Origin of the sequence: Altererythrobacter sp. KTW20L (assembly GCF_023501975.1) — a bacterium.
Lineage (GTDB): Bacteria > Pseudomonadota > Alphaproteobacteria > Sphingomonadales > Sphingomonadaceae > Alteraurantiacibacter.
Window position 1 is genome coordinate 1 of sequence record NZ_JAMFLH010000006.1, and the last position, 227,949, is coordinate 227,949.

Here is a 227,949-nt window from a genome sequence, read left to right on the forward strand (position 1 = left end):
GTTGTACGGACAGGATTTATCGTCATTCCGAACTGGTACGCGGGGAACTTGTGCACTGCAGCACGCGTTATTCGCGTGACTGCCACGTTTACTCCAAGACACCAGATCCTGGCGCCAGTCGGGACCATCGGGCGCGGAGCAATTCTGCTGGCGAACTGGAGGCGCGAGCATGAAGCACGATGCTGATGACAGGCATCTGCGGGATTTCCCGCAGGACGAAGAAGTGTTTCACACGGCGCTCGGGCATCCCTTGCCGGGCATATTCGAGCCCCGTCTTGACCGCCATCTGGCCATGGTCGGTTGCTTCCGCCCCCGCCAGTGCGGGATCGCCACTTTTACCGCCGATAGCTATGATCACCTGCTGGCCGCAGTGCCGGGCATGAAGGTCGATATTTATGCCATGCGCTCGGCTCCCGACCAGCCGGGTGACGCGGCTATGGCCATGGCCATCGACGAGCAGGATCGTGCCACTTACCGAACTGCGGCCGATGCGATCAATCGCAGCGGTGCAGCGGCGGTCTGGCTGCAGCACGAATTCGGCATTTTCGGCGGCGAGGCCGGCGACCTGGTGCTCGACCTGGTGGATCGTGTGGCCGCGCCCTTGATCGTCACCTTCCATACGATCCTCGCCCAGCCAAGCGCGCCGCAGCGCCGGGTGGTGAAGCGCCTGGTCGCCCGCGCCTCGCGGCTGGTGGTGATGAGCGGTTTCGGGCGCGATACCCTGGTCAGCGTTTATGGGGCCGATCCTGCCCGCATCGCCCTGATCGAGCATGGGACGCCCGACCGGCCATATGTGGAACGCTCGCCGTTGCGGGACGGGCTCGGAATCGGCAACCGGCCGGTGCTATCCACCTTCGGGCTGATCGGACAGGGCAAGGGGCTGGAGGCAGCCATCCGCGCCCTGCCGGCAGTCGCTGAACGCCACCCGGATGTGCTCTACCGCATTGTCGGAGCGACCCATCCCAATCTGATCGCGCATGAAGGCGAAGCCTATCGCCGGAGCCTGGAAGACCTGGCGGAAAGCCTGGGCGTGGCTGGCAACATTGCCTGGGAGAACCGCTTCCTCGACCTGCCCGAACTGCTCGACCAGATCGAACTTTGCGACATCTACCTCGCGCCGTATCCCAATCTGGCCCAGATCACCTCTGGCACCCTCGCCTATGCCGTTGCCTTGGGCCGGGCGGTGGTGTCCACGCCGTTCGTCCACGCGCGCGAATTGCTGGCCGATGGGGTGGGCGTGCTCCTGCCCGATACCGACAGCCAGGCGATTGCAGACGCAGTGCTGAAACTGCTGGCCGATCCTGGCGAGTTGTCGGCTCTACGCCGACGGGCCTACCAGCGGGGCCGCCAGACCGCCTGGCCCACGGTGGCAGGCGAGTTTGCGCGGGTGCTGCGCGCAGCGGTCGGCGATGGCCGGCCTGTCCCCGCCACCCGCGCTGCGCCGCCGCTTCACGCGGTGCGGGCAATGAGCGACGCAGTGGGCATGCTGCAGCACGCCTGTGGCATCGTGCCCGACAGGGCGCACGGCTACTGCATCGATGACAACGCGCGGGCCCTGATGCTGGAGGTGGCCCTCGGTTCCAGCCGTCACAGCCCGAATCATGGCCTGTCCTACGCCAGCTTTGTCCAGCACGCATGGAACCCGGACAAGCGCCGCTTCCGCAATTTCATGGGCTATGACCGCCGATGGCTTGAAGACGAAGGGTCCGAAGACAGCAACGGCCGCGCGCTTTGGGCACTGGGCTGGTGCGCTGGCCGGGCTTCATCTCCCGATCTGGCGGTGTGGGCGCTAGGCTGGTTTGACAGGACCCGCTTCATGGCGGCGGAATTCACCAGTCCGCGATCGATCGCTTTCGCGATGCTCGGCGCGGCCGAGGTGCTTACCCGTCACTCGGGCAATGATGGCGCTCGCGCGATGTTGGCCGACGGATCTGACGCTTTGCTGGGCTGTTGGCACGCATCGTCCACAGAGGGCTGGCAATGGTTCGAAGCAGGCCTGGCCTATGACAACGCCCGCTTGCCGCAAGCCCTGATCCGGGTCGGCGAAGTGCTCGGCAAACCCGACTACACCCGAACAGGCCTAGCTGGGCTCGATTGGCTATGCCGCCAGCAGACCGGCTCGCGCGGCCAGTTCAGGCCAGTGGGTTCCGAAGGCTTTGCCCTGGCAGGCGAGACCTTGCCGTTCGACCAGCAACCGCTGGAAGCATGGGCCACCATCGATGCCTGCGGTGCCGCATTCCGGGCGACCGAAGATGCCGTATGGAGCAGCCGGGCCGAAAGCGCCTGGCGCTGGTTCCATGGCGACAACGACCGCAGTCTAGCGCTGGTCGATGGAGCCACAGGGCTGTGCCGCGATGGCCTTACCCCGCACGGCGTCAACGCCAATACGGGCGCGGAATCGCTGCTGGCATTTCACCTTGCCTATGTCGAAATGAACGCCCTATTCTGGCCCCGAGGGATAGTTGGGGGCAGTGTCGGGGGCATTTCAGGAAAGGCCAGTTTCACCGATGCAGCTTTGCAGACCCGACCATTCACCCCTGCGATTGCTGGACGAGAAGCTGCGGGCCGATCCATCAAGGGTGGTGCTGCGGCCATTCCACCTGGCTTGGCAGGAGAGCGTGGCCGAGATGTCCCGCGCACAGCAGCTGGTCGCCGATATTTCGGCTCTGAGCGAGGATGATGCTGAGGCAGAGCTTGGACTGATCTGCAAGGATTTTGCCGATCGCCATTGGCAGATCGAGCGGATATTCGAAGCGCGCTTTGCGGAAATCGTCGAAGATACGGGCATTGATCCGTCCGGTTTTTCGCCTGCCAAGCAGCAGCTTGTGGGCGCATATTTTTGCCATGAGTATTCCTATGCCGCTGCCGCGCTGATGAACCCCAGCGTGGTGCCACATCCGGACCAGAGCGGCATCGGCCCGCAGATGCGCTTCCTCATGTCGATGCGCGCGGTGGGTGAGGGGCACATCAGTTCGGTCGCTTTTCGCGAGGGTTTCATTGGGCCGGACGGCGATCTCAAGTTGTGGCCCCAGTCCGGTCCGGCCATGGCTGCCGTGGCGGACGACCGCCACCACCTCGGCCCTGACGATGCGGTCATGGTCCATCGCAATCCCGACAGTGCGATCTCCAGCACGGTACTGTTCCCGGTGACCGAAGCCCAGCGCAACGGGCTGGAAGACCTGCGGTTGGTCCAGTTTACCGATGATGACGGCTCGACCGAATTTATCGGCACCTATACCGCCTATTCAGGCCATGCGATCCGGTCGGAATTGCTGCGTACGCGAGACTTCAACAGCTTTTCGCTGGAGCCGTTGAAAGGTCGCGCCGCACGGAACAAGGGCATGGCGCTGTTCCCGCGCAAGGTGGGGGGGAAATACATGATGGTGGCCCGGCAAGACGGCAAGAACGTCACCCTGCTGTCGTCCGATGATCTCACCCATTGGGACGACGAGGGCGAGCCGCTGCTGCGTCCGCGCTTCCCGTGGGAGCTCGTGCAGATGGGCAATTGCGGCAGTCCGATAGAATGCGACGAGGGATGGATTTTGCTCACCCACGGAGTGGGAGCCATGCGCAAGTACAGCCTTGGTGCCGCCCTGCTTGACCGCGATGATCCCTCGAAAGTGCTGGGGCGCACTGTTTGCCCGATCCTGGCCGCTGCTGACAGCGACCGGGAGGGCTATGTCCCGAATGTGGTCTATACCTGCGGGGCAATGCTAGTCAGGGACGAACTGTTCATCCCTTACGGCATTTCCGACAGCGCCATCGGCTTTGCCACGACCCGGGTGGAGGACCTGCTGCGCCAGATGGTGTGAGCGGCCTCAGGGGGCCGAAACAATGTCCGGCGTGTTTGCCAGGACCGCCAGCACGATTACCGTGGCGCACAAGTTGCCATATTCGTCCACCGCCTCGATCCGGAAGCCGTCGCGATTACAGACGAGATCGGGCTGGTCGCTTAGCAGATCGGCTCCAAACCGCACCGCTTCCCGACGCGCGGCTTCAGCATCGGGCAGTTCGAGGCCCTGGTCGTCAAGTTCGTCGCCACCGTCCCTGGTGTTGAAAAAGTACCGGGGCATGGACCAATCTCCTTCGTGCAACAGGCTCTTACCCGCCAGCACCGCTGTGCAGGTAACGAGGGGAAAAGCCTGCAATCCGATGGAGGCAGGCAATATCGGCGATCCGCACGCGGCGGCCGTGGCGTGACAGGGCACCGCGTTCGACCAGAGTCTTGACCGTGCGGTTGATATGCACCGGGGTAAGGCCAAGGAGATCGGCCAGCTGCTCCTGGGTCATCGGGATCTCGATCGCTTCGTCCAGGCCGCGCACGGTAAGGCGCATGCGATAGTCGAATTCGCAAAGGAAATGGGCCAGGCGCTCAAGCGCGTTGCGCCGACCGATGTTGAGTTGCCACTCCCGCCCGATTGAGGCTTCCACCAGGATATCGACCAGAACTGACCGTGCGATGTTCGACCGCGCCGCAACGAGTTGTTCCAGCGCGGCGAGTGGGAGGACAGCCAGATCGACCGCGGTCAGGGCCTGCAGGCTGTGATCGGCGGTCGCAAGATAGAGCGACTGGAAATCGAGCGGGTCGCCGGGCAGCTTGACCGAAACGATCTGCCGCCCGCCGTCCGCCACATGCTTTTGTCGAAAGGCGATGCCCGACAGCAGGATGGGGCACTGGGTAGCCTGGTCCCCCTCGCGCAGGATGTAGTCATTGGGGGAAAGGCGCCTCATCTGGTGCGGCAACGAAGCCAACAGACGCTGGTCCTCGGTCGTCAGCATGGAATGACTGCGCAACTTGCGCAGGAAGATGTCGAACACGGATGGATTGTCCGCCCGTGCATATTCCACTTTCCGCACACTTGTAAGGTTCGATCCGTTCATAACTACCCACTTTTCGCCCCGCGAATTGGCCGAGCGATTGGGCTGCAAGCCGCGCTGGCGAACTATCAACGGTGTCAGTCGACGCCGGTTCCTGTTCGAACAGTGCGAGAGAATGCAACCCAGGCTTCGTGCGGCGGCGCAAGACATGCGGCAAAGGTGACCGGCTGTTCGTTCCGTCGCGGCTGCAGCACATACTGCCGTGTGTAGCGGACCAATATCGATGGGCCGCCCGTTTCAATCTCGAGACACCGATACTGATCTAGCCAGGGGAGCGAGAACTTAATCCATGTGAGTGCCGGTCGGAGGGCAGATGCCGATGTGTGCCAACTTATCGAAAGGTCCTCATGCCGCTCCAAGACATCCTTACCCACTTGCTGGACCCCTCCGAGCGCACACGATGGGACGCTGCACTTGCCCGTAATGCCCGAGATGTGCCCAAGGGAATGGACATGGCGCGCGAAGGGGAAGAGCCGCAGGCGCTGCGCGTCATGCTGTCGGGCTGGGCAATGAGATACACACAATTGCCCGACGGGCGTCGCCAGATCGTGGGACTTTGCCTGCCGGGCGACCTGTGCGATCTTGATCTCTTTACCGTCATGCGGTCGGACCATTCGTTGGCGACGGTGCGTCGCTCGACAATTGCCGAACTGGGGCTTGGCGAACTGCGGGAAGTCATGGCCGCCTGCCCGGGTCTGTCACAGGCCCTTTGCCGGAGCGAGATCGTCTCAAGTGCCATCCAGCGTGAATGGCTGACCAGCCTTGGACAGCGTAGCGCGATCGAACGGGTTGCCCACCTTTTCTGCGAACTGTTCGTGCGCCAGCGGGGTCATTGGCCCATCGAGGCGGGGCGCAGCAGATCCTGCGACTTTTTCCTCACCCAGTCGCAAATCGCCGAGGTGACCGGATTGACGCAGGTCCATGTCAACCGGACGGTCCAGCAGTTGCGGCAATCGCACGGCGTGGAACTGCGCCAGCTGCGGCTCGATATTCCCGATTTCGCAGCACTCGCGCGAAGGGCAGCTTTCTCTCCCCAGTATCTTCACCTGGCCGAGGCTGGGCCGATGACGGCAATGGCAGAGGTGCTGTTTCGATCTGCCCACCCGCCGTTCCGGGAGGCGTGGCTTTCCGCCATGTTCGAAGGGCGACAACCGAGCCCCGCAACCTGAATAGGCAACGCCGTGAGAGGGTTAGTGTTGTCGCATCCCGGGACTGACAGTTCGCAGTCAGGCATGGGCCACCTCCTTCGAACGCTTGTGCGCACCTTTAGCCAGCGCGGGCTTTAGGACGATCTTGGTGTAATCGTTCTGCTGGTCGTGCCAGTGGCGATACATCTCGGCAGCATCTTCCAGCGAGGCGTGGTGCGAAATCATCGAAGTCGTGTCGAACTTGCCTTCCTGGATCATCGTGAGCAGGTCGGCGGTAAAGGCTTGGACGTGGGTCTGGCCGCTTTTGACCGTTAGGCCCTTTTCCATCAGCGCGCCGAGGGGAAACTTGTCGGCAAAACCGCCGTAAACTCCGGGAATCGACAGGCGACCGCCCTTGCGGCAGGCGAGGATGGCTTGCCGCAGGGCATGGGGCCGCTCGGTGGTCAGGAACAGCTTGGCCTTGGCATGGTCGAGCAGATTGTCAGACGACAGGCCGTGGCTTTCCATTCCCACGCAATCGATGCAGGCATCGGGACCGATCCCGCCTGTCATCTCGTCCAGCGCTTCCCGTACATCGACCTGGGTGTAGTCGAGCACTTCGGCGCCCATGTTGCGAGCAAGGTCCAGCCGGGCGGGATAGTGATCGATCGCGATTACCCGTTCCGCGCCCAGCAGCAGCGCCGATTGCACGGTGAACAGGCCAACCGGACCGCAGCCCCAGATGGCCACGGTATCGCCCGGCTCGATGTCCGCATTGACTGCCGCCTGCCAGCCTGTGGGCAGGATATCGGACAGGAACAATACGTCGTCGTCGGGCATGTCGTCCGGGATCACCACCGGGCCGACATCGGAATAGGGCACGCGGACATATTCCGCCTGTCCCCCGGCATAGCCGCCTGTCAGGTGGGCATAGCCGAATGCCGAACCCATGGCCTGGCCCATCATGGTCTTGGTCGCCTCGCGGGTTTCGACAGGGTTGGCATTGTCGCAGGCGCTGAAGAGATCGCGCTCGCAGAAAAAGCATTGACCGCAGCTGATGGTGAACGGCACTACCACGCGCTGGCCCTTCTTCAGGCTGGACTTGGGGCCGGTCTCGACCACTTCGCCCATGAATTCATGGCCCACGATGTCGCCTGCACGCATACCGGGAATGTAGCCGTCATAGAGGTGGAGGTCCGAGCCACAGATTGCGGTTGAAGTGATGCGCAGGATGGCGTCGCGCGGGTTGACGATTTCGGGGTCGGGAACGGTCTCGGTGCTGATATTGTGACGTCCCTGCCAGGTTACGGCGCGCATTGGAGGTTCTCCTCGGATTGGGGTCTGATCAGATATGGGGCTTGGTGGGATCTTCGGACTTGCGGGCCGAGGGTGAGGCATTGGTCGTGACTTCGCCTGTTTCCAGCAACTGCTTGAACCGGTGCAAGTCACGGCGGGCCTGCACCTCGGGTTCGCGCTGGAGCAGTTTGGCAGTGGCGCGGCCGACAGCGCCAGCCGGCGGGTTATAGGCCAGCACCAGGCTGACATATGTCCCGCGATTGCCCGGGGCATCCTCGAAGCGGATCATGCCGCTGTTGTCGATATCCGAGCCATCCTCGCTCTGCCAGTAAATCGCCCGGCCGGGATCGGTCTTGGTGATGCGGCTCACAAGGGTGACTTCGCGGCCGAGCGGTGCCTTGATGATCCATTTCGAGCGGTCATTGCCGAGCGTTTCGACGGCCACGACGTTCTCCATGAATTCGGGGAATCGCTCGACTTTCCAGGCATCGAACACGTCCTGACGCGGGCGATTAACCAGCACGGCCTTGCCGAATACTGCGCGATCAGACCGGCGCTTCAGGGTCCAGTGTGGAGCGTCGGTCTCAGTGTCGTCGCGGCGCCGTTGGGCGAGGACCCTGGCTAGCCCAGCGCCAGCGATCACAAGCCCGGCTCCTGCAGCGATGAGGGTGAGCAACGAGGTGCCGCGATTATGGCCTGGGCGGCCGAATGACGAGTGCATGGTCGAATCTCCTCTCTGGCCAATCGACGCCCCTGCCCACCCTTCGTTCCAGCGTTGGTGCTTGCACGATCCCGGCTTGGCCGAAGCGTTGCTGGCTTGCGCCAGCCGGTCGCAAGTCCGGTCAGATTGAGAAAGTGGACTTGGGGATATGGGTGATCCGGCAGGCAAGGTCCGCCTCGCCCGATGCCACCACAAAGTAGTCGCCCGCATCGACCATGCCCGTGGTGAACACCACGTCGCGGACATACATCTGATCTTCCAGCGGGCGGGTCAGGTCCGGGGCAGCTTCGAGGAGAGGCTGATGCTCGGTATGGATCACCTTCGATGGATCGGTACGGTCGAGCAGTGACCAGTAGGTGCGATAGATGCCGACAACTTCCTTCGGTTCCACTCCGTGCCACAGGGTCAGCCAGCCATCATCGGTCAGGATGGGCGGTGTACCGCCACCCATCCGCGCCGTGGCAACCGTGTTGACATGGGCGCGGATGCCGGGCCTCGCGCAAGGCTTCCAGTGCAGCGCGTCGGGCGACGAGGCGAGATTGATCGAAGGCCCGGCGCGCCAGTCGGACCCGGGCGGGTAGGCAAAGTAGAGATCGCCCAGGGGCCGGGTCTGGGCCCAGTAATGCCCGTCGATCAGGCCTTCGAAGATCAGCATGTCCTTGTTCTGGTGGTCCAGCACCATATCCACCAGGTGCCAGTCGAGACCATTGTAGGAGGCATAGAGGACAGTCGAATGGCGTTCGGGGCTGACTGAACAGGTGGTCATCAGCCAGCGGTCTTCCACCTTGCTGATCCGCGCATCCTCCACCCCGTACATCTGGAAATCGGCCTGGGGGGAAATAGCGCAATCGTAGTGCACCTCTACAACTTCGAGTCCGTCAGGCGACAGTTCCACCGGCAGCAGCCATGACAATGACGTGAGCGCCACGGCGCTCCATGCACCGCTGCGGACCAGGAACTTGCGCGGATCGGACATATCGCACTGCTCGATCGGCCAAGCATCGACGACGTAGCCGCCATCGCTCCAGCGGATCGCGTGGACGTGGCCATCTGTAACCGGATACCGCAGCGCCTCGGCGATCCGCACCATCATCAACAGGTTGCCGTTGGGAAGGCGTGTGAGGCCGGGATTGAAGGCCCCCAGCACATAGGTTTCGGCAGCAAAGTGCCCGTCCAGCGGTGAGCGTGTCCGATCGACGTCGGCGGGGCCGAAAACCAGGTGGTCAACCGGACAAGGCATGGTGTGGCATGTTCCCGCACGAGTAAATGCCGCCAAGGCGGCGCATTTCAAATGAACGGCGAGTGTCGCAATCGGGTTCCTAACGCGCCGCCCATGAAGACCGCAGTGCCGGCGCAAGTGCTTCTGCGCGCTCGGAAAGTTGATCTGGGATATATTCCCGGCACAAATCTTGTCCTTTTGCATTCCATGTTATTGACTGGCGTCATCCCCGCCCGCAGGCGGAAGGTTGCTGTGGTTGCCGCATCGGACGGAAGAGGTGTGTAGTGGCTGATTCCCAAGCCAGTTTCGGGCCCGCGCCTTCATTCCTGCGCACTGCTGGAGAGATGGGCTGGCGCATTGCGGAGCATGACTGGACCCGCACTTCGCTGGGCCCCATATCCCAGTGGCCGGAAAGCCTGTGCGCGATCACCGCATTTCTGGTGAATTCTCCCGTCCCGCTGGTGATGCTGTGGGGCGAGGAAGGCACGATGATCTACAACGATGCCTACTCGGCATTCGCCGGACACCGCCATCCACGCATTTTCGGCCTGCCTGTGCTGGAGGCATGGCCCGAAGTAGCCGATTTCAACGCCAATGTGATGAAGGTCGGCCTGGCCGGCGGCACCCTGGCCTACAAGGACCACCTGCTGCAGTTGAACCGCACCGGACAGCTTGAAGATGCCTGGCTCAATCTCGACTACTCCCCGGTGTTTGATGACCATGGCAATCCGGCCGGGGTCATGGCCATCGTGGTGGAGACGACCGACACGGTGCGCGCCAACATGGCCTTGCGCGAAAGCGAGGCGCGGCTGCGCTTCCTTGACCGGCTGGGCCGGGCAACTGCTGCCAGCCGCGATGCCGATGCGATCATGGCGGCAACCACGCGGCTGACCGCGCAGCAACTGGGCGTAGCGATCTGCGCCTATGCCGACATGGACGAGGATGGTGACGGCTTCACCATTCGCGGCGACTGGACCGACGAGCAATCGGCCTCGATCATCGGCCACTACAGCCTGGCCGAATTTGGCGAAACGGCGGTGCGCAAGCTCAACGCGGGCCTGCCGCTGGTGGTCAACGACAATCGCGCCGAACTGTCTCCCGCCGCAGCCGAAGCATTCCGCCGCATCGGGATCGGCTCCACCGTCTGCATGCCGCTGGTCAAGCAGGGGCGGCTTCTGGCCCTGATGGCGATCCATCACCGCAAGGCGCACCACTGGACCGAAACCGAGATTGCCACCATCCGCGAAGTGACCGAGCGCAGCTGGGCCCATATCGAGCGCGTCCGGACCGAGGCAGAATTGCGCGCTACCGCGATCAGGCTGCGTGACCTCAACGAGACGCTGGAAATGCGGGTCGAGGAACGCTCGGCCGCGCTGGAACGCACGCAAACGCTGTTCCGCCTGCTGGTGCAGGGTGTGACCGACTATGCGATCTATGTGATCGACGAACAGGGGCACATCACCAGCTGGAACGCCGGCGCCGAACGGATCAAGGGCTATACGCCGGCCGAGGCGCTGGGTCGGCACTTCTCGCAATTCTATCTTGAGGAAGACCGCGCAGCGGGCGAACCGCAGCGCGCGCTCGATGCCGCCCGGCGCGAGGGGCGGCACGCCACCGAGGGATGGAGGTTGCGCAAGGACGGCTCGCGTTTCCATGCCAGCGTTGTGATCGACGCCATCAAGGACGAGGATGGCAACCTGCTCGGCTTTGCCAAGATCACCCGCGATATCACCGAGCGGGAGGAAGCTGCGCGCGAACTGGAACTGGCACGCGAGGCGCTGTTCCAGGCGCAGAAGATGGAAGCCATTGGCCAGTTGACTGGCGGTATAGCACACGATTTCAACAACCTGCTCACCGCCATCCGCAGCGGACTGGAACTGCTCTCCAAGCGCGAAATGGCGAACAGCCAGTCGGCCGGTCTGATCGCCAACTGCCAGCGCGCGGTCAGCCGCGGTGCGGCGCTGATCCAGCGGATGCTGGCCTTTGCCCGGCGGCAGGAACTGGCCACCGAAGTCATCCCTGTCGCCTCGCTGGTTACCGACATGATGGAATTGCTCAGGAGCTCACTGGGGCCGGGCGTCAGGATAGAGATGCGGCTGCCCGATAACCTGCCGCCCGCTCTGGGAGACAAGAACCAGCTCGAAATGGCGTTGCTCAACCTGGCCGTGAACGCCCGCGATGCCATGCCAGATGGCGGACTTATCGTGATCGAGGCAACGGATGAGACTGTCCCGGCAAATGACGACTGCGGCCTGGCACCCGGCCATTATGTTTGCCTGTCGGTTACTGATTCTGGCAAGGGCATGGACGCAGAAACCCTGGCCCGCGCCACCGATCCGTTCTTCACCACCAAGGGCGTAGGGAAGGGCACTGGCCTGGGCCTGTCGATGGTCCACGGCCTCGCCCAGCAGGTCGGCGGGCGGCTGAGCCTCAAGAGCACACCGGGCGAGGGCACGCGGGCCGAGATATGGCTGCCGGTAGCCACGGCTGGACCAGTCGAGGCCGCCGACATTCCTGCCTCGCCCCATGCGACTGCCGTTGTCGGCGGTCGCCGCATCCTGGTGGTGGACGACGACGTGATCATCCTGATGAACACTGTCGCCATGTTGGAGGACCTTGGTCACGTGGCATTGGAGGCTGGTTCGGGCGAGGATGCACTCCGGCTGCTGGAGCAGGGGGAGCGGTTCGACCTGCTGATCACCGACGAGGCCATGCCCGGCATGAAAGGCAGCGAACTGGTGGCTGCAGCACGCGGGATCGACCCGCAGTTGCCGGTGATCGTCGCCACCGGCTATGGCGAAACACCTGGCGCACTGGGTGGCACTGTGCAGCGGCTGGGCAAGCCGTTCGGGCAGGACGAACTGCGCCGCGCAGTTGATGGGGCGGGCGTGCGCTAGAGCCGCGATTCCGTGCGTGGAACCGTCGCGCCGTTCAATCGTCATGTCCCTGATTTTCATAAACGATTGCGAGAGGATTGCATGCCGCCGGGGCTGGTTCAGGTGGATGACGACGTGCCCGGCATTACCCGCCGTCGTGTGGGCCGGGGCTGGGCCTACTATCGTGCCGATGGCGAACGGATAACCGACCGGGACGAGATCGACCGCCTCAACGCTGTTGCCCTGCCGCCCGCCTATGTCGAGGCGTGGTTTTGCCCTAGCCCCGATGGTCACATCCTCGCCCGCGGGCTCGATGCGCGGGGTCGGCGGCAGTATCGCTATCATCCCGATTTCCGTGCCGAGAGCGAGGCGCGCAAGTTCGCCCTGTGCGGCAGCTTTGGCGCTGCCTTGCCCAAGCTGCGGCGGCAGGTGGTCGAGGACTTGGCCAAACGCGGGCTTGCGCACGACACGGTGACCGCCGCCGCCGTCCGCCTCCTCGATCGCGCGGCCATTCGCGTGGGGAATGAATGCTATGCAAAGGCCAACCGCTCCTACGGCGCGACCACCCTGCGCCAGCGCCACGCCGAGGTTTCGGGCAAGGCGCTGCGCATCGCCTTCAAGGCCAAGTCGGGCAAGGACAAGGAGGTCGAAGTGACCGATGCCTCGCTTGCCCGGCTGGTCCGGCGGCTGGGCGACCTGCCGGGCCAGCACCTGTTCCAGTACATCGACGGTGACCAGCGCTGCCCCGTCACCTCCAGCGATGTGAACCGCTATATCCAGGCCGCCATGGGCGAGGAGTTTACCGCCAAGCATTTCCGCACATGGGCAGGCAGCGTCAAGGCGTTCGAACTGCTCGCCAGCGCCAAGGCGGACCTGCGGCTCAATGCCATGGCGGAGGAGGTAGCGGAGTTTCTGGGCAATACCCCGACCATCGCCAAGGCGAGCTATATCCACCCTGCCGTGCTCGGCCTGGCGCGCGGCGCGCAGGACGGCTCGCAGGCCGAATGGCGCGCCGGGCTGAAGCTGCCGCGCCGCACGAAGTATCTCGACCGCCATGAGCGCGGCCTGATCGCCTTCCTAGCAGCAGAGGAACGCAAGCCCGCTTCATGAATTTTTCTCCTGAACAGGAGGATCGATCATGGCCGCACGCGCATATTGGAAAGGGCAGATCCGGCTGGCGCTGGTTTCGATCCCGGTGGAAATCTATCCCGCCACCAAGAGCGGCAATGCCATCAGCTTCCGCCAGATTCATGAACCCAGCGGCAAGCCGATCAAGTACGAGAAGGTGGTGCCCGGCATCGGCCCCATCGACCGGGAAGATATCGTCAAGGGCTACGAGCTTTCGAAGGGCAATTTCGTCCTGCTTGACCAGGAGGAAATCGAGGCGGTCAAGCTGGAGAGCAAGCACACGCTGGAGCTAGTCCAGTTCGTTGACGCAGGCGACATCGACATCCTCTATTACGAGAAGCCCTATTACGTAGTCCCGGCCGACGACTTGGCCGAAGAAGCCTATATCGTGTTGCGGGAAGCCCTGCGCAAATCGAAGAAAGTGGGGCTGGGGCAGCTTTCGCTGCGCGGGCAGGAACAGCTTGTCGGGCTGCGCCCTTGCGGCAAGGGGCTGGTGCTGGAACAGTTGCGCTACGCCGACGAGGTGAACAAGGCAGCCGGATATTTCAGCGATATCGGCAGCGACAAGCCCGATGCCGAACTGCTCGATCTGGCTGAAACACTGATCGAGAAGAAGGCGGGCAAGTTCGATGCATCGGACTATCACAACAACTACGTCGATGCGCTGAAGCGGGTTATCGACAAGAAGGCCAAGGCCAAGGGCAAGCGCGTGCTGGAGGATGTCGAAGAGCCGGGTGAAGCGAGCGGCAAGTCCAATGTGATCGATCTGATGGCAGCGCTGAAAGCTTCGGTCGATGGGAAGAAGCCGGCGGCCAAAAAGGCCCCGGCGAAAAAGCCCGCCGCCAAGAAGGCGCCGGCCAAAAAGCGCGCCTGACATGGCGAAGAAAGCCGATCCCCTTGCCCAGTACAACGCCAAGCGCGATTTCACCGCTACGGCGGAACCGGCGGGTAAGGAGGAGCAGGGCAAGGGCGACCGGTTCATCGTCCAGAAGCACGACGCCACGCGGCTGCACTGGGATTTCCGAATTGAGGTAGACGGCGTGCTGAAAAGCTGGGCGGTCACCAAGGGACCGAGCGCGGACCCGGCGGACAAGCGGCTGGCGGTGCGGACCGAAGACCACCCGATGGCCTATGCCGAATTCGAGGGCGCAATCCCCAAGGGCGAGTATGGCGGCGGCACGGTGATGCTGTGGGATCGCGGCACATGGGCTCCGATCCCGGGCAAAAGCGCAAAAGACATCGACGAGGGCCACCTGCACTTCACCCTGCAGGGCGAGCGGATGAATGGCGAGTGGCTGCTTGTACGAATGAAGCCGCGCGGCAACGAGAAGCGCGAGAACTGGCTGCTGCGCAAGATCGATGACGAGCACGCCGGTGGGAGTGACGATCTGATTGGCCGCCACCTGCCCAGTGTCCTGACCGGCCGCTCGATGGCCGAGATTGCGGCCGACCAGGGCGGCGACCAGTCGCTCAAGGGCGTTAAAGGCGCAGCGTTCGACGGAAAGATGCAGGCTGCGGCAGAGCACAACAGCAAGGTCGCGAAGAAGCGCAAGACCGGGGGCAAGCCGCCAGAATTTCGCCCGCTGCAGTTCGCCACGCTGGTTGATGCGGTGCCCACGGGCAACGAATGGCTGCACGAGATCAAATACGATGGCTACCGCGCGCTGATATCGGTGGCTGGTGGCAAGGTGCGGGTGTTTACCCGCAGCGGCCTCGACTGGACCAGCAAGTTCGCGCCGCTTGCTGCCGAGATTGCTGCGCTCGACCTGCCAAGTGCCCTGATCGACGGCGAGATCGTTGCGACAGACAAGCACGGCAATCCCGATTTCTCCTCGCTCCAGGCGGTATTGAAACGGGGCCACGGCGAGCAGGGAAGTACGAGGCTGCAATTCTTCGCCTTCGATCTGCTGGAACAAGATGGAGAAAAGCTCGACAAGCTGGGCAACCTTGAACGCAAGGAGCGGCTGGAAGCCTTGCTCAAGGATGCGGCGGGAGCCGTGGCCGTGTCGGACCATGTGATCGGCGCGGGCGAGAAACTCTACCGGGCTATGTGCGATGCCGGGCAGGAAGGGATCATCTCCAAGCGGGCCGATGCGGCCTATCTCGGCAAGCGGACGCAGAACTGGGTGAAAGTCAAATGCACCCGGCGGCAGGAATTCGTCATTGTCGGCTGGAAGGAAAGCTCGGCCAAGGCGCGGCCGTTCGCCTCGCTGTTGCTTGCCCAGTTCGAGGATGGCGAACTCGCCTATAAAGGCAATGTCGGCACCGGCTTCGATGATGATACGCTGGCCATGCTGGCAAAGAAGTTCGCCCGACTGGAACGCAAGACCGCGCCGGTCGAAGTGCACAAGGTGGCGGCGCGCAAGGTCCACTGGCTGACGCCGGAACTGGTGGCGGAGATCGGCTTTGCGGAATTCACTGCCGGCGGTTCGGTCCGCCACGCCAGCTTCATCGGCTTGCGGGGCGACAAGCCAGCCAGCGAGGTGACGCCCGAAGTGCGCAAGGCCGCTCCGAAACCCGCGCAATCGGCGGTCAGGATCAGCAGCCGCGAGCGGGTGATTTTTCCCGAAGCCAAGGCGACCAAGGGCGACCTGGCCGACTACTACGTTGCAGTGGCCCCGATCCTGCTGCCGCATCTCGCCCGCCGCCCGCTCAGCCTGGTGCGTTGTCCGCAGGGGCGGGCGAAGAAGTGCTTTTTCCAGAAGCACGATTCCGGATCGTTCGGCGAAGAGGTCCATCATGTTCCGATCACCGAGAAGGACGGCGGCACCGAGGATTATCTTTACGTGGACAGTGCCGATGGCGTGCTGGCCTGCGTCCAGATGGGGACTATCGAATTGCACGGCTGGGGCTGCCACGTGGACGATGTGGAACGCCCGGATCGCATGGTGTTCGACCTCGACCCTGACGAAGGTCTGGACTTCGGCGATGTGAAGAAGGCGGCGGCAGACCTGAAGGAGCACCTGGCCGACATTGGCCTTGTCAGCTTTGCCATGCTGTCGGGCGGCAAGGGGGTCCACGTGGTCGTGCCGCTTGATGCCGGCCACTCGTGGGATGCGCACAAGGATTTCTCCAAGCGCTTTGCCGAAGCCCTCAGCCTGGCCGAACCGGACCGCTTCGTTGCCACCATGAGCAAGGCCAAGCGCAAGGGGAAGATTTTCATCGACTACCTGCGCAACCAGCGCGGCAGCACGGCGATCCTGCCTTATGCCGCTCGCGCGCGGGAGAATGCGCCGGTGGCCGTGCCGATCGGCTGGGACGCCTTGGCCGATGTCGAAAGCGCCCACCGCTGGACCATTCGCGACGCAACGGAACTGCTGGATCGTGCGGCAAGCGCGGAACTGAAAGGCTGGGGCTTTGCCAGCCAGACCTTGCCCGAACTGTAGGCCGTGGCAAGCTTGCCTCTATAACCTGAGGCCCCTAGGCCAAGGTCGAAGCAACAGGAGCATTGGCCTTGGACGAACCCACCCCCGGACCCCACGGACAGATTGAAGAGGGCGACCACGACCTCGTCACGCGCAAGTTCTATCCTGCGCAGGCCGAGGCCGGCTTTGCCGAGCGCGCGCCCGGCGACACGCCGCAGACCCGCCACCCGACCTATCGGCTGGCCTTTCGCGATACCGATTTCCTGCTGCGCGAGGAACTGCGCCCGGTGCGGTTCCAGCTCGAACTGCTGAAGCCCGAGATGGTACTGGAGGAAGCGCGCGTCGGCTCCACCCTTGTGATGTACGGTTCCGCCCGCATTCCCTCGCCCGAGATGGCCGAGACGATGCAGGCCGGTCTCGGCTACCTGTCCGACCGCGAGCGGACGGTGCAGGAAAACCTCATCGCCAAGGCGCAATACTACGCCGAAGCCTACAAACTGGCGCGGATGGTGAGTGAGCGAGCGATCGTCGAGGAAGGCCTGCGCCAGTTCGTGGTCTGCTCGGGTGGCGGGCCGTCGATCATGGAAGCGGCCAACAAGGGCGCGAGCGACGCGGGGGCGGAGAGCATCGGCCTCAACATCGTGCTGCCGCACGAACAGGCGCCCAACCAGTATGTGACGCCCTACCTCAGCCTGAACTTCCACTACTTCGCGCTCAGGAAAATGCACTTCCTGATCCGCGCGCGGGCCGTGGCGGTGTTTCCAGGCGGGTTCGGCACTTGCGACGAGTTGTTCGAGCTTCTCACCCTGATCCAAACCGGCAAGATGAAGCGCATCCCGATCATGCTGTTCGGGAAAAAGTTCTGGAACCGCATCGTCGATTTCCAGGGACTGGTGGAAGAAGGCACGATCAGTGCCGCCGACCTTGACCTTATCCACTGGTGCGAGACGGCCGACGAGGCCTGGGCCTGCATCTGCGAGTTTTACAAGCTGAGCAACCCGATCCGCGGTTGCGATTGATCCTCCCCGCTTCGCGGAGGGGGACCGCCCGAAGGGTGGTGGTGGGGGCTGGCAACGGGGCGCTGCGTCGGCGGTGAGCCCCCACCACCATGTTTCACATGGTCCCCCTCCCCATTCTGGGGAGGAATCAGATCAGCGCACCGCCTGGTGCCCCATCGGCCCGTTGCCTGAACCGAACCCGGGTGCGGCTTCCAGCGCGCGGCGGACGAACAGGCGGGCTTCGGCGATTGCTTCAGGCAATGCTCGCCCTTGCGCCAGCAGCGTGGCAATGGCGCTGCCGAGCGTGCACCCAGTGCCATGGGTGTGACGGGTATGGATTCGACCGGCTGACCAGCTTCTCTCCGACCAGAAGCCATCGCGAGTTCGCTCGTAGAGAAAGTCGAATACCAGATCGTCTGTGCTCTCCCGTTCGCCGCTCGAATGTCTGATTTCGCCTCCCGGCCAATGCCCGCCCTTGGCCAGTAGCGCGCGACCTTGTGTTCTCGTCAGCAATTTATCCGCAGCATGGGCCTGGTCGATCTCGGTCACGACCCGCATTCCGCTGAGCCGTTCCAGTTCAGGCAAGTTTGGCGTGGTCACTGTGGCCAACTCCATCAGCCAGTCGAACACGCCAATGGTCGCCTCGTCGGCCAGCGCAGAGCCGCTGGTCGCCACCATCACCGGATCAAACACGATGGGGCAAGGCAGGTCTTCCAGCCGGTCGGCCACCACTTCTGCAATATCGGCGCTGCCGAGCATGCCGATCTTCACCGCATCGACCCCGATGTCGGTCATGCAGGCATCCATTTGCGCTGCGACCATGTCGGGGCTGAGCAGCTCCACGCCGGTGACGCCGCGCGTGTTCTGCGCAGTGACGGCGGTGATCGCGGTCATGGCATAGCCGCCGAGCATGGTGATCGTCTTGATGTCGGCCTGGATGCCCGCGCCGCCCGAGCTGTCCGACCCGGCGATCACAAGGATGCGAGGGGGGCGCGCGCTCATCCGGCCTTGAACCGCCTTGTCACAGACGGCGGGTGCTGCGCGTGATGACGCACTGCCCGCGTCGGACGGTCCAGCAATTCGCCGCCGCAATTAGGGCACTGTTCGTCAAGCCGGTCGGCGCAGGCTGCGCAGAATGTGCATTCGAAGCTGCAGATGAAAGCACCCGGCATTGCGGCGGGTAGGTCGGTGCCACACCCTTCGCAGTCCGGGCGCATTTCCAGGGTCAAGCAGCGGCCTCCACCGCGCGGCAGATCTGGTCCACCACCCGCGTGACAAGCGCCCCGTCGTCCCCCTCGGCCATCACGCGGATCAGGGGTTCGGTGCCGCTCTTGCGGATCACCAGCCTCCCGCCGCTGCCAAGGTCCGCCGCGCCATCGGCGATGGCCTGCTTGACCGCATCGGTATCGAGCGGGTCCGCCCCGTCATAGCGCACGTTCTTGAGCAGTTGCGGCACCTTGTCGAACAGGTGGAGCAGTTCGCTGGCGGGCTTGCCGCTGCGGACCAGCGCCACCAGCACCTGCAGCGCGGCAATCGTGCCATCGCCGGTGGTGGCATGGTCGGTCAGGATCATGTGGCCCGATTGCTCGCCGCCCACATTGTAACCACCCGCGCGCATGGCTTCGAGCACGTAACGGTCGCCGACCTTGGTGCGCACCAGTTTCAGCCCTTCGGCGGCAAGACACCGCTCCAGGCCGAGGTTCGACATGACCGTGGCCACCACGCCGCCGCCCCGCAGCAGGCCTTCGCGCGCCAGCGACAGCCCGATCAGCGCCATCAGCTGGTCGCCGTCCACTTCCTCGCCCTTTTCGTCGATCACGATCAGCCGGTCCGCATCGCCATCCAGCGCAATGCCGATATCGGCGCCTTCTTCCAGCACGCGGGCCTTGATCGCCCCCAGGTCGGTCGATCCCACGCCGTCGTTGATGTTGAGGCCGTTGGGCGAAACGCCCATCGCCGCCACTTCGGCGCCCAGTTCCCAGATTGCCGTTGGGGCCACCTGGTAGGCCGCGCCGTGGGCGCAATCGACCACGATCTTGAGGCCATCGAGCCGGATATCGTCGGGCACCGATTGCTTGACCGCGTGGATATAGCGCCCGCGCGCATCGTCGATCCGGCGTGCGCGACCAATGTGCTCGGCCTGGGCCAGCTCCTGCTGGCGGGCGATTTCGGCCTCGATCGCCAGTTCGTCGGCATCGGACAGCTTGTAGCCATCAGGGCCGAACAGCTTGATGCCGTTGTCGGCAAACTTGTTGTGGCTGGCAGAGATCATCACGCCGATATCGGCCCGCATTTCGCGCGTGAGCAGGGCGACGGCGGGAGAGGGGAGCGGCCCGGTCAGAATTACGTCCATGCCAACGCTGGTGAACCCGGCTGTCAGCGCGCTTTCCATCATATAACCCGACAGGCGCGTGTCCTTGCCGATCACTACCCGGTGCTTGTGAGCCCCTCGCAGGAAATGCTTGCCGGCCGCCTGGCCCACTTTCATTGCCGTGAAGGCATCCAGCTTGCCGGCATTGGCGCGACCGCGGATACCGTCGGTCCCGAACAGCTTGCGTGGCATCGACCCCATGTTCCTTTAGTGCCTGACAGGATTCCTGCCCTTGCAATGGCGTGGCGCGCAACCAATGTCACGCTTCGATGTTCCGGCAGGCGCGCAAATCCGGCACCGATGCGGTGCCTGTGCGTTGGCGGGACATGGGATCCGTTTACCGCTCACCAGATTGAAGGAATTGTCCAATGGCTTTCGAACTTTTGCCGCTGCCCTACGATAGCGAAGCGTTGGCGCCTGCCATCAGCGCCGAAACGCTGGGCTACCACCACGGCAAGCACCACAAGGCCTATATCGACAAGACCAATGCCGCCGTGACCGGGACCGACCTTGCAGGCAAGAGCCTGGAAGAGGTGATCGCCGCCGCGCGCGGAACGAACCAGGGCCTGTTCAACAATGCCGCTCAGAGCTGGAACCACGGGTTCTACTGGCACTCGCTGGCGCCTTCGACCAGCGGCCCCTCGGGCGACCTGGCCGACAAGATCGACGAGGCTTTCGGTTCGCTCGATGACTTCGCTACCAAGCTTAAGGACCGGGGCGCGGGCCACTTTGCCAGCGGCTGGGTATGGCTGGCCGAGAAGGACGGCAAGCTGTCGATCGAGGAAACCCACGATGGGGACACGCTGGTGGACCAGGGCTTCAACCCGCTGCTCACCGTGGACGTGTGGGAGCATGCCTATTACCTCGATCACCAGAATGCCCGGCCGAACTACCTGGCCGCCGTGATCGATGGCCACCTGAACTGGGACTTCGCCGCCGACAACCTGGCGCGCGGCACGGCCTGGACCTATCCGGCCTGATCTGGCGACACGAAAAGATGCCCGCCGTGCGATAGTCCACGGCGGGCTTTTTTGTGCCTGCGATCAGTCCCCGCCCGAAAGTTCCAGCACGTTGTTGGCAAACAAGGGTTCGCCGAACAGGAAGCCGATGAAATTTGGCGTGCCGAGGTGATCCACCAGCGCGGTCAACGACAAAAGGATCGGTACCGACAGCAGTGCGCCGGTCACTCCCCAGATCCAGGTGAAATAGGCCAGCGCCAGCAGGATCATTACCGGGTTCATGGTAAACCGCGCGCCCAGGACCGCAGGCGTGATGAAATTCGCCTCGACCGTATGGAGCCCAAGGTAGGCGGCAGCCGGAATCAGGCCGACCAGCGGCGAATCGGCCGAGCCGAGGCCAAACAGGGCCAGCAGCGCCACCATCAGCAGCGGGCCGACATAGGGCAGGAAATTGAGCAGCGCAGCAAGCCCGCCCCACATTACCGGGGCATCCAGTCCCATGGCCCAGGCACCCAATGCCACGACCACACCGACGCCCGAATTGATGAAGCCAACAGTGAGGATATAGGCCGCCACCCGGTCCTGCACTGCGCGCATCACCCGCGCCGCCTTCAGGCTGGCGTCCACTGCCGTGCGTTGCAGCAGCAGCCGCCGCCGCAGCCTCACCCGCGCCTCGATCATGAAGAAGGCCAGCATGATCGTCAGCAACACTTCGAGCAGCACCGTAGGGGTGGCAAAGGCCAATTGTTCGAGCATCGACGGGCCTGCCAGCACCACTTCACGGCCATCCTGCGTGCCGACGATTTCGGCCACCTGTTCGTTCAGGCGGGTGATCCAGGCAAGGCTGCCCTGCAACTGGCTGAAGTGATCCCCGACTCGCGCGATCATCGCAGGAACCTGGTCATACAACGACACGGCAGGGCGAAGGACTGCCGTCAGTGCCAGAGCCACGACTCCGATGAACACCAGCAGCGATGCGAGCGAGGCAAGCAAGTTGGGCAAGCCCCAGCCGGCCAGCTTGTCGGCCAGCGGAGAAAGCAGGACGGTCAGGATGATGGCGGTCACCAGCGGCAGGAAAACGACCGCTCCGATCGACAGGACGAAAGGAAGGGCGAGAAACAGGCCGATGGCCAGCAACACGACCAGCGCCGACATCAGGCGCAGTTCCTGCTCGGCAAAGGCCATTCGCCGGCGATGCGGCGTGGGCGTAGCAGTTGCCGAAGGGCGCGGGGGCGCATTTGCCGGGCTCGGCGATGCAGTTGTCAGATCATCGACAGGAGCAGTCATCGTCGCGCCACCATTCCCCCACGTGCCTGCTGTTGTGCATGGCGCGGGCGGGGCGCGCAATCAAGCGGATGTCAGCGCAGGTGCGTCGTTATGCCGTCACCTGCGGCGACCATGTCGAGTTCTTCCAGGATTGCCCTGTGGGCAGAAGGGTCGCTCAGCGAACGATCCGGCACGGTCCCGTCCTCGATCATGCCGGCCAGCGTGGCCCGGGCACGGCCCACGCGGCTCTTGATCGTGCCCACGGCACAGCCGCAGATTTCTGCCGCTTCCTCGTAGGAAAATCCGCCTGCACCCACCAGCAGCAGCGCCTCGCGCCGTTCCGGGGGAAGGGTCAACAAGGCACGGTGGAGGTCGGACAGGTGGATGGGTTCTTCCTGTCCCGCCGGAGCGACCAGAATGCGTTCGGCCACGGTTTCGTCATACTCGCCGCGGAAGCGGTTGCGGCGCATGTCGGTGAGGAACACGTTGCGCAGGATCACGAAGGTCCAGGCGCGCATCGAGGTGCCGGGTTCGAAGCGTTCCTGGGCGGCCCAGGCCTTGAGCATGGTTTCCTGAACCAGGTCGTCGGCCATGTCGGGCCTGCCGCACAGGCCGCGGGCGAAAGCACGCAGGTGCGGTAGCACGTCGGTCAGCTCGCGCTTGAACGCGCGCCTGTCATCGGCGCTGCGCGGCGGGCGTTCCACCGGCGCTTGCTCCGGCTTTCGCTCGGGCGCTGCTTGCGGTCCAATGCTCATTTATCGTCGACTTCTTCGTCATCGAGGCTGGCGAGAAGCTTCAACATGTCGCTGGGCAACGGTTCGCTTACGACTGAATTGTAGATGTTGCGCAATCCGTTGGCCCAATCGGGTTGTGGCACAGGCTTTACGGCCCGGGCTCCTGCCTTGCCGGAAGCTGCCCCGCTCGTCGGTTTGTGATTTTCGGTCATGGTCTGGTGCATCAAAGTCCCGTCTTTATCCCCAAAGTGCAACTTGCCTGCGCAACGCTAATGCAGCAAGGCTTCACGTCCCGGTTACCCTTCCGCTGTTGCGGCCAGAATCTGTTCGCAGAACTGTTCGTCGAATCTATTAGTCAGGTAGGGGAACGAAAGACGCGCCATCCGGTTCCCGAAAGGTGATCAGTAGCGTCTTGGGCGTGGGCGGAGAGAGTTTTGGACGGGCGTACCGGCAAGCGCAGCAAGGCTAACCGATGGCTCGTGAGCTATCCGCGTGGCTTGCCGGTGGGAATCTTCCTGCTGGTGGCCGCGATTACCGTGCTGTCCATCTTTGCCATCGAACGCAGCGAAACTCAGCGTGCCCAGACCCAGCTGTCAAGCCGCACCACAGCCATCGCTTCGGCTCTTGAACGCCGCGCCAACGCCAGCAGCGCCTATCTGCGCGCCGGCGCGGCCCTGTTGGCCTCGCTTGACGAAGTCCAGCCCGAGGAGTTCCGTCGTTTCGTATCCGAACTGAAGCTGGATGCCGACTACCGCGGGGCCGAAGGCGTGGGTTGGGCCATGGTGGTGCGGCCCAACCAGATTGCCGAATTCGAGGCGATCATGGCCAGGGGCGCTGCGATACCGGCCCAGCTCCACCCTCCCCCCAGTGGGGAGCAGGCCTATTCGGTGCCGGTCACCTATCTCCAGCCGGACACCGAACGTAACCGGCGAGCGCTGGGCTTCGACATGTTTTCCGAACCGGTACGACGGTTTGCCATGCTGGAAGCTGAACGCAGCGCCCGCCCGGTCGTCAGCGGCAGGGTGGTGCTGGCGCAGGAGCCGACGGGGGATAATCCCGGTTTCCTGATCTATATGCCGGTGTTCGAGGCCGCGCCCGGTGGCAGGCGGCTGCGCGGCTATATCTACAGCCCGTTCAACGCCTCGGACTTTCTCGCCAGTGCGCTCGCGATCGAAGACAGCGGGGAGTACGGCGTCAGCTTCTACGACCGCTCGGTGAGCGAAGAAAACTTGATGGCCAGCACATTGGCCACACCCGAGGCGCGGGCCGACCAGCACGGCGTGACCGTGGCCATCGCCAATTCACCATTCGTGCTGGAAGTCAGCCGCGCGCCGGGTGGCGCATTGTCCGGCCTGTCGATGGCCACGCTGATCTTCGGCCTGCTGGTGGCCAGCCTGCTGATGCTGTTGGTCCGCATGCTGACCCAGCAGGCGATCGAGGACGAGGCCAGCCTTATATGGTTCGAGGAGCAGGCCTCGATCCGCAATTCGCTGACGCGCGAGTTGAACCACCGGGTCAAGAACACGCTCGCCAACGTGCTGTCGATCATCGCGCTGACCCGTCGGCGGGCCGACAGCGTGGACGAATTCGCCAATGGTCTCGACGGCCGGATTCGTGCCCTTTCGGCCACTCACGACCTGCTAACCCGGTCAGATTGGGGAACCACCCCGGTGGCCGAGGTTATCCGTGCCGAACTGCGGCCCTATGCGCATGACAGCGACCGGGCAGTGGAAATGGGCGGCCCGCAGATCGAGCTTGCGCCCAACGATGCGCTGTCACTGGGCCTGGCGGTGCATGAGTTGGCGACCAATGCCGCCAAGTATGGTGCGCTTAGCCAGCCGGGCGGCAAGGTCAGCGTGCTGTGGTCGCTCGCTGCCCCTGAACTGGTGCGAGTCGAGTGGGTCGAACGGGGCGGGCCGCCAGTGCCGGCACAGCGGGGCCGCGGGTTCGGTACCGATCTGATCGAGCGGATCGTGGCCCACGAATTGCGCAATCCGGTCCAGCTCGATTTTGATCCCGAAGGTGTGCGCTGCGTACTGATGATCCCCGTGCGCCAACCGACCGAGTTTTCCATACGCGCGGCCCGCGCTCAGGCGCAGGGACGCACGATCCTCTCCGACCCGGCCAAGTGAGCCCGGCCCCTCCCCGTGGCGGGGAAGGGCAGGATCGCTATCAGGTGAACAGGCCCGTCAAGTGAACAGGGAAGTGTCGATCGGCAGGTTGCGCACCCGCTTGCCGGTCAGGGCGAAAAGGGCATTGGTCAGCGCCGGAATGACCGGCGGCAGGGCCGGCTCGCCAAGGCCTGTCGGCGAGTTGTCCGACAGCACGAATTCGGCATGGATCACCGGGGTCATCGGCATGCGCGGCAACTGGTAGTTGTTGAAGTTCGACTGCTTGGCAGCGCCGCCTTCGATCTCCACCGCCAGTTGCAGCGCCTGGCCGATCCCGTCGATGATCGAGCCTTCGACCTGGTTCATCGCGCCATGCGGGTTGATGATGTGCGCCCCCACGTCGCCGGCGCACCACACATTGTGCACGGCCACCTGGTTGCGGTCGGTCAGGCTGGCTTCCACCACCTCGGCGAAATAGCCCTGGTGGCTGTAGTAATAGCCAAAGCCCAGCGCGCGGCCTTCGGCCACTGGCTGGCCCCAGTTCGCCATCTCCATGACCTTGCGGGTCACGGCGCGCAGGCGGCGCGGATCGAACCCGGCAGACGGCCCGGTGAAGCCCATGGTCGATGGCTCGGGTTCGGCTCCTTCGACAATGTCGAGCAACAGGGTCGGCAGATCACGGCCGCTGGCATGGGCCACTTCATCAAGGAAGCTCTGGAACACAAAGGCCACGGCATTGGAAGTAGGTGCCCGCAATGCGCCCATCGGCACGGCCGTCCGCATTTTGGTCTGGGCGTAGCGCACATTGGAAACGTAGCGGGCGGGGAATTCGTCTGCAGGCATGGCAGCCGGGTTGAACGCGCCGCCGTTGATGTCGAAGGTCACGAAGTGGTCCTCGATGCCGATGATCTTGCCATCCGCATCCAGCCCCGCGCGCAGCTTGTGCCAGCCGGCGGGCCGGTAGTAATCGGTCCGCACGTCGTCTTCCCGGCTCCAGATGAGTTGCACCGGGGTGCCGGGCATGCGCCGGGCAATGGCCGCCACCTGCATCATGTAGTCGTTGTTGAGCCGCCGACCAAAACCGCCGCCCATGCGGGTGATGTGGACCAGCACCTTGTCCTGCGGCACGCCGAGGTAGGCGGCGACAGAGGCCTGGCCGCCTTGCGGGATCTGGGTTGGCGCCCACATCTCCATCACGCCGTCTTCGCGCATCAGGGCGGTGCAGTTCATCGGCTCCATCGCCACGTGGGCGAGGAAGGGATAGGAATATTCGCCTTCGATCACCTGCGTTGCCGAGGCCAGGGCGGCATCGACATCGCCCTTGGAAGCAAATTCCTCCTGCGGCTGGCCCGCAGCCATCAGGGCGCGGGCATCGGCATCATACTTGGCAGACGAGTGGCCAGCCCATTCGCCGGTGTCCCACTGCGGGTTGAGGCGTTCGCGCGCCTTGTTGGCGAGCCACCAGTTGCTGGCAATGATGGCTACGCCATCGACCAGTTCGGCGGCGTTGCCGTTGCCTTCCACCGTAAAGGCATTGATAACGCCGGGGGCAGCCTTGGCCGCTTCGATATCGGCCGAAACGAGGCGCGCACCGAACACGCGGCTGCGTTCATAGGCGGCATAGACCATGCCCGGAAGCTGGGTATCCACACCGAAAATGCCTTCGCCGCGGACGATCTTCGGACTGTCGATCCCGCCGATGGCGCGGCCGATGATGCGGAAATCCGCGCCGTCCTTCAGCTGGATCGATGCCGGGTCGGGCACGGCCACATGGGCGGCATCGCTCGCCAGTTCGCCATAGGTGGCGCGGCGGCCCGATGAGGCGTGGACCACGACCGAAGGTTCGGTCGAGAGTTCGCCTGCCGGAACGCCCCAGCGTTGCGCGGCGGCAGCCAGCAGCATGGCGCGGGCGGCAGCGCCGGTCTGGCGCATGGGGATCCAGTTCATCGGCGTGGCAAAGCTGCCACCGGCCAACTGCGGGCCATACTTGGCGGCGTTGCTGTCACCCTGGACGATGCGCACCTGGTCCCAGTCGGCATCGAGTTCCTCGGCAATCAGCATGGGCAGCATGGTCTTGATGCCCTGGCCGATTTCCGGGTTCTTGCCGACGATGGTGATGGTGTTGTCGGGGTTGATGGTGACAAAGGCGTTCAGTTCCGCAGTTGCCGCAGCCTCTCCCGCCACGGCACGCGCGGCCATCGGGAAACTGGCGGCCAGCGTCAGCCCGCCGCCTGCCAGAGCGGTGACCTTGAGGAACGAGCGACGGCTCGTGGCGATGCCAGCCTCAAACATTGGCCGTGCCCTCCGCTGCAACCTGGGCGATGGCCCGGCTGATCCTGGTGTAGCAGGCGCAGCGGCAGATATTGCCCTGCATCGCGCTGTTGATTTCGGTCTCGCTGGGATTGGGGTTGCGGTTGAGCAGGGCCGTCGCGCTCATCAGTTGGCCCGACTGGCAATAGCCGCACTGCATCACGTCCTCGTCCAGCCATGCCTGCTGCAGGGCCTGGCCCACCGGGGATTGGCTAAGATGCTCGATCGTGGTGATCTGGCGGTCCCCCACCGAACCGATCGGCAGCGAGCAGGACCGGGTGGCCTGCCCGTCAACGTGGACGGTGCAGGCACCGCACATGCCGATGCCGCAACCGAACTTGGTGCCGACCATGCCGAGTTCCTGCCGCAGAACCCACAGCAGGGGCATGTCTTCGGGCGCATCGATCTCGCGCGTTTCGCCGTTGATGGTGACCGTATAGGCCATGAGGCATCTCCTGAACTGTTATGGGCGACCTGCCGGAAACTATCAGGGGCGAGGGCGCAGATGATCCTTGTTCGGCAGTCTAGCCTGCTCATTCCCCCGTGCCAAGTGGCCCAAGGGCCGTGGGCCTGCACCAAATTGTCGCAGGCCCCCGGCTTGAGTCCCCGAAGGGATTTACCGCATCGGGGTGATCGTCTGGATCGTCCCGTCGGCGTTGAAGGTCAGCGGCGCCATCATGACGTTGCGCAGGTGCGTCTGACCCGAAAGCTGGGTGTCGTGGTATGACAGGTACCACTGCCCCGCGATCTCGGTGACCGAGTGGTGGCTGGTCCAGCCCTGCACCGGATTGAGGATGCGCCCGCGATAGGTGAACGGACCATAGGGCGAAGTGCCCGTGGCATAGACCACGTAATGCGTGTCGCCGGTGGAATAGGTTAAATAGTAGGTTTCACCCCGCTTGAAGACCCAGGCACCTTCGAAGAAGCGGCGGTCGTTGTCACCGCCCAGCAGTGGCTGGCCCAGCTCGTCGAGCAGCATGACTTCGCGCGGTTCCTCGGCAAATTCCAGCATGTTGCCGCTCATCCGCGCAATGCGCGGCATGATCGCCGGCTGGTCGGGCTGTTCCAGGTCGCTGACCGAGCCGTTCGCGTCATACTGGCCGTTGGCCCAGCGCTGCAGCTGGCCGCCCCAGATGCCGCCGAAGTACATGTAGTGCGTCCCGTCGCTATCGCGGAACACGTTGGGATCCATCGAATAGCTGCCGGCAATCGCCTCGGGCTGCGCGGTGAACGGGCCGACCGGGGTGGTGGACGTGGCCACGCCGATGCGGAACACGTCCTGTTTGTCCTTGGCCGGGAAGTACAGGAAATAGGTGCCATCCTTATAGGCGGCATCGGGTGCCCACATCTGGCGACCGGCCCATGGCACATCGTCGATGTCCAGCGCCACCGGGTGGACGGTAACCGGTCCGCCGACCCGGTCCATCGACAGCACATGGTAGTCGCGCATGGCGAAATGGCTGCCAAGGTCATCTTCCGGTATGCCCGATTCGATATCATGCGACGCGTAGATATAGATACGTCCGTCTTCCCACACGTGAGTGGAAGGATCGGCCGTATATATCTCGCTCACCAGTGGTTCGGACAGGAATACCGGCCCTTCGCCTGCTTCGTCCTGCGCCGCTTGCGAGCAGCCGCTCGCTCCGAAAAGTATGATAGCGCTACCAATTGCAATCGCCGCTTTCCGCACCTGACTCTCCATTTCCTCGTTTTCGGGATAGGCACGATATGCGCGAAGCTGGCATAAGTGTCAAAGGGAGTTGCGCAGGCGCCCGAGCCGCAACAGGCGCGCATTGGCGTACGGGCTGGCCTTTTGCAGGTGTACGAATGCCTGCTATCCGCCACCAGGCAGCGTTCAATGAAGCGGGCGCGGCGCAGTCGGAAAGCGCGAGGAGATAACCGAACATGCCCAGTCTCGCGCTCCATCCCGACCGGCTCTTTCCGGCCGATCCTGCCGTCCGCAGCCTCGCGAGAGAGCTCCATGCGCTGGTCAAGGGCCTGCCGATCATCAGCCCGCACGGACACACCGATCCTGCCTGGTTTGCGGGGAATGCGAGCTTCGGCAATGCGACCGAACTGCTGCTGGTACCCGACCACTACGTGCTGCGCATGCTCTATTCGCAAGGTGTACCACTGGAGGCGCTGGGGGTAGCGCCCAAGGGGCAGGCAAGCACGGCTGATCCGCGCGAAGCCTGGCGTCTGCTGGCGGTCAATTATCACCTGTTCTGCGGCACACCGTCGCGGATCTGGTTCGACTGGGTGTTTGCCGAGGTTTTCAGGCTGGAGCAGCGGCTCGAAGCGCAAACATCGGACCATTAATACGACCGGATCACCGAAGCTCTGGCCACCGATGTCTGCCGCCCACGTGCTTTGTTCGACCGCTTCAATATTGAAGTTATCGCTACCACGGAGGGTCCGCTCGACAGGCTGGAGCACCACCGCACGATTGCCGACAGTGGCTGGGGCGGACGGGTCATCACCGCCTATCGCCCTGACCAGGTAATCGATCCCGAGTTCGAGGGCTTCGCCTACAACCTTGCCGCATTGTCGGACCTGACCGGTGAGGATTGCCATGACTGGGCAGGCTACCTTGCCGCCCACCGCCAGCGCCGCGCGTTCTTCGCGTCGATGGGCGCCACCTCGTCCGACCACGGCCACCCGACAGCACGCACCGCCGATCTGGGCGAGGAACAGGCGCGCGCGCTGTTCGGTCGGGTTACCTCGGGCAAGGCAAGCGCGGCGGATGCCGAACTGTTCCGCGCCCAGATGCTGACCGAAATGGCTGCGATGAGCCTGGATGACGGGCTGGTCATGCAGGTCCACCCTGGATCGTTCCGCAATCACAACCGGCTGCTGTTCGACCGCTTCGGGCGCGACAAGGGTGCGGATATCCCGATGCAGACCGAATATGTGTCGGCCCTGCGCCCCTTGCTTGCCAAACACGGCAACGATCCGCGCCTGTCGCTGATCGTCTTCACGCTGGACGAGACCACCTACTCGCGCGAACTCGCCCCGTTGGCCGGCCACTATCCGGCGCTCAAACTGGGGCCAGCCTGGTGGTTCCACGACAGCCCCAAAGGCATGCGCCGCTATCGCCGGATGACGACCGAGACGGCTGGCTTCTACAACACCGTGGGCTTCAACGACGATACCCGCGCCTTCCTGTCGATCCCTGCCCGGCATGACCTGGCACGGCGGATCGATTGCGGGTTTCTGGCCGAACTGGTGTGCGAACACCGGCTGGAAGAGGATGAGGCGGCCGAACTGGCTGTGGACCTGGCCTATAACCTCGCCAAAGCGGCCTATCGCCTGTGAAGGCTGGCTTGAGGCTGGATCAGAGGTCGATGGCGCGCCTGGCGCCCGGCGTGGCCCATCCGGGCTATGACCGGACGAGCGAGAACTTCGGCATCGTCCATTTCGGTCTGGGTGCTTTTGCCAGGGCGCATCTTGCCAGCTATACCGATGCCGCGATGACAGCGGGTGACCGGGACTGAATGATCACCGGCGTGTCGCTGCGCTCGCCCGATGTGGCCCGGCAGCTCAATCCGCAGGACGGTCTCTATCTCTTGGCGGAACGCTCGGAGGAGGGGACGGCCTATCGACTGAACGGGGCCATCAACCAGGTTATAGTCGCGCCTGACGACCCGGCGGCGGTGGTCGCGGCTATTGCCGCACCAGGTACCCGCATCGTCAGCCTTACGGTCACGGAGAAGGGCTATTGCCGCGCTGCCGATGGCTCGCTCGACGTGGCGCTGGCGGGGGAGGGCAGCTTCTATCCCTTGCTGTGCCGCGCCTTGCGCCAGCGGCGCGATGCAGGACTTGCGGGCGTTACCCTGCTCAGTTGCGACAACCTTGCTGCCAACGGCAGGGTGCTTGAAAGGCTGCTGCGGGAATACCTCGCCCAGATCGACCCGGACATGCTCGACTGGTTCGGGCAGCACTGCACCTGTCCCTCCTCGATGGTGGACCGCATCGTCCCCGCCACGCGCGATACCGATCGCGACGAGGCAGAAGAGGCAACGGGCCTGCGGGATGAAGCACTGGTGGTGACCGAGCCGTTCTCGCAATGGGTGATCGAGGACAAGTTTGCCGCCGGAAGGCCGCGCTGGGAGGTCGGCGGAGCGCAGATGGTCGAGGATGTCCGGCCTTACGAAACGGCCAAACTGCGCATGTTGAACGGCGCCCATTCCGCGCTTGCCTATATCGGCCTGCGGCATGGCCATACGTTCGTGCATAAAGCCGTGGCGGACCCGGCAATCAGGCCGACCATCGAGAAGCTTATGCGCGAGGAGGCGGCCTCAAGTCTCCGGCCAGCCGCCGGGCAGGACCTGTCAGCCTATGCCGATGCCCTGCTGGCCCGCTTCGCTAATCCTGCGCTCGATCACCGGCTGGCCCAGATCGCCATGGACGGATCGCAGAAAATCCCCGAGCGCTGGCTGGAGGTCATGGCCCACCATCAGGCCGCTGGCCGGCAATGCCCAGCGTTGCTCGCTGCCCTTGCGGCTTGGATGCAGCACGTCCGCGGGGATGGACACATTGTGGATGATCCCATGGCACGCGAACTCGCCGAACTGTGGCTTGAAGTCGGACAATCCGGCATCGCCCGCGCCCTGTTCGGCCGCGATGGCCTGTTTGCGCACAACTGGGCCGCCGATGGGGCGGCTCTGGTGGCACTTGATGCCTGTCTTGCGAGCAATTGCACCTGACCCAACGGCCCATTGTCCGAGAACCAGACCAATGCGCTTCGCCGCGATGCCGTGCCGCGCAGATTGCCCTTTGACGAGACTGGTGATCCGGATGAACCGCAGTGTCATCGGCTTGTAACGGAATTGTCGCTGCCGTGTCATATACCGCACCTAATGGCGCCCCCAACCAGTGACCGACAGGGTTTCAGCCGGACCGCCAGGATCGGCGAGAAGGCGAACTTCTGATCGTGGGCAGGAACAGGAGCAATCTACCGATGAAGATCGACTTCCGGCTCGCCGTTCTGGGCGCCATTTCCGCCGCCCTCTTTTCCACCGGCTGCACGGTCCACGCACAGACTCCCGATCCCGACCTGGCCCTGCGCTTTGCCGTTCTGGGCGATGCCGAACCCAAGCCGGAAGCCGCCTTTCCCGGCGTCGAGGCCGCGGTGCGGGATGTAAACGTCCTGGCCGGGCGCGAGCAGATCGACTTCGTGGTGGGTGTGGGAGACCTGGCGCACAAGGGCACGGTGCTGCAGTACGACAACGTCACCCCGGTGCTCCAGCAGTTGAGCCGCCCGTTCTATCCGATCATGGGCAACGAGGAGCACAACCAGAGTGTTGCCCGTTATCTAGGTTATGCCCGGCAGTGGAATCCGGAAATCACCAGCGAGAGTTTTGTCCAGGATCACGGCCGCGTCACGCTGGTCTATGCCTCGCCCAACATGGGGCGCGACTTCCATGATGACGGGATCGACTGGATACTGGAGCAGATGAGGGCGGCGCCGAACCCTGTTTTCCTCGTCGTCCACGCGGCGCAGGTGGGGGTCTATCCGGAGAACGCGGAGAAGGGGGTCGAGAACGAAAGGTTTGCAGAAGTCATCGCCCAACCCAAACTCGCCGCAGTGATATCCGGCGACCTGCATATGGACATGGACCGGACGGTCCATTCCAAGCAGATCGGGCAGGTGCACTATCTCCACATTCCCGGCCTCGAACGCACCAAGATTCCGGACGAGACACGACACACGCCGATGTTCCGCGTGTTCACGATAACGCAGGCTGACGAGGTGCACGTCCAGACTTACGAGACCGGAAACCCGCAGCCGCTCGAACGCCACGCTTACAGCTTCTCGATTGCGGCGCTCCGCAACAGGTAGAAGGCACTCCGGGTGCGCCACAAGCACGCCTGGCCACCAGCATATGCGGAGAAGACCGTGTCATCACCCCGGAAACGCGCCGTTTACCGCTTGAGGATTGCTGCGGGGACCATGGTTGTCCTGCTCGCAGCATCCGCCTGCGCCGAGGGTCCGTCTTCCCGCGTCCGCGCCGACTTCCAGGCACCGCTCAATGCCGATGCAGGCTGGGCGGGCGGGCTCGACGAGCAGGTGACCATCGCGGCCGACCGCCCCTTCCGCCTCAGGATGGAACTGGAAGCGGAGGCAACCGGCGCCGCCCCGGATCGTCCGGCCGCCTATCTGCTACAAGTGCGGCGGAATACAGGGGCCTGGGAAACGCTTGAGGCGCACGGCTTCCCCTATCCCAAACGCGAACTGGAAATGAGCTTTGAGGGCCTGGCTCCCGGTTCGAGCCCGCCGGACTGGACGCTGATTGCCGGTAGTTCGGATAATCTCGCGGTCGTCGCCGGTGATGATCAACCGGCCCTGCGCGCCAGCGGGGGGCCGGGCGGGCTGGTGGCCTTGTATAACGCACCATGGCCGCTGCAGGAATTCGCGTTTGGAACCCGCTTCCGCCTTCCCGCTGGAGCGCGCGACGGATTCAGCATGGTCTTCGCCTATGTTGATGGCGAAAATTACGGCCGTGCAGAAATCACCCTCGATGGCAGGATCCGGATCATCCGGGTTGCAGAGGGGAACGAGAGCATCCTGGCGGAGCAGCGCACGACAATCATCCCCGGCAATTGGCATGAGGTGGAGCTCCAGCTCGAAGCCGGTCACCTCGCGGTCAACCTGGATGACGACACGCTCGAATTCACCACGCCGATTGGCGCGGGACTTCCCGTTTCGGACGTAGGAATCATGGTTCCTGCAAACGGCATGGTGGAGCTTGCGGATATCGTGGTGGAAGGCCAACCGCGCTCGCCCCTCGTCAGCATCGTGGCCACGCAGGCCTATAATCATGGAGCGGGGACAGAAGACCTGCTGCCCGGTTCCAGGGCGCCCTTCACTCCGGGGGCGGGCATCTCGCTCAAGCGGCAGACCCCGCCCTGGGCGGTCGTGAGGCAGCAAGGGCGGCAACATGGCGAATTCGAATGGCCGCTGGTGATCCGCCGCCATGCGGACGGTCCGCTGATGAACGAAGACGGTGACCGGTTCGCCTTTCGCATGGTGGACGATCGCGGCGCGGCACTGCCCGGCAGTCCGGTGGCGCAGGTCCGCCTGACTGTCCCGCCGGGGCACCTGGGTGGAACATTTGTCGAGACGCCAGGGCGGATCGGCCCCTGGCAGGCGCGGAACGGTGATCTCTATTTCATCATGGAGCCGAGCGAGACTGACAATCGCTTCATGATGATGAAATCGACCGATAGCGGACGCAGCTGGCGTGAGGTGGACGGCGCCAACCGTCCGGCCACGGGCGACCTGGAGTCGGTCGACGGCAGGCTGGTCGGCGATACGATCCACATCGTCCACCAGATAACGCAGACGGTATTTCATCACGCCTTCCGCATTTCCGATCATCCCGACCAGCCTGACACCTGGGCAATCCGCGACGAGGTTGCGGCCGAAGGCGAAGCCCATTCGCAGATGGCCACGCTGGTCGTTCGCCCCGATGGCAGCATGGTGACGGTCTATCTGGCAGACCGCCTGCACTACGCCGTGCGTTCTCCTGACGGCCACTGGGCGCCGGGCGGGGAAATCGATCCCGGCTCGGCAGTCCGCAATGCCGGACCGCAGGCGGTGCTTGGCCGCGACGGCGTGGTGCATCTGGCCTATTTCACTGCCGACGGCGCGATCTGGTATCGCCGCATCCTGCCCGACGGAACGCTGACACCGCGCCAGCAGCTGGCAAGCGGCGCCGGCACCGAAGAGGCGGAATATGGCGCGGTACTCCCGCTCGTCTATGATGGGCAGAACGATGTCGTGCACATCGTCTATCGCCTGGCCGACGGCACCTTGTGGCAACGCCGTGTAGGCGGCGATAATGTCGCTCAAGCAGCCGTCATGGTAACCGAACGGCCGGTCATCACCCATGCGGTGGATTCGCAGCAGCCTGCGGCCGACCTCATCCTCGATGGCGATACTGCCCATGTCCTGTTCGTCGAGCAATCATCGCGCAGCATCTGGAGCACGCGCAACGACGGCGCGAGGTGGCAGGCGCCGGTTCTTCAGGTCGAAGGGATAGCCGGTTCGTGGGTGCGCGGCAGCATCATCCGCAAACCCGATGGAACCCGCGCGCTGGCCTATGTCTATGACGCCGGATCCGAAGGCGGCTCGGGCTTCAACCGCTACGCCGAAATCCCGCTGGATCCTGGGTCGGAGTGAGGGACCGGCCCGCAAATAAGTTCGTGGAAGCGGGTCGCGTTGGTTGACTGAACACTTTTTTCAAGGGTGTTGAGGTGGATGGCGTCCCAAAGGGGACCAAGATGGGAACCAACAGATGTGGCAAATTTCTCTGGGGCTCCCGTGACTGGGATTTCCTTGCCCGCATCCCGGCTATTGGGCCACTTGCTGAATGGCGGGTTCCGGGCGACGAAAGGCGGAAAGCTGCTGTCCGGTCCTCTCCGACTATGTCGCCCGGGCGAAGCGCGACCGGCCCACAACGGGACTTCATCGATCAATTGTCAGTTTTCAAGGGCAAGCCATCGGACGGCTGACGTTTCCTTTACAGCGCCCAATAATCAAATCGGAAGGCGCGTTGGCAACTATGCCAACGCGCCATGAGAAGAGATCTCGAAACTAGAACGCGAAGTTCAGCCCGAAGTTGAACTGACGGCCGTAATAGGTGACGAGCGTTGGATTCCCACGGTTCCCAACATACTGCACCGTTGGCTCGTCGGTCAGATTCTTCACGTTCAGAAAAAGGCTGTTATCCCCCCACACACGGAACTGGATCACTAGATCCCACACATCAGAGTGTTCGTTGTAGACGTCGAGGGCAGCCCTTGCCCCGACGGATTCGATCCGCTCAGACAAGTAATTATATGACACGCGAACGCTCAATGGGCCCTGCACATAGGAGACAACGCCGTTAAGGATGTGCTCCGGCGAATTCACCAGCGGCAGCGCATCGGTCCGGTTGGGATACACACCTTCGGAGTCGAGGTAGGTATAATTCGCCTCGACCCCGAGGCCCGACAGCAGTCCGGGAAGGCTGGGGAACTGCTGTACCCAGCCAATCTCGATACCGGTAACCGAGCCACCTTCGCCGTTCTGACGCGTGCGCTCATCCACACCGTCGGCGGTGATGCGACTGGAGCTGAACACGAAGTCGGAGATGTCCTTGTGGAATACCCCTGCCGAAATCAGGCCCAGCGGCGGCATGAAATACTCGACTGAAGCGTCGTAGTTCCACGAGCTTGCCGGACGCAAGGCAGGGTTGCCGATGATGCGCTGATTAAGCTGGGCATTCTCCTGGCGGGCCGGGACGAGATCGCCTGGGGGTGGCCGCGAGATCGCTTCGGTGATGCTTGCCCGGAAGATCAGCCGATCATTTGCGGCACTATACCGCGCCTGAATGCCGGGCAGGAAGTTCGTGTAGGAGTTCTCGATCGATGGCCGTCTCGAGAGTTCGGTCGCTACCGCAATCACGCATTGGTGGGAAACGCGGCCGGTCCGTTCGCGGCTCGCATGGCTCGGCGAGGCGCTAGAACTCCTTACAGAACAGAGCGTTGCGCAGGACTACCTCGCACTCTGGTATGACGGCGCGGCTCTCATCAAGGTTGATCATGAGGGACTATCCTTTGTTGATCGGCATCTTTGGCACCGGCTGGGCCGCCGGCATGGACTCGACTCCGCGACTACCGACGAAGCGTTGGGAGGACAGTGGCAGACGCTCGAAGCGACGGGCGATCCACTACTATCCAGCGGATTCAATAAAATTGCGATCGTGTCTTTGCACGAACGGGCGGCTCGTGAGGCCGCCGCGCAGATTGAAAAGCTTACCTTGGCGAACGTCATCGTCGTGACTGACCACGCGGCGGGGGAAGGCACGGCGTCCGCAGCGAGTGCTGATGTCATCCTGTTCGTATGGGGGGCGACAAAGCACGCCGCTTACCGCGCTTTCGACAAGGTTCGCGATCGCCTCGAATATGTCCAGGGAACGGGCAGTGCCAGTATCGTACGGGCATTAGAACGTCGGGCGGGCAAGCCTACGCATTGAGGCTGTTGTCCGTCAAGAGTCCGCGGCACAGCATCAGAACGGGGTGACGGATCGCCGAGCACGGGCAATGACGTCACCATACGTCGTGGAGTCACTTGAGGAGGGCTAACGCGGCCTCAGAGCTTGCTTGCTGACTCCCTGCGAGTTCCCTCGATTATCTCGATTGGTGCACCTTCTGCCCGGCAAGCACGGCATCGTTGCGGGCCGCAATCAGCCGTTCGTGCTTGCGGCCCATCTGACCAACATCGACTACAATATAATAGCCTGCTGTGGCTTGTTTCGACTACGCTGCCCACGCCATCCGCTCTCACACTCTCGCAGCCATGTCTGCGCCAACACCGGCGAGCATCGCTTCCGCATTGCAGCCGGGCCGCTGGCGCAAGTATCCGGCGATCAGTGCGCATATTGGTTCCGGGACCCGCAGCCCGGGTGCTCCCTCGACCCGGCGCCAAGCCAAGAATGCGATGCTGGCAAACAGGCTGTCCAGCTCGCAGTGCTGGCGCAGCCGGTTCCATTCAGCCGGTGTCTCGGCCTGTTCCAGGCATGCTTTCTCCAGCAACAAGCCCACCGGGATGTCGAGGCGAATCAGGATTCCAGACAGGTGGTGATACTTGCCGGTTCTGGCGGTCGTCATGGCCGCCCCCACGTCGACATGCTGGCGTGACCAGCGGCCCGAGTGTTCACGCTGCAATTGCGCCGGCAAAGGAAGATCGTGGCCCATGCAGGCCAGCGTGAGCCGGACAACGTCTGCGCTGGCACCACCCCACGTGATAACGACGTGCGATGGTCGGCTGATCAAGTGGTTCGAAAGCTGCCCCAGGATCTGCGCCTCACTGTGATCGTGTGCGGTCCAGCTGACCAGGGGGCCGGTCGATACACGGCCTTCCTCGTCCAGCTCGAATTCGTAGGCGCTGGCGGCGGTGATGACGCGGCAGGCTCCGCGGGCCCTTTCCTGGTCCGGTTCGATGCAGCTGTATGCCTCGCGCAAATACGGGTCGAAGCTGCTTTCGGTGTCGATGGCGACGTATTTCATTTCAGTGCTCCAGATACGCCAAGGGCCGCACGATGGCGGCCCTGGCAGGTGTTGTTCTTGGTGATGGAAGGTGCGTTGGCGGGTCAGAACGGCACCCGGGCCACCTCCAGTGCGGACCATGCCCGCCATGCTGCAACCAGCAGGCGCCGATCCTCGATGTCCTCGGCCATGGTGGTGACCCAGGTCAACCAGACGGCTTGCGCCCGGTCCGGCAGGGTAGCGATGCGCCTGGCCTCATCCACGTCTTCCCACGGCGGGACGTAGGCGAGGCCGAACTCCTTTGCCCGATCCTCGATCGCGTCGAACACCGCCGCCTGAGCACCACGATCGACCGGATCCGCGCGTTGCGTGACAGGGGCCAGGACGTGCCCGCCCTCCGGCACCCGCGCCATCATCAGAAGCATGGGGTGCATGTGCGGATGCAGCTGCAGGTGACCCCGCTGCAGGTCGAAGGCGATGGTCTCCAAATCCTCGCGGGTAGCGGTGAAGGTGGCAAAATCGAGCAGCCTGCCGTCGTCGCCATAGGCGACCGCAAGGATGGTAATGGATTCATGGATGCGCATGGCATGGTCCTTTCTGGACGCCAGATGCGCGAAGGGGCCGGCGGCCTTGCGGCTGCCGACCCCTTCGCTGGTCTGGTTGAGTGGTGGTGAGGTTCAGGCGACCAGGACGAGGCCGTTGTCAAGAGGAGTTATCCGATGACGACAAATGGGACGGTTGTGGACTGCCAGGTTCTGGATACGTGTGATCTTTGCCGCAATTGAGAAAGGGCCCCCTCGTTCACCTACCATGCGCGCGATCGCCTAAGTGGATTGCAAGACTTCACCCACCTCCGGGTGACTTCGGTCCACGGGGGCGAGGCTCTCCGGCATGGATGTCCCGCTTGCGAGCCGTCTTCCAATCGATGCGATAAAGATCGAAGCGGCGGTCGGCCAGATTGCGCACGGTCCCTTCGGCCCTGGCCCAGGTCAGGTCGGCCAGGTTGACGTCGGCAATGGTCAGGGTCTCGATGTTCTCGCTCGCCTCTGCCGCGATACCGTCACGTGCAAAGGGGAAGTCGCACGGGGTCAGGATGCACGACTGGGCGTACTGGATGTCCATGTTGTCAACGCCCGGAAGATTGCCGACATTGCCCGACATGACCACGAAACACTGGTTTTCGATCGCCCGCGCCTGTGCACAATAACGCACGCGCATATAGCCCTGACGGTTGTCGGTGCAGAACGGCACGAAGATGATCCGCGCGCCTTCGTCCACCAGCCGGCGGGCGAGTTCGGGGAACTCGCTATCGTAGCAGATCAGCACGCCGATGGGCCCGACGTCAGTCTGGATGGCGGCCACCGAACTGCCGCCCTTGATCTTCCACCAATAGGCTTCGTTCGGCGTCGGGTGGATCTTCTCCTGCGAATGGACCGACCCGTCGCGCAGGCAGACATAGGCGATGTTCTGGATGCTGCCGTCCTCGACCCGCGTGGGGTGCGAGCCGCCGATGATGTTGATGTTGTAGCGCAGCGCCATGCGGGATAGCTCGGCCACGATCGGCTCGCGGTATTCGGTCATCCGGTCGATCGCCGCCATCGGCGACAGTGTCTCCGGCTCGAACGAGAGCAGCGGCATGGTGAACAGCTCGGGGAATACCACAAAATCCGAACGGTAATCCGCAGCGACATCGACGAAGTATTCAACGTTCTTCACAAATTCACCAAAGTCCTCCACTGCGCGGGCCTGGAACTGGACGGTGGCCAGTCGAACGCTCTCGACGTCACGCGGCACGCGGAATGCGGGCGGCTCGCTGGGATCGACATAGGGATTGCGCCACACCATGTGCGCGGCGAACCCGTCGGATTGCTTGTCGAACGGCAGATATCTTTTCAGCACCCCGATCGGCGTGAAACCATTGGCAAGCTGGAAATTGATCACCTGGTCGCGGAGCTCGCCCTCGGCCACGCGCCGCAGATAGTCCTCTGGGCCATCGACCTTGTTCTTGACGCGGGCATAGCCGGGCATGCGGCCGCCGAAGACAATCCCGCGCAATTCAAGCCGTTCCGCAAGCGCACGCCGCACTTCGTATAGGCGCTTGCCGATCCTGAGGCCACGATGTCCGGCATCGACCGCCATCTCGGTGCCATAGAGCCAGTCGCCCGTTGGATCATGCCGGCTGCCGAACCCGTCGCCAGTGATCGTGGCCCAGTCGTGGGGCGCCAGCGCGATAGCCTCATCGATACGGGACGAGGCGCAATAGCCGACGACTTTGCCCTCAAACACCGCGACGAACTGCCCCTGGGGAAAATTGTTGATCTGCCCAATGATCTGGCCGGGACTGTAGTTTTCGACTCCGGGATAGGCCCGGCCGATCAGGGCCAGAATCTCGGCGGCATCGCTCGCAACGGCTTCACGCACGTCGAGTGTGGCGGGGGTCTTGCTTGGCAATGCCTGCTCCTGAAAAACTTGAATTGATCCGGCTGCCCGTCAGAAGTGTTCACGGCCCGGATGTCCAGAGCTATCGCGTCCATCTCCTGCCGGGCGCGACGGTCGCGCGGGGAATGCGCCCTACTTCATAAGACCTGCGGCCCGCAGCGCCGCTTCGATCGTTTCGCCGATTGATGATGACCCGGATGGTTCCGGTTGGCGACGGGGTGATCGCGGCGGTCGCGCTGCCGGAGTGGAAGCACTGGCAGGTGCCGAAGCCACGCGCTTGCCCAGCAACTGCCATGCCTTGGCGGAATGGATCGTGGACGAGATGCCAACTTCGAGCATGTAGGCTCCCGATATGCCGCAACCGCAATCGCCCTTGGTCGAAAGCGGCGTTCCGTGGCCCATACCGGTAACGCGATACTCCTCGATCAGAACCTCCCCCGAAGGCGCGTGCCACGCCCGGTAGGGATAGGTTTCGACCACCCTGGTTTCCGTCGGAGCGGTGGGCAGGTCATGGATTTCACACCACTGGCGCAGGATTGCATCGGCATTTGACTGGTCAACCACGGTATCGGCCGTGCCATGCCAGATCGCGACAGCCGGCCAGCGGCCGCGATTATCCGAAGCCGACCGGATGGCGTGGCCCAATGCGCGGGGTGAAGGCCTGTGACCGCGCATCTGTTCGAACGCCTCGCCGACGGAGCCGGCTACGCCATGCGGCAGTCCGGCCAGGATGGCCCCGCCGACGAACTTTTCCGGATAGACCGCAAGCATTGTCGAAGCCATCGCTCCTCCTGCTGATAGTCCGGTGATGAAGACCTTGGCGGGGTCCACTGCGCCTTGGTCAACAAGTGCGTCGATCATCTGGGCGATCGACAACGCTTCGCCGCTGCCGCGCCGGGTATCGGCATCAGCGAACCAGTTGAAACACAGGTTGGGGTTGTTCGCCCGGCGCTGTTCGGGAAGCAGTACGGCAAAGCCATAAGCTTGCGCCAGGGCCGACCAACCGCTTCCGCTGTCGTATGCGGCGGCAGTCTGGGTGCAACCGTGCAGCACCACGACTAGAGGAACAGGTGGTCCGGACTCCCCGGGCAGATTGGTCCATGCGCCAAGATTGCCGGGGTTGGAGCCAAACCCCGTGAGCGGGCGCAGGTGCGTTTCGCCACCCGCCCTGGCTAGGCCCGGCAAGCTGCCATTTGATGCCAGAGACCTGTACATATCGCTCGTCCTCAATAGTGCTAAGACACCATGAACGAAGCAATCGCCCTTTCGTTGCTGCAGTGCAGCATTAATTCGACCGATATCCGGATTGACCGGGCGGACCTGCCTATCGAGACATGATGGGTCTCAGCCGCAAGGACCGTCAGCCAGCACGATACCCGAAGCCACAAGATCGCTGCGCTGCTCTGGGGAAAGCTCGTGCGGCCCAACAGGTGCAATCAGCGTCACGTCTGCGCTGTAACTGCGAAGAAACCTTGCTTCGTTGCTACCCTTTTCGCCCGTTCCGATCACGCCGATCCGCTTGTCGGTCACCTCGTAGCCATCGCATATCGGGCAATAGCGGAGCAGGCCGCGTTCAACTGCACGGTCGTGCACGTCGGGAGCAATATCCGGCCGGTTGTTCAGCACCCCTGTTGCGAGCAACACGGCCTGAGCGACCCATGCCTGATCATCCACGCGAACGCGAAGCAACTCACTATCGGGTTCGATCCTGCGCACCGTGCCCAGTTCGAAAGTGGCGCCATAATGCCGGGCCTGCTCCTTCATGCGGTTAAGCAGTTCAGCGCCCGGAATCCCACCGGGAAATCCGGCGTGATTGTGCGTGCGCGGGATTGTCGCTGCACGACTGTTGCCGCCATCCACCACCAGGACGCGCAAATGGAAGCGGGCAAGATATATCGCCGCAGTCAGTCCCGCAGGCCCGGCACCGATGACGACGCAGTTCAGCGGTTGCTCCATGGTTTTTTCAGTTCACGGCGACGGGCCGGGTCCCCGGCGGCGAGTCATGTTTCTGCGCCCTGTTTCGCCTGCTTGGCGTCGAGGTCGACCTTGTTCTCGCGTGGCCAATGGCGGAGACTACGACAGGACTTTATGAACCCGGCGGCATCGGCCGCCTTGGTGAGCGGCATGCAAGCTTCGTCGAGATCGTCGGCCAGGCCCGCCTTGGCGAATATTGGCTCGGCCTCTGTGCTCATGCCAATGAACTTGCAATGGGCGAAGGCATCGGTGACGAAGTCCTTGGCTGCCGCATCCATCGCCAGCATGGCCGCACCTTCATCCGACACCAGCACGGCCACAGCATCGAACAGGACGGACGCGCCGCCATCGATCTTGTGTTTGGCCGCCACGGTCGTGCCATCGGCAAGCGTCACTCCGCCAATCTTGGGCGCGATCACCTCATAGACCGCACACTCGGCTTCGACCGCACCCAAAAGCGCCTTGAACACGGCCGCATCGGCCCCGTCGCTCAGCAGAATGCCGAGCTTGCGGCCGGCAAAGTCCTTCGGCCCGTTCCTAACTATGCTGAGCGGGGCAGACGGCGGCAGGTCGGTGATCGGCTGGCGCGCGGCCACCGCCGCATCGGGCAGTGGCAGGCCAAGCCCGTCGGCAACGGTCGATGCCAGATCTTCGTCAATATTCAAAAGGTGCGAGACCACGCGGCTGCGGATGTCGGGCCGTTCCACCTTGGACAGCTCGAACACCAGCGCATCGCCGATATGCTTCTGCTCGATCGGTTCCTGGCTGATGTAGAACTGCCGCGCCTGGCTGTAATGGTCGGCAAAGGTCTCGGACCGCACGCGCTGCTTGGGTCCGTCTGCCACTTCGGCATAGCTGCGATGACCGCGCGCCGGATCCTCGCGCGGGCCGCCCAGGGACGGGCCCCAGCTGTTGGGCTGGTAGTTCGCGCGGCCCACTGGGTTGGTCATCGCCATGTGCCCGTCCTGCTGGAAATGGGCCATCGGGCACTTGGGCGCATTGATCGGGATGTGGGTGAAGTTGGGGCTGCCCAGCCGCTTCAACTGGGTATCAAGATAGGAGAAATTGCGCCCCTGCAGAAGCGGGTCGTTGGAAAAGTCGATCCCCGGCGGCACGTTCTGGGTGCAGAACGCCACCTGTTCGGTCTCGGCGAAGAAATTGTCCACCACGCGGTCGAGCACCAGCCGCCCGACAATGCGGACCGGCACCAGTTCCTCCGGGATGATCTTGGTGGCATCGAGCACGTCGAAATCGAAGCTATCGGCGAAATCATCGTCGAACAGCTGCACGCCCAGTTCCCATTCCGGGAAGTCGCCGCCGTTGATCGCGTCCCACAGGTCGCGGCGATGGAAATCGGGATCGGCGCCGTTGATCTTCACGGCCTCGTTCCACACGACCGATTGCAGGCCCTGCCTGGGCTTCCAGTGGAATTTCACGAAGGTCGATTTGTCGTCTGCATCGAGCAGTCGGAAGGTATGGACGCCGAAGCCTTCCATCGTGCGGAACGAGCGCGGGATCGTCCGGTCGGACATCTGCCACATGACCATGTGCATCGATTCCGGCGTCAGGCTGATGAAGTCCCAGAAATTATCGTGGGCCGATTGCGCCTGCGGAAAGGCGCGATCTGGCGCCGGCTTTACCGAGTGGACCAGGTCGGGGAACTTGATCGCATCCTGGATGAAGAACACCGGGATATTGTTGCCGACCAGGTCCCAGTTGCCCTCCTTGGTATAGATCTTGACCGCAAAGCCGCGCACGTCCCGCGCGAGGTCCATAGAGCCCTTGCTGCCCGCCACCGTGGAAAAGCGCACGAAGGCAGGGGTCTTCTCGCCCACCCGCTGGAACAGGTCGGTGCTGGTCACGTCGGACAGGCTGTCGGTGAGTTCGAAATAGCCGTGCGCGCCATAGCCGCGGGCATGGACCACGCGCTCCGGAATGCGTTCGTGATCGAAGTGGAACATCTTCTCGCGGAAATGGAAGTCCTCCAGCAGCGTCGGTCCGCGTGCCCCCTGCTTCAGGCTGTTCTGGTCATCCGCAACCGGGATACCCTGCTGGGTGGTCAAGGTGGCGACATTGCTGTCGGCGATTTGGTGGATCTCGCCTCCGTTCGCCAGATCCCCGGCAAAGGCGAAGGCCACCTCGGCATCCTCGGGCACAGGGTCCGCCTTGCGCGGCGTCTCCCCACCAATGTCGGCGCCGGCGAGATCTGCCGGCGTGACCTTCGGGGCGCGTTTGGCGGATTGGGTTGGCGCGGAGTTCGGGGCAGGTTTCTTGGCCATGGCTGGATCCTCGGGTGCTGGGGGAAGCTCTTCAGACTGAACCGTCCGACCGCCGGGAAGTTGCAGTCCCAGAGAAAAAAAGCGCCACTGATCGCCAGGTTGGGGTTTGGTGTGCATGTGCCCGGGATGCGTTGCTGTGCCTATGGTGATGAGGGGATAAGGCGACGGAAGGCTTCTGTTACACCAACCCCGTCAACCGGCTTTGTCAGTATAGCGACCGGGGGTTTGCACTGCTCGCAGAATTCGGGGGAGCCGGTTATGAAGATGACCGGAATCTCGCCCAGTTCTGCCCGGATGGTCCTCACGGCGTAAGGGCCGGTGCCAGCACGCAGGCCAACATCGGAGAAGATTATGCGCGGCTGCTGCTCGCGCGCGGCACGGACGGCCTCGGCTTCAGTGCAAGCACTCGCAATGGACGTAGCGCCTGCCTGTTTGGCGAGGTAGCCCAGATACTCGGCGATCAGAAAGTTGTCTTCGATGATCAGAACGTGGCACATCGCTACTGCACCATGATGGGCGGCATCGGGTCATCGAAGTCGTCCCTCTGCAATGACGAGGCGATAGACGACAGAAGCGTATGGGATCGCTGTATCGAACTGTCCGCACCGTCGGCAGCCGTGAGATTCTCCGCCTGCACCTCGACCGCGCGTTCAACGATATCGATCGCCTCTCCGGTGCTCAGCAATGACTTTTCGCACAGCCCGTGGATCAGGCTTTCGACCAGCAGCAGCGCAGCATTCCCATGCGGATCTGGAGTCTCGGTCTTGGCATGATTTACAGGAACATTCTCGGGATCGGACATATTTAGACCTAATGAACCAGGCGGTCGCGGGGGACCGCCTTCAGCCGTAGACGCCTGGTGGTGGTTGCTAACGATGCGATGGGACTACAGCATCCCGTCGCGCGAAACCACAACCCACAATAAGATTGGATAATAACATTCATCAATATCCGAGAGGCGGAACGGGCAGTAGGAACAATCATGGCAAATCGCTTCGTCCAGAAATTGAGTGGGTTGGCCGACCTGGACGCCGATGATGCCGCGGCGCTCGAAAGGGTCACGGCCAAGCCGCGCCGCTATGTCGCGCGGCAGGACCTGATCCGTGAAGGTGATGAGCCGGGGCCGATGTTCGTTGTGCTGGAGGGATGGGTCTGCCGCTACAAGATCCTGCCCAGTGGATCGCGGCAGATCATGGCTTTCCTTATGCCGGGCGATGCCTGCGATCTGCACATCAAGCTGCTGGCACAGATGGACCACGGCATCCAGGCGATCACGACGGCAAGTGTCGCCACAGTAAGCCGAGAGCAGATGGAATCGATGATGCGGGACCATCCCAACATTGCCCGTACCATGTACATGGCCCAGTTGGTCGATGAAGGGATTATGCGGGCTTGGATCGTCAGCATGGGTCGGCGCAGCGCTGCCGAGCGCGTGGCGCATCTGATCTGCGAGCTTTACCTTAGAGCGCGGAGTATCGGCCTGACGGGAGAGGGCGAATTTGCCTTGCCGCTGTCACAGCTCGTCCTGGCCGATGCCCTCGGAATGACGGCCGTCCATATCAATCGGGTCTTGAAGGAGCTTCGGCTTGCCGGGGCCATGGCATTGACCAGGGGTAGCGTAACAATCCTCGATCCGGTCAAACTGGTCCAGATCGCGGGGTTCGACGAGAATTATCTCCACCGCCGTTTGCTTCTCACCGGCTTGAGCGCTCGGTAGAATATCTGGCACCTAGCTCGCCAAAACTGCCATTCTTGCCGAAATTTGCGCGGTTGGGCCTATCAGATCATGACTGGAGCGCCGAGATCCTCAGTTTCAGTTTGGCCACCAGCCCTGTGGCTTTCCAGTCATAGTCTATCGATCCGCGAAGCTGTCCTCCCAGGTTGGACTGCACCATTCTGCTGCCGAACCCTTTGAGCGCAGGAGGTTCGACGATGGCGGGACCGCCTGTTTCCGCCCACACCAAGGTCAGCGTCTCTTCGTCGGTAGATCCGGTCACCTCCAGGGCCCCTGTTTCCGATGACAGGGCGCCATGCTTGGCAGAATTGGTCGATAGTTCGTGAAATATCATCGCCAAGGCCGTTGCGGTACGCTCGCCAACACCCATCCTGGGAACCGCCACCCTGATCCTGCCACTGAACGCGCCCAGATCATCGTAAGGGGCAAGGAGCACGGTGAGCAGATCGCCGAGTATTGCTGCGTGTCCTTGCGAGCCTGGTAGAGGACGGACAAGATCGTGAGCCCGTCCCAATGCGGTCAGGCGCTGGGTAAGCTCCTGCGCCATATGCTCGATAGTTTCGGTGGATCGAGAGGTAAACGCAGTCAGGCTGGTCGCAATGGCCAGCAGGTTCTTGACTCGGTGGCTCATCTCGCCGGCCAGTAGTTCGTGGCCTTCCTCGGCTTGTTTTCGGCCGGTGACATTCAGGAAAACACCGAACATTGTCCGATCCCGGATGCCCTCGTCCGCGCCTCGGCCTCGCGCGGAAATCCATCGAATATCCTCGCCTACGAGGATTCGAAAATCGATCTCGTACGGTCCTTCGACGGAGCGGGTCGCCTCGAAGGCTTCCCGCACCCGGTCACGATCCGCCGGATGGATGTTCGCCGACAAGGTCTCGAACTCGATCGAGGGGGCATGTTCCAGTCCCCACAGGTCGAACGCCTTTGCGTCCATCCTGAAAATGTTGGTGTCAACGTTCCAAGACCACAGCGCCACGCAAGCCGCATCGACTGCCTGTTGCAGGTGTTTGTGGCTCCATTCGGAAGTCATAAGGGGCGTCGCATCGCGGGCCTTGTCGCTTTGGGGAGACGGCAATCATTTATCGCCAATACGCTCACTATGGACCGCCGTGGGCCCCTATTCAACGTCCGTCATCATGTGGACTGCCTCACCCTAGCGTTCTTGGGCTTCGGCTTGGCATCGCCGTTCGCCAATTGCAGAGACATGCATTCGCGCCTTGCCAGTGGGGTTTGGAGGGGCACAGCCCGCTCTATAATGCAGGTTGAAAGCCAGTGTCGGAGGCATGGTATCAGTTACCTGCTGACTTGCCATCCACCGGATACACATTTCACCTATATCGTAGCACGCAGTCGTCGATGATCTGTCCCATCAGATCGTATCGACGGCCATCGCCAGTAGCTTCCGCACCTCGCCTGCCACAGAAGTCAATTCAGCGTTCTTGATCGCCTGCATCGATTCCACCGGGTCGATGGCGCTGACCTCGACGCCGCCCTCGACTTCCCGGAGGATGACGTTGCATGGCAGCATTGCGCCAACCCGCGGCTCGATACCGATCGCCTGATGCGCCATCTTTGGATTGCAAGCGCCGAGGATGCGGTAGGCAGGCATCTCGACATCCAGCTTCTTTTTCATCGTCGCTTTGACGTCGATCTCTGTCAGGATGCCGAAGCCGTGGTCCGCGAGAGCCTTGCGAGTGCGGGCGTCCACATCGTCGATAGCCGCGTCGGAGATTATGCGATTGATAGTGTAGGTCACAGCGGATCCTTTTACCAAATTCCGAACACCATTGATCGAGGCTGGGGCTACCGGATCCGAACGCGCAACGGCCAAGATATCGGAGGCCGACCAAGGTCCAGCTAAGGAACAAGTTTTGGGTTAAATTCGTTCCACGACATCGTCATTTCCCCCAAGGTTTTACCGCCTGATACAAAAAACGCCCCGGTCAATCGCGGCTCCATAACCACGGGCCTCGCTGGCTGGCGTCAGAAAAGTTCATTGCATCATTGGGCATCTGGGCCGATTGTAGACCATGACCAAATCCCGCTCGACTTCTTCCAACAAGGTATCGTCGCGCTCGCCCCCGACGGAACGGCCGATTGCAGCTGACGGCATCACTGATAGCAGTTCATCAAGTAGTGCTCACCTCGTCGTCGGCATCGGCGCATCGGCCGGCGGTCTCGACGCATTCAGGGCATTCTTCTCCGAGATGCCCGTCGACAGCGGCATGGCCTATGTCCTGGTCCAGCATCTGGATCCCGATTATAACAGCGCGTTGGCCGAAATCATAAGCGAATGCACCGAGATGCCGGTGGTGAAAGCCGTTGACGGAACTGTCGCTGCGCCAAACACGGTTGCAGTGATCCCGCAAAATGCAATTCTTAGGATCGAGGGCGGCGTGTTGCGCGTGGCTATGCCGGAGACCCCAACAGCACGGCGGTCGTCGATCGATACGTTCTTGGTGTCATTGGCGGAGGATCAGGGCGCGAACGCTGTCGGGATCATCCTCTCGGGATATGGCAGCGACGGAACGATCGGGATTGAGGCGGTCAAGGAAGCCGGCGGCCTTACCCTGAGCGAAGCCGCGTTCGATCATCGCGCCAAATTCGGGATGCCGCAAAGCGCGACAGTCGGCGGTTTTGTCGATTATGTCCTCCAGCCCCATGAAATGCCTGCGCGCCTCCTCGAATACCGCGACTTCAAATCCAGAGAGCCTGACTACGAGGATCCCCTCAATGTGGAACCTGATCTCGCCAAATCTCTGGTGACCATTACCGCTGTGCTCAACAGCCGTCTGGGCCGCGATTTCGGACAATATAAATCCAGCACGCTTTCGCGCCGCGTCCGTCGACGGATGCAAGTGCTCCATATCGATGACCCCCGCGACTATATCGAGCAGCTGCGCAAGCTGCCGAGTGAGCCAGAGCTGCTGTTTCGGGAAATCCTGATCGGCGTCACGCGGTTCTTTCGCGACCCAGCAATGTTTGAAACGCTGGCCAAAACCGTCGTGCCGGAGATTGTCGCCGCTGGGGGGCCTGACGAGCCAATACGAATATGGGTGGCCGGATGCGCACGAGGCGAGGAAGCATATTCGCTCGCCATCCTGTTCAAAGAAGCTTTGACCAAAGCGGAGTCACCGCGACGCATCACGATCTTCGCTACCGATATAGACGACCTTGCCATCACGGTCGCACGGACCGGTCTCTATAGTGCCGATATCGAAGCAGACCTTACGAGCGAACGTTTGACTCAACACTTCATAAAGGAAGGTCAGCGCTACCGCATTGCCAAACACATTCGTGATATGTGCGTCTTCTCCACTCACGATCTTGTCAAGGATCCGCCGTTCTCGAAGCTCGACATGGTGACGTGCCGTAATTTGCTTATATATTTTGAAGCGCCCTTACAAAAGCGCGTTATTTCAACCTTCCACTACGGCATAAAGGCAGGCGGTTTCTTGTGGCTCGGACCCTCGGAAACCATAGCCGCAAGTGGTCGCCTGTTTCTTACCTTCGACAAGCGCAGCCGCATCTTCAGACGACTGGATGTGGTGCCTGAAATCCCTCGAACGACGTCCGGCCGCCGAGCGGGCGCCGTCACCCCCGTCCAGCGAAACGTTGGTGCAGATAGTCTGGACGCCCAGGCCAACCGGATGGTTGCGCAATACGCGCCTGCCTACATAGTCTTTGACAGCCAGCATGAAATCCAACGCTTCTCCGGGCCGGTCGCAAAATTCATGGAACCGATGAGCGGCGGTGCCAGTCTGAATGTTTTTCGGATGCTTCACGCGCAACTGCGTCCGCCAGTCCGTAACCTGATCCGCAAAGCGCTAGAAGGTCAAGGACCCGTTCAAGAGACTGTTACATTCCGGGTCTCAGACCAGAGCCACACGATAAATCTCATCGCCCAGCCCCTGACGGAGACGGCGGCTGATCAAATTTCAATATTGCTGGTCTTCCAGGAGCTCTTCACGGATGCCACAGTAAGCTTTCTCAAAAGCCCCGATGATGACACTCCTTCTGTCGACCTCGCACACGGCGAACTGATCGCGACGCGCGAGAAATTGCAGACGATAACCGAGGAACTGGAGACGGCGAACGAGGAGCTTCAAAGCTCCAATGAGGAATTCCAATCGGTAAACGAGGAACTACATTCTACTGTCGAAGAGCTTGAGACATCAAAGGAGGAATTACAGTCGATCAACGAAGAGCTCCAGACTGTTAATGCCGAGCTTAACAACCGGGCAGATAGTCTTGTCAGATCGAACAGCGATCTAGCCAACCTGTTCGATAGTACCTCGATTGCGACGTTGTTTCTCGATAACGGATCCCATATCCGCCGGTTTACCCCCGCGATCACCGAAATATTCGACATTCGTGAAGGCGACGAAGGCCGCCTCATCAGCAATTTCTCATCTCGCCTTGCAGGTTCAGCACTGACCCGTGACATCGCAACGGTGTTGCGCGATCTGGGCTCGCTTGAACGTGAAACAGATTCCGAAGACGGCGAGGCTACCTATCTGGTTCGGGTCAAGCCCTACCGCGACCTCAACAATGTCATCGACGGGGTCGTCATCACGCTCATCGATATCTCTGAACGAAAGAAGCTGGAGCGTGACCATGCCCACCTGGCGGCTATCGTCACGTCGTCGGAAGACGCGATAATCAGCCACGATCTGGAGGGCATGATTACCAGCTGGAATGCCGGGGCAGAGAAGATCTACGGATACACGGCAATCGAAATGATTGGTCAGCCGATGGCGACCTTGCTGGACGAAGCCCAATTTGACGAATGGCCTGGCAATCTGGCCCGCCTGCGTCGAGGCGAGCCGGTTACGGATATCGACATTAGCAGGGTAACGAAAGGCGACCGGGTAATTTATGTCTCCCTAACCATTTCCCCGATGAGAGACGCGAAGGGTTCCATTATTGGAGCTTCCGCAGTCGCCCGTGACATCGCGCAGCGCAAACTGTCTGAAGAGCGCACGCTAATGCTGATGGCCGAGCTTGATCACAGGGTGAAGAACATAATCGCTGTTGTTGCTTCGGTGGTCAATCAGTCGCTCAAAGGGGCTGGCACGGCCGATGCAGCGCGAGCAGAGATCGAGGGGCGCATTCAAGCGATCTCGCGAGCGCATAATCTACTTAAGGAAAATGGGGGCCTGGGAGGTTCTCTGCGTGATCTCGTAGAGACCGAGCTCAGTCCTTATGAGCAGAAGAGCAACGTGAGCAAGTCAGGCGATGACGTCGTGCTCTCATCGCGAGCGAACCTGAACATTGGCCTGGCCATCCACGAATTGGCGACCAACTCGGCCAAATACGGCGCCCTTTCAACGGACGCGGGCCATCTTGATGTGACTTGGCAGGTTAAGGGGATAAGCGGCGAGCAGACACTTGAGATCTCGTGGCTGGAAACCGCCGGGCCGCCGGTTGTTGAACCTCTCCGGCGGGGTTTCGGAACCAAGCTCATCGAGCAGAGTCTGATGCGTGGCCTGAAGGCCAAAGTGATCCGTGAATTTCCCGAGGACGGAGTTCGATGCCATATTTCGATCCCGTTTACCCAAAACATCGGTCGTATTCGCTCGGAAGCCGGGCCGGATAGGGCTTCATAATGAACGGCCGCGCGGCGACTTCCTTCGCCGAGACCAGTCAAATGGCGCAAACGAGGTACGATTATGGCCGACGATTTCCCCATTGTCTGCGTGGGTGGCTCCGCTGGCGGGCTTGACGCATATACGCGACTGCTCAAGCATTTGCCCGCTGATTTAGGCGTCGCAATTGTCATCGTGAATCACTTGCGAACGGTATCGACGAGGCTGCACGAGATACTCCCTCGCTTTACGCAAATGCCCGTGGAGTTGATCGAAGATCGGCTGGATGTTCGCCCCAATTGCGTGTTCATCATCCCGGAGAAACGCGATCTTCACGTGGTGGATGGGGAGTTTCGCCTTAGGCCGATATCAAAGCCCTGGGGGTGGCCTGACGTGATTACCGTCTTCCTGCGCTCCCTGACCGAGAACTGGTCCGGCCAACTGATCGCAGTCATTGTGTCCGGTTATGATGGAGACGGCGCGGCAGCACTGTGCGGCATCAAGGATGTCGGCGGGATTACCATAGCCCAGAAGCTCGACACGGCTGTTCAGCCCGACATGCCACAGAGTGCAATAGAGAGCGGTTGCGTCGATTTCATTCTTTCGCCAGAGGAAATTGCGCAGGAAATCCGGCGTATCGCATCACGAGAACATTCCACATCCTAGTAATATCTGTCGGCGCAGAATGCCGGCAGTCTATTCCGCACGGTCCATTATCCAGTGGCGGCACTATCAACGGCCCGATGCGTTCACTCCTGTACAGTCTCTTTGTATTGGATAGGAAGCCTCATGACCACGGAATCCTACTGAACTAGCGTTGGATTTGCCGCTGACTTGCATCTTGACGCTGGCTACAACGAGGCGGCCAATCTCCGCCAGGGTCGGGAACGAACGCAAATCGAGCCCGTTTAAGCTGTAACGCTGTTGCCCGAGCAATTTTCGCGCAACATCAGGTTTACCACGTACCAAGACCCAGCGGACATAATCGGACGGCTGGTCGCACTCCCACGATTGGCTGCCCCTGCTCGCTGCGACAGGGGCCAGCCTCACCCGCGGCGAGGTGCGTCATCATGCCCAAATACACTCTGCTCTTTGCGATCCTTGCCAGCGTCAGCCATGTCGCAACGGCGCAGGTCGATGCCGGAAGCCAAATCCGCCAGTTGCCCCCGCCGCCTGAACGTTCAGAGATTGTACCTGAATTGCCCACTGCGGCCCGCGCGTCCGAGGTGGACGCAAGTGCAGCAGGTCCTTCGGTGCAGGTCAACGTGCTGCGCATCTCGGGCCAGACGCTCTATTCCGAAGCCGAGCTGATCGAGGCGAGCGGTTTCGTGCCGGGCACTTTGCTCAACCTGATCCAGTTGCAAACGCTCGCAGCAGAAATCACCGCATTCTACAATTCCCGGGGCTATTTCCTGTCACAAGCCTACCTGCCCGCGCAGGACGTTTCCTCGGGAAGCGTAACGATTGCCGTGGTCGAGGCGCGTTATGGCGAGGTTTCGATCGACAATGCCAGCCGACTTGATACCGGCGTGGCACAGCGGATCATTTCCGGTCTTGGCGACGGCGACCTCGTTTCCGCCGCCCCGCTTGAGCGGCGCCTGCTGCTGTTGTCCGACATTCCGGGCGTCATCGTTCGCTCGACACTGTCTCCGGGCGGCGCGGCGGGCACTTCGGACCTGGCAGTGGACATCCAGCCCGGCCGCAGCGTGACCGGCAGCCTTGAAGCGGACAACGGTGGTAATCGCTACACCGGCGCCTACCGCTTTGGCGGCAGCGTCAACCTGGAAAATCCGACCGGCATGGGAGACCGGCTGAGCTTGCGGGCACTCACATCGACGGGAGATCTGGCTTATGGCCGGATCGCCTATCAGGTTCCCGCAGGTGCCGCGACAGTCGGTGCGGCCTTCGCACACCTTACCTATGGCCTCGGCCGCGAATTCAGTAATCTCGATGCCGATGGCAGGGCCAATGTCGCCAGCCTGTTCGGCTCCTATCCGCTGGTCCGTTCGCGCCACGCCAACCTCTCTGCGCTCGCCAATCTCGACGCGAGCTGGTTCACAGACCGGATCGGCGTGCTCGACAGCACATCGAAAAAGCGCACCCAGACCGGGACGCTGGGCCTTTCCGGCGAAGCGCAGGACCGGTTTGGTGGCGGCGGCTGGACCACAGGTTCGGTCGGCTTCACTTACGGGAACCTCGATCTGCTGAGCCCGGCTGACCTTGCCACGGATTTGCTGACCGCGCAGTCCGATGGCCAGTTCAGCCTCGTGCGCATGGCACTAGCGCGCGAGCAGGTCATCGCCGGACCGTTGACCCTCTATGCGGCCGTCCGCGGACAGCTGGCATTCGATAACCTTGGCAGTTCGGAAAAGATGGGCCTTGGCGGCGCTTATGGTGTCCGCGCCTATCCCGAAGGCGAAGCTTACGGCGATGAAGGCTATATCGCCACTGCAGAAGTCCGGTTGTCGCTTGGCCAATTGACCGGGTCGTTTCCCGGCACTTTCCAGCTCATCGGGTTTGTCGATCATGGCCGCATCACCTTTGCCCACGATCCGTGGCTGGCTGGTTCCAACCATGCCAGCCGCAGCGGTTACGGTGCCGGGATCAACTGGTTCGGACCAGACAATCTCTCGCTCCGCGCCAGTTACGCCACCCGCCTCGGCAACCAGCCGGTCACTTCTCAGCCCGACCACGCAGGCCGTTTCTGGCTGCAGGCTGTGAAACTGTTCTGAGCGGTAAGCCCCGCAATTCGGCGTCCATTCGGATCACAAAGGGATTATCGTCATGATGACCAACCAAATCGCCAAGTTCACGCAACTTCGCACCGCCCTCTATACGGGCACTGCACTGGCGATTATCGGCGCTTCGCTCGTATTGGCTGACCGGGTCGAGGCCCAGAGCCTGCCGACAGGTGGCAACGTATCGGCCGGGGCCGCCACAATCGATCGGGCCGGAACCAACGTCACCGTGACCCAGACCACGCAGGCGGCAGCGATCAACTGGGACAGCTTCAGCATCGCGGCAGGAAACTCGGTCAATTTCGTCCAGCCCGATACCACCTCGGTCACGCTCAACCGGGTGCTCGGGACCGACCCATCGGTCATTTTCGGCAACCTGATAGCCAACGGACAGGTCTTCGTGATCAACCCGAACGGCGTTCTGTTCGGCGCCACGTCGCAAGTGAACGTGGGCGGTCTGGTCGCCTCGACGCTGAGCCTCAGCGATGCTGATTTCATGGCGGGTAACTATGCCTTTTCCGGCACCAGCCAGGCTGCGCTCGTCAACGAAGGGACGCTGACTGCCCGCAGCGGCGGATATGTCGCCCTGCTCGGTGCCAATGTCGATAATCGGGGCCTCGTCTCCGCGCGGCTGGGATCGGTCGTGCTGGCAGCAGGCGAGCAGATCACGCTCGATATGGCCGGCGACGGATTGCTCAACGTGGCAGTGACTACCGGAGCAGCGCAGGCATTGGTCAGCAATGGCGGGATGATCCAGGCCGACGGTGGGCACGTCGTGCTTACCGCCCAGGCGGCGGGCCAGTTGCTCCACACCGTGGTCAACAACAGTGGCATCATCGAAGCGCGCACGATCGGTGAACACAATGGTACAATCCTGCTGCTTGCCGATATGCAGGGCGGGACAGTCGAACTTACAGGCACGTTGGACGCGAGCGCACCCGGCGGCGGCGATGGCGGCTTTATCGAAACGTCCGCTGCCCATGTGAACATCCGCGACAGTTCCATTGTCACCACCGAGGCGCCTTCGGGCAATACCGGCGAGTGGCTGATCGACCCGTTCGATTTCATCGTTGGCAGCGGCGGAAATATCAGCGGGGCGACCCTGTCGGCGCTGCTGGTGACCAACAGTGTCACCATAAGCACCATGCCGATGTCCGAAGCGACCGTGGCCGGCACTCCGCCGACCACGAGCATGGGCACCACGATCACCGGCGAAGGCGATATCACGATCAACGAGGCAATTGCCTGGACCGCTTCGTCAAGCCCGACAACCCTGCGGCTCGAAGCTTTTCGCGACGTCAATATCAACGCCGCCATTACCGCCACCAATGGCAATTTCGTGGCCTGTTGCGGGCGCGACATCAACGTTGACGCACCCATCACGACCACCAACGGCAGCATCCTGCTGAACGCCGGGCGCGACGTGAACGTGTACCACGTATTGACCACGACCGATGGCAACATCGGGCTTTGCGCAGGCCATGATGTCCATATCGAAGACAAGATCACACTCACCCGCGGTTCGACGATCCCGGCACAAAGCCTTGGTCTGGCGCCGGGGCTGCTGATCATCGTGGGTGCCGCCGACGGCCGCCCGGGGATCGAAAATGGAGCGCTCAGGTTCGATCCGGCCGCGCCGCCCATCACCGTCACCGCAACCAACGTGATGATCCATTATAACCCGGTCGACTATTCGACCGATATGGATTTCGCCGACAACTTCGACCCGACGGAAGGGGCCGAGATAGATCAGCGCATGTTGCTGTTCCCGGACGCCGACAAGATATTCGACGGCACCACCGATGCCGGACTCGACGGCTTCCTGACCACGTCCACCTCCGGCACGCCGACGGGCGTGACTTTGGTCGCAGGTCCATCCAGCGAGGCAACTTATGCGAGTGCCGCAGTTGGCGAAAACATCGCCGTGACCTTCACCGGCTATACGCTGGAAGGGGCGAATGCGGACCAGTATGCGCTGGCAGTGAATTGCTGCGACGATGTTGGCATGACCAGCGGTACGATCACCGCTGCCACGCCGACCCCAACGCCGACACCTACGCCGACACCTACTCCCACGCCTACGCCTACACCGACGCCTACTCCCACGCCTACGCCTACGCCTACGCCGACGCCAACTCCGACGCCAACTCCGACGCCAACTCCGACCCCGACGCCGACGCCGACGCCTACACCGACGCCTACACCGACGCCTACGCCTACGCCTACGCCGATTGTGCTTGTGCCGATTGATGGCGGGATTATCGTGGGTGAGACGATATCCGAGATCCCCTTGGTGCCGATCCAATTTGCCAATCTGACTGTCGAAGAGGGAGGTGTTACGGTGCCAGTGAACCAGTACCAGCCAGTGCCGCAGCCAGTGCCGCAGCCGGTGGTCGTGCCTGTAGCGCCGCAACCTGCACCTGTGCCAGTCGCGCCAGTGCAGGCCGCGCCAGCGCCCATCATCTATGCGCCACGACAGGATCGCAATTGATCCGCCGCGGAGCCTTTTGGCCGGGCCTGCTTGTCGCAGCGGGCAGTCTTGCAAGCATCGCGGGTCCTGCCCGGGCGCAGTCGGCCACTTCGATCGAAGTGGTATCCGCCGCTTACGCCAACGGAATGAGCCCCCACATCGTAGCTAGCTGGATAAGCGAAACTGGCGATGCCGGTGGCCGCCCGTTTATCATTGTCGACAAGCTGTCGGCCCGGGTGCTTGCCTTCGATGGCGAGGGCAAGCTCGTGGGGGAAACCAACGCCTTGCTCGGGATGGCGGTGGGCGATGTTTCGCCCCCGGGGATCGGTGAAATGCGCCTGGCCGACATCGGCCCGGCAATGCGGATCACCCCTGCTGGCCGGTTCGAGGCGCATCTTGGGCGCAATCTGGCTGGTTCACTGATCCTGTGGGTGGATTATGATGAGGCGTTGTCGCTGCATCCTGTGGTGACTTCGAATGCCAGTGAACAACGGCAGCACCGCCTGTCCACACCGACCCCGCTCGACAACCGCATATCGTTCGGCTGCATCAACGTACCGGCGGCATTTTTCACCGAGGTGGTCGTGTCGCTGTTCGAAAGCGCCAATGGCCTGGTTTACATCCTGCCCGATGATCCCTCCGGCGGCCTTCCCCTATCGCAATAGTGCCAAGGCGGCGGGCCGGGCATAAGCTGTGGTCCGCGTAGTCGACATCCGAAGGAAATTCGGACCCGGCGACATCCACCACGACGGTTCAGCCCGCCGGGTAATCTGCGTAAAAATCGTTCGGCCAGCGAAAGTTGGTGAATGTCAGCGAGACGCTGAAATCTGCCGCCACAACCTGGTGCCACCATCCCAACGGAATGAACAAGGCTTGCCCGGGTGCAAGTTCGACGCGGTGGATCGCGATGTCAGCCAGTTCTGGAAACTGATCCAGATCGGCATTCTCAAGATCCTCGAACTGGCTGAAGACGTGGGTATCGTTTCGCAGTTTTGCGGTTTCGCCTGGCGGCACGAGTAGCACGTGCTTGGTGCCGGTTATCTGCACCAGCAGCTTGTTGGTCAGATCGTGATGAAGCGGCGTGAAGGTGCCTGCTGCACCAATCCAGATCATTCCTTTTGCATCGGGCGACTGAGGATCGAGAAGGTGTTCGATCGTGCCGATGTCACTGCCAAGAGGCGCGAATGCTGCCCGGTTGGTGGCGCTGTTGTAGGCCGTGATATAGGCATCATTTCCGTCCGCCGCCCCTTCGACCAGGTCGATGAAGTCATCGAATGGCATGGCATTGCGGTGATGATCCTTGTTGCGCTCATACCGTTCTGCACCCGAGCGGTTGCTCTGGAATTCGATTGCCGACGAACCAACTTTCTCCTTCAGATAGGACGGTGTCCACAGGCTGAGCGCAGGCCAGTTTTCGACTTCTCCAGTCAGTACGACCGGAAGATTCAGCGCATAGTGCGTGGCGAGGAAGTCGTCCGCCGACATGGTATGGTGCTGCACGACCGCAGGATTGCGAGGCGCGAGCCCGCGCAGCCTAAGGAGCGAGCGCTGAAGCCACTCCCGCTTCCCCTGCGCCAGATCAGGAGGGGCAACCTGAGGTATGGTGGGAAGCAATTCCTCGCCTTGCAGTCCGGTCGAACCGGCCTGTTGCAGCACTTTGACGGCGCCTTGAAACGCGGGCGACCTCAGCTTTGCCTGATGGTCCGGCACATGGGGGCATCCCGATGCATCGAGGCCGCGGTAATAGAACTTCTGCCATTTTTCTGATGGCGAGGCAGGCGGGTCGGCTTCCATCCGCTTCTGGAATGCGTCCCGGCTCCTGCTCCATTCTGCAAATTGTTCCTCCAGCTGCGGTGCTTCGCCCAGCGGAACCACGCGCGGTTCGAATTGCTCGATGACACCGCGCTGCACGGGGAAGAAAAACGCGAACGGTTCGTTTTCCTCGAACTGGATGCGGTGCCCGGGCCGAGTGAAGCGCCAGTTCATGGTGAAGGTGAAAGGCGACCAGTCAGTCTCGATCACACCAACCAGCGGCGCGATGCCGTCCTTCATGGCGTTGGGCGAACCACCGACGAGGATGTTCCAACCGGGCGGTGTGCGCAAGATTCCGGCAATGTGGAAAGTGAGGATCCCGCTGCCGAACAGCGCTTCGGGATGGTCCGACTGCCTTGCTCCGGGGTCAACGGCTATTTCCACGTCGCCAGGTGCAGGCCCGCCGTTCCATTCCGCGCTGAAACCGCACGGCGACAGCATCTCCCACCCATGGCTGTTGGCAATTGATAGCGGCAGGCAGCGATAGGCGAAGGATTCGGGCGTCTGGTCCATCCATTCGCGCCGGGACGATGCCGGACGGATCCTCGGCTCCCAACCATCGTGGGTATAGCAAATAAGCTCCATCACAGACAATGATCCGTGTGGCCGCATTTAGTCAAGCGAGCGCGGAGGAAGCTGGGCTACGGCTATCCCATCTGCGCACATCACCGCCATTGGCGGGCGCAACCCGGAGGGCTGTTCAATTCGCCTAACCTGCGAAGATTTCGGGAATGATGTGCGATCAAAGGCAGGGAAAATTTTTGCGCAGTGCGGGGGAGGGGACGCTTCAGAACCCGGAGGGAGAAGACGCAATTTCATGCAAGTCACTCCCCACGGCGATTGTAAGGCAAATCTGGGCGTCGGTGCGGGAACCTTGCGTCGCGCGATCAACCTGGAGTTTGTATGCCGGGGGGGCTGATCTTGCAGCCGCAACGTGGTTCGGCCCATCCAGCGCCGCATTTCCGCTCCGGTCAGCCACCGGGCGTCGTCGAATGGCACCGAATTGGTCATGGCATAGAACCGTGTGGCTTCACCCATGGTCATGCCCATTTCGCGGTAATAGACTAGGTACTTGGCATGTTCGGGCGCATTGGAAGCATAGTCCCATGCGCCCCTTCCGCGATCGTCAAGCCAGGCGTGGACGGCAAACTCCGCGTCGTCGGCAATCGATCGGGTTGTGCCGGCCAGGAACAGGTCAACTGCGCCAGAGCGCACCGAACCGCCTGCGGGCACCTCGGCCGTACCGGACCGAGCCCATTCCCAAGCCGTTGATATGGCGCATGTCAGTCCTACCCATCGCGCGCCACTGGAAGCGCCACAATGTCGGCTTCCCTGCGCAGCTGATCAAGATAGTCCGCCCACCACTGCGCCATCGCAACCCGTTCCTTCCAGTGCGCGCCGCGATGGTATGAGGCGCATACCTTATCGCTGTCCTAGCGCGCGAGCGCGCGTTCGATCGCATCGGGAGACCATTTGTTGGATTCGTTCAGTAGCGTGCTTGCCATTGCCCTGAAGCCATGCGCGGTCATCTCATCGCAACCATAGCCCAATCGTCTCAACGCGCCATTGACAGTGTTTAGGGCGAAAAGACCTTTCTCGTCGGTCAGCTTGTAGGGCTTTTCTCGCGGCTTCGCGTTTCGGAGAGCTGTCACTGAAATTGCCATTTGGGGGCCACGCCGTTTCTGCTTCGCTGAATGGCCCCCGCCATGCCCCCCAATTTTCCCCGATTGCGGGCGTACATTGGCGAGCAACAGTGGATGAGATATTGCGTAAAATACCAGAAATATTGGGTTTTTGCAACCATTCGCAGGCTTTGACCAATGGGCTGATGGTGCGCTTACAGGACTCGAACCTGTGACCCCCGCATTACGAAGTCCTGGGATAGATCGAATTTTAGGTATGTATTACAGTATATTGCGTCAAATTTGGCGTGGGCAAGGCGGTTTACCCAAACGGTTTCCAAACGCGCTGAACTTCCGGATCTGGGAGTTGCCTGCTGAAAGTGCTTTCACTTGGGAACGTGGTGATGGCGTGCCCCATACCAGACCCGTTGAAAATTAGGCAAAAACCCCGATCGGCCATGGCCTTCAGGCGAAAGGGTTGCCTCACGCCACTGTTCTTAACCTCTGGCAGCCATCATTTCTGCCACTTCGATCATATCTTGCCATTCGCGGCTGCCGACTCGGAAGGTCCAATCCTGCGGCTTCTGGTACCAAGAAATGTTGCCCCGGAGCCCGTGACGGTACGACTTAGCGTTAAGCCCATAGCGAAGCGCAATCGCTTCTGCTGTGTCGATCTCTGCTCCGATTGGCCGTCTCAGCGCCAGCGACCGGTCGCTGGGTGGCATTGGTGCTTGCTGGCCAAATCCGTTGCTGCGGAGAACATCACTTGGGCTAGCAAACCCTCCAGCCGCACCTTGCAGCTTGGCGAAGATCACCCGCCGGGCATCTGCAATCATGCGATGCTGCGGCGTTTGCTCGCACTTGGTCAGATTCAGTGGCGGAGCAAATTGGTTAACCAGCTCTGTTTCCCGGGCATCGGGGTCCTCGCAAAGCTCTACGGAAAGTTCTAGATTTGCGTGCATCCAAGAGCTGAGTCGCTGCTCAGAAGGGGCGTCCAACCCCCATGTGTCCGGCGAATTTGGTTTCGGTATCAAAATGGGGATGAGTCTGAGCTGGTCCATCAACAGGGCCGAGAGACTTTTGCGCGGAGAGTGGTTTCGGGTCCTACCGGCGAAATGGCACCTTCCGAGCAATCCCTTTCGATTGGCGGCAAGGCCAATGTAAGCAAGACCGAACGGGCCCGGCACCACGCCGGGCAAATCAGCGCCCTCTCGAAGAAACAAGGCGTAAACGCCCTTATCTGTGCTCAGAGTGATGCTGGACCTAGGTCCCCTGTGCCAGGTTTCCAGTGCTGTCGGCATAGATGGTCGCTCCCAAAATCCCCTTACGCCCTGATGGCAGATATATTCGTAAGTCATGCAACCGCCGATAAGGCGCTGGCCCGCCTGCTCGTGGATTTGCTGAAGGAGGGCATCGGAGTGCCTGGCAGCGCGATATTCTGTAGCAGCCTCAAAGGACATGGAGTCCCATTTACTGCCGACTTTAACCATTACATGAAGGATCAGATCCAGCAGCCCAAGTTGGTCTTCCTGCTGATGACGCCGGCCTATTTGGAAAGTTCCTTTTGTCTGATGGAGTTGGGAGCAGCGTGGGCTAAATCGCTCAAGGCTTTGGCGATCGTCGTGCCACCAGTAGGGTTCGACGTGGTCACCAAAACGTTGGGCTTGAAAGCAGGCTGATGGAGTACCGATGGAAGCTGATGACCTTAGCTTCTGGGAGTATCATCTCGATTTGTGACGACAGGTGTCGTTCCCCAGATCAGAGGGTAAAGCTGTGGGAAGGAAAGTACACTCAGGCGAGGTGAAAAACGGGCTCGATAAGGCGTGGGCGCAGATCGTTTGGATTCGTGATAACCTTGTCGGCATTGAGATGAAAGGTGATCATCGACATCGCATCCCGTCGCAGCTCCTTGATTTAGCAATTGAACACGCCACGGGCATCCTTAATCTAATCGCGGCGAATATCTCTGCGAGTGCTTTTGCGTTGGTGCGCAGTGAGTTCGAGTGTTTCGTACGCGGGGCTTGGCTGTACCATTGCGCCAGCGACGCCGAGATCGAGACCTTCATCGCCAAGGATCGGATCGACCCATCATTTGGGGCTATGATCGAGGCGATCGAGCAAAAGCCGGGCTTCGACAGCAAGTTTCTGTCGATGGTTAAGGACAGCGCCATGAAGGCAATGCACGGCTACCAGCCGCGCCACCCAGCTGGTCTTGCCGCACCCTTGCTCGCCCTGGAGCGTGAGTACGCCTCTCGACTTGAACCCGCTTGGCTTCAAGGGATTGCCTTGGGAAGTTGCGCTGTTGCAGCGCTTGCCGGAACGCGCTCGGAAGTCTCTATCGGTCGTGATGCCGGATGGCGTTCTCTTTCGGGAGACTAAAGCGGAGTCCGATTTGCGAAGGTGTCTGGTGGAAGATCACGGCGTGACCGTCATGAGTTTGCCGCCCGGGGTTTTACGAATGGTCCGAGGTGGAGGACTTCGCCATGCGCTATTTCGGAAACGAGGATGCGCAGAAGCTGAGCGTGATCATTGATGTGGCGGCCAGCCGGTTTACCAGCGGGTTGGAGCTGGAAATCGACGCCCAGATTGACTTCAAGATCAAGGCGAAGCAGTTCGTAAAGATCTACGGCCAGATGGCATCTATCATGCCGTTTGAGGTTGTCGCCTGGGAAAAGCTGTTCTGGTTCCTGAAATTCCTGATCCCCAAGCTGAAGATCGATGACCCAACGCAAGTGACGCTCGACGCATTGCTGGAAGCCGTTGACCTGTCATCATACGGGCTAGAACGGGTGAAGCTTAATCACGCCATCGGGCTGGACGCTTCTGAAACTGAGCTCGATCCGCAAAACCCCAACCCGAGAGGGGCGCATGAGACAGATGAGCAGAAGGACCCGCTAGATGAAATCGTGCGCAGCTTCAATGAACGCTGGTTTCAGGGTTGGAGTGCGACGCCCGAAGAGCAACGGGTGAAGTTCGTCAACATCGCCAACAGCATCAAGGCTCACCCGGATTTCGCCGCCAAATACGAAAACAATCCCGATCCGCACAACCGGGAATTGGCCTTCGAAAAGATGCTCAAGGAGGTGATGCTGATGCGCCGCAAGGACGAGTTGGAGCTATATAAGCTGTTCGCCAACGATGCGGCGTTCAAGGCTTCATGGCAGCAGAGTTTGGAGCGATTGGTCAACCAGCCGACGTCAACTCGGATATGATTGAGCCTACGCCTGATCTTACCCACTCTCGCACTGAAATTCACCAAGGTGATATATGAAACTAGTACGCGACGCTCGAACGTTGAAGACAAAAGCAATAGGCTCGTTGCGAACCGCCATGACTGCTTTCAATAGCTACGACGATGAAGGCCGTGTCACCCTAGTTCTCATGAATTTGCAGCACGCCTGTGAGATGCTGCTGAAGGCCGTCCTGGTTCAGAAAAAGGCAAAAGTCTTCGATAAAGGGACTGGTCGTTCCATCGGCTTTGAGAAATGCCTCGGTCTGTGCCAGGCTAGTCACGGGCTGACCAACGACGAAGCAGGTATTATGCGCGCGATCGATGCCTTGCGCGATGCCGCTCAGCATTGGTTCGTGTTTGTATCCGAAGACCTCCTCTACCTCCAGACACGTGCTCTAATCACTAGCTTTGACGCCTACCTCCAGCGAATTCTCGATGATGCACTCGCCAACCATATCCCTCCTCGTGTGCTGCCTATCTCAACGATGCCTCCCGGCGACTTCGAATTCCTCATCGATAAAGAATTTACCCTCGTGGTGGAACTTCTGAAGCCGGGACGTAGGGCACGTGATGAGGCACGAGCTCGAATTCGATCAATGTTGGCAATGGAAGCCATCGTCACTGACGAGGTGGAGATTTCGGAACGGGATATCGACCGAATTGAGAAGGCCATGCGCGGCGGTACGGAGCTCAAGGCCGTGTTTCCTCGCCTTGCGACCGTTGGGACGACTACCAACGGCGAGGGCGTCAACCTAACTGTCCATTTCAGCAAGAAGCATGGCGCACCTGTGCAGTATGTCGGTGGAGATGACCCCTCCGCTGCTGCTGCCGTTCGAGAAATCGACCTGAGAAAGAAGTTTCACCTTCAAGCCAAACCTTTGGCAGCCAAGGTAGGCTTGACCCCGCCAAAGGCAAAAGTCCTTCGAGCGTTCCTCGGGATTGATGAGGACCCAGCCTGCATTCACGTCTTTGAATTTGGGTCCCAGAAAATTTCGTGCTTCTCGGATAACGCGGTCACGAAAATGAAGGCAGCTATGGCTGAAGTCGACATGGCAGAACTCTGGGCAAACCGAAAAAATCCCGCCACGGCAGCGCCCTTAGCCCCCTAAAATTGGTTCAATGCTGTTCTCTCTTGCGCGTGAGCGCGCCTCGCTATCGCAAGGGAAGACAGTTAAGGGGCGAACGTAGGCGACGCCTGCAGTAGCCTTCCGTTCGGCGATTTAGCAGCACCCACTGCCTAGGTTTTACCGTGGGTTCAGCGCGGATTTCAAGCCAAAGCGCCCCAAACAGTACCCATTTGGCTCCCAAGCCGAAAGCACTTTCAGCAGCAAGTCTCGGGATTTCCTACTGAAAGTGATGGTGCCGCTTACAGGACTCGAACCTGTGACCCCCGCATTACGAATGCGATGCTCTACCAACTGAGCTAAAGCGGCTCACCATCATGCCTGCCGCGCCCATATCGTCCGCCGGGGCGGGGTGCAATGGGCGGGGAATGGAGGCCCGAGCCGGAATCGAACCGGCGTGCAAGGATTTGCAGTCCTCTGCGTAACCACTCCGCCATCGGGCCTCGTATTCCCATGCGACAGAGCGCGGGCAACTAGCGAATGGGCACCCGCGTTGCAATCTGAATCGTTGGCTGTGATAGGGGGCAGCACGAACTATGGAGTGGACTGCGCCGATATGGCCGACGACAAACCCAAGCTGCAACGTGTGGAAGGCCACAGCGAGGAGCGCTTTCTTGGCTCCGACGTCTTCGAGAGCAATGCGCGTAACTTGCCGCCGCCCAACGGTTCGGGCACCGTGCGCGAGGAGGCGCGCGACATCGCGGTCTATCACAAGTGCGACGTGGCGGTGATCGGCGGCGGCCCTGCGGGCTGCGCGGCGGCCTGGGCGGCGGCGAAGTCCGGGGCGGATGTCACGTTGGTCGAGCGCTACAACTGCCTGGGCGGGCTTTCCACCGGCGGGCTCGTCATGTGGATCGACCGGATGACGGACTGGCATGGCAACCACGTGATCCAGGGCTATGCCCGCCACTTCATCGACCGCATGCCGCCCGAGGCCGTGGCCGGCCCTCCGCGCGAGGACTGGGGCAGCAATGATGTGGACAAGTTCGAATATTGGCGCAACCGCACCACGGCATTCCATGGCATCGTCCAGTGGGCGCCGACGCTCGACCCCGAGCGGATGAAGCTCAACAACCAGGAGATGCTGCTGGAGGCGGGCGTGCGGATCGTGTTCCACGCCTGGGCGGCGCGGCCGCTGGTCGAGGACGGGGCGGCGAAGGGCGTCATCTTCGAAAGCAAGATGGGCCGCCACGCGCTGCTCGCCAAGGTGGTGGTCGACACCACCGGCGATGGCGACATGTTCGCCCGCGCCGGGGCGGAATTCGATACCGATATCGAGGAAGGCGATGTCCACCATTCGATGAACACCGGCTGGGTGCTGGGCGGGGTCAACATGGACCGGTGGATTGACTGGAAGGTCCATCATCCGGACGAGTTGCGCCAGTTCATGGAGCGCGGGCGACAGGAGCTGGGCTATTTCCAGACGCCCTATGTCAGTTGGCGGCCGGACATCGCGCTATTCCTTGGGCCGCGCCAGTCGGGCCTCAGCGCGCTCGACGTGGATGACCAGACCGAGGTGGAAATCCGCAGCCACCGGCTGATGGAAGGACATTGCCAGTTCTTCCGCCGCCATGCGCCCGGGTTCGAGCATGTTTACAGCCTCCAGAGCGCCAGCCAGCTTGGCGTGCGCCATACGCGGCGGCTGGCGGGGCTGGGGCGGATCGAGCGCAAGGACTGGCCGCGCGGCACGCCTGCGCCGGACGAGGTCGGCGTCTCGCCTTCGATCAGCCCCAAGTTCCCGGTGGTCTCCGTGCCATACGGCGCGCTGGTGCCGCGGGCGCTCGATGGCCTGCTGGTCGGCGGGCGTCATGTGAGCTGCGATGCGAACAGCCACGGCTTCATGCGCGAGATCCCGCAGTGCTGGCTGACCGGCCACGCGGCGGGGGTTGGCGCGGCGCTGGCAGCTGATGCGGGTATCGAGCCGCGCGCGGTCAAGGTCGATGCGATCCGCAAGGTGCTGCGCGAACAGGGCGCACACCTGACCGACGACGCGGCGGTCCATGATGCGCGCGCAGGCGAGGCTGCACTCGCGGGTGAAGGGGCCGCCTGAACCGGATCGGCGCTACCCGAAGGTGACACAAGTGACACCCTGTCACTTTTATCCGGTCGCCTGGCAGGCGGGCAAAATGGCGCATTTGTGCCGGTTTGCCGCCTGTCTCACCCTGCGCGGACAAAGTGACACCGGGGTGGGAGAAACACGCCGAGGCAGACTGTTCAAAGAGCCTCGCCCCGCTGGCACAGGCCCTGCCCTGTAGGAAAGTGCCCCCGCGCCCAGGCACGAAAAAGGGGTGCGGGAAGCCGAAGCTACCCGCACCCCTGATTGTCTTCGCCCAATTGGATTGGACGGGCCTGTTGGCCCTCGAACGTCGGCCCTTAGGCGTTCGCGAGGTTCACGGCCGAAGTCTTGCCACGCTGGTCTTTCTCCAGGTCGTAGGAAACGCGCTGGTCCTTATCCAGCGTGCCCATGCCGGCACGTTCCACGGCCGAGATGTGCACGAAAGCATCGTCCCCGCCGCCCTCGGGCGCAATGAAGCCGAAGCCCTTGTCAGGGTTGAAGAATTTTACTGTTCCGATAGTCATAACGGGTATCCTTTGTCCGTTGTTTATGTCGGGCATGCACCAAGAGCGGTGCATCCCGGCTATGAGAGGCTAGAAAGGGACAAGGAGAAGTCTTGAGCTACCCGATATCCGTCGCATGCGACGTAAGCTTAACGTATATGGGGAGATATTGGCCGATAACAAGGGGCGGGATTGGCACAGTACGATAGGTCGGATAATGACCGCGCGCTGCTCTCCCGCCGCCCTCGGCCGGACTGCGTGGGAACAGGTGCAATGGACTGGCTGATCGAGCGTTTCCCCGTACTGAAGCGGGCGATCCTGGCGGATCATCCGTTCCACTCGGCGCTGGGGTGGAGCGCGCTGGCCGTGCTGGTCCCGCTGGCCCTGCGGCTGGCGATCGACGGGGGCACCTCGGGCGTGCCGTTCACCACCTTCTTTCCGGCCGTGCTACTGGTGGCCCTGCTGCTCGGCTGGCGCTGGGGCGCGGTAGTCACTCTCGCCAGCGGAATCGCGGCCAACCGGATCCTGATGTACGAGCCGCTGGATGTGCTGGCGCCGGTGGACCTCCTGCTGGTCGGCCTGTTCTTCCTGTCCTGTGCAGTGCTGCTGGCCACGGCGGAATTCGCCCGCCGGCTGGTGCGGCAGGTCGAAGCGGCCAAGGCGCGGGAGGAAATGCTCAAGTACGAGTTGCTTCACCGGGTAAAGAACATGCTGGCCACGGTGGGTGCGATTGCGGCCATGACTTCGCGCCATTCCCCGCCCGACCAGTACCGCACGGCGCTGACCGGGCGGCTCGAAGCCTTGCAGCGGGCAACCAGCCTGCTGGGCACCGAGGCCGGGCAGTTGAAGTCGCTGGCAAAAGTGCTCGAATCGTCGCTGGCACCATTTCGCGCGGCAGATAACTTTGTGCTGGAAGGCCCGGCCTGCCAATTGCCCAGCAGGTCCTGCGTTCCCCTGTCGCTGGCCCTGCACGAGTTGTGCACCAATGCGTCAAAATACGGCGCGTTGTCCGCGTCCGAAGGACGGGTGGAAATCAGTTGGCGGATCGATCCGGCGAAGCATCACTTGCAACTCGAATGGCGCGAGCGGGGCGGGCCACAGGTCCAGACACCGACGCGCCAGGGCATGGGGTCGCAACTGCTGCGCCGCCAGCCCGAGCTGACCGAGGTTACGCTGGATTTCGCGCCCGATGGCCTGGTTTGCCATCTGACGGTCAGGGATGTCTCGCCGCAGTCCTGAGCCTGGCCTGAGCCCGCTTGTAGGACTATTCGGGCAACAGCACACCGCCGGTATCGAGCGGCCGCACCACATCTCGGAAATTGGCGAGGTAGCCGGTGGCAGGCGTGCGGTATCCCGGCCCATCGCGCGTGGCCAGTTCGTCTGCGGGTACGTCGAGGTCAATCGAGCGGTTCTGCACGCTGATGCGCATTATGTCGCCATCGCGCACCTTGCCGATAGGGCCGCCGGTCGCCGCTTCCGGGCTGACTTCGGCCACGGTGAGACCTTTGAGACAGAGCCCCGATAGCTGCCCGTCGGTGACGAAGGCGGTGGTCTTGGCGAGGCCCGCCGCATCGAGCGCGAACAGGATCAGGCTGGCTCCGCCGCCCATGGCCGGACCGCCCTTGAGGCCCTGGTTGCGGCTGATGACCACGTCGCCCGGCTGGATCACGCGATCCTCGATGGCCTGCATACAGTCGGCCGTGCTCTCGAACACGCGGGCCGGGCCTTCGAACTCCTCGGGTCGCGAACCGTCGCGCACGCCCAGGCGGACTACGGCGCTGGTGGCGAAATTGCCTTTGAGGATGGCGATGGCCGGGCCGGGACCGACGGGGTTTTCCATCGGCACGATCACGTCCGGCCCTTCGATTTCATAGTCCGCCAGGTTTTCCGCCAGGGTCTTGCCAGTGCAGGTGAGGGCATCGCCGCTGATGCGCGGCAGCAGGCGTTTGAGCACGGCCCGCGCACCGCCGGCATCCTCGAACTGTTCGATCCGGACATCGCCGGTGGGGCGGACAGCGGACAGCACCGGCACGTCGCTCATCTCCTCCCACAGGGCGAAGATATCGAGATCCATTTCCGCTTCGATGGCGGTGGCCTGGAGGTGCTTGATGGCGTTGATCGATCCCGACACGCCGAGCACGGTGGCGACTGCGTTGCGGAAGGCTCCCTCGGTCATGATCTGCCGGGGACGCAGGTCTTCGTGGACCATTTCCACGATGCGGCGTGCGGCGGCACGGGCGTTGTCCTGCATCTTGGGGCTGTTGGCGCGGACCGGCGCGTGGCCGGGCAGGGCCATGCCGAGCGCCTCGACCACCGAATGCATCGTGTTGGCCGTGGCCATTCCCGCACAGACGCCGGGGCCCATGATGGCGTTTTCGGCCATATCGGCCACGGGGAACTTGGGCTTCTTGCCGAACCGCTCACCGATCTGGCCCGACCAGACATCCTCCACGTCCACCGGCTCGCCATCGATTGCGCCTGCCTGCTGGTAGCCGCCGATCACCAGGATGGTTGGCAGGTTGAGGCGAGCGGCCGCCATCAGGTGGCCGGGCGGGGTCTTGTCGCAACTGGTCAGGCAGATCATGCCATCCAAGAGCGCGGCTTCCACCTGCACTTCGATGTCGTTGGCAATGATGTCGCGCCCCGCAAGGATATACGAACCGGCCTTGGCCGCGCCGGTGATGAAATCGCTGGGCGCAGCGGTGCGCACTTCGAACGGCATGCCGCCTGCCTCGCGGATCGCTTCCTTCACAATCTTGGCGATGCCATCGAGGTGGGCATAGCAGATCGCCAACTCGCTGGAGGAATTGACCACCGCGATCTTGGGCTTGAGCATGTCTTCCGCCGACAGGCCCAGCGCCTTCCAGTTGGCGCGACGGCCGGGCGAGTTGGCGGCGAGCGAACGCAGGGTCATTGTGGTGGTATCCTATTCGGCAGGCTGGGGAGTGGTTTTGGCGAGCCGGTCACCATCGCGCATGCCGCGCGCGAACCAGGCGAGCGCCAGCAGGCAGACGATAATGCCGAACAGGCAGCCTGCGGTGAAAACATAACCATCCAGTGCGCCCTGTTGTCCGGCGAGGAACTGCGACCCGAAGATGGGGGCCGCCACTGCGCCGAACTTGGCCATGAAGCTGGCCCAGCCGCCGCCCGACGATCTCACCGCGCTGGGATAATAGATCGTGGTGATGGAAATCACCGCCGCATGGCCCGCGCCCACCATGGTCGCGCTGATCAGCAGCACGGGGATGAAGGCAGGCCCGCCCAGCACGTACCCGAAGCCGATCAGCAGGGTGAAGGGAATCCCGATCAGCGGGGCAATGGTGATCCAGCCAGGCCCGCGCCGCTCGGTCATGGCGAGCAGCAAGACGCCGCCCAGCGCACCGGCGATCGAGGTGATCATCCCCAGCCATGCCGCGTTCTGCCGCATGATGCCGAGGTTCTCGAGGAAGATAACCCCATAGGCGCTCTTGAGGTAGATGGCGAAGCTGGAGAAGAAATAGGCCGCCCAGATCAGCAGGGTGATGAACAGCAGGCGGCCGATGAACAGCTCGCTCATGCGCACCCAGTATTGCTTCACCATGCGCACCAGCACGGTGTTTTCGGCATAGTCCTTCACTTCCACCTTGCGCTCATCTCCCAGGACGAACGCGGCGTAACCGCTGGAATCGAAGCCGGGGGAATAGCGCGCAAGTTGCGGTGCGATCCTGCTGGCCGGTTTGCCCTTGGCCACCATCCAGCGGGTGCTTTCGGGCAGGGTAAACAGCAGGATGATGGCGAAGACACCGGTCATCGCGCCGCAGACCCAGAAAATGCCCTGCCAGCCCAGTACAGGGGCTACCCAGTTGGCAATCGGCGCGGCGCTGGCACCGCCAAAGGAAAAGCCCATCATGATGATGGTGACCGAGGTCGCGCGCATCGACTTGGGCATCGATTCCACGCTCAACGCCCAGACCGGAGCGAGCAGACCGCCGATGGCGAGGCCGGATATGAAGCGCAGGGCGATCAGTTCTTCGGCGCTGGAGGCAAAACCGACCATCGTGGTGAAAACGGCGCTGCCGATGGTGCACCACAGGATCACCGGACGGCGGCCGAAGATGTCACCCAGGTACGATCCGAACAGCGATCCGATCATCTGCCCCAGGAAGGCGGCCGAGCTGACATAGCCGGTCATGTCGTTGGTCAGCCCCATGTCATCGCGCAGATAGGGCATGGCATAGGCGAGGGCGGAGAAATCCTGCCCGTCGAAAAACGTCACCATGCTGCACAGGATCAGGATGGAGACGTGATAGCGGTTGAACTTCAGACCCTGAAGGAACTGGGCGACATCGAGTGTCGCACCGCGCGTGTCGGCCATATTCGATCCTCATCCCACCAACTCTTATGGCGGGACGATAGAGCCAGCCGCCGCGCTTATCTAGCTACCATTTTGTGCCAGAGTGTCGCCGTCTGCGGGAATGGCGGGGCTCTGTCCCGCAGGCCAGTCGATCTGCCGCAGGTAGCGGTCAAGCTGGTCGCTTTCTGCCAGGGCACGGGCAAACATGAAGGGAACCGCCCCGCTTGCCAGCCGGTATCCGCCCTGCGGCACGGTCTCCACCAGCCTGTCGCAGCCCGCCGCCGCCAGCTTGGAGCGCAGGCGCGAGACGTGGACTTCCACGCTGTTTGTCCCCGGATCGTGGCTCAACCGCCACACATCGGCGAGCAACTGGCTGCGGGTCACGGCTTCGCCCGGCCGGTCGGCCAACCGCCACAGCACGCCGAATTCACGTGGGTGGAGGTTGAGCCAGCGCGAGCCGACGCGGATGTCACGGTGGAACAGGTCGAGCGTCAGCGGCCCGACCGAACGCCAGCGCGGCAGAAGGCCGAACATTTCGTCCACGCGGCTCGCCCGCGCGCTCAATTCGCGCAAGGGCACGGCGGCGGGCAGGGCTTCGGCACAACCGATCGACAGCAGTTGCGCCCGCTCGCCAGGTTCTTCCACCCCCAGCAGGATCAGCCGCCAGGCAGGCCGGTCGGCTTCGGCCAGGCCGACCCGCTGGGATTGCGACAGGTGACGCACGTCGCACAGAAGCACATGCTTGCAATCGGCCCTGTTGCCGTGTTCGCCATGGCACAGGTGCCAGCCGACCTGCCGCATGTCCCAGCAGCACGGCGGTTCTTCCACAGCGGCCACCCAGCCGAAGGTTTTCACTTTGCCACTCCCGCCGCTTGTCGGCTTGTTGATGGCAAGGGCAAACAGGAAGCGGATTCAACTCCGTATCATTCCCCCCGATCCCCCTGAACCTCTCCCCGAAGGTGTCAGGCGGCTGTCGAATTCACACCCATGCTTTGCAGATAGCGTTTGATATTGCGCGCAGCCTGCCGCAGCCGCTGCTCGTTCTCGACCATGGCGATGCGCACGAAGCCCTCCCCGTCCTCGCCATAGCCGACGCCCGGCGCCACGGCCACTTCGGCATGGGTGAGCAATTGCTTGGAAAACTCCAGGCTGCCCATGTCCTTCAGCGCCGGCGGCAGCGGGGCCCAGGCAAACATCGAGGCTGGCGGGGCGGGGATGTCCCACCCGGCGCGTCCGAACGCCTCCACCATCACGTCGCGCCGCTTGTGGTAGAGCGCGCGGTTGTTCTCCACGATATCCTGCGGGCCATTGATCGCCGCCACGGCGGCGGCCTGCATCGGGGTGAAGGCGCCATAGTCGATATAGCTTTTCACCCGCGTCAGCGCCGAGATCAGCGTGGGATTGCCCACGGCAAAACCGATCCGCCAGCCGGCCATCGAATAGGTCTTGGACAGCGAGGTAAACTCCACCGCCACGTCCTTGGCACCCTTCACCTGCAGGATCGAAGGCGTCGGCTTGCCGTCGTAATAGAGTTCCGAATAGGCCAGGTCCGACAGGATCCACACCTTGTGAAAGCGCGCCCAGTCCACCAGCTTTTCATAAAACGCCAGGTCCACCACTTCGGCGGTGGGATTGCTGGGGTAGTTCACCACCAGCACCGTGGGGCGCGGAACGGTGAAGTTCATCGCCTTTTCCAGTTCGGCCCAATAGCGCGCATCTGGCGTGGTCGGCACGCTGCGGATCGAAGCGCCTGCAATGATGAAGCCGAAGGTGTGGATCGGATAGCTAGGGTTGGGTGCCAGGATCGTGTCGCCCGGCGCGGTGATCGCGGTGGCCAGGCTGGCGAGGCCTTCCTTGGAGCCAAGGGTGACGACCACTTCGCTTTCGGGATCGACCTCGACCCCGAAGCGCGTCTGGTAATAGTTCGCTTGGGCGCGGCGCAGGCCGGGAATGCCCTTGGACTGCGAATAGCCGTGGGCATCGGGGCTGCGCGCCACTTCGCACAGCTTGTCGATCACATGCTGCGGAGGCGGCAGGTCGGGATTGCCCATGCCCAGGTCGATGATGTCGCGTCCTTCCGCACGGGCGGCCGCGCGCATCGCATTGACTTCGGCGATGACATAGGGCGGCAGGCGCTTGATGCGGTAGAATTCGGTGTCCATCGATCTGTTTTCTTTGTCTCGTTTCTGCTTACGGTTAGGTCGGCGTGAGTGGCGCGCAATGTGGCCGAATCCGGCCGCAAGCGCAATGTGGGCGCATACAGAGGCAAGGGGTGTCTCCCAAATGCCAAATTAGCCTCTATGGTGGTTTCATGGCGAAGAGCGGAAAAACTGGACCCAAGAGTGAAGAGGTCACCGACATCTTCACCGAAATGCTGCGTATCCAGGGCGAAGCGGCGCGGCAGGTGATGCAGGCTTGGGCGCCCGAGGCCGTGCCAGCCCTGCCCGATGAAAAGGATATCGCCGAACTGGGGCAGGCCATGGTGGCCTTCCAGGAAAACTGGTTCCGCATGAATACCCGGCCCGATGGCCACGGCGGCACGTTGCCCGCTCCGCTACTGGCCGATCCGGCGCAGTGGCTGGACCTGATGCAGCAGATGTACTGCCAGATGCCCGCGCTCGATCCCGCCCGCCAGCAGGAATTGTGGAACGAAGGGGTGGAGCTGTGGGAACAGATCCTCACCCATTTCACGCCCGAGGGCGAGGAGGAGGACGAGCGGAGCGCCACCGATCCGCATTTCCCGCGCTTCGATCGCCGCTTTGCCGATCCCGCCTGGCGCGAACAGCCGGTCTTTGCCCTGCTGCACCAGACCTACCTGCTGCTGGCCGAACGCATAGCGCAGAGCGTGGACGAGGTCGAGGGGCTGGACGATGACGAGCGGGCGCAATTGCGCTTTGCCACCCGCGGCGTGCTGGATGCGATGAGTCCGTCGAACTTCCCGCTGATGAACCCGGTGGTGCTGGAACGCACGATCGAAAGCCAGGGGGAGAACCTGGTCAAGGGGATGGAACGGCTCGCCGCCGATCTCGACAAGGGGCAGCTGACCCACACCGACGCCAGCAAATTCGTGCTGGGCGAGAACGTGGCCACAACGCCGGGCAAGGTGGTGTTCGAGACCGAGCTGTTCCAGCTGATCCACTATACCCCGACCACGGATGAAGTGCTGGAGGTGCCGCTGGTGATCTTCCCGCCGTGGATCAACCGGTTCTATATCCTCGACCTCAACCCGAAGAAGAGCTTCGTGAAATGGGCGGTCGACCAGGGCGTGAGCGTGTTCGTGGTCAGCTGGCGCTCGGCCGACGAGAGCCTGGCCCACATCGGCTGGGACGATTATGTCCGCGCACAGCTTCAGGTGATCGACGAGGTGCGGCGGCGGATGAAAGTGCCTGCTGTCCACACTGTCGGCTATTGCGTGGCCGGAACCACATTGGCCGCGACGCTGGCCGTGCTGGCGAAACGGGGCGAGGGGGACAAGGTGGCGAGCGCGACCTTCTTCACCGCGCAGGTCGATTTTTCCCACGCGGGCGAATTGAAGCTGTTTGTCGATGATGCCCACCTTGAGCTCATCAAGCAGGCGAGCCAGGGGGGCTTTCTCGACGGGCGTTATATGGCGGCCACGTTCAACCTGCTGCGCGGCAGTGACCTCATCTGGAACTATGTGGTCAACCACTACCTCTTGGGCGAGGACTATCCGGCCTTCGACCTGCTATACTGGAACGGCGATGTCACCAACCTGCCCGCAAAATGGCATGAGGCGTACCTGCGCGATTGCTACCGCGACAACCTGCTGGTGGTGCCCGATGCGCTGAGCGCCGATGGCACGCCGATCGACCTGACCCGGATCAAGGTGCCGGCCTATGTGCAGGCCGGGCGCGAAGACCATATCGCGCCGCCCGACAGCGTGTTCATGCTGCCGGGCCTGCTCAACGGGCCGGTGCGGTTCGTGCTGGCGGGCAGCGGCCATATTGCCGGCGTCATCAATCCACCGGCGGCGGGCAAGTACCAGTACTGGACCGGCCCTGACCACGCCGCCTCGCTGGCAGATTTCGTCGCGGCGGCCAGCGAGCACAAGGGCAGCTGGTGGCCCGACTGGCTCGCATGGTTGGAAGGTATCGCGCCCGACCGGGTTGCGGCCAAGGGGCGGCGCGTGCCCGGCGGCAGGGGCAATTCCGCGATCGAGGATGCGCCGGGACGCTTCGTCCGCCTGCGCTGAACACAGACCGCCTCTGCCGCTTATGGTGCAGTGCAACATTTTCCCTTGACCTTCGCATATGCGATGGCTATTTGTGCACTGCAGCATGATGCTGTGAGCATGAATTCGAGGACTTATGGCAGAACCGAAGGACCAGCCCCGGGAAGAACCCAAGGCACCCGCCGCCAGCGCGCCGACCCCTGCGGTCAGTGCCGCGCCGGAGCCGAAGGTTGAGGCGGTAAAGCCTGCAGCCAAGCCGGAACCTGTTCCGGCCCCGGCAAAAGCAGCGGCTCCAAAGGCTCCTGCTCCCACGGCACCCAAGGCAGCGGCTCCCGCCCCCAAGGCAAAGCCCAAGCCGGTCCGCAAGCCCGTTTCCCGGCGCAAGCCAGCCGCCCAAAAAGCCCCGGCAGAAGCGAAGAAGGCCACCCACCGGCCCGCTCCTGCCCCCACCAAGACTCACACTGTTTCAGAATTGAAGGAAAAGATCATGGCTACCAAGAACAGCTTCACCAGTGCCTTCCCCGGCATGCCCGCCGATTTCTCGGACATGGGCAAGTCGATGACCGATGCCGTCAGCGAAATGCAAAGCAAGGCCCAGGCCGCCTATGAAAAGGGCACCGGCATGGTTTCGGAAATGACCGACCTTGCCAAGGGCAACGTCGAAGCGCTGGTCGAAAGCGGCAAGATCGTCGCCACCGGCCTGCAGGACATGGGCAAGACATATGCCGATGAAGCCAAGTCGGCTTACGAAACCATCTCGGCCGACCTGAAGGAAATGGCCAGCGTGAAGAGCCCGACCGAGCTGTTCCAGCTGCAGGGCAAGATCATGCGTCGCAACTTCGACATGCTCGTCGCCACCGGAACCAAGGGTTCGGAAGGCGCGATGAAGCTGGCGAACGAGGCGATCGCGCCGATCTCGGCCCGCGTGAACCTGGCAGTCGAAAAGCTGTCGAAGGCGGCCTAACTCTCTCTCGCCGGACTCTCCTCTCCTCTCCCTCCGGCGAAACGAGCGGGCCGGGCAGGCAACTGCCCGGCCCGTTTGCGTTTGCTCCGCTTGCCTTTGGGCGGTATTTTCGCATGCCGCATCTTGCACCACGTCCGTCCGATACGATATTCCCCCCTTCATGGTCAGCCACGTCCCACATCCCGCGCCGCTTCGCGCCCCGCATATGGCGGGTGATGACGATGATCGTCCGGGCGAGGGCGGCACCCCCGGGGATGGCGATGATGGCGGTTCCGGTCAGGTCGGCCTCGCCACCCGCACCCGCACGCGCCCCAAGAAGCCCAGCCGCTACAAGGTGCTGATGCTGAACGACGACTACACGCCGATGGAATTCGTCGTGCTGGTGCTCAAGCGCTATTTCCGCATGGACCTGGAACAGGCCACCCGCGTTATGCTCCACGTCCACCAGCGCGGCGTGGGCGTGTGCGGTGTCTTCCCGCTGGAAGTGGCCGAAACCAAGGTCAACCAGGTGATGGATTTTGCCCGCGAGAACCAGCACCCGCTGCAATGCACGCTGGAGAAAGCCTGAGCGTTCAGCTTCCAGCCAGTAGCGGCTGCCAAACAAGCACATGACCTCTGGCGCGAATGCGGCTAAGGCCACCACACAGCAACCCGCCCCAAGCCTGAGCGAGCCTTTCCCGATTGTCCCGCTTCATTACCGCCACTGACCGCTACATCTTCCGGCTCGTGATGGTGCCGATGATCGGCATCTTCGTGCTCGCGGCCAGCCTGCTGCTACTGGAAAAGATGCTGCGGCTGTTCGAATTCGTTTCCACCGAAGGCGGGCCGATCCAGGTCGTGTTCCGCATGCTGATGAACCTGATCCCCGAATATGCCGGGCTGGCGATCCCGCTGGGCCTGATGCTGGGCATTCTGTTCGCCTTCCGCCGCCTTGCCACCACCAGCGAGCTGGACGTGATGCGCGCGGTCGGCTGGTCCTACCTGCGGCTGCTGCGGGTGCCCTACCTCATCACCATTGTGCTGCTGGGCCTCAACTTCGTGATCGTCGGCTATCTCCAGCCCAAGGCGCGCTTTGCCTATGAGGAGATGGAGTTCGAGCTGCAATCGGGCGCGCTGGGTGCATCGATCCGCGTGGGCGAGTTCGTGGCGATCGAGGACCGCATGGCCCTGCGGATCGAGGAGAGCCGCGAGGACGGGCGCAACTTGCGCGGCATTTTCGCCCGCGTGGCAAACGACAGCGGACAGGTGCTGTCGATCTCGGCCCGCGAAGGCCGCTTCCTCGCCAACCGCGAGGACCGCAACACCATCGTCCTGCGCCTCACCGATGGGACGATCATCCACGACGTACCCAATGGCACCCCGCGGGTGCTCAGCTTCAGCCAGCACGACCTGCCGATCGACCTGCCCGCGCTGGAACGGTTCCGCGACAGGGGCGAGGACGCGCGCGAATTCGTCATCCCCGAACTCCTCGAAATCGGCTGGAGCCGCGATGCCACGCCGGAAGAACGGACCGGCAGCTTGGCCAATTTCAATTACCGCATGGTCGAAGTGGTGATGATGATCATGCTGCCGCTGCTGGCGGTCGCGCTGGCTGTGCCGCCCAAGCGCTCCACCTCGGCGCTCGGCATCTTCCTGTCGATCGTGATCGTGGTGTCATACCACAAGATCAACCAGTATTTCGAAAGCGTGGCCCAGCTTGGCCGGGTCGATCCGTTCCTGGCCCTGTGGGGGCCGTTTGCCATCATGTTCGCGATCATCGCCTGGATGTTCTACCAGATCGCCTTCGTGCCCGGCGGGCAGCCGATCGGCGGGCTGGAGAACATCTATGCCAAGCTGGCGCGGCAGGTGAAGCGCCTGTTCGCCCGCCGCCGCAGGATGAAGGACGAGCCGCTGGACGATGAAGAGATGGAAGTGCCTGCCAGTGCTTGATTTTTTCCCCTCGTGGCGGCTGACGATCTACCTCGCCAAGATGTTCATCGTGCGCATCGTGGCGGTCCTTGCCATGCTGGTGCTTGTGCTGCTGATGCTCGACTTGCTCAGCCGCACGGGCGATATCCTGGCCTTTCCCGGCAACGGCCAGGCCGAGCTGCTGGAATATGCCTCCATGCGCGCCCCGCAACTGGTGCGGCGCTTCCTGCCCTACTCGGTGCTGCTGTCCACTATCATCACGCTCGCCACGCTGAACCAGAATTCGGAAGTCACCGCGATGAAGGCGGCAGGGCTTTCGGCCCACCAGATCCTTGCCCCGCTGCTGCTGACGGCTACCGTGGTGGCGGGCATCAGCTTCACTTTCAACGAGCGGGTGGTGACGCGCGCCACGGCCACGCTGAAGGCCTGGGAAGCGGTCGATTACGGCGTGGTGCCGGACGATCCCGATACCCGGCTCAATGTCTATTTCAACGATGGCAACGACGTGCTGATGGCGCGCCAGCAGACAGGGCTGGGGGCCGATACCGTGCTGACCGGCGTGACCTTCTATCAACGCGACGACACCGGCATGATCTCGCGCCAGATCACCGGCAGCCGGGCTACTTATGCCGCGCCCGGGTGGCTGGTGGAGGATGCGCAGATATTCTCCGTCGCCACCACGCGAACGGTCGAGGCGCCGGAGCCCGTGATGGTGGCGCCGGGCACCACGTTGGACCAGCTGACCCTTCGCCGGGTCGATCCCGATGCCGAGACGCTGGGCCAATTGGCGCAGTCGATCGCCGCGCTCAAGGCGGCGGGCCGCCGCACGGCGGAACTTGAAGGCCGCTGGTGGGCCAAAATTTCAGGCCCCCTGTCCTCGATCCTGATGCCGTTGCTGGGTGCGGTGGCAGGCTTTGGCCTCGCGCGCAGCGGCAACCTGTTCATCCGCGCGGTGATCGGCATGGCGCTGGGCTTTGCCTATTTCGTGGTCGAGAACGCGGCACTGGCGCTGGGCAGTTTCGGCGGATACCCGCCGCTATTGGCCGCATGGTCCCCATTCGTGCTGTTCTTCCTGGTTGGCGAGACCGTGTTGATCAGGACCGAGGAATAGCGCGCTACCTCGGCACCAGCGCCACCGGGCCATCGACATCGTACTGCACCGGGCAACCCATGACATAGCGCCCGCCCCCTTCTGCCGTGGCGCAATATTGCACCGCTGCGGCGATCTGGCGGCGGGTGTTGGCCAGGGTCTCGTCAATCGACAGCGCACCGGTGCCGTGAACGGCGACGTTGCGCGCCGGATCGATACCGCGATGGGCAATGTTGGCGCGATAGGCGCTGCCCCACCAGTGGAGCTGCCAGGCCTCGTCCCCCAGGTCGCCTTCCATCATCAGGCGCTCGGCTGGCAGATAGGCGAAGACCGCATCGGGCATGTGGCCATGTTCGATCACGCGGTAAATCTCCAGCCGCCGCATGGCGTCTTCCAGCACAAGCACATCATCGACCGGGGTGAATTGCAGCACCTGCGGATTGCGCGCCAGGGCATCTGGGAAATGCATGGCCGGGCGGGTCGCCATGTCGCGGATGATCCCCTCGTTGCCCCGGTGCGAGATCACCTCCAACCCGCGCGAAACTGCTGCACGCAGGCCGCCAGTGTGGTCAAAGTGGTGGTGGCTGACGATGACCGCCTCCACCCGTTTGCCGGGGACGAGTTCATTGGCCGCATCTATCCTGAGCAGCGTCTGAGCCCCGCCGCCATAGGCTTCGAACATCACCAGCCGGTCGGCGAATTCCATCACTGGCCCGCCCGCGCCGTCCACCCTCACGTCCCACACGCCGGGGGCCAGCGCGGTGACCTGAGCCTGAGGGGGCGGGGTGCGTTCTGCCAGCATTGGCAAGGGGAACCTCGGCAGATGCTCTGGCACCACGTTCACCCGGTAGGAATCCACCTGGAACATCAGGTTGGTCGTCCTCCGCCAGTCCAGTTCCTGCCGCAGCCCCATCGGCAATTGCACGCCCGCGAACGGCAGGTATCCGGAATACCACGCGGTGGTCGTCAGGTCGCCAAGGTTGGCGTGGCCGCTGACCCAGCGCGAGAAGCGCGGCAGGTGCGTGACTGGATCGATCGCGAGCCACGCACGGGTGCCGCCATTGGACAGGGTGAAGGGCACGACCAGCAAACCGTCCTCTTGCGTGAACTGTCCCAGCGTGGTGCTCGAATGGAGCGCGGCGAGCAGGGCTGGCAGCGGATGGTCGAGCAGTTCGCGATGGAGCTGCATCGTGGTGCGCCGCTCAAAGTTCAGACCGAAGAAACCGGCGAATGGGAATTCCTGCCCCCAGCGTTCCTGGTACAGGGCACGGCCACCGGGCCAGGGTCCGCTGGCAAAATCGAATGTCCGCTGCACATCGACCAGCTGCTGCCACTTCATCGGCGCCTGCGGGTCTCCGGTGATGTTGCCGCCGCCCTGATAGTATGCGCGCTGGCCGAAGCCGGTATAGACGACATTGTCGAGGGCCTGCAGCCGCTCCAGCCCGCCCATTGCCTCGGCGGCCTGTTCCAGCACTTCGCGGGCTTCCGATTGCGCCCAAGCCGATGCGGGATTGAGCATGGCCAGCAAGGCCGCAACCATTACTATGACCCTGTGGCCCATGCCCGTTCCTCCACCAGGAATTTCTTATGGGAGGGAATTGACCAGCAACGGAGTGGCGATGCAACTGTCTTGCGATTTCAGGCCTAGCGCACAGCGCAGCGCGCTGCCGAGCTTGTCACCACCGCCAGCGCCCGGGGATCGTTCCAGTCGCCTACGTGGCCGATCAGCCTGCCCACGGTCAGCCGCTCGTCCTCTTCGCGAACGGCGTTGGCAAAACGCTGGATGCCGCGGATCTGGTCAACCGACAGGTCATCCGCCCAGATTTCGGCCATGCAGGAGGCAAGGCTGACGGGAAGGCCGGCTTCGACCAGTCCGGTCTCCACGCGGTTCTCGACTACGGTCGAACAGGCTGCGAGCAGGGTAGTAAGAGCAAGGCTTCCGGCGAGTGAGGCAGTTTTCAGGTGCATTTCGTCTCCATTGGCCCCCGCTCCGTCCTCTGCCGGATTGAACGGGCGAACACGCCGATGGTTCTCTTCTCTGGAGGAATGGGCGTCAGGCCCTAGCCCCGGCGCATCGTGCTGCGGGCGATCTTCATCACCAGCACGCCCATACCTGGATGGATCGCGCCGTGATAGGTCGCCTGCGGCTCGGCGAAGTGGGCGGAAATGCGCCGGTGCGCTTCGTGCAGCGAGTGGTAGGGCAGGCTGGGAAGCAGGTGGTGCGTGGCATGATAACGCAGGCCTACCGGCGCCCAGAAGCCCGCCACCACGCCCGGCACATTGACCGAATCGAGGTATTGCGCGGTCACGCTGAGGCGCTCACCATCGTTCTCCCACAGGTGGGCGACGAGGGTGCGCAGCTGGTTGAACACCGCCACCAGCGAGGTGATGGCGAGCGCCACCAGCAGCGGCTTCCAGCCCAGCCAGAACGGCGTAGCCAGCAGGAACAGTGCCCAGACACTCGCGCCCGCCTGTTGCCAGGCGAACCAGCGGCGCTGCTCCTCTGTCTCGGGGGCGCGGCGGCGGAATGCGGGGTTGATCGACAGCGACGAGAACCGCTCCCACGCCATCTTGCGCACGGCCGGGAACAGCGCGCCCAGTGGCGCAAGAATGGCCCAGCGCACCAGCAGGCCGATCGGGGCGAGCAGTGCGACAAGGATAAACACCGGCAGGCTCCACGGCTTCATCAGTGCCAGCGGCAGGTATTCCGGATCTTCCGCCGTGCCATAGCGCATGCGCGAATGGTGGATCGTGTGGACCTGTTCATACAGCAGGCTGGGGGTCAGCAGAGGAATGCCGACCAGCACATTCCACGCGGTGCGGAAGCCGGGCAGGGCTTTTTTGTGCAGATGGGTAATCTCGTGGATGAACAGCAAGGCACGATAGAGCGCCATCACGCTGATCGCGCCGCTCAGCACGACCAGCCAGACAGGCTCCAGCAGGATCGCACTCGCCAGGGCAGCATAGCCCACTGCGGTAGAAAGCAGCATGTCGGGCCAGTAGATCCCCGGCCTCGCCACGCTGATGTCGCGGGTCAGCTCGGCCGCGGCGCGCAGCAGGTCCTTGTCATCCGGAATTTCGGACTTGCGCAGCAAGGCCGCAGGGGCATCTTGGGCCGGGATGATCGTCTGGATGGCGGTCATGGCAAAAGGACTTGTAGCGAACTCCGTTATGGCCGCCTTGTCGCACATCAAGCGATCTTGGGCGGCATCATTGACACTTGGCCCAAAGCATAAGCAGGGCTAACCGCGAATGAACAGGCAGATCGGCATGAGGGCGGTAAAGCGGTGGTTTCGGCTAAAATAGTTATCGCACCCGTTTCGGGCAAGGGCGACCTTACTGCGTTCATAGAACTGGCTTACCGGCTGAACGCCGACGATCCCAACTGGGTGCCGCCCCTGCGCGCCGACATGGTCGAACTGCTCACCCCCGGGCGCAACCCGTTCCACGAACATGCCCGCGTGCAGTATTTCCTCGCCCGCCGCGATGGCAAGGTGGTGGGGCGCATATCGGCCCATATCGACGAACTGGCGCTGCAGCAGCCGCCCGAACAGGGCATGGGTCCGGGCACCGGCAACTGGGGCCTGCTGGAAGCGGACAACGAGGATGTGGCGCTGGCCCTGATCGCTCGGGCGGAAGACTGGCTGCGCGGCGAGGGGATGACCCGCGTGCTCGCCCCGATCAGCCTCTCGGTGTGGGAGGAGCCGGGCCTGCTGACCCACGGCCACGACCATCCGCCGATGATCATGATGGGGCATCACAAACCGCACTACCAGGGCTGGATCGAGAGTTTCGGCTATGATGTCGCCAAGAAGCTCTACACCTACGACCTTCATTCGGTCGAAAAGGGTTTTCCCGAACTGGTCAACCGCATCGTGGCGCTGGGCGAGAAGGGCAGCAAGATCCGCGTCCGCCCGGTGGACAAGTCGCGCTTTGACGAGGAGGCGGCGGTCATCCTGTCGATCCTCAACGAGGCATGGTCGAGCAACTGGGGCTTCGTGCCCTTCACCGAGACCGAGAAAGCCTATGGCGGTAAGAAGCTGAAGCCAATTATCCTGGAAGGCGCCAACATGATCGCCGAGGTGGATGGCGAGCCTGCCGCTTTCATGCTTGCCTGGCCGGACGTGAACCAGAAGCTGATCCACATGAACGGGCGGCTGTTCCCGTTCAACTGGGCCAGGCTGCTGTGGTGGCTACGCAATCCGCAGAGCCCCAATTTCCGCGTGCCCCTGATGGGCGTGGTGAAGAAATACCAGAACAGCCGCATGGCCAGCCAGCTGGCCTTCATGATGATCGAATATATCCGCCGCTATGCCGTGGAAAAGCACGGCGCGCGACGGGCAGAAGTGGGCTGGGTGCTGGAAGACAACCAGGGCATGGTCGCCATTGCCGATGCCATCGCCGCGAAGATGAACCGCGAATACCGGATCTATTCCAAGGCGCTGTAAATCGCGACGCAGCAATGGGAACCGGAGAGCGGCAGGCAGGGTTTGAACAGGCAGGTGGGGGCAGCCACTGTCCCCGGGGGTTCCGATGGTAAGCGCAATTGCGACAAAACGGTCAAAGCGAGGCGGGCAGCGGGTGCTGCTGGTCGAGGACGATCCCGTGCTGGCGCTGGACCTTGAAGCGGCCCTGCTCGATGCCGGCGCACGCGAAGTGGTCATTTGCCCCACCATGGCGGCTGCCCTCGCTTATCTCGAACAGTCGCGCCCCGATGCGATCATCCTTGATGTGCATCTGGCCGACCGGGACGATGGCTGGGCGCTGGCCGAACTGGCGGGCATGCTGGCCACGCGCCTGCCGCGCATCGCCTTCTCCACCGGATCGCCGGAGGACATCCCGCCCGCCATCCGCGAGCTGGGGCCGGTGTTCGAAAAGCCGTATGATTCGCGCCACCTCGCCGATGTCCTGCTCAACCAGAAGAAGACCGGCCTGATCGAGCGCCTGCGCGACGCGTTGCGGTAACGCGTAGCCGAGCCCGCACCCGCCATAGTTCCGCCTCGCCCATCCAAAACGAACAAAGAAAAAGGCCCCCGCTCGGTGGAGCGGGGGCCTGGGGATCGTGTCACCGTCGGCTTGGACGGGAGGGGGGTGTCTCGGCGGTGACATAGGGATAACGGCAACGTCGGTGCGGGGTTCCCGCAGGGCACCAAAAATTTCGCAAAAAATTCCTCTCCCATCACCTCTGCCCACGAATGTCCTGTTCTGTCTTGCTTTTGGAACCGTTGCGGCGCTTGTGCGTTTGAAAGGCGACCATCTGACCGGGAAGGGTATAATCATGTCTATTGGGGCCGAAGTAGCCGCTCATCTTCCGTTCCTGCGGCGCTATGCGCGCGCGCTCACGGGTTCGCAGTCCACTGGCGATGCGTTCGTCAAAGCGACGCTGGAGGCCGCCCTGGCCGATTCTGCACTGGCTGACAGCCTGCGCGGCGGGCGCGTGCCGCTCTATGCCGCATTCACCAAGCTGTGGGCCAGCGCCTATCTGGAAACTGTCGGCGATCCGCGCGATGCTTCGCTGCACGAACTGGCGGCACAGGGCCAATTGAGCAAGATCACCCCGCTCAACCGCCAGGCGCTGTTGCTGACCACGGTGGAGGATTTCGCGCCTGCCGAAGCAGCCAAGGTGATGGAAGTCAGCGAGGACGAAGTGCGCGAACTGGTGCGCGAGGCCGTGGCCGAGATCGACCGCGAGAGCACCACGTCAGTCCTCATCATCGAGGACGAGCCGCTGATCTCGATGCAGCTGGAAGATCTCGTTTCCTCGCTGGGCCACGAAATCTGCGGCACGGCGGCCACCCGCACCCAGGCGGTCGAAGTCGTGTCCAGGCAGACGCCGGGCCTGGTGCTGGCCGATATCCAGCTGGCCGATGGCTCGTCCGGCCTTGATGCAGTGGACGATATCCTGGCGATTGCCACGGTGCCGGTGATCTTCATCACGGCCTATCCCGAACGCCTGCTGACCGGCAACCGGCCCGAGCCGACCTATCTCATCACCAAGCCGTTCCAGGAAGACACGGTGAAAGCCGCGATCAGCCAGGCGCTGTTCTTCGGATCCAGCCGCCCGCTCTGACCACCTAGGTTCCCTGTCGTGCCGCCGCCGCCTTGGCGCGGTGCGACAGGAAATACCACGCCAGCCCCATCGACACGGCGCCGCCCAGCAGGTTGGCGAGCAGTTCCGCGCCATAGACCGCGTCTGCTCCCCACAGGGGCTGGAACAGCATGGCGAAGGGCACCATCACCAGCAGCACCCGCGCCAATGACAGCCCGAGTGCGGTGGAAGCATGGTCGAGCGCATTGAACGCACCGTTGCCCATGATGAACAGGCCATAGGCGGCATAGCCCCAGACCGCGATCTCAAGGTAGCGCATGGCGGCGGCAATGGTGGCCGGATCGTCGCTGAACTGGGCGGCCAGCCAGCCCCGCCCGGCATAGAGGGCAAGGGCGGCGATAAGGCCATAGACCACGCAGAACGCGCCCGCCTGGACCATGGCCAGCCGCGCCCGGTCGGGCATTCCCGCGCCCCAGTTCTGGCCCACGATGGCCCCGATGGAGCCTGACAGGCCGAGCAGTGGCACTACCGCCAGCACCTGCAACCTGCCGCCCACGCCGAAGCCGCCCACGGCCGCCTCGCCCGCGCCTGCGAGGAAGGCGGTCATCACGGCAAGGCCGATGGGGTTGATCGAATTGGTGAAGGCGGCGGGCAGGGCCACGCGTAGCACCTGACGCACGCTCGCCAGCCAGTGGCCGCCTGCCAGCATGGCCGGGCGGAACGGCACTTCGCCCTTCTGCACCATCCACAGCCCCACGCCCGCGCCTACGATCCACCCGCCGATCGTGCCATAGGCCGCGCCCGCCATGCCAAACGCCGGGATGCCGAAACCGCCGCGGATGAACAGCGGGGTCAGCGCCACATTGGCGGCGGCAAAGGTGATCGAGACCATGGTGCTGCGCGTTGCCGCGCCCTGTGCTCGCAAAACCCCGTTCATGCCGGAAATGGTCAGCAGCAGCGGAAAGCCCAGTGCATAGGGCAGCATATAGGCCGAGATATGCCGCAGCATCTCACCGTCTGCCCCCATCAGGCCGAACAGGTTGTCATGCAGCAGCGCCAGCAGCACGGCGATGGCAATACCCGTGACCAACCCCAGGACGATGCCGAGCGCAGCGCAGCGGTGCGCCCGCTGGTCCTCGCCCGCCCCGATGGCGCGGGACACGACCGAGCTGGTGCCCGCCATCACCCCCACGCCCAGGCTGGACAGCGCGGCGGTGGCGGGAAAGATGAAGCTCATCGCGGCCAGTTCGGTCGGGCCGAGCCAGCCGGTGAAATAGGCATCGACCAGTCCGATCGACATGATCGCGGTCACGCCCACGATCATCGGCACGGTCTGGCGCACCAGGTGTCCGGCGATGGAGCCGCGCGTCAACCGCGCCTTCTGGCTCATCGCAGGATCGGGCGTGTGGTCATGGGGCGATCATTACCTTGCATTGCTCGGTGCGGCGCTTGAGGCTTTCGTAGATCGTCGGCACATCTGCAAGGCTGATCGTGTCGGTCACCATTATGCGGGGCTCGACCGCGCCCTGTTCCAGTGCTTTCAATGCCGCCTCGTATTCCGGCACGGTGAAGAAGGCGCTGGTGACGAGGCGCACCTCCTTGCTCAGCATGGCGAAGGAATTGAACGTATCGGGTTTGGTGCACAGGCCCAGCAGCAGGATCGTGCCGCGCGGGCGCACCTGGTCCACCGCTTGGGCGATGAGGCCGGGAATACCGACGCATTCGAACACGATGTCGGCCTTGCCGCCCAGCGCGCGTTCGGCGCTGCCCACCGGGTCTGCCGGATCGACCACGAAGGCATCGGCCCCCATGTCCCCGGCCCGGCCCTGCTGGAAGGGAGAGATGTCCTGCACCGCCACGCGGCCTGCCCCCATGCGCCGCGCCCAGTAAGCGACCGCCAAGCCGATGGGGCCTGCACCCAGCACCAGCACCTTGTCACCCGCCTTCAGGCCCGACAGGTTCACGCCGTGGAGCGCAACAGCCAGCGGTTCGATCAGCGCGCCATCGGCCAGGGTCAGGCCCGAAGGCAGCGGCACGCACTGGTTTGGACGGGTCACGGCATATTCGGCATAGCCGCCGCCCTGTAGGCCGAAGTTTGCGCACCATTGGACCTCGCCCTTCAGGCAGTGCTCGCAGGTGCCGCAGCTCTTCAGCGGAATAACGCTGACGAGGTCGCCCACCTTGGGTCCAGCGGTGCCCTTGCCCAGCGCCACCACCTCGCCCGCGAATTCATGCCCCAGCACGTCGCCCTTGCTGCAGCCATAGGCGGCGTCCTCGGTCATGTGCAGGTCGCTGCCGCAGATGCCGCAGCGGCCGACCTTGACCACCAGCTCGCCCGCACCGGGGGTTGGGTCGGCAATCTGCTCGAACGCCAGCGGCGTGTGCAGGCCTTGGAAGGTGACGGCCTTCATGCGCCAGGAATCCTTTTGCCAGTCTTATTCGGTTTAGATCGGACTATTCGGCCCAGATCGGCTGTTCGCCTTTGGCCACTTCGGTGGAATTGACCAGGATGAAGTTGTCCAGCACGTCTATCGTGGTGGGGAACGCCGCGCGCACGCGGGCCTGCATATCTGCCGCAGAGTTCGATTGCGCGACCAGTTGCGGCCAGGCGGCAAGGTAACGCTGCGTGAAATGCAGCCCGGACACATCGTCAGGCAAGCCGGGGCGGGCGTGGCCGGCCACCACGATGGCGGGATCGAGCGCCAGCAATTGCTCCACCGTATCGCCCCATGCCGCAACGGCAGTGGCATCATGCTCGCCCAGCCACAGGTGGACCTCGTTGAACACGATATCGCCTGCCACGAGGGCGCGGATGGCCGGAATCCACAGGACGGTGGAATGGCGGTGGTCGCCCTGCATCGGCCCCAGCACGCGCAACTCGTGCCCTTCCAGCAGGATCACATCGCTTTCCAGCGCCTGCGGGGCGGACGGGTAGGCCGGACCATTGGCTCCCAGCATCGGACTCCAGCGGACAACCTTGAACGGCAGCGAACGCCAGATGTCGGCCACCACTGTGGGGTGGGCCACGACGCGGGCATTAGGGAATGCTTCTGTCAGCACTTCCATGGCGAAGAAGTGATCGGGATGGTCGTGGGTGACGAAGATGTGGGTCAACACCTTGCCGCTATCCAGCACCATTCCCGCCACCCGGTGGGCATCGGCCAGGGTGAACGGCGGATCGACCAGCACGGCCTCCCGCTCACCCATGATGAGCGCGGAATTGACGTGGAGCGAACCTTCGCTGGTCCGCAATATTTCCAATGTCAGCGGCGGCGCGGCTTGCTGCGCGGTGGCGGGTGCGGCCAGCAGCAGGGCTGCCAGCGTCAGCAGCGCCCGCCCGACCAGCCGCCCGATCATTCGGCCGAAATCCGCAACACGGGCTTCACCACATGGCCCGCCTCGCTCGCCTCGATCGCCTCGTTGATCTCGCTGAAGTCGAAATGGCCGATCAGCTTGTCGAACGGGAAACGTCCCGCCAGGTGATGGTCGAGCAGTTCGAGCAGGAACGGAGCGCCATCGCTGTTGCCGCCCAGGATGCCCATCACTGTGCGCCCGCCGCCCATGAAGGCCGCTTCGTTGAAGGTCAGGTTGTCCGCCGGATCACTCGCGCCGACGATGCCGCAGATGCCCTTTGGCGCGAGGAGGTTCCACGCATCCTCGATCACCTTGTTGATGCCGGTGGTATCGAAGGCATAGCCGAGGCCCTGCGGCACCAGCTCCTTGATCTTGCCCACGGCATCGTCCCTGGCATTGAAGGCATGGGTCGCGCCCAGTTCCTTCGCCAGCGCCAGTCGCTCGTCGTTCACGTCGACCGCGATGATCGGGTTTGCGCCGACAATCTTCGCCGCCATGATCGCCGCCATGCCCACCGTGCCGCTGCCGAACACGGCAATCGGCAGGCCTGCGCGCACCTGCATGGCGTTGAGCACGGCGCCAGCGCCCGTCATCAAGCCGCAGCCGATGGGGGCAATCATGTCGAGCGGGATGCCATCGAAGCGTGACGGCAGGACAAAGGTGTTGCGGTCATGCGCAATGGCGTGGCTGGCGAAAGTGGACTGGCCGAAGAAGTTGGCCGCCATCGGCTCGCCCTTGTAGCGCATCGTCGGCGTGCCATCGGCTCGCGTGCCGCTCCAGTTGTGCGGGAAGAAGTTGTAGCAATAGGTCGGCGCGTCGACATCGCAACTGGGGCAGGTGCCGCAGGAATTGAAGCTCATCACCACGCGGTCGCCCGGCTTGGTTCCGGTGACCCCGCTGCCCACGGCTTCCACGATGCCTGCGCCCTCATGCCCCAGCACCACCGGCAGCGGCACCGGCAGCTGCGCATCGCGCACGGCAAGGTCGGTGTGGCAGATCCCGCAGGCGACCACGCGCACGAGGATTTCGTCCGCCGCAAGGTCCGCCAGTTCAACGGGTTCGATGGTGAAGGGATGGTCGTGCCCGCGGCAGATGGCGGCATTGGCGGTGGTGGTCATTGTCTTGTCCTCAATCGTTCAGCGGCTTGACGGAGCCAAGCTGCATGCCCCCGTCGATCATTACGTGGGCGCCGGTCATGTAACTGCCTGCATCGCTCGCCAGCAGCAGGGCGAGCGGCTTGATCTGGTAGGTTTCGGCCATGCGGCCCACCGGCACCATTTCGTCCCATGCGGCCTTGGCGGCGGGGTTCTTCTTGACCCAGCCATCGCCGATATTGGTCACGAAGGGCCCGGGCGCGATGGCGTTGACGCGGATGCCATAGGCAGCCAGTTCATAGGCGGCATGGCGCATGAAGTGCTTCACGCCCGCCTTGGCCGCCATATAGGGCACGCCGACAATCGCCTCGTTCACCTCGGCCGCATTGCTGCTGGTGATGACGATGGAACCTCCCCGCCGAGCCGTATTTGCCTTCATCACCCGCGCCGCCTCGCGCACGGTGTGGAACACGCCGTTCAGGTTGATGCCGATGGACTTGTACCAGCGGTCAGGATCGTAGACATCGATCTGGCCATCGGGATTGCGCGCGCCTTCGGGCGTCCAGAAGCCGTTGCCGACATCCAGCCCGGCATTGGCAAAGGCAATGTCGCATCCGCCATAGGCCGCTACGTGATGGTCGAAAGCGCGGGCGACTTCGGCCAGCTTCGACACGTCGCAGCTATCCCACCGCGCATCATAGCCCTGGTCCACCAGCCGGGCACATTCGCGCGCCGCACCCTCGGCATCGATATCGGTCAGGGTGACCTTCGCCCCCGCCTCGGCCAGCACTTCGGCATAGGCGAGGCCGATGCCCGACGCCGCGCCAGTAACAAGGCCCGAACGGCCGGTCAGGTCGAACTGGTCGAGGGTCTTGGGTTCGCTGCTCACAGATAGAGCTGCCGGTTGATCTCCAGCCCGTTCTCTTTGCAGTAGGTCTCGTAGTGGTTCATGAACCACCACACATCGAGCGTTTCGACGAAGTTGCCCTGGTCGTCGTAGAACTCGTTGGCGCCCTGCATCCAGAAGAAGGCCTTCATGCCATCGGGCTCGTCGGTGACGAGGGTGTGCGCGTGGCCGGGGAATTCGGTGATGAATTCGCCGGGGCGGCAGACCCAGTCATATTCGAGATAGCGGAAGCTGCCTTCCAGCCCGATCGCCCAGACCATGCCGCGATGCTTGTGCGTGCCGATCACGCCGGGGCTCTTGATCCACAGCACGTTGGCATAGACGTTGTTGCGCACATCGAAGGCCAGGTGACGGATGGCGGCGTTGTCGCCGAAGGGAACCCACGGGCTCTCCTCCTCCGACAGGCCGACATAGGTGCCCGACACGCAATACTTGTCGAGCATGTTGGCGTGGGGCTCGGGCACCGAAACGATCTTGAACGCGCCCGAAGGCGGGGCCTTGATTCCGCCCAGAGATGATTTGGGCTTGGATTTTTCCTGCGTGGCCATGTTTGCTTCTCCCTTACAGGTACAGCTTGGGGTTGAGCGGGATGCCGTGTTCCTTGCAGTGGTTCTCGTAGTGTTCGATGAACCACCACACATCGACCGTGTCCAGGTAGGTGCCCTGGGCATCGTAGAATTCGATCGGGCCGTTCATCCAGCCGAACAGCTTGCAGCCTTCGGGATGTTCGGTGACCAGCGTGTGCGCCTCGCCCGGGGTCTCCAGGATCAGGCCGCCCGGCGTGCCGAGCCAATCATATTCCAGATAGCGGACCGACCCCGTCAGCGTGACCATGGTCACCGTGCCGCGATGCAGGTGGGTGCCGATGGTACCCGGGCCCTTCATCCACAGGATGTTGGAATAGGTGTTGGTGCGCACATCGAAGCTCAGGTGCTTGATCGCGGCATTGTCGCCGAAGGGAACCCACGGGGAATCCACATCGGTCTCGGCATCGACATAGCGTCCGCCGGGGCTGAGGCGGGCCACGGTCTCGCGATAGGCCCATGGCACATCGACGATTTCCTTGGTGTCGGACGGCGGGGCTTTCAATTTGGTAGCCATTGCAGGATTCTCCCTTAGCGGATCAATGTATCGACATAGTCGGCACCGATGCCGACAGCGTCGTAATGGTCGCGGGCCATCTTCATGTAGTCGAACACGTCGAAATGGCCGACCGTGTTGCCCTGTTCGTCGAGCCACATTAGCGGGCCTGACACGACGAAAAATACCTTCATCGGGTCAGGGTGCTCGTAAGCGACCAGGGTGTGGCTTTCGCCGGGTGTCTCGTAGATGAAATCGCCCGCCGTGGCGGTCCAGTCGTGCTCCAGATAGGCCCACTTGCCGCTGATGGTGTAGGCCCAGATGGGCTTGGGGTGATAATGCCGGTTCACGATGCACGGCTTGGTGGCCATCAGCACGTCGGCCCACATGTTCAGCGTGGGACTGATCCACACGGGCTTGGAATAGACATCGTCCACGATGGGCACCCAGTACTTGGGATCACCCTCGGCAATCTTGGCCATATAGGCTTCGGGCATGGCACCGGGCCGCAGGGAATGCGGAACGGGCGGGGTACCGGCCCACGGCTCGGTAGTGGGTGCTTCAGGCATGTGCGCTCTCCTATCGGTCCCTTTGGCGGGACTCGCTGTTATTCAGCCGTCACCCTAACAGCCGTTACGATGCGACGGAAGGGAGTCCTCGCTTTGCCAGCACGGCAGGTGCCGTTTCCTTCAGGCCCATGGCGACAAAGCCGCTGACCAGCGCCAGGCCCATCAGCACCCACAGGAAGGTGGGCAGGCCGAAGGTATCGTTGAGCATGCCTGCGACCGGCGGGCCGAACACGCCTCCCAGCACTTCGCAGCTACCCATGGCAAGGCCCAGCACCGTGGCATGGTGGCGGGCGCTGAAGGTCTCCGAAGGGATCGTGGCCATGAAGATCGGGAAGATGCCGTTGACCGCCCAGCCGACGAAGAAGATCGCCACCAGGATCAGCACCGGCCCGTCGAAATAGAGCGCGCCCAGCGGGCCGGCGATCGACAGGAACGGCAGCACCACCATCACCGGCTTGCGGCCGATAATGTCCGACAGGCCCGAAATGACGATGGAATAGATCGCCGCAGCAATGCCGAGGCTGCCCATCACCCAGCTCATCGTGGTGGGATCCATGCCTTTGCCCTGAACCAGATAGAGCGGCATGAAAGCCCAGGTGATGACGAAGTGTGCCACCATCAGCACGCCCACGACCACGCAGATCCACATGTTGCGGACCTTCAGCGCATCCATGATCGACAGCTTGTCGGCGGCTTCGGCTGCCGTGGGGGTGGGGGCGGGCTCGGGCTCGCGCAGCATGAACCAGATCAGTGCCGCCGACACCAGGCCGGGCAAGGCGGCAAGGTAGAACGCCTCGCGCCAGCTGAACATTGTGGCAAAGGCGACCAGCACCACCGGCGCGGCAAAGCTGCCCAGCAGGTTGGAACCAAGGTTCTGCGCCACGCCCTGCGCAAGGCCACGCCGCGCCGGGTTCACTTCGCTTGCCACCATGGCATGGCTGATCGGCATCACGCCACCTTCGGCCGCGCCCATCAGCAGGCGGGCGGCAAAGAGGAACAGGAAGCTGGTGGCCAGGCCCGACAGGAACGAACAGAGCGAGAAAGCGATGGTGGCGATGATCAGCAGGATCTTGCGCTTGCCCAGGCTGTCAGACAGCTTGCCCACGAAGAAGGCGGCGATGGCCCAGCTGAAGCTGAGGCCGCCGGCCAGCAAGCCGATCTGGGTGCCCGACAGCCCCAGCTCTTCCTCCACCCCCATCGGCATCAGCACATTGAGCGCCTGCCGGTCGAAGAACACGATGCCGAAGTTGATGCTCAGCAGGAATACCAGCAGGAACTGGTAGCCGGGCGAATTCTTCTGCCAGTTGGCCTGGCGTGGTGCGGTGTCGGTCGTGGTGGCCATGTTTCTTGGGTCCTCAGGCGAAAGGTCGGATGGGGTCGCGGCCGTCCCATTGGCGGCTCGCTTCCCAGAAGCGGGTGAAGGTTTCGTCCATGCCGGGGGTTACCGGCAAGAGTTCGATGAAGCCGAGCGATCGCCCGGTGCCGTTGTCGAGATAGACCACTTCGCCGCCCGTCGGCACGGCAGCGCGATAGGCTTCGACATAGCCACGCTGCTGGTATGCGCGGCTGGCGGCCTCCACATCGTCGCAGGCAATGCCGACGTGGTGATAGCCGTACCCACGCAGCGCGATGGTTTCGCGATAGACGCTGGGGTTGTCGTCCAGCGGCTGGATCAGCTCGATCATCATGTGGCCGGCAAAACCCATGGCCAGGGTGACATCGGCGGTGCTCGGGCTTCCGCGATAGGTCTGGCCCGGCACCAGCAGGTTGGGCAACACGAAGAACGGCCCCGCGCCCATGTCGGCCACCCAGTGGCAGATCGCGGTGGGGAGATCGGGCACGATAAAGGCCGTCTGCGCGACGCCTCCCATCGGCTGGCCGAAGCCCAGCTCTGCTGCCATCGAATCCTCCCCTGCCGCCGGTATTTTCCGGTCAAGCCTCCCCGTGGCTCGCCAATCGCGCTGACAAAGTCAATCTCGCTGTGCTAACAACGCGGCAGGAGAGTAGAGGAAAGATGCACATGGCCACCCAGTTGAAACCCGCAACCGACAAGCCGCCGATGGATTGTTCCGCCGAAGAATGGCAGGCGCGGCTGGAGCTTGCCGCCTGCTATCGCATCTTCGATCACATGGGCTGGTGCGAAGGCATCTACAACCACATCACCCTGCGCATTCCGGGAGAACGCGATGCCTTCCTGATCAACCCTTTCGGCCTGATGTGGGACGAGGTGACCGCGTCGAACCTCATCAAGATCGATGGCGAGGGCAACAAGCTGGCCCCCAGCGAGCACCATGTGAACCTGGCCGGTTTTACCCAGCACGCCACCTTCCACAAGGCGCTCGACTGGGCCCATGCCATTGTCCACACCCACACGCCCGATACCATGGCGGTATGCTGTTCGAAGGAAGGGCTGCAGCCGACCAATTTCTATTCGTGCTTCTTCGAGGGCCTCGTCGGCTACCACGATTTCGAAGGCATCACCGTGCGCGCGGAAGAGGGCGAGCGGCTGGTGCGCAACCTTGGCAACCGGCAGGTGCTGATGCTGCGCAACCACGGCCCGGTGCTGATGGGCAAGACCATCTACGAGATGTTCTTCCTTTATTACATGTTCCAGCGCGCCTGCGAGGTGCAGGTGAAGACCCTGTCGATGGGCGAGGCGATTACCGTGCCGCCCGAAGTGATCGAGGTCCACCAGCGCGACCGCGACCTGATGCTGGTGGACGATTTCGGCAAGCTTGATTTCAAGGCCTGGACCCGGCGGATCGACAAGATCGATTCCTCCTGGCGCAACTGAGGCAAGCCTGACTCGCGATGCCTGCGCTCACCGTCAACGACCGGCCGGTCATGTTCGACATGGATTCGCAGACGCCCCTGTTGTGGGCGCTGCGCGATGCGGCCAACCTCACCGGCACCAAATACGGCTGCGGGGTGGGCGACTGCGGCGCCTGCATGGTGCTGATCGATGGCGAGGCACTGCGTAGCTGCCTTGTCACCCTGGCCGAGGCGGAGGGGCGGTTTGTTACCACCATCGAAGGCCTGAGCCGCGATCGCAGCCATCCGGTGCAGCAGGCCATGGTGGCCGAACAGGCGATCCAGTGCGGGTTCTGCACGCCGGGCATAGTGATCGCGGCGGCGGGGCTACTGGCGCGCAATCCCTCGCCCAGCGAGGAGGACATCGTGGCCGCCGTGCCCAACCTGTGCCGCTGCGGAGTCTATCCCCGGCTGGTCTCTGCAATCCAGCGCGCCGGGCGGGTGGCGCGTCGGCGCGAACGGATCAGTGCCGCGCCCGCTCCCGGCATCGATCCGGCTGATGCCGCCCGCGCGGTCCCGGCGATGGGAACGGGCGATGCAGCGTCGATGGAGGAAGCAGAATGAAAGCGACCATCTGGCACAATCCGCGCTGCAGCAAGTCGCGCAATGCGCTGCAATTGCTGCGGGACAACGGATACGAGGTGGACGTGATCGAATACCTGCGCGATCCGCCTACGCGCGCCACTCTGGCCCGGCTCTATGCATCAGCGGGGATGGAACCAGCCCAAGGGCTGCGCATTACCGGCACTGATGCAGTGGCGCGTGGCTTGCCAAACGCCTCGGCTGACGAGGTGCTCGATGCCATGGCGGCAGATCCGTCGCTGATCGAGCGGCCCTTGGTAGAGACGGGCAAAGGCGTGCGGCTGGGCCGTCCGACCGAACAACTGCAGGAGATCATGTGACTGTCTTTCGGGACAGATCGCCGACAAGCCATTGCCAAGCGGCTGCACATTTGCAATCTCGCTGGCAATCCTCATAGGCGCACAGGCGTCGACACGTTGCAGGAGCAGGCAATTTTCCTATGAATGGCAATGAACTGGCCGAACAGCGGGTGTTGCCGCGCCTGCTGGGCAGGATCACGCGTGCGATGGGCCCGGCAGGGGTTTTCTTCCAGGGCTTCCTCGAGCATCCGCGCATGGTCGGCGCCATGCTCCCCTCTAGCCCGGCGGTGGTCAAGGCCATGCTGTCGCGGGTCGATTGGCCCAGCACCCGCCTGTTCATCGAATATGGCCCCGGCGTGGGCACCTTCTGCCAGCCGGTGCTCGACCGCCTGCCGCGCGACGGCGAACTGCTGGTGATCGACACCAACCCGCTATACATTGATTATCTGCGCCGCACGATTACCGACAGCCGGTTCCACGCAGTGCTCGGTTCGGCCGAGGATGTGGAGGAAATCGTCCGCTCGATCGGCCACGACAAGGCGGACTACGTGCTGTCTGGCCTGCCGTTTTCCACCCTGCCGGATGGCGTGGGACAGGCGATTGTCGCTGCCACGGCGCGGGTCATCCGCCAGGGCGGGGCCTTCCTGACATACCAGTACAGGCACTCCGCACTCGAGTTCACCATGCGCCATTTCCCGCGCGTGGAAACGGCCAAGGTCTGGGCCAATATCCCGCGCTGCCTGCTTGCCTGGGGCTGGCAGGACTAGGCTGGTTTAGCCGCCAGTCGAACAGCCTAGTCGAACACTGCGGTCGCCCCGCCAGGGACAGCGCCGGACAACTGGCGGTGGATCGCTGCCAGCACCGCGACCATTACTGCCACCAGGCCCATGGTCAGCACCCCGCCGCCGACCGCGCTGACGATCAGTCCGACTTCCTCGCCCAGTAGTGAAGCCGCCGCGAACACCATGCCGGCAACTAGCGAAATGACGAGGAACGCCACGATCAGCAGCAGGATGAAGCCGAAGATCCTCAGCGAGTTGCTCTTGGTCAGCCGCCACGATCGCTTGAGCGCGGTGAGCGGGTTCATCTCGCGTTCGATCCCGATGACCGGCGTTACCAGGATGAGCTTGATCATCGCATAGACCAGGCCGACCAGCAGGATCAGTCCCGCGATGCCAGCCGCCACCGGCGAGGCCGATGCCAGCAGCAGGAAGACCATGGCCAAGGCCAGGTAGCCGAAGACGATGATAAGCTGGGTGGCGATGTAGGTCGGCAAGGCGCGCAGGCCGAAGCCCAGCGCTTCGCCCACCGTGGGGCGGGAGCGGTCGGTCAGCAGGGCCAGCAGGCCAATGGTGCCGATGGCCTGCGCCAGGCCGATCAGAAGGAACATCCACCATACGTCCTGGAACCAGGCGCCCATCTCGGCGGAAAGCTGGGCCATGACCTGATCCGGGTTGGCCTGAACGCCCGGAGGGGGTGTTGCCGCAGCTGGTGCCTGCGGAGCGAATAGCGACATGGCGACGTTGGGCAGCAGGAAGAACACCCCTGCAACGACTGCCACGACCTGCCGGTTGGCGGAAAGCATGGCGACCGCATCATTCCATGCCCGGCCCATGTCCAGCTTGATTGCCATTGTTCATTCGTCCCTTCGATCGCCTTTGCGCTTGATAAGCCGGTCAACAGGTTGCACGCAACAGGCAGCCTGCCATGATGCACGATCTTCCCTTTCCCGAATGGCGCGTATCGCCCCAACAGGTGCCCTATCGCGAGGCGCTGGCCGAACAGGAAGCGCGGGCGGCCGCCATCCGCAGCGGCTCGGCGGGCGAACTCATCTGGCTGCTGGACCATCCGCCAGTCTATACCGCCGGGACCAGCGCCGACCCCGCCGAAGTGCTCGATGCGCGGTTCGACGTGGTGGAGACCGGGCGCGGCGGGCGGCATACCTATCACGGGCCGGGCCAGCGGGTGACCTATGTCCTGCTGGACCTGGCCAAGCGCGGGGGCGACGTGCGGCGGTTCGTCCACGGGCTGGAAAGCTGGGTGATCGCCACGCTCGGCAACTTCGGCGTGGAAAGCTGGGCCGTGCCCGACCGCGTCGGCATCTGGACCCGCGACATCGACGGGCGCGAGGCCAAGATCGGCGCCATCGGCGTGCGCGTACGGCGCTGGGTGACGATGCACGGCTTTGCGGTGAACCTGTCGCCCGATCTCACCCATTTCACCGGCATCGTGCCCTGCGGCATCGCCGAATATGGCGTCACCAGCATGGAACGGCTCGGCATTGCCCTTGCGCCGGGGGAATGGGATGAGGCATTGCGCAGCACCAGCGGCGCCTTCCTTGCTGCTTTGGGAGAATGACTGTGATGACCGCCCCGCGCCTGTCCTACCTCGCTCCTGCTGCGGCACTGCTCGTGCTGCTGGCCGCCTGCACGGACGATGCGCCGGTAGAAGAGACGGGCGGCAGCGCTTCGGGCGAGATCCTGCCCGGCTCGATCAGCGATGAAATGATCGCATCCGACACCCTGCAATCGCAGCCGCCGCTGATGGCGGACGAACCGCGCTCGACCGGCACGGCTGGCGGCGGTGCGGCGGATGAGGGTGCGGAGGGCTCGGAAGAGGGCGCGGCCGAAGCTGTGTCTGCGGTCGAAGAGGCCGAAGCCGAGTAGGCTAGTCAGACCTGCCCCAGCAGCCGTTTCGCCCGCTGCAGGTGCGGCGTTTCCACCATCCGCCCGTCCAGCGCCAGCGCGCCCGCGCCCGGATTGGCGGCGAACAAGTCCACCATGGCGCGCGCTTCTGCCAGTTGCCCTGCCGATGGAGTGAAGGCGGCGTTGATCACCGGCACCTGGTCGGGATGGATTGCCAGCATCCCGGCGAACCCGTCGGCAAAGCTGTCTGCAGCAAGGCGCTTCAGCGTGTCGAGATCCCGGTATTCGGCATGGAGCGTATCCACCGGCGCCAACCCGCGGGCATGGGCGGCCAGCAGAACCTGGGCGCGCACCATGCGGAACACGTCGGTCCAGAGACCTGCACCGTCGCGCTTGCGGCTCGCGCTCAGCGCAGCGGCAAGGTCTTCCGCGCCCCAGGTGAGACCGGCAAGACGCGGCATGTCCTCGCGGGCGAATTCGCCGATGTTCAGGGCCGATTGCGGGGTTTCGCCCAGCATCGGCAGCACGCGGGTGGAACCGGGCTGGATACCGCTGCGCTGCTCCACTTCATAGATTTCGGCCGCCAGCATCCGCATCTCGTCCATTCCCAGCGCCTTGGGCACCACCAGACCATCGGGCCGCGCGCGCATCACTTGCGCCAGGTCATCGCGCCACAGGTGCCCGCCGACCGGATTGATCCGCACCCAGCGCTGGAACTGCCCGCCCGACACCACCTGCTGGCGGTGCGCGTTGAGCCACTGCACCACCATTTCGCGCGCCAGCCCCTTGGACTGCGGGGCGACCGCGTCCTCCAGGTCCACCACCACCACATCGGCGCCGCATCCGGCCACCTTGGCCAGCTTGGCTTCGCTGTCGCCGGGGACGAACAGCCAGGAACGGGTCTTCATAGGCAATGCTCCGGGGCCAGCAAATTGGGGCCAGCGCGACACTCGCTGCGGCTGATACCAGAGCGGCCCTTAGGGGCAAAACCCTAAGAGCTTGGTGAAAGTGCGCGGTTAAAGGCGGTAAAGCTGTTTTCGAGCGTGGCGAGGTCCGGGCCGGTCAGCACGGTGCGGGCCTGTTCGATCAGGCGGCGGCCTTCCAGCCGCAGCACTTCGCGCCTGGCTGGCGAGGCGATCGGGGCGGCGGCATTTTCCAGGCAGTCGAACATCACCATGGCGGCGATGCGGCTGGTTGCCGCCGCAGAACGGAAGGCACCGAATCCGCGCGCAACGTAATGGGCGAAATCGTCGGTCAGGGGCCATACGCGGCATGGCTCGCCATCATCCTCGCCGATCCGCTTTTCGAGGCTCCGGGTGCCCAGTTCCGCCGTAGCCGCGCCCAGCCAGTGCAGCGCGGTGATGGCGGTAAAGGGATCGTTGATGCCCGGCGACAGGGCGCGCAGGCCGATCTCGACCAGTTCGTCGATCAGGAACTGCGCATCCTGTTCGGGCGTGCGTGATGCACCCAGCGAGAAATGCTCGTGGATCGCACCGCACAGATCGTCGGTCGGGCCGATGCCGCACAGTTCGGCCATCACTACACCGGGATGGACGAAATCGCCGGTCCGCACTTTCAGTACGATGTCGCGGTCCGCCTCGCGCCCCAACCGGTCGAGCGCGGCAAAATCGACCAGTTGGATATAGCCCGCCTTGTTGGCATGGACCGGCACGCCCGTGGGGCGCGCGCCATTGGCGTCGCCATCGCCCTGTTCGGGATAGGTCTTGTGCACGGCCTCGATCAGCCGCTTGCCGATACCTTTCAGCACGTTGTCGATGCGGATGCCCGATGGCACATGGTTGAGGAAATAGACCAGCACGCCGATCGCCACGGCCAGTAGGATATAGGCCACCAGCAAGCTCAGCTGCGGCACGAAGCCGGACTGGACGGTGGCATCGGCAGCTTCGGCAAAGATGCTTGCCGTCTCGTCCTCGCCGCGCACCGCGCGCAGCACGGTGATGGCATAGACGAAGGTGCCGATGAAGGTGGCTAGGGAGAACTGGTTGCCCTTGTCCTCCATGAAATTGGTCAGCAGGCGCGGGCCATAGGTGCCGCTGGCATAGCTCACCGCCACGATGGTGATGGAAAACACGGTGGAGGCGACCGCGATCATCGCGCTGGCCATCACCGTCAGCGTGCGGCTGGCGCCATCCGGCCGCGCCTGGGTGAACCACGACAGGTCATCGAGGAAGTCGGCCGCCCCGCTGCGGTCGATCCACACCAGCAGGAATGCCAGCGCCGCGCCGATCACCGCGAACAGAGCAGGATAGAACCAGTAGTTCGCGTTCAGGCGGGCCCAGAGCCAGCGGATTTGAGCTGTCATAGGTTAAGGAACGCCCGGGCGCCCGGAAAGTTGCTGCGGGTTCACGCCCGCCCCAGATCACCCTTGCCCACGGTGCCTGCGGCCATCTCCAGCATGGCATCCAGGCTCTTCTTGGCCTGCAACCGCAGCCCTTCCTCGATCTCGATCCGCGGCTGCAGGTCACGCAGGGCGATGTAGAGTTTTTCCAGCGTATTGAGCGCCATATAGGGGCAGATATTGCAGTTGCAGTTGCCGTCCGCACCCGGCGCGCCGATGAAGTTCTTTTCCGGCAGGGCCTTTTCCATCTGGTGGATGATGTGCGGCTCGGTCGCCACGATCAGGGTATCGCCGGGGAAGGTCTTGGCGAAGTTGAGGATGCCGCTGGTCGATCCGACATAGTCGGCATGGTCCACGATATGTGGCGGACATTCCGGGTGCGCGGCCACGGGTGCATCGGGATGCTGTTGCTTCAGCTTGATGAGTTCGCGCTCGCTGAACGCCTCGTGGACGATGCAGACGCCCGGCCACAACAGCATCTCGCGGTCGAACTTGCGGTTGAGATAGCCGCCGAGGTGACGGTCGGGGCCGAAGATGATCTTCTGGTCCTTGGGGATCTGGCTGAGGATCGTCTCGGCGCTGGAACTGGTGACGATCACGTCGCTCAAGGCTTTAACCTCGGTCGAACAGTTGATGTAGGTCAGTGCGATATGATCCGGGTGCCGTTCACGGAAGGCGGCGAATTTTTCGGGCGGACAGGAGTCTTCCAGCGAACAGCCGGCGTCCATGTCGGGCAGGACCACGATCTTGTCTGGCGACAGGATCTTGGCAGTCTCGGCCATGAACTTCACGCCGCAAAAGGCGATCACTTCCGCATCGGTATCGGCGGCCTTCTTGCTCAGTTCCAGGCTGTCGCCCACGAAGTCTGCCAGGTCCTGCAATTCGGGGCGCTGATAATAATGGGCCAGGATCACGGCCTTGCGCTCCACCCGCAGGCGGTTGATTTCTTCGAGCAGGTCCACGCCGGCGGGGATCTTGGTATCGACGCTCATTCGCTCGTTTCTCCATCGAAGCGGACATTTACCGTAACGTCGCCATAGCCTGCGACCTGCAGCGGTATAGCCAGATTTTGCCGGATTGCATCCCTTGCCGCCGTGCGCGCCAGGGCAAGGATCTCGGGGTTGCGGGCAAAGGCCACTGCGTTGCGTTCGGCCACTTGCGAATTGCTGCGGCTGAGCGCGGTCGAGGCAGTGCGGCTTACGAACACGCCTTCGGTGAAAATGCGTGCCCGCGCTTCATCGAGGTTGGGACGCGAGATGCGCAGGGTGGGGATGGTCACATCGAGCACCTGCTCGTCCGCCGACCAGCGGAAGCTGTCGCGCGTCATGTCCGACAGGTCGATGCGGTATTCCACCGTGGCGGGCACCAGCATGGCCTGGCGCGAGGCGAGCAGGTCCACATCGAACGGGCCGACGCTGGGGGTATTGGTGCTTTCGGCCACCACTTCGAACCGCGAGCTGAACACGGTGAGCGAATTCTGCCGCTCGAACGCGATCATCGCGCTGGTGATGACATCGCCCTCCTCCTCGTGGAAATAGGCCCGCCAGGTCAGCCAGCTTGTCGCCACCAGCAGCACCGCCACGATGATCCACGGAGCGCGGCGAAGCGGCGCGAGTTGCTGTTCCAGTGTCCGGCTGGCGGGAGGGGGGTGATCGTCCATGCAGTCCTCTACGGTTCGCGCGCTTGCGGCGTTCCGGTGGCCGCCCATGTCTGCCCCGAAATTGTGACTGTGCCGCGTCGTTCAAGCTCGATCAGGTGGGCGTGCACGCTTTGTGCGGCGGCGGGCCAGAGAAATTCGGCGACACCCTTGTACATCACCGGCACCAGTTCGCCGATGGTCTGCGGGCGTGCGGCGAGCAGCTTGACGATCTGCCGTTCGCGCTGGCGGCGGTGGCCGATCATGCCGCGCACCAGTTGCTGCGGCTTGGTCACCGCCGGGCCGTGGGCGGGGTAGTAGATGCGGTCGTCGCGTTGGTAGAGCTTGTCGAGGCTGGCCAGGTAGTCCGCCATGTCGCCATCGGGCGGCACGACCACGCTGGTGGACCAGGCCATCACGTGGTCGCCGGTGAACAGCGCCGCGCTTTCCTCAAGGGCATAGCACAGGTGGTTGCTGGTATGGCCGGGGGTGGCGACGGCGGTGAGGGTGAAGCCGGGCGCGGTGATGCTCTCGCCGTCGGCCAGGACCTTGTCGGGCCGGTAGCCTTTGTCGAACGGCGCATCGACACGAGGTGCATCGCTGTCGATGCTCAGCGCGGCGCAGCCGACGATCGGGGCGCCGGTGCTGTCGGCCAGTGGCGCGGCGGCGGGCGAGTGGTCGCGGTGGGTGTGGGTGCAGCAGATGGCCACCACCGGGCGGCCCGCGATGGAGGCCTCCAGCGCGGCAAGGTGCGCCGGATCGTCCGGCCCCGGATCGATAACCGCCAGCCCGCGCGCATCGCCGACCAGGTAAGTCTGCGTGCCGGTGAAGGTGAACGGAGAGCCGTTGGGCGCCAGCACGCGGGCGACCAGCGGTTCGATTTGCTCACAAGTGCCCGTGGGCCAGGGTTGCGGGGGGAGGGCCATCGCTTGCATATGGGGCAGGAGAGAGGGGAATGCCATGACCGACAAACTGATCCTCGTCCTCGATGAAGGCACCACCAGCACCCGCGCCATGCTGTTCGATGTGCGGGGGCAGGTCCACGGCGTCGCCCAGCGCGACCTGACGCAGCACTATCCACAAGCGGGCTGGGTGGAGCATGACGCGGGCGAAATCTGGGACCGGACGCTCGCCTGCGCGCGCGACATGGTGGACAAGGCCGGCGGGGCGGGGCGGATCGCCGCCATCGGCATTACCAACCAGCGCGAGACATTGGTGGCATGGGATCGCCAGACCGGCCAGCCGCTCGCACGCGCCGTCGTGTGGCAGGACCGGCGCACTGCTGACATGTGCGCCGCGCTGAAGGAAGCCGGGCACGAGGGCGAGGTGCGCGGCAAGACCGGGCTTTTGCTCGACCCCTATTTCTCCGCCACCAAGATGCGCTGGCTGCTCGATAACGAACCCGATGTGGCGCGGGCAGCGGATGATGGCAGGCTGACTTTCGGCACAATCGAGAGCTGGTTGCTGTTCAAGCTCACCAATGGCAAAGCGCACCTGACCGACGCCAGCAACGCCAGCCGCACCCTGCTGCTGGCATTGGACGGCGCGGACTGGGACGCGGAGCTGTGCGACCTGTTCGGCGTGCCGCGCGCTGCCTTGCCGCAGGTGTGCGACAATGTGGGGCATTTCGGCCTGACCGACCCGGCGCTGCTGGGCGCGGCAATCCCGGTTTGCGGCATGGCGGGGGACCAGCAATCGGCCACCATCGGGCAAGGATGCCTTTCGCCCGGCGAGACCAAGGCGACTTATGGCACCGGCGCTTTCGTGCTGGCCAACATGGGCGGCGGCATCCCGCAGTCGGCCAACCGTCTGCTCGGCACGGTGCTGTGGCAGGTGGACGGCAAGCGCTGCTACGCACTGGAAGGATCGGTCTTCGTGGCCGGGTCACTGATCAAGTGGCTGCGCGACGACATGGGCCTGATCGCCAGTGCTGCTGAAACCGAGGCGCTGGCGCGATCGGTTCCCGACAGCGGCGGGGTGGCGCTGGTCCCGGCGCACAGCGGCCTCGGCGCGCCGCACTGGCGGCCCGAGGTGCGCGGGATCATCAGCGGCCTCAGCCTGGGAAGCGGCAAGGCGCAGGTGGTGCGCGCCGGGCTGGAAGCCATGGCCCACCAGACCCGCGACCTGGCACATTGCTTTGCCGCCGATGGCGCGCCGTGGTTATGCCTGAAACTGGATGGCGGCATGGTGGCGAACGACTGGATGGTCCAGGACATTGCCGACCTGCTGGAGATCGCGGTGATCCGCCCGGCCTTTGCCGAAACCACGGCGCTTGGCGCGGCCATGCTGGCAGCGGTGGGGGCGGGTATCCATCCGTCGCTGGACGATGCGGCGGAAGCAATGATCGGCGAGACCAGCCGCTTTGAACCGCAGATGGACGAGGCGACGCGGGCAGCGCGGCTGGCGTGCTGGGAAACGGCGCTGGCGCGGGTGCTTTAGGCGGAGCTCTAGAGTCCGCCCATTGCCGCGCCCAGCCTGCTGCGCAGGCGGTGGACCGCTTCGGGTTGCATGGCGAACCTGTCGCGCCAGGCGCGATCGAGGCGGGCGACGCGTTCGTAGAAGCGGCGGGAGCGGTGGACCAGGTTCTGCAAGGCCGGGTCCAGCATGGCGAGCTGTTCGGGATCGCTGTCAGGCTGGGCGGCGGGCAGGCGGCCATGGCGGCGCAGCTGGAATTCGCTCAGCTCGCCGGCGAAATAGGCGCGGTGGTTGAGCAGCCAGGCCAGGGCATGCATCATCCGCGTGGTAGTGCGCAGCGCCTCGCACGACAGGGCAATGCGCGACATTTCCTCGCTCGCCCCGACAAGGTCGAGCCGGCCCGACATGTCGAACGCGGCGCGCGCCTCGTCGGCCAGCGCCAATGCATCGCTGTAAAGGGCCTCCACAATGGCCGGGCTGATATCTGCTGGGTCCCCCATGCCTTGCTGGCTAGCTTGCGAGCGGGCTCTGCGCCAGAGCCAGGATGGTTAATTTCCAGTTTCCTGTAACGCTGTCCCGCCAAGGTACGATTTGTGTCCGGCGGGGTTTTCGGCGGGGCGGCTTTCAGGCGATGATGTCGGGCGTAAGATAGTCCTCGATCAGGGCGATCTGGTCGCGCAGGGCCAGCTTGCGCTTCTTCAGGCGGGCGATCTGCAACTGGTCGGGCCCGCCCGAAAGGGTAAGCGCAGCAATGGCCGCGTCGAGATCGCGGTGCTCGATCTTCAACTGCGTCAACCGCTTGCGCATTTCCTGTTCGGTCACCCGGCCACCCCTTCTGAACTCTATCCGGCCCGGCCCAGCCCGGTTAAGCCACGTTCCGTAGCAGGCCTTCATTGCCGATAAAGGGGTTCTGTGTTTTTATGACAATTGCGCGGCTCGAAAACGAGTTTGCGAGTCGCGTTTGTGATCGTTCAGGTGCTCCATCTTGGGGCCCCATTACGACAGGAGAACGCCAATGGAATCCTCACATGTCGCCGCTCTTCAGGCCAAGCACGAAGGGCTGGAACGCAAGCTCAAGGACGAGTTGAGCCGCCCCGTACCCGATATGTCGATGATCCAGTCGCTCAAGAAACAGAAACTCCGCCTCAAGGAGGAACTGTCGATCAACTGATCGCATCTGTCATGTGATTGAGCACTGACCGGACGGCGGGGCAGGCCGTAATGCCTGTTCCGCCTTAGGTCCGGCCCCCGATTTGTTCCAAGCGTTTTGCAAAGCGCAAATAATGCGTTAGTCCTGCCCCATGCCAGGAGCCGCCGCAGCCGCCAGATCCATTCTTACCCAGCTGCACGAGGTCATGGCTGCGCGCAGCAATGCCCAGGCAAAGCTCAACCGTGTCGTCGATATCATCGGCGAATCGCTCGATAGCGAAGTGTGCTCGATCTACCTCCTGCGCGAGGGGATGCTGGAGCTTTACGCCACGCGCGGGCTGGAACAGGGGGCGGTCCATGTTACCCGGCTGGGCATCGGCGAAGGGCTGACCGGTACGATTGCCGCCAACACCGAAACGCTCAACCTCGATGAGGCCGCAACCCACCCTGAATTCCAGTACCGCCCCGAAACGGGCGAGGAGAAGTTCCATTCCTTTGCCGGCGTGCCGATCGTGCGGCGCGAACGGGCCATCGGCGTGCTCACCGTCCAGCATGTCGAGCCGCGCCGCTATGAGGATGTCGAGCTGGAGGCGCTGCAGACCGTAGCCATGGTCCTGGCCGAACTGATCCACAACGCCGGCCTGGTCGATGGCGAGGATCTGGGCCAGCGGTCCGGCGCGCAGAGCGGGCAGCAGGTCTTGCAGGGGCTAGGGCTGGTCAAGGGGCTGGGCGTGGGCAAGGCGGTGTTCCACCAGCCGCGCGTCACCATCGAACAGACCGTAGCTGAAGATACCGAAGCCGAGCGCCAGCGGGTCTATCTCGCCTTCGACAAGATGCGCGAGCAGATCGACACCATGACCGGACAGGCCGAATTCGGCATGGGGGGCGAGCACGAGGAGGTCATCGAGACCTACAAGATGTTCGCCTATGACGAAGGCTGGAGCCGCCGGATCAACGAGGCGATCGACAGCGGCCTGACCGCCGAAGCCGCGATCGAGCGCGTCCAGCAACGCACCCGACAGCGCATGCGCGAGATTTCCGATCCGCTGCTGGCCGACCGGATGCACGACCTGGAAGACCTGTCTAACCGACTGCTGCGCATCGTCTCGGGGCAACTGGGCACGGCGGCGAGCATGGGCCTGCAGGGCGATACGGTGCTAATCGCCAAGAACCTGGGCCCGGCAGAACTGCTCGAATATGACAAGCGGCGGCTGAAGGGCGTGGTGCTGGAAGAAGGCAGCCTGACCGCCCACGTTGTGATCGTGGCTCGCGCCATGGGCGTGCCGGTGATCGGCCGCCTGCGCAACCTGCGAGGGCTGGTGCGCGAGGGCGACGAGGTGATGGTCGATGGCGATAGCGCCACCGTCACCCTTCGCCCGGCACAGGGTGTGCTCGACGCCTTTGAAACGCGGGTCGGGCGCAAGAAGCAGCAGCTGGCCGAATATGCCAAGCTGCGCGATGTCGAACCGTTCACCCGCGATGGCGAGCGGATCGAAGTGATGATCAACGCCGGCCTGCGCGACGACGTTGCCATGCTGGCCATGACCGGGGCCGACGGGATCGGGCTCTACCGCACCGAATTCCAGTTCCTGGTGTCCGCCCAGTTGCCCCAGCGCGAACGGCAGACGCGGCTCTATCGCGATGTGCTGGAAGCGGCGGGCGACAAGCGGGTGATCTTCCGCACGGTCGATATCGGCGGCGACAAATCGCTCCCCTACCTGTCCAGCGAAACCAGCAAGGGGGACGAGAACCCGGCCATGGGCTGGCGCGCGCTGCGGCTGGCGCTGGAACGCGAAGGCCTGCTCAAGGTCCAGGCGCGGGCCCTGCTCGAAGGCGCGGCGGGGCGCGAATTGAACGTGATGTTCCCGATGGTCAGCGAGCCATGGGAATTCGACGCCGCCAAAGAGGTGTTCAAGGGCCAGCTCGATTTCCTGCGCAAGCAGCGCAAAAAGCTGCCCAGCGCGATCCGCTATGGCGTGATGCTGGAAGTGCCCTCGCTGGCAGAGACGCTCGACCTGCTGCTGCCGCGCGTGTCGTTCATCTCGATCGGCACGAACGACCTTACCCAGTTCCTGTTCGCCGCCGACCGGGCCAATCCGGCGCTGGCCGAACGCTATGACTGGCTGAGCCCGGCGATCCTGCGGTTTTTGAAGCGGGTGCTGGTCAATTGCGCTGGTTCGCCGGTTGATATCGGCGTCTGCGGCGAGATGGGTGGGCGGCGGCTGGAGGCCCTGGCGCTGATCGGGCTGGGCATCCGCCGCCTGTCGATCACGCCTGCCGCAGTGGGCCCGATCAAGGAACTGGTGCGCAAGATCGACACGCGCGAAATCGCCCTTGCGATGAACGGCTGGCTGGCCAGCCCGCCCCCTTCGATGCGTGCCACTTTGCAGGAATGGGCAGCGGAACGCGGAATCGACGTGGAATAGGCCTTGTTGGGCGCCACTGTCCTTGACTTGTCACCCCTGCGTTGCATTGTGTTGCCATACTTCTAACTCAGGTTAAGAGGCTGGGGCCAACCCCGGGACGACCTGGGTCAACGGAATTGCAATGACCGAACAAATTGAAATGCCGGAGGAATTCACGGCTCCGCGCGGGGCGGGGCCGCAACTGCGCCTGGCGCGCGAGAAGCTCGGCATCAGCGTGGAGCAGATGGCCCTGCGCACGCGCATTCCACTGCGCCAGATTGCCGCGGTCGAAGCGGGCGATTTCGCTGCCCTGCCGGGCCGCGCCTATGCTGTGGGTTTCGCCCGCACAATGGCGCGCGAAACCGGGCTGGACGAGGAAGTGATGGTCGAGAAAGTGCGGGCCGAGCTCGACAGCTCCGGCCCCAGCCAGCGCGAGCATCGCGAAACCTACGAGCCGGGCGATCCGGCGCGGGCACCCACGCGGCGGCTGGTGTGGTTCTCGATCGGAGCGGTGGTCCTGCTGCTGGCGGGCCTCTATGCCATGTCGCGCGTGCTGTTTGCCCCTGCCGCCGAACTTCCCTCGCTGGTCGAGGACGAGGCGGAAAGCGCGCAGGTTGCCGGTGCACCTGCCGAGGGTGATGCCGCACCTGCTGCTGATCCTGCGGGTGCGGTTACCTTTACCGCGCAAGGAACGGTCTGGGTCCGGTTTTCCGATGCCGACGGTCGCCGCCTGATGGAAGGCGAAATGGACGAAGGCGAGAGCTTTACCGTGCCCGCTGATGCCGAAGGGCCGCGCATTATCACCGGCCGTCCGGACCTGCTGGCTATAACCGTGGGGGATCGCGCCGTACCGATGCTGTCAACCGATCCGGTGACGGTGAGCAATGCGCCGGTTGATGCTGCCTCGTTGCTGGCCCGGCCTGCTCCGGCAGCCACGCCCACCACAAGCACGGCACCACCGCGATAAGTAACCGCCACGGGGGATTTCGCCTTGCGGCGGCTCCCCGCGACGTGGTTAATCGGCTATTCGGGTGACGAAATGCAAAGGTAAGCCGAACGCCCCCTCGCGGGCAGGCGAGCGATTTGGAAGGGACACGATGGCACGCGACTTGGCTAGATTGAATCGATGGGGCGGAACGCTGGTGCTGGCGGGCCTGGCGCTGGGCATGATGCCTCAGGTGGCCCAGGCCCAGGCGCAGACGGCGGATGAGCGGCTGGCCCGGATCGAAACCCAGTTGCGCGCTCTGCAGCGGCAGGTCTTCCCCGGCGGCGACCAGCGCTTCTTCGAGCCCGAGATCACCGCCCCGCAAGGTGGTGCGCCCAGTGGTGCGGCTTCTACCGTGGCAGATACCAGTGCGCTGACCGGCGTGCTCGGCCGCCTTGAATCGATCGAGCTGCAGCTTGCAAGGCTGGTGGCTGCGACCGAGGTGAACGAGAATTCGCTGATGCTGCTGGAAGCCCGCGTGGTGGCGATGGAAATGGCGGCTGCAGCCGCTGCCGCCCCTCCACCTCCGTTTGGCACGGCCACGCCCTCTGCTACTCCTGCCACGACAGGTCCTGCACCGACCGGCGTAATCTCCACTCCTGCAACGACGCCTTCGGCTCCGGCCCAGGCCACAGCCGCCCCCACGCCGGAACGGCTGGCGGCAGTCCGCGCGATCCTCAAGCCCGCCACCGATGATGCGGGCGATGATGAATATGTCTATGGCTTCCGGCTGTGGGAAGCGGGCTTCTACCCCGAGGCGCAGCAGCAACTGGCGCTGTTCCTCGAACGGCACCCGACCCATTCGCGCGTGACCTTCGGGCGCAACCTGCTGGGCCGGGCCTTCCTCGATGCGGGCGAACCGCGCCGCGCGGCGACCCATTTCTTCGAGAACTACCAGGCCAACAAGCAGGCCGCCCGCGCGCCCGACAGCCTGCTGTACCTCGCCGAAAGCATGATCCAGCTGGGCGACACCAGCCGCGCCTGCATCGCGCTCGCCGAATTCGGCGAGACCTACCCCGCGCTCGCCATTGGCCGGTTGCAGAGCCAGTATGATGCGAACAGGGGCCGTGTCGATTGCCAGTAATGCCCTGCCGCCGGAACTGGTGGCACGGTTCAAGGCGGCGCTCGACCGGCTGAACCCCGAGGGCGGCAAGATCGGCCTTGCCGTATCGGGCGGGCCGGATTCGATGGCCATGCTGCTGCTGGCACATGAAGCGATTCCCGGTGGGTTCGAGGTGGCGACGGTCAACCACGGCCTGCGGCCAGAGGCGGCGGACGAGTGTGCGCTGGTGGAGCGCGCTTGTGCCGAGCGGGGGGTGGCTTGTGCGGTGCTGGCGGCATTCTGGAACACAATGAAAAACGTTCAGGCATCTGCACGGAGGGGACGATACCAAGCCTTGGGCGAGTGGGCCGAGCAACGCGGGCTTACCCATGTCGCAACTGCTCACCATGCCGATGACCAGGCAGAGACCCTGCTGATGCGATTGAACCGCGGCAGCGGCGTAGCCGGACTTGCCGGAGTACGAGAGGACAGCTGTATCGACGCATGGCCGGAAATCGGGCTGATTCGGCCGCTTCTGACCTTTCGCCGTCAGGAACTGACACAGGTCGTCGAGTGCGCCGGAGTTCCAGTGGTCCTCGATCCTTCCAACAGCGATGACCGCTATGATCGGGTCCGCATTCGCAAGGTGCTGGCCGATGCGGTTTGGCTCGATCCCGTGGCGCTGGTCCGGTCAGCCTCAAATCTTGCCGATGCAGAAGACGCACTTGATATGTTTGGACGCGAACTGTGGGGTCGGCACATCACGCTTGATGATGGAGCATACCGCTTTTGTCAGCCATATGTTGGCACGGAGATGCAGATGCGGTTGGTGCGGAGGATTTTCGCCTCGTTGGGCAGTGAACCACGCGGTTCGGAATTGGCGCACCTCATCGAGCGTCTGCAAGCACACAAAAGCGCCAATCTCGGCGGCGTCCTCGCTACAGTCGAAGGCGATGACTGGCTCTTCCGCCCCGAACCCCCGCGCCGCTCGGGCTGAGGCTCAGCTCTTCAGCGGCGATCCGATCGTGGCCATCTTGCCATCGGTGATGATCACCACGTCGCCGATCCGTGCTTCGGCATAGATGCGGCTGGCGAAATCATCAGGCACGCCGATGCAGCCGTGGCTAGCATAGCCGCGTTCGACGGTCGATCCGCCGTGGATCGCCACGCCGTCCCACGTCAGACGCAGGGTCCAGGGCATGGGGGCATTGTTGTATTTCTCCGACACATTGTGCCGTTCCTTGGTGAGGATCGGGAAGGTGCCGAGCGGCGTGGGGTGGCTGGGCGCGCCGATCAGGGCAGCCGCCGCGCCGATCTCGTAGCCGTTGCGGAACACGCTGATCACGCGGGCCTGCAGGTCCACCGTCACCACCAGCGGCCCTTCGGGAATGCCTTCATCGTCCCAGTGCCATTCGCCATAACGGATTGGGCCTTCGATGGGCAGGATGCGCTTGATGACGAAGGGATTTTCGGGGTCATAGGCCGGGGTGTCCTGCACCACCGGCTCGGACACGAATTCAGGCACCACGTCGGTCCGCTGGTCAAGCGCCAGGTCGATACCATCGAGCGAGCCAGCCAGCGGCGCTTCCTCGCCCAGCACGTCTTCAAGCACCAGCCAGGTGGCCATTTCGTCCGTCGTGCCCTGCGCCACCAGCGCATTGCCGCCAAACACCAGGGTGCCGATCAGCACCAGCACCACCAGGGTCGATCCCCCGATCCATTTCACCAGAGCGTTCATGCCAGCATAAATGCGGCATCTTGCGCGCCAAGCCAAGTGTTGAGCGGGACCAGTCCCGAAATTGGACGCAGGTCGGGGGTGCGATTAACGGCCCAAATCGTGTTCAGCCGTGCGCGCCGAAAATGTTGGCGATGGCCGTGGTCACCCGCAGGCTGAGGCCGTGGGCCGCCTCGATCGGGTCGATGAAATCGCGGCGGATGGCGGCATAGCCGTGGTCCTCGCCTTCCGGGTAATCGGTCGGCTCGTCCAGGCTGAAATCGGTGATCTGCGGGAAGCTGGTGGGATAGGCGCGGCGGAGCTGGGCCAAGGCCTCGTCGATCCTGAGCGTGAAGACCATCTCCAGCACATCGTCGCGGCTCACATCGTTGGCGCGGCTGAAGGCTGGCACGCTGACAGCGCGGATGAACATGTGCTGCAGCAGGGCCAGCCGCAGCGCCTGCAACACGCCGATGGTGCGGCGCAGGTCCTCGCCGTGTTCGGCAGGTTCCTCGGCAGGCACCAGCGCCAGCAGGCGGTGGAGCTTCAGCGCATCGACCCGCAAGCGGCTGGCGAGGCGGCGGAACACGCCCACCCGGTCATCCTTGACGAGATATTCGGCCAGGTATTCGCAGGCCCCCGCAAGGTGGCTTTCCATGCCGCGATAGGGACGGCTGGCCCAGTAGGCGGAATTGAACAGTTCGCCATAGGCGGCCACCGTCTTGACCGAAGCCAGGGCATTGGCGGCGCGCACCAGCCGCAGCAATTGCCGCCCGCGCTCGCTGCCCTCAAGCATGGCGGCCACTTCCTCGTAATTGCCTTCCGCCGCATGGCCGACCCCGGCGATCACGTTGACCGGATAACCCAGTTGCTGGAGCACGGCATTGTGCGGGATGGCGCGGATCTGGCGCAGGCTCATCTCGCGGTCGGCGGAAACGTCGCTCTGCCGCCGGCTCACCCGGCTGCCGGTGGAATTGAGCATGCCGAGCCCGAAGGCTGTCACTGCGCGGGCATAGGTCCGGCTTTCAAGATGCTCATGCTGGTAATCGCGGATCGCGCGGTAGAAATCGAGGCTGAGGTCCGTCCGCTGGTAGAACACGTCCTTCGGAGCATCGGGATCGGCGGCGGCAGGGGCCAGTTCGGCAATGCGGGTGAGGGTGGCAAGGGCAAGGTCCGGCGTGGCGAACCACAGGTAGCCGTCGCCGCCCTGGAAACTGACTTCTGGCTCCAGCGCGATGCCCGCCCTGGCAAAGCGCCGCCGCGACCAGGGGCTCAATGGCCAGGCCAGCCGGTCGTCCAGGCTGGACGGGTGCGCGCCGCGGCCCATCGATTCGCCGTGGGTGTTGAATACCAGCGCGGCGAGGTCGGTCAGGCCGTTCTTCGCCATCGCCTCGGCCAGCCGTCCCTGCAGGCGTTCGATGGCCAAACTGGCGGGAAGCTGGCCGACAAAGCGCCCGGCATCGGAAAAGCCGGTCTGGATCGCCACGCGCCCGCGCACCTTGGCGTAATCGGTATAGATCGGCTCGGCCAGCAGCTCGTCGAGGAACCGCCCGCCGTGCTCCAGCGCGCTTTCGGTTTCGAACAAGGGCGAGATATCGACCTTGTCGGCAATGCCGAACAGGCGCGCGAAATAGAGCGCGGCGAGGATCGTGGCGGGCTCCTCGCATTCGGCGATCAGCATGCGGATCGGCGCATCGCCATCCACGTGGTGGAGGATTTGCGCCATGGCGAGGAACTGGCGGATTGCCGTGCTGCTCTCGATGGCGAGGGCGGCAAAGTTGGAGCGGTGCGGAGCCAGCTCCTCTATCGCTCGGCGCAGGTGGACGATGGCGCCCTTGCTGGACAAGTCGATCCCGCCTTCCGGGTCGAGCTTGCGGCGGATGGCGTTGCCAAGCTGCTTGGCGTTCACCCGGAAGTGGATCCACCCCATGCCGAGCCCGTCGGCGCGCATCGCGGCGGCCAGTGTTTTCAGCTCGACCGCGCGGGCAGTGTCAGTCGCGGCAGCCTCGGCTTCTAGCGCGTCGATATAGGACTTCAACGAAAGGAGCTTGCGCGGATCGCGCGCGGTCAGGCGGTTGGCGGCCACCGACAGGGCGGCAGGATCGGTCAGGTCGGCGGCGAAATCGGCGGCGCGGTCGGCAGCATAGTCGGCGGCGGGCTTCAGTTCGCGCAGCAGGCGGTGGGCCGGATCGATCGCGGCAAGCTGGCGGGCATAGAGCGCCAGCCGCTCGGCCTTTTCCGCCAGCCGGAAGCCGATGGAGGCCGACCAGGTGATATCGGTTCGCCCGTCCATGTCGTAGCCGACCCACGAGGCAAAGCGGAACGGCAGCGGTTGCAGCGCGTGCCATTCATCGGGCCATTTGGCGGCTGCATGGGACAACAGCGCGCGCACCAGCACGTCGCGCGCGCCTTGCGCATGGGCGATGGCCTTCATCGCCTCGGCATGTTCGTGGGCCAGGGTAATTTGCGGGCGTTCGCCTGCCAGCGTGTCGCGGTCGATCCCGTCGCCGGTCGAGGCAGCAGAGGCCACGGCGGCGGTCTCTGCCGGGGTCAGCAGGAAGGTGGGGTGCGCGGTAAACACGGCGTGCAGTTGCGGGCGCTGCCAGCGCGCGGCGAAGGCGGGGTAGTCGCTTTCGGTGAAACAGGCCTGCAAGGCCTCGCAATTGGCGCTGGTCCCCACAGGCTCGACCAGGTGGCGCAGCCTTTGTGCCCGCGCGCCAAGGGCCGTGGCTTCAAGGTCGCCGATCATCGCGGCGCAGTCATCCAGCGACAGCTCGCCCTTCTCGATCAGGCGCGACAGGTCGAGCGAGAGCTGGAAGACGGGGTTGAACAGCGGTGTTTCGGCGGTGCGCCGGTGGTGCTCCTGCAGGCGGGCGTGGAGGTCGGCGACCGACCTCATGCTGCGCCCGAGCCTCCCAGCGGTGCCGCTTCTGCCGCCAGCGCGCGGATGGCCTCAGGCTTCGCACCCGGCGGCACGATCCAGCTTCCACCCACGCAGAGCACCTGTTTGTGCGCCAGCCATTCGGGGGCATTGGCAGCGGTGATCCCGCCGGTGGGGCAGAACTTCGCCCCGAAGAACGGCGCGGCCAGGGCCTTCAGCGCAGGCAGGCCGCCTGCCGCCGTGGCGGGGAAGAACTTGAACTGCTCCAGCCCCATGTCCATCCCGCGCATGATGTCGCCTGCGGTCGCCACGCCCGGCAGGAACGGCACGCCCACTTTCTGCGCGGCGCGGGTGAGTGGTTCTGTCAGGCCGGGCGAGACGATGAATTCCGCGCCTGCCGCCATGGCCGCATCGAGCTGGTCCTTGTTGGTCACCGTGCCCGCGCCCACGATGGCGCCTTTCACCAGGTTCATCCGCCGGATCACGTGCAGCGCCTGTTCGGTGCGCAGGGTGACTTCGAGCACTTTCAGCCCGCCTTCGACCAGCGCCTCGGCAATCTCGCGCGCCTCGCCAGCATCCTCCACCACCAGCACGGGGATGACCGGCGCGGTGCGCATGATTTTCTCTATCGCGTTCATGAGCAATGCTCCGCCTTGAAAGCAGCCGCCGCGCCGAACAGGCCGGGCTGGGGATGGGTGATGAGTTTCACGGGGATATCGGCCATCATGGCTTCGAACCGGCCCTTGGCGCGGAACCGCTCGGCAAAGCCCGATTTGGGCAGCAGGTCGCGCAGGCGATAGCCGAGCCCGCCCGCGATCACCACGCCGCTCGCCCCCTGGGACAGGGCCGTATCGCCTGCCACAGAGCCGAGACTGAGGCAGAAGCGATCCATCGCGGCGGCGGCGAGGCTGTCGCTGCCGTCCATCGCGGCGGTCCAGATCGCCACGTCGTCTTGACTGTGGACCGCGCGGCCCTCCATCGCGGCAAGGGTGTGGTAGATTTCGACGATTGCCGGGCCGGATACGACCCGTTCTGCCGAAACGCGCAGGTGGGCCTTCCTCAGGCGCAGGAGAATGGCGTCCTCGATGGGATCGAGCGGGGCAAAATCGACGTGTCCCCCCTCGGTTGCCTGGACATGGGCGAATCCCTTGCCATCGCGCCTGAGCCAGGCAACGCCGAGCCCGGTGCCGGGGCCGAGCACGCTGATCACGCCCTTTTCGGGCAGCGGCCTGTCCGGCCCGGCGAGGTGCAGGAAGCTGTCGTCGGCAGCGGCGGCAACGGCATGGCCGATGGCCTCGAAGTCGTTGACCAGGGTATAGGCCGAAGCGCCAAGTTTCTCGCCGATCAGGGCGGGGCGGATGATCCAGGGGTTGTTGGTGAAGCGGATGACCTCGCCGCCGACCGGCCCGGCAATGGCAATGGCCACCTTATCAGGCAGCTCGCCGCCGGCGCGGGTTCGGAATTCCTCCCACGCGGTCTGGAAGCTGGCGTGATCCTCGGTGTGGAGAGTGACCGGCTCGTCCAGTTCTATCGCGCCGTCCGCGCCGATGGTGGCCAGTGCAAAGCGGGCATGGGTGCCGCCGATATCGACAGTGACGAGGTCCATCACATCCTCCCCGGTTCGGGGAGGATCACAGCCCAGCCGCCGCCAGCATCGCGCTGCCGCCTTTCTCTGCTTCGTCCGCGCCCAGCCGGAACATGGCAAAAATCTCGCGGCCCGTGCCGCTGGCGGGTGGCGGGGCCTCTGCCGGGGTGCGGGAGGAAAGATCCGCATCGGTGGAGAGCGAGCCGGTCGTGGCGCAGAGGCGCACCATGTCGCCATCGCGCAGGAGAGACAGCGGGCCGCCGCCCAGCGCCTCGGGCGAACAGTGGATTGCGGCGGGCACCTTGCCGCTCGCGCCGCTCATCCGGCCGTCTGTCAACAGTGCCACGCGATAGCCGCGGTCCTGCAGCACGCCGAGGACCGGGGTGAGCGCGTGGAGTTCGGGCATGCCGTTGGCGCGCGGGCCCTGGAAGCGCATGACCACCACCACGTCGCGCTCAAGCTCGCCTGCGGCAAAGGCCTTCGCCACATCGTGTTGCTCGCTGAAAATGCGGCATGGAGCCTCTATCGTCCAGCGGTCGGGGGTGACCGCGCTGGTCTTGAAGCAGGCGCGGCCGAGGTTGCCTTCCACCAGCCGCATCCCGCCATCGGCCTGGAACGGGTCGGCCACGCCACGCAGCATGTCGGCATCGCCGCTGGCGTCAAGGTCGCGCCATGCGAGCGTGCCCTGGTCGAGCCATGGCTCTCGCGCATAGTCGTTGAGGCCATCTGTTCCGGCCACGGTCAGCACGTCGGCATGGGCGAGGCCGGCGGCGAGCAATTCGCGCACCACGAAGCCGATCCCGCCCGCAGCATGGAAGTGGTTCACGTCGCCCGCACCATTGGGATAGACCCGGGCGAGCAGCGGCACGGCGTGGCTCAATTCCGCCATGTCGGTCCAGTCGATCACGATCCCGGCTGCCCGGGCAAAGGCGGGGATGTGGATGGCGTGGTTGGTCGATCCGCCGGTCGCGAGCAGGCCGACAGCGGCGTTGATCACTGCCTTTTCATCGACACAGCGATAGAGCGGGCGGTAGTCGTTGCCTTCGCGGGTGATGGCGGCCAGCCGGTGCATGGCGGCGCGGTCAAGTTCCTGCCGCAGGGGCGAACCGGGGGCGATGAAGGCCGCGCCCGGCATGTGCAGGCCCATCAGCTCCATCATCATCTGGTTGGAATTGGCCGTGCCATAGAAGGTGCAGGTGCCCGCGGAATGATAGCTCTTGCTCTCGCTCTCCAGCAGTTCGGCGCGTCCCACCTTGCCTTCGGCATAGAGCTGGCGGACGCGCTGCTTTTCCTTGTTGGGGATGCCGGTGGCCATCGGGCCCGATGGCACGAACATCGCTGGCAGCCAGCCGAACCGCAGCGCGCCCATCAGCAGGCCGGGCACGATCTTGTCGCAGATGCCGAGCAGGGCGACGCTGTCATACATGTGGTGCGACAGGCCAACACCGGCGGCCAGTGCGATCACGTCGCGGCTGAACAGCGACAGTTCCATGCCGTCCGCGCCTTGCGTCACCCCGTCGCACATGGCGGGGGTGGCGCCTGCCACCTGCGCCGTGGCGCCCACTTCGCGCGCATAGACCTTAAGGCGCGGCGGATACTGGCCATAGGGCTGATGGGCCGAAATCGTGTCGTTGTAGGCGCTGATGATGCCGATGTTGGGTCCAGCGCGGGTGGCGATAGAGGCCTTGTCCTCTTCCGCCGCGGCAAAACCGTGGGCGAGGTTGGAGCAGGGCAGGGCGGAATTGCGGTCCCGGTGGCGGTCGGCCTCCTCGGCCATCAGCGACAGGTAGGCGGCGCGGCTGGCGCGCGAGCGTTCGATGACGCGGTCGGTCACGCGTTGCAGGGCGGGGTGGAGGTTACTCATGCCAGCTTACTCCGTCGCGTTCGGCCAGGGCGATCGCGGCGCTCGGGCCCCAGCTTCCGGCGGCATAGGTCTTGGGGGTGATCGCATCCTTGCTGAACGTCTCGCGGATGGCATCGATCCATTGCCACTGCGCCTCGACCTCGTCGCGCCGCACGAACAGCGTCTGGTCGCCTTCGATCAGGTCGAGCAGCAGCCGCTCATAGGCGATGCGCTTGAACTTGCCGGAAAAGGCATCGGGCATGGCGATGTCCAGCGGGACCGAGCGCAGGACCATGCCCTGCTGGTCGATACCGGGCACCTTGGCCATCAGCGACAGCGAGATGTTTTCCTCGGGCTGGATGCCGATGACCAGCCGGTTGGCCTTCATCCGCGCGCCGGGGAAGATCGAGTGGGGGACGGAACGGAACTGGACGATAATCTCGGTCACGCGCTTCTGCAGGCGCTTGCCGGTGCGGAGGTAAAACGGCACCCCGCGCCAGCGCCAGTTATCGACATGGGCCTTCAGCGCGACGAAGGTCTCAGTGTCGCTGTCGCGGCCCAGTTCCTCGTCATAGCCGGGCACGATCTTCCCGGTGGAGGCGCCGCCGCGATACTGGCCGGTGACTATCTCCTCGGCAGAGACCGGCCGCAGGGCGCGCAGCACTTTCACCTTCTCGTCGCGCACGGCATTGGCGGAGAAGCTGCCCGGCGGCTCCATCGCCACCATGGCCACCAGTTGCAGCATGTGGTTCTGCACCATGTCGCGCAGCGCGCCGGCATCGTCATAGAAATCGACCCGGCTTTCCAGGCCCACGGTCTCGGCCACGGTGATCTGGACATGGTCGATATACTGGCTGCGCCACAGCGGCTCGAACATGATGTTGGCAAAGCGCAGGGCGAGCAGGTTCTGCACCGTCTCCTTGCCCAGGTAGTGATCGATGCGGAAAATGCGGTCTTCGGGAAAGGCGATGGCGACCGCATCGTTGATCGCGGCAGAACTGGCGAGGTCGCTGCCCAGGGGCTTTTCCAGGCTGATCCGCGCGCCTTCGCCCGCCAGGCCCGCCGAGGCGAGCCCTTCGATGGTGGGCTTGAACAGGCTGGGCGCGGTGGAAAGGAATATCGCCAGGTCATCGCCCGGCCCGGCTTTCTCGGCCAGCTGGGCGAAGCCCTTGGGGTCCGTCACGTCGAGCTGCTGGTAGCTCAGGCGGTTGAGGAAATCGGCCATGCCGCCGCGGCGTTCGGCCGGCAGGAACTTCTCCAGCGCATCGCGGGCGAAGTTGCGGAACTCGGCATCGGTCATTTCCGACCGCGCCGTGCCGACGATGCGCAGGTCTTCGGGTACCAGTTTCTCGGCATGGAGCGCGCAGAGGCTGGGCAGCAGCATGCGGCGCGACAGGTCTCCCGTGGCACCGAACAGCAGCAGCGTGTGGGCCTTGCCTGTCATTCCATTCCCTCGTGCTGCCTGATCTGCATAGCCTATGTTATCCCCCCGTTTATGTTGCGCTGCAATAGGGGCCTTGGCAATTGCGACCCCTTACCCCACCGAAAATCCTTGGGAACGTTAACAGCCATGCCCGCCACTGAAAAGGGCGAGCTTTCCGGCGCACCCTAGCTGCTGTGGGAAACCCGCACTTCGTGGTCGCCATAGTCGGCCTCGCCGAACACGGTCATGAAGCTGACATCGGCGGCATCGTGGCCCACGCCGATCTTGGCGGTGGTGGCAGGATCGGCCATGCCGGTGGCATCGACCATGTACCACGCCCCGCCGCCCGGCGTGGCGGGATCGGCCAGGAAGACCTCGGCCACGGCGTGGAAATCGGGCGGCTCCACGCCGGGCGAGAAGCACGAGACATAGCGCGCCGGGATGGCGCTGGCGCGGGCGAAGGCGATCATCACATGGGCGAAATCGCGGCATACCCCGCGCCGCTCCACGAAAGTGTCGAGCGCGGTGGTTTCGGCCGTGCTGCAGCCGCCCTCATAGGCGATCTCGGCGGCGATCCAGTCGCGCATCAGGGCGATCCGCGCGCCGCCTTCCTCGCCCCCGAACCGCGTGGTGACGAAGCTCTGCAGCTTGTCCGCCTGGCAATAGCGCGAATCGAACAGGTAGCCGACCACGGCGCCGGGCAGTTCATGCGGTTCCAGCGCGGCCAGTGTGGCGACATCGGCCAGTTGCCGCTTCACCTCCACCTGGGCGCGGTAATTGACCGCAAAGGCACCTTCCGCCCGCAGCAGGATCCGCTCGCCGATCATGTCGGTGGCGGGCACGCGGGCCATGTGGAGCGCGGGTGACAGGATCGTATTGGCGGACAGCACCGTCTGTTCGGGCAGCATGGCGGCTTCGAAATGCAGCAGCACATCGGTTGGCCGGTCGAGCCAGAAGGTGAAGCGGGCGGAAATGTCGAGAGGCATGTTCCGCTCCAATGGGTGAGATGATGAGGCGTTCCTACTCGCCGACCAGATGCACCACAACCTGCCTGTTATGCGGCATTGCGCGATGTTCGGCCAGGTAAATGCCCTGCCAGGTGCCCAGCACCATGCACCCGCCCGCCACCGGAACCTGCAGCGAGACTCCGGTCAGCGCGGCGCGCAGGTGGGCAGGCATGTCATCCGGCCCCTCGTCATCATGTTCGTACCCCGCATTTTCCGGTGCGAGGCGATCAAGCCAGCGCAGCAGGTCGCGCTGGACGGCGGGCGCGGCGTTCTCGTTGATCAGCAGGCTGGCCGAGGTGTGGCGGCAGAACAGGGTGACAAGGCCGGTGTCGATGCCCGTCGCGGCGATCCAATGGGCCACGTCATGGGTGAACTCGACCAGCGCCTTGCCGGGCGTGCGGATGGTGAGCTGGGTCTGGTGCTGGTGCATGGGTGCAAGTTGTAGCGGGGGAAGGGCGATGAGGCGAGGGATTGGCCTCACTTCTCCCCTCCCGCTTGCGGGAGGGGTTGGGGGTGGGAATGAGCCGGAACGGCCCACCGACGCAGTACCGCGCCCACCCCGCTGCGACTGGGCCTCACCTGCGGTTCGGCAAGTCTCGCGCCCCTCGCGCAGGCGGGAGGGGGATCGGTGCTTTCCTACAGGCGCAGCCCTGTGCTCAACCGCAAGGCGGCTCTTTCACACCGTCGATCCTCCACCACCACGCAAGCGCCCGTGCGCGGGAATTGCGCGAGTCTCCCGGGGCGGTGTCACTTTGTCCGCGAGGACATTTTTCAATGCATAACAGCAATATGCGGCGAAAAACGAAAGTGACACCCTGTCACTTGTGTCACCTTTGTCCGGTGATCACCCCGTAAAGGTCGTGCGCGTCGGAATCCTCGATCTCCACGTTCACGAAGTCGCCCGGCGCAAGGCTGGCGGGCACGTTGCGCAGGAAGACTGCGCCATCGATCTCCGGCGCGTCGGCCTGGCTGCGGCCGGTGGCGCCGATGTCGCCATCCTCGTCGGGCTCGCCTACTTCATCGATGATCACCGGCAGCGTGCGGCCCACCTTGGTGGCGAGCTTGGCCGTGCTGATCCGCTCGGTCACTTCCATGATCCGGGCGTAGCGTTCTTCCTTCACCGCGTCGGGCACATGGTCGGGCAGCGCATTGGCCCGCGCGCCTTCGACCGGTTCGAACCGGAAAGCGCCCACGCGGTCAAGTTGCGCTTCTTCCAGCCAGTCGAGCAGGTATTTGAAATCGTCCTCGGTCTCGCCCGGAAAGCCGACCACGAAGCTGGAGCGCACGGCGATATCGGGGCAGATGTCGCGCCAGTTCTTCAGGCGTTCGAGCACCTTGGCCTCGTTCGCGGGGCGCTTCATTGCCTTCAGCACCTTGGGGCTGGCGTGCTGGAACGGAATGTCGAGATAGGGCGTCAGCAGGCCCTCGGCCATCAGCGGGATCACCGCATCGACGTGCGGATAGGGATAAACGTAGTGCAGGCGGACCCACGGCGTGTCACCCTGCGGCGTCTTCAACTGGCCCAGTTCGCGGGCAAGGTCGGTCATGTGGGCGCGCACCGGATGGCCCTTCCACATGCGCTCCTCGTGCCGGGTATCGACGCCGTATGCGCTGGTATCCTGGCTGATAACCAGCAGTTCGCGCGTACCGGCGGCGACGAGCTTTTCCGCCTCGCGCAGCACGGCATCGATCCGGCGGCTGGCCAGCTTGCCGCGCAGGTCCGGGATGATGCAGAACGAGCAGGCGTGGTTGCAGCCTTCGGAAATCTTGAGGTAGCTGTAATGGCGCGGGGTCAGCTTTACGTCACCCAGCGTCAGATCCACGAACGGCCCTTGCGTCGGCGGCGCGGCGGCGTGGACGGCTTTCACTACGTCCTCGTACTGGTGCGCGCCGGTGATGGCGAGGACCTGGGGGAAGCGGGCGCGGATGAGGTCCGCCTCCTCGCCCATGCAGCCGGTCACGATCACGCGGCCGTTCTCGGCAATGGCCTCGCCGATCGCCTCAAGGCTCTCCTCCTTGGCGCTGTCGAGGAAGCCGCAGGTGTTGACCAGCACCACGTCGGCCCCCGCATAGTCGGGCGATATGGCATAGCCATCGGCCCTGAGCGCGGTGAGGATGCGTTCGGAATCGACCAGGGCCTTGGGACAGCCAAGGCTGACGAGGCCCACGCGCTTCTGGTCGGGAATAAGGGTTGCCATGATGCAGCGGCCCCTACACGCGATAGCGGCGATAGGCTAGTATCCGCAGGCTCAAGGCGAAGGGGAGGCGATTATGGGTCCGGTGAACTGGCTGGCGGTGGTGCTGGGCGCCCTAGCGTTCTTCGTGGTTGGCGCGGTGTGGTATGGCGCACTGTTCGGCAAGGCATGGCAGCGCGAGGTCGGCCTGTCGGACGCGCAGTTGCGGGCATCGAACATGCAGCTGATCTTTGCCGCCTGCTTCGTGCTGGAACTGGTGGTGGCCTGGATGCTGGCCCACCTCATCGCCCGGACCAGCCCGGCGCCGCACGTGGTAATGATGTTCGCCTTCGGCTTCGGGGCATTCCTGATGACGCCCGCGGTGGGCATCAACTACCTCTACCAGCGCAAGTCGCTCAAGCTGTTCGCGATTGATGCCGGGCACTTCATTGTTGGCATGGTGGCGATGGGCGGGGTCTTCGTGGCGCTGGGTTAGGCTTTCGGACGTTTGCCGTTGCCGCCATTGCCCTTGCCATTACCGTTGCCCTTGCCATTACCGTTGCCGTTGGGTTCGGTAGGCAGGATTTCCACCACGATGTCGCCGTCCATCAGGATCGTCGCCTCGTTCTCCCAATAGCCGAAGGCGGTGCCCTGGCGGTAGATGCGCAGGCCTTTGCCGCCGGAGACCAGCTCGCTCAGCGGGCGGCCGACTTCCTGGGGCGAAACCACCCGTTCGACCAGTTGGACCCGGCCCGTCACGCTGGCGAGGTCGGCGAGGTAATCGGAGATGTGCGCCCCCTGCGCGCTGCCGGCCAGCAGCAGGCCGGTAAAGCGAACCGGGTTGATCACATTGTCCGCCCCCGCCTGCCGCGCCAGGATCTCGTTGTCGGCCGCGCGCACCACAACGCTGATCGGCACCTTGGGGGCGAGGTGGCGCACGGTCAGCACGATCAGGATCGAGCTGTCATCGCGCCCGGCCGACACCAGCACGCTGGCCGCCTCGGCGATGCGCACGGCTTCAAGACTTTCATCGCGCGAAGCATCGGCGGCGATCACGTTGCAGCCCAGCTCCTCGGCCAGGCGCAGGCGGTCCTCGCCCGGGTCCATGACCACGATGGACGTGGGATCGGCCCCGCGCTCGATCAGCTCGCGCACGGCTTCCGAGCCCGATACGCCGAAGCCGAGCACCACGATGTGGCCGGTCAGGTTCTTTTGGATGCGAGCCATGCGGAACTTCTCCCAGCTTCTCTTGATAAGGAACGAGTATGCGGCGCCAACAAAAATGAAGAGCACCGCGATCCGCACCGGGGTGACGATCACCGCCTCCACGAACCGCGCCGAATTGCTGATCGGCGCGATGTCGCCAAACCCCGTCGTGGTGATCGAGATCATCGTGAAATAGACCACGTCGAGGAAGCTGACATGGCCATCGTGATGATCGATCAGTCCGTCGCGGTGGAACCAATGGATCATGATCACCATCAGGATCAACAACAGGGCAAAGCCGAGCCTGAGGCCCAGGTCGCCCCAGACCGGTATCCTCACCTGTCGCCGCAGGGGGGTGAACTTGCGGCTTGGCTTCATCAGGTGGCGAACCTCTCGGCCAGCAGGCCGATGGCGGAATGGTGGGTGAAGTCGAGCTGCAGAGGCGTGACGGCAACATAGCCATCGGCCACGGCTTCCAGATCGGTTCCGTGATCCAGCGTGTGCTCCATCTCCTCCAGCCCGAACCAGTAGTACTTGCGCCCGCGCGGATCGGTCCCTTCGACCAGGCTGCCGCGATCGTAATCGTGGAACCCCTGCCGGACCACGCGCACGCCTTTGACCTCGGCGGCGGGGACATCGGGGAAGTTGACGTTGACCAGCGTGCGTTTGGCCATGCGGACATCGGTCAGCGGAGCGAGCACGCGCTCGGCCCATCCTGCCGCGGCATCGAACCGCGCACCGCCGATGCGGCCCGGCACGCGCTGCGCCTGGCTCAGCGCAATGGCCGGAATGCCCGCCAGCGCGGCTTCCATCGCGGCGGAAATGGTGCCGGAATAGGTAATATCGTCGCCCAGGTTCTCGCCGGCATTGATGCCGGAGATGACGAGGTCGGGCTTCCCGTCGGGGAACAGCTTGCGCAGCGCCAGGTTAACCGCATCGGTCGGCGTGCCGGTTACGGAGAAACGCTTGTCGCCATGGTCCAGCAAGCGCACCGGCATATGCAGTGTCAGCGAATGCCCCGCGCCCGATTGCTCCTCTGCCGGGGCGCAGACCCAGACATCATCCGACAGGCGATGCGCGATTTCCTCCAGCAGCGCGAAGCCCGGCGCGTGGATGCCGTCATCGTTGGTGAGGAGGATGCGCATCAGCTTGTGGTCACGCGGCAGGCATCAGGCGATCCAGCCCGCCCATATAGGGAGCGAGCACGGCGGGCACTTCGATCGAGCCATCGGCCTGCTGATAGTTCTCCAGCACGGCCACCAGCGTGCGCCCGACCGCGAGTCCCGAGCCGTTCAGCGTATGGACGAAAGCCGTGCCTTTCCCGCCCTCTGGCCGGTAGCGCGCCGCCATGCGCCGCGCCTGGAAATCGCCGCACCAGCTGATCGAGCTGATCTCGCGGTAGGCACCCTGGCCGGGCAGCCAGACTTCGAGGTCGTAAGTCATTTTCGCGCCGAAGCCCATGTCGCCGGTGCACAGCAGCACGCGGCGATAGGGCAGGCCGAGCGCCTGGAGGATGGATTCCGCGCTGGTGACCATATGGTCATGTTCTGCCTGCCAGTCCTCCTCGCGGCAGATCGAGACCAGCTCCACCTTGTCGAACTGGTGCTGGCGGATGAACCCCCGCGTATCGCGCCCCGCCGCGCCCGCCTCGCTGCGGAAACAGGGGGTGAGCGCGGTGAGGCGCAAGGGCCGCGAGAGGTCGTCGATGATCTGTTCGCGCACCGAATTGGTGAGGGAGACTTCGGCGGTGGGGATCAGCCAGTGACCGCTCGTGGTCTGGAACAGGTCCTCGGCAAACTTCGGCAACTGGTTGGTGCCATAGACCGCCTCGTCTTTCACCAGCAGCGGCGGGGCGCACTCGACATAGCCGTTCTGCCCTGTCTGCATGTCGAGCATGAACTGCCCCAGCGCCCGGTTTAGCCGGGCCATCTGGCCGCGCAGGAAAGTGAAGCGCGCGCCGCTCATTTTCGCGCCCGTATCGAATTCCATGCCGAGCAGCGGGCCGATGTCGGCGTGCTCCATTGGCGGGAAGTCGAAGCTGCGTTGCGTGCCCCAGTGACCCACTTCGACATTGTCCGCTTCGTCCGCCCCTTCGGGCACATCGTCGGCGGGCAGGTTGGGGATGGCGGCGAGCAGATCGTCCAGCGCCTTGCCTGCCTTGCGCTCGTCTTCTTCCAGCGCGGGCATGTCGGTCTTGATGGTGGCGACTTCGGCCTTCAGCGCCTCGGCCCGGTCCTTGTCGCCCTGGGCCATGGCCTGGCCGATCAGTTTGGATGCCTCGTTGCGGCGGCCCTGCAGGTCCTGCAGCCGGGTGGACAGCGCGCGGCGCTCCTCGTCCATGGCGACAAGGCTGGCGGCCAGCGGGTCGAGCCCGCGCTTGGCCAAGGCGGCGTCGAAGGCGGCGGGGTTCTCGCGGATCAGGCGGATATCATGCATGGGGGCGGGCTATGCCCTCGGGCCCCCCATATTGTCCAGCCCGACCGAAGATAGCAGCCGCTACTTCTTCGCCTTGCAGGTGTTGACGCCCAGCAGCGAATAGGCGGGGCAGGTGCGCAGGAACCCGGTGGCGAGCGGAATGATACCCAGCCAGCCCCAAGGGGTCTGCGGCCCGACGAATACCAGCGCGATCAGGACTAGGCCGACGACGATGCGCAAGAGGCGGTCGGTGCTGCCGACATTGGTGGTGAACATGGTGCAATCTCCTTGTGCCGGTGTTTTGGGCCGGGAGGGGAGTGGTGGCATTGACATGGGACAAGGTTCTCTTGCCTTCCGAAAGCCCATCCGGGCTTTCGGTCCTCGGTGCTGTTCCCTCCACTACGTTGCGGGGCACCTGCGGGCGGGCGGTTGCCCTTTGGTTCGGCTGGTCGCCGAACGTTCAGCGGATCATTGATGGGCTGGAACGGGCCAAAGGCCCGCAAGCGCAAACGCGCGCCCGCAACCCACAGTTCTTCAGGAGAGAGAGCGCCCCTTCGCTATCGCTCGGGAGTTTCGACGGAAATCCATCCCCCGGATGGTTTTCTCCAGTCGAAACTGGTGGGCGCGGCAGGGATTGAACCTGCGACCCCACCCGTGTGAAGGGTGTGCTCTACCACTGAGCTACGCGCCCGTCGGCGGACCAGTGGTCCGGACAGGGGCGCGCCATTGCCATGGTGGCGCGCGAATGACAAGCCGTCAATGTGCCAAAAAGCGTGCGGCGAGGCTGCTCCACCACGGTGTAACGCCCCTGCGCGCGGCGGGCAGGGCCACGGCAGTCTCCGGCGCGCAGCCGAGGCACAGGGCCTGGACGCCGGGCGCGGCCATCAGGCGGTCGAGATCGGCCAGCACGCGGGCGGCCACCTGCTGTTCTTGCCGGGCGAACAGGCTGGACATGCTGACCAGCCCCTGCGGCCGGTCCCTGGCCTGTCCGCCGAGTGCTCCTGCCAGCATGGCGGCAAAGGGATCGGGCGGGCTGGTGAGGAAGCGTTCGTTCCACTTGCCCTCTTCCAGTCCGGCTTCCTGCGCCGCCCATTCGAGCGCGGCGTCGAGCCCGCCGAACTGGTCCACCAGCCCCAGTTGCCGGGCCGAACCGCCGGTCCAGACGCGGCCCTGCGCCAGCTCGTCGGCGCGGGCAGGGGTGATGTTGCGAGCTTCGGCCACCAGGCCCACGAACCTGCCATAGATCGCCTCGGTCTCGTTCTGCAGCAGGGCCTCGGTCTCGGGCGTAAAGCCGCCGAGAATATCGGGCTGGCCCGATAGCGGCGTGGTGCGGATGCTTTCGGAATTCACCCCATATTCGGCCATGATCTCCTCGAAACTGGGGACCACCAGGATCACGCCGATGGACCCGGTGAGCGTTTCGGGCTCGGCGAAAATCCGCTGGCCGGCCGTGGCGATCCAGTAGCCGCCGCTGGCCGCATAGTTGCCCATCGAGACCACCACCGGGATGTCCTTGTCGCGGAAGCGCATTACGGCGCGGCGGATCGATTCCGACCCTGTCACCGTGCCGCCGGGCGAATCGATGCGGACGACCAGTGCCGCCAGGTCATCGTCGAGCGCGTCTTCCAGCAGCTTCGTGATGCGGGCCGCACCGGCGCTGCCGGGTCCGGCGTTCCCGTCGCTGATCTCGCCGGCAATGGTGATGACGCCAATGGTCTTGTTGCCGCCGCCGCTCAGGCTGCGCAGCCCGCTGCCGCCGCGATTATCGTCCCGCGTGGCGGCGATGAAAGTGTCGAGGTCGGTCGAGGCGAAGGCGCCGGGCAGGTTGCTCCACTCGTCTTCGCCTGCCAGTTCGGCCACTGCTGCGCTCCACTCGTCATAAGTGCCGATCCTGTCGGCAAGGCCCGTGGCGAGCGCGGCCTGGGCCATGTCCCCGCCATTGGCCGCCAGCGTTTCGATGAGGCCCGTGGTGGCAGCATCAAGATCTGCATCGGGCCGCGCCTGGATTACCTGCGCGCGGTATTCGTCCCACAGCTGCCCGGTGTAGGTTTCCAGGTTCTCGCGCATTTCGGGCGACATGGCAGAATTGGAATAGGGTTCGCCCGTGCCCTTGTAGGTGCCAACCTGGTAGACGTGGGCGTTAATGCCATAACGTTCCAGCGCCTCGCCATAGAACAGGATCGAGCCGCCCGGCCCGCGCACGGCGACGCCGCCCAGCGGATCGACCCAGACTTCGCTCGCCTGGGCAGCCAGCATCACGGCATCGTCGGAATAGGCCACGCCATAGGCCAGGATCGGCTTGTCCGCGCCGCGGAACCGGCCCAGCGCCTCGGCCACTTCGCGTACCGATACGGCAGGTCCGCCGGTGAACATGGTGAGGTCCAGCGCGATGGCCTTGATGCGGTCGTCGGTCGCGGCCCGGTCGATCGCCTGGGCCATGTCACGCGCGGCATATTCGCGGGTGGGCAGGGTGCCGGAGAGGAGCGCGCCGAACGGATCGACTGCCGCCACTTCCTCCACGATGGATCCGTCAAGATCGATCAGCAGCGCGCCTTCGCGCACCTGCGCCGGGCTGGGCCGCCCGCTCAGGGCCGCGAACAGAAGGCCAAAGAACAACAGCAGGAACAGGAGGGCGAGCCCGTCCTTGATGCCCACCAGCAGCCGCCAGACCTTGCCCGCAAAACTCATGTCGCAATCCCGTTCGATGTCATGCGCCGCAAGCTAGGGACGAAGTGGCACATGTTAAAGCTGAAAGCGCTTGAGTGCGCGACATGGCTCGACTAGGGCCTTGCCTTTAATGACATCGGCACAAACACCCTCTTCGCACACCCGCTTTCCGGCGGGCGGGCGGGCCTTCCCGCATCGTGACCTGATCGCCATCGGCGCGCTGGCCACGCACGAGATCCTCTACCTGCTGGAGGAGGCCGAACCCTGGGTCGCCTTCAACCGCCAGCCGGCCAAACACGCCGATGCCCTGGCCGGGCTGACGATCATCAACGCCTTCTTCGAAAACTCCACCCGCACGCTGTTGAGCTTCGAAATCGCCGGCAAGCGGTTGGGCGCCGACGTGGTCAACATGCATGCTGCGCAATCGAGCGTGAAGAAGGGCGAGACGCTGATCGATACGGCAAAAACCCTCAACGCCATGCGCGCCGATGCGCTGGTGATCCGCCACGGATCGAGCGGCGCGGTCGGGCTGATCGCCGACAAGGTCGATTGCCCGGTGCTCAACGCGGGCGACGGCCAGCACGAACACCCCACCCAGGCCCTGCTCGATGCCCTGGCCCTGCGCCATGCCCTGCGGGAGCGCGGCGAGGCCAGCAGCGACGGGATGATGGTGGGGCGCACTGTGACGATCTGCGGCGATGTGCTGCACAGCCGCGTGGCGCGCTCCAATGTCCTGTGCCTCCAGGCGTTGGGCGCCACGGTGCGGGTCTGCGCGCCGCCTGCCCTGATGCCGCTGGGGATCGAGGCCATGGGGGTGGAGGTGTTCCACCACTTCGATGCTGCACTGGCCGGGGCCGACGTGGTGATGATGCTGCGCCTGCAGAATGAGCGGATGGACGGCCAGTTCATCCCGTCCCCGCGCGAGTATCGCCACCTTTACGGGCTGACGTCCAAGCGTCTTGCGCTGGCGGCGCCCGATGCCATCGTCATGCACCCCGGTCCGATGAACCGCGGGGTCGAGATCGACAGTGATGTGGCCGACATGCCCGGCCGCTCGATCATCACCAGCCAGGTCGAGATGGGCGTGGCGATCCGCATGGCCTGCCTCGACGTTCTGACGCGGAAAGCGCGCCGCATCCCCGGCTGGGGTGCCAAAGATAGTGCAGGTGAGTGGGTATGAAACAACAGCGCGCCATTGCGATTACCGGCGGCAGGCTGGTGACACCCGCAGGGCTGGTCGAAGGCACCCTGAGGCTGGCTGACGGCGCGATCGCTTCGGTCGGCGGCGATGTGGCCGATGGCGACGAGGTCATCGAGGCCAAAGGCCAGCTCGTCACCCCCGGCCTGGTCGATTTCGGCGTCTTCGCCATCGATAAGCCTGCGTTCCATTTCGGCGGCATCACCCGCGCCGGGCTGATGCCCGACAGCTCGCCGCCGCTCGATCATCCGGGCAGCGTGCGGTTTGCGGCGCAGAGCGGCAAGCCCGATTTCTGGGTTCACCCGCTGGCGGGCGCGACGGTGGGCCTGGCGGGGCAGCAACTGGCCGAGATCGCGATGATGCGCGATGCAGGGGCGCGGGCCATTGCCACCGGGCGCGGGTGGATCGCCGATTCGGGCGTGATGCTGCGGCTGCTGCAATATGCCGCGATGCTCGACATGGTCGTGGTGACCCATGCCGAGGATGGCTGGCTGGCTGGCAAGGCGGCAGCTACGGCGGGCGAGATGGCTACGCGGCTGGGCCTGCCGAGCGCACCTGCCGAAGCCGAAGCGCTGGCAGTGGCCCGCGATATCGCCCTGGCCGAGCTGGCGGGTGCCCGCCTGCACCTCAGGCAAGTGACCACACGCGCCGCGCTCGACTTGGTGCGAGCAGCCAAGGCACGCGGGCTGGCGGTTACCGCAGGAGTGACTCCGGCGCATTTCATGTTGTCGGACCTCGCCCTGGCCGAATTCCGTACATTCGCCCGCCTTTCGCCGCCCTTGCGATCGGAGGATGACCGGCAGGCGGTGATTGCGGCGATTGGCGATGGCACGATCGATGTCATTTCCAGCGGCCACGATCCGCGCGGGCCGGAAGACAAGAACCTGCCCTTCGCCGATGCCGCGCCGGGCATGGCCGGGGCAGAGACGCTGCTCGCCATGGTGCTGACGCTGGTCAGGGACGGCGTGACCGACCTGCCCCGTGCCTTCGACCTGGTCGCCCGCAATCCCGCCCGGCTGCTGGGCGTGGCGGCGGGCGAACTGGCGGCAGGGATGGAGGCCGATGTTGCGCTGGTCGATCCAGAGCGGCCGTGGATTATCGATTCTGCGCGGATGGAAGCCCAGGCGGGCAACACGCCGTTCGATCGCCAGCCCGCACAGGGCCGCGTCACCGCCCTGTGGAAGGGCGGCGTGCGGATTTCACGCTAGGACAAGTCGCGAGGTTCAGCGGCGGGCGAGGCGCGTGCCGTTATCGGCACGTGCGGGCAGGGCGCCCGGCAACGGGCTGGCCGCCGCCCACGAGATGCACCCATCGCTGCTGGTCGAATTGACCCGGCCACACATCGAGCGGCTGGCCGTGCGGTCGAACCCGCCGGCCGAAACGCGGAAATAGTGGCGACCGCGCACGTTTGCCTGGGTGATGACCATTTCGTGGTCTGCCAGCTCGGGATAGCGGGCGACATAGATGCCCCAGGCGCGGCGTGCAGCCTGCTCGCTGGAGAAGCTGCCGAGCTGCACAAGGTGCGAGCCATCGGTGACAGGTGCAGTGCGGCCGGCCGGAGCTGCAGCGGGAGTGGCCGCGGCGGTTGCGCGCGCCGCAGCCTGTCCCGCAACCCGCGGCTGGGCATAGCGACCCGAAGGCGCGGCGGCAGGAACTGAAACAAGGGCCGTCGATGGTGCGAGTGCCGCCGTTGCAGCAGCCACCGGGGTCGGCGCGGCAAAGCTCTGCGCGTCGTTCATGACCGGGGCGCCGGTTTCAGGCGCAAAGGCCTGGGCAAAGCTGGCGGGGCGGGCAGCCTCGCGCGGCTGGAACGTAGCCGGAGCGAGCGATGCCGCGCCGACCGAAGGCAATTCGCCAGCCTGCACCGGAACGGCCATCAACGGCGTGGCGCTGGCAAGGGCAGCAGGAACGGCGGGCAATTCACCCGACATTTCAACCACCGGAGCAGCAGCCAGGGCGGTCGCCTCGGCAGCAAGCTGGTTCACGTTCGGCGTGTTGCCGAGCGCCAGGTGGACCGGCTGGCCGCCATCGGACACTCCTGCCGGAACGCCCAGCAGGCGCGCTACGCGGTACTGGTAGGCATCGGGGCTGGCCATCGCCGCCCACTGTTCCATCCGGTTGCCGACTTCGCCGGCCGGCACGTCCATTGCGGCCATGGCGCGCGATTCGCGCCAGCGTCCGGCCACGGCATAGGCATAGGCCAGGTTCTGGCGCATCTTGACCGTGTTGTCGCCGCCGCGGATGGCGTTCGACATCAGGTGGATGCCGCGTTCCGGCTGTCCGGACAGGGCCAGTGCCAGGCCCAGGTCGGCGGTGGCGATGTGGCCTTCCCAGTCATTCAGCAGGGCAGCCGCCTCGGTGTACTTGGCCTGTGCCGTCAGCGTCAGGGCGAGGCTGAGCGCCGTGCGCGGGCTCAGGTCGCCCAGCGCCATGGCATCGTCGAACGAGGCCTGCGCCGAAGCGAAGCGCCCGGCATCGAGATAGGCCTTGCCCAGGAGGGCGCGGTGCGAGGCGTTGTGCGGATCGGCTTCGACAGCCTGTTCGGCCAGGCGAACCGCGCGGTCGGTCCGGCCTTCGGCAAGGGCGGTTTCAGCCGAGGCGGCGCTCAGGTCTGCGCGGGGGGCGGCAGCGGTCGTGCAGCCTGCCAGCAGCACGCCTGCCATGGCAGTCCCAACTGCCAGGCCAGTCATGCGAAAGCTGATTTCTACCTTGTCCATGATGCGTTAGCCTCCCTCAGGCTTTGGTCTTGCCGCGACGGCCGAGTGGCCGCACCTGCGTGGCGAGTTGTTCGATTTCGGGCATCTGCGACAGCAGGCTGTCCAGTGCCCGGGTCACCAGCGCCTGGGCGCTTTCGCCCTGCACCGTGCTGGCAAGGCGCAGCCGCAAGTGGCGCTCCTCGTCGAGCCGCAGGGTGAAGGCGGCGCGGCGACCCGTTTCCGGCGACGCGCTGCTGTTGTGATTCTCGGCAGCCTGGAATGCTGCCAGGTTGGCATCGGCGATGCGATGCAGCAGGTCCACCTGCTGGCGGCGCACGGCAGGTTCGGCCGGTGCGGCGGGCAGGGCAAGGTCGTCGACCGGAGTCTCTCCGACACCTAAGTCACTTTCACCCATGTCGTTCCAGCCAAGATCTTCCTGGCTGGAAGCGAGTTCGTCGAGTTCGTCGATCAACTGGTCTGCGTTGCCGCGCGCATTCGCTTCGAGCTGGGCGCGCATGGCGGGCTTGGCCGTGCCCTTGCGGGCCAGCAGCAGCGGGCCGAGGGACGCCATGCCCTTGGGGGCTGCGGCAGGCTTGCTATCGCTCATGGCCAGCCCGGACATCCTACTGCGCAACCCGGCGACCGAAGCCGCCCTGGGCCGGACGCGGCATGCCGTTGGCCTGGACCATCTTCGAGCCCGGAGCGGCAAACACGGTGCGACGGAAGTTCTTTTCCAGCCGGTCGGCGACATAGTGCCACAAGGCGACGATTTCCTGGGCGCTGCGGCCTTCCGGCTCCACTTCCATCACCGTGCGACCATCGATCATCGAGGCGGCAAAATCGGTGCGGTGGTGGACGGTGATGGGGGCAACAGTGCCGTGCTGCGACAGCGCGACAGCGGCTTCCGAAGTGATCCGGGCCTTGGGCGTGGCACCGTTGACCACGAAAATCAGCGGCTTGCCGGCCCTTTCGCACAGATCGACCGTGGCCCCCACGGCGCGCAGGTCATGCGGGCTGGGACGGGTGGGCACGACCATCAGTTCGGCCACGGCAATGACCGACTGGATCGCCATGGTGATGGCGGGCGGGGTGTCGATCACGGCCAGTTTGAAGCCCTGCTGGCGCAGGACGGCCAGATCGTTGGCCAGCCGGGCCACGGTGGTCTGGGCGAAAGCGGGCATGTCCGCCTCGCGTTCGTTCCACCAGTCGGCCAGCGAACCCTGAGGATCGATATCGATCAGCACAACCGGCCCGGCACCGGCGCGTTGCGCCTGCACGGCCAGGTGTCCGGCAAGAGTGGTCTTGCCCGATCCGCCTTTTTGAGATGCCAATGCCAATACGCGCACGGCGCAATCCCCCTAGAAAAACGAACCGGCAGAGAGAGCACTCCGGTCCTTCACCAAACAGCAGTTCGCAGATCACCCTTTATTTTGGGTTAAGGCAGCCAAACCAATTGCAGATTGCTGCGGCGGGTGGCTTCGGGCGATGCCGCTTTGCCACCCGCGGGGCGTCATTTGCGCCAGGGGCCATAAATCTTTTGCTAACGGCTCGTTTACTATGGGAAGTTCCAGTGATTGCCATGCGAGGCGAAAGGGCAGGCATATGAAGCGGTTTGAAAGTGCAGGGCTGGCCAGGGGGCTGTTGGGTGCGCTGGCGTTGGGCATGGCGGCCCTGTCCGTTCCGGCCGCCGCCGACGTGCGCACAGGCGTCGATGCCTGGAGCCGGGGCGATTACGCCGCCGCCGTAGCCCAATGGGAAGGCCCGGCCGCTGCCGGTGATGCCGATGCCATGTTCAACCTTGCCCAGGCCTATCGCCTTGGTCGCGGAGTGGCACAGGACGAGGTCCGCGCCGAGCAACTCTATTTCCGGGCTGCGCAAAGCGGCCATGTCCAGGCGGCCGATACCTATGGCCTGATGCTGTTCCAGGCCGGCCGCCGCGAGGAAGCGCTGCCATTCGTCGAAGACGCCGCCCGGCGCGGGGATCCGCGATCACAATACCTGCTCGGCATCGCCCATTTCAACGGCGATCTGGTGGAACGTGACTGGGTGCGCGCCTATGCCCTGCTCACGCTCGCCAATTCGGCCGGCCTGCCGCAGGCCGCACCCGCGATATCGCAGATGGACGGCTTTATCGAACTGGCCGACCGCCAGCAGGCCGCAGGCCTCGCCGAAACGATGCGGGCAGAGGCAGACTCGATCCGTTCGGCAGAATTTGCCGCCGCCGATCTGGGGGCTGAGGCGGGCGCCCCGGCCCATGTCGCTGCCGCGCCGCAATCGCGGGTTCCGCAGCCGATCGCCACTGTCGCTGTGTCCCCGTCCGTCGCGGCTGCACGCGCGGCCATCGAGGAAGCGAGCCGCGCCACGGGTACCGATGATCCGGCCCGCGCTGGCGTGGCCTACGCCGAACCGCGCGCACAAGCGCCAGCACCAACTCCAGCTCCGGCGCGCAATCCCGCCCCGGCAGCCACCGTGGCGCGCGCCAGCACCGGCGGTCCTTGGCGCGTTCAGCTCGGCGCTTTTTCGGTGCGCAGCAATGCAGAACAGTTGTGGGCCCGGCTTTCCAGCCGCTCTGAAATCGCCGGGCGCGAGCGGCTGCTGGTGCCAACAGGCCGCGTGGTCAGACTCCAGGTGGGCGGCTATGCTAGCCAGTCCGAGGCACAGAGCGCCTGTTCCAGCCTGCAGCGCAGTGGGCAGGATTGCCTTGTGACGCGCAACTGAGCCGCTAAAGCCTCCCGCTTACGGAGAGGCGCGCATGGACCCCGAACCCCACAAGCCAGTTGCACCGGTCACCGGCGGGGAGCGGCTGGGTTCGCTCGACCTGATGCGCGGGATCGCTGTGCTGGGCATCCTGCTCGCCAATATCACCGGCTTTGCCCATGTCGATGTGGCCTACTACTGGCCACCAGCCTTGCCAGATGGCGGGACAGAGGCTGACCGCATGGTGTGGCTGGCGCAGTTCGTTGTGGTGGACGGCAAGTTCCGCGGCCTTTTCACCCTGCTGTTCGGCGCTGGCCTCGTGATGTTCTTCGAACGGGCGGGCGGTGCCGAGCGGGCGGTGATCCTGCAAGTGCGGCGGCTTGGCTGGCTGGCGCTGTTCGGCATGACCCACTTCTTCCTGCTGTTCCGGGGCGATATCCTGTTCAGCTATGCCTGTGGCGGGTTGGTGGCGCTGCTGTTCCTGCGGATGGAGGCTGAGCGCCTGCTGGCGCTGGGCGTGATCTGGGCGCTGGTGGGAGGGGCGCTGCAATCCATGGCCTATCTTACTCCCGCGCTGGTCGAATTGGGGAGCCAGGCAGCCAGCGGGGATGTGCTGACCTATTACCAGGCGTTCTGGCAGGACCAGGTGTCCGAAGCGGCGGACCAGGGCAGGCTGATGGCAGGTGGCAGCTATGGCGAGATCCTGCGCTATCGTGTGGCGGAGGAAAGTCACCTGCTCGCCAATTATGCCAACTACGCGCTGTTCGAGACCATTCCGCTGATGCTGGTCGGCATGGGGCTCTATCGTTGCGGCATCTATGCACCGACGCGAGAGGGTGTGCGGCACCGGGCGCTGGCCTGGGCGGGTGTGGTGGTCGGGCTGGGGCTGAACCTGGCAGCGGGGCTGTGGGTCTGGTCGCTGGGCTTTCCTCCCTATGTCACCCAGCTGGCCTTCTTCGGCCTGTCGAACCTTGCCAACCTGCCGCTGCTGCTGGGTGGGGCCTGGCTGCTGGCGCACTGGGCAGCGCGTCCGCATGATATCTGGCTGACCGAGCGGCTGGGGCAGGCGGGGCGCATGGCGTTCTCCAACTACATCGGCACCTCGCTGGTGATGGTCCTGGTGTTTCATGGCTGGGCGGGCGGACAGTTCGGCCAGCTGGACCGGTTGGAACTGCTGCTGGTGGTGGTCATGGGGTGGCTGATGATGCTGCGGTTCTCGCACCTGTGGCTGACGCGATACCGGCAAGGACCGCTCGAATGGCTGTGGCGCTGCCTGACCTACTGGCGGCGATTTCCCCTGCGGCGCAGTGCGCAACCGGTGAGCGAATGATAATCGCTCGCATTAGACTTGCTATTGACAGCGACTCGCATTAACTGTGGCGAACAAGCCGGAGAGTCGCCCCGCCATGTTCGTCTGCATCTGCAATGCCATCCGTGAAACCGACCTGCGCGAAACCGCGCGGCGGACCGGCGGCGATGCCTGCAGCGTCTATGCCGCGCTGGGCAAGCGGCCCAACTGCGGCCAGTGCCTCGACGATGCTGATATGATGATCGAGGAAGAGCGCGAAGCGGCCCGCCCGGTCACCATCGCGGCCTGATCCTGCCGTTTCGGCGGCTGTCCTGAAACGCATTCGCAAAAGCGCAGTTTTCCGCCATTTTTTGCCTCTCCACCGGTCGGTTTCGCTTGCCATAAGGTCGCCTGTCGCCCCTAGTAGGTCCAACCGGATCAACAGGAGAATTGCGCCATGAAGGGCGACGCCAAGGTCATCGAATATCTCAACCAGGCCCTCACCAACGAGCTGACGGCGATCAACCAGTACTGGCTGCACTACCGCGTGCTCGACAACTGGGGCGTGAAGAAGCTGGCGGACTATGAACGCCACGAATCGATCGACGAGATGAAGCACGCCGACCGGCTGGCCGACCGCATCCTGTTCCTCGAAGGGCTGCCCAACTTCCAGGCGCTGCACAAGCTGAAGGTGGGCGAGACGGTGGAGGAAATCCTCCGCGCCGACCTGGCGCTGGAAATGGAAGCCCTGCCGCAGCTCAAGGAAGCCATCGCCTATTGCGAGACCGTGCGCGACTATACCAGCCGCGAGCTGTTCGAGGACATCCTCGAAAGCGAGGAAGAGCACGTCGATTTCATCGAGAAGCAGTTCGAAATGATCGCCCTGATGGGCCTGCAGAACTATGTGCAGCTCAATTCCAGCGCTGCCGGAGATGGCGGCGAGGGCTGATCAGCCAATTTGCCAGTAGCCCGACCTGCCGCCGTCCTCGCGGTGCAGGCGGGCGATCTGCTGCTGGCCGTCCCACAGTTCCACGTCGCCTGTCGGGCGGTTGATGTCGGCCACGATCAGCGCAGTGCGCAGGTCGGGTACCGGCATGGACATCCGCTCACCCGGATTGAGGCCTTGGCTTAAATACTCGATACGGTAATGCGGCATCACCCTGCTCCTTCACCCGCCCTGCTTAAAGCACGACATTGCGGCAGGCGTGTGAACGGAGGTTATCCGCCTTTTCGGTCGAACGGATTTTTCGGGCTTTTCAGCGTGAGCCGCACCGGAACCGCGCCGAATCCCAACTCGCGACGGATGCCGTTGACGAGATAGCGCTCGTAGCTGGTGGGCAGGGCATCCAGCCTGGTGCCGAAGATCACGAACCGCGGCGGGCGGGTGTTCGACTGGGTGATATAGCGCAGCTTGATCCGCCGACCGCCAGGCGCGGGCGGGGGATTGGCCGACAGCGCATCGTCGAACCAGCGATTGAGCGCGGCAGTCGGCACGCGCTTGCTCCAGGCATCGCGGATTTCGAACGCGGCGCTCAGCATCTGGTCCAGACCTTTGCCGGTAAGGCCCGACACCGCCAGCAGCGGCACGCCCTTCAACTGGGCCAGCCCTTCGTCCAGCGCAGCACGAACACCATTGAACAATCCGCTCGGGTCTTCGGCGATATCCCACTTGTTGATCGCGATCATCAGCGCGCGACCCTCTTCCAGCACGAGATTGGCGATCTTCAGGTCCTGCACTTCAAGCCCGCGTGTGGCATCGAGCAGCAGCACGACAACCTCGGCATAGTCGATGGCGCGGCGGGCATCGAAGACCGACAGCTTTTCCAGCTTGTCCTGCACCTTGGCGCGCTTGCGCATGCCGGCGGTATCGACCAGCCGGATCTCGCGCGCTTCGCCGGACTTGGGATCGTTCCACAGCCATTCGATCGAGATTGCATCGCGGGTAATCCCGGCTTCAGGGCCGGTCAGCAGGCGGTCTTCGCCCAACAATTTGTTGATCAGCGTGGACTTGCCTGCGTTCGGGCGCCCCACGATGGCGAGGCTGAGCGGAGCCTTGGGATCGTGCTCCTCCTCGTCATCCTCTTCTTCGTCGTCGTCCCACTCTTCGTCGCCTTCCAGTGCAATGGCGCGCGCGGCTGCGCGTTCGACGCGGGCTTCGTTGCGCGCCGCGCGAGCCTTCGCTTCATCGGCGGCAATGGCGGCGACGGCTTCGGCCTCGATATCCAGCCGCTCGGCCTTGTCGGACAGCAGCGGCATGAGGGCGGTATAGATCTCGGCCATGCCCTCGCCATGTTCGGCCGAAATGCCGATCGGCTCGCCAAAGCCGAGTGAATAGGCCTCGATGATACCGGTATCGCCCGCACGGCCCTCGGCCTTGTTGGCCAGCACGATCACCGGCACGCCCTGGCCGCGCAGCCAGCGGGCCACTTCCTCGTCCAGCGGGGTAATTCCCACGCGGGAATCGAAGACGTAAAGCGCGGCGTCAGCACCCTTGACCGAAACCTCGGTCTGCGCGCGCATGCGGCCCGGCAGGCTTTCGGGATCCTCGTCCTCCCAGCCGGCGGTATCGACCGCTTCGAACTCCAGCCCCAGCAGCCCCGCCAGGCCGAAACGCCGGTCGCGCGTCACGCCTGGCTGGTCATCGACCAGCGCGACCTTCTTGCCGACCAACCGGTTGAACAGCGTCGACTTGCCGACATTGGGGCGGCCGATGATGACCACCTGGGGATATTTGCGCTGTACCATAGGGGCGCAGGTGGCCTTGGGTTACCGCTTTGGCAAGCGGAACCTACCAGCTACCCGTGTTCTCCATGCTCGCCCACGGCTCGGCAGGCTCCTTCGCGCCGCCCTTTTGCAGCAGTTCGATCGAGATTCCGTCGGGCGTGCGGAGGAAAGCCATGTGGCCATCCCGCGGCGGGCGGTTGATGGTGACGCCGGCATCGGCCAGGCGCTGGCAGGTGCCGTAGATGTCATCCACCGCATAGGCGAGGTGGCCGAAATTGCGCCCCCCGGTGTAGGTCTCGCCCCCGCTGCCATCCTCCGGCGGCCAGTTGTAGGTCAGTTCCACCTCGGCCACGTCTTCCTGCCCCGGCGCGGCGAGGAAGACCAGGGTGAATCGGCCCTTTTCACTTTCCTTGCGGCGCACTTCCTCAATCCCCAGCAGCTTGAAGAACGCCAGTGCGGCATCGAGGTCCGCAGTGCGGATCATGGTATGAAGGTAGGAAATACTCACAGGGTGAAACTCCGTTCGTCGCTGGTCAGGCACGGTTCATCGCGAAGGGTGCAGCAGGCCACAGTCGGCACCAGCACCCTGTCGGGAGAACCATCCAATGTTCCTTTCTAGCGAAGATCATGATCATGTCGCCACCCCTTTCTGGCGCCGTCCTCCCGGCCCGCTGGTTCTCGCTTCCGCCGGCATCCTCGCGTTCGGCCTGGTCGCGGGCGGATACCTGTTGGGTGATGGCCTGACCCGGATGAAAATGGCGGAACGTTCCGTCACCGTGCGCGGCCTGGCCGAGCGCGAGGTGATGGCGGATCTGGCCACCTGGACCATTTCCTATTCCGCCACCGCGCAGGACATGGCCAGCGCCCAGGCGAGCGTTGACCGCGATACCGCCTCCATCCAGGCCTTCTTCGCCGGACTTGGCTTCCCTGAGGATGCCTTGCAGCCGATTGGCGTGAACGTATCGAGCTACATGCAGGATGGCGTGCCGATCTTCACCCTGCGCCAGCGGATGACCCTGCGCACCACCGATATCGAGCGCGCCCAGCGTGCCGTGCGCCAGCAGTTCGACCTGGTGCGGCGCGGGGTGATGCTGGAGGAAGGTTCGGGGATGGCCTATACCTTCACCGGCCTCAACGCGATCAAGCCCGAGATGGTCGCCGAGGCCACGCAGGATGCGCGCGCTTCTGCCGAACAGTTCGCCGAGGATTCAGGTGCGGGCGTGGGCGGTATCCGCCATGCCACGCAGGGCTACTTCGAGATCTACGCCCGCGATGGCGACGGCGGCGGGTGGGGCGTGGCCGATACGCCATACAAGAAGGTCCGCGTGGTCACCACGGTCGATTTCTATCTCGACTGAAGCGGCGCAAAAGAAAAGGCCCGCCCCGTTGCCGGAGCGGGCCCAATTCTGTGCAACCGATCGAAGGATCAGAAGCTGACGCCGAGCGTGACCACGAAGGCATCGTCGACGAAGTTGTACGGAGCCGAGTTGCCTTCGGCATCCATGTAGGCCGCGCCGACCGACAGGTTCTCGGTCAGGGCCACATCGACACCGATCGAGTAATCCCACGCCTTGGAATTGGCGGTGTAGGTCAGGAAGCCGTCGGTGTAGCCGAGGTGAGCGTTGATCGAGATCGGCGAATCCGGGATGCCAACGCCCACATCGGTGTAGATGTAGAAGTTGTCGGTGCCGCCGAGCGAATCCTGCTTCGGCGAGTAGGCAACGCCCACTTCCAGGCCAGCCGGACCGAACTCGAAGCCGAGCGAGGTGTAGAGTTCGTAGTAGTCGAAATCACCCGGGCCCGCATTCGGGAACAGGTAATACAGGCCACCGACATCGAAGGTCACGCCGGGGGCGATTTCGCTCGACCAGCCGCCGTAGATGTCCAGTTCGGTGTGACCGAAGCCTACGGTGTTCTCGTCAAGCGAGGAGCCCCAGGTGCCGACGTAGAAGCCGGAAGGAAGGCCGAAGTCGATGCCGCCCTGGATGGCGGGATCACCACCCGACAGATCCACACCGCGGAAGCGGTACTGGCTGACGATGGAAGCATTGCCGGAAATTTCGATGTCCTGCGCTGCGGCAGGGGCAGCGACGAACACGGAACCGGCGAGAAGAGTAGCAGCCATCAGGCTGCGGACGGACGTAAGCATGGGCAATTTCCTCAATTGCTGGTTGAACTGGATGCCTCGTCCCTACCTGCGTGGTGCGGTCCGGCCTCTTGTTGGTGGGCCAGTTCTCGCAATCACGAAAGGAAAGTGCCTATTTGAGCTGCATCGCACAAGGTTTATTGCGCGTCTGGCCGCATTCTGCCTCCATGTGTTGATTTTGCGCACCACATTCATAGGCCAGACAGGTATTTTCGCCACAAGGGCCTGGCAACAAACCCCCAGTTCGCTTTGGGCCATTGACATGGTTGGCGAGGACAAGGCCTAGCATTTCACACCATGCTGCGATTTATCCGCTCCCTCTTTGCGCCCGGAACGCCCGAGCAGGACCTGCCCGCGGTTCCGCCCGGCCAGCGGGTCTATGCCATAGGTGACGTGCACGGCCGGCTCGACCTGTTCGAGGTGATGGTTGCCGCGATCGAAGAGGACGATGAAGCCGGCGGGGTGGCCGATACCACGGTGATCCTGCTCGGCGACCTGGTGGACCGCGGACCCGATTCGGCCGGTGTGCTGCGTGCGGCCCGCGAGTGGCAGCAGCAGCGCAAGGTGCGGATACTGGCGGGCAATCACGAGGAGATGTTCCTCAACAGTTTCGACAATGCCGAAATGCTGCGTCATTTCCTGCGCCACGGCGGCAAGCAGACGATCCTTAGCTTCGGTGTCCCGCGCCGTATCCTGGCCTCGACAGACCTGGCCGAGATCCAGGAGGCGATGCGTAGCCATGTGCCGCAGGCCGATCGGGACTACATGGCCACTTTCGAGGACATGATCCGGATCGGCGACTATGTGTTCGTCCATGCCGGGATCGATCCTGCAGTGCCCCTGGCCGAACAGCGCCGGTCTGACCTCAGGTGGATCCGCGAACCGTTCCTCTCCCATGCAGAGGCGCATGGCCCGGTGATTGTCCATGGCCATACCATCAGCGAGGAGCCCGAGGATCGCGGCAACCGCATCGGCATCGATACCGGGGCCTATGGCAGCGGCCGGCTGACTGCCCTGGTCCTCGAAGGCACCCGCCGCCGCTATATCGAGGCGGTCGCGGTGGAGGGCAAGGTCGGCGCCGCTCCGCGTGCCATCGGCTAGGGGCCATCGGCTCAACATCAGGCCTGAAATGCCAGGGGGCCTGTAAGCCGGGTTCTGTACCGCCGACGGTATCCCTGATGGGACCGTATCGGCGGCGGCAGCCATTCATCTGGGCGGCCCGTTGCCGGGCGCGCTCTAGCAACCAACCCGGGTCTCTCGGGGCGAAGCACCCCTGCCGGTTTTTAAGGCCGGCGCGAGACCCCTATTTGGTCTTGCTCCGGGTGGGGTTTGCCATGCGGGCGCTGTTGCCAGAACCCCGGTGCGCTCTTGCCGCACCCTTTCACCCTTGCCTGTGCCCTTTAGGGGCCATCGGCGGTATACTCTCTGTGGCACTTTCCCTTGACCTTCCGATTGCTCGGTCGGCCCGGCGGGCGTTACCCGCCACCCTTGCTTCGTGGAGCCCGGACTTTCCTCGATATCTTTGCCCAAAGCAAAGAATACCGCGGCTGCCCGGCCCCCTGGCGCGGGCTATCTAGCAATTCCCCGGTCCCTGTCCAACAACAACTGGAACAGGATCGCGCCGCATTCGCCATCCGGCAGGCCATCGATCGTGCGCGGACGCCAGCGGCGCTGGAAGGCTTCGATCGCCTTGACCGGATCGGTAATGTCATAGCCGAACCGCTCCAGCGCCAGCAGGAAGGCGCCCTGGTTGTCGAACGGATCGCCCAGCGTCAGCTTGTGGGGGCAGGGCAGGCACAGGCGCACATCGGCCAGCCGTTCCCACGGAAAAAGCTCGCCCGGATCGACCTTGCGGGCAGGGGCCACGTCCGAATGACCGACCACGTTGGCGCGCGGCACGTCATACTGCCGCACGATCCGGTGGAGCAGCGGCAGCAGCGCCTCGATCTGCGCCTCGGCGAAGGGGCGATAGCCCAGCGCATGGCCGGGATGATCCAGCTCGATCCCCACGCTGGCCGAATTCACATCGTTGATCCCCCGCCAGCGCGACCGCCCGGCGTGCCAGGCGCGCTTGTCTTCAGGCACCAGACGGATCACCTCGCCTTCTTCGGTGATGCAGTAATGGGCGGAAATCTCTGCCGCCGGATCGCACATGCGGGCCAGCGCCTCATCCACCGGCTTCATCTCGGTATAGTGCAGGACTACCATCGAGACCGGCACTTGCCGCTCGTTCCAGTTGGGCGAGGCGATCTCGCGGTGGACCAGTGGATCGATCATCGCCGCGCCCCGTCCCCGCGATCAGCCGATCAGGCCATCGGGCGCGGGCATGGTCACGCCCAGCACCAGCGCTTCGGGCGCATGAGCGGCCTGCAGGGTACCGCCCTCCTGCGCCACCAGCAGGTGGACCATGTGGGCCGGAGCCGTGCGCCCCGACAGTTCGGCCGGATCGAGCGTGCCGTCGAGCGCTTGGCCGATAGTGGCATCGAAAGCCACGCGGTTGCCGCTGGCGCGGATGGCGATTTCGGTGATCCTGCCACTGGGTCCGGCGCGCATTTCCGCACCCACCGCCAGCGTTCCGCCGCGCACCAGCGAATCGAGGCCGATGGCGGCAAGGTTGAGCAGCACCTTGACCGCAGGCTTGGGCAGGCTGCGTTCGGTCACGGCCCAGTCGAGCTGCAGGCGCTCGTTGTTTGCCACCAGCGCGCCGATCAATTGCCGCGCTTCTTCGGTCGGCACCATCTCGCCAAAGCCGCCGGCTGCACCGAAGGCCAGGCGGAAGAACTTCAGCTTGTCTGCCGAAATCCGCGCGCTCTGCTCCAGCAGTTCGAGACAGCGGTCGCGCATTTCCGGATCCTTCTCGTCGCTGAGCAGCTCCAGCCCGTTGTTGATCGCACCCACCGGGCTCAAGAGGTCATGGCACAGGCGCGAACAGAGCAGGGCGGCGAGATCGAGCGAGGATGTCATTCAGGTTTCCGTATGCCAGCATGAATATCAAAGGTGACAGAAGTGACAGGGTGTCACTTTTGTCAGAAGGGATTTTACCAGCGATTCCAGTGCGGTGTCCGCAGGGTGACAAAGTGACACCACCCCCGGAGAAAGCGCTCGCCAGGCTCCATCCCGTTGGATCAAGGCCTTAGCCCTGCCCGCCATTGTAGGAAAGGCTTTCGCTTAGCGCTGCGATGAAATGCCGCTATTGCGCGATGCCATGTCACAACCAACCCTCCTCACCGGCATTATCGCCGCCGCTGCCCGGCTCGACAAGGCGCTGGCCGATGTGACCGAGCTGTCGCGCGAGCGGGTGAAGGCTTTGATTGCCGAAGGGCGGGTGACGATCGATGGCGTGCCGGCCACCAGCCCTTCGGCCAAGGCGCAGGCGGGCGCGGCCTTTGCCATCCACATTCCGCCCCCGGATGATCCACAGGCCCGTCCACAGGATATCCCCGTTGCCGTGGTGTTCGAGGACGAGCACCTGATCGTGGTGGACAAGCCAGCGGGCATGGTCGTCCACCCGGCGGCGGGCAATGCCGATGGTACCCTGGTCAACGCGCTGCTCCATCACTGTGCGGGCCAGCTTTCCGGCATCGGCGGCGTGGCGCGGCCGGGGATCGTCCACCGGATCGACAAGGACACGTCGGGCCTGCTGGTCGTGGCGAAAAGCGACAAGGCGCATGAGGGGCTGGCGCGGCAATTTGCCGATCATTCGCTGGAGCGGGCCTATCTGGCGGTGTGCAACGGCGCTCCCATGCCGCCTGCGGGCACTGTCCGTGCGCGGCTGGGCCGGTCGGACCATGACCGCAAGAAGATGGCCGTGCTGCCGGACGATTCTAGCCGCGGGAAGCACGCGGTCACCCATTACCGCACGCTGGAACGGCTGGACCACTGCACACTGATCGAATGCCGGCTGGAAACCGGGCGAACCCACCAGGTGCGGGTTCACCTTGCGTCAATCGGTCATCCGCTAGTGGGAGACCCTGTGTACGGCAAGACCATTTCGCAATTGCGCCCGATCCTGAAGGAGCTGGGCTTCGAGCGGCAAGCTCTCCATGCCGCCGTGCTGGGGTTCACCCACCCGGTGACAGGCGCGGTTCACCGCTTCGAAAGCCCCATGCCGGCAGATATGCGGGAACTGATCGACCAAACAGGTTATTCCAATCGATGAAATGCGTCCTATCTCACCCAATGTTCGTCTATATGGCTAATAATCGCCTTATGGGTTGACCAACAAAAGTGGCTGCAAACGGCACGGTGCCCAGCAGGGGCCTGCAACGTGCGGCTGACGCAAGAAAGGTTCAGGAACCAGTGACTACCAAGCGACCTACCACGATGCCGGCCTTGAGCGGAGAGCAGAGCCTCAACCGCTACCTGTCGGAGATCAAGAAATTCCCCGTTCTGACGGCCGAGCAGGAATACATGCTGGCGGTGCGTTACCGCGAGCATGAGGATTCCGATGCCGCCGCGCAATTGGTGACCAGCCACCTGCGCCTCGTGGCCAAGATTGCCATGGGCTACCGCGGCTACGGCCTGCCGGTGAGCGACCTCATTTCCGAAGGCAATGTCGGCCTGATGCAGGGCGTGAAGAAGTTCGAGCCCGAACGCGGCTTCCGCCTCGCCACCTATGCTATGTGGTGGATCAAGGCGAGCATGCAGGAATTCATCCTGCGCTCGTGGAGCCTCGTCAAGATGGGCACCACCGCTGCGCAGAAGAAGCTGTTCTTCAACCTGCGCCGGATGAAGCGCCAGATGGAAGCCTATGAGGACACCGACCTCACTCCGGCCGAAGTCACCAAGATCGCCACCGATCTGGGCGTGCCGGAACAGGAAGTGGTCAACATGAACCGCCGGATGATGATGGGCGGCGATGGCTCGCTCAACGTCACCATGCGGCAGGGCGAGGAAGGCAGCGGCGAATGGCAGGATTTCCTGACCGACGACCGCCCCTTGCAGGACATGGTCGTGGCTGATGCTGAGGAAGCAGACATGCGCCGCGAGATGCTGGTTGAAGCCATGGGCAGCCTGAATGACCGTGAAAAGCACATCCTCACCGAACGCCGCCTGACCGACAACCCGCAGACGCTGGAAGAGCTGAGCCAGGTTTACGACGTCAGCCGCGAACGCATCCGCCAGATCGAGGTGCGCGCCTTCGAAAAGCTGCAGAAGGCCATGCAGCGGATCGCGGGCGAGAGGCTGATGCCGGTCGCGGCATAAGTCTCGCGGAATGAAATCACCAGGGGGGCCGGGCGGTAACGTCCGGCCCTTTTGCTTTGGCGCGCCGTTCGCTACAGCCGCCTCATGGTCGCCCGCATTGCTCTCTGGATCGCCAAGGCTATCGCCATTTTCATCGCGCTCAGCCTAGTGCTGGTCGTGCTGTTCCGTTTTGTGCCGGTCACCTATACCATGACCATGCTGATGGACGAGAATGCGGTGACGCGCGACTGGGAGCCGTTGAGCCGGATCGACCGCAACATGGTGAGCGCGGTGATCGGGGCGGAGGACAGCAAGTTCTGTTCGCACAGCGGCTTCGATACCGAAGCAATCGAGCAGGCGATCGAGGAGCGCATGGCCGGCACGCGCGAACGCGGGGCCAGCACGATCAGCCAGCAGACCGCCAAGAACGTATTCCTGTGGCAGGGCGGGGGCTTTTTCAGGAAAGGGCTGGAGGCCTGGTTCACTTTCCTGATCGAGGCCTTGTGGACCAAGCGGCGGATCATGGAAGTCTATCTCAACGTGGCGGAAACCGGCATCGGCACCTATGGGGTGGAGGCCGGTTCGCAGCGCTATTTCAACAAGTCCGCCGCGCGGCTGAGCCGGGACGAGGCAAGCCGGATTGCTGCCGCGCTGCCCAGCCCGAAAACGCGCGAGGTGGTGAATCCCTCGGGCTTCACCCGCCGCTATGGCAATACCATCGAGGCGCGGATCGGCGTGGTGCGGCGCGACGGCCTCGACGCCTGCGTTTACGACTGACGCATGGGCGGCGCGCACTCGCATAACCACGACCACCACCACCACCATGGCCCGGCGGACCACGGCCGCGCCTTTGCCGTGGGCGTGGTGCTCAACACCGCCTTCGTGGTGGTCGAGGCGACCTTCGGGATCATGTCCGGCTCGATGGCGCTGATTGCCGATGCGGGGCACAACCTCAGCGACGTGCTGGCCCTGCTCATCGCCTGGGCGGCCAGCATCTGGGCCAGGAAGCCGCCGAGTGCGCGCTATACCTGGGGGCTGAAAAGCTCGACCATCCTGGCGGCGCTGGCCAATGCCATGCTGCTGCTGGCTATCGGCGCAATCACCTACGAGACCATCAACCGCCTGATCGACCCGGTGGAGCCCGAGGGTTGGACCATGGTCTGGGTGGCCAGCGTCGGCATCGTCATCAACACCGTGACCGCGTTGATGTTCATGCGCGGCCGCAAGCACGACATCAACATCCGCGGCGCCTTCCTGCACATGGCGGCAGACGCGCTGGTCTCGGTCGGTGTGGTGCTTGCAGGCGTGGCGATCCTGTTGACCGGCGCGGTGCTGATCGATCCCATTGTCAGCCTGGTGATCGTGGCAGTGATCGCGGTCGGCACCTGGGGGCTCTTGCGGGATAGCGTAAGGATGGCGCTGGGCGCCGTGCCCGACAGCGTGGACGAGGCGGCGGTACGCAGGTTCCTGTGCGGCCTGCCGGGGGTGTCAGGGGTGCACGATCTCCACATCTGGCCGATGAGCACCACCGAAACTGCGCTGTCGGTGCATCTGGTCATGCCGCAGGGCCATCCGGGCGACACGTTTCTCCACGACCTCGCCGAAGAGCTGGAGCACCATCACGCCATCGGCCATGCGACGGTACAGGTCGAAACTGATGGAGCGGGTTGCGGGGGATGCAGTTGAGCGAGGCGAAGGATTCCCCGCAGCGAAATTGACTTTCCTCCCCTTTCGCGCATCCTGCGATGAAAAGGGGTGGGGATATGTGAATGCTGAAACTGGGATCCTGGCAGTTCGGCCTGCTTATCGGTCTGGTGCTGCTGGGACTGATGATCATGCTGGCAGCAATGCCGCTGATCGACCGGCCGCCGCTGGAAGGACCGGCCACGTCCGCCTCGGTCATGGGCGCGATCATGACGAGCCTTCCGCCGCATGTGGTGCTGTGGATGACCTTCCAGGACTATATCATCTTTGCCAGCCTGCTGTTCGTCCTGTGGCGGAAAGAGGCGCAGATCTATGCCCTGGGGCCGATTGCCAGCCACATCTTCCTGTTCGCGCTGCTGCCGTTCGTGCCGGTGGACAAGGTATCGGTCGGTTTTGCGGCCCTGAGCCACTGGCTGTGGGCCGTCCCGCTCTATCTCCTGATCCGGGCATGGCCGCAGATCGACAAGAAGACAGGCTTCGGTGTCTGGATAACCCTTGCGATCGCGCAATTGAGCATATCGCTGGTCTTCGACCTGCGCGATGGCGCGAAGTTCCTGCTATCGTTCCTGTAAGGGCGAGTTAACAGGCAGGGCTGGCGGGGACGGCGGCTGCCTCAGGCAGCCTCGTCCTTGCGCTTGGCTTTCTTGCCTTCCATCACGCGGACCGGTTCCTTGCGGCCCGCAACCACATCGGCATCGACCACGACTTCGCTGATATCGTCCATCGACGGCAGGTCGAACATCGTGTCGAGCAGCAGGGCCTCCACGATCGAACGCAGGCCGCGCGCGCCGGTCTTGCGGGTGATGGCCTTCTTGGCGATCTCCTCCAGCGCTTCGTCGGTGAAGGTGAGGACCACGTCTTCCAGCTCGAACAGGCGGGCATACTGCTTCACCAGCGCGTTCTTCGGTTCCTTGAGGATGGTCACCAGGGCTTCCACGTCGAGGTCGTGCAGCGTGGCGATCACCGGCAGGCGGCCGACGAATTCGGGGATCAGGCCGAACTTCAGCAGATCCTCCGGCTCGCACTTCTGCAGCATCTCGCCCACGCGCGCCTTGCTGGGATCGGAGATGTTCGCGCCGAAACCGATGGAGCGCTTCTGCAGCCGGTCACCGATGATCTTTTCGAGGCCGGCAAAGGCGCCGCCGCAGATGAACAGGATGTTGGTCGTGTCCACCTGCAGGAATTCCTGCTGCGGATGCTTGCGACCGCCCTGCGGCGGGACAGAGGCGGTCGTGCCTTCCATCAGCTTGAGCAGCGCCTGCTGCACGCCTTCGCCCGATACGTCGCGGGTGATGGAGGGATTTTCCGCCTTGCGGGTGATCTTGTCGATCTCGTCGATATAGACGATCCCCTGCTGCGCCTTCTCGACGTTGTAGTCGCTGGCCTGCAGCAGCTTAAGGATGATGTTCTCCACGTCCTCGCCCACGTAACCGGCTTCGGTCAGCGTGGTGGCGTCGGCCATGGTGAAGGGCACGTCGAAAGTGCGGGCCAGCGTCTGGGCCAGCAGCGTCTTGCCGCTGCCGGTGGGGCCGACCAGCAGGATGTTGGACTTGGCCAGTTCGACATCGTTGGCCTTGCCCGAATATTTCAGCCGCTTGTAGTGGTTGTGCACGGCGACCGACAGCACACGCTTGGCGCGTTCCTGGCCAATGACATAGTCGTTCAGCGTCTCGCAGATTTCGTGCGGAGTGGCGATTTCGCCATCCTTCTTGCCCGCTATGCCGCCTTTGGTTTCCTCGCGGATGATGTCGTTGCACAGCTCCACGCATTCATCGCAGATGAACACGGTGGGGCCGGCAATCAGCTTGCGCACCTCGTGCTGCGACTTGCCGCAGAAGCTGCAGTACAGGGTGCTCTTGCTATCGGATCCGCTCAACTTTGTCATAATCTACCCAGAAGCGCCGGAATGCCGGCACAGGAATCAGCTCGTTATCAGCCTGCGCCAGTGTAGGCCCGGCGCGGGCAATATCAATCTTGCGCATCCTACATAGCCCTGCATTGATCCAGCGTGAAGGAGCAGGGTTGCCAAAATGCTACAGGTTCATGTCCGGACAATAACCTGACCGGCATGACCTTTTCGTTATTCCGGCGCGCCGCCGGTGCCTTCGCCCGAGCTACCGGTGCCATCCTCGGCATCGGTCTTGGGACGGTGCGCGAAGACCGCATCGACCAGGCCGAAAGCCTTGGCTTCGTCAGCCTCAAGGAAGGTATCGCGGTCCATCGCCTTTTCGATCTCGTCCAGCGTCTTGCCGGTGTACTTCACGTAAAGGTCGTTCATCCGGGCGCGGATGCGCAGGATTTCGCGGGCCTGGATCTCGATGTCGGAGGCCATGCCGCGCGCGCCGCCCGAAGGCTGGTGGATCATGATCCGCGCATTGGGCAGGGCCACGCGCATGCCGGGTTCACCCGCGGCGAGCAGGAAGCTGCCCATCGATGCCGCCTGGCCGATGCACACGGTCCGCACCTTGGGCTTGATGTACTGCATGGTGTCGTGGATCGCCATGCCGGCCGTCACCACGCCGCCGGGCGAATTGATATACATCGAGATGTCCTGGCTGTTCTCGCTTTCGAGGAACAGCAACTGGGCGACGATGATCGAGGCCATGTTGTCTTCCACCTGGCCGGACACGAAGATGATCCGTTCGCGCAGCAGGCGGCTGAAGATATCGAAGCTGCGTTCGCCGCGGCTGGTCGATTCGACGACGACGGGCACCAGCATGCCGGTGACAGGATCGGTGGAAAAACGGTCGCGGCTGTCGCCGAACAGGTCGAACATGGATGCCCTCTCGTGAAAATAAGCAAGGCCTATGTCGCGCCTGTATGCGTGATGTTCAAGGGGCTTAACCACGCTTGTGGATGCCGGTTGGGGACAAGCTGGATGCGCGGGCCGTCCGCAGGCGGGATTTCGGACGGTATTGCGCGGGCGCAAGGGTGGGAGCAGGATCGGAGAATGATAGCAAGGCAAGCCGCATTTTTCGCCCCGCTCCTGATGGTCGCATCACCTGCCCTGGCTGAACAGCCTGACCGGCAGAACCACACGCGCATCGAACAGAATGCGGATGGGGAAAGCTTCATCGTCCTGGTGCATCCCCGGCCTGTGGTTGATGCTGCCAATGCCTTTGTGGCGAGGATTACCGCGCTCGACGATTCCGGCCCGCAATTGAATGCCGTGCTGACCTATCGCGAGGATGCGGGGCTTGAGGCAATCAACAATACTGAACGCCTCCTGGAGGGGCGCACCGTGCTGGTGAAGGACAACATCGAAACCGCCGAGTGGCCGACCACCGCCGGATCGCTGGCGCTGGCGGGCAACATGACACTGCGCGATGCACCTCTCATTTCTCGACTGCGCGCAAATGGCGGCGTGGTGCTGGGCAAGACCAACCTGTCCGAATGGGCCAATATCCGTTCGTCCAATTCCTCTAGCGGGTGGAGCGCGACAGGCGGGCAGACGCGCAACCCGCACGCAACGGACCGCAGCCCCTGCGGATCGTCCAGTGGCAGCGGGGCGGCGGTGGCGGCAGGGTTTGCCTGGGCGGCCATCGGCACCGAGACAGATGGCTCGATCACCTGCCCCGCCAGCGTCAACGGCATTGTCGGGTTCAAGCCCACCGTGGGCATGGTCAGCCGCACCCATGTGGTGCCGATCAGCGCCAGCCAGGACACCGCAGGGCCGATGGCGACCAGCGTGCACGATGCCGCCTTGCTGCTCACTGCCATTGCCGGCAGCGATCCGCTAGATCCGGCCACAGCGGGTGCCGATAGCCATGCGGTGGATATTACCGAAAGCCTCGCCACGGCCTCGCTGGCGGGCGTGCGGATCGGGGTGATGCGCTGGCAGGTGGGGGATCTGGCCCCGCTGACCGCGCTGTTCGAACAGGCGCTGCGCGATCTGGAAGCGGCGGGCGCGGTGCTGGTCGATGTCGCTTTCGAGCCTGACGAGAGCATGTATGCCGACGAATATACCGTCCTGCTCTATGAACTGCGCGAGGGGCTGGATGCCTACCTCGCCGGATCGCCCGCCGATATCCCGGTGCGCAGCCTCGACGATGTGATCGCCTACAACCGCGCCAATGCCGATCGCGAGATGCGCTGGTTCGGGCAGGACATTTTCGAACTTGCCGCCATGACCACCGACCGGGCGGAATATGCCCGCGCCCGGGCCAATTCGCTGCGGCTGGCAGGGCCGGAAGGCATCGACCGGCTCTTGGCGGAACACGAGGTGGCGCTGCTCGTCGCGCCGACCGAAGGGCCGGCCTGGCCGATCGATCTGGTGCTGGGTGACAATTTCACCGGCGGCATCGGCGCTGGCAGCCTCGCGGCCATTGCCGGATACCCCCACCTGACCGTGCCGATGGGGGCGATGGAGCGCCTGCCGGTGGGCCTGTCATTTATTGGTCCTGCATGGGCCGACCAACTTGTGCTACAAGCCGGTGCCGCCTACGAGCGGGCGCGCTCTGCCGCTGTTCCCGTGCCCTCTTTCGAGCCCTGGAGCGCCGAGTAGCGCGAGACAGTTTGTTACACGATGTCTGGTTGTGGCCCAAATTGCTAAGGTCTAATACTTTCGGACATAATCAACAGGGTGGGATATCGGTTTGCGGGTTTGCCTGGTTCAGTCGGGACGGATTGCCTTGGCCCTCGCCATGCTGGGCGCAGCCGTGCCCGCAGCAGGGCAGCAGACCCCAGCAAATCCTGGCGACCTGCTGGCGGGTGCCGACACTGCGCAACCCGCTCCTGCATCCGAACTGGCCCTGGCCGGTGCTCCCCGCGTCTATTATCCCGCCGATTTTGCCAGCGTATCGCCGCGCTCCGCGCTCGACATGGTCAACCAGATTCCCGGCTTTTCGGTCGAGGGCGGCGGGCGCAATTTCAACCAGGCGCGCGGGCTGGGCCAGGCCAGTGGCAATGTCCTGCTGAACGGCCAGCGCATAGTCACCAAGGCCGGTTCGGTAACCGACGAACTGGCGCGGATCGCGGCGGAAAACGTCATCCGCATCGAGCTGGTAGAAGGCTCCACGCTCAATATCCCCGGCCTGTCCGGCCGTGTCGCGAATGTCATCGCCGAATCAACCGAAGATCTTTCCGTGCAGTTCGAATGGCGCCCCCAGCTTGCCGCCGAATATTCCGATCATCGCTGGCTGGAAGGCATCGTTTCGGTTTCGGGCAGCAGTGGCAACCTGGACTATACCGTGGCGGTCGAAGGCCGCCCCTTCCGCAACGGCAACGGCGGGCTCAATCTCATCACCTATGGAGACGGGAGCTTCGAGGAACGTTTCAGCCTGACCCGCTCCGCCGGTGACGACAAGCGCTTGTCGGGCTCGCTGCGGTACGAGACCAACGGCGGCACCGTGGCCAGCATCAACGCCGCCTACCTCCACCGCCGCTTCCACAGTTTCGAGGACGAGACAGTGATCGGCCCGGCCGGAGTGCCGCCGCTCAGCGAGGTGTTCAACCAGCGCAACCGTGGCCACGATTTCGAACTGGGCGGCGATATCGACTTTGCCCTCGGGCCGGGTCGCTTGAAGCTGATCGCACTGGATTCCCGGGCGACCCAGACCAACCGTTCGCAATCGGTCAACGATCCGGCCACCGGCGCGGACCCCACCGGCTTTGGTTTCGAGCTCGACACCCAGCGGGGCGAGCGCATCGGGCGGGGCGAATACTCGTGGGCCATGTGGGATGCCGACTGGCAGTTCTCGTTTGAAGCGGCGTTCAATCGGCTGGACCAGGCGGGCCAGCTTTCGCTGCTCGATGCGGCGGGCAATTTCGTGCCGCTGCCCTTTCCTTCGGGCACCGGAGGTGTTCGCGAGGAACGCTATGACGCGGCGATATCCTATGGCCGCCCGCTCGCGCCGGGGCTGACCATGCAGCTGATCCTGGCAGGCGAATATTCGGCCATCAGCCAGTCGGGCAACAATGCCCTGTCGCGCACCTTCCAGCGGCCCAAGGGTTCGTTCAACCTGGCCTGGGCGGCGGCACCCAACACCAGGGTCAGCTTCAGGATCGACCGCCGGGTCGGCCAGCTCAACTTCGGCGATTTCCTCGCCTCGGTGAATCTCAACGACAACAACCAGAACGCCGGCAACAACCGCCTCCGCCCGGACCAGAGCTGGGGCGCGGAACTTGAGGTCACACGCGACCTGGGTGCCTGGGGCAGCCTGACGGCCCGCAGCTTCATCCGCCGGTTCGAGGACTTCGTTACTTTCCTGCCCACCGCGACCGGCGGCGAGGCGCGCGGCAATATCGACTGGGCGCGGGTCATGGGCGTGGAGCTCAACGGCACGCTGCAACTCGATCCGCTGGGCATTGCCGGAGGCCGGATCGACCTGAACGCTTCGCGGCGCGATTCGCGCTATATCGATCCGGTGACCGGAGACTACCTGCCGGTCCAGTTTGCCCAGCCTTACGGCTTCGAGGTCAATTACCGGCACGATGTGGCGGGCAGCAACTGGGCCTATGGCGGCGGCTATCGCAAGTCGGGCCGCAACCCCTATTACCGCGTGTCGGAAGTGGGTCTGGACTACAACATCGGCCAGAACCTGCAGGTCTTTGTCGAGCACAAGGACGTGTTCGGGCTGACCGTTCAGGGCCGGGTGAGCAACCTGCTGGAAAAGGAATCCGTGCTCGATCGCTCGGTCTTCACCGGACCGCGCGGCAGCGGCGCACCGCTGCTGTTCAGCGAATTCCGCGTGCGCGAAGTGGGCCGGGTGGTGAACTTCACCGTCAAGGGCAGCTTCTGACGCAGCGCTGAAAGCCCAAACGAAGAGGGCGGCCCCGCGATTTGCGGAGCCGCCCTTTTTCGTTGGCGCGCCGTAGCGGCCTTACTTCTTGGCAGCAGCCTTCTTGGCCGGAGCCTTCTTGGCGGCAGCAGGCTTGGCTTCTGCTTCCTTGGGCTCGGCCTTCTTGGCAGGTGCCTTCTTGGCCGGAGCCTTCTTTTCAGCTGCCGGCTTTTCATCAGCGTCCTTCGCCGCTGCCTTCTTGGCCGGGGCCTTCTTGGCGGCGGGCTTCTTGGCCGCAGGCTTGGCTTCGGCCGTGCTTTCCTCGGCTTCGATCGCGGCTTCCAGCTCCTCGCGGGTCACTTCGCGGGTGGTCACTTCGGCCTTGTCGAACAGGAAATCGACGACCTTGTCCTCGTACAGCGGAGCGCGCAGCTGGGCCTGGGCCATCGGCTCGTTGCGGACATAGTCCACAAAGCGCTGGCGGTCTTCCGGACGGTACTGCTGGGCCGCCTGCTGGATCAGCATCGACATTTCTTGGCTGGTGATATCCACGCCATTGGCCTGGCCGATTTCCGACAGCAGCAGGCCGAGGCGCACGCGGCGCTCGGCGATGCGCTTGTAATCGTCCTTCTCGGCTTCGATCTCGGCCTTGGCGGCGGCAGGATCGTCCTCGCGGTCGGTTTCCGCCTGGAGCTGCTGCCAGATCTGCTCGAACTCGGCTTCGACCATGGTCGGCGGAACGGCGAAATCGTGGTCGGCAGCCAGGGTGTCGAGCAGCTGGCGCTTCATCTGGGTGCGGGTGAGGCCGGCAGTTTCCTGCTCCAGCTGGATCTTCACCAGTTCCTTCAGCTTGTCGAGGCTGTCGAGGCCAAGCGTCTTGGCGAAGTCCTCGTCAACCTTGGTTTCGGCTTCGACCTTGATCGACTGCACGGTGATGGCAAACTGGGCGTCCTTGCCGGCAAGCTGTGTTGCCTGGTAATCGGCCGGGAAGGTAACGGTGATGGTCTTTTCGTCACCCGCCTTCACGCCGGTCAGCTGGTCCTCGAAACCGGGGATGAACTGGCCCGAACCGATAACCAGCGGCGTGCCTTCGGCCTTGCCGCCTTCGAATTCCACGCCGTCGATGCTGCCGACGAAATCGATGATCAGCTGGTCGCCGTCAGCGGCCTTCTTCGTCTTGGGCGCGTCCTTCCAGCTCTTCTGGTTGGCAGCGAACTTGGCCAGGGCTTCGTCCAGCTCCTTGTCGGTGACCGGAACGACCAGCTTTTCCAGGGTCAGGCCATCGACCGAAGGCGCCTCGATATCGGGCAGCACTTCGACTTCGACGGTCAGCTCGGCATCCTTGCCCTGCTCGTAACCCGGGGTCATGTCGACCTTGGGCTGGAGGGCGGGGCGGAGCGACTTCTCGCGGATCAGGCCATTGACCGATTCGCGCAGGGATTCGTTCAGCGCATCGTTGTGCAGCGCGTCGCCGTGCATCTTGCGGATCAGGTTGGCAGGCACCTTGCCGGGGCGGAAGCCGGGCATCTTCACCTGCGGCGCGATCTTCTTCACCTCGGTATCGATGCGCGCTTCGATGTCCTTGGCCGGAATGGTCACGGTATAGGCGCGCTTGAGCCCTTCGTTGGTGGTTTCGACGATCTGCATGATACGAGCTTTCTATACAAAACGGTGCTGCCGGCCCCGATTGCGTCGGAACTGGTGCGGGCGAAGGGACTCGAACCCCCACATCTTGCGATACTGGTACCTAAAACCAGCGCGTCTACCAATTCCGCCACGCCCGCGAGCCGACGATGATGATCGGGCATGTGCCCGACAAACAGGCAAGCGCCCTTAAAGGGGACCGGCACAAAGGGCAAGCGGCCATGGGCGGCCGGTCTGCGGATTCTGGTCTGCAGAATTTGGCACATTGCAGCGCGCGGCGCGAAAGGCGGATTGATCTTGCTGCACTGCCGGGGCTAAGCGCTTCGGCATGAGCGAAGAAAACAACCCCAATCCCTCCGGCGCGCCGACAGGCGATACGCCGCCCGATCACCTCGCGATCAATCCGTCGAGCGATTTTTTCGATGCCGACAAGCTGCAGCGCGGCGTGGGTATCCGCTTCAAGGGGCGCGAGCGGACCGATATCGAGGAATACTGTGTATCTGAAGGCTGGGTGCGCGTGCAGGCCGGCAAGGCGATGGACCGCAAGGGCCGTCCGCTGACCATCAAGCTCAACGGCCCGGTCGAAGCCTGGTATCAGGACCTGGGCGATGATGCGCCGGTGAACAGGGTTCCGAGCGACAAGGCTTCATCCGCCAAGGCTTAATCCGGCAAGGCTTGGCCCATCCTCCAAATCGTTGGACCTTTTTGCCAGGGTCAAGCAAACCATTGCACGCCCGTTCCGTTTCGGCATAAGGATAATTGCGGGGATCGCATTACGGCAGGGGGCCGATGGTAGACTGGACCGTCCTGCAATGGTTGGCGCTTGTTGAGCGCGAGCTGTTGCTTTTTGCAGGCGTTTTTTTCTTTTGGGGGCGGTGGACGAACTGCTGGTCGATGGACTGTGGGGCTGGATGCGGCTGACCGGCCGGACACCGCAGCTCGAACTCGACCGCCGTGACATGCGCGCCCACCGTCTTTCCGGCGCGGCAGCGGTGTTCATCCCGGCATGGCACGAAGACCGTGTGATCGAGCACACGATTGCCCATGCGCTGGCATCGTGGCCGCACCAGGATTATGTCATTTACGTAGGGGTTTACCGCAACGACATGGCTACGCTCGTTGCCGCGATGCGCGGGGCCGGGGCGGACCGGCGGGTGCGCCTGGTGGTGCACGATTGCGACGGGCCGAGCACCAAGGCCGATTGCCTCAACCGCCTCTACCGTGCGCTGGAGGTGGACGAGGCGCGCAAAGGGCGCGACGTGCGCATGGTCGTGCTGCACGATGCCGAAGACATGGTCGATGCGGCCGAACTGGGCTTGATGGACAAGGCGCTGGGCCGGGCCGAATTCGTGCAAATCCCGGTCATCCCGTTGCCGCAGCCGGAAAGCCGCTGGATCGGCAGCCATTACTGCGAGGAATTTGCCGAGGCTCACGGCAAGACCATGGTCGTGCGCGACTGGCTGGGTACCTGCATGCCGTCCGCCGGGGTCGGCTGCGCGCTGGAGCGCGGCATGCTGCGCAAGCTGGCAGAGATGGCCGACGCCGAGGGTCATGCCGAAGCTGGCGGACCGTTCTCGATCCGGTCGTTGACCGAGGATTACGAATTCGGCATGCGCATCAAGGAAGCGGGCGGACGCTCGCGGTTCCTGCGGGTGCGGGGCGAGGACGGGTCGCTGGTCGCCACGCGGGCGTTGTTCCCTTCGCGGCTGGACGAAGCGGTGCGGCAGAAGGCGCGCTGGGTCCACGGGATCGCCTTGCAGGGCTGGGACCGGCTCGGCTGGAGCGGCGGACTGGCTGAACGCTGGATGCGGCTGCGCGACAGGCGCGGGCCGATGGCGGCGCTGGTGCTGGCCTGCGGCTATACCTTTTTCATGATCTCCGCGCTGTTCCTGCTGCTCGGCGGTGTCGGGGTGGAACGGCCGTGGAAGGCCGATCCGGTATTGTTCTGGCTGGTGATGATCAACCTCGGCAGTTTCGCCTGGCGCGCGGTGATGCGGTTCGGCTTTACCGCGAGTGAATATGGCTGGGCCGAAGGGCTGCGCGCCGTGCTGCGTATACCAGTGAGCAACGTGATCGCCATCATGGCCGGGCGGCGCGCTGTCATGGCCTATTTCCGCAGCCTGCGCGGGGCGATCCCGCTGTGGGACAAGACCAGCCATGAGAGCCATCCGGCAGCACCGGCGGGTGAGCCTGTTGCCGTGCCCGTCGCTGCCCGGGTTAGCTTGGCGATATGACGGCCAGCAGGTCTTCCTCCCGGCGCACAATGCGCGGGCAGCCGCTGGTGGTGCTGGTGGCCCTGGTGGCCTGCTGGACCCTGGTGCGCGCGGCGACCTGGTCCTCGCCTCTGCCGGAGGACGGGGCCGACCTTGCCGCTGTCGCCGCGACACAGCCGATGCCCGCCGCCGACGAGCAGCCGCCCGAAGCGCAGGACAGCCCTGCGCCTCCAGCCTGGCAGGCGCCGCCTGTTCCTGCCCTGCCGCTGCAGCCAGCTCCGCTGCTGCCGGTCGAGGTGCCGCCGATCGAGGAACCGTCCGCCGGGCCCTTGGCCGCCGTGAACACCACCGCGGCAAATCCCCGGGCGGCGGTTCCGCCGCGTCTGGCAGCCGGTCACGCGATGCTGCTGGCAGCCGGTTTCGCCCATATGCGGGTGCCGCCCGAGATCGCCGCCTTCTTCGACCCACCCGCTGCTTCCGCCCAGGCCAGGCTGGCGCAGGCACCCAGCGTTCCCGCCGCCGCTCCTGCCCGTTCTTCCAGCCCCGCAGCAGCGCGCCAGAGCCGCTGGAGCGCCGACGGCTGGCTGATGTGGCGTGACGATACGACCACGCCGATCACATCGGGCCGCCCGTCCTATGGCCGAAGCCAGCTTGGCGCGGTGGTCCGCTATGAACTTGCCCCCGGCGCGGCACAGCGCCCGCAAGCCTATTTGCGCGCATCGGCCGCCTTGCAAGGCGCGCGCGAGCAGGAACTGGCCGCCGGCCTTTCCGCCCGCCCGCTTGCGCGCGTGCCGCTGCGCATGGCGGCGGAACTGCGGGCGAGCGACCGGGCCAGCGGCAGCGAGGTGCGCCCTGCAGGCTATGTGGTCACCGAACTGGCGCCGCAAAGCCTGCCCGCGGGGCTGGTGGCGGAGGGCTATGCCCAGGCAGGCTATGTCGGCGGACAGGTCCCTACGGCCTTTGTTGATGGCCAGGCGCGGCTTGACCGTTCGCTGGCGTCTGCCGCCGGTTTCGACCTGCGGGCAGGCGCTGCCGCCTGGGGCGGGGCCCAGCGCGAGGGGGCACGGCTTGACGTTGGGCCGACGGCTTCGCTGGGCTTCCAGGTGGGCGCGACACGCGGCAGGCTGGCGGCCGATTACCGCTTCCGCGTGGCAGGCGATGCCGAGCCTGCGAGTGGCCCGGCGATAACACTATCCGCCGGTTTTTAAGTAAAGGCGCCCATTCACCTTCTATCCAGCGCGGCGATACGATAGGCGCTGTGCATGGATGTCTATCTGCCCATTGCCAACCTTGCGGTGAACGGTCTCCTGATCGTGCTGCTGGGCGGTGCGACGGGTATTCTTTCGGGCATTTTCGGCGTGGGCGGAGGGTTCCTCACCACGCCGCTGCTGATTTTCTATGGCATCCCGCCCACTGTGGCGGCGGCATCGGCGGCTACCCAGGTGACCGGGGCCAGCGTGTCGGGCGTGATCGCGCAGTCGCGGCGCGGCGGGGTCGATTACCAGATGGGCGGGGTGACCGTGGCCGGCGGGCTGGTCGGCGCGCTGCTGGGGGCGGTAATCTTCAACCTGCTGGAATCGCTGGGCCAGATCGACGTGGTGATCTCGATCCTCTACGTCCTGCTGCTCGGCTCGATCGGCGCGCTGATGGGGCGCGAATCCATCCAGACCATGCGCCGCAAGCCCGAGGACAAGCACCGCGCCGCCAAGCGCCGCCACCACCCGATGATCGCCGCCCTGCCGATGCGCTGGCGGTTCTACCGTTCGGGCCTCTACATCTCTCCGCTCGCCCCGCTGCTGCTGGGCATGGTGGTGGGCGTGCTGACCATGCTGATGGGCGTGGGCGGCGGGTTCATCATGGTGCCCGCCATGCTCTATATCCTGGGAATGAGCGCCAATGTCGTGGTGGGAACCAGCCTGTTCAACATCCTGTTCGTCACGATGATGAGCACGATGGTTCATGCGCTGACGACCGAGGCGGTCGATATCGTGCTGGCGGGACTGCTGCTGATCGGATCGGTTTCCGGCGCGCAGATCGGCACCCGCATGGCCGTGGCGATCAAGCCTGAATACCTGCGGCTGGGGCTGGCCGCCATCGTGCTGGCCGTGGCGGCGGTGATGCTGTTCCGCCTGGGTGTGGTGCCCGACGAGGTCTATACGGTGGTCCCGCTATGATCGCGCGCCTGTTCACCATTCTTGCGGTGTTGTTCGCACTGCCCGGGGCGGCGCATGCGCAGGGCCGTGACCCGATCCTGGTGACCGAGGTCAGCCAGCACGAGGTCCTCGTGCGGCAGGGCTTCACCGGCACCCAGTTGCTGCTGTTCGGCGCGATCCTCGAACCCGACGGGCGGCGCGCGGCCGACGATTACGAGATCGTGGTGATCCTGCGCGGACCCGGCCAGGCGATCCAGGTCCGCGAGAAGCAGCGCTTTGCCGGCATCTGGATCAATGCCGAGGCCAGCTCGTTCCGTTCCGTCCCCAGCTTCTTTGCCCTCGCCAGTTCCGCGCCGGTGGCCGATATCGTCGATGAGCGCACGGCCGCGATCTACGAATTCGGCCTCAACCAGTTGCAGCTTTCGCCGACCGGCTCGATCGACCAGGAACAGTATGATCGCTTCACCGCGGGCCTGGTGGACCTGCGCCAGCGGCAGGGGCTGTTCCAGCAGAACGAGGCGGGCGTGGGCATTACCGAGGACGTGCTGTTCCAGGCGCGCATCGCCCTGCCGTCCAACGTCACCGTGGGCCGCTATGTGGCCGAAACCTTCGCCGTGCGCGACGGGCGGGTGGTCGCATCGGCCAGCACCGAAGTTCAGGTGCGCAAGGAAGGGTTCGACCGGGTGGTGGCCGAACAGAGCCGCGAGAATTCGTTCGCCTATGGCCTGCTGGCCGTGGCACTGTCGGTCTTCATGGGCTGGGCAGCGGGCCGCCTCTACGCCCTTGTCTGATGCCGCAGCACTCCTTGCGTTTCCAGCGCAATAGCCACAATCTTGACGCGATCTTAACTTCGTAATCCTATGCCTGCCCTCGCTTTCTACCATGGAGTGAGCAGCGATTATGAACGAGATGACGCGGCCTGCATTTGCCGATCTCATGGGCAAGGGCACTTCCGGCCTGCGCGATGAAGCCGGCACGGCGGCACATCCTGCCCCTGCCGCGATGCTATCCGACAATGCGCAGAACCCCATCGGCGTGGTGCTGGAAATCGCCGGTTCGGGCTCGCAGATCGCGCTCGACATGCTGCGCCTCAGCGAATGCATGGACGATGCCGATCCGTCGATTGCGCTTGCCGGACAAGTCGGCAGCCAGATCAAGATCCGTACCAAGGATGGCTGGCTGCTGGCCAGCGTGCGCAACCAGAAGCGTGACCGGCGCGGCGGTGAAAGCAACGCCGTGGTCGCCAATATCGATTTCATGGGCGAAGGCATGGAGGAACGCCTGACCGGCAAGATCCACGGTTTCCGCCGCGGCGTGACCCGCTATCCCATCCCCGGCGCGCTGGTCTATCCGGCCAGCACCGAAGACCTGCGGCAAATCTATTCGAGCGATGGACGCTCCTCGATCCAGATCGGCACGGTCTATCCCACCACCGATATCCGGGCGGCGATCTATATCGATGCGCTGCTGGGCAAGCACTTTGCGCTGCTCGGCTCCACCGGCACCGGCAAATCGACCAGTGCGGCCCTGCTGCTGCACCGCATCTGCCAGGCAGCGCCGCAGGGCCACATCGTGATGATCGATCCGCACGGCGAATATTCTGCCGCCTTCCGCACCAGTGGCACGATCTTCGACGTATCGAACCTGCAGATGCCCTACTGGCTGCTCAACTTCGAGGAGCACTGCGAAGTGCTGCTGAAATCGAGCGGCGATGACCTGCAGGCCGACAAGGACATCCTCGCCAAGTGCCTGCTGCACGCCCGTTCGAAGAACCGGCTGGCGCAGCAGATGGGCAAGATCACTGTCGATTCGCCCATTCCCTATCTCCTCAGCGACCTGACCAACATGTTGCAGGACGAGATGGGCAAGCTCGACAAGGCCACGACCAGTGCGCCCTACATGCGCATCAAGACCAAGATCGAGGAACTGAAGGCCGATCCGCGCTACCAGTTCATGTTCTCCGGCATGCTGGTGGGCGATACGATGGCGCAGTTCATCAGCCAGGTGTTCCGCATGCCGGGCGATGGCAAGCCGATCTCGATCATCGACGTGTCGGGCGTGCCGTCCGATATCACTTCCACCGTGGTGGCCGTGCTGTCGCGCATGGTGTTCGATTTCGCCATCTGGGGCCGCAACGAAAAGACCCGGCCGATCCTTCTGGTCTGCGAAGAAGCCCACCGCTACGTGCCGAACGAGCGCAATGCCGATGGCTCCAGCGTGGGCCGCATCCTCAGCCGCATCGCCAAGGAAGGCCGCAAGTACGGCATTTCGCTGGGCCTTATCACCCAGCGGCCGAGCGACCTGGCCGAAGGCGTGCTGTCGCAGTGCGGCACGATCATCTCGATGCGCCTCAACAACGACCGCGACCAGGCCTTCGTGAAGGCCGCCATGCCCGAGGGCGCGCGCGGTTTCCTCGATTCGATCCCCGCGCTGCGCAACCGCGAATGCATCATCTGCGGCGAAGGCGTGTCGATCCCGATGCGCGTCAGCTTCGACAACCTCGAAGAGTCCAAGCGCCCGGCCTCGGAAGACCCGAGCTTCGTGGACCTGTGGAGCGAGGAAGGCGGCGAGGAAGAGCAGGTCGAGCGCGTTGTCCAGCGCTGGAGAACGCAGGGCAACTGAGCTTTCGTTTTCCGCTCACCCATCCAGGCGAGCGGTCCTCGGTGCCGATCCTTCCGCTACGCTGCAGGGCACCTGCGGGCGCGCGTTCGCGCTTGCGGGCCGATGCCCGTTCCAGCTTCTACAAGATACGGCTTTGTTCGGCGGTAAGCCGAACCATAGGCCGACCGGCCGCCCGCAGGTGCCCCCGCAGGCGTAGCCGGAGGGAATGGCACCGAGGACCGCTCGCCCGGATGGGCGTGCGGAAAACTAAGGTGCGTGCTTCCTCAGATTTCCGGTTTGAACCGACCCGCGGGCTGTCCATCGGCTTGGACCTGTTCCGCCGCCTCGCGCGCGGTTTCGGCTTTGGCCCGTTCGCGCCAGTCGGTCTTGGCATAGGCCCACCAAGCCATCAGCAGGGCGGCCAGGGCCGAGACCGGGAAGCTCCACCAGATCGCATCCGACCCCAGCCAGTCATAGGTCAGGTAATAGAACCCCAGCCGCACAGGATAGAGCGCGACTGACAGGATCACGAGGGGCACCCATACCGCGCCGCCTGCGCGCATCGTGGCGGTCAGCACCATGGTGACGCCAAAGATGATGAAGTTCCATCCGGCCAGGAACTGGATGTGCCGGGCCAGCGGCACCGCCGGACTGTCCGGCCCGAGGAACAGGACCAGCGCGGGCCGGTCGAAGGCCAGCAGTAGGACGGTAACGATCCCGGTCATGGCGAACTGCACCCACACGCCGTTGCGCGTCAGGCGTGACAAGGCATCCCACTTGCCCGCGCCGATATATTGCGCCGCCATGGCGCTGATTGCCCCGCCGATGGCCATTGCGGGCATCTGGATATAGGTGAACAACTGCATGGCCGCGCCATAAGCGGCGGTCATCATCATGCCTTCGCGGTTGACCAGCCCCACCACGATGATGCCCGATGCGCTCATGATCAGCATCTGCGCGCCCATCGGCACGCCCTTGGCGAGGATATAGCCCAGTTCCTCGCGATCGGGCTTGAGATAGGCCACTTCCTTGCCCCGCAGCCTCAGCGGCAGGTCGCGGGCATAGACATAGATCACCATCAGGATGAAACTGGTGACAGAGGCGATCACCATGGCCAGCGCCGATCCGGTGATGCCCAGTTCGGGGAACGGCCCCCAGCCGGTGATCAGGATCGGGTTGAGGATAATATCCAGCACCACCGTCACGCCCATGAAAATGAGCGGCGTGCGCGCATCGCCCGATCCGCGCAGGCCCATCTGCAGGATGATCGAGGCCATGACGATGGGCATCGAAACGAACAGCATGCGCAGGTAATCGAATGCGAGGCCCCGCGCCGCGCCGGGCGTGCCCAAAAGGTCCAGCAGCGGGCCGGTGAAGGCAAAGCCAATGACCGCAATCACCGTCATCACGACGAAGCTGAACCCCACCGCCGTGCCGAAAGTGCGGCGCGCGCCATCGAGGTTGCGCATCCCGAACCGCTGGCCGATCTTCACCGTGCCGGCCATGCCCACGCCGAATGCGGCGGCCGACATCAGGAACATGATGATATTGGCATTGGCCGTGGCCGCCAGCGCCTCCTCCCCGATCAGCCGCCCGACCCAGACCGAATTGATCGTGCCGTTCAGGCTCTGCAGCACGTTGGAGGCCAGCGTCGGCACGCTGAACAGCAGCAGGGTGCGCAGGATCGGCCCCTGCGTCAGGTCGCCCCGGAAGGGTGATTTGGGCGCGGTTTCCGGTACTGCCGGTGCGCTTTCGCTCATGTCCCGCGCGTGTCCCCGTAGAGATGGATGTGGAGGCGCGGGCTTAGCCGGAAACCATGTTCCAGGCATAGGGGGGCCAGCCACTTCTCCCGCATGGCGAGCGTGGGGCTGTCGGTCCCCTCGGCCATGAGGAATGTGCGCGCTGGCGGGATGGCATGGGCGCGCTGGAGGGCGAGCACTTCGTTCACGTCCTCAGGCGCCGCGATCACGAACTTGAACCACGCCCGCGGGTCGGTCGCCCAGCGGTCGAGCATGTGCGGGATGAGCGCCAGCTCCGCCGGATTGCCGCTGTGCGCCAGCTTGGGGCTGACATTGTACTGGTCCACCCGCACATCGAGCCGGGCGGGTGGGTCGACCGTGCCGTTGGTCTCGATCTCGATCGCCATGTCGGGCAGCAGATCCAGCAGATCCGCCAGCCGTCCCGCCTGCAACAATGGCTCGCCGCCAGTAATGACGAGGCGCTTCTGGCTGAGGGCGAGGATACGTGCGGCCACGTCGGGCAGTTCGAGGCTGAGCTGGTTGGCCTTTCGGTCGTAGGTCTGGCCGCCGCGATGCGGGCGGTTATCGCCCGCAAAGTGCCAGGTGTAGGGGGTATCGCACCAGGTGCAGGCGAGGTTGCAGCGGCTGAGGCGCAGGAAGGCCACCGGCATTCCGGCAGAGGGGCCTTCGCCTTGCAGGCTGGCGAAAATCTCCGGTTCGCCGGGGGATTGGGTGGCAAGGGTCAGCATGAAATCTTCCCCGGAACGGGGAGGGGGACCGCCCGCAGGGTGGTGGAGGGGGCTGTCAGCGATAGGCTGCGCTTGTGTCGAGGCTCCACCACCCTGCGGGTGGTCCCCCTCCCCAATTTGGGGAGGATCATCACCCCAGCCGCGCCAGCGCTGCGCTGAGCCGTTCGGCCTCGGCGGCGTGTATGGCATGATCGGCGCGGGCCTTTTCGACTGCTTCGGGCTTGGCCTTTTCGACAAACGACGGGTTGTTCAACCGCCCTTCAAGGCTGCGGGCTTCCTTGGTGGAAAGTTCCAGCGCTTTTGCCAGCCGCGCCTTTTCGGCCGCGATGTCGATCACGCCTTCCAGCGGCACCACCAGGTTGGCATCGCCTGCACCGATCTGCATGGCAGCACCGGCAGGCGCAGCTTCGAAGCGGATGCCGTTCAACCGCGCCAGCCGCTCGATCACCGCCGGGTTGCGCTCGATCACGCCGCGCGTGGCGGGCGAGGGATCGGGCAGGAAGGCATCGAGCTTGGCACCGGGCGAAATGCCCAGTTCGTTCTTGGCCGTGCGCAGGTTGCCGACCAGGGCAATCAGCCAGTCGACCTCGGCCTTGGCTTCGGCATCGACACAGGCGGCAGGTTCGGGCCATTTGGCGAGAATCAGCTCGTAGGGCCGGTCCCCCTGCGCGTGCCACAGTTCCTCGGTGATGAAGGGCATGAAGGGGTGCAGCATAACGAGGATCTGGTCGAGCACCCATCCGGCGACGGCCTTGGTCTCCTCGTCGAAGTTGCCCTTCACCAGTTCGATGTACCAGTCGCAGAACGTGGCCCAGGTGAAGTGGTATACGGCATTGGCGGCAGCATCGAAGCGCAGGTCCGCCATGGCCTGGTCGAGCGTGGCGAGGGTCTCGACCAGTTCGCCCACGATCCACTTGTTGACCGCGCTGGTGGCCTGCGGCGCGGCGAGACTTTGCGAGGCACCGATGCCGTTCGCCTGGCAGAACCGCGTGGCGTTCCACAGTTTGGTGGCGAAGTTGCGATAACCTTCCACCCGCCGCTCATCCATCTTGATGTCGCGACCCTGGCTTTCCATCGCCGCCATGAAGAAGCGCAGCGCATCGGCGCCATAGAGGTCGATCAGGCCCAGCGGATCGACCACGTTGCCCTTGGACTTGGACATCTTCTGCCCGTCGGGCGCGCGCACCAGTCCGTGCAGGTAGAGCCGCGGCCAGGGGTTCTGCCCCGTCATCGCCTGCCCCATCATCAGCATCCGCGCATCCCAGAAGAACAGGATGTCGAAGCCGGACACGAGCAGGTCGTTGGGATAGTGACGCTGGACGAGGTCAGTCTGTTCCGGCCACCCGAGCGTGGCGAAGGGCCACAGGGCGGAGGAAAACCAGGTGTCGAGGACGTCGGGATCGCGGGTGAGGCTCACGCCAGCTCCGGCCTGCGCCTGGGCTTCTTCCTCGGTCTCGGCCACGAAAATGCGGCCATCATCGGCGAACCACGCCGGGATCCGGTGCCCCCACCACAGTTGCCGCGAAACGCACCACGGTTGGATGTTGTCCATCCAGTTGAAGAAGGTCTTTTCCCAGGTCTTGGGGACGATCTCCACCGCGCCGCTCTTCACCGCCTCGATCGGGGCTTTGGCGAGTTCGCCGGCGTTCACATACCACTGGTCGGTCAGCCACGGTTCGATCACCACGCCGCCGCGATCGCCATAAGGCGTCTGGATGGTGCGCGGTTCGGCATCGTGTTCCACCCGCTCGCCATCCTTTTCGACGACGTGCGGGATCAGGCAGCCGAGTTCCTTCAGTTCGGCCACCACGGCGGCGCGGGCGGCGAAGCGCTCCATGCCGAGATACCGTTCGGGGATCAGGCCGTCCGCTGTCTGGCAGAGGTTGGCATCGGCATCGAGCATGTTGAGCATGTCACCCGCCGCAATCCCGGCGCGCCTGCCCACTTCGAAGTCATTGAAATCGTGCCCCGGGGTGATCTTCACCGCACCTGAACCCAGTTCCGGGTCGGCGTGTTCATCGGCCACGATGGGGATGCGCCGTCCGGTAATCGGCAGGGTGACGAACTTGCCGACCACGCTGGCATAGCGCTCGTCCGCCGGGTTCACCGCCACGGCCATGTCGGCCAGCATCGTTTCGGGGCGCGTGGTGGCCACCTCGATGTAATCCTGCCCGCTGCCGAGGCGCACGTCATCGGCCAGCGGATAGCGGAAGTGCCAGAAGCTGCCCTTGATCTCGCGCGTTTCCACCTCGAGGTCGGAAATGGCGGTCTTCAGCTTGGGGTCCCAGTTGACCAGCCGCTTGTCGCGATAGATCAGACCGCGGTCATAGAGGTCCACGAACACCTTCACCACTGCGCGGGTGAAATGCGGGTCCATGGTGAACTGCTCGCGGCTCCAGTCCATCGAACAGCCGAGGCGGCGGAGCTGGCGGGTGATCTGGCCGCCGCTTTCTTCCTTCCACTCCCACACCTTGGCGATGAAGTCCTCGCGGCTGTAGTTGGTGCGCTTGTCTTGGGCGAGCTCCAGCTGGCGTTCGACGACCATCTGCGTGGCGATCCCGGCATGGTCGGTGCCCACCACCCACAGGGCATCTTTGCCCTTCAGGCGCTCATACCGGATCACAATGTCCTGCAGAGTGTTATCCAGGGCATGGCCGATATGCAGGCTGCCGGTAACGTTGGGGGGCGGATTGACGATGGTGAAGGGTTGCGCATCCGGGCGTTCAGGCCGGAACAGGCCGTTTTCTTCCCAGTGGGCATACCAGCGCGCCTCGATGGCGGCGGGGTCGAAGGTCTTGTCGAGTTCGCGGGTCATAGCGGGCCGCCTTTGCCAGCGCGGGCAGACAAGGGCAATGGGGCTCATGTCCCCTCTATGCCTTGCCCGCGCCTCCTTTTGCCAGCATAGCTGGTGCAATCATGCGTGAATGGGCAGACTACACCATCGAGGAAGCGGGGGGGCGAACCACACTGGTGGTGACCGGGCCCTTGCTGGTCTCGACCATCGGCAAGCTCGATGCCGCCCTGCGGACGGTGGAAGGTCCGGTGCAATTCGTGGACATTTCGAAGGCCGCGCCGATCGATACGGTGGGGGCCTGGGTCATCCACCGCTTTGCCGAGGAACAGCAGGCCGAAGTGCTGGGCGCCAGCGAGCAGGCCGAGATCCTGATCGACACGGTGACCGGCAGTGCCAGCGCCGAGCCGATCTCGCCGGTACTCGACCGCCTGATAACCCGCGTGCCCGAACAGGTCGGCACTTTCGTGACCGGGGCGGTGCATGAAGGCAAGCACAACCTGGGCTTCCTGGGTGCGGTGATCATGGCGTTTGCCGGGGTGATCCGCCACCCGTCGCGCTTCCGCCTGCGCGCAGTGGTCCACCAGATGGAGCTGGTCGGCGTGACCAGCCTGCCGATTATCGGCCTGATGAGCTTCCTGATCGGCATCGTCATCGCCCAGCAGGGCGCAGTGCAACTTGCCCAGTTCGGGGCCGAGACGCTGACGGTCAATCTTGTCGGCCGCATCACCTTGCGCGAACTGGGCGTGCTGATGACCGCGATCATGGTGGCGGGTCGTTCGGGCAGCGCCTTTGCCGCGCAACTTGGCACGATGAAGCTGACCGAGGAAATCGACGCCATGCGCACGATTGGCGTCTCGCCTATGGAAGCGCTGGTCGTGCCGCGGATCCTGGCGGCGGTGATCATGATGCCGCTGCTGGGCTTCTATTCGGCCTGCATGGGCATTCTGGGCGGCGCGGTGCTCGCCGATGTCTCGCTCGGCATTCCCTTCCTCACCTTCCTGTCGCGCATCCAGGAAGTGGTGCCGGTCTATGATTTCTACGTCGGTATGGCCAAGGCGCCGGTGTTCGGCCTGATCGTGGCCATGGCGGGCTGCTACCAGGGCTTGCGCGTAGAAGGGAATGCGGAGGAAGTGGGCACCCGCACTACCAAGGCGGTGGTCCAGGCGATCTTCATGGTCATCGTGCTCGACGCCTTCTTCGCCATCTTCTTCACCAAGATCGGCTGGGCATGATGGCGGACATTGATGATCTGCCGGTCAATCCCGACCTGTCGGACGAGACTTTCGACGGCGAATACACGATCGTGATCGAAGGGCTGGTCAACCGCTTCGGCGATTTCGCGGTCCACGAAAATCTCGACCTCAAGGTGAAGCGCGGGGAAATCCTTGGTGTGGTCGGCGGATCGGGTACGGGCAAATCGGTGCTGATGCGCTCGATCATCGGCTTGCAGATCCCCGACGAAGGCACCATCGAGGTGCTGGGCAAGGATATCCGCGCCAAAGAGGATGATGACGAGATCGGCCTGCGCAATCGTTGGGGCGTCCTGTTCCAAGGCGGGGCACTGTTTTCCACCCTGACCGTTGGGGAGAATGTGCAGGTTCCCCTCAAGCAGTTTTACCCCGAGCTGTCGCAGCAGTTGCTTGACGAAATCGCCGGCTACAAGACCGTGCTGAGCGGCCTTCCGGCAGAAACGGCCAGCAAGTATCCGTCCGAGCTTTCGGGCGGGATGAAGAAGCGCGCTGGCCTCGCCCGCGCGCTGGCGCTCGACCCTGAACTGCTGTTTCTCGATGAACCGACCGCCGGGCTCGATCCCATCGGCGCTGCCAAGTTCGATGAACTGCTGCGCGAACTGGCCGATACGCTTGAGCTGACAGTGTTCCTCATTACCCACGACCTCGATACCCTGCACGCCATCTGCGACCGGGTCGCCGTCCTGGCCGACAAGCAGGTGATCGCGGTGGGTCCGATTGAGGAACTGATGGAAAGCGATCATCCGTGGATCCAGGAATATTTCAACGGTCCGCGCGGGCGGGTGGCCCATGCGGGCAGCCAGAGGCCGAAGGGGGCAGGGGCATCCGCCAAAACAACGGGACCGGCCAAAGCGATAGACAAGCCAGCGGCAGGCGGGGCATAGCGGGGGCACCATGGAAACACGCGCCAATCATATCTGGGTCGGGGTCGTCACCCTGCTGCTGCTGGCCCTGGCGGCGGTGTTCTTTGTCTGGCTGGCCAGACTGGGCGATACCAACCGCAAGGAATACGACATCTTCTTCCAGCAATCGGTCGGCGGGCTGGCGCGCGGATCGTCGGTCGCCTTCAGCGGTGTGCCGGTGGGCCAGGTGACCGAGATCGAGCTGTGGGAACGCGATCCGGAATATGTCCGGGTGCGCATCCGGGTGGAGGATTCCGTGCCGGTACTGGTTGGCACCACGGCGGCAATCTCGTTCAGCTTCACCGGCGTGTCCACGCTCAACCTCGAGGGCGCCCGGCGCGGTGCGGCACCGATCACCTGCGAGACGACGGCCTGCCTCGAAGGTGTGCCGGTGATCCCGCCTGCGGGCGGGGCCATCGACGAAATCCTTTCGAGCGCGCCGCTGCTGCTGGAACGGCTGGCCACGCTGACCGACCGGCTGACCCGTGTGCTGGACGATGACAACCAGGCATCGATCGGCGGCATCCTGCGCAATACCAATGCGATCAGCGCCGAACTGGCTTCCGCCTCGCCGGAAATCCGCCGGACAATGGTGGAACTGCAATCGACGCTGGCCCAGTCCACGCTGACGCTGGCGGCGTTCGAGGATACGCTGAACAGCGCCGATGCCCTGCTGGAGAACGAAGGCCAGCCGCTCGCGGCCGACCTGCGGCAGACTCTCGCCTCGGCCCGCCAGGCAGCCGCGGCGCTGGAAACCACGCTAGGCCAGGTTGAGCCAATCTCACGCCAGTTGAACGAGAACACGCTGCCCGCCGCCGAAGCCACGATGCGCGACCTCAGGCGGACCAGCGAAACCCTGCGCGGGTTGACCGATACACTCGCCAGCGAGGGCGCCGGATCCCTGCTGAACTCCAGGCCCCTGCCGGATTACAAGCCATGATCATCCCGGTCCCGCGCGCGACAGGAGCATCCTGCATGCCAATCAAGCCCGTTCTTGCCGCCCTTGGTGCAATGCTCCTGGCCGGTTGTGTCAGCATAGGGGCGGGCGGCAAGCCACCTGAACAGCTCTACACCCTGACCTCCGTGGCCACGGTGGCTGCCGGCGCCACGTCCGAGGGTGACGTGGCGGGTGCCCTGGCCGTGACCGAGCCTTCGGTGCCGCATCACCTCGACGTATTGCGCGTGCCGGTCCAGGTGAATGCCAATTCGCTCGCCTACCTGCAGGACGCGGTCTGGTCGGAAAAGCCCGCCCGCCTGTTCCAGCGCGTGCTGGCCGAGACCATCCGCTCGCGCGGCGGTCGGCTGGTGGTGGGCGCGGGAGAGCTTGAATATGCCGCGCAGACCGCACTGGGCGGTGACTTGCTTGCGATGGGTTACGATGCGACGCGTGGCCGCGTGATCGTGCGCTACGATGCCATGCTGCGCCTGCCCGATGGCACGGTCCGCACCCGCCGGTTCGAGAGCGAAGTAACCGGCGTACCCGCCGATGCCACCCTGGTTGGCCCCGCCCTCAATCGCGCGGCCAACGACGTGGCGGCGCAGGTGGCGGACTGGGTGGGGTAATCAGGTCCGCGCGGCCCTGATAAAGTCTAGCGCCAACCCGAATGCTTCCGCCCGGTTGGCGCGGCGTTGTTCGGCGTTGTGTTCCCAGCCCCACAGTTCGGCCTGCCAGTCCTCCTCAGCATTGGACGCGGTGAACAGGCTCGGCGCATCGGCGCCGGGTTCCAGCGCTGCCAGCGCGGTAATGAGCGAGGCCGACAGCGAGGCGAGGTTGACCAGCCCCGCCAGGGCGAAATCATCCAGCGGTTCCAGCTCTGCACGCATAGCGGCGAGGGCTTCGGGCTTCTGCGGACGGTGGAGCACACCGCTGACCCGCACGATCGACACGCCCAGCCGGGCCTCGCAGCCCGTCACCAGCGGCTCCCACAGCTCGCGCTGGCGCTGATAGCTCGGCTCGTCCGGGTCGGCGCGGTAACACAGGGTGTCGGTTTCGGCATAGGACATCAGCTTGGCCAGCGTGGCCGTGCGATCTGGCCGCACCACGTCGATCGCATAGTCCGCCATGTCGCGCATGATGAAGCTTGCCGGGTCGATCTCCTCGCCCTGGACGCGCCATTCGCCGGCTAGCAATTCGGCCAGCGGCGCCGTCGACAGGACTTGTGGCGATCCGTTGGCAGTGCGGATGGGCCGGCCATCGAGCATGATCCGCCAGCCGCCATCGGCCTGCGCCACGGACACTTCGGAGTAGAAACGCTTCATTTGTCAGCCCGCCTCATTTCCTGGGCGGCAGCCTGTCGCCGGTGCGCCACAGGCGGGCGAAAACTTGCGGCATGACGAAGGTTTCCACCATGCCCAGCACGATCAGCAGGTAGGCGGCCCAGTCGGGCAGGTCGACCATGCGTTGCAGTATTGCGATGCCCAGCAGGATCATCGCCACCCCGGCAAAGCGCATGGCGGCGATCGCCATGAACCGGCCCCTGGCTTTCGCTTCCCTCTCGGCCGCCGTGTCACTCTCCGATTGCATCGAGCATCTCCTCCAGTTCCCCCGCCGAACCGGCGACCGCGCTGGCTCCGGCACCAAGCAGTTCGTGCGGCTCATGATAGCCCCAGCCCACGCCCAGCGCCATGGTTCCTGCGGCCCCGGCGGCCAGCATGTCATAGGCGGTATCGCCGATCATCACGGTCCGGGCAGGGCTGGCGGAAACCTCGTCCATCGCCGCCAGCAGCATGGCGGGATCGGGCTTCGAGGGGTGGCGGTCGGCAGTCTGCAGCGTGGCAAAGCAATCGAGCAGGCCGTTGGCGGCCAGTGTGGCGCGCAGGCCCCGGTCGCTCTTGCCGGTGGCGACACCCAGCACCCAGCCACGAGCATGGAGCGAGCGGACCAGCGCTTCCACGCCGGGAAACAGCGGTTCGTGCAGTGATCCATCCAGCCGGGCTGCGCGAAAGGCGGTCTTGTAGGCATCGACCGCGTGTAGCCGCTGTTCTTCCGGCGCGTCGGGCACTAGGCTCAGCACGGCCTGCGGCAGGCTGAGGCCGACGATGCGGCGGACCTGCGCGGGAATTGGCGCGGGCAGGCCGGCGAGGTCGAAGGCCGTATCCATCGCCCGGCACACGGCAGCCTGGCCATCGGACAAGGTGCCGTCACAATCGAAGATCGCGAGACGAGTGGCGTTCGGGCGAAAGGCCCTCACTTGCGCGGCCTTGCCGGCTTCGGTGCCCCTCCCGGCTTTTTCGCAGCAGCGGGTTTGCGCGGGCCTGCGGGCTTTCGCGCACCGGCTGGCTTGCGATCACCTGTGGTCTTGCGATCACCAGCGGTCTTGCGGTCGCCCGCACCCTTGCGATCACCCGGCGCCTTGCCGCGCTCGCCCGGCCGCCGCTCGCCGGTCTTGCGCTCGCCCCGGCGTTCCTTGCGGTAGAGCTTGGCGTGGGCTTTCGAGGCCTGCTTTTCCTCTTCCTTTGAACGCGGCTGGCGGCCGGCTTCGGGCTCGGCATCGCTCATCAGTTCGTCGAAGCCAAGCTGTTCCATGCTGGCGGCAAAGTGTTCGGGCAGTTCGGCCGTCTCGTCGATCAGTTCGCCATCCGGTGCCTCGATGATCAGGCGGCGCGCGTGGAGGTGCATCTTGCGGCTGATCGTGCCGGTCAGGAAGGCATCGGGCCCACCGTATTTGCCGTCACCCACGATCGGGTGGCCGATGGCCGCCATGTGGACGCGCAACTGGTGGGTGCGGCCGGTCATGGGCTGCAGTTCCACCCACGAGGCGCGGTTGCCCGCCTTGTCCACCACGCGATAGAGGGTCTTGGCCGCTTGCCCGTGCTCCAGATCGACATGCATCTTCTCGCCGCCGCTGCCCGGCTGCTTGGCAATTGGCGCCTCGATCGTACCCGCCTTCAGCTGCGGGACGCCGACCACCAGCGCCCAGTAGATCTTCTTGGCACTGCGCCCGGAAAAGCGCTTGGAAAAAAACGCCGCGCTGCCAGCGCTGCGGGCCACGAGCAGCACGCCGGACGTATCCTTGTCCAGCCGGTGCACGAGGCGCGGGCGCGGTTCGTGGGGCTCGGCATATGCATCGAGCAGGCCATCGACATGGCGCGATGTCTTGGTGCCGCCCTGGGTGGCCAGGCCCGGCGGCTTGTTGAGCACCAGGGCCGACTTGCTGCGGCGGATCAGCATGGCTTCGGCCTCGGCCTCGTCCTCTGGCGAAAGAACGTGGCGGGTGGGGCCCTTCTTGGCCGGATCGTCACCACCCGGCGGCACGCGCACGACCTGGCCTGTGGCGATGCGGTCATCGGGCTTCGCCCGCTTGCCATCGACTCTGAGCTGACCGGTGCGCGCCCAGCGCGATACCGTGCCGAAGCCGACCTGCGGCAGGTGGCGCTTGAACCAGCGGTCGAGCCGGACGCCGTCATCATCCTGCTGGACGGTGAACTGGCGCACGTTCTTGTCGTCGGGCGCTTCGGTTCTTGCCTTCTGGGCCTTCGGACGCTCGGCACCCTCGCCAGCGTTGTCGTGCGGATCGTAGCTCATGTGCCGAGCCGCGCGATGGCGAGGCCGAAGATCAGGCCGCTGACGCCCAGACCCAGCGACAGCAGGGCATAGAGCCCGGCAATCCCGACCTGCCCGCGCTGGATCAGCATGGCCATTTCCAGGCTGAAGGCGGAAAAGGTGGTGAAGCCGCCCAGCAGGCCGATGCCCACCAGCAGCCGCCAGCCATCGGTTTCCGCCCCCATCCGCACGAGGAAGCCCGCCAGGAAACCCATGGCGAGGCTGCCGATGGTGTTGACCGCCAGCGTGGCCCAGGGAAAGACCGACATCGGCACAGGGCCGAGCCAGACTGTCATCAGGCGGCCTAGCTGGTAGCGCAGCACCGATCCTGCGGCACCGCCGACAGCGACATAGAGGGTGGCGGCAAATGGGGAAGACATGGACATGGTCTGTGCCTTAGACTGATGTGCGCGGTTTCGGAAGGCTTGTCGCAGGCGCGTGCGACGGCGAGCACGCAGGTGCTTTCCGGCGCTTGCCTTTGCCCACGAATTCGCTTAGGGCGCGCCCAATATTGCCGTTCCTTCACCGGATTCGGCGCAACATCCTTTGTTTTACGGGTCCAGTGCCCCGCGCCAGTTGCAAGCGGGATTCGGACCATTTGACCGATTAGAAAAGGTGGCTTGGTTTTATGCAGATCATGGTTCGCGATAACAATGTCGAGCAGGCACTGCGCGCTCTCAAGAAGAAGCTGCAGCGCGAAGGCGTGTATCGCGAGATGAAGCTGCGCCGCCATTATGAAAAGCCCAGCGAAAAGCGCGCCCGTGAAAAGGCCGCCGCCGTGCGCCGCGCCCGCAAGATGGAGCGCAAGCGCCTGGAGCGTGACGGCTGAGCTTGCGCCTTTAGCGCAAGCATTTCAAACAGGGGCGTGGAGAGGCATCTCTCGCGCCCCTTTTTGTTTGTTTCGAATACCCACGTAATCCGTTCTTTTCAGGATCACCCCCCGATGACCGAAGTTACCCGCGTACCGCTGCAGCCCATCGCTTCGGGCTCGATGATGAAGTTCTGGCTCGGCGTGCTCGTCGGCGCGCTGCTGGCCGGCGCGGTGGCGTGGTTCCTGACCCGCGAAGAGACAGTCGATGTCGATGTGGTGACGGCCGGCGAAGGCGCCAGCCCGGCCGAGGATGACCTGGCCTTCATCGAATATGTCGGCAAGCTGGAAGACGGCACGGTGTTCGACCAGTCGCCCCCGCGCAGCGGCATCCCGCCCGAGATCGACCACCTGATCCCGACCGGCGTGCCGATGGAACTGTCCACCGCGATCCCCGGCTTCCGCGAGGCGCTGATGCAGATGCAGAAGGGCGGCACCTACGAAGTCACGATTCCGGGCCACCTGGCCTATGGCGCCACGCCGCCTCCCGGCTCGCCCATTCCGCCCAATGCCGAACTGACCTTCGAAGTCACGCTGCATGATTTCCTGACGCCCGCACAGGTGCAGGAACGCTCGCAGCAGATCAACGAAGCGATGATGGCGGCCCAGGCAGGCGCTGCCGACGGGGAGGGCGGGGCTCCGGCTCCGGCACAGTAAGCCATGGCAGAGGGGGGCGCGGCAGTGGATAGCGCGCCCGACCCCGAGGTTGTCCTTCAAGATTGGCCGCCGCGCCCCTGGGTGCTGGCGGCCATTCTTGCGTCTGCAGGGCTGCTGCTCCACTTCCTGTTCGACGGCAACACGCCCGACCCGATCGATGGTGCGGGCGCGGCCTTCGTGTTCTTCGGTGCGATGTCTGCCGCCTTCGCCCTCGGTCCGCGTCGATGGGTTGAAGCTTCCGTGTTCGCGCTCATCGTCGGCTTGGTCATGAGCGGGATCGCCTGGCAGGTGCTGCGCAGCGAGAACGTCTGGGCCGGGCGCGAGTTCGCCTTTGCCGCCGGCGTCTTCGCCGTGGTCATATCGCTGCCGCTGTTCCAGGCGCAGTTCCACCGCACGCGGTTCGCCACCGATTACAAGCTCACCCATTTCCACGTCTGGACCGACGCCATCAGCGGCGCGGGCGCGCTGGCCTTTACCGGCCTGTCGTGGCTGATGCTGCTCCTGCTCGACCAGTTGCTGGGGCTGGTGGGGATCGACGTGATCGAGAACCTTGTGCGCGAGGAATGGTTCGGCTGGGTCTGGAGCGGCGGGGCCTTCGGCACGGCGTTGGGGGTGCTGCGCAACAACCTCAAGATCATCGGTTCCTTGCAGAATGTGGTGCTGATCGTGCTTTCGCTGCTGGCCGTGCCGCTGGCGCTGGCGCTGGCGGTGTTCCTCGTCGCGCTGGCAGCGTCCGGCGGGCAGGCACTGTGGGATGCGACCGATGCGGCGACCCCGGTGCTGCTCACCTGCGCGGTCGGCTGCTTCGTGCTGGCCAATTCGATCGTGCGCGACGATGGCGAGGCGATCAGCCGCAACCGTGTGCTGCGCGTGGTGGGCGTGGTGCTGGCCGCAGGCGTGCTGCCGCTGGCCCTGTTCGCGGCGGTTTCCATGGGCATCCGCATCGACCAGCACGGCCTGTCGCCCGAACGGATCTGGGGCCTGATCGCGGTGATCGTGGCCGTGGCCTATGGCCTGGCTTACTGGGCTGGCCTCGTGCGCGGTTTGAGGAAGGACTGGGCTGCGCGTCTGCGTGACGCCAACCTCCACCTCGCCGCTGCGACCTGCGTGCTGGCCCTAATCCTGGCCCTGCCGCTATTCGATTTCGGCGCGATTTCGGCGCGCCAGCAGGTGGCCCGGCTCGAATCGGGGCGGGTGAGCGCGCAGGAGTTCGATTTCACCGCGCTGCGCTGGGATTTCGGCGATGCCGGGCGGCGGGCGCTGGCGCGGCTGGCCGAGGGTGAGGGCGACGTGGCTGAACTGGCCACGGCGGCACTCGCGCAGACCGAGCGGGTGTGGGATTGGAATCGCGATCTGGTTGGAAGGGGCTTTGTCGGCACCCTGCGCCTAGAGACTGACGATCCAGCCTTGCGCGGGCGGGTCGAGGCATTCCTCGATTACGAACCATGGCGCTGCGCAGATTACTGTGTCGCGCTTGATCTTGGCGAACTGCCCGCAGGCAGCCATCGGATCGCGTTGGTCCAGCGGTACGGTTACGAAACCGTAGACTTGCCAGCAGTAGGTGCGGACGGGGAGACAATTGCGGCTGTGCCCGCAGACCCACGTGAAGTTGCGGCAGAGAATCCCGGCCCGTTGTCAGAGGATTCGGTTGTCGAAGTGCGGGAGGAAATGACCCGTTACATATACGTGGATGGCAAGAAGGTCGGCGAGCCGGTGGACAGCCAACCGATGGAAAGCCTGCTCATCACTATCCAGGACGCCGAATAGCTTGAAGGCTTTGAGGCTCGCCGCTAGTGCCAGCCCATGTCCGTAACCCGAGAACAAGTGGCCAAGATTGCCGCGCTGGCGCGCATCAATGTGGACGAGCACGAGCTTGACCGCATGGTGCCCGAATTCAACAACCTCCTCGCCTGGGTGGAGCAGCTGGGCGATGTCGATACGTCCTCCGTCGAGCCGATGACCGCAGTGATCGAGCAGAAGCTGCGCCTGCGCGCCGATGTGGTCGATGCCGACCCCCTGACCGGCGGCGGCAGGCGCGATGCCATCCTCGCCAATGCCCCTGCCGCCGAACACGGCTTCTTCGGCGTGCCCAAGGTGATCGAATAATGACCAACCTCACCGATCTCGGCGTAAAGGCCATCCGCGATGGCGTGGCCTCGGGCGCGTTTTCCGCGGTTGAGGTGGCAGAGGCGTTCAACGCCAATGTCGCGGCCGCTTCGGCGCTCAACGCCTTCATCGTCACCACGCCCGACCACGCGCTGGAAGCTGCCAAGCAGGCCGACGAAGCCCGCGCCGCGGGCAAGCCTGCGGGCCTGATGGCCGGCGTGCCCATCGGCATGAAGGACCTGTTTGCCACCCTCGGCGTGCAGACCACGGCGGCCAGCCACATCCTGGAAGGCTTCACGCCGCAGTACGAAAGCACCGTATCGCAGAAGCTGTGGGACGCGGGAGCAGGGATGCTGGGCAAGCTGAACCTTGACCAGTTCGCCATGGGTTCGTCGAACGAAACGAGCTATTTCGGCAATGTGATCTCGCCGTGGCGGCGCAATGACGGCGGCAATGCCGCGCTTGCTCCCGGCGGCTCCTCCGGCGGCTCGTCTGCCGCCATTGCCGCGCGGCTGTGCCCTGCAGCGACCGGCACCGATACCGGCGGATCGATCCGCCAGCCCGCCGCCTTCACCGGCATTGCGGGCATCAAGCCGACCTATGGCCGCTGCTCGCGCTGGGGCATCGTCGCCTTCGCCTCGTCGCTCGACCAGGCAGGCCCGATGGCCCGCAGCGTGGAAGACTGCGCGATCATGCTGGAGGCGATGGCAGGCTTCGATCCCAAGGATTCAACCAGCCTCGACATGCCTGTGCCCGCTTGGTCCACTTCGCTCAACGCGGACCTGCGCGGCAAGAAAGTCGGCATTCCGCGCGAATACCGGATGGACGGGACCGATGAGGAAATCCTCAAATCGTGGGACCATGGCATTGCCTGGCTGAAGGATGCAGGGGCCGAAGTGGTCGAAATCAGCCTGCCGCACACCAAGTATGCGCTGCCCGCCTACTACATCGTCGCGCCCGCCGAAGCCTCCAGCAACCTCGCCCGCTATGACGGTGTGCGGTACGGCCTGCGCGACCTGCCCGATGGTGCGGGCTTGCAGGACATGTACGCCGCCACCCGCGCCGCCGGTTTCGGCGACGAGGTGAAGCGCCGCATCCTCATTGGAACCTATGTGCTCAGCGCCGGGTTCTATGACGCCTACTACACGCAAGCCATGAAGGTCCGCACCCTGATCCGCCGCGATTTCGATGCCGCTTTCGAGAAGTGCGACGTGATCCTCGCGCCGACCACGCCCACCGCCTCGTTCCCGCTGGGCGACAAGGTGGACGATCCCTTGGCGATGTACCTGAACGACGTGTTCTCGGTGCCTGCCAGCCTTGCTGGTCTGCCCGCGATGAGCGTTCCGTGCGGCCTCAACAAGGATGGCCTGCCGCTGGGCCTGCAACTGATCGGCAACGTGTTCGACGAGCAGGGCGTGCTGAATGCTGGCCTCGCCATCGAACAGCGCGCTGGGTTTACCGCCGCACCGGAGCGCTGGTGGTAGCATGCCCGGCACGCTGATCCTCAAGTTCCACCCCGGCTATGTGCCGTCGAAGGTGAATGCCGCGATGACGGCTGCGGTTGAGGGGCTGGATGGGGTCGAGACGGTGGATATGTACGCCCTCTACCCGCACGAGGAGCAGCTGAAGGCCGCCGAGGATGCCGAGATCGAGCGGCTCTATCAGGCCGACCGCCTCTGCGTGCAGTTCCCCATCCACTGGTTCGCCGCCACCCCGCGGGCGATGGCGTGGCAGGACCTGGTGCTGAACCGCATGTTCTTCACCCACAAGGAAGAGGGCAAGCGGCTGAAGGGGCTGCCGTTCTTCGTGGCGGCCACCGCAGGGCAGGGCAAGGACACCTACCGCCCCGGTGGCCAGAACCTCTATCCGCTGGAGGAACTGCTGCGCCCGTGGGAATGCACCGCCAACCAGAGCCACTTCGCCTACGAACCGCCGTTCCTTGCCTACGGCGCGGATGATTACGACGATGCGGACCGGGAGCGGGTGGCGGAAGAATTTGCCGCCCGTATCAAGGGGTGGACTGCCACCAAGCCCGAGGCGAATTAATGAAACGTTCGCTGATCGTCCGGCCACAAAATGGGTGGGGTTGGACCGATGGCAAGGCGACGGTTGATGAGCCTGCCGCATTTCGGGCCAACCTTCTTCCGCACGGCGAGGGTTGGGTTGGTGAGGTGGAGGACGGCCCATATATGGGTTGGAGATTAGATATGTCGAAGCGCCATGCAGGCGAATTTGACGGGCTGGTAAACGTGTTGATGCAGGACAGCGAAGGGAAACGAAAGCTGTCCGGGTATGCCGAAATCTCAAGGGACTTGATGGACGTATGAGCAACTACCGCATCCACGGCGCAACGGGCGATTGGGAGGTCGTGATCGGCCTTGAGGTCCATGCGCAGGTCACCAGCAAGGCCAAGCTGTTCAGCGGCGCCTCCACCGAATTCGGCGCGGAGCCGAACGCGCAGGTCAGCCTCGTCGATGCCGCCATGCCCGGCATGCTGCCCGTGCCCAATGCCGAATGCGTCCGCCAGGCAGTGCGTACCGGCATGGCGATCGAGGCTGAGATCAACAAGTGGAGCCGGTTCGACCGTAAGAACTACTTCTATGCCGACCTGCCGCAGGGTTACCAGATCAGCCAGCTCTACCACCCCATCGTGGGCGAAGGGAAACTGCTGATCGAGGCGGACGAGAAGGCGGGTATTCCGCACGACAAGATCATCGGTATCGAACGCATCCATATCGAACAGGATGCCGGCAAGCTGATGCATGACCAGCATCCGACCATGTCCTATGTGGACCTCAACCGCGTGGGCGTGGCGCTGATGGAGATCGTCAGCCGCCCGGACATGACTTCGCCCGCCGAGGCCGGGGCCTATGTGCGCAAGCTGCGCGCCATCCTGCGCTATGTCGGATCGTGCGACGGCAACATGGAAGAAGGCTCGATGCGGGCCGACGTCAACGTGTCGGTGCGCAAGGTGGGCGACCCCGAGCTTGGCACGCGGACCGAGACCAAGAACGTCAATTCCGTCCGCTTCGTCATGGCTGCGATCGAGCACGAGGCGCGCCGCCAGGTGGACGTGCTGGAGGATGGCGGCACGATCGTGCAGGAAACCCGCCTGTTCGATCCCGGCACTGGCACCACGCGGTCGATGCGCAGCAAGGAAGACGCGCACGATTACCGCTATTTCCCCGATCCCGACCTGCTGCCGCTGGAACTCGATGACCAGTTCCTGGCCGATTGCCGCGCCAGCTTGCCTGAACTGCCCGATGCCAAGCGCAAGCGCTATATCGAGGAACTGGGCCTCAGCGAGTACAATGCGCGCGAACTGACCGCCGATGTCGAAGTGTTTGCCCGCTTTGAAACGCTGTTGGCGGCCACCGCCAGGGGTATCGGCAAGCCCGAGAACGAGGTGGCCACGCAGGTCGCCAACTGGTCGCTCTCGGTCGCGCCGGGCGTGATGAAGGCGCTGGGCGACGAAGCCAATCCCGCCCACGCCACCGCCGAGGCGCAGGCCGCGATCCTCGACATGCAGGCCAAGGGCGAGATCAGCGGCGGGCAGGCCAAGGAGATCTACGAGATCGTCCTGAAAACCGGCCGCGATCCCGCCGAGGTGGCCGATACCGAAGGCCTCAAGCAGCAGAGCGACTCTGGCGCGATTGAGGCAGCCGTCGATGCCGTCCTCGCCGCCAATGCCGACAAGGTCGAACAGTATCGCGGCGGCAAGGAAGCCCTGTTCGGCTTCTTCGTGGGCCAGACGATGAAAGCCATGCAGGGCAAGGCCAACCCCGGCGTGGTCAACAGCGTGCTGAAGGCGAAGCTGGGCTGACCCTGCGCCCTTCCATCGTCCTCGTCCATCCCGAAATCCCCGGCAATACCGGCGCCGTGGGGCGCACCTGCGTGGCGCTGGATATGGAACTGGTGCTGATCCATCCGCTCGGCTTCACCATCACCGATGCGCGAGTGAAGCGGTCGGGGCTGGATTACTGGCCCCATGTGCGGCTGGTGGAATTCCGTTCATGGGCTGCCTTCCTGGAAGAACGCCAGCCGCGTGATGACCAGTTGTTCCTGTTCGAGGAGTTCGGCAGCAGCAGCTTCTATGAACCGGAATATCCGGACGATGCGATCCTGGTTTTCGGGCAGGAGACCAAGGGCCTGCCCAAAGCCATTATCGAGCAGCACGCGGACCGCCTGTTCAGGCTGCCGATGCGGTCGGAGCATATCCGCTCGTTGAACCTCGCCAACACCGTGGCGGCGGCGGCCTACCAGGCGCTACGCGGCAAGCTCTAGCCGAACAGCGCCCATCCAGCCGCGCCACCAGCAGCAATTATCGCCGGGGCGACCCACCCGCCCTTCAACGAAAACGCGGCTGCCAGCGCGAGCACGAAGACCGGTGCGGACAGCAGCGGATCAGGCAGGCGAGCCCACGCCGCGGCGCCCAGTTGTAACAAGGTGGCGGCAATGACCCCCACGACAGCGGCAGCCACGCCATCCAGCGTGCGGTGGAGGCGCTGGTTCTCGATCACGGCCTCCAGCCGCTCAAACAGCAACAGCGAGAAAGCGAAGGCGGGTAGGAACATGCCAGCCGTGATGGCCAGAGCGCCCGGTACGCCGCCCGCGATATAGCCGGCGAAGGTGGCGAAGATCACCAGCGGGGCGGGCAGCATGTTGGCAAAGGCGACCCCGTCAAGGAACTCCCCGTCGCCAAGCCAGCCGCGACCCACGGTGTCTTCCCTGACATAGGGGATTGCAGTATAGGCTCCGCCGAAGGTCAGCAGCCCACCTTTCAGCCCCGCCACGAACAGCGCCAGCAGGGTGACATCCTGCGCGGGACCGCCAGGCAACGTGGGTGCAGGAGCTGTCGCTGGCAACAGCGCATAGGCCGCCACCATGGCGAGCGCGGCAAATAAAACGCGCAGGCCCGGCCGAGTGCTTCCGGCATAGGCAAAAGCGGCGGCCACAAGGGGCAGCCAGAACGGCACGTCCGCCAGGGTGGCGGCTGCCGCGATGAAGCCCAGCGCCCACAACCATCTGTCTGTCAGCACGTGACCGCCGATCCGCTGGACCGCGCGGGCGATCACCGCCAGCACCGCTACCTGCACGCCTAGCAATACGCTGTCGAAGGTGTCGCGCCCGGCGACCAGCGTTGAATAGGCAAAGCCGCAAGCCAGCATCAGGATAAAGCCCGGCAGCATGAAGCCAAGCCCCGCCAGGATCCCGCCGATCCGTCCACGCGCAATGATGCCCATGTGGACGCACAGTTCGTGCGCTTCCGGGCCGGGCAGGATCTGCATCACCGCCAGCAGGCGGTTAAACCGTTCGAGCTCGATCCAGCGCCCCTCTGTCACCAGCGCCTGCTTGACCATGGCGATCTGCGCGATCGGTCCTCCGAATGCGAGGCAGCCGAAGCGCAGGAATTTCAGGAACAGGGCTGGCAGCGATATCTGCGGTGGTGCGGCCGGGAGCTTGTTGTCGGGCAGGGTCATGCAGGCTCCTCAGGCTGCCTGACTAGCTGCGCAATGCGCGAAACTAAAGCTCTCCCGCTGCCAGGTATTCCACCTCCATGCCCAGGGTGGCGATCTGGTCATCGATCACTGCGCGGTCACCCACCACCACGATCGCCATATCGCGCGGGTGGAGGTACTGCGCGGCGGCGGCATCGATATCGGCAGCTTCGATGGAGCGATAGATTTCCGGCAGGCGTTCCTGGTAGTCGTCCGGTCGACCGAACAGCCTGTTAGCCAGCAGGGCTTCGAGCACCTGGTCGTTGGTTTCGAACCGGTTAGGCAGGCCGCGCGCGTTGCCGTCGGTCACGCGCTGCAGTTCCACCTGATCGACTGGGCGCTGGTCCGGGAAGGCCTCCATCTGCTCGACAATGGCGCGAATGGAATCCGCCGTGCGATCGGCCTGGACTGCGGTGGAAACGGTGAAGGCTTGCGGTCCCACGCGGCCCGGCAGGTTCGAGCGTACGCCATAGGTCCAACCCCGCGTCTCGCGCAGGTCCATGTTGAGGCGTGACAGGAAGCCGTTGCCCATCACTTCATTCGCCAGTTCCAGCGGCTCGGTCCCTCGGGCCAGGCCGGTCAGCGGTAGCAGGCGGGCCATGAGCAGCACCGATTGCGGCGAATTGGGCCGGTCGATAACGACCAGGCGTTGGCGGGCTGCCGGGATCGACGTGTCGATGGCCTTGGTGGGGCGGGCGGCGGGCAGCAGGGCCCAGTCACCGAAAGCGCCCTCTAGCAGCGGCAGGAGGCTGGCCATGTCGATATCGCCCACTACGGTGAAGCTGGCAAGATCGGGGCGGAACCATTCGCTGTGCTCGGCGCGCAGGTCGGCCGTGGTCAGGCGCTGGACCACCTCGCTGGTGCCGATGGTCGAGGCCATGGCATAGGGGTTTTCGCCGAACAGTAGGCGGCCCATGGCGCGGCTCGCCAGCTCGCCCGGCTGGGTGCGCTCCTCGTCGATTTCGGCCAGCCTCTGGGTCTGCACGCGGCCGAAGGCATCTTCAGCGAAGCTGGGGTTGAGCGTGATGTCGGCCATCAGGCCCAGCGATTGCGGCAGGCTGCTGGTCAGCGATGTCAGCCTGACCGTGGTCGTATCGACGCCTGCACTCGCGCTCACGCTGGCACCCAGTTCCTCCTGCGCGATCAGGATGTCGAAGGTGTCGCGGGTGGTTGTGCCTTCGGCCAGCATATCCACCATCATCTGGTGCCGTCCTTCCTCGCCCGGGCCATCGACCACGGATCCTGCATCGAATGTCAGGGCGATGGTGACGGTGGGCACGGTTTCGCGCTGCACCAGGGTGACGGGCGTGCCGTTCGACAGCGTGGCGCGCTGGGCGGCGGGGAAATCGAGCGCGGGAACCTCGCCCACGGCGGGCAGGTCGCGCGGCGGGCCGGAGCGGGCGGCAACCTGGCCGCCGCCGGCATCGGGCGCGGGCGGGGGATTGGTCGCCTCGTCACCCCAGCCGCCCATTGCTCCGCCATCCAGCGTGCGATCCCCCGGCACCACGGCCAGAGTATAGGCCGGGCGGTTGAGCCAGCGTTGCATGGCATCGCGCACTTCTGCCGGGGTCACTGTTGCCACACGCTCCAGCTGGGTGCGATAGAACGCCGGATCGCCCGAATAGAGCAGCCCTTCGGCCAGGACCATGCCCTTGCCGCCAAAGCCGCCCACGCTTTCCAGGCTGCCGACAGAACCGGCGATGATCTGGGTGGCCGCGCGGCGCACTTCGTCGGCCGTCGGTCCTTCGGCCACCAGCCGCGCGATTTCGGCATCGAACAAGGCTTCGGCCGCAGCGCGGTCCTCGCCCGGGACAAGGTCGAACTGGGTGGACAGGAAGCCGATCTGCTCCAACGCGAGGAAACTGGCATAGACGCTGGTTGCCAGTTCCGCGTCATAGACCATCGACAGGTCGAGCCGCGAGGTGGCGAGGCCGCCGAGGATGTGCATGCCGACCTGCAGCGGGACGGCATCGGCATGGTTCAGGTCCGGGCCGGTCCAGCTGCGCATCACACGGACCTGGCTGACCTGGTCGGCCATTTCCTCGGTGATGGGCGCTGGCAGATCGACCGGCGCCGCATCCACCGTCACCACATCGGGCCCGCGCGGAATGTCGCCGAACCAGCGCTCCACTGCGGCGCGCGCGGTGGGAACGTCGATATCGCCCGCCAGCGCCAGCACCACGTTGTTGGGGCCATAGTTGTCGCGGAACCAGTTGCGCACGTCTTCCAGCGTCGCGGCGGACAGGTCGGCCATCGAGCCGATGGTGGAATGGCGATAGGGATGGCCCACCGGCAGCAGCACTTCGCTCACCCGGTAATCGACCAAGCCGAACGGCTGGTTGTCGCCCTGCCGCTTTTCATTCTGCACCACGCCGCGCTGGGCATCGAGCCGCTCCTGGCTGACAGCGCCGAGCAGGTAGCCCATGCGGTCCGCTTCCATCATCAGTGCCAAGTCTAGCGCACTGGTCGGCACGGTTTCGACATAGTTCGTGCGGTCAAACCAGGTGGAACCGTTGGTGGGGGTGGACCCTGCGCCTTCCAGCGGAATGTCGAAATTCTCCACGTTCTCGCTGCCGGTGAACATGATGTGTTCGAACAGGTGGGCAAAGCCGGTGCGGCCGCGCGGTTCGTGCTTGGAACCCACGCGGTAATAGACCGTGACCCCCACGATCGGGGCCTTGCGATCGGTGTGGACGATGGTGACAAGGCCGTTGTCGAGCGTGAAGGTCTCGTAGGGAATGTCTACCTGCTCGACCAGCGCGGCGAGGTCCGCTGCGGGCGTTACTGCTGGCGGTGCCGAAGCGATTGGCGCGGCACCTTGCGGGGTGGCGCAGGAGGCCAGCAGGATCGCGGGGACGAGGGCGGAGAAATAGCGAAGCGGTTTCATCTGTATCAACTACCACCGTGGAATGGACTGTCCAGCGTTTCGGCAAGCATTTCGGCCACCAGTTCGCACCACTTGACCCACATCATTGTGCGTAAATCGACGAAGGGTGAAACTGGCGCGGCAAGGAACTTCGCGGCAGGTCTTGCATCGTAGTGTCGGCCAGCCGATCTAACGGGCTAACACACTTGCCGAACGACAGGTCTTGTGTTGCAACATTGCAACACTATCTGGGGTGGAAATGGGACCAAGGGGCCAGACGACATGAACCTCGAAAAATTCACTGACCGCGCCAAGGGCTTCCTGCAAGCCGCGCAAACCGTGGCGATCCGCATGAACCACCAGCGGATCACACCCGACCACATTCTCAAAGCCCTGCTGGAAGACAGCGAAGGCATGGCCGCCGGGCTGATTAGCCGCGCGGGCGGTTCCGCACCGCTGGCCGTTGCAGCCGTCGATGCCGCGCTGGCCAAGGTGCCGGCCGTTTCGGGCTCGGGCGCGCAGCAGACGCCGGGGCTGGATAACGATGCCGTGCGTGTGCTCGACCAGGCAGAGCAGCTCGCCACCAAATCGGGCGATGCCTATGTCACGGTGGAGCGGATGCTGCTCGCCCTGGCGCTTGCCACTACCACGGCGGCGGGCAAGGCGCTGGCGGGCGCGGGCCTCACCCCGCAAACGCTCAGCGCTGCCATCGAAGCCCTGCGCAAGGGCAAGAGCGCCGACAGCGCCAATGCCGAGGCGACCTATGATGCGATGAAGAAGTTCGCCCGCGACCTCACGCAAGCCGCGCGTGACGGCAAGCTCGACCCGGTGATCGGGCGTGACGAGGAAATCCGCCGCACGATCCAGATCATCGCCCGCCGCACCAAGAACAACCCTGTCCTGATCGGCGAGCCCGGCACCGGCAAGACCGCGATTGCCGAAGGGCTGGCGCTGCGCATCGCCAATGGCGACGTGCCCGACAGCCTGAAGGACCGCACGCTGATGAGCCTCGACCTCGGCAGCATGATCGCGGGCGCGAAGTATCGCGGCGAGTTCGAGGAACGGCTGAAGAGTGTACTCGATGAGGTGAAGGGCGCCGACGGCCAGATCATCCTGTTCATCGACGAGATGCATACCCTGATCGGCGCTGGAGCGAGCGAAGGTAGCATGGACGCGGGCAACCTGCTCAAGCCCGCGCTTGCCCGCGGCGAGCTGCACTGCATCGGCGCGACGACGCTCGATGAATACCAGAAATATGTCGAGAAAGACCCGGCCCTGCAGCGCCGCTTCCAGCCGGTGTTCGTGGACGAGCCGAGCGTGGAGGACACGATCTCGATCCTGCGCGGGCTGAAGGAGAAGTACGAATTGCACCACGGCGTGCGCATCACCGATGGCGCCATCGTGGCCGCAGCCCAGCTTTCCAACCGCTACATTGCCGACCGCTTCCTGCCCGACAAAGCGATCGACCTGATGGACGAGGCCGCCAGCCGCATCCGCATGGAAGTGGAAAGCAAGCCGGAGGAAATCGAAGGCCTCGACCGGCGGATCATCCAGCTCAAGATCGAGGAATCGGCGCTTGGCCGGGAAACCGACACGGCCTCCAAGGACCGCCTTGCCGCCCTGCGCGAGGAACTGGCCAACCTTGAACAGCAGTCGAGCGAGCTGACCACGCGCTGGCAGAACGAGCGCGACAAGATCCATGCCGAGGCGCGGATCAAGGAAGACCTCGACAAGGCGCGGATCGAACTGGAACAGGCCCAGCGGCAGGGCGACCTCGCCCGCGCGGGCGAGCTGTCATACGGCACGATCCCGGCGCTGGAAAAGCAGCTGGCCGAAGCTGCCGGTCTCACCGAAAACGCACTGCTGCGCGAGGAAGTGACCGAGGACGACATCGCCAGCGTGGTCAGCAAGTGGACCGGCATCCCGGTGGACCGGATGATGGCGGGCGAGCGCGAGAAGCTCCTGCGGATGGAGGAAGTGATCGGTGCGCGGGTGATCGGCCAGGCCGACGCTGTGCGTGCCGTGTCCAGGGCCGTGCGTCGCGCGCGGGCGGGCCTGCAGGATCCGAACCGACCGCTGGGCTCGTTCCTGTTTCTCGGCCCAACGGGCGTCGGCAAGACCGAACTGACCAAGGCCCTGGCCGAATTCCTGTTCGACGATGACAACGCCATGGTCCGCATCGACATGTCGGAGTTCATGGAAAAGCATGCTGTCGCCCGACTGATCGGCGCGCCTCCGGGCTATGTCGGCTATGACGAGGGCGGGGTGCTGACCGAGGCCGTGCGCCGTCGCCCCTATCAGGTGGTGCTGTTCGACGAGGTCGAGAAGGCCCACGCCGACGTGTTCAACGTGCTGTTGCAGGTGCTGGATGATGGTCGCCTGACCGACGGGCAGGGCCGCGTGGTCGACTTCTCCAACACCCTCATCATCCTCACCAGCAACCTCGGCAGCCAGTATCTCGCCAACCTGGCGGACGGGCAGAGCGTGTCCGACGTGGAGCCGCAGGTGATGGACGTGGTGCGCGGGCATTTCCGGCCCGAATTCCTCAACCGGCTGGACGAGATCATCCTGTTCCACCGCCTGGCGCAGGAACACATGGCACCCATCGTTACCATCCAGGTCGGGCGGGTGCAGAAGCTGCTGAAGGACCGCAAGATCGTGCTCGACCTCACAGAGGGCGCGCTCGCCTGGCTCGGCCGGGTGGGCTACGATCCGGTCTATGGCGCACGGCCCTTGAAGCGGGCGGTGCAGCGCTACCTGTCCGACCCCCTGGCCGAAAAGCTGCTGCAGGGCGAAGTGCCCGATGGCTCGACCGTCAAGATCGACGAGGGCGACGGTGCGTTGGAGATGGTGGTCTCCTGACCGATCAGGTCACCAACGGATCCCGGCTTGTAAATTGAAAAGGGGGCAGAGTTTCCTCTGCCCCCTCACATTGGTTTTGACTTCTTGCGCAGCCCTTAGAAGGACAGCGCGTCGGTCCGGATACGCAGGCCGGCATAGAAGTAACGGCCCAGCCAACCGGTCGGGGCATTGATCGAGCCCAGCGGCGGCAGTTCGTTGGTGAAGTTGTTTACACCGGCATAGACGCCGAACCGTTCACCTGCCGTGTTGTACTGGATGCGCGCGTCATGGATGAAGCGCTCATTGAAGTAGATGTACTCCGGCGCAGCGATATCGGGGTTGCCCGCGATCACGTCATTTGCGTAGCGGCTCTGGCGCCCGATATACTGAAGACCATAGTTGATGCTCCAGTTGTCGTTGCTCCAGGTGAGGTCGGCATTGCCGTTCCACTTCGGAGCGCCCGATTCCCCACGGTCGTCGTTTACCGTGCCGCCATTGGCAGGCAGGAAGTTCAGCTTGTCGAGATAGCCGACAGTTCCGCGGAAGGAGAGTGCGCTGCCTGCGCCGAGTCTCGTCGAATAGTTGACGGTGAAGTCGGCACCGCTGGTTTCGAAGAATGCCACGTTTACCGGAGCAAGCTGGAAGCTCTCGACATAACCGGTTCCCTGGGCTCGATCTACGAGTGGGCAGAAAACATTGTCGAGATTTGGCGAATCGACGCAGAATTCCGCCAATCTTGTCAGGCTGGTGGTGTTGATTGCCTCATTGAGTTCGATATCGAACCAGTCGAAGCTCAGGTAGAGGTTCGGGATGAAGCTCGGGCTGACGACTACGCCCGCAGTCCAGGTGGTCGCACGCTCCTGCGCGAGATTGGTGTTGCCGGAATTGAAACCGGGAAGCGACGCACTCGAATCGATTTCCGATTCGTAATCGTAATCGTCGAAGTCGGCTCCCAGACCTTCGATCAATGCACGGCAGTTGGCCACGCGGAATTCCGTGCCGTTGTCGATATTGTTCGGGTCACACGGATCTTCGATAAACGAGAATGTTCCCGTGCGCGGTGCAAACAGTTCCGTGATGTTCGGCGCGCGGGTGGACTTGGAATAGCTGCCGCGGAAGCGGACATCTTCGATCGGCGCATAGATACCGGACACGGCCCAACTATCGGCATAACCGGAAATGGAATAATCTGAAACACGCGCAGAGGCGGAAACCTCCAGCAGGTGGGCGAGGGGCATGTCGGCAAGCAGCGGGATGTTGATCTCGCCGAAGGCCTCATAGACATTGAACGCGCCGCGTTCGTCGGCCAGCAAGGCAAGATCTGCCATTACCCCGGTGTCCGGATCGAAGTCAGCAACCTGCTTCGAGATCGGGTCGAACAGCGACTTGCTCCTCTCCTCCCGGTACTCTGCACCAAAGGCATAGCCGATGGCTCCCCCGGGAAGCTCAAACAGATGTCCGAAGTCACCGGTAACGAAGCCGTTCACCACATATTGCGTGATTGTGAAGCGGTTCTGCAGATCGGCATTGATGAAATCGAGTGAAGCCTGCGATGCCACGCCTTCGCCAAACACGTTGAGCGGCACACAATCCTGCGGAGCGAAGGTCTGCGGAGCTTCGCCATAGGAGAAGTTCCCGCTGTCAACGATCCCGCTACCGTCGATGCTGACCCGGCATACGATATTCCCGTTAGGGGTGCCGTTGAGGAACTGACCTTCATCGACTGCGTCGAGAGCCGCGAAATAGCGGTCTGCGATGCGGTAGTTCAGGCTGGTGTACTTGGTGTTGTTCTGGCCGAAAGTGTAGCTCAGTTCGAACTGGGCGTTGTCGGTCAGATCGCCATCGATGCCGAACACGGTGCGGAACACCTCGCGATCGACAAACTCGCCCCTCGTGCCCAGGTCGAAATTGTCGCGGTTGAACAGAACGCCGCCGAAACCAATCGGCTCATAGTCGTCGTCGCCTGCATTCGCCGCATCAATTGCCGCAATGGCATCCACCGCATCGCGGACGTTCTGCGGAATCAGCGGATTGTCGTTGGAAACGAAGGTGAAGAAATCGAAGCTTGGCTGCGATATGGTGAAGGTTTGCGTATCGACATACTTGCCTTCCGCGAAGAAGCGCACGGTTGGCGTCACATCGTAATGGCTGAAAAAGTTCAGGCTATGGTGTTCGGTCTGCGCCTGAAGATCGCCCTGGTAGCTGGCGACAGGCGTATCGTCGGTATTGGCCGTACCGGCCGAGCGGAAGCCGGAACCGGGCAGGGAGGTGCCGGGGTTGTATACTTGGCCGTCACCGCGGAACACCGCTGCAAAACTGCTGTCGATGACCAGCGCGCCGCCAGGCGCGCTATCCGCCCAGCCGATGAACGGCAGCGGGATGTTGTCCGGGATGTTGGGATCATCGGGCTGGTCGTCCGGGTTGCGCACCAGCAACAGCGCGTCGAAGCGGCCGTTGGGGCGATCGCCAAAAGCCACGCGCTCGTCGCGGCGGAATTCATAGGACAGGGCGATGTTGCCGCGTCCACCGTGGACCTGCCGACCGACTGTAGCCGAAACGAAAGTGCTTTCCGCATCACCGAAGTCAGAAATGCCCTGCTGCGCACGGAAATCGAGGCCTTCGAAGTCATCCTTCATGACGAAGTTGACCACGCCGGACACGCCGTCCGCACCATAGATGGGCGAAACACCGCCGGTCAGAACGTCGATGCGCTCGACCAGAGCGGTCGGGATGGTGTTGATATCGACCGCAGCTTCGCCCGGCGCGCCAGCGACGTGACGACGCCCGTCCACCAGGACAAGCGTGCGCTTTGCACCCAGGTTGCGCAGGTTGAGAAGGTTGACGCCCGCGCCACCGAAGCGGGCCTGAGAGCCTGCTGCGTCGAAGTTGTCTTCCGAGTTGAACAGCGAAGGGGTCTGCGTGAGCAGTTCGGTGATGTTGGTCAGGCCGGACTGTTCGATGTTCTGCGCGGTGATCGAAACGACCGGCGCGGCATTGTCCGTTTCCGGGCGCGCGATGCGGCTGCCGGTCACGAAGATAATGTCCCCACCGTCGCTGGCGGCAGCACCGGTGGTGTCCACGTCCTGCGCCACGGCGGGAGCGGACAACAGTGCCACGGAAAGAGCAATGGGTGCGCTCGCACCCTTCAGAGCGGTTCGAAAGTTCACAGGTTAGTCCCCATCAAAGGGCCGCAGGGCGGCCAGGAAATCGGCAGTTCCATCTGATCGCAAGATAACCCCGGGCGACCAGACAGGGATAGCAAAGTGCTGGGATCGGACCTGCTTGAAGGGCGAACTAGTTTCAATTCCAATTATACTTTCGCGCCAGCTTTGTTGCAGTCCTGTTGCAGTTTAACCACAGATAGGTTGCAGAGGCGTAAAGAGCGCTTCAGGGCCAGAGAAAGAGCTGGAGAAGAGGCGGGCTTGACCCTTGTCCGTGCGCCTATAGGGAACATCGGCAAAGCGGGCTCGAAGTCCGCGTCTTGGAGAGCGATCGGTCATGAAGCTTGATTCGACAGTTGCGGCAGTGGTGACGGGCGGCGCATCCGGCCTGGGCGAAGCAAGCGCGCGTGCGCTGGCGGCAAAGGGCGTGCGGGTCGCGCTGTTCGACCTCAATGCAGAGCGTGGCGAAGCGGTCGCTACCGAGATCGGTGGCATGTTCGCCCGTGTCGATGTGTCCGACGAGGCATCGGTCGATGCCGGGTTCGCCGCTGCCCGCGCCGCCCACGGTCAGGAACGGGTGCTGGTCTGCTGTGCCGGGATCGGCACGATCGGCAAGGCCGTGCGCCGCGACAAGGAAACCGGCACGCCTTCGCACATGCCGGTGGACCTGTTTCTCAAGACCCTGAAGGTCAACCTGGTCGGCACCTTCCAGTGCGTCGCCAAGTCGGCTGCAGGCATGATGAACCTCGAAGGGCGGGAAGATGGCGAGCGCGGGGCGATGGTCACCACGGCCAGCGTGGCCGCGGTCGATGGCCAGATCGGGCAGGTCGCCTATTCCGCCTCGAAAGCCGGTGTGGCCGGAATGACGCTGCCGATCGCGCGCGATTTCATGTCCGAAGGCATCCGCATCAACACCATCCTGCCGGGCATCTTCAATACCCCACTGCTGGCCGGGCTGCCGCAGAACGTGGCCGATGCCCTGGCTGCCGCGGTTCCGTTCCCCAAGCGCCTGGGCAAGCCCGAGGAATATGCCGACCTGGTGCTGACCATGATCGAGAACGGCTATTTCAACGGCGAATGCGTGCGGCTTGACGGCGGCATCCGCATGGGACCGCGTTGATCCACAGGCAGGAGGAGCAGATGGCCGACTGGCATATCGGGGTGATCGGCGGCTCGGGGCTCTATGCTCCCGGCGTGCTGGAAGACATGCAGGAAGTTCCTGTCGCCAGCGCCTTTGGCGAGCCTTCGGGTCCGGTCACGATGGGCCGCATCGGCGCTGTGCGGTTCACCTTCATCGCCCGCCACGGGCCGCACCACCACCTGTTGCCCGGCAAGGTCAACTATCGCGCCAATATCGACGTGCTCAAGCGCTGCGGGGTGACCGATGTGCTGGCCATGTCGGCCATCGGCTCGCTGCAGGAAGACCTTGTTACCGGCAGCTTCGTGGCGGTGGAGCAGTTCATCGACCGCACCGCTGGCCGCGCCGCAAGCTTCTTCGACAGCGGGATCGTGGCCCACGTGCCGCTGGCCGATCCTGTCTGCCCGCGCCTGTCGGGTCTGGTTGCCGATGCTGCCCGCGCTGCCGGAGCTACGGTGCACCAGGGCGGAACCTATGTGGCGATCGAAGGCCCGCAGTTCTCCACCCGCGCGGAAAGCCTGCTCTACCGGTCATGGGGCGCGCAGGTTATCGGCATGACCGCCATGCCCGAGGCGCGCCTCGCCCGCGAGGCCGAGCTGCCCTATGCCCTGCTGGGCATGGTGACCGATTACGATTGCTGGCGGGATCCGGGTGCCGATGTGGACGTGGCGGAGATCCTCGCCGTAGTGGCTGCCAATGCCGATATGGCGCGGGGCACTCTGCAGGCAATTGCCGGATTGCTGCCCGCAGAACGCCCGCCCAGCCCGATCGATACAGTGCTTGACCGGGCCATCGTCACCCCGCAGGGCGGCTGGACAAGGGAGGCCACCGCCCGGCTCGATGCAATTGCCGCCCGATGGCTGCCATCGGTTTCACAATAGGTCAGCCATAGCAAAAATCGTGCGAAGCGCTTGCATTGCGCTGCAGGCTGGAACAAATGGTTGCCCATGCAACCGACAACACCACTCTCCAAGTTCCTGCCTTACCAGCTCTCGATCACGTCAAACGCTGTCAGCGGGCGGATTGCGCAGGAGTATCGCCAGCGTTTCGGTCTCAGCGTGCCGGAATGGCGCGTGATGGCGGTGCTGGGCGATTCGGGCGCCTTGACCCAGCGCGACCTGACCCAGCGCACGCTGATGGACAAGGTGGCCGTCAACCGCGCCTGCAAGGTGCTGGAGGAACGCGGCCTGGCCACGCGCACGCCCAATGCGCAGGACGGCCGCTCGCACCACCTCGACCTGACCCAAGACGGGCGCAAGATGCATGGCCTGATCATGCCGCTGGCGGTGGAAATGGAAGGCCGCGTGTTCGCCGGTTTCCAGCCGGACGAACTTTCACAGTTCCGTCACCTGCTTGATCGTGTGCGCGAACAGGTTGGCGAACTGGACAGCGACGGGGTCGATAGCGGGAACTTCAGCGAAAGCTAGGAGCCGGGCGATCCGCCGCAACAGCAAAAGGGGCCCCGCCGGTCAGTCCGGCGGGGCCCCTTTTTGTTGTGCTCGTCAATTGGCTGCGAAAGCGTCCGAAATCGAGCAGGCGGCCGGACCAAGGATCACGATGAACAACACCGGCAGGATGAACAGGATCAGCGGCACGGTCATGATCGCCGGCAGGCGGGCGGCCTTTTCCTCGGCGCGCATCATGCGCTCGTTGCGGAACTCGGCCGACAGCACGCGCAGGGCCGAAGCCAGCGGCGTACCATAGCGTTCGGTCTGGATCATGGTGGTGACCACCCCGCGCACGGCATCGAGATCAACGCGGTAGGCGAGGTTCTCGAAAGCCTGGCGGCGTTCGGTCAGGAACGACAGTTCGATCGCGGTCAGGGCGAATTCGTCGCCCAGTTCGGGATAGGCCCGGCCCAGTTCCTTGGCCACGCGGTTGAAGGCCGCGTCCACCGTCAAGCCGGCCTCGGCGCAGATCACCAGCAGGTCGAGCGCATCGGGCAGGCCCTTCTGGATTTCCTTGGTGCGCTTGTCCGCGATGTTCTTGAGATAGATTTCCGGACCCTTGTAGCCCAGGATGATCGAAGCGGCGAAGCCCATGAAGCGCTTCATGCTGCCCCATTCAGGGAACATGTCGGACCAGTAGAACACGGCCACGCCGATCAGACCCATCACGACCGGCAGAACCATGCGGGCAAACAGCACGACGACGGCCAGTTCCTTGTTGCGGAAGCCGGCCTGGGCCAGTTTCTGCTGGATGATCTTGACCTGGCTTTCCTGGAGGACCTTCATGCCCTCCATGGCTTCCTTCATCTTGTCCGTGGTGTCGGTCCGGCGGACAAGGCTCTGGCGCTTCTTGGACTTGCTCGTGATCATGCCCGTCTTGAGCTCGTCGCGGCGGGTGTTGAGTGCCTTCAGGCGCTTCACCATCGGGTCGCTGATGGTGATTGCGGCATTGATGAAGACGAACACAGTGGCTGCGGCAATGCAGGCCAAGACCGTGCCGGCCAGGTAGATGTCCACGCCAAGGAGGGTAGGGGAGGCATCAGGAGTAATCATGTCAACTTACCTTCCCGCACTCAGATTTCGAAGTTGATCATCTTGGCCATGATGAAGGCGCCGATCGACATCCACACCATCCCGCCAAGGCCGGCCACGATCAGCCGCTGGTCTTCGAAGAACCCGCCGACATATTCAGGATTGACCCAGTAGATCATGGCGAACACGATGAACGGCAGCGAGCCGATGATATAGGCCGAGGCCTTCGATTCCGAGCTCATGGCCTTGATCTTGAGCTTCATCTGAGCGCGCTTGCGCAGCACTTCGGCCAGGTTCGACAGCGTTTCGGCCAGGTTGCCGCCGGTCTCGCGCTGGATCGCCAGGGTAATGACGAAGAACTGGAATTCGGCGGTGCCGAGCCGGTTGGCGGTTTCCTGCAGCGCTTCTTCCATCGTGCGGCCGATGCGGATGCGTTCGGTGACGGCGCGGAATTCGGCGCCGACCGGGCCGGGCACTTCGCTGGCCACCACGCCGAGCGTCTCGCCGACCGGAAGGCCGGAACGCAGGCCACGGACCAGCAGTTCGATCGCATCGGGAAACTTGGAGGTGAAGGCGTTCGTGCGCCGCTCGATCAGCTTGTTGACGACCCAGTGCGGCAGGCCGGCACCGGCCACCAGGCCAACCGACAGGGCGAGCAACAGGGCGCCGGTCTTGAGATAGATCAGCGCGGCGATGGTCAGGCCGAGGCCTAGCGATGCATAGAAATACTGGATCACCGTCCACGGCATGCCGGTACGGTCCAGCCGCAGCGCCAGCGCTTCTGCCCGCGAGCCCGAACCGGCCTTGGCAAACTGCTTGGGCTTGCGCGCGGCAATCGCCTTCTTGAGCTGCGATTCCACCCTCACCCCGGTGCTTTCGGAGTGGCGGTAGCGCACGGCTTCGAGGCGCCGCTGGCTCTGCTTGGAAGCCGACGGTCCGGCCACGAGCATGTAGCCCAGGATGAGGACCCCCATCAGGCCTCCACTGGCAAGCAATAGCTGGAACATGCTCATAATTCGCCCTTGCTTTCTCGCGGTCCGAACAGCGGATCAGGTGGTCGGCCCCCGGGGAGGCCGACCGTACCCGGATCAGCCGGCAGTCGCGTTTGCGGAAGCCTTGTCGGCCTTGTCTTTTTTCGAACCCAGAAGCGACATCAGGTCGAACTTCGAACCCTTCTTGCCGGCTTCCTTGAGGCCTGCGCCGTCATCGCTGGCTACGCCCACGATGGCGGCAGCCATCTCGCGCAGCGGGGCCAGCCCCTTGTTGTTCTTGTTCGCTTCGGCCAGCGTCTGGCCCAGCTTGGCAGCACCGACCGATGCCTTTTGGTCGAACGGCAGCAGGTAGTTGATCTTGCGCTCGATCGAGGCTTCGAAATCCGAACGGTTGATCTCCGATCCACTGGCGTGGAACTTGTTGCACACGATCAGCGGCTCGGCGTTGGGCGCATTGGCCTTGAGCCACGACAGGATGCGGATTGTATCGCGCGCCGATGCCAGGGTCATCTCGGTCACCAGTGTCACCACGTTCACTTCGGACAAAAGGTGCGGGAAGTTGATCAGCATGTTGCGCGGCAGGTCGATCACGGTCATCTCGAACGCTTGGCGGAATTCCTCTGCCAGTTGCACGAAAGCCGTTCCGTCGGTCATTAGCGGGGCGTTGATCGGGGCTTCGGCGCTCATGATGGCCAGCCGGTCGTTCGCGCGGATCATGGCGCGTTCGATGAACAGGCCGTCAATGCGGCTGGGGTTCTCGATCGCGTCGGTCAGGCCGCGGCCCGGTTCCAGGTCAAGGCACAGCGCGCCGGTGCCGAAGTGCACGTCGAGATCGAGCAGTGCGGTCGAACGCTTGTGTTCCATCGAGAACAGCCAGGCGATCGAAGTTGCAATGGTGCTGGCACCAACGCCGCCACGCGCGCCGACAACGGCGGTGGAAATGTGCTGCTTGTCGCCATCGCCTTCCGCCGCGCGGGGCGCCGAGAAGACGGCCTGGGCGCTGGTCAGCGCGTCACGCAGCTGGCCGGCCGAAAGCGGCTTGAGCAGGTAGTCGTGGATCCCGCTGGTCAGCAGGTCGCGATAGAGGCGCACGTCGTTGACCTGGCCGGTGGCAATCACCACCGTGCCCGGCTCGCAGACTTCGGCCAGGGCATGGATGTCGTTCAACGGATCGCCGCTTTCCGACAGGTCAACCAGCAGGATTGCCGGGCTGGCCGAGATCGACAGCGACTGGACCGCGTTGCGCAGGCCACCCTTGTTGCACTTCTCGGGCTGCCAGCCCATTTCGACCACCACCGGACGCAGCACGTCGAGCGCGGCTTCGTCGCAGATATAGGCGGCAAACGGATCGCGGTTGCCCATCGGTCCGGCTTTCCACGGAGCATTCATGCTACTTAACTCCCTTCCGAGCTGGACACGGTCGGCAGGCCGCCGCCACCCGTGTTCGGGGCATTGCGATAGGTTTCGATCGCCTTGGTCGAGCTCATCACGACGGTCTCGCCGGAACCTGCAGCGCCTTCGAGCAGGTGCTGCGGATCGGCCACCATGGCGGCAAAGTTGCTGTTCACCGCGCAGCCGAAACCGGCCGATGTCGCATTGGCGAGGTTGCCATTGCTCTTGCCCGACCAGTTGGGGCAGTTCGGCACATGGGCGGTCGAGCGGGTCACGACCACGCGGACATGACCGGGATCGACAAAGCCGACCGTGACCGGAGCCGTATCCTCGATCAGCAGGCCATAGCGGCTGGCAACGGCGGCGACGTCCTCGGTCACCGCAGCGCTGGCCATCGGATCGTCGATCGAGATGCGGTCACCATAGCCCAGGTCCATGGCTTCGAACCAGCCGGCCAGGCGCGACATTTCGGGCACGGAAAGCCCGGTCGAGTCGGCGCGCAGGTCGAGCGTGTAGTTGTGGCGCTGCACGACCGGCTGGTTGACGCTGTTGAGCGAGGCATTGGTCATTCCGCCGCCCGGAGTGGCGCAGGCCGAAAGGCCCGCGGCCATGACGAGTGCGAGAGCCGTGGTGCCGATGCGTTTGGTATAAAGGGTCATCACTGTCACCTCTCTCAGTTCAGGCTGAAGCCGGGCGTGGAAGCCTCGGCCGTGCGGGTGTCGGGTCCGGCAGGAGCGCCACCGGCCAGGGCTTCGCCGCCCTGGTCGATCAGGCCGATCGCCGGGTTGGTCGAGGGGCCTTCATCCGCAGCGCGCGGCATCGGACGCAACTGGCCGCTCACGCCGTTGTGCTCGCGGTTGAGCAGGAACTGCTCGGCCGCGTTGGGCGCGTTGAAGCCGTCGGTAGGCAGGCGGATGTCGCGGTCGTTGACCGGCTGGACGAGATAGGGCGTCACGATGATCACCAGCTCGGTTTCGCCGCGGCGGAACTCGGTCGAGCGGAACAGGTTGCCCAGGATCGGCAACTCGCCCACGCCCGGCACCCGGTCGATGGTGTTCTGCGAATTGTTGCTGAGCAGGCCGGCGATCATGAAGCTCTGGCCGGAGCCCAGCTCGATCGTGGTTTCGGCACGGCGGATCGTCAGCGCCGGGATCTGGAAGCCGTTGAGTGTGACCGCCCCCTGGCTCGACAGTTCCGACACTTCGGGGCGGACGCGCATCGAAATGCGGCCGTTTGCCAGCACCGTGGGCGAATAGGCCAGGCTGACGCCGTAGTTCTTGTACTCCACGGTGGTGGTGCCCAGGCCCTGGCTCAGCGGGATCGGGAATTCGCCACCGGCGAGGAATTCGGCCGTCTCGCCCGACAGGGCGGTGAGGTTGGGTTCCGACAGGGTGGTCACCAGGCCTTCGCGCTCGGCAAGGTCGAGCGCGGCGCCGATATCGAGGCCCAGGAAGCGGGTAACGCCGCCAATCGTGGTGCCGGGGCTGATCCGGTCGATAACCGTACCGGGAACCACGGTGCCGTCAGCCAGTGTCACTGCGCATGTGGGCGTGGTGCAGACCGCCGTGCCAGGCGCGAAGGTGGCACCCAGCGGGCGTCCCTGGCCGATGCCGAACTGGAAGCCGCTGGAGCTGTCGATCGTGGTCAGGTTGGCGCCCAGCGAGCGGACCAGCGAGCGGCTGACTTCGGCAAAGCGGACGCGCAGGTTGACCTGCAGCGGTGTAGCCATGCGCAGGCGCGAGATCACATTGGTGGCATCGCCCACGAAGGCGGACACCAGGCGCTCGGCCTCGGCAGCGTCTTCGGGCGCGGCCACGGTGCCGGTCAGGAGCACGGTATTGGTGCCCATCGTAGCGATCTGGATGTTGGCTTCCGGCATCGCCATTGCCAGCATCTGGTCAACGCTGTCGATGTTCGAACCCACGCGGACATTGGCCGACCAGATGATGTCGCCGGCAGAGTTGCTGGCGTAGATCGTGGTCAGGCCGCCCGACAGGCCCATGATGAACAGCTGGCGCTGCGATTTCACCTGGACATCGGCAATCGTTTCGTTGGCGACGAAGATGTCGGCCATGTTGCCCGGCACGTTGATCAGTTCGCCCCGGCCGATCGACAGGACGATATCCTGTGCCGGGCTGATGGTGGACTGGGCCTGTGTGGTTTGGGCCTGTGCCGTACCGGCCGGGATGGCAGCCAGCGGTGCCAGCGCCACGGCGGCGGTCAGCACGGACTTGATAAGGCGGCTCTGCATTGTCTTGCCCCTGGATGTGGTTCCGCGACTGGCGGCGGATCCGGTGGAAGTGGCGATCTGGTCTACACTCAGCGCATTGCTCTTGCGGGTCATGGCCATTACCTTGTGGTGCCGGCGGGCCGGTCGAGCAGCGCGCCTTCGCCGCGTGCCACCGGCACTTCGGTCGTGGTCTTGCCGCGCGTCACCCGCACGCTGGGCCCGACCGGACGGGCCGGCTGGGCGGCGCCCGGAACACCCATGACGGGTGCCGCAGGCGCAGCGTTCGCACCGGTTGCCGGCATGGTGCGGCGCTGGAAGCGCGACACGTCGCCGCCGGTTACATAGGTGGTGGCTCCGTCACGCGGGCGGCTTGCCACCTGGCGCAGCAGGCGTTCCTCTTCCGAACGGCTCGCGCCCTCGGGGATTTCAACGGCACCCGAAGCGATGGCACGGTCAAGCTCGGTCTGGTTGTCCGCAATCGAACGGAGCGACAGGCTGAGCGTGCCGATGGTCTGGGCCACGGCAATCTTCTCGCCGATACGCGGGGTAACTTCCAGAGTCACCGTGCGGAACGCGCGGACCACGGTACGGCCGTCGTCGGTCGTGGTGGTCTCGGTTGACTGGTCGGTGGCCAGAACGCGCAGGTTGGTGAGGATGGTCTCCGAAGCCTGCAGGCCCGCGCCGTCATCGCCTTCCACGGTCTGGGTCAACACCAGGTCGATCCGGTCACCCGGGAAGACAAAGCCGCCCACGCCGGTCCGTGCCGACACCGGCACGGTCACTGCCCGCATGCCCGGTCCAAGGGCCGCAGCCAGGAAGCCGCGATCGCCGGGAGCCACGAGCGAGCCCTGGGTCACCGGTTCGCCGGCCGTAACCTGGTGGCGGACCACCGTGCCGAGCAGCACTTCCATGTTGGCTTCGCCGTCGATGAAATAGGCGTCCTGCACCAGTTCTTCGGGCCACAGCTGGAACGCGATGGCGTCTGCCGTGATGATGGTGCCCGGCGGCAGGCTGCGCTTGGCAACCAGTACCTTGGGTCCCTGGGGCTCGACCGGAGCAGCTTCCACTGCGGGGGCGGAGTCGCCGGCAAACATGCTCCGGGCAGCAAGGGCAGTGCCGATCGCGATGATCAGCGCCCCTACAAGCAGGATGAGCTTCTTCTTGTCCATGGTGCGTCAAGCCCCCTTAGTGGTCCTTGCGGAACGATTTGTCCGGCATAGGTCGCAAGTGGTTAAAATGAGGTTTCCTGGGGCGGCTTCCCGGTTACTCAGCCGTTAAGGCTGTTGAGCGCGGAAGCCGGAACGTAAAAACTGGCGATGACCCAGAGGCCTGCGGCCGCGATGGCCACGCCATAGGGAATGGCGAGCTTGTCTTTCTGGCGGCGGATGATGTGCCATCCGCCAAAGGCCAGGGTCAGCACGCCGCCTGCCAGCGCCATCATGATAAGCAACTGGAGGAAATGGGCAGGCGCGATCCACAGCGCCAGCGCGGTCAGCAGCTTCACGTCGCCTCCGCCCATGGCCTTCAGTGCGAACAGGATCGACAGGGCAAGGAAAGTTGTCACGGCCAGGCCAAGCTGCATCGCCACGTCGGGCCACAGGGCCATGTTGTTCGCCCACCAGAATACCGGGGCGCCCAGCGCGATCGCGCCGTTCAGCCAGTTGGCTATCCTGCGGCTCTTGAGATCGGTGAAGGCTGCAACCAGCAGCGCGATTGCCAACATGGCAAGCAGTCCGTACTTGATCGGATCGTCCAGCATCGTAAATCCCCACGGGTTCCCCCCAACAGGTTCCCCACGGCATGCTTGCTAGCGGCCATCACTTACCAAATAGTAACCACGGGCAGGAGGCTGGTATTCATCACGCGGCGGGGCAGAGCGGCACAGAGTTTGATCGTCGGGCTATTCCGTCCGGCGCGATCGAGCGCAAGTGGCGCGCGGCAGACGGGCACGCGATCCGCCTGATCGACTGGCCTGCGCCCGACGCCGGGGCTCCCCCGCGCGGCGCGATCCTGTTCATGGCCGGGCGGGGCGATGCCTATGAAAAATATCTGGAAACCTTCGAACACTGGCGGCGGCAGGGCTGGCAGGTCAGCGGGGCGGACTGGCGCGGCCAGGCTGGATCGGGCCGCCTGGGCAATGATCCGGTGACCGGGCACATAGGGGATTTTACCCATTGGGTGGATGACCTGGCGGCGCTGTGGAGCCAGTGGGCCACCGGCAAACAGGGCCCGCTGGTACTGGCCGGCCATTCGATGGGCGGGCACCTGGTGCTGCGAGCAGTGGCGGAGAACGCGCTCTCGCCCGAACCGGCCGCGCTGGTCCTGTCCACCCCGATGCTGGGCGTCCATCCGCAATGGCTGCCGCTTTGGCTGCAAGGCGCGGCATCGCGCCTGATGACCATGCTGGGCGATCCGCGCCGACCGGCGTGGAAGTGGAGCGAGAAGCCGGGCGAACTGCCGCTCGACCGGCAGGCCCTGTTGACCCATGATCCCGCCCGCTATGCCGACGAGGGATACTGGCGCGATACCCGCGCAGAGCTGGTGATGGGTCCGGGGAGCTGGGGCTGGGTCGATGCGGCTTCGCGCTCGATGCGGAAACTGGCGCGGCCGGGTGTGCTGGAAGCGGTGCGCCTGCCGGTGTTCCTGCTGTCCACCACCGGCGACAAGCTGGTGTCGTGGCGCGCCAGCCGCCGCGCCGCCGCTCGCCTGCCCGATGTGGAATTCCTTGAACTGGGCCCCGAAGCCGCGCACGAGATCCTGCGCGAGTGCGATCCGGTGCGGGACAAGGCGCTGGCGGCGATCGACAGTTTTCTTACCCGGATAGTAAATTCTTGAGCAAGCATGTCGATATTGCCGTGATCGGTGCCGGGATTGCCGGTGCCTCGATTGCTGCCGAACTGGCGGCGCATGGCTCGGTCCTGCTGGCCGAGGCGGAGCAGTTCCCGGGCTATCACGCCACGGGCCGTTCGGCGGCGTTCTGGGACGAGTGTTATGGCGGCCCGAAGGTCGTGCCGCTGACCCTGGCTTCGGGGCCGTGGCTGCGTCAGGGCGGCTTTCTGGGCCCGCGTGGCGCATTGCATATCGCGCGCGATGGACAGGAGGACGCGCTCGATGCCTTCGAGCGGGCCTTTGCCGATACCGGAGCGACGATCGAACGGGTGGGGCGCGCCGAAATGGAGGCGCTGGTCCCCGGCATCCTGCCCGAATGGCACACGGCCATCCGCGAGCCGCTTTGCGCCGATATCGACGTGGCCGCGCTGCACCAGCATTACCTGGCGGCGGGCAAGCGGGGCGGGGTGAAGCTCCTCACCGGCCACCGGCTCGTCTACGCCGAACGCAGCGGCGAGGGCTGGTTGCTGGCCTTTGAAAACGGGACCGAGGTGACGGCCGGAACGCTGGTCAATGCCGCAGGGGCCTGGGCCGACGAGGTGGCGCGGATCGCCGGGTGCCGCCCGGTCGGGATCACGCCCTATCGCCGCACCGTGGTGCAACTTCGCACCGATCCCGCGCCAGACCCCACCCTGCCGCTGGTGCTGGGGATCGACGGATCGTTCTATTTCAAGCCCGATGGCGCGCGGATGTGGCTCAGCCCGCATGACGAAACGCCGAGCGCAGCCTGCGATGTGGCGGCCGAGGAGATCGACGTGGCCATAGCCATCGACCGCTTCCAGCAGGTGGTCGGCTGGCGAATCGAAGCGGTCGAACGCAAGTGGGCGGGCCTGCGCAGTTTCGCGCCCGACCGGCTGCCGGTCTATGGCCCGGACCCTGATATGCCACGATTTTTCTGGTTTGCCGGGCAGGGCGGCTTCGGCATCCAGACCGCGCCCGCCGCCGCGCGGCTGGCGGCGCAACTGCTCACCGGTGAGGGGCGCGATGGCATGACCGCAGCCATCGATGCAGGTGTTTACTCTCCCGCCCGCTTTGGCTAGCCCTTGTCCGGCAGGAGGACGCCTGCAGTTAGAAGAAGGGGATCGCCGCATGGCGCACAAGTTTGAAATCTACAAGGACAAGGCCGGCGAGTTCCGCGTGCGCTTCAAGTACAATTCCGAGATCATGTTCTCGACCGAAGGCTATTCCAGCAAGGAAAGCGCCAAGAACGCCATCGCTTCGATCCAGAAGAACGGCCCCGGCGCGCCGGTCGAAGACAACAGCTAAGAGTTCATCTCGCGGCTCGACCCGCTTCGCTGGCGGCATCGCTGGCGAGGCGGTCGACCCGTTCGTTCTCCACGTGGCCGTTGTGGCCGCGGACCCATTGCCATTCGACCTTGTGCCGTTTGATCGCGTCGATCAGCTCGTGCCACAGGTCTGCATTGCGCACCGGCTTCTTGCTCGAATTGATCCAGCCGTTGCGTTTCCACCCTGCGATCCACTTGGTCATGCCGTCGATCACATAGCGGCTGTCGGTGTGGATCACGACTTCGCACGGTTCGATCAGGGCTTCCAGCGCCTTGATGACGGCGGTCATTTCCATCCGGTTGTTGGTGGTATCGGGCTCGCTGCCCGCCATTTCCTTCTCGTGCTTGCCCATCCGCAACAACACGCCCCAGCCGCCCGGTCCGGGATTGCCCTTGCAGGCCCCGTCAGTGAAAATCTCGACCTTTTTCATGCCGAAAAGATAGCCGGGCCCCGGGCACGATAGCAATCGAGCCGACGCACGAAATCCATCGGATCCTTGCGCGTGACCATGGCATCGGCTGGCGTGTCGAGCCAATCCTGCGCGCGGCTGGAGACAAAGCGCAGGCAGGCTGCTTCGGCCAGCAGCGGCAGCGCAGCGTGTTCTTCGGCAGAAAGCGGGCGCACCTCGGCATAACCTGCCACCAGCGCCTCGCCGACTTCGGGCCGGAAAGTGCAGCCATGATCGGCATAGCTCCAGGCGGCATGGGTCACGGCCAGATCATAGGCCATGGCATCGTTGCAGGCGAAGTAGAAGTCGATCAGTCCGGTCACCTCGGCCCCGCGCATCAGGACGTTGTCGGGAAACAGGTCGGAATGGATCACCGACTGGGGCAGGCCGCTGGGCCAGGCGGCGGCGACCATGGCGGCGTGGCCGATGGTTTCGGGAAGCGCCGGATCGATTCGCGCCAGTTCCGCCGCGCCGCATTCCGCCAGCACGCGGGCCGATGTGGCAATGTCGAGGTCGTTCTTCCGCGTGGCGGGGAAATCCATCGCATCGAGGTGCATCCGGGCGAGCACCCGGCCGACATTGCGCGCCTGCACGGGCGTCGGCTTGTCGATCGACACGCCCGGCAGGAACTCGATCAGCGCCACGGCCTTGCCGCCGATTGTGCGCGAGGCCGCGCCATCGCGATCATGGATCGTGCGCGGGACCGGGCAGCCCTTGGCGGCGAGGTGATCGAGCAGGCCGAGGAAGAACGGCAGGTCTGCCAGGTCGATCCGCCGTTCGTACATCGTCAGTATGAAGCGCGCACCGCTACCGTCCTTGCCGGTGGTTTCCAGCAGCCAGTTGGAATTGGACACGCCTTCGGCAATGCCCTTGGCGCTGACCAGTTCGCCCACATCGTAATGCGCGACAAGTGCTGCCAGGTCGTGCGACGAAAGCTGGGTATAGACGGCCACGGGGAAAGCTTACTCGGTAAGCTGGCGCGGCAGCTTGAAGATCATGGTTTCCTGCGCGGTCAGCACGGCGCGTTCTTCCACTTCGCGCCATTCGCCCAGCCGCGCGATGACTTCGCGCACCAGGGCTTCGGGGGCAGAGGCACCGGCGGTGAGGCCCAGGGTGGTCACCCCGTCGAGCCAGCTTTCCTCGATCTCGCTGCCACGCTGGATCAGCTTGGCGGGCGTGCCGCACCGTTCGGCCACTTCGACCAGCCGCAGCGAATTGGATGAATTGGGCGCGCCGATCACCAAGACCAGTTCGGCCTCGGGCGCGATCTCCTTGACCGCCGCCTGGCGGTTGGATGTGGCGTAGCAGATGTCTTCCGCCTTGGGTGCCACGATCTGCGGGAAGCGGGCCTTCAGCGCATCGATGATCTCAGCCGTATCGTCCACCGACAGGGTGGTTTGCGTCAGGAAGGCGAGGCTGCCATCCTGCGGGACTTCCAGCGTGGCTACATCCTCGACGGTTTCCACCAGCGTCATCTGGCCTTCTGCCACCTGGCCGAACGTGCCGATCACTTCGGGGTGGCCGCGGTGACCGATGAACACGATATGGCGTCCGGCCTCGATCTGGCGTTCGGCCTGGCGGTGAACCTTGGATACCAGCGGGCAGGTGGCATCGACATAGATCATCTGCCGCGCCTCGGCCTCGGCGGGCACGCTTTTCGGCACGCCGTGGGCGGAAAATACCACCGGCACGCCCTGCGGGACTTCGTCCAGTTCCTCCACGAAGACCGCCCCCTTGGCGCGCAAGCTGTCCACCACATAGCGGTTGTGGACAATCTCGTGCCGCACATAGACCGGCGCGCCATAGCGTTCGAGGGCGCGCTCCACGATCTCGATCGCGCGATCCACTCCGGCGCAGAAACCGCGCGGGGCGGCGATCAATACGGTCAGCGGGCGCTTCTGCACCGCGTTGTCGACTGTGCCGCCTGCAGGCGTGGCGGCATTTGGAAAGGGAGCGTTCATATCCACGCCACTAGCGGTTGTCGGCGCCAAGCGAAAGGGGTAGGGGCTGCTCCTGGTAAAGTACTAAGGACCGGGAATGAACCTCCGCACTGCTTCGATCGTCGCACTCGCCGCTCTGGGCTCGATTGGCCTGGCTGGCTGCAAGTCCGCAGGTGACATCGTGGTGCAGCAGGGCGTGGGCATTACCGCGCTGCGCAGCGTCTGCCCGGCGGTTGGCATTGCCGAGCATACGGGCGATGTCACGCTGTTCTCGCCTGCGAGCGCCACAACTGCCGATGCGATGGACCTGACCGCGGTCATCACCAATGTCCGCAGCACCTGCAACGATACCGGCGCCGAAGTGCGCAGCGACGCCACGTTCGACATCCAGGCCCTGCGCCGCAACACCGAGGGCGCACGCACGGTGGAGCTTACCTATTTCGGCACTGTCCTGCGCGGCGGCGATGCGGTGATTGCCAAGCGTCTGCGCACGGTCACGCTGCAATTCGCCGATGGCCAGGCGCGCGCCAGCGCCACGGGCACCGCGGGCGCGCTGATCGACCGCGCCGAAGCGACCTTGCCGGCCGACATCCGCGAGCGCATCACCCGCACGCGCGAGGCTGGCGATGACGATGCCGCGGTCGATCCGCTTACCCTGCCCAACGTGCGCGCTGCCCTGGCCCGCGCCAATTTCGAGCTGCTGGTCGGTTTCCAGCTGACCGACGCGCAACTGCAGTACAACGCCACGCGCTAAACCTGATCCGCGCCGCCTTCCGTTGGCGGTCTTCCGTTGATTGGGCAAACAGGCTAACGGCGCGGGCATGAACGCTATTCACACGCTTTACGCCGCCTATGCGGCCCGGATCGACGCCGTACTGGCTGCCCTGGAGGCCGAGGGCCACCTGCCGGCCGGATGTCCGCGCGGCAATGTCGCGGTGGAACCGCCGCGCGATCCGTCGCATGGCGATCTTGCCACCAATGCCGCCATGGTGCTGGCCAAGCCCGCCGCCACCAATCCGCGCGCGCTGGCCGAAATGATTGTCGAGAAGCTGGCCGCCGATCCGCTGGTGGAGAGCGCCGAAATTGCCGGACCCGGCTTTATCAACCTCAAGCTGACACCTGCCAACTGGCTGGCCGAACTGGCGGCGATTGCCGCCATGGCCGATGGCTATGGCAAGTCCACCATGGGGCAGGGGCGGCGGGTCAATGTCGAATATGTCTCGGCCAACCCGACCGGCCCGATGCACATGGGCCACTGCCGCGGGGCGGTGGTGGGCGATGCGTTGGCCAGCCTGCTGGAAAGCGCAGGTCACGAGGTGATCCGCGAATATTACGTCAACGATGCCGGTAGCCAGGTCGATACGCTCGCCCGTTCGGTCCACCTCCGCTATCGCGAAGCGCTGGGCGAGGATATCGGCGAGATTCCGGCGGGCATGTACCCTGGCGATTACCTGAAACCCATCGGCGCGACGCTGGCGGCAGAGCTGGGCGGGCGGTTCGTGGGCGCGCCCGAAAGCGAATGGCTGGTCGATTTCCGCACCCGCGCCGTGGCCGGGATGATGGAACAGATCCGCGCCGATCTCGCCCTGCTGGGCATCGAGCATGATGTGTTCTCGTCCGAAGCCGAACTGCAGGCGGCGGGCAAGCCGGAAGAGGCCGAGAAATGGCTGCGCGCCCATGACCTGGTTTACGATGGCGTGCTGGAACAGCCCAAGGGCAAGACGCTGGACGACTGGGAGCCGGTTGAACTGCCGCTGTTCCGCTCGACCAAATTCGGTGATGATCAGGATCGCCCGATCAAGAAGTCCGACGGCAAGTGGACCTATTTCGGCGCCGATCTGGCTTACCACATGCAGAAGGCCGAAACTGCCGACGAACTGATCGACGTGTGGGGCGCGGACCATGCGGGCACGGTCAAGCGGATCAAGGCAGCGGTCATGGCGCTCAGCGAAGGGCAGGGGACCGCAATCCCGTTCGACGTCAAGCTGGTGCAGATGGTGCAGCTCCTCCGCAATGGCGAGCCCGCCAAGATGTCGAAGCGCAGCGGCAACTTCGTCACCATCGCCGACATGGTGGACGAAGTGGGCAAGGACGTGGTGCGTTTCACCATGCTGGCCCGCAAGCCCGAAGCGCAGATGGATTTCGATTTCGCCAAGGTGGTCGAGGCATCGAAGGACAATCCGGTATTCTATGTGCAATATGCCCATGCCCGGATCCGTTCGATCCTGCGCAAGGGCGAGGCCGAAGGCTATGTGCCCTCCGATGCTCATCTCGACCTGCTGACGGCGGACGATCTCGCCCTTATCAAGCAGGCGGCGCAGTTCCCGCGCGAGGTGGAAGCCGCCGCCAAGGCGCGCGAGCCGCACCGGATCGCATTCTATCTCTATGAACTGGCGGCGACATTCCACGCCTTCTGGAACCTGGGGAATGACGATCAGGCAAAGCGCATCATCGTGGCACAGGCCCCCGAACTGTCGGCGGCGAGGCTTTTCCTCGTCACGCAAATCGGGCAGGTAATCCGCAACGGGCTCGCCCTCTTGGGCGTGGAGGCGGTGGAGGAGTTGTAATCATGGGCTTTCCTGGCGGAGAAAATGACGGCGATCTGCCGCAAGGCGAAGCCTATGAAGCCGGTGAACAGCTCACCCTGACCGATGATGACGATGCCCTCCCCTGGCTTGAAACCGATGACGAGGATGTCGAACAGGGCAGCGATTACCGCATCCTGATCTTCGCCGCGCTGGCCGTGGTGGCGCTAGGCGCGATCCTGTTCGGCGCCAACTATTTCTTCTCCGGCCGCACCGGTGGAGTCGAACCCGATGGCAGCACCATTGCCGCACCGGACGAGGCATACAAGGTCCGCCCCGAGAATGCCGGCGGCACCCAGGTGGCAGGCACTGGCGATCTCAGCTTCGAAGTGGGCCAGGGCGAGGGCCGCGAAAGCCGCCTGGCCAGCGATGATCCCGCCCCGTCGATCGATATCGAGGCTGCTGCACCGACCACTGCTGCCACTCCCGGCACGTCCCCCACCCCACAGGCGCGCGTGACCGGTGTGGGCGTCCAGGTTGGCGCCTATTCCAGCCGCGCTTCGGCCGAGGCGGGATGGAACCAGTTGCGCGGCCGGTTCGAGGCGCTGTCGGGCCTCAACCACCGGATTCTCGAAGGCACGGCGGACAGCGGGACGATCTATCGCCTGCAGGCCGTGGCAAGCGACGGCGCGGCGGCTGATGCATTATGTCGATCGATCCGCAATGCAGGCGGGGATTGCCAGGTCAAACGCTAGGGCTGTCCACACCATCTGCGCGGCTTACGCTTGAAGCAGGCGCATATTCCTGCGACTCCTTCCGCCTATGACACCCGCCATCTTCGGCCTTTCCGGAACCGCGCTGACCGCTGATGAGCGGGCGTTTTTTCGTGAGGCCGATCCGGCGGGTTACATCCTGTTCGGCCGCAACGTGGAAAGCCGCGATCAGCTTCGCGCGCTGACCGACGACTTGCGCACAATCCACGGGCGCGAGCGCCTGCTGGTCTCGATTGACCAGGAAGGCGGACGGGTTGCCCGGATGAAACCGCCGGTCTGGCCTGCATACCCCTGCGGCTGGGCCTTTGCCGACCTGTGGCAGGTGGCGCCGGCCAGCGCTATCGAGGCGGCGCGGGCTAACGCGCAATTGCTGGGGCAGGACCTGGCCGAGGTTGGCATAACGGTGGACTATGCCCCCCTGCTCGACGTGCGGCAGCCGGGCGCGCATGACGTGATCGGGGACCGGGCATTGGGGGCAGAGCCGTTGGCCGTGGCGGCGCTGGGCCGCGCGGTGCTCGACGGGCTGGCGCGGGCAGGGGTGACCGGCTGCATCAAGCACATGCCCGGCCACGGCCGCGCCATGGCCGACAGCCACAAGGAATTGCCGATTGTCACGGCCAGCGCAGAGGAACTGGAAACCGACCTTGCGCCCTTCGCCCGCCTCAACGATGCGCCCATCGGGATGAGTGCCCACGTGCTCTACCCGGCATGGGATGCGGACCGCCCTGCGACGCTGTCGAGCCGAATCATTGCTGACATCATCCGCAAACGGATCGGCTTTTCCGGCCTGCTGCTGACCGACGACATCGACATGCAGGCCTTGCAGGGCACAATCCCCGAACGCAGCGAGCGGGCCATTGCGGCAGGCTGCGACGTGGTGCTCAACTGCTGGGGCAGGATGGAGGATATGCAGGGCATCGCCGATCGCCTGCCCGCCATGACTGCCGAAGCCTCTGCCCGCCTCGATGCCGCACTGGCCTATCCGAAAGGGCAGGAAGCCGACCGGGCGCAATTGCTCGCCACGCGTGATGGACTGCTGGCCCAGGTGCAGGCGGCATGACGGACGACGGCCTGATCCTCTCTGCGCCCGACGAAGCGACGGCAGACGAGTGGGACGGCCCCGCCGCACCTTCGGCCAATGACGCCGCGCTCTATCTCGAACTCGATGGCTGGGAAGGGCCGCTCGACCTGCTGCTCGACCTGGCACGACGGCAGAAGGTGGACCTCAAGGCCATCTCGATCCTGGCGCTGGTGGACCAGTATATCCACTATATCGAGCGGGCCGAGGCGCTGAAGCTGGAGATTGCCGCCGATTATCTGGTGATGGCCGCCTGGCTCGCCTACCTCAAAAGCGCGCTGCTATTGCCCAAGGATGAGCAGGAGGACCCGAGCCCCGAAGAACTTGCCCTGCGGCTGCAACTCCGGCTGGAACGGCTGGGCGCGATGCGCGATGCCGCCGCGCGGCTGATGGCGCGGGACCGGCTGGGGCGCGACGTGTTTGTGCGCGGCGCGCCCGAAGGCCTGAAGATCCTCAAGAAGAACCAGTGGCAGTGCGACTGGTATGGGCTGGTCCACGCCTATGGCCAGGTGAAGCTGCGCACCCAGCCGGTGGTCCACATGGTGCGCGACCGCCCGGTGATGACGCTGGATGCCGCGATCGACCGGGTGTCCGCCATGCTCGGCGTCAGCCTCGACTGGATGGAATTGCGCAGCTTCCTGCCGGTGCATTCCGACCCGCGCCTGCGCCGTTCCGCGCTCGCCTCCAGCTTTGTCGCCGCGCTGGAACTGGCGCGGATGGGGCGGGCGGAGATGCGGCAGGAGGAGGTTTTCGGCCCGATCCACCTCAGGCGGGTGAAAGCCTGATGGAGGCCCCTGACGACCTGGTGCGCGCGGTGGAAGCCACGCTGTTCGCCGCCGAGGCACCGATGACGGCCGAGGAGATTTCCGCGCACCTCGAAGGGGCCGAGGTGCGCGGCCCCCTGGCCGAATTGCAGGCGACCTATGCCCTGCGCGGCGTCCACCTGGTTGAGCGCGGCAAGCGCTGGCAGTTCCAGACCGCGCCCGACATGGCCCACCTGCTGCGCCGCGAGAAGGAGCAATTGCGCCGCCTGTCCCGTGCGGCGACCGAAGTGCTGGCCATCGTTGCCTATCACGAACCCGTCAGCCGCGCCGAGATCGAGGGGATCCGCGGCGTCCAGACCAGCGCGGGCACGCTGGACGTACTGATGGAAGCGGGCTGGGTGCGGGTGGAAGGGCGGCGCGAAGTGCCGGGCCGCCCGGTGATCTATGCCACCACGCCCGATTTCCTGTCCCACTTCGGCCTCAAGAGCCGCCGCGACCTGCCGGGAATCGACGAGTTGAAGGCAGCGGGCTTGCTCGATCCGGTGGATGAAGCCTATGATGTCGCCATTGGCAGCGACACCGCGCACGAGCCGGAGCCTGCCGAGCCGGATGCCGACGAAGACTGACGAAACCAAGGTTGTGGCATACCGGCGACAATGTGCCTATATCGGGCGCACCACCCCAATCGAAAGTAAACCAATGAGTCTTGGACCCTGGCAGCTTGCAATCATCGCCATCCTCATCCTCGTCCTGTTCGGGCGCGGGCGGATCTCCGAAATGATGGGTGATTTCGGCAAGGGCATCAACAGCTTCAAGAAGGGCATGAGCGAGACCGGCGAGGACAAGCCCGCCGCCCCGCAGGCACCGCCGGCGCAGATTGCGTCGCCGGAAGCTGCGCCTGCTCCCACGGAAACGCCTGCCAACACCACTGCCAATACCTCCGGCAACAAGTAAGCGGGATAGCAGCCGGTGTTCGATATCGGCGCGTCCGAAGTCCTGCTGGTAGCCGTGGTGGCGATTGTCGTCATCGGCCCCAAGGACATGCCTGCCGCCCTTCGCCAGGCGGGCCGCTGGATCGGCAAGGCACGGCGCATGTCCACCCACTTCCGTACCGGTCTGGATGCCATGATCCGCGAGGCGGAGATGGAGGACATGGAGAAGAAGTGGAAGGAGCAGAACGAGAAGGTGATGCGGCTCCATCCCAATGGCGGCCCCGCCGATGCGGCCCAGACGGGGGCCTATCCTTCGCCGCCGCCCGCCATGACGCCGACTACTCCCGCACCGCCCGTCGCCAGTGCCGAGAGCGTCACTCCGCCCCCGCCGACAGCAACACCCGCTCCGGCACCCACGCCTAACAAGGCGGGCGAGTGACCGTGGCGTTCAAGCTCAAGGATCTCGACCAGAGCCAGGCTCCGCTGCTCGATCACCTGATCGAACTGCGGCGGCGGCTGGTGCGCTGCGTGGTCGCGCTGTCGCTGGCCTTTGTCGTGTGCTTCTATTTCGCCGACCAGATCTTCGGCTTCCTGGTCCAGCCGCTGGTCCAGGCTTTCCCCGATGGCGAGGGGCGGTTGATTTTCACCCGGCTGTACGAGGCGTTCTTCGTGCAGATCAAGGTGGCGCTGTTTGCCGCTTTCTTCGTCAGCTTCCCGGTGATTGCCAACCAGATGTGGGCCTTCATCGCTCCGGGCCTCTATGCCAAGGAAAAGGGTGCGTTCCTGCCCTTCCTGATCGCCACGCCGGTGCTGTTCACCACCGGGGCCGCGCTGGCCTATTACATCGTCATGCCCACGGCCTTCCGCTGGTTTATCGGCTTTGAAGGCGACATGGGCGGCCTGTCGATGGAGGCGCTGCCGGGGACCGATGACTACCTGACGCTGGTGATGCAGTTCATCCTGGCGTTCGGCATCAGCTTCCTGCTGCCGGTGCTGCTGCTGCTGCTCAACAGGGCGGGCATCGTCAGCCGGGCGCAGTTGAGCGGAGCGCGACGCTATCTGATCGTGGCGATCTTCGTAATCTCGGCCTTTGCCACGCCGCCCGATATTGTGTCGCAACTGATGCTGGCGATCCCGCTGATCCTGCTGTTCGAGGGATCGCTGGTGATCATGTCCGTGACCGAGAAGCGCGCCGCGAAGCAGGCGGCCGAGGCGGAGACGGAAGCCGAAGTTCCGCCGGTTGAGCAGGGTTAGCGGCCAGCTACTCCCCGTCCTCCACCGACCACACCCGCTGCCCGGCAATCCACGTTTCCAGCACGGTAATGCGGCGGATATCCTCTGCGCGCGACACCAGCGGATCGTCGTCCAGCACCACGAAATCGGCCCGTTCGCCGGGTTGCAATGAACCGAAGCGCCCTTCGGCAAAACCGGCATAGGCGCCGCCAGCGGTAAAAGCGGCCAGCGCGGCTTCGCGGCTGACAACTTCACCCGGCTGCCATCCGCCCACAGGCTCGCCATTGGCGTCCACCCGGCTGATCGCCACGGCAATGCCTTCCATCACATCGGGCACTTCCACCGGCGCGTCCGATCCGAACACCATGCGCGCGCCGGTGGCCATGATCGAGTCCCAGGCATAGGCCCCCGCCAGACGGTCCTGCCCCAGCCGCGCTTCGGCCATCAGCCGGTCGCTGGTCTGGTGGACCGGCTGCATCGAGGTGATGATGCCGTGCTGGCCGAACAGCGCGAAGTCCGCCGGATCGACCACTTGCGCATGTTCGATCCGCCAGCGCCGGTCGCCCTTGAAGTCCTCCGAAAGCTGGTCAATCGCCGCCAGGGCATCGGCATTGGCAGCATCGCCGATGGCATGGATCGCCACCTGGAACCCGTCCATCGAGGCGCGGCTCATCGAATTGCGCAACTGCGTGCCGTCAAGCACTGCGAGGCCGCGATGGCCCGCCTCGTCGGTATAGGGCGCTTTCAGCATGGCCCCGCGCGATCCCAGTGCGCCATCCAGCCAGAACTTGACGCCGTTGAGGCGCAGCCGGTCCTCATAGAGCCAGCCGGTCGGTTCCGGCCCGCCGATCAGCAGCATGGTCGGCACGCTGTCGGCATAGGACATGATCCGCAACAACAGGCGGCCCGCATCGCCTGCGCGGCGGAAGGTCATCCAGTCCTCGATTGAAGTGCCCATGTCGGCCACGGCAGTCACTCCGTGGCGGAAGAAGGCGCGCTGTGCCTGGTGCAGGGCAAGGTCGCGATCGCCCGGGCGGGGCGGGGGGACATGGGCGGTGAGCAGCGCCATGGCATTGTCCACCAGCACGCCCGCGGGTGCGCGTGATCCGGCCTGGCGGATGATCCGCCCGCCCGCGGGATCGGCAGTCTGCGCGGTAATCCGTGCGGTTTCCAGTGCAAGGGAATTGCCCCACACGGCGTGCCCGTCCGCCCGCTCCAGCATGACCGGGCGGCCATCGCTGATGGCATCGAGATCGGCGGCGGTGGGCAGGCGGCCAAGGCCCCAGCGCTCCTCGTTCCAGCCGGTCCCGACCAGCCAGGGGCGGCCGGGATACTGGGCACCATAGGCGCGCACCATGGCCAGCGCCTCGTCGAGGCTGGTGGCCCCCGACAGGTCGAGCGTCAGCTTCGACAGCCCCAGCCCCATCACATGGGCGTGCGAATCGATGAAGCCCGGCACCACGGCGCGGCCCTGCAGGTCGACGTAGAAATCGACCTCGCTTGTCGGCCGGTCGCCGAAATCGAGCAGTTGCACGATGCGGCCATCGTCATCGACCACCATGCCGGCGAAGCGGTCCACGCTGCCATTGGCGCGGACCGAGAGCCCGGCGAGGTTGTCGAAATGGGTATCGGCCAGCGCGGGCGAAGCGACGAGCAGCGCGCTCGCGGCCAGCATCCTCCCCAGAATGGGGAGGGGGACCGCCCGAAGGGTGGTGGTGGGGCGAGAGGCGGTGCGCCCCTCCACCATGCTGCGCATGGTCCCCCTCCCCGTTTCGGGGAGGATCATCCGGCCCTTCATGCCTCGCCTCCATTGCCAAGGTGGCGGACGAGCGCGCTGGTATCCTGCCGCCCACCGCCCATGGCCTGCACTTCGGCATAAAAGCCATCCACCTGCGCGGTTACCGGAAGGTCCAGGCCGTATTCGCGCGCTTCGGCCAGCGCAATGGCCAGGTCCTTGCGCATCCAGTCGATCGCGAAGCCGAAATCGAACTCGTCTGCCGCCATGGTCTTCCAGCGGTTGTCCATCTGCCAGCTTTGCGCCGCGCCGCCGCTGATCGCTTCGAACACGGCATCAAGATCGAGCCCGCTCGCCTCGGCCAGCCGCAGCCCTTCCGACAAACCGGCCAGAACTCCCGCGATGCACACCTGGTTGACGGCCTTTGCCCCCTGGCCAGCGCCGGGCGGGCCGATGTGGACCATTCGCAGGGCATAGGCTTCCATCACCGGGCGCGCGGCGTCCATCGCCACCACGCTGCCGCCGCACATGATCGACAGCTTGCCGTTCTCTGCGCCCGCCTGTCCGCCCGAAACCGGCGCATCGAGCGCGAGCAGGCCGAGCGTGTCTGCTTCTGCCGCAAGCCGCCGTGCGATGTCCGGGCTGACAGTCGTGTGGTCCACAAACAGTGCGCCCGCCTGCATCGCCGCCAGCGCGCCATCATCGCCCAGCATCACATCGGCGAGGTCATCATCGTTGCCAAGACACGACAGCACCACCTGTGCGCCCGCCACGGCATCGCCTGCGGACGGGGCGACATTCACCTCCAGCCCCAGCGTGCGGCAATGATCGGCCCAGCCTTGCGCGCGGGCGGGGGTGCGGTTCCAGCCGGTTACGCGGTGTCGGGCGGCAGCGAGGTGGCGGGCCATCGGGGCGCCCATCGTGCCCAGGCCCAGAAATGCGATATCGAGGGGAGTGTTCATCGCCGCCTGACTGCCAACTAAGGCCCGCTAAAGCAATCTTTGCACTCCCGAATGTGCACGAGGGTTCCCTTTGCGCGAAAAAATGCGATAGGCCGTGCCCCATGAACCAGGGGACAACACCGCCCGCAAAACTCGACATCGCCGATATCCGCGCCGCCGCGGATCGGATCGGCGATGCCGTGGTCCACACGCCCACGATGCACAGCCGCACGCTGTCGAAGATTACCGGCGCGGAGATCTGGCTCAAGTTCGAGAACCAGCAGTTCACTGCGGCCTACAAGGAACGCGGCGCGCTCAATGCCCTGCTCAACCTCGATGCGGCGCAGCGCGCCAAGGGCGTGATTGCGGCCAGCGCCGGTAACCATTCCCAGGGGCTCAGCTATCACGGCACCCGGCTGGGCGTGCCGGTCACCATTGTCATGCCGCGCACCACGCCCACGGTGAAGGTGATGCAGACCGAAAGCGTCGGCGGCAAGGTGATGCTGGAAGGCGAGACCTTCGACGAAGCCTATGCCTATGCCCGGTCGATGGAGCAGCAGCTCTGCCTGACTTTCATCCACCCGTTCGACGATCCGCTGGTGGCCGCAGGGCAGGGCACGGTGGCGCTGGAAATGTTCGCCGACGCGCCCGATCTCGATACAATCGTAGTGCCGATCGGCGGCGGCGGCCTGATCTCCGGCATGGGGACCGTGGCGCGGCACCTTTACCCGAAAATGGAAGTGGTCGGCGTGCAGGCCGCGCTCTATCCGTCGATGTATGGCCACATCCGGGGCGAGGCGCTGGATTGCGGCGGCGATACCCTGGCCGAAGGCATCGCGGTGAAGGAGCCGGGGCATTACACCCGCCAGATCATCCGCGATGTGGTGGACGATATCGTGCTGGTCGAAGAACCGCACCTGGAAGAAGCGGTCGCACTGCTGTTACAGATCGAAAAGACCGTGGTTGAGGGCGCGGGCGCGGCCGGGCTGGCGGCGGTGCTGGCGCACAAGGCGCGGTTCCAGGGGCGCAAGGTCGGGCTGGTGCTGTGCGGCGGCAATATCGACACGCGGCTGCTCGCCAACGTGCTGCTGCGCGACCTGGCGCGGTCGGGCCGGCTGGCGCGGTTGCAGATCAACCTGCAGGACCGGCCGGGCGCGCTGTTCAAGGTGATGGACCTGTTCAACCGGCACAACGTCAACATCCTCGAAATCTACCACCAGCGGATTTTCACCAACCTGCCCGCCAAGGGCCTGGTGACCGATATCGAGTGCGAGGCGCGCGACCGCGAACAGCTCGAAGCGTTGATCTCCGACCTCAGGCGTACAGGCTATTCGGTTAGCCACGTCGAACTGAACTGATCCGTTTCGGGGCGGCTTGCGGCAGTTACCCGCAGGCTTGTGCAAATTAACCCTGACCTTGGACCGAATTGTGGTTAAGATCGTTTCAACCGACGAATCCCCGCTTCATAGCGGGGCATGTCTGAAAGTGGATCAAACCATCTGGCCAAGAGGATCAGCGAAGAGGTGACGGCGCCCGTTCGATTTCCCCGGTTCTTCGTGACCAGCCCTGCGCCGTGTCCCTATCTGCCCGGCAAAACGGAACGCAAGGTCTTCACCGAACTGAAGGGGCCGCATTCCGAACAGCTGCACGATGCCCTCAGCCGCATCGGGTTCCGCCGCAGCCAGACCGTTGCCTATCGCCCGTCCTGCGTTGATTGCCGCGCCTGTGTGTCGGTGCGTGTTGTCGCCAGCGAGTTCCGCGCCTCTGCCACCCAGCGCCGCACGCTGCGGGCGAATGATGACCTGGTGGTCAGCGAATGCCGCCCTTGGGCCACGTCCGAACAGTATGCCCTGCTGCAGAAATACCTCGCCAGCCGGCACCCCGGCGGCGGCATGGCCGCGATGGACGAGGTGGATTATGCTGACATGGTGGAACATACTTCGGTTTCCAGCTTTGTAATCGAATACAGGGAACCCGGTCATGATGGTCGGCCCGGCAAGCTGGTGGCAGCCTGCCTGACCGATCGCCAGGGGGATGGGCTCTCCATGATCTACAGTTTTTATGATCCGGAGTGCGGGGAGCGCAGCGGGCTTGGTAACTACGTCATCCTCGACCACATCCGCCGGGCGGGGGAAGCAGGGCTGCCCTACGTCTATCTCGGCTATTGGGTCGATGGTTCGCCGCGCATGCAATACAAGGTCCGCTATCGTCCGCTCGAACAGCTGGGGCCCGACGGGTGGAGCCGTATGCGCGATGGCGAACAGCACGCCCGTATCGCCGCCATTGCAGCCGAACAGCCCGCAGAGCCGCTCGAAGGTGCAACCAAGGACGGCGCGCCGGGCGAACAGCGGCAATACCGCTTCGTCTAGGTCCGTTGCCGCTATCCCGATGAACCGCAGTGTCACGGCGATGGCCATGTGCCTCGCCTTGCTGGCCGGGCCGTGGTCAGCGCCGTTATCCGCGCAGGGCCTGCCGACGCTGGACGACCTGATTCCGCCCGAAGCGGTCAACGATCCCGAAGCCTGGGCGTCGCAGGGTAGCGGTCCGGGCGACGAGGCCGGGGCCGACGATCTTGCCGCCGATTCGCCGATGGAGCCCAATCCCTTCCTGACGATCGAGCTGCCGGAAAACCTCGCGCTGCCCGAGATCGAACCCTTGCCGCAAGCCGAAGAGCCGATCGAATTCGCCACCTTCGACGAGGTTATCCCGCCCCTGCCCGAAGTGAGCGAGGAGCGGATTTCGAGCGAGCTGGTGCTGGCCTTCCCGTCCGATACCTCGCTGTTCCCGATCCGCGATGAATTCATCGACCGGTTCAGGTCGCTTTCCACCGTGGTCGATCTGGATTCCAACGGCAGCCAGGCCCGCCTCACCGCCCAGGCCCGCGCCGACGAAGACCTGCTGGTCCGGCTGCTGCGGACCTATGGCTATTTCGATGCCCAGGTGATCCGCTCGATCGTAATCGCCGAAGATCGCGAAGATGCTTCGGAAGACCCGGTTGCCCGGTTCGATGTGATCCCCGGTCGGCGATTCACCGTGGGCGAGGTCGATCTGGGCAACCTAGCGGCGGCGGGTAGCGATTACGACATGCTGCGCCAGACCTACGAGGTCTTCCCGGGCGACCTGCTGTCGCTTGACGCGGTGACCGACGAACGGTTCGATCTCGACACCGCGCTGGGCGAAAGCGGCTATCCCTTTGCCGCAATCGAGGACCCCGAACTGCTGGTCGATCATGCCCGGCTCGAAGGCGATGTGACCATGCCGGTGGAACCGGGTGGGCGCTATGTCTTCGGCAATGTCACCAGCGACATGGAGGATTTCCTCCCCGCCAACCATCTGGCCAACATCGCGCGGTTCGAGCCGGGCGACCTCTACCGCCGCAGCGACGAGATGGACCTGCGCCGCGCTATCCTAGCGACGGGGCTGGTCGGCTCGGTCACAATGACGCCGGTAGAAGTCACCCCGCCGATGGGCGACCAGCCGGGCACCGTGGACATGGCCGTGGGCCTCACGGCTGCGCCCTTGCGCACGCTGGCCGGATCGGTCGGGTTCGGGACCGAGGAAGGCATCAGGCTGGCGGGCAGCTGGGAACACCGCAACCTGTTCCCGCCCGAAGGCATGCTGCGGGTGCGCGGCATCCTTGGCACGCAGGAACAGCTGGCCGGGGTGACCTTCCGCAAGAATAACTTCAAGGGCCGCGACCGCATCCTGACGCTGGATGCCTTTGCCTCCACGCTCGATAACGATGCCTTCGAAGCCAGCACCGCCTCGCTCATCGGCACCTATGAACGGGTCTCGACCCTCCTGTTCCAGAAGCCGCTGTCCTATGGTGCCGGGTTCGAACTGGTGGCAACCGAGGAGCGCGAGCAGAAGCGCGATTTCGCCACGCCCAACAACACCTTCCTGATCGCCGCGCTGCCTGCCTTTGCCCAGCTCGACACCAGCGACGACCTGCTCGATCCTACCGAAGGCTTCCGCCTGCGCGGCGCGATCAGCCCGGAACTGTCGCGCGTCGATGGGACCAATTCGACCTATCTCAAGGTCCAGTTCGACCTGTCCTATTACCAGAGTGCGGGCGAGAACGTGGTGCTGGCGGCGCGTGCGCGGGCCGGCACCATTGCCGGTGCTGACATCACCAGCATCGCCCCGTCGCGGCGGTTCTATGCCGGTGGCGGCGGTTCGGTGCGCGGCTATGGCTTCCGCTCGATCGGCCCGCGGGATGGACTGGGCGAGCCCAATGGCGGTCGCTCGCTGCTTGAGCTGGCGGCCGAGGCACGGGTGAAAACCGGCCTCCTGGACGGCGCCATTTCGGTCGTGCCCTTCGTCGATGCCGGGGTTGTCAATGTAGGTTCCGTGCCCGATTTCAGCGACATCCGCCTCGGCGTGGGCCTGGGCGTGCGTTATGCGACCGGCTTTGGCCCGATCCGCCTCGATGTGGGCGTGCCCCTCAACCGCCAGCCGGGTGACGGGCCGGTGGCGGTCTATGTCGCACTGGGCCAGGCGTTCTGATGGACGAGACCGGCGCCCCGATTGAACAGCAGCCCCCGCAGCGGCGCAGCACCGCTCGCAGTGTGTGGGTGTGGAGCGGGCGGGTGCTGGCCCTGCTGCTGGCGGTGATCGTGGCGTTCGGCGTGTTCCTCCATACTGCGCCGGGGCGGCAATTCCTGCTCAACCAGGTCAGCGCCTATGCGCCCGCATCGGGCCTGTCGGTGGAAGTGGGCGGCATCGAAGGCTCGGTACTTTGGAGCGCGACTTTCACCGATGTGAAACTGCGCGATGCCAACGATGTGCTGTTCCTCGAAGTGCCCGAGGTCGATCTCAACTGGCGGCCTTGGAAGTGGTTCTTCACCGGGCTGGATGTGCGCCACCTCGTGCTGAGCGACGGCACGCTTTATGCCATGCCCGAACTGGTCCCCGGCGATCCCGATGCGCCGATCCTGCCTGATTTCAATATCCGCGTGGACCGGCTGGTGGTGGAAGACCTGCGCGTGGTCGAAGGCGTGCTGGGCGAGGAGCGGGTGGTGCAGTTCCGCACCGAGGCCGACATCCGCAACGGCCATGTCTATCTTGATGCCGCCGGCGAACTGGGCGGGGGTGACCGGTTCACCTTCCTGGTGAATGCCGAACCCGATGGCAATGTGTTCGATCTCGACCTTGACTATGTTGCCCCGGCAGGCGGGTTCCTTGCCACCCTGACCGGATCGGACGAGGACCTGGCGATCGCGCTGGAAGGCGATGGCACGTGGATTTCGTGGGTCGGGCAACTGGTCGCCCGGCGCGGTGGCGAGCCGCTGCTCGATGCCCAACTTTATAACGAGGACGGCCAGTACCGGCTGGTCGGCACGGCGCTGCCGGGTGACCTGGTGGAAGGGATGAGCGCCCGCGCGCTGGGCCGTGAAGTTGCCTTCACCGCGTCGGGTACGCTGGAGGCCAGTGTGCTGGAAGGCAGTCTGGCCGTACGGGCGCAGGGCTTCAACCTCGATGGCGGCGGCGCGATCGACCTGGCGAACAACGAGTTCGACGGATTGCAGCTCGATGCCGAACTGCTTGATTCGATGCTGTTCGGCGATGCCGTGGCGCTGGAGAATGCGCGGCTGTCGGCGCGGCTCGACGGGCCCTTTGCCGGAATGGCCGTGCCGCATGAAATCAGTGTGGGGCGGCTTGTATCAGGCGATATCGTGTTGACCGGATTGACCCAGAGCGGAACCTTGCAGGGTGATGACGGGCGCTTTGTCCTGCCGCTGGATGTGCGGGTGGGCCGGGTGGTCAGCGGCCTTGCCCTGGCCGATCCCCGGCTGGTCAATGGGCGGCTCGGCGGCACGCTGGTGTGGGCGGGCGACAGCCTGTCTGTCGAGCGGCTGGGCGTGACCTTCCCCGGCCTCACCGCGGCCCTTGCGGTCAATGCCAACCTTGCCAGCGGGCAGGTGCGCCTTGTCGGGCCGGTGCAGGCAGACAACCTGCGGTTTGACGACGTGGGCCGGGTGGACACCATGGCGCGGATCGACTTGACGCTGGGCGGTGACCGGCCGTGGAGCCTTGCAGCGCAGCTTGATGGCCGCGTCAGCGACGTGACCAATGCCACGCTGGAGAACGTGGCGGGCGGCAATATCCGCTTTGCCGGAGGTATCGCGCTTGGCGCGGCGCGGCCGATTGCCTTCAACGGCCTGACGATCAATTCCGACAAGCTGGAAGCCACGCTGGAAGGGCAGGTCGAAGGCTCGACCACTACGATCGCCGGCAGCGGCAGCCATACCGAATATGGCCCCTTCACGCTGGAAGCGACGCTGGCGGATGATGGCCCGCGCGTGGTGCTGGTGCTGGCTGATCCCCTGCCCGCAGCGGGCCTGCGCGACGTGCGCGTGGCGCTGGAGCCTGAAGGCGACGGCTTTGCCATTGCCACCACCGGGCAATCGACGCTGGGCGAATTCGATGGCGACCTGTTTGTCGTGGCCCCTGCGGGCGGGGCGGTCAGCATCGCCATCAACCGGCTGGATGTGGCGCTGACGCGGATCAGCGGGCAGTTGAGGCTGGTCGAAGGCGGAGTCGATGGCGGCCTCGCGCTGTCGGGCGGTGGTGTCGATGGCCGGGTGGGCCTTGCCGCGCGGCCCGAAGGGCAGGCCTTCGATGTTGCCCTGACCGCACGCGAAGCCCGGTTCGGCGGGACCACCCAGCTCACCGTGTCGCAGGCAGATGTGGATGCGCGCGGGTTTATCGCCAATGCCGAAGGGGGCAGTGCCACCACGATCGAAGGCACGATGAGCGCGCAGGGCATCGGCTATGGCAACCTGTTTCTCGGGCGGATGGCTGGCAATGCCGAGGTGCGCGGCGGAGTGGGCACGTTCAATGCAGCCATGGCGGGGCAGCGCGGCAGCCGGTTCGAACTGCTGCTGAATGGTGAGGCCACGCTGGACCAGATCGCACTGGCGGTCCGCGGATCCTATGCCGGTGAGCGCATTGCCATGCCGCGCCGCGCCGTGCTGGCGCGGACCGACGATGGCGGGTGGGAGCTTGAACGCGCTCAGCTTTCCTATGCCGATGGATTCGCCATCGCCAGCGGACGGTTCGGCGGCGAACAGCCGATGGCAGGCCGCCTTGCCCTGTCGCGCATGCCGCTGGCCCTGGCCGATGTGGTCGGCGAGCTGGGGCTGGGCGGCACGGTTTCGGGCGTGGTCGATTTTGCCGGCAGCGACAGCGGCGTGCCCACCGGACAGGCCCGGCTGCTCGCCAATGGCCTGACCCGGTCGGGCCTAGTGCTGACCTCGCGCCCGGTCGATATCGCGCTGGTGGCCGACCTTTCGCCCAGCCTGCTGCAGGCCCGCGCGGTGATCGAGGACCAGGGCAGTGCCAATGGCCGCCTCGACATGACGGTATCCAACCTGCCCGCAGGGGGGGCGCTGGGCGAGCGGCTCTATGCCGGCGACCTGTTCGCGCAGTTGCGGTACAATGGACCAGCCGAAGGCCTGTGGCGACTGGCGGCGATCGA

Annotated in this window: 203 protein-coding genes, 5 tRNA genes, 1 other RNA gene and 3 pseudogenes (1 of these 212 only partly in view); 103 read left to right on the top strand and 109 right to left on the bottom strand. The window is 64.3% G+C overall.

The annotated features are described in order from the left end of the window. Nucleotides 1–169 precede the first annotated feature (169 nt). Both M3P36_RS07030 and M3P36_RS07035 read left to right on the top strand, forming a co-directional pair. Nucleotides 170–2,680, top strand: a complete 2,511-nt coding sequence (locus tag M3P36_RS07030) for a glycosyltransferase family 4 protein (protein WP_249702549.1) — start codon at nucleotides 170–172, stop codon at nucleotides 2,678–2,680. Next, a complete protein-coding gene (locus M3P36_RS07035; protein ID WP_349630550.1) occupies nucleotides 2,628–3,812 on the top strand; it encodes a glycoside hydrolase family 130 protein in 1,185 nt (394 codons plus the stop codon). The genes M3P36_RS07030 and M3P36_RS07035 overlap by 53 nt, the downstream gene beginning before the upstream one ends. Before the next feature lie 6 nt (nucleotides 3,813–3,818). Here M3P36_RS07035 and M3P36_RS07040 read toward each other — a convergent pair whose 3' ends face one another. Continuing rightward, a complete protein-coding gene (locus M3P36_RS07040) occupies nucleotides 3,819–4,073 on the bottom strand; it encodes a DUF6894 family protein (protein WP_249702551.1) in 255 nt (84 codons plus the stop codon). 28 nt (nucleotides 4,074–4,101) lie between these two features. Continuing rightward, nucleotides 4,102–4,818 (bottom strand): Crp/Fnr family transcriptional regulator, encoded by a 717-nt coding sequence (locus tag M3P36_RS07045; RefSeq protein WP_249702552.1) that lies wholly within the window; start codon nucleotides 4,816–4,818, stop codon nucleotides 4,102–4,104. A gap of 494 nt (nucleotides 4,819–5,312) precedes the next feature. Between M3P36_RS07045 and M3P36_RS07050 the strand changes: the two genes are divergently transcribed. After that, nucleotides 5,313–6,047 carry a Crp/Fnr family transcriptional regulator gene (locus tag M3P36_RS07050; RefSeq protein ID WP_249702553.1) on the top strand — a complete coding sequence of 245 codons (735 nt, stop codon included), beginning with the start codon at nucleotides 5,313–5,315 and terminating at the stop codon, nucleotides 6,045–6,047. A 57-nt stretch (nucleotides 6,048–6,104) separates the two neighbouring features. Here the strand turns inward: M3P36_RS07050 and M3P36_RS07055 are convergent, their stop codons facing one another. From M3P36_RS07055 to M3P36_RS07065, 3 genes are all read right to left on the bottom strand, one after another. Further along, on the bottom strand, nucleotides 6,105–7,322 hold the full coding sequence (locus M3P36_RS07055) for a zinc-dependent alcohol dehydrogenase (protein ID WP_249702554.1): 1,218 nt from the start codon (nucleotides 7,320–7,322) through the stop codon (nucleotides 6,105–6,107). 28 nt (nucleotides 7,323–7,350) lie between these two features. Continuing rightward, complete coding sequence (locus tag M3P36_RS07060; protein ID WP_249702555.1) at nucleotides 7,351–8,022, bottom strand: SRPBCC family protein; 672 nt, start codon at nucleotides 8,020–8,022, stop codon at nucleotides 7,351–7,353. Between the two features lie 121 nt (nucleotides 8,023–8,143). Beyond that, on the bottom strand, nucleotides 8,144–9,262 hold the full coding sequence (locus M3P36_RS07065) for a glycoside hydrolase family 130 protein (RefSeq protein ID WP_249702556.1): 1,119 nt from the start codon (nucleotides 9,260–9,262) through the stop codon (nucleotides 8,144–8,146). Between the two features lie 263 nt (nucleotides 9,263–9,525). On the opposite strand from M3P36_RS07065, the gene M3P36_RS07070 reads away from it, so the two are divergent. From M3P36_RS07070 to M3P36_RS07090, 5 genes are all read left to right on the top strand, one after another. Next, a complete protein-coding gene (locus tag M3P36_RS07070; protein ID WP_249702557.1) occupies nucleotides 9,526–12,138 on the top strand; it encodes a GAF domain-containing hybrid sensor histidine kinase/response regulator in 2,613 nt (870 codons plus the stop codon). Between the two features lie 81 nt (nucleotides 12,139–12,219). Beyond that, complete coding sequence (locus M3P36_RS07075; RefSeq protein WP_249702558.1) at nucleotides 12,220–13,227, top strand: DNA topoisomerase IB; 1,008 nt, start codon at nucleotides 12,220–12,222, stop codon at nucleotides 13,225–13,227. 28 nt (nucleotides 13,228–13,255) lie between these two features. Further along, nucleotides 13,256–14,119, top strand: a complete 864-nt coding sequence (ku, locus tag M3P36_RS07080; RefSeq protein ID WP_249702559.1) for a non-homologous end joining protein Ku — start codon at nucleotides 13,256–13,258, stop codon at nucleotides 14,117–14,119. Between the two features lies 1 nt (nucleotide 14,120). Next, nucleotides 14,121–16,631: a DNA ligase D gene (gene ligD / locus M3P36_RS07085; RefSeq protein WP_249702560.1), complete on the top strand. Its 2,511-nt coding sequence runs from the start codon at nucleotides 14,121–14,123 to the stop codon at nucleotides 16,629–16,631. A gap of 101 nt (nucleotides 16,632–16,732) precedes the next feature. Beyond that, nucleotides 16,733–17,629 carry an LOG family protein gene (locus tag M3P36_RS07090; protein ID WP_249702753.1) on the top strand — a complete coding sequence of 299 codons (897 nt, stop codon included), beginning with the start codon at nucleotides 16,733–16,735 and terminating at the stop codon, nucleotides 17,627–17,629. Nucleotides 17,630–17,761: 132 nt separating this feature from the next. Here M3P36_RS07090 and thiD read toward each other — a convergent pair whose 3' ends face one another. The 3 genes from thiD to glmM are packed head-to-tail and all read right to left on the bottom strand — an operon-like array spanning nucleotide 17,762 to nucleotide 20,171. Continuing rightward, a complete protein-coding gene (gene thiD, locus M3P36_RS07095; RefSeq protein WP_249702561.1) occupies nucleotides 17,762–18,610 on the bottom strand; it encodes a bifunctional hydroxymethylpyrimidine kinase/phosphomethylpyrimidine kinase in 849 nt (282 codons plus the stop codon). Beyond that, on the bottom strand, nucleotides 18,607–18,825 hold the full coding sequence (locus M3P36_RS07100) for a DUF1272 domain-containing protein (protein WP_249702754.1): 219 nt from the start codon (nucleotides 18,823–18,825) through the stop codon (nucleotides 18,607–18,609). Before M3P36_RS07100 ends, thiD begins: the two co-directional genes overlap by 4 nt. A gap of 8 nt (nucleotides 18,826–18,833) precedes the next feature. Further along, nucleotides 18,834–20,171, bottom strand: a complete 1,338-nt coding sequence (gene glmM / locus M3P36_RS07105; RefSeq protein WP_249702562.1) for a phosphoglucosamine mutase — start codon at nucleotides 20,169–20,171, stop codon at nucleotides 18,834–18,836. A 176-nt stretch (nucleotides 20,172–20,347) separates the two neighbouring features. Here glmM and M3P36_RS07110 point away from each other — a divergent pair, with 176 nt between their 5' ends. Beyond that, nucleotides 20,348–20,959, top strand: a complete 612-nt coding sequence (locus tag M3P36_RS07110) for a superoxide dismutase (RefSeq protein ID WP_249702563.1) — start codon at nucleotides 20,348–20,350, stop codon at nucleotides 20,957–20,959. 63 nt (nucleotides 20,960–21,022) lie between these two features. On the opposite strand, the gene M3P36_RS07115 is transcribed toward M3P36_RS07110, so the two are convergent. From M3P36_RS07115 to M3P36_RS07125, 3 genes are all read right to left on the bottom strand, one after another. Continuing rightward, entirely contained in the window at nucleotides 21,023–22,225 is a 1,203-nt protein-coding gene (locus M3P36_RS07115) for an AI-2E family transporter (RefSeq protein WP_249702564.1), read from the bottom strand. A gap of 71 nt (nucleotides 22,226–22,296) precedes the next feature. Beyond that, complete coding sequence (locus M3P36_RS07120; protein WP_249702565.1) at nucleotides 22,297–22,959, bottom strand: sigma-70 family RNA polymerase sigma factor; 663 nt, start codon at nucleotides 22,957–22,959, stop codon at nucleotides 22,297–22,299. After that, the gene (locus M3P36_RS07125; RefSeq protein ID WP_249702566.1) at nucleotides 22,956–23,162 is read right to left on the bottom strand and encodes a NepR family anti-sigma factor; all 207 of its coding nucleotides are present in this window, start codon (nucleotides 23,160–23,162) and stop codon (nucleotides 22,956–22,958) included. The genes M3P36_RS07120 and M3P36_RS07125 overlap by 4 nt, the downstream gene beginning before the upstream one ends. Before the next feature lie 255 nt (nucleotides 23,163–23,417). Between M3P36_RS07125 and M3P36_RS07130 the strand changes: the two genes are divergently transcribed. Continuing rightward, nucleotides 23,418–25,070, top strand: coding sequence for a CHASE domain-containing protein (locus tag M3P36_RS07130; protein WP_249702567.1), 1,653 nt, complete (start codon nucleotides 23,418–23,420; stop codon nucleotides 25,068–25,070). Nucleotides 25,071–25,127: 57 nt separating this feature from the next. On the opposite strand, the gene M3P36_RS07135 is transcribed toward M3P36_RS07130, so the two are convergent. From M3P36_RS07135 to M3P36_RS07145, 3 genes are all read right to left on the bottom strand, one after another. Further along, complete coding sequence (locus M3P36_RS07135; RefSeq protein WP_249702568.1) at nucleotides 25,128–27,341, bottom strand: xanthine dehydrogenase family protein molybdopterin-binding subunit; 2,214 nt, start codon at nucleotides 27,339–27,341, stop codon at nucleotides 25,128–25,130. Further along, a complete protein-coding gene (locus M3P36_RS07140; RefSeq protein ID WP_249702569.1) occupies nucleotides 27,334–27,804 on the bottom strand; it encodes a (2Fe-2S)-binding protein in 471 nt (156 codons plus the stop codon). The genes M3P36_RS07135 and M3P36_RS07140 overlap by 8 nt, the downstream gene beginning before the upstream one ends. 171 nt (nucleotides 27,805–27,975) lie before the next feature. Continuing rightward, nucleotides 27,976–29,061, bottom strand: coding sequence for a glycoside hydrolase family 43 protein (locus tag M3P36_RS07145; RefSeq protein ID WP_502798367.1), 1,086 nt, complete (start codon nucleotides 29,059–29,061; stop codon nucleotides 27,976–27,978). Between the two features lie 203 nt (nucleotides 29,062–29,264). On the opposite strand from M3P36_RS07145, the pseudogene uxaC reads away from it, so the two are divergent. The 5 genes and pseudogenes from uxaC (at nucleotide 29,265) to M3P36_RS07170 (ending at nucleotide 35,544) form a co-directional block, all read left to right on the top strand. After that, a pseudogene (gene uxaC, locus M3P36_RS07150) lies at nucleotides 29,265–30,674 on the top strand (glucuronate isomerase). 29 nt (nucleotides 30,675–30,703) lie between these two features. Beyond that, a complete protein-coding gene (locus tag M3P36_RS15245; RefSeq protein WP_349630551.1) occupies nucleotides 30,704–30,853 on the top strand; it encodes a hypothetical protein in 150 nt (49 codons plus the stop codon). Continuing rightward, complete coding sequence (locus tag M3P36_RS07160; protein WP_349630552.1) at nucleotides 30,854–32,065, top strand: mannitol dehydrogenase family protein; 1,212 nt, start codon at nucleotides 30,854–30,856, stop codon at nucleotides 32,063–32,065. A gap of 254 nt (nucleotides 32,066–32,319) precedes the next feature. Beyond that, nucleotides 32,320–33,201, top strand: a complete 882-nt coding sequence (locus M3P36_RS07165; RefSeq protein ID WP_249702570.1) for a metallophosphoesterase family protein — start codon at nucleotides 32,320–32,322, stop codon at nucleotides 33,199–33,201. Nucleotides 33,202–33,312: 111 nt separating this feature from the next. Further along, a complete protein-coding gene (locus M3P36_RS07170) occupies nucleotides 33,313–35,544 on the top strand; it encodes a sialidase family protein (protein ID WP_249702571.1) in 2,232 nt (743 codons plus the stop codon). Between the two features lie 414 nt (nucleotides 35,545–35,958). On the opposite strand, the gene M3P36_RS07175 is transcribed toward M3P36_RS07170, so the two are convergent. After that, complete coding sequence (locus M3P36_RS07175) at nucleotides 35,959–36,810, bottom strand: TonB-dependent receptor domain-containing protein (RefSeq protein ID WP_249702572.1); 852 nt, start codon at nucleotides 36,808–36,810, stop codon at nucleotides 35,959–35,961. On the opposite strand from M3P36_RS07175, the gene M3P36_RS15325 reads away from it, so the two are divergent. Further along, nucleotides 36,806–37,381 (top strand): hypothetical protein, encoded by a 576-nt coding sequence (locus M3P36_RS15325; protein WP_502798370.1) that lies wholly within the window; start codon nucleotides 36,806–36,808, stop codon nucleotides 37,379–37,381. The two genes, M3P36_RS07175 and M3P36_RS15325, sit on opposite strands and share 5 nt — an antisense overlap. Before the next feature lie 307 nt (nucleotides 37,382–37,688). Here the strand turns inward: M3P36_RS15325 and M3P36_RS07185 are convergent, their stop codons facing one another. The 8 genes and pseudogenes from M3P36_RS07185 to M3P36_RS07220 form a co-directional block, all read right to left on the bottom strand. Then, entirely contained in the window at nucleotides 37,689–38,414 is a 726-nt protein-coding gene (locus tag M3P36_RS07185) for a hypothetical protein (protein WP_249702574.1), read from the bottom strand. Between the two features lie 83 nt (nucleotides 38,415–38,497). Next, on the bottom strand, nucleotides 38,498–38,977 hold the full coding sequence (locus tag M3P36_RS07190; protein WP_249702575.1) for a hypothetical protein: 480 nt from the start codon (nucleotides 38,975–38,977) through the stop codon (nucleotides 38,498–38,500). Between the two features lie 259 nt (nucleotides 38,978–39,236). Then, nucleotides 39,237–40,844 carry a carbon-nitrogen hydrolase family protein gene (locus M3P36_RS07195; RefSeq protein ID WP_249702576.1) on the bottom strand — a complete coding sequence of 536 codons (1,608 nt, stop codon included), beginning with the start codon at nucleotides 40,842–40,844 and terminating at the stop codon, nucleotides 39,237–39,239. A gap of 120 nt (nucleotides 40,845–40,964) precedes the next feature. Further along, the gene (locus M3P36_RS07200) at nucleotides 40,965–42,047 is read right to left on the bottom strand and encodes an extracellular catalytic domain type 1 short-chain-length polyhydroxyalkanoate depolymerase (RefSeq protein ID WP_249702577.1); all 1,083 of its coding nucleotides are present in this window, start codon (nucleotides 42,045–42,047) and stop codon (nucleotides 40,965–40,967) included. 135 nt (nucleotides 42,048–42,182) lie between these two features. Next, nucleotides 42,183–42,788 (bottom strand): annotated as a pseudogene (locus tag M3P36_RS07205) (NAD(P)/FAD-dependent oxidoreductase); the annotation flags it as partial. A gap of 44 nt (nucleotides 42,789–42,832) precedes the next feature. After that, a complete protein-coding gene (gene katE / locus M3P36_RS07210; protein WP_249702578.1) occupies nucleotides 42,833–45,085 on the bottom strand; it encodes a catalase in 2,253 nt (750 codons plus the stop codon). A 140-nt stretch (nucleotides 45,086–45,225) separates the two neighbouring features. Continuing rightward, on the bottom strand, nucleotides 45,226–45,582 hold the full coding sequence (locus M3P36_RS07215) for a response regulator (RefSeq protein WP_249702579.1): 357 nt from the start codon (nucleotides 45,580–45,582) through the stop codon (nucleotides 45,226–45,228). 2 nt (nucleotides 45,583–45,584) lie between these two features. Next, nucleotides 45,585–45,887, bottom strand: a complete 303-nt coding sequence (locus tag M3P36_RS07220) for a hypothetical protein (protein WP_249702580.1) — start codon at nucleotides 45,885–45,887, stop codon at nucleotides 45,585–45,587. A gap of 180 nt (nucleotides 45,888–46,067) precedes the next feature. Between M3P36_RS07220 and M3P36_RS07225 the strand changes: the two genes are divergently transcribed. Further along, entirely contained in the window at nucleotides 46,068–46,802 is a 735-nt protein-coding gene (locus M3P36_RS07225) for a Crp/Fnr family transcriptional regulator (RefSeq protein WP_249702581.1), read from the top strand. Between the two features lie 67 nt (nucleotides 46,803–46,869). On the opposite strand, the gene M3P36_RS07230 is transcribed toward M3P36_RS07225, so the two are convergent. Then, nucleotides 46,870–47,853, bottom strand: coding sequence for a sensor histidine kinase (locus tag M3P36_RS07230; protein ID WP_249702582.1), 984 nt, complete (start codon nucleotides 47,851–47,853; stop codon nucleotides 46,870–46,872). 339 nt (nucleotides 47,854–48,192) lie between these two features. Next, a complete protein-coding gene (locus tag M3P36_RS07235; RefSeq protein WP_249702583.1) occupies nucleotides 48,193–48,579 on the bottom strand; it encodes a DUF302 domain-containing protein in 387 nt (128 codons plus the stop codon). 274 nt (nucleotides 48,580–48,853) lie between these two features. Between M3P36_RS07235 and M3P36_RS07240 the strand changes: the two genes are divergently transcribed. The 5 genes from M3P36_RS07240 (at nucleotide 48,854) to M3P36_RS07260 (ending at nucleotide 58,284) form a co-directional block, all read left to right on the top strand. Continuing rightward, entirely contained in the window at nucleotides 48,854–52,432 is a 3,579-nt protein-coding gene (locus tag M3P36_RS07240) for a CheR family methyltransferase (RefSeq protein ID WP_249702584.1), read from the top strand. A 63-nt stretch (nucleotides 52,433–52,495) separates the two neighbouring features. Beyond that, on the top strand, nucleotides 52,496–53,077 hold the full coding sequence (locus M3P36_RS07245; protein ID WP_249702585.1) for a chemotaxis protein CheB: 582 nt from the start codon (nucleotides 52,496–52,498) through the stop codon (nucleotides 53,075–53,077). A 404-nt stretch (nucleotides 53,078–53,481) separates the two neighbouring features. Continuing rightward, nucleotides 53,482–55,143, top strand: a complete 1,662-nt coding sequence (locus M3P36_RS07250; RefSeq protein ID WP_249702586.1) for a ShlB/FhaC/HecB family hemolysin secretion/activation protein — start codon at nucleotides 53,482–53,484, stop codon at nucleotides 55,141–55,143. Nucleotides 55,144–55,195: 52 nt separating this feature from the next. Next, a complete protein-coding gene (locus tag M3P36_RS07255) occupies nucleotides 55,196–57,640 on the top strand; it encodes a two-partner secretion domain-containing protein (protein WP_249702587.1) in 2,445 nt (814 codons plus the stop codon). Next, on the top strand, nucleotides 57,637–58,284 hold the full coding sequence (locus M3P36_RS07260; RefSeq protein ID WP_249702588.1) for a L,D-transpeptidase: 648 nt from the start codon (nucleotides 57,637–57,639) through the stop codon (nucleotides 58,282–58,284). The genes M3P36_RS07255 and M3P36_RS07260 overlap by 4 nt, the downstream gene beginning before the upstream one ends. A gap of 88 nt (nucleotides 58,285–58,372) precedes the next feature. Here the strand turns inward: M3P36_RS07260 and M3P36_RS07265 are convergent, their stop codons facing one another. From M3P36_RS07265 to M3P36_RS07285, 4 genes and pseudogenes are all read right to left on the bottom strand, one after another. Then, on the bottom strand, nucleotides 58,373–60,043 hold the full coding sequence (locus M3P36_RS07265; protein ID WP_349630554.1) for a DUF6065 family protein: 1,671 nt from the start codon (nucleotides 60,041–60,043) through the stop codon (nucleotides 58,373–58,375). A gap of 677 nt (nucleotides 60,044–60,720) precedes the next feature. Further along, nucleotides 60,721–61,008 (bottom strand): annotated as a pseudogene (locus tag M3P36_RS07275) (tyrosine-type recombinase/integrase); the annotation flags it as partial. Nucleotides 61,009–61,260: 252 nt separating this feature from the next. Beyond that, nucleotides 61,261–61,398 (bottom strand) — tRNA-OTHER (locus M3P36_RS07280). A 152-nt stretch (nucleotides 61,399–61,550) separates the two neighbouring features. After that, complete coding sequence (locus tag M3P36_RS07285) at nucleotides 61,551–62,243, bottom strand: GIY-YIG nuclease family protein (RefSeq protein WP_349630555.1); 693 nt, start codon at nucleotides 62,241–62,243, stop codon at nucleotides 61,551–61,553. Between M3P36_RS07285 and M3P36_RS07290 the strand changes: the two genes are divergently transcribed. From M3P36_RS07290 to M3P36_RS07305, 4 genes are all read left to right on the top strand, one after another. Continuing rightward, nucleotides 62,169–62,732, top strand: coding sequence for a toll/interleukin-1 receptor domain-containing protein (locus tag M3P36_RS07290; protein WP_249702590.1), 564 nt, complete (start codon nucleotides 62,169–62,171; stop codon nucleotides 62,730–62,732). The genes M3P36_RS07285 and M3P36_RS07290 overlap by 75 nt on opposite strands. Before the next feature lie 121 nt (nucleotides 62,733–62,853). Beyond that, a complete protein-coding gene (locus tag M3P36_RS07295; protein ID WP_249702591.1) occupies nucleotides 62,854–63,432 on the top strand; it encodes a DUF6988 family protein in 579 nt (192 codons plus the stop codon). An 89-nt stretch (nucleotides 63,433–63,521) separates the two neighbouring features. Continuing rightward, on the top strand, nucleotides 63,522–64,265 hold the full coding sequence (locus M3P36_RS07300; protein ID WP_249702592.1) for a hypothetical protein: 744 nt from the start codon (nucleotides 63,522–63,524) through the stop codon (nucleotides 64,263–64,265). Between the two features lie 118 nt (nucleotides 64,266–64,383). Next, a complete protein-coding gene (locus tag M3P36_RS07305; RefSeq protein WP_249702593.1) occupies nucleotides 64,384–65,394 on the top strand; it encodes a DUF8611 domain-containing protein in 1,011 nt (336 codons plus the stop codon). Between the two features lie 248 nt (nucleotides 65,395–65,642). Here M3P36_RS07305 and M3P36_RS07310 read toward each other — a convergent pair. Beyond that, nucleotides 65,643–65,718 (bottom strand) — tRNA-Thr (locus tag M3P36_RS07310). A gap of 60 nt (nucleotides 65,719–65,778) precedes the next feature. Further along, nucleotides 65,779–65,852 (bottom strand) — tRNA-Cys (locus tag M3P36_RS07315). A gap of 113 nt (nucleotides 65,853–65,965) precedes the next feature. Here M3P36_RS07315 and M3P36_RS07320 point away from each other — a divergent pair. Further along, entirely contained in the window at nucleotides 65,966–67,459 is a 1,494-nt protein-coding gene (locus M3P36_RS07320) for an FAD-dependent oxidoreductase (RefSeq protein WP_249702594.1), read from the top strand. Nucleotides 67,460–67,782: 323 nt separating this feature from the next. On the opposite strand, the gene M3P36_RS07325 is transcribed toward M3P36_RS07320, so the two are convergent. Next, on the bottom strand, nucleotides 67,783–67,989 hold the full coding sequence (locus M3P36_RS07325) for a cold-shock protein (protein ID WP_249702595.1): 207 nt from the start codon (nucleotides 67,987–67,989) through the stop codon (nucleotides 67,783–67,785). A gap of 252 nt (nucleotides 67,990–68,241) precedes the next feature. Here M3P36_RS07325 and M3P36_RS07330 point away from each other — a divergent pair, with 252 nt between their 5' ends. After that, on the top strand, nucleotides 68,242–69,207 hold the full coding sequence (locus tag M3P36_RS07330; protein WP_249702596.1) for a sensor histidine kinase: 966 nt from the start codon (nucleotides 68,242–68,244) through the stop codon (nucleotides 69,205–69,207). Between the two features lie 25 nt (nucleotides 69,208–69,232). On the opposite strand, the gene M3P36_RS07335 is transcribed toward M3P36_RS07330, so the two are convergent. From M3P36_RS07335 to M3P36_RS07350, 4 genes are all read right to left on the bottom strand, one after another. After that, nucleotides 69,233–70,882: a dihydroxy-acid dehydratase gene (locus M3P36_RS07335; RefSeq protein ID WP_249702597.1), complete on the bottom strand. Its 1,650-nt coding sequence runs from the start codon at nucleotides 70,880–70,882 to the stop codon at nucleotides 69,233–69,235. A 12-nt stretch (nucleotides 70,883–70,894) separates the two neighbouring features. Next, entirely contained in the window at nucleotides 70,895–72,322 is a 1,428-nt protein-coding gene (locus M3P36_RS07340) for an MFS transporter (RefSeq protein ID WP_249702598.1), read from the bottom strand. Nucleotides 72,323–72,382: 60 nt separating this feature from the next. Then, a complete protein-coding gene (locus M3P36_RS15250; RefSeq protein WP_249702599.1) occupies nucleotides 72,383–73,156 on the bottom strand; it encodes a winged helix-turn-helix domain-containing protein in 774 nt (257 codons plus the stop codon). A 107-nt stretch (nucleotides 73,157–73,263) separates the two neighbouring features. Next, complete coding sequence (locus tag M3P36_RS07350) at nucleotides 73,264–74,463, bottom strand: LL-diaminopimelate aminotransferase (protein WP_249702600.1); 1,200 nt, start codon at nucleotides 74,461–74,463, stop codon at nucleotides 73,264–73,266. A gap of 149 nt (nucleotides 74,464–74,612) precedes the next feature. Here M3P36_RS07350 and M3P36_RS07355 point away from each other — a divergent pair, with 149 nt between their 5' ends. The 5 genes from M3P36_RS07355 to lptG all read left to right on the top strand — a co-directional run bounded on the left by M3P36_RS07355 (nucleotide 74,613) and on the right by lptG (nucleotide 80,476). Further along, nucleotides 74,613–76,514: a PHA/PHB synthase family protein gene (locus M3P36_RS07355; RefSeq protein ID WP_249702601.1), complete on the top strand. Its 1,902-nt coding sequence runs from the start codon at nucleotides 74,613–74,615 to the stop codon at nucleotides 76,512–76,514. A gap of 115 nt (nucleotides 76,515–76,629) precedes the next feature. Next, complete coding sequence (locus M3P36_RS07360; RefSeq protein WP_249702602.1) at nucleotides 76,630–77,457, top strand: phasin family protein; 828 nt, start codon at nucleotides 76,630–76,632, stop codon at nucleotides 77,455–77,457. A gap of 160 nt (nucleotides 77,458–77,617) precedes the next feature. Further along, nucleotides 77,618–78,025, top strand: coding sequence for an ATP-dependent Clp protease adapter ClpS (clpS, locus tag M3P36_RS07365; RefSeq protein ID WP_249702603.1), 408 nt, complete (start codon nucleotides 77,618–77,620; stop codon nucleotides 78,023–78,025). A 113-nt stretch (nucleotides 78,026–78,138) separates the two neighbouring features. After that, nucleotides 78,139–79,386: an LptF/LptG family permease gene (locus tag M3P36_RS07370; RefSeq protein ID WP_249702604.1), complete on the top strand. Its 1,248-nt coding sequence runs from the start codon at nucleotides 78,139–78,141 to the stop codon at nucleotides 79,384–79,386. Next, entirely contained in the window at nucleotides 79,355–80,476 is a 1,122-nt protein-coding gene (gene lptG, locus M3P36_RS07375; protein ID WP_249702605.1) for an LPS export ABC transporter permease LptG, read from the top strand. The genes M3P36_RS07370 and lptG overlap by 32 nt, the downstream gene beginning before the upstream one ends. Nucleotides 80,477–80,480: 4 nt before the next feature. Here the strand turns inward: lptG and M3P36_RS07380 are convergent, their stop codons facing one another. The 3 genes from M3P36_RS07380 to M3P36_RS07390 form a co-directional block, all read right to left on the bottom strand. Beyond that, nucleotides 80,481–82,016: an MBL fold metallo-hydrolase gene (locus M3P36_RS07380; protein WP_249702606.1), complete on the bottom strand. Its 1,536-nt coding sequence runs from the start codon at nucleotides 82,014–82,016 to the stop codon at nucleotides 80,481–80,483. Between the two features lie 83 nt (nucleotides 82,017–82,099). Continuing rightward, nucleotides 82,100–82,423: a hypothetical protein gene (locus tag M3P36_RS07385; protein ID WP_249702607.1), complete on the bottom strand. Its 324-nt coding sequence runs from the start codon at nucleotides 82,421–82,423 to the stop codon at nucleotides 82,100–82,102. A 92-nt stretch (nucleotides 82,424–82,515) separates the two neighbouring features. After that, entirely contained in the window at nucleotides 82,516–83,598 is a 1,083-nt protein-coding gene (locus M3P36_RS07390) for a fatty acid desaturase family protein (RefSeq protein ID WP_249702608.1), read from the bottom strand. Nucleotides 83,599–83,742: 144 nt separating this feature from the next. Here M3P36_RS07390 and M3P36_RS07395 point away from each other — a divergent pair, with 144 nt between their 5' ends. The 3 genes from M3P36_RS07395 (at nucleotide 83,743) to M3P36_RS07405 (ending at nucleotide 86,525) form a co-directional block, all read left to right on the top strand. Beyond that, on the top strand, nucleotides 83,743–84,903 hold the full coding sequence (locus M3P36_RS07395) for an N-acetyltransferase (protein ID WP_249702609.1): 1,161 nt from the start codon (nucleotides 83,743–83,745) through the stop codon (nucleotides 84,901–84,903). Between the two features lie 85 nt (nucleotides 84,904–84,988). After that, nucleotides 84,989–85,420, top strand: a complete 432-nt coding sequence (locus M3P36_RS07400; RefSeq protein ID WP_249702610.1) for a response regulator — start codon at nucleotides 84,989–84,991, stop codon at nucleotides 85,418–85,420. Between the two features lie 313 nt (nucleotides 85,421–85,733). Then, nucleotides 85,734–86,525, top strand: coding sequence for a response regulator (locus tag M3P36_RS07405; protein WP_249702611.1), 792 nt, complete (start codon nucleotides 85,734–85,736; stop codon nucleotides 86,523–86,525). Between the two features lie 4 nt (nucleotides 86,526–86,529). Here the strand turns inward: M3P36_RS07405 and M3P36_RS07410 are convergent, their stop codons facing one another. From M3P36_RS07410 to M3P36_RS07455, 10 genes are all read right to left on the bottom strand, one after another. After that, on the bottom strand, nucleotides 86,530–87,894 hold the full coding sequence (locus M3P36_RS07410; protein WP_249702612.1) for an MATE family efflux transporter: 1,365 nt from the start codon (nucleotides 87,892–87,894) through the stop codon (nucleotides 86,530–86,532). Nucleotides 87,895–87,913: 19 nt separating this feature from the next. After that, nucleotides 87,914–88,915 carry an alcohol dehydrogenase catalytic domain-containing protein gene (locus M3P36_RS07415; protein ID WP_249702613.1) on the bottom strand — a complete coding sequence of 334 codons (1,002 nt, stop codon included), beginning with the start codon at nucleotides 88,913–88,915 and terminating at the stop codon, nucleotides 87,914–87,916. A gap of 43 nt (nucleotides 88,916–88,958) precedes the next feature. Further along, a complete protein-coding gene (locus M3P36_RS07420) occupies nucleotides 88,959–89,861 on the bottom strand; it encodes an MBL fold metallo-hydrolase (RefSeq protein WP_249702614.1) in 903 nt (300 codons plus the stop codon). After that, entirely contained in the window at nucleotides 89,858–90,976 is a 1,119-nt protein-coding gene (locus tag M3P36_RS07425; protein WP_249702615.1) for an NAD(P)-dependent alcohol dehydrogenase, read from the bottom strand. Before M3P36_RS07425 ends, M3P36_RS07420 begins: the two co-directional genes overlap by 4 nt. 10 nt (nucleotides 90,977–90,986) lie before the next feature. Then, entirely contained in the window at nucleotides 90,987–91,841 is an 855-nt protein-coding gene (locus tag M3P36_RS07430) for an SDR family oxidoreductase (protein ID WP_249702616.1), read from the bottom strand. Further along, nucleotides 91,838–92,407, bottom strand: a complete 570-nt coding sequence (locus tag M3P36_RS07435; protein WP_249702617.1) for a 2,4'-dihydroxyacetophenone dioxygenase family protein — start codon at nucleotides 92,405–92,407, stop codon at nucleotides 91,838–91,840. Before M3P36_RS07435 ends, M3P36_RS07430 begins: the two co-directional genes overlap by 4 nt. 13 nt (nucleotides 92,408–92,420) lie before the next feature. Beyond that, nucleotides 92,421–92,960 (bottom strand): 2,4'-dihydroxyacetophenone dioxygenase family protein, encoded by a 540-nt coding sequence (locus M3P36_RS07440; RefSeq protein ID WP_249702618.1) that lies wholly within the window; start codon nucleotides 92,958–92,960, stop codon nucleotides 92,421–92,423. Nucleotides 92,961–92,974: 14 nt separating this feature from the next. Next, a complete protein-coding gene (locus M3P36_RS07445; protein ID WP_249702619.1) occupies nucleotides 92,975–93,508 on the bottom strand; it encodes a 2,4'-dihydroxyacetophenone dioxygenase family protein in 534 nt (177 codons plus the stop codon). Nucleotides 93,509–93,572: 64 nt separating this feature from the next. After that, on the bottom strand, nucleotides 93,573–94,850 hold the full coding sequence (locus M3P36_RS07450; RefSeq protein ID WP_249702620.1) for an MFS transporter: 1,278 nt from the start codon (nucleotides 94,848–94,850) through the stop codon (nucleotides 93,573–93,575). Between the two features lie 13 nt (nucleotides 94,851–94,863). Further along, the gene (locus M3P36_RS07455; protein ID WP_249702621.1) at nucleotides 94,864–95,409 is read right to left on the bottom strand and encodes a VOC family protein; all 546 of its coding nucleotides are present in this window, start codon (nucleotides 95,407–95,409) and stop codon (nucleotides 94,864–94,866) included. Between the two features lie 119 nt (nucleotides 95,410–95,528). Here M3P36_RS07455 and M3P36_RS07460 point away from each other — a divergent pair, with 119 nt between their 5' ends. From M3P36_RS07460 to M3P36_RS07475, 4 genes are all read left to right on the top strand, one after another. Further along, nucleotides 95,529–96,302, top strand: coding sequence for a class II aldolase/adducin family protein (locus M3P36_RS07460; RefSeq protein WP_249702622.1), 774 nt, complete (start codon nucleotides 95,529–95,531; stop codon nucleotides 96,300–96,302). Nucleotides 96,303–96,319: 17 nt separating this feature from the next. Continuing rightward, nucleotides 96,320–96,883: a (2Fe-2S)-binding protein gene (locus tag M3P36_RS07465; RefSeq protein ID WP_249702623.1), complete on the top strand. Its 564-nt coding sequence runs from the start codon at nucleotides 96,320–96,322 to the stop codon at nucleotides 96,881–96,883. Next, entirely contained in the window at nucleotides 96,880–97,221 is a 342-nt protein-coding gene (gene arsC, locus M3P36_RS07470) for an arsenate reductase (glutaredoxin) (RefSeq protein ID WP_249702624.1), read from the top strand. Before M3P36_RS07465 ends, arsC begins: the two co-directional genes overlap by 4 nt. 119 nt (nucleotides 97,222–97,340) lie before the next feature. Next, nucleotides 97,341–97,967: a class I SAM-dependent methyltransferase gene (locus M3P36_RS07475; RefSeq protein ID WP_249702625.1), complete on the top strand. Its 627-nt coding sequence runs from the start codon at nucleotides 97,341–97,343 to the stop codon at nucleotides 97,965–97,967. 26 nt (nucleotides 97,968–97,993) lie between these two features. Here M3P36_RS07475 and M3P36_RS07480 read toward each other — a convergent pair whose 3' ends face one another. Beyond that, a complete protein-coding gene (locus tag M3P36_RS07480) occupies nucleotides 97,994–98,833 on the bottom strand; it encodes a glycerophosphoryl diester phosphodiesterase membrane domain-containing protein (protein WP_249702626.1) in 840 nt (279 codons plus the stop codon). A 74-nt stretch (nucleotides 98,834–98,907) separates the two neighbouring features. On the opposite strand from M3P36_RS07480, the gene lipB reads away from it, so the two are divergent. Together lipB and M3P36_RS07490 are read left to right on the top strand one after the other, a co-directional pair. Next, nucleotides 98,908–99,558: a lipoyl(octanoyl) transferase LipB gene (lipB, locus tag M3P36_RS07485; protein ID WP_502798368.1), complete on the top strand. Its 651-nt coding sequence runs from the start codon at nucleotides 98,908–98,910 to the stop codon at nucleotides 99,556–99,558. 5 nt (nucleotides 99,559–99,563) lie between these two features. After that, nucleotides 99,564–99,866: a hypothetical protein gene (locus M3P36_RS07490; RefSeq protein ID WP_249702627.1), complete on the top strand. Its 303-nt coding sequence runs from the start codon at nucleotides 99,564–99,566 to the stop codon at nucleotides 99,864–99,866. A gap of 5 nt (nucleotides 99,867–99,871) precedes the next feature. On the opposite strand, the gene M3P36_RS07495 is transcribed toward M3P36_RS07490, so the two are convergent. From M3P36_RS07495 to M3P36_RS07515, 5 genes are all read right to left on the bottom strand, one after another. Continuing rightward, entirely contained in the window at nucleotides 99,872–100,753 is an 882-nt protein-coding gene (locus tag M3P36_RS07495; RefSeq protein ID WP_249702628.1) for an HpcH/HpaI aldolase/citrate lyase family protein, read from the bottom strand. Between the two features lie 83 nt (nucleotides 100,754–100,836). Next, nucleotides 100,837–102,168, bottom strand: a complete 1,332-nt coding sequence (locus tag M3P36_RS07500; RefSeq protein ID WP_249702629.1) for a DUF2254 domain-containing protein — start codon at nucleotides 102,166–102,168, stop codon at nucleotides 100,837–100,839. 41 nt (nucleotides 102,169–102,209) lie between these two features. Beyond that, a complete protein-coding gene (gene nadA / locus M3P36_RS07505; RefSeq protein ID WP_249702630.1) occupies nucleotides 102,210–103,196 on the bottom strand; it encodes a quinolinate synthase NadA in 987 nt (328 codons plus the stop codon). Beyond that, nucleotides 103,193–103,864 carry a DUF4230 domain-containing protein gene (locus M3P36_RS07510; protein ID WP_249702631.1) on the bottom strand — a complete coding sequence of 224 codons (672 nt, stop codon included), beginning with the start codon at nucleotides 103,862–103,864 and terminating at the stop codon, nucleotides 103,193–103,195. Before M3P36_RS07510 ends, nadA begins: the two co-directional genes overlap by 4 nt. Nucleotides 103,865–103,872: 8 nt before the next feature. Then, nucleotides 103,873–104,775 carry an MBL fold metallo-hydrolase gene (locus M3P36_RS07515; protein WP_502798369.1) on the bottom strand — a complete coding sequence of 301 codons (903 nt, stop codon included), beginning with the start codon at nucleotides 104,773–104,775 and terminating at the stop codon, nucleotides 103,873–103,875. Nucleotides 104,776–104,800: 25 nt separating this feature from the next. Between M3P36_RS07515 and glpK the strand changes: the two genes are divergently transcribed. Beyond that, nucleotides 104,801–106,279, top strand: coding sequence for a glycerol kinase GlpK (gene glpK / locus M3P36_RS07520; RefSeq protein ID WP_249702633.1), 1,479 nt, complete (start codon nucleotides 104,801–104,803; stop codon nucleotides 106,277–106,279). 8 nt (nucleotides 106,280–106,287) lie between these two features. Here the strand turns inward: glpK and M3P36_RS07525 are convergent, their stop codons facing one another. Both M3P36_RS07525 and M3P36_RS07530 read right to left on the bottom strand, forming a co-directional pair. Continuing rightward, nucleotides 106,288–106,755, bottom strand: a complete 468-nt coding sequence (locus M3P36_RS07525; protein WP_249702634.1) for a DUF1465 family protein — start codon at nucleotides 106,753–106,755, stop codon at nucleotides 106,288–106,290. 124 nt (nucleotides 106,756–106,879) lie between these two features. Further along, entirely contained in the window at nucleotides 106,880–107,077 is a 198-nt protein-coding gene (locus tag M3P36_RS07530) for a YdcH family protein (RefSeq protein WP_249702635.1), read from the bottom strand. A gap of 193 nt (nucleotides 107,078–107,270) precedes the next feature. Between M3P36_RS07530 and M3P36_RS07535 the strand changes: the two genes are divergently transcribed. From M3P36_RS07535 to tilS, 5 genes are all read left to right on the top strand, one after another. Continuing rightward, nucleotides 107,271–107,426 carry a YdcH family protein gene (locus M3P36_RS07535; RefSeq protein WP_249702636.1) on the top strand — a complete coding sequence of 52 codons (156 nt, stop codon included), beginning with the start codon at nucleotides 107,271–107,273 and terminating at the stop codon, nucleotides 107,424–107,426. Nucleotides 107,427–107,556: 130 nt separating this feature from the next. Continuing rightward, the gene (ptsP, locus tag M3P36_RS07540; protein ID WP_249702637.1) at nucleotides 107,557–109,830 is read left to right on the top strand and encodes a phosphoenolpyruvate--protein phosphotransferase; all 2,274 of its coding nucleotides are present in this window, start codon (nucleotides 107,557–107,559) and stop codon (nucleotides 109,828–109,830) included. A gap of 121 nt (nucleotides 109,831–109,951) precedes the next feature. After that, nucleotides 109,952–110,776: a helix-turn-helix domain-containing protein gene (locus M3P36_RS07545; protein ID WP_249702638.1), complete on the top strand. Its 825-nt coding sequence runs from the start codon at nucleotides 109,952–109,954 to the stop codon at nucleotides 110,774–110,776. Between the two features lie 130 nt (nucleotides 110,777–110,906). Next, nucleotides 110,907–111,878 (top strand): tetratricopeptide repeat protein, encoded by a 972-nt coding sequence (locus tag M3P36_RS07550; RefSeq protein ID WP_249702639.1) that lies wholly within the window; start codon nucleotides 110,907–110,909, stop codon nucleotides 111,876–111,878. After that, complete coding sequence (gene tilS, locus M3P36_RS07555; RefSeq protein WP_249702640.1) at nucleotides 111,862–112,833, top strand: tRNA lysidine(34) synthetase TilS; 972 nt, start codon at nucleotides 111,862–111,864, stop codon at nucleotides 112,831–112,833. Before M3P36_RS07550 ends, tilS begins: the two co-directional genes overlap by 17 nt. A 3-nt stretch (nucleotides 112,834–112,836) precedes the next feature. Here the strand turns inward: tilS and M3P36_RS07560 are convergent, their stop codons facing one another. The 9 genes from M3P36_RS07560 to rimO all read right to left on the bottom strand — a co-directional run bounded on the left by M3P36_RS07560 (nucleotide 112,837) and on the right by rimO (nucleotide 124,487). Next, nucleotides 112,837–113,574 (bottom strand): L,D-transpeptidase family protein, encoded by a 738-nt coding sequence (locus tag M3P36_RS07560; RefSeq protein ID WP_249702641.1) that lies wholly within the window; start codon nucleotides 113,572–113,574, stop codon nucleotides 112,837–112,839. Nucleotides 113,575–113,677: 103 nt separating this feature from the next. Then, nucleotides 113,678–116,449 (bottom strand): phosphoenolpyruvate carboxylase, encoded by a 2,772-nt coding sequence (locus tag M3P36_RS07565; protein ID WP_249702642.1) that lies wholly within the window; start codon nucleotides 116,447–116,449, stop codon nucleotides 113,678–113,680. After that, nucleotides 116,446–117,069, bottom strand: a complete 624-nt coding sequence (gene eda, locus M3P36_RS07570) for a bifunctional 4-hydroxy-2-oxoglutarate aldolase/2-dehydro-3-deoxy-phosphogluconate aldolase (protein WP_249702643.1) — start codon at nucleotides 117,067–117,069, stop codon at nucleotides 116,446–116,448. The genes M3P36_RS07565 and eda overlap by 4 nt, the downstream gene beginning before the upstream one ends. Further along, entirely contained in the window at nucleotides 117,066–118,037 is a 972-nt protein-coding gene (gene glk, locus M3P36_RS07575; RefSeq protein ID WP_249702644.1) for a glucokinase, read from the bottom strand. The genes eda and glk overlap by 4 nt, the downstream gene beginning before the upstream one ends. 25 nt (nucleotides 118,038–118,062) lie before the next feature. Next, complete coding sequence (gene edd / locus M3P36_RS07580) at nucleotides 118,063–119,880, bottom strand: phosphogluconate dehydratase (RefSeq protein ID WP_249702645.1); 1,818 nt, start codon at nucleotides 119,878–119,880, stop codon at nucleotides 118,063–118,065. Continuing rightward, nucleotides 119,873–121,303 (bottom strand): glucose-6-phosphate dehydrogenase, encoded by a 1,431-nt coding sequence (zwf, locus tag M3P36_RS07585; RefSeq protein WP_249702646.1) that lies wholly within the window; start codon nucleotides 121,301–121,303, stop codon nucleotides 119,873–119,875. The genes edd and zwf overlap by 8 nt, the downstream gene beginning before the upstream one ends. Nucleotides 121,304–121,467: 164 nt before the next feature. Next, a complete protein-coding gene (locus M3P36_RS07590) occupies nucleotides 121,468–122,268 on the bottom strand; it encodes a transglutaminase-like domain-containing protein (RefSeq protein ID WP_249702647.1) in 801 nt (266 codons plus the stop codon). Between the two features lie 34 nt (nucleotides 122,269–122,302). Beyond that, on the bottom strand, nucleotides 122,303–122,719 hold the full coding sequence (locus M3P36_RS07595; RefSeq protein ID WP_249702648.1) for a secondary thiamine-phosphate synthase enzyme YjbQ: 417 nt from the start codon (nucleotides 122,717–122,719) through the stop codon (nucleotides 122,303–122,305). Between the two features lie 397 nt (nucleotides 122,720–123,116). Further along, complete coding sequence (rimO, locus tag M3P36_RS07600) at nucleotides 123,117–124,487, bottom strand: 30S ribosomal protein S12 methylthiotransferase RimO (protein WP_249702649.1); 1,371 nt, start codon at nucleotides 124,485–124,487, stop codon at nucleotides 123,117–123,119. Between the two features lie 73 nt (nucleotides 124,488–124,560). Here rimO and M3P36_RS07605 point away from each other — a divergent pair, with 73 nt between their 5' ends. Continuing rightward, the gene (locus tag M3P36_RS07605; RefSeq protein ID WP_249702650.1) at nucleotides 124,561–124,959 is read left to right on the top strand and encodes a DUF1761 domain-containing protein; all 399 of its coding nucleotides are present in this window, start codon (nucleotides 124,561–124,563) and stop codon (nucleotides 124,957–124,959) included. Here the strand turns inward: M3P36_RS07605 and M3P36_RS07610 are convergent. The 6 genes from M3P36_RS07610 to sppA form a co-directional block, all read right to left on the bottom strand. Continuing rightward, nucleotides 124,956–126,047 carry a potassium channel family protein gene (locus M3P36_RS07610; protein WP_249702651.1) on the bottom strand — a complete coding sequence of 364 codons (1,092 nt, stop codon included), beginning with the start codon at nucleotides 126,045–126,047 and terminating at the stop codon, nucleotides 124,956–124,958. The two genes, M3P36_RS07605 and M3P36_RS07610, sit on opposite strands and share 4 nt — an antisense overlap. After that, the gene (surE, locus tag M3P36_RS07615) at nucleotides 126,047–126,814 is read right to left on the bottom strand and encodes a 5'/3'-nucleotidase SurE (protein WP_249702652.1); all 768 of its coding nucleotides are present in this window, start codon (nucleotides 126,812–126,814) and stop codon (nucleotides 126,047–126,049) included. The genes M3P36_RS07610 and surE overlap by 1 nt, the downstream gene beginning before the upstream one ends. 10 nt (nucleotides 126,815–126,824) lie before the next feature. After that, nucleotides 126,825–128,105, bottom strand: a complete 1,281-nt coding sequence (gene serS / locus M3P36_RS07620; RefSeq protein ID WP_249702653.1) for a serine--tRNA ligase — start codon at nucleotides 128,103–128,105, stop codon at nucleotides 126,825–126,827. Between the two features lie 60 nt (nucleotides 128,106–128,165). Beyond that, entirely contained in the window at nucleotides 128,166–128,360 is a 195-nt protein-coding gene (locus M3P36_RS07625; protein ID WP_249702654.1) for a YgaP family membrane protein, read from the bottom strand. A gap of 340 nt (nucleotides 128,361–128,700) precedes the next feature. Further along, nucleotides 128,701–128,775: transfer RNA gene (locus tag M3P36_RS07630), tRNA-Val, on the bottom strand. Nucleotides 128,776–128,840: 65 nt separating this feature from the next. Beyond that, nucleotides 128,841–130,772 carry a signal peptide peptidase SppA gene (gene sppA / locus M3P36_RS07635; RefSeq protein WP_249702655.1) on the bottom strand — a complete coding sequence of 644 codons (1,932 nt, stop codon included), beginning with the start codon at nucleotides 130,770–130,772 and terminating at the stop codon, nucleotides 128,841–128,843. Nucleotides 130,773–130,881: 109 nt separating this feature from the next. On the opposite strand from sppA, the gene M3P36_RS07640 reads away from it, so the two are divergent. Both M3P36_RS07640 and M3P36_RS07645 read left to right on the top strand, forming a co-directional pair. Further along, the gene (locus M3P36_RS07640; RefSeq protein ID WP_249702656.1) at nucleotides 130,882–131,931 is read left to right on the top strand and encodes an aspartate carbamoyltransferase catalytic subunit; all 1,050 of its coding nucleotides are present in this window, start codon (nucleotides 130,882–130,884) and stop codon (nucleotides 131,929–131,931) included. Then, nucleotides 131,928–133,157, top strand: coding sequence for a dihydroorotase (locus tag M3P36_RS07645; protein ID WP_249702657.1), 1,230 nt, complete (start codon nucleotides 131,928–131,930; stop codon nucleotides 133,155–133,157). Before M3P36_RS07640 ends, M3P36_RS07645 begins: the two co-directional genes overlap by 4 nt. Before the next feature lie 15 nt (nucleotides 133,158–133,172). On the opposite strand, the gene M3P36_RS07650 is transcribed toward M3P36_RS07645, so the two are convergent. The 3 genes from M3P36_RS07650 to M3P36_RS07660 are packed head-to-tail and all read right to left on the bottom strand — an operon-like array spanning nucleotide 133,173 to nucleotide 135,991. Next, nucleotides 133,173–134,666: an SPOR domain-containing protein gene (locus M3P36_RS07650; protein WP_249702658.1), complete on the bottom strand. Its 1,494-nt coding sequence runs from the start codon at nucleotides 134,664–134,666 to the stop codon at nucleotides 133,173–133,175. Between the two features lie 16 nt (nucleotides 134,667–134,682). Next, nucleotides 134,683–135,252, bottom strand: coding sequence for a hypothetical protein (locus tag M3P36_RS07655; protein WP_249702659.1), 570 nt, complete (start codon nucleotides 135,250–135,252; stop codon nucleotides 134,683–134,685). 16 nt (nucleotides 135,253–135,268) lie between these two features. Beyond that, nucleotides 135,269–135,991, bottom strand: a complete 723-nt coding sequence (locus M3P36_RS07660; RefSeq protein ID WP_249702660.1) for an AAA family ATPase — start codon at nucleotides 135,989–135,991, stop codon at nucleotides 135,269–135,271. A gap of 256 nt (nucleotides 135,992–136,247) precedes the next feature. Here M3P36_RS07660 and M3P36_RS07665 point away from each other — a divergent pair, with 256 nt between their 5' ends. From M3P36_RS07665 to bfr, 4 genes are all read left to right on the top strand, one after another. Then, nucleotides 136,248–137,363: an SPOR domain-containing protein gene (locus M3P36_RS07665; RefSeq protein WP_249702661.1), complete on the top strand. Its 1,116-nt coding sequence runs from the start codon at nucleotides 136,248–136,250 to the stop codon at nucleotides 137,361–137,363. A gap of 34 nt (nucleotides 137,364–137,397) precedes the next feature. Then, on the top strand, nucleotides 137,398–138,672 hold the full coding sequence (locus M3P36_RS07670) for a DUF418 domain-containing protein (protein WP_249702662.1): 1,275 nt from the start codon (nucleotides 137,398–137,400) through the stop codon (nucleotides 138,670–138,672). A gap of 76 nt (nucleotides 138,673–138,748) precedes the next feature. Continuing rightward, entirely contained in the window at nucleotides 138,749–138,940 is a 192-nt protein-coding gene (locus M3P36_RS07675) for a (2Fe-2S)-binding protein (RefSeq protein WP_249702759.1), read from the top strand. 147 nt (nucleotides 138,941–139,087) lie between these two features. Then, nucleotides 139,088–139,579 carry a bacterioferritin gene (gene bfr / locus M3P36_RS07680; protein WP_249702663.1) on the top strand — a complete coding sequence of 164 codons (492 nt, stop codon included), beginning with the start codon at nucleotides 139,088–139,090 and terminating at the stop codon, nucleotides 139,577–139,579. Here the strand turns inward: bfr and M3P36_RS07685 are convergent, their stop codons facing one another. From M3P36_RS07685 to M3P36_RS07695, 3 genes are all read right to left on the bottom strand, one after another. Further along, nucleotides 139,580–139,786, bottom strand: a complete 207-nt coding sequence (locus M3P36_RS07685) for a hypothetical protein (protein WP_249702664.1) — start codon at nucleotides 139,784–139,786, stop codon at nucleotides 139,580–139,582. It lies immediately after the preceding gene. A 62-nt stretch (nucleotides 139,787–139,848) separates the two neighbouring features. Beyond that, a complete protein-coding gene (der, locus tag M3P36_RS07690; RefSeq protein WP_249702665.1) occupies nucleotides 139,849–141,375 on the bottom strand; it encodes a ribosome biogenesis GTPase Der in 1,527 nt (508 codons plus the stop codon). A 43-nt stretch (nucleotides 141,376–141,418) separates the two neighbouring features. Continuing rightward, complete coding sequence (locus M3P36_RS07695; protein ID WP_249702666.1) at nucleotides 141,419–141,838, bottom strand: VOC family protein; 420 nt, start codon at nucleotides 141,836–141,838, stop codon at nucleotides 141,419–141,421. Nucleotides 141,839–141,959: 121 nt separating this feature from the next. Between M3P36_RS07695 and M3P36_RS07700 the strand changes: the two genes are divergently transcribed. Continuing rightward, nucleotides 141,960–142,712 carry an SIMPL domain-containing protein gene (locus tag M3P36_RS07700; RefSeq protein ID WP_249702667.1) on the top strand — a complete coding sequence of 251 codons (753 nt, stop codon included), beginning with the start codon at nucleotides 141,960–141,962 and terminating at the stop codon, nucleotides 142,710–142,712. 68 nt (nucleotides 142,713–142,780) lie between these two features. On the opposite strand, the gene M3P36_RS07705 is transcribed toward M3P36_RS07700, so the two are convergent. After that, nucleotides 142,781–143,503: a TorF family putative porin gene (locus M3P36_RS07705; protein WP_249702668.1), complete on the bottom strand. Its 723-nt coding sequence runs from the start codon at nucleotides 143,501–143,503 to the stop codon at nucleotides 142,781–142,783. 294 nt (nucleotides 143,504–143,797) lie between these two features. On the opposite strand from M3P36_RS07705, the gene M3P36_RS07710 reads away from it, so the two are divergent. After that, the gene (locus tag M3P36_RS07710; protein WP_249702669.1) at nucleotides 143,798–144,601 is read left to right on the top strand and encodes a metallophosphoesterase family protein; all 804 of its coding nucleotides are present in this window, start codon (nucleotides 143,798–143,800) and stop codon (nucleotides 144,599–144,601) included. Nucleotides 144,602–144,628: 27 nt separating this feature from the next. Here M3P36_RS07710 and rnpB read toward each other — a convergent pair. From rnpB to M3P36_RS07725, 3 genes are all read right to left on the bottom strand, one after another. After that, nucleotides 144,629–145,063, bottom strand: an RNA gene (gene rnpB / locus M3P36_RS07715) — RNase P RNA component class A. 6 nt (nucleotides 145,064–145,069) lie between these two features. After that, nucleotides 145,070–145,777, bottom strand: coding sequence for an N-acetylmuramoyl-L-alanine amidase (locus M3P36_RS07720; RefSeq protein ID WP_249702670.1), 708 nt, complete (start codon nucleotides 145,775–145,777; stop codon nucleotides 145,070–145,072). Between the two features lie 21 nt (nucleotides 145,778–145,798). Then, nucleotides 145,799–146,464, bottom strand: a complete 666-nt coding sequence (locus M3P36_RS07725) for a histidine phosphotransferase family protein (protein ID WP_249702671.1) — start codon at nucleotides 146,462–146,464, stop codon at nucleotides 145,799–145,801. A gap of 241 nt (nucleotides 146,465–146,705) precedes the next feature. Between M3P36_RS07725 and M3P36_RS07730 the strand changes: the two genes are divergently transcribed. The 5 genes from M3P36_RS07730 to M3P36_RS07750 all read left to right on the top strand — a co-directional run bounded on the left by M3P36_RS07730 (nucleotide 146,706) and on the right by M3P36_RS07750 (nucleotide 150,960). Beyond that, nucleotides 146,706–147,659 carry an RluA family pseudouridine synthase gene (locus tag M3P36_RS07730; RefSeq protein WP_249702672.1) on the top strand — a complete coding sequence of 318 codons (954 nt, stop codon included), beginning with the start codon at nucleotides 146,706–146,708 and terminating at the stop codon, nucleotides 147,657–147,659. A 164-nt stretch (nucleotides 147,660–147,823) separates the two neighbouring features. Continuing rightward, complete coding sequence (rpoH, locus tag M3P36_RS07735) at nucleotides 147,824–148,705, top strand: RNA polymerase sigma factor RpoH (RefSeq protein WP_249702760.1); 882 nt, start codon at nucleotides 147,824–147,826, stop codon at nucleotides 148,703–148,705. Nucleotides 148,706–148,789: 84 nt separating this feature from the next. After that, nucleotides 148,790–149,461 (top strand): monofunctional biosynthetic peptidoglycan transglycosylase, encoded by a 672-nt coding sequence (gene mtgA, locus M3P36_RS07740; protein WP_249702673.1) that lies wholly within the window; start codon nucleotides 148,790–148,792, stop codon nucleotides 149,459–149,461. 3 nt (nucleotides 149,462–149,464) lie between these two features. Beyond that, nucleotides 149,465–150,370: a cation diffusion facilitator family transporter gene (locus M3P36_RS07745; protein ID WP_249702674.1), complete on the top strand. Its 906-nt coding sequence runs from the start codon at nucleotides 149,465–149,467 to the stop codon at nucleotides 150,368–150,370. A gap of 83 nt (nucleotides 150,371–150,453) precedes the next feature. After that, nucleotides 150,454–150,960 (top strand): hypothetical protein, encoded by a 507-nt coding sequence (locus M3P36_RS07750; RefSeq protein ID WP_249702675.1) that lies wholly within the window; start codon nucleotides 150,454–150,456, stop codon nucleotides 150,958–150,960. Between the two features lie 41 nt (nucleotides 150,961–151,001). On the opposite strand, the gene clpX is transcribed toward M3P36_RS07750, so the two are convergent. Both clpX and M3P36_RS07760 read right to left on the bottom strand, forming a co-directional pair. Continuing rightward, nucleotides 151,002–152,273 (bottom strand): ATP-dependent Clp protease ATP-binding subunit ClpX, encoded by a 1,272-nt coding sequence (gene clpX / locus M3P36_RS07755; RefSeq protein ID WP_249702676.1) that lies wholly within the window; start codon nucleotides 152,271–152,273, stop codon nucleotides 151,002–151,004. 195 nt (nucleotides 152,274–152,468) lie between these two features. After that, a complete protein-coding gene (locus M3P36_RS07760) occupies nucleotides 152,469–153,164 on the bottom strand; it encodes an ATP-dependent Clp protease proteolytic subunit (RefSeq protein WP_249702677.1) in 696 nt (231 codons plus the stop codon). 213 nt (nucleotides 153,165–153,377) lie between these two features. Between M3P36_RS07760 and M3P36_RS07765 the strand changes: the two genes are divergently transcribed. Together M3P36_RS07765 and M3P36_RS07770 are read left to right on the top strand one after the other, a co-directional pair. Then, on the top strand, nucleotides 153,378–154,892 hold the full coding sequence (locus tag M3P36_RS07765; protein WP_249702678.1) for an amidase: 1,515 nt from the start codon (nucleotides 153,378–153,380) through the stop codon (nucleotides 154,890–154,892). A gap of 127 nt (nucleotides 154,893–155,019) precedes the next feature. Next, complete coding sequence (locus M3P36_RS07770; protein WP_249702679.1) at nucleotides 155,020–157,128, top strand: TonB-dependent receptor plug domain-containing protein; 2,109 nt, start codon at nucleotides 155,020–155,022, stop codon at nucleotides 157,126–157,128. An 81-nt stretch (nucleotides 157,129–157,209) separates the two neighbouring features. Here the strand turns inward: M3P36_RS07770 and tig are convergent, their stop codons facing one another. Both tig and M3P36_RS07780 read right to left on the bottom strand, forming a co-directional pair. Next, the gene (gene tig, locus M3P36_RS07775) at nucleotides 157,210–158,754 is read right to left on the bottom strand and encodes a trigger factor (protein WP_249702680.1); all 1,545 of its coding nucleotides are present in this window, start codon (nucleotides 158,752–158,754) and stop codon (nucleotides 157,210–157,212) included. Between the two features lie 52 nt (nucleotides 158,755–158,806). Then, a tRNA-Leu gene (locus tag M3P36_RS07780) sits at nucleotides 158,807–158,891 on the bottom strand. A 188-nt stretch (nucleotides 158,892–159,079) separates the two neighbouring features. Between M3P36_RS07780 and M3P36_RS07785 the strand changes: the two genes are divergently transcribed. The 6 genes from M3P36_RS07785 (at nucleotide 159,080) to M3P36_RS07810 (ending at nucleotide 165,739) form a co-directional block, all read left to right on the top strand. Beyond that, entirely contained in the window at nucleotides 159,080–159,415 is a 336-nt protein-coding gene (locus tag M3P36_RS07785) for a DUF3297 family protein (protein WP_249702681.1), read from the top strand. Between the two features lie 211 nt (nucleotides 159,416–159,626). Continuing rightward, a complete protein-coding gene (locus M3P36_RS07790; protein ID WP_249702682.1) occupies nucleotides 159,627–160,985 on the top strand; it encodes a glycosyl transferase family protein in 1,359 nt (452 codons plus the stop codon). After that, nucleotides 160,982–162,172: a hypothetical protein gene (locus tag M3P36_RS07795; RefSeq protein ID WP_249702683.1), complete on the top strand. Its 1,191-nt coding sequence runs from the start codon at nucleotides 160,982–160,984 to the stop codon at nucleotides 162,170–162,172. Before M3P36_RS07790 ends, M3P36_RS07795 begins: the two co-directional genes overlap by 4 nt. A gap of 54 nt (nucleotides 162,173–162,226) precedes the next feature. After that, a complete protein-coding gene (locus M3P36_RS07800) occupies nucleotides 162,227–163,138 on the top strand; it encodes a sulfite exporter TauE/SafE family protein (RefSeq protein WP_249702684.1) in 912 nt (303 codons plus the stop codon). Further along, nucleotides 163,135–163,908: a TIGR02186 family protein gene (locus tag M3P36_RS07805; protein ID WP_249702685.1), complete on the top strand. Its 774-nt coding sequence runs from the start codon at nucleotides 163,135–163,137 to the stop codon at nucleotides 163,906–163,908. Before M3P36_RS07800 ends, M3P36_RS07805 begins: the two co-directional genes overlap by 4 nt. Nucleotides 163,909–164,119: 211 nt before the next feature. Further along, entirely contained in the window at nucleotides 164,120–165,739 is a 1,620-nt protein-coding gene (locus tag M3P36_RS07810) for an ATP-binding protein (protein ID WP_249702761.1), read from the top strand. 263 nt (nucleotides 165,740–166,002) lie between these two features. On the opposite strand, the gene M3P36_RS07815 is transcribed toward M3P36_RS07810, so the two are convergent. From M3P36_RS07815 to M3P36_RS07825, 3 genes are all read right to left on the bottom strand, one after another. After that, the gene (locus M3P36_RS07815) at nucleotides 166,003–167,478 is read right to left on the bottom strand and encodes an MATE family efflux transporter (protein ID WP_249702686.1); all 1,476 of its coding nucleotides are present in this window, start codon (nucleotides 167,476–167,478) and stop codon (nucleotides 166,003–166,005) included. Further along, nucleotides 167,475–168,206 (bottom strand): 7-carboxy-7-deazaguanine synthase QueE, encoded by a 732-nt coding sequence (locus M3P36_RS07820; protein WP_249702687.1) that lies wholly within the window; start codon nucleotides 168,204–168,206, stop codon nucleotides 167,475–167,477. The genes M3P36_RS07815 and M3P36_RS07820 overlap by 4 nt, the downstream gene beginning before the upstream one ends. Nucleotides 168,207–168,336: 130 nt before the next feature. Further along, nucleotides 168,337–171,021: a valine--tRNA ligase gene (locus M3P36_RS07825; protein WP_249702688.1), complete on the bottom strand. Its 2,685-nt coding sequence runs from the start codon at nucleotides 171,019–171,021 to the stop codon at nucleotides 168,337–168,339. A 101-nt stretch (nucleotides 171,022–171,122) separates the two neighbouring features. Here M3P36_RS07825 and M3P36_RS07830 point away from each other — a divergent pair, with 101 nt between their 5' ends. The 4 genes from M3P36_RS07830 to M3P36_RS07845 are packed head-to-tail and all read left to right on the top strand — an operon-like array spanning nucleotide 171,123 to nucleotide 174,715. Further along, nucleotides 171,123–172,232, top strand: a complete 1,110-nt coding sequence (locus M3P36_RS07830; RefSeq protein ID WP_249702689.1) for an MlaE family ABC transporter permease — start codon at nucleotides 171,123–171,125, stop codon at nucleotides 172,230–172,232. Next, on the top strand, nucleotides 172,232–173,134 hold the full coding sequence (locus M3P36_RS07835) for an ABC transporter ATP-binding protein (protein ID WP_249702762.1): 903 nt from the start codon (nucleotides 172,232–172,234) through the stop codon (nucleotides 173,132–173,134). Before M3P36_RS07830 ends, M3P36_RS07835 begins: the two co-directional genes overlap by 1 nt. 10 nt (nucleotides 173,135–173,144) lie before the next feature. Further along, nucleotides 173,145–174,092, top strand: coding sequence for an MlaD family protein (locus tag M3P36_RS07840; protein WP_249702690.1), 948 nt, complete (start codon nucleotides 173,145–173,147; stop codon nucleotides 174,090–174,092). Between the two features lie 35 nt (nucleotides 174,093–174,127). Next, nucleotides 174,128–174,715 carry an ABC-type transport auxiliary lipoprotein family protein gene (locus tag M3P36_RS07845; protein ID WP_249702691.1) on the top strand — a complete coding sequence of 196 codons (588 nt, stop codon included), beginning with the start codon at nucleotides 174,128–174,130 and terminating at the stop codon, nucleotides 174,713–174,715. Here the strand turns inward: M3P36_RS07845 and M3P36_RS07850 are convergent, their stop codons facing one another. From M3P36_RS07850 to crcB, 5 genes are read right to left on the bottom strand one after another with little or no spacing between them, the layout of a single operon-like run. Continuing rightward, nucleotides 174,716–175,411: an ATP12 family chaperone protein gene (locus tag M3P36_RS07850; RefSeq protein ID WP_249702692.1), complete on the bottom strand. Its 696-nt coding sequence runs from the start codon at nucleotides 175,409–175,411 to the stop codon at nucleotides 174,716–174,718. Nucleotides 175,412–175,424: 13 nt separating this feature from the next. Then, nucleotides 175,425–175,676: a hypothetical protein gene (locus M3P36_RS07855; protein WP_249702693.1), complete on the bottom strand. Its 252-nt coding sequence runs from the start codon at nucleotides 175,674–175,676 to the stop codon at nucleotides 175,425–175,427. After that, nucleotides 175,660–176,343: an HAD-IA family hydrolase gene (locus M3P36_RS07860; RefSeq protein ID WP_249702694.1), complete on the bottom strand. Its 684-nt coding sequence runs from the start codon at nucleotides 176,341–176,343 to the stop codon at nucleotides 175,660–175,662. Before M3P36_RS07860 ends, M3P36_RS07855 begins: the two co-directional genes overlap by 17 nt. Next, nucleotides 176,340–177,677, bottom strand: coding sequence for an RluA family pseudouridine synthase (locus M3P36_RS07865; protein ID WP_249702695.1), 1,338 nt, complete (start codon nucleotides 177,675–177,677; stop codon nucleotides 176,340–176,342). Before M3P36_RS07865 ends, M3P36_RS07860 begins: the two co-directional genes overlap by 4 nt. Then, nucleotides 177,674–178,081, bottom strand: coding sequence for a fluoride efflux transporter CrcB (gene crcB / locus M3P36_RS07870; protein WP_249702696.1), 408 nt, complete (start codon nucleotides 178,079–178,081; stop codon nucleotides 177,674–177,676). The genes M3P36_RS07865 and crcB overlap by 4 nt, the downstream gene beginning before the upstream one ends. Nucleotides 178,082–178,323: 242 nt before the next feature. Here crcB and rpsU point away from each other — a divergent pair, with 242 nt between their 5' ends. The 9 genes from rpsU to M3P36_RS07915 all read left to right on the top strand — a co-directional run bounded on the left by rpsU (nucleotide 178,324) and on the right by M3P36_RS07915 (nucleotide 185,610). Continuing rightward, a complete protein-coding gene (gene rpsU / locus M3P36_RS07875) occupies nucleotides 178,324–178,524 on the top strand; it encodes a 30S ribosomal protein S21 (protein ID WP_249702697.1) in 201 nt (66 codons plus the stop codon). A 114-nt stretch (nucleotides 178,525–178,638) separates the two neighbouring features. Then, nucleotides 178,639–179,220 carry an FKBP-type peptidyl-prolyl cis-trans isomerase gene (locus tag M3P36_RS07880; RefSeq protein WP_249702698.1) on the top strand — a complete coding sequence of 194 codons (582 nt, stop codon included), beginning with the start codon at nucleotides 178,639–178,641 and terminating at the stop codon, nucleotides 179,218–179,220. A gap of 3 nt (nucleotides 179,221–179,223) precedes the next feature. Continuing rightward, nucleotides 179,224–180,987: a DUF4153 domain-containing protein gene (locus M3P36_RS07885; protein WP_249702699.1), complete on the top strand. Its 1,764-nt coding sequence runs from the start codon at nucleotides 179,224–179,226 to the stop codon at nucleotides 180,985–180,987. A 36-nt stretch (nucleotides 180,988–181,023) separates the two neighbouring features. Beyond that, nucleotides 181,024–181,326 (top strand): Asp-tRNA(Asn)/Glu-tRNA(Gln) amidotransferase subunit GatC, encoded by a 303-nt coding sequence (gatC, locus tag M3P36_RS07890; protein WP_249702700.1) that lies wholly within the window; start codon nucleotides 181,024–181,026, stop codon nucleotides 181,324–181,326. Next, nucleotides 181,326–182,810 carry an Asp-tRNA(Asn)/Glu-tRNA(Gln) amidotransferase subunit GatA gene (gene gatA, locus M3P36_RS07895; protein WP_249702701.1) on the top strand — a complete coding sequence of 495 codons (1,485 nt, stop codon included), beginning with the start codon at nucleotides 181,326–181,328 and terminating at the stop codon, nucleotides 182,808–182,810. Before gatC ends, gatA begins: the two co-directional genes overlap by 1 nt. A gap of 1 nt (nucleotide 182,811) precedes the next feature. Beyond that, nucleotides 182,812–183,372: an NAD(P)H-dependent oxidoreductase gene (locus M3P36_RS07900; RefSeq protein ID WP_249702702.1), complete on the top strand. Its 561-nt coding sequence runs from the start codon at nucleotides 182,812–182,814 to the stop codon at nucleotides 183,370–183,372. Beyond that, a complete protein-coding gene (locus M3P36_RS07905) occupies nucleotides 183,372–183,653 on the top strand; it encodes a hypothetical protein (protein WP_249702703.1) in 282 nt (93 codons plus the stop codon). Before M3P36_RS07900 ends, M3P36_RS07905 begins: the two co-directional genes overlap by 1 nt. Beyond that, complete coding sequence (gatB, locus tag M3P36_RS07910; RefSeq protein ID WP_249702704.1) at nucleotides 183,650–185,149, top strand: Asp-tRNA(Asn)/Glu-tRNA(Gln) amidotransferase subunit GatB; 1,500 nt, start codon at nucleotides 183,650–183,652, stop codon at nucleotides 185,147–185,149. The genes M3P36_RS07905 and gatB overlap by 4 nt, the downstream gene beginning before the upstream one ends. Before the next feature lie 14 nt (nucleotides 185,150–185,163). Beyond that, nucleotides 185,164–185,610, top strand: coding sequence for a tRNA (cytidine(34)-2'-O)-methyltransferase (locus M3P36_RS07915; RefSeq protein ID WP_349630557.1), 447 nt, complete (start codon nucleotides 185,164–185,166; stop codon nucleotides 185,608–185,610). Here M3P36_RS07915 and chrA read toward each other — a convergent pair. Both chrA and M3P36_RS07925 read right to left on the bottom strand, forming a co-directional pair. Further along, nucleotides 185,607–186,806 (bottom strand): chromate efflux transporter, encoded by a 1,200-nt coding sequence (chrA, locus tag M3P36_RS07920; protein WP_249702706.1) that lies wholly within the window; start codon nucleotides 186,804–186,806, stop codon nucleotides 185,607–185,609. The genes M3P36_RS07915 and chrA overlap by 4 nt on opposite strands. A gap of 43 nt (nucleotides 186,807–186,849) precedes the next feature. Further along, nucleotides 186,850–189,711 (bottom strand): M16 family metallopeptidase, encoded by a 2,862-nt coding sequence (locus M3P36_RS07925; RefSeq protein ID WP_249702763.1) that lies wholly within the window; start codon nucleotides 189,709–189,711, stop codon nucleotides 186,850–186,852. Nucleotides 189,712–189,972: 261 nt separating this feature from the next. On the opposite strand from M3P36_RS07925, the gene clpB reads away from it, so the two are divergent. Continuing rightward, nucleotides 189,973–192,552, top strand: a complete 2,580-nt coding sequence (gene clpB, locus M3P36_RS07930; protein ID WP_249702707.1) for an ATP-dependent chaperone ClpB — start codon at nucleotides 189,973–189,975, stop codon at nucleotides 192,550–192,552. Nucleotides 192,553–192,647: 95 nt separating this feature from the next. On the opposite strand, the gene M3P36_RS07935 is transcribed toward clpB, so the two are convergent. Then, nucleotides 192,648–195,647, bottom strand: coding sequence for a TonB-dependent receptor domain-containing protein (locus M3P36_RS07935; protein ID WP_249702708.1), 3,000 nt, complete (start codon nucleotides 195,645–195,647; stop codon nucleotides 192,648–192,650). A gap of 382 nt (nucleotides 195,648–196,029) precedes the next feature. Here M3P36_RS07935 and M3P36_RS07940 point away from each other — a divergent pair, with 382 nt between their 5' ends. From M3P36_RS07940 to M3P36_RS07950, 3 genes are all read left to right on the top strand, one after another. Beyond that, a complete protein-coding gene (locus M3P36_RS07940; RefSeq protein ID WP_249702709.1) occupies nucleotides 196,030–196,812 on the top strand; it encodes an SDR family NAD(P)-dependent oxidoreductase in 783 nt (260 codons plus the stop codon). 20 nt (nucleotides 196,813–196,832) lie between these two features. Further along, the gene (gene mtnP / locus M3P36_RS07945; RefSeq protein ID WP_249702710.1) at nucleotides 196,833–197,711 is read left to right on the top strand and encodes an S-methyl-5'-thioadenosine phosphorylase; all 879 of its coding nucleotides are present in this window, start codon (nucleotides 196,833–196,835) and stop codon (nucleotides 197,709–197,711) included. A gap of 66 nt (nucleotides 197,712–197,777) precedes the next feature. Next, nucleotides 197,778–198,257, top strand: coding sequence for a MarR family winged helix-turn-helix transcriptional regulator (locus tag M3P36_RS07950; RefSeq protein ID WP_249702711.1), 480 nt, complete (start codon nucleotides 197,778–197,780; stop codon nucleotides 198,255–198,257). 75 nt (nucleotides 198,258–198,332) lie between these two features. Here the strand turns inward: M3P36_RS07950 and M3P36_RS07955 are convergent, their stop codons facing one another. From M3P36_RS07955 to M3P36_RS07985, 7 genes are all read right to left on the bottom strand, one after another. After that, nucleotides 198,333–199,331 (bottom strand): type II secretion system F family protein, encoded by a 999-nt coding sequence (locus tag M3P36_RS07955; RefSeq protein WP_249702712.1) that lies wholly within the window; start codon nucleotides 199,329–199,331, stop codon nucleotides 198,333–198,335. 20 nt (nucleotides 199,332–199,351) lie between these two features. Beyond that, nucleotides 199,352–200,323: a type II secretion system F family protein gene (locus tag M3P36_RS07960; RefSeq protein WP_249702713.1), complete on the bottom strand. Its 972-nt coding sequence runs from the start codon at nucleotides 200,321–200,323 to the stop codon at nucleotides 199,352–199,354. A 75-nt stretch (nucleotides 200,324–200,398) separates the two neighbouring features. Then, the gene (locus tag M3P36_RS07965; protein WP_249702714.1) at nucleotides 200,399–201,691 is read right to left on the bottom strand and encodes a pilus assembly protein CpaE; all 1,293 of its coding nucleotides are present in this window, start codon (nucleotides 201,689–201,691) and stop codon (nucleotides 200,399–200,401) included. Nucleotides 201,692–201,696: 5 nt separating this feature from the next. Further along, nucleotides 201,697–202,353, bottom strand: a complete 657-nt coding sequence (locus M3P36_RS07970; protein WP_249702715.1) for a CpaD family pilus assembly protein — start codon at nucleotides 202,351–202,353, stop codon at nucleotides 201,697–201,699. Nucleotides 202,354–202,367: 14 nt separating this feature from the next. Next, complete coding sequence (locus tag M3P36_RS07975) at nucleotides 202,368–203,945, bottom strand: type II and III secretion system protein family protein (protein ID WP_249702764.1); 1,578 nt, start codon at nucleotides 203,943–203,945, stop codon at nucleotides 202,368–202,370. A gap of 98 nt (nucleotides 203,946–204,043) precedes the next feature. Next, nucleotides 204,044–205,093 (bottom strand): Flp pilus assembly protein CpaB, encoded by a 1,050-nt coding sequence (gene cpaB / locus M3P36_RS07980; protein WP_249702716.1) that lies wholly within the window; start codon nucleotides 205,091–205,093, stop codon nucleotides 204,044–204,046. A gap of 98 nt (nucleotides 205,094–205,191) precedes the next feature. Beyond that, a complete protein-coding gene (locus M3P36_RS07985; protein WP_249702717.1) occupies nucleotides 205,192–205,683 on the bottom strand; it encodes an A24 family peptidase in 492 nt (163 codons plus the stop codon). A 41-nt stretch (nucleotides 205,684–205,724) separates the two neighbouring features. Between M3P36_RS07985 and M3P36_RS07990 the strand changes: the two genes are divergently transcribed. The 3 genes from M3P36_RS07990 to M3P36_RS08000 are packed head-to-tail and all read left to right on the top strand — an operon-like array spanning nucleotide 205,725 to nucleotide 208,079. After that, the gene (locus tag M3P36_RS07990; RefSeq protein ID WP_249702718.1) at nucleotides 205,725–206,759 is read left to right on the top strand and encodes an alpha/beta fold hydrolase; all 1,035 of its coding nucleotides are present in this window, start codon (nucleotides 205,725–205,727) and stop codon (nucleotides 206,757–206,759) included. Beyond that, complete coding sequence (locus M3P36_RS07995; protein WP_249702719.1) at nucleotides 206,756–207,853, top strand: NAD(P)/FAD-dependent oxidoreductase; 1,098 nt, start codon at nucleotides 206,756–206,758, stop codon at nucleotides 207,851–207,853. The genes M3P36_RS07990 and M3P36_RS07995 overlap by 4 nt, the downstream gene beginning before the upstream one ends. 49 nt (nucleotides 207,854–207,902) lie before the next feature. After that, nucleotides 207,903–208,079, top strand: a complete 177-nt coding sequence (locus tag M3P36_RS08000; RefSeq protein WP_249702720.1) for a YegP family protein — start codon at nucleotides 207,903–207,905, stop codon at nucleotides 208,077–208,079. A 4-nt stretch (nucleotides 208,080–208,083) separates the two neighbouring features. Here the strand turns inward: M3P36_RS08000 and rnhA are convergent, their stop codons facing one another. Genes rnhA through ispH form a run of 3 tightly spaced genes read right to left on the bottom strand, consistent with a single transcriptional unit; the run spans nucleotide 208,084 to nucleotide 210,509 of the window. After that, complete coding sequence (gene rnhA / locus M3P36_RS08005) at nucleotides 208,084–208,530, bottom strand: ribonuclease HI (RefSeq protein ID WP_249702721.1); 447 nt, start codon at nucleotides 208,528–208,530, stop codon at nucleotides 208,084–208,086. Beyond that, nucleotides 208,527–209,501: a homoserine kinase gene (thrB, locus tag M3P36_RS08010; protein ID WP_249702722.1), complete on the bottom strand. Its 975-nt coding sequence runs from the start codon at nucleotides 209,499–209,501 to the stop codon at nucleotides 208,527–208,529. The genes rnhA and thrB overlap by 4 nt, the downstream gene beginning before the upstream one ends. Nucleotides 209,502–209,510: 9 nt before the next feature. Continuing rightward, a complete protein-coding gene (gene ispH, locus M3P36_RS08015; RefSeq protein ID WP_249702723.1) occupies nucleotides 209,511–210,509 on the bottom strand; it encodes a 4-hydroxy-3-methylbut-2-enyl diphosphate reductase in 999 nt (332 codons plus the stop codon). Nucleotides 210,510–210,585: 76 nt separating this feature from the next. Here ispH and M3P36_RS08020 point away from each other — a divergent pair, with 76 nt between their 5' ends. From M3P36_RS08020 to tatC, 9 genes are all read left to right on the top strand, one after another. Further along, entirely contained in the window at nucleotides 210,586–211,242 is a 657-nt protein-coding gene (locus tag M3P36_RS08020; RefSeq protein WP_249702724.1) for a hypothetical protein, read from the top strand. A 67-nt stretch (nucleotides 211,243–211,309) separates the two neighbouring features. Then, entirely contained in the window at nucleotides 211,310–213,055 is a 1,746-nt protein-coding gene (argS, locus tag M3P36_RS08025) for an arginine--tRNA ligase (protein WP_249702725.1), read from the top strand. A gap of 2 nt (nucleotides 213,056–213,057) precedes the next feature. Next, on the top strand, nucleotides 213,058–213,768 hold the full coding sequence (locus M3P36_RS08030) for an SPOR domain-containing protein (RefSeq protein WP_249702726.1): 711 nt from the start codon (nucleotides 213,058–213,060) through the stop codon (nucleotides 213,766–213,768). Between the two features lie 67 nt (nucleotides 213,769–213,835). Then, on the top strand, nucleotides 213,836–214,846 hold the full coding sequence (nagZ, locus tag M3P36_RS08035) for a beta-N-acetylhexosaminidase (RefSeq protein ID WP_249702727.1): 1,011 nt from the start codon (nucleotides 213,836–213,838) through the stop codon (nucleotides 214,844–214,846). Beyond that, nucleotides 214,843–215,649 (top strand): segregation and condensation protein A, encoded by an 807-nt coding sequence (locus M3P36_RS08040; protein ID WP_249702728.1) that lies wholly within the window; start codon nucleotides 214,843–214,845, stop codon nucleotides 215,647–215,649. Before nagZ ends, M3P36_RS08040 begins: the two co-directional genes overlap by 4 nt. Then, nucleotides 215,649–216,254 (top strand): SMC-Scp complex subunit ScpB, encoded by a 606-nt coding sequence (gene scpB / locus M3P36_RS08045; RefSeq protein WP_249702729.1) that lies wholly within the window; start codon nucleotides 215,649–215,651, stop codon nucleotides 216,252–216,254. The genes M3P36_RS08040 and scpB overlap by 1 nt, the downstream gene beginning before the upstream one ends. 73 nt (nucleotides 216,255–216,327) lie before the next feature. Next, nucleotides 216,328–216,582 (top strand): twin-arginine translocase TatA/TatE family subunit, encoded by a 255-nt coding sequence (tatA, locus tag M3P36_RS08050; RefSeq protein WP_249702730.1) that lies wholly within the window; start codon nucleotides 216,328–216,330, stop codon nucleotides 216,580–216,582. Nucleotides 216,583–216,597: 15 nt separating this feature from the next. Then, entirely contained in the window at nucleotides 216,598–216,999 is a 402-nt protein-coding gene (gene tatB / locus M3P36_RS08055) for a Sec-independent protein translocase protein TatB (RefSeq protein ID WP_249702731.1), read from the top strand. Nucleotides 217,000–217,001: 2 nt separating this feature from the next. After that, a complete protein-coding gene (tatC, locus tag M3P36_RS08060) occupies nucleotides 217,002–217,814 on the top strand; it encodes a twin-arginine translocase subunit TatC (RefSeq protein ID WP_249702765.1) in 813 nt (270 codons plus the stop codon). A gap of 7 nt (nucleotides 217,815–217,821) precedes the next feature. Here tatC and M3P36_RS08065 read toward each other — a convergent pair whose 3' ends face one another. Beyond that, a complete protein-coding gene (locus tag M3P36_RS08065; RefSeq protein ID WP_249702766.1) occupies nucleotides 217,822–219,468 on the bottom strand; it encodes an amidohydrolase in 1,647 nt (548 codons plus the stop codon). A 119-nt stretch (nucleotides 219,469–219,587) separates the two neighbouring features. Further along, the gene (locus M3P36_RS08070) at nucleotides 219,588–220,490 is read right to left on the bottom strand and encodes an NAD(P)-dependent oxidoreductase (RefSeq protein WP_249702732.1); all 903 of its coding nucleotides are present in this window, start codon (nucleotides 220,488–220,490) and stop codon (nucleotides 219,588–219,590) included. Between the two features lie 101 nt (nucleotides 220,491–220,591). Here M3P36_RS08070 and M3P36_RS08075 point away from each other — a divergent pair, with 101 nt between their 5' ends. The 4 genes from M3P36_RS08075 to M3P36_RS08090 all read left to right on the top strand — a co-directional run. Then, nucleotides 220,592–221,827, top strand: coding sequence for a threonine ammonia-lyase (locus M3P36_RS08075; RefSeq protein ID WP_249702733.1), 1,236 nt, complete (start codon nucleotides 220,592–220,594; stop codon nucleotides 221,825–221,827). Between the two features lie 165 nt (nucleotides 221,828–221,992). Then, nucleotides 221,993–222,838, top strand: coding sequence for an arginyltransferase (locus tag M3P36_RS08080; protein ID WP_249702734.1), 846 nt, complete (start codon nucleotides 221,993–221,995; stop codon nucleotides 222,836–222,838). 19 nt (nucleotides 222,839–222,857) lie between these two features. Next, complete coding sequence (locus M3P36_RS08085; protein ID WP_249702735.1) at nucleotides 222,858–224,975, top strand: autotransporter assembly complex protein TamA; 2,118 nt, start codon at nucleotides 222,858–222,860, stop codon at nucleotides 224,973–224,975. Further along, nucleotides 224,975–227,949 carry the 5' portion of a translocation/assembly module TamB domain-containing protein gene (locus tag M3P36_RS08090; protein WP_249702736.1) on the top strand. The gene runs 1,231 nt beyond the window's last position, so only the first 2,975 of its 4,206 coding nucleotides appear in the window; it begins with the start codon at nucleotides 224,975–224,977; its stop codon lies beyond the right edge, outside the window. The genes M3P36_RS08085 and M3P36_RS08090 overlap by 1 nt, the downstream gene beginning before the upstream one ends.

Coding starts and splice junctions, on each gene's coding strand:
- M3P36_RS07030 (WP_249702549.1), top strand. CDS start 170: ATGAAGCACGATGCTGATGACAGGCATCTGCGGGATTTCCCGCAGGAC.
- M3P36_RS07035 (WP_349630550.1), top strand. CDS start 2,628: ATGTCCCGCGCACAGCAGCTGGTCGCCGATATTTCGGCTCTGAGCGAG.
- M3P36_RS07040 (WP_249702551.1), bottom strand. CDS start 4,073: ATGCCCCGGTACTTTTTCAACACCAGGGACGGTGGCGACGAACTTGAC.
- M3P36_RS07055 (WP_249702554.1), bottom strand. CDS start 7,322: ATGCGCGCCGTAACCTGGCAGGGACGTCACAATATCAGCACCGAGACC.
- M3P36_RS07060 (WP_249702555.1), bottom strand. CDS start 8,022: ATGCACTCGTCATTCGGCCGCCCAGGCCATAATCGCGGCACCTCGTTG.
- M3P36_RS07065 (WP_249702556.1), bottom strand. CDS start 9,262: ATGCCTTGTCCGGTTGACCACCTGGTTTTCGGCCCCGCCGACGTCGAT.
- M3P36_RS07075 (WP_249702558.1), top strand. CDS start 12,220: ATGCCGCCGGGGCTGGTTCAGGTGGATGACGACGTGCCCGGCATTACC.
- ku (WP_249702559.1), top strand. CDS start 13,256: ATGGCCGCACGCGCATATTGGAAAGGGCAGATCCGGCTGGCGCTGGTT.
- ligD (WP_249702560.1), top strand. CDS start 14,121: ATGGCGAAGAAAGCCGATCCCCTTGCCCAGTACAACGCCAAGCGCGAT.
- thiD (WP_249702561.1), bottom strand. CDS start 18,610: ATGAGCGCGCGCCCCCCTCGCATCCTTGTGATCGCCGGGTCGGACAGC.
- M3P36_RS07100 (WP_249702754.1), bottom strand. CDS start 18,825: ATGCGCCCGGACTGCGAAGGGTGTGGCACCGACCTACCCGCCGCAATG.
- glmM (WP_249702562.1), bottom strand. CDS start 20,171: ATGCCACGCAAGCTGTTCGGGACCGACGGTATCCGCGGTCGCGCCAAT.
- M3P36_RS07110 (WP_249702563.1), top strand. CDS start 20,348: ATGGCTTTCGAACTTTTGCCGCTGCCCTACGATAGCGAAGCGTTGGCG.
- M3P36_RS07115 (WP_249702564.1), bottom strand. CDS start 22,225: ATGACTGCTCCTGTCGATGATCTGACAACTGCATCGCCGAGCCCGGCA.
- M3P36_RS07120 (WP_249702565.1), bottom strand. CDS start 22,959: ATGAGCATTGGACCGCAAGCAGCGCCCGAGCGAAAGCCGGAGCAAGCG.
- M3P36_RS07125 (WP_249702566.1), bottom strand. CDS start 23,162: ATGCACCAGACCATGACCGAAAATCACAAACCGACGAGCGGGGCAGCT.
- M3P36_RS07135 (WP_249702568.1), bottom strand. CDS start 27,341: ATGTTTGAGGCTGGCATCGCCACGAGCCGTCGCTCGTTCCTCAAGGTC.
- M3P36_RS07140 (WP_249702569.1), bottom strand. CDS start 27,804: ATGGCCTATACGGTCACCATCAACGGCGAAACGCGCGAGATCGATGCG.
- M3P36_RS07145 (WP_502798367.1), bottom strand. CDS start 29,061: ATGGAGAGTCAGGTGCGGAAAGCGGCGATTGCAATTGGTAGCGCTATC.
- M3P36_RS15245 (WP_349630551.1), top strand. CDS start 30,704: ATGGCGCGCCTGGCGCCCGGCGTGGCCCATCCGGGCTATGACCGGACG.
- M3P36_RS07160 (WP_349630552.1), top strand. CDS start 30,854: ATGATCACCGGCGTGTCGCTGCGCTCGCCCGATGTGGCCCGGCAGCTC.
- M3P36_RS07165 (WP_249702570.1), top strand. CDS start 32,320: ATGAAGATCGACTTCCGGCTCGCCGTTCTGGGCGCCATTTCCGCCGCC.
- M3P36_RS07170 (WP_249702571.1), top strand. CDS start 33,313: ATGGTTGTCCTGCTCGCAGCATCCGCCTGCGCCGAGGGTCCGTCTTCC.
- M3P36_RS07185 (WP_249702574.1), bottom strand. CDS start 38,414: ATGAAATACGTCGCCATCGACACCGAAAGCAGCTTCGACCCGTATTTG.
- M3P36_RS07190 (WP_249702575.1), bottom strand. CDS start 38,977: ATGCGCATCCATGAATCCATTACCATCCTTGCGGTCGCCTATGGCGAC.
- M3P36_RS07200 (WP_249702577.1), bottom strand. CDS start 42,047: ATGTACAGGTCTCTGGCATCAAATGGCAGCTTGCCGGGCCTAGCCAGG.
- katE (WP_249702578.1), bottom strand. CDS start 45,085: ATGGCCAAGAAACCTGCCCCGAACTCCGCGCCAACCCAATCCGCCAAA.
- M3P36_RS07215 (WP_249702579.1), bottom strand. CDS start 45,582: ATGTGCCACGTTCTGATCATCGAAGACAACTTTCTGATCGCCGAGTAT.
- M3P36_RS07220 (WP_249702580.1), bottom strand. CDS start 45,887: ATGTCCGATCCCGAGAATGTTCCTGTAAATCATGCCAAGACCGAGACT.
- M3P36_RS07225 (WP_249702581.1), top strand. CDS start 46,068: ATGGCAAATCGCTTCGTCCAGAAATTGAGTGGGTTGGCCGACCTGGAC.
- M3P36_RS07230 (WP_249702582.1), bottom strand. CDS start 47,853: ATGACTTCCGAATGGAGCCACAAACACCTGCAACAGGCAGTCGATGCG.
- M3P36_RS07240 (WP_249702584.1), top strand. CDS start 48,854: ATGACCAAATCCCGCTCGACTTCTTCCAACAAGGTATCGTCGCGCTCG.
- M3P36_RS07245 (WP_249702585.1), top strand. CDS start 52,496: ATGGCCGACGATTTCCCCATTGTCTGCGTGGGTGGCTCCGCTGGCGGG.
- M3P36_RS07250 (WP_249702586.1), top strand. CDS start 53,482: ATGCCCAAATACACTCTGCTCTTTGCGATCCTTGCCAGCGTCAGCCAT.
- M3P36_RS07255 (WP_249702587.1), top strand. CDS start 55,196: ATGATGACCAACCAAATCGCCAAGTTCACGCAACTTCGCACCGCCCTC.
- M3P36_RS07265 (WP_349630554.1), bottom strand. CDS start 60,043: ATGCGGCCACACGGATCATTGTCTGTGATGGAGCTTATTTGCTATACC.
- M3P36_RS07290 (WP_249702590.1), top strand. CDS start 62,169: ATGGCACCTTCCGAGCAATCCCTTTCGATTGGCGGCAAGGCCAATGTA.
- M3P36_RS07305 (WP_249702593.1), top strand. CDS start 64,384: ATGACTGCTTTCAATAGCTACGACGATGAAGGCCGTGTCACCCTAGTT.
- M3P36_RS07320 (WP_249702594.1), top strand. CDS start 65,966: ATGGCCGACGACAAACCCAAGCTGCAACGTGTGGAAGGCCACAGCGAG.
- M3P36_RS07325 (WP_249702595.1), bottom strand. CDS start 67,989: ATGACTATCGGAACAGTAAAATTCTTCAACCCTGACAAGGGCTTCGGC.
- M3P36_RS07330 (WP_249702596.1), top strand. CDS start 68,242: ATGGACTGGCTGATCGAGCGTTTCCCCGTACTGAAGCGGGCGATCCTG.
- M3P36_RS07335 (WP_249702597.1), bottom strand. CDS start 70,882: ATGACCCTGCGTTCGCTCGCCGCCAACTCGCCCGGCCGTCGCGCCAAC.
- M3P36_RS07340 (WP_249702598.1), bottom strand. CDS start 72,322: ATGGCCGACACGCGCGGTGCGACACTCGATGTCGCCCAGTTCCTTCAG.
- M3P36_RS07350 (WP_249702600.1), bottom strand. CDS start 74,463: ATGGACACCGAATTCTACCGCATCAAGCGCCTGCCGCCCTATGTCATC.
- M3P36_RS07355 (WP_249702601.1), top strand. CDS start 74,613: ATGGCGAAGAGCGGAAAAACTGGACCCAAGAGTGAAGAGGTCACCGAC.
- M3P36_RS07360 (WP_249702602.1), top strand. CDS start 76,630: ATGGCAGAACCGAAGGACCAGCCCCGGGAAGAACCCAAGGCACCCGCC.
- clpS (WP_249702603.1), top strand. CDS start 77,618: ATGGTCAGCCACGTCCCACATCCCGCGCCGCTTCGCGCCCCGCATATG.
- lptG (WP_249702605.1), top strand. CDS start 79,355: ATGAAGAGATGGAAGTGCCTGCCAGTGCTTGATTTTTTCCCCTCGTGG.
- M3P36_RS07380 (WP_249702606.1), bottom strand. CDS start 82,016: ATGGGCCACAGGGTCATAGTAATGGTTGCGGCCTTGCTGGCCATGCTC.
- M3P36_RS07385 (WP_249702607.1), bottom strand. CDS start 82,423: ATGCACCTGAAAACTGCCTCACTCGCCGGAAGCCTTGCTCTTACTACC.
- M3P36_RS07390 (WP_249702608.1), bottom strand. CDS start 83,598: ATGACCGCCATCCAGACGATCATCCCGGCCCAAGATGCCCCTGCGGCC.
- M3P36_RS07400 (WP_249702610.1), top strand. CDS start 84,989: ATGGTAAGCGCAATTGCGACAAAACGGTCAAAGCGAGGCGGGCAGCGG.
- M3P36_RS07405 (WP_249702611.1), top strand. CDS start 85,734: ATGTCTATTGGGGCCGAAGTAGCCGCTCATCTTCCGTTCCTGCGGCGC.
- M3P36_RS07410 (WP_249702612.1), bottom strand. CDS start 87,894: ATGAGCCAGAAGGCGCGGTTGACGCGCGGCTCCATCGCCGGACACCTG.
- M3P36_RS07415 (WP_249702613.1), bottom strand. CDS start 88,915: ATGAAGGCCGTCACCTTCCAAGGCCTGCACACGCCGCTGGCGTTCGAG.
- M3P36_RS07420 (WP_249702614.1), bottom strand. CDS start 89,861: ATGATCGGGCGGCTGGTCGGGCGGGCGCTGCTGACGCTGGCAGCCCTG.
- M3P36_RS07425 (WP_249702615.1), bottom strand. CDS start 90,976: ATGACCACCACCGCCAATGCCGCCATCTGCCGCGGGCACGACCATCCC.
- M3P36_RS07435 (WP_249702617.1), bottom strand. CDS start 92,407: ATGGCCACGCAGGAAAAATCCAAGCCCAAATCATCTCTGGGCGGAATC.
- M3P36_RS07440 (WP_249702618.1), bottom strand. CDS start 92,960: ATGGCTACCAAATTGAAAGCCCCGCCGTCCGACACCAAGGAAATCGTC.
- M3P36_RS07445 (WP_249702619.1), bottom strand. CDS start 93,508: ATGCCTGAAGCACCCACTACCGAGCCGTGGGCCGGTACCCCGCCCGTT.
- M3P36_RS07450 (WP_249702620.1), bottom strand. CDS start 94,850: ATGGCCACCACGACCGACACCGCACCACGCCAGGCCAACTGGCAGAAG.
- M3P36_RS07455 (WP_249702621.1), bottom strand. CDS start 95,409: ATGGCAGCAGAGCTGGGCTTCGGCCAGCCGATGGGAGGCGTCGCGCAG.
- M3P36_RS07460 (WP_249702622.1), top strand. CDS start 95,529: ATGGCCACCCAGTTGAAACCCGCAACCGACAAGCCGCCGATGGATTGT.
- M3P36_RS07465 (WP_249702623.1), top strand. CDS start 96,320: ATGCCTGCGCTCACCGTCAACGACCGGCCGGTCATGTTCGACATGGAT.
- arsC (WP_249702624.1), top strand. CDS start 96,880: ATGAAAGCGACCATCTGGCACAATCCGCGCTGCAGCAAGTCGCGCAAT.
- M3P36_RS07475 (WP_249702625.1), top strand. CDS start 97,341: ATGAATGGCAATGAACTGGCCGAACAGCGGGTGTTGCCGCGCCTGCTG.
- M3P36_RS07480 (WP_249702626.1), bottom strand. CDS start 98,833: ATGGCAATCAAGCTGGACATGGGCCGGGCATGGAATGATGCGGTCGCC.
- lipB (WP_502798368.1), top strand. CDS start 98,908: ATGATGCACGATCTTCCCTTTCCCGAATGGCGCGTATCGCCCCAACAG.
- M3P36_RS07490 (WP_249702627.1), top strand. CDS start 99,564: ATGACCGCCCCGCGCCTGTCCTACCTCGCTCCTGCTGCGGCACTGCTC.
- M3P36_RS07495 (WP_249702628.1), bottom strand. CDS start 100,753: ATGAAGACCCGTTCCTGGCTGTTCGTCCCCGGCGACAGCGAAGCCAAG.
- M3P36_RS07500 (WP_249702629.1), bottom strand. CDS start 102,168: ATGACAGCTCAAATCCGCTGGCTCTGGGCCCGCCTGAACGCGAACTAC.
- nadA (WP_249702630.1), bottom strand. CDS start 103,196: ATGAGCGTCGATACCAAGATCCCCGCCGGCGTGGACCTGCTCGAAGAA.
- M3P36_RS07510 (WP_249702631.1), bottom strand. CDS start 103,864: ATGGACGATCACCCCCCTCCCGCCAGCCGGACACTGGAACAGCAACTC.
- M3P36_RS07515 (WP_502798369.1), bottom strand. CDS start 104,775: ATGCAAGCGATGGCCCTCCCCCCGCAACCCTGGCCCACGGGCACTTGT.
- glpK (WP_249702633.1), top strand. CDS start 104,801: ATGACCGACAAACTGATCCTCGTCCTCGATGAAGGCACCACCAGCACC.
- M3P36_RS07525 (WP_249702634.1), bottom strand. CDS start 106,755: ATGGGGGACCCAGCAGATATCAGCCCGGCCATTGTGGAGGCCCTTTAC.
- M3P36_RS07535 (WP_249702636.1), top strand. CDS start 107,271: ATGGAATCCTCACATGTCGCCGCTCTTCAGGCCAAGCACGAAGGGCTG.
- ptsP (WP_249702637.1), top strand. CDS start 107,557: ATGCCAGGAGCCGCCGCAGCCGCCAGATCCATTCTTACCCAGCTGCAC.
- M3P36_RS07545 (WP_249702638.1), top strand. CDS start 109,952: ATGACCGAACAAATTGAAATGCCGGAGGAATTCACGGCTCCGCGCGGG.
- M3P36_RS07550 (WP_249702639.1), top strand. CDS start 110,907: ATGGCACGCGACTTGGCTAGATTGAATCGATGGGGCGGAACGCTGGTG.
- M3P36_RS07560 (WP_249702641.1), bottom strand. CDS start 113,574: ATGAACGCTCTGGTGAAATGGATCGGGGGATCGACCCTGGTGGTGCTG.
- M3P36_RS07565 (WP_249702642.1), bottom strand. CDS start 116,449: ATGAGGTCGGTCGCCGACCTCCACGCCCGCCTGCAGGAGCACCACCGG.
- eda (WP_249702643.1), bottom strand. CDS start 117,069: ATGAACGCGATAGAGAAAATCATGCGCACCGCGCCGGTCATCCCCGTG.
- glk (WP_249702644.1), bottom strand. CDS start 118,037: ATGGACCTCGTCACTGTCGATATCGGCGGCACCCATGCCCGCTTTGCA.
- edd (WP_249702645.1), bottom strand. CDS start 119,880: ATGAGTAACCTCCACCCCGCCCTGCAACGCGTGACCGACCGCGTCATC.
- zwf (WP_249702646.1), bottom strand. CDS start 121,303: ATGACAGGCAAGGCCCACACGCTGCTGCTGTTCGGTGCCACGGGAGAC.
- M3P36_RS07590 (WP_249702647.1), bottom strand. CDS start 122,268: ATGCCTCTCGACATTTCCGCCCGCTTCACCTTCTGGCTCGACCGGCCA.
- M3P36_RS07595 (WP_249702648.1), bottom strand. CDS start 122,719: ATGCACCAGCACCAGACCCAGCTCACCATCCGCACGCCCGGCAAGGCG.
- rimO (WP_249702649.1), bottom strand. CDS start 124,487: ATGGCAACCCTTATTCCCGACCAGAAGCGCGTGGGCCTCGTCAGCCTT.
- M3P36_RS07605 (WP_249702650.1), top strand. CDS start 124,561: ATGGGTCCGGTGAACTGGCTGGCGGTGGTGCTGGGCGCCCTAGCGTTC.
- M3P36_RS07610 (WP_249702651.1), bottom strand. CDS start 126,047: ATGAAGCCAAGCCGCAAGTTCACCCCCCTGCGGCGACAGGTGAGGATA.
- surE (WP_249702652.1), bottom strand. CDS start 126,814: ATGCGCATCCTCCTCACCAACGATGACGGCATCCACGCGCCGGGCTTC.
- serS (WP_249702653.1), bottom strand. CDS start 128,105: ATGCATGATATCCGCCTGATCCGCGAGAACCCCGCCGCCTTCGACGCC.
- M3P36_RS07625 (WP_249702654.1), bottom strand. CDS start 128,360: ATGTTCACCACCAATGTCGGCAGCACCGACCGCCTCTTGCGCATCGTC.
- sppA (WP_249702655.1), bottom strand. CDS start 130,772: ATGAGTTTTGCGGGCAAGGTCTGGCGGCTGCTGGTGGGCATCAAGGAC.
- M3P36_RS07640 (WP_249702656.1), top strand. CDS start 130,882: ATGACATCGGCACAAACACCCTCTTCGCACACCCGCTTTCCGGCGGGC.
- M3P36_RS07645 (WP_249702657.1), top strand. CDS start 131,928: ATGAAACAACAGCGCGCCATTGCGATTACCGGCGGCAGGCTGGTGACA.
- M3P36_RS07650 (WP_249702658.1), bottom strand. CDS start 134,666: ATGGACAAGGTAGAAATCAGCTTTCGCATGACTGGCCTGGCAGTTGGG.
- M3P36_RS07655 (WP_249702659.1), bottom strand. CDS start 135,252: ATGAGCGATAGCAAGCCTGCCGCAGCCCCCAAGGGCATGGCGTCCCTC.
- M3P36_RS07665 (WP_249702661.1), top strand. CDS start 136,248: ATGAAGCGGTTTGAAAGTGCAGGGCTGGCCAGGGGGCTGTTGGGTGCG.
- M3P36_RS07670 (WP_249702662.1), top strand. CDS start 137,398: ATGGACCCCGAACCCCACAAGCCAGTTGCACCGGTCACCGGCGGGGAG.
- M3P36_RS07675 (WP_249702759.1), top strand. CDS start 138,749: ATGTTCGTCTGCATCTGCAATGCCATCCGTGAAACCGACCTGCGCGAA.
- bfr (WP_249702663.1), top strand. CDS start 139,088: ATGAAGGGCGACGCCAAGGTCATCGAATATCTCAACCAGGCCCTCACC.
- M3P36_RS07685 (WP_249702664.1), bottom strand. CDS start 139,786: ATGCCGCATTACCGTATCGAGTATTTAAGCCAAGGCCTCAATCCGGGT.
- der (WP_249702665.1), bottom strand. CDS start 141,375: ATGGTACAGCGCAAATATCCCCAGGTGGTCATCATCGGCCGCCCCAAT.
- M3P36_RS07695 (WP_249702666.1), bottom strand. CDS start 141,838: ATGATCCGCACTGCGGACCTCGATGCCGCACTGGCGTTCTTCAAGCTG.
- M3P36_RS07700 (WP_249702667.1), top strand. CDS start 141,960: ATGTTCCTTTCTAGCGAAGATCATGATCATGTCGCCACCCCTTTCTGG.
- M3P36_RS07705 (WP_249702668.1), bottom strand. CDS start 143,503: ATGCTTACGTCCGTCCGCAGCCTGATGGCTGCTACTCTTCTCGCCGGT.
- M3P36_RS07710 (WP_249702669.1), top strand. CDS start 143,798: ATGCTGCGATTTATCCGCTCCCTCTTTGCGCCCGGAACGCCCGAGCAG.
- M3P36_RS07720 (WP_249702670.1), bottom strand. CDS start 145,777: ATGATCGATCCACTGGTCCACCGCGAGATCGCCTCGCCCAACTGGAAC.
- M3P36_RS07725 (WP_249702671.1), bottom strand. CDS start 146,464: ATGACATCCTCGCTCGATCTCGCCGCCCTGCTCTGTTCGCGCCTGTGC.
- M3P36_RS07730 (WP_249702672.1), top strand. CDS start 146,706: ATGTCACAACCAACCCTCCTCACCGGCATTATCGCCGCCGCTGCCCGG.
- rpoH (WP_249702760.1), top strand. CDS start 147,824: ATGCCGGCCTTGAGCGGAGAGCAGAGCCTCAACCGCTACCTGTCGGAG.
- mtgA (WP_249702673.1), top strand. CDS start 148,790: ATGGTCGCCCGCATTGCTCTCTGGATCGCCAAGGCTATCGCCATTTTC.
- M3P36_RS07745 (WP_249702674.1), top strand. CDS start 149,465: ATGGGCGGCGCGCACTCGCATAACCACGACCACCACCACCACCATGGC.
- M3P36_RS07750 (WP_249702675.1), top strand. CDS start 150,454: ATGCTGAAACTGGGATCCTGGCAGTTCGGCCTGCTTATCGGTCTGGTG.
- clpX (WP_249702676.1), bottom strand. CDS start 152,273: ATGACAAAGTTGAGCGGATCCGATAGCAAGAGCACCCTGTACTGCAGC.
- M3P36_RS07760 (WP_249702677.1), bottom strand. CDS start 153,164: ATGTTCGACCTGTTCGGCGACAGCCGCGACCGTTTTTCCACCGATCCT.
- M3P36_RS07765 (WP_249702678.1), top strand. CDS start 153,378: ATGGTCGCATCACCTGCCCTGGCTGAACAGCCTGACCGGCAGAACCAC.
- tig (WP_249702680.1), bottom strand. CDS start 158,754: ATGCAGATCGTCGAAACCACCAACGAAGGGCTCAAGCGCGCCTATACC.
- M3P36_RS07785 (WP_249702681.1), top strand. CDS start 159,080: ATGAGCGAAGAAAACAACCCCAATCCCTCCGGCGCGCCGACAGGCGAT.
- M3P36_RS07795 (WP_249702683.1), top strand. CDS start 160,982: ATGACGGCCAGCAGGTCTTCCTCCCGGCGCACAATGCGCGGGCAGCCG.
- M3P36_RS07800 (WP_249702684.1), top strand. CDS start 162,227: ATGGATGTCTATCTGCCCATTGCCAACCTTGCGGTGAACGGTCTCCTG.
- M3P36_RS07805 (WP_249702685.1), top strand. CDS start 163,135: ATGATCGCGCGCCTGTTCACCATTCTTGCGGTGTTGTTCGCACTGCCC.
- M3P36_RS07810 (WP_249702761.1), top strand. CDS start 164,120: ATGCTATCCGACAATGCGCAGAACCCCATCGGCGTGGTGCTGGAAATC.
- M3P36_RS07815 (WP_249702686.1), bottom strand. CDS start 167,478: ATGAGCGAAAGCGCACCGGCAGTACCGGAAACCGCGCCCAAATCACCC.
- M3P36_RS07820 (WP_249702687.1), bottom strand. CDS start 168,206: ATGCTGACCCTTGCCACCCAATCCCCCGGCGAACCGGAGATTTTCGCC.
- M3P36_RS07825 (WP_249702688.1), bottom strand. CDS start 171,021: ATGACCCGCGAACTCGACAAGACCTTCGACCCCGCCGCCATCGAGGCG.
- M3P36_RS07830 (WP_249702689.1), top strand. CDS start 171,123: ATGCGTGAATGGGCAGACTACACCATCGAGGAAGCGGGGGGGCGAACC.
- M3P36_RS07835 (WP_249702762.1), top strand. CDS start 172,232: ATGGCGGACATTGATGATCTGCCGGTCAATCCCGACCTGTCGGACGAG.
- M3P36_RS07840 (WP_249702690.1), top strand. CDS start 173,145: ATGGAAACACGCGCCAATCATATCTGGGTCGGGGTCGTCACCCTGCTG.
- M3P36_RS07845 (WP_249702691.1), top strand. CDS start 174,128: ATGCCAATCAAGCCCGTTCTTGCCGCCCTTGGTGCAATGCTCCTGGCC.
- M3P36_RS07850 (WP_249702692.1), bottom strand. CDS start 175,411: ATGAAGCGTTTCTACTCCGAAGTGTCCGTGGCGCAGGCCGATGGCGGC.
- M3P36_RS07855 (WP_249702693.1), bottom strand. CDS start 175,676: ATGCAATCGGAGAGTGACACGGCGGCCGAGAGGGAAGCGAAAGCCAGG.
- M3P36_RS07865 (WP_249702695.1), bottom strand. CDS start 177,677: ATGAGCTACGATCCGCACGACAACGCTGGCGAGGGTGCCGAGCGTCCG.
- crcB (WP_249702696.1), bottom strand. CDS start 178,081: ATGTCCATGTCTTCCCCATTTGCCGCCACCCTCTATGTCGCTGTCGGC.
- rpsU (WP_249702697.1), top strand. CDS start 178,324: ATGCAGATCATGGTTCGCGATAACAATGTCGAGCAGGCACTGCGCGCT.
- M3P36_RS07880 (WP_249702698.1), top strand. CDS start 178,639: ATGACCGAAGTTACCCGCGTACCGCTGCAGCCCATCGCTTCGGGCTCG.
- M3P36_RS07885 (WP_249702699.1), top strand. CDS start 179,224: ATGGCAGAGGGGGGCGCGGCAGTGGATAGCGCGCCCGACCCCGAGGTT.
- gatC (WP_249702700.1), top strand. CDS start 181,024: ATGTCCGTAACCCGAGAACAAGTGGCCAAGATTGCCGCGCTGGCGCGC.
- gatA (WP_249702701.1), top strand. CDS start 181,326: ATGACCAACCTCACCGATCTCGGCGTAAAGGCCATCCGCGATGGCGTG.
- M3P36_RS07900 (WP_249702702.1), top strand. CDS start 182,812: ATGCCCGGCACGCTGATCCTCAAGTTCCACCCCGGCTATGTGCCGTCG.
- M3P36_RS07905 (WP_249702703.1), top strand. CDS start 183,372: ATGAAACGTTCGCTGATCGTCCGGCCACAAAATGGGTGGGGTTGGACC.
- gatB (WP_249702704.1), top strand. CDS start 183,650: ATGAGCAACTACCGCATCCACGGCGCAACGGGCGATTGGGAGGTCGTG.
- chrA (WP_249702706.1), bottom strand. CDS start 186,806: ATGACCCTGCCCGACAACAAGCTCCCGGCCGCACCACCGCAGATATCG.
- M3P36_RS07925 (WP_249702763.1), bottom strand. CDS start 189,711: ATGAAACCGCTTCGCTATTTCTCCGCCCTCGTCCCCGCGATCCTGCTG.
- clpB (WP_249702707.1), top strand. CDS start 189,973: ATGAACCTCGAAAAATTCACTGACCGCGCCAAGGGCTTCCTGCAAGCC.
- M3P36_RS07940 (WP_249702709.1), top strand. CDS start 196,030: ATGAAGCTTGATTCGACAGTTGCGGCAGTGGTGACGGGCGGCGCATCC.
- mtnP (WP_249702710.1), top strand. CDS start 196,833: ATGGCCGACTGGCATATCGGGGTGATCGGCGGCTCGGGGCTCTATGCT.
- M3P36_RS07950 (WP_249702711.1), top strand. CDS start 197,778: ATGCAACCGACAACACCACTCTCCAAGTTCCTGCCTTACCAGCTCTCG.
- M3P36_RS07955 (WP_249702712.1), bottom strand. CDS start 199,331: ATGATTACTCCTGATGCCTCCCCTACCCTCCTTGGCGTGGACATCTAC.
- M3P36_RS07960 (WP_249702713.1), bottom strand. CDS start 200,323: ATGAGCATGTTCCAGCTATTGCTTGCCAGTGGAGGCCTGATGGGGGTC.
- M3P36_RS07965 (WP_249702714.1), bottom strand. CDS start 201,691: ATGAATGCTCCGTGGAAAGCCGGACCGATGGGCAACCGCGATCCGTTT.
- M3P36_RS07970 (WP_249702715.1), bottom strand. CDS start 202,353: ATGACCCTTTATACCAAACGCATCGGCACCACGGCTCTCGCACTCGTC.
- M3P36_RS07975 (WP_249702764.1), bottom strand. CDS start 203,945: ATGCAGAGCCGCCTTATCAAGTCCGTGCTGACCGCCGCCGTGGCGCTG.
- cpaB (WP_249702716.1), bottom strand. CDS start 205,093: ATGGACAAGAAGAAGCTCATCCTGCTTGTAGGGGCGCTGATCATCGCG.
- M3P36_RS07985 (WP_249702717.1), bottom strand. CDS start 205,683: ATGCTGGACGATCCGATCAAGTACGGACTGCTTGCCATGTTGGCAATC.
- M3P36_RS07990 (WP_249702718.1), top strand. CDS start 205,725: ATGCTTGCTAGCGGCCATCACTTACCAAATAGTAACCACGGGCAGGAG.
- M3P36_RS08000 (WP_249702720.1), top strand. CDS start 207,903: ATGGCGCACAAGTTTGAAATCTACAAGGACAAGGCCGGCGAGTTCCGC.
- rnhA (WP_249702721.1), bottom strand. CDS start 208,530: ATGAAAAAGGTCGAGATTTTCACTGACGGGGCCTGCAAGGGCAATCCC.
- ispH (WP_249702723.1), bottom strand. CDS start 210,509: ATGAACGCTCCCTTTCCAAATGCCGCCACGCCTGCAGGCGGCACAGTC.
- M3P36_RS08020 (WP_249702724.1), top strand. CDS start 210,586: ATGAACCTCCGCACTGCTTCGATCGTCGCACTCGCCGCTCTGGGCTCG.
- argS (WP_249702725.1), top strand. CDS start 211,310: ATGAACGCTATTCACACGCTTTACGCCGCCTATGCGGCCCGGATCGAC.
- M3P36_RS08030 (WP_249702726.1), top strand. CDS start 213,058: ATGGGCTTTCCTGGCGGAGAAAATGACGGCGATCTGCCGCAAGGCGAA.
- nagZ (WP_249702727.1), top strand. CDS start 213,836: ATGACACCCGCCATCTTCGGCCTTTCCGGAACCGCGCTGACCGCTGAT.
- M3P36_RS08040 (WP_249702728.1), top strand. CDS start 214,843: ATGACGGACGACGGCCTGATCCTCTCTGCGCCCGACGAAGCGACGGCA.
- scpB (WP_249702729.1), top strand. CDS start 215,649: ATGGAGGCCCCTGACGACCTGGTGCGCGCGGTGGAAGCCACGCTGTTC.
- tatA (WP_249702730.1), top strand. CDS start 216,328: ATGAGTCTTGGACCCTGGCAGCTTGCAATCATCGCCATCCTCATCCTC.
- M3P36_RS08065 (WP_249702766.1), bottom strand. CDS start 219,468: ATGCTGGCCGCGAGCGCGCTGCTCGTCGCTTCGCCCGCGCTGGCCGAT.
- M3P36_RS08070 (WP_249702732.1), bottom strand. CDS start 220,490: ATGAACACTCCCCTCGATATCGCATTTCTGGGCCTGGGCACGATGGGC.
- M3P36_RS08075 (WP_249702733.1), top strand. CDS start 220,592: ATGAACCAGGGGACAACACCGCCCGCAAAACTCGACATCGCCGATATC.
- M3P36_RS08085 (WP_249702735.1), top strand. CDS start 222,858: ATGAACCGCAGTGTCACGGCGATGGCCATGTGCCTCGCCTTGCTGGCC.